Source organism: Lichenicola sp. (assembly GCF_965198575.1).
Classification (GTDB): Bacteria; Pseudomonadota; Alphaproteobacteria; order Acetobacterales; family Acetobacteraceae; genus Lichenicola.
The window spans coordinates 830,678-1,057,628 of record NZ_OZ240671.1 but is presented as its reverse complement, the minus strand read 5'-3'; the positions used below and the strand labels follow the sequence as shown (position 1 = coordinate 1,057,628).

The window sequence follows — 226,951 nt, the reverse complement described above, 5'->3', positions numbered from 1 at the left end:
GCACGGTCACGAGATGGCGGGCGAACACCTCCGGCGCCAGCGGATTGGCGAGCCAGCCGCGCAGCCGGGCGTGGTGCCGCTCGAGCGCGCGTTTCGCCGTTTCCGGGTAGCGCACGCCGTAGATGTCGAGGGGCAGGCCGGCGGCGCTCATCGGGGCCAGCAGGAACTCCTCGAGCTCGGCGCTGCGTTCGTCGTCGCCCCAGTTGCCGATCCAGACGCCACCTTCGCGATCGGTGGGCATGGCGGGAGGGTGGAACTGCCGCAGGTCGGCGGCCTCGTGCCAGACGAACACGCGGCCGGCCCAGCCCCAGCTTGCATAGACGTGGGCGAGGGTTGCGCCGAAGGCCAGCACGCCGTCATAGCCGGAGAGGTCGAAATGGCGGATCGCGTCCGGGTCGCTCACCGCGCGGTGGTGGGTGTCGTGGAACAGCAGCTGGAAGCGGCCGCCCTGGGCACGCCTGGCGCCGATCGCGGCGACCAGTTCGGGCGGGTTCCATTCATGCACCAGCACGAGGTCGGCGCTGTCGAGCATGGCGTCGAGGTCGGGGCTTTCCGGTGGGTAGGACTGCGAGGAGAGCTCGGGGTAGTGCGTGCTGAACGCGTCGAGTCCGGCCTCGCCGCCGTCGCGGACCAGGTTCTCGCGGCTCCATGAGTTCGCGGGCTCCCAGGTGCGGACGCCGTGGCCGAGCGCCTGCAGCTCGCGCAGCACGCCCCGCAGGAAATGGGCGTTGCCGTGGTTCCAGCAGGAGGTCAGGGAGTGGGTGAACACGACGACCTGCACGATTCAGGTGATCCTTTCGGGACGGTGCCGGGGATGATGCAGGGCGAGCGTCGCTTCGGCCATGGCGGTGGCGGTGTAGCGTCGTGCGCGCTCGTGGGCGGCGCCGCCGCGGGCGTCCGGGTCGTCGTCCAGGGCGCGGTTGATGGCGGCAGCGAACCCGGCGGCGTTGCCGGGGGTGACGAACAGGGCAGCGCCATCCCACAACTCGCGGAAGCTCGGAATGTCGGACAGCACCAGCGGCAGTCCAGCCTGCGCCGCCTCCAGCACCGCAAGCCCGAACGGCTCGTAGCGCGTCGTCGATATGAACGCGCGCGCGTGCGCGTAGGCGTTCGCGAGTGCGGGCTCATCGAGGCTGCCGAGCCGGACCAGGCCGGGTGCCGACGTCTCGCGGCCGGCGGGATCGCGGAAGCTGCCGGCTGCCAGGACCGGCGCGTCGATCAGGCGGGCGGCCGCGTCCAGGGTGACGACGTCCTTGCCCTCGTCCCAGAAACGACCGGCGGCAAGCACCTGGCGGGGGCGCGCGGAAGGTGGGTCGGCGGGCGCGGGGTGCGGATGGCGGCCGTTATGCACGACAGCGATCGGGGCCAGGTCGCCATAGGCTGCCAGCACGGCGTCGCGGAAGGCGTGCGTCGGGGCGACGACATGGGCGGCGCGACGGATGCCGTCACCGGTGGCGTCGATGCGCCAACGGAAATCTTCAGGCGGCGGTCCGTGCCGGAGCGTCTGCCACCAGGTGGCCAGGCAGGAGTGCAGCATGGCCACCACCGGCGCCGGCCAGTCGACGGTCGCCCCGACAAGCGCCGGCGCGTGCAGATGCACCGAGCTGGAACCGCAGCCTCCTGCGAGTGCGGCCAGACCGTTGGCACTCCGCTGCAGCGCCGCGTGATCCGGTGCGGTCCAGTCGAGGTCGAGGCCGGTGTCGTGGAGGGAAAGGCCGCGGATTGCTTCAGCCTCGTTCCGCTGGGCCCGATCGGGCGGGGGGCCGAGCACCGCCAGATCGACCGGCACGCCGAGTGCCGCCCATTCGTGGGCGAGGGTCAGGCTGTAGCGCCAGACGCCGCCGATCGCGTCGGTGGTGAGCAGGATGCGCAAACGACGGCGTCAGGTCAGCGACAGACGGCTTCGAGCTCGGCAAGCGGCAGCGGCGCGTCGTCCTGGATGTCGGACATGCGCTCGAACAGCCCGAGATAATGCGCGTGCGCCCGCTCCCAGGCGTGGGCGTCGGGCAGGCCGAACAGCTTCCGGTAGTCGGGCGAGCTCGGATACGGATACAGCGGTACCGGGTCGTTGGCCCAGACGCCGGCCGCGTGCAGCCGCTCGCGCCAGGCCGCCACCAACGCCGGATCGTCACCGCTGACCTGGATCAGGTTGGCCTGCACGAAGGCGACATGCCGCTTGGCCAGGATCAGCCGGTCGGCCAGCTCGTCGGTGGACAGCTTGCAGTTCTTGTCGAGCTCGGCGCGGCCCTCGACGGTCAGGCTCTCGACGCCGGCCTCGATCGACACGCAGCCGGCAGCACCCAGCAGCGCCAGCATCTCCGGCTTCCAGAGATCGATGCGAGTCTGGATGCCGAACTTGAGGCCGCGTCCGACCAGCGCCTCGAGCAGCACGCGGTTCGGCAGGAAGATCTCGTCGATGAAATACAGGTAGCCGACACCCTGCGCCCGCAGCGCGTCGATCTCGTCGAGCAGCGGCACGATGTCGCGGCGTCGGTAGCCGTCGCGGAAATCGATCTTGGCGCAGAACGAGCACGAATACGGGCAGCCGCGGGAGGCCTCCACCTCGGCACCGGGAAGGCCGTGGCCGGAGCCCTCGTGCGGTTGGTCGAAGCGGTGATGGTGGTGGTGGTGACGGGCAACCCAATGGTCCGGCCAGTGCAGTGCCGGCAGGTCGGTGAAGCGGCTAGCTTGCGGGCCGCCATTCGCGATCATCGCGCCGTCGGGGCCGAGTGCGGCGGTGCCGGGAACGAGGCCGGGCGTGCCACCCTCGGCCAGCGCCAGCACCACCTCCTCGCATTCGCCGCGCACCACCACGTCGGCGCCGAGCTTGCGCAGCGCAGCCTCCGGGGTCGCCGATCCGTGCGGTCCGACGGCAACCAGCGTGGCGTCCGGGCAGGCAACACGCAGCGCATCGAGCAGCAGGCGGGGCAGGCGCAACTCGGGCTGGGCGCAGCGCCAGAACAGGTAGGTCGGCGCGGTGGTGACGACGATCATCTGCGGCCCGAACGCGGCGCAGGCCGCGGCCAGCCCGGCGATGTCGAGCTCGTCGAGCAGCCCGTCACGCATCAGCGTCGGGTGGCCGGCGCGTTCCAGCAGAGCTTGTGAGGCACCGAGCTCGATCGGCAGATGCGGCGCACGGCAGCCGAAATAGATGCTGTGCTCGAAGCTCCAGGGCGGGTTCAGCAAGGCGACCTTCATGCGGCCCCTCCCATCATCGGCTCGGATTGGCGGACCAGATGCGGCCGTTCGGTCTCGATCCAGCGCTTCAACCGGCCGACGCCCTCGCGCCAGCCGAGCGGCCGCGACAGGCCCAGCACTTCCTGAGCCCGCCTGGTGTCGGCCACGAAGTAGCGCTGGTCGCCGGTGCGCCAGGGATGGAACGCGCGGGCGACGCGGCGGCCGGTCAGGCGCTCGATCTCCTCGATCAGCATCAGCAGGGTGATGGCGTTGTCAGCGCCACCGCCCAGGTTGAAGGCCTCGCCGGCGACCGAGGGCGCATGGTCGCGCGCCGCAAGGTAGGCCGACACCGCGTCCTCGACCTCGAGCACGTCGCGCACCTGGCGGCCGTCGCCGTACAGGCTGAGCGGACGGTCCTGCAGTGCCGAGAGCAGGAAATGTGCGAGCCAGCCCTGGTCCTCGGTGCCGAGTTGGCGCGGGCCGTAGATGCAGCTCATGCGCAGCACCACCATCGGCAGGCCGAACGAGCGCGCGTAATCCAGCACGTACTGGTCGGCCGCACCCTTGGAGCAGCCATAGGGGGTGTGGAACGAGAGCGGCCGGGTCTCGCCGATGCCGTTGGCGCGCAGGTCGGGGTCGATCGGCAGGTAGGCGTCCTCGTTGTGCGACAGGCGGATGTCGGCGAGGTCGCCATAGACCTTGTTGGTGCTGGCGAACACCAGCGGCACCGGATCGCTCGGCGCTCGACCGTGATGGCGGTCCTGCCGGCGCCGCAACGCCTCCAGCAGATTCAGCGTGCCGCGCAGGTTGATGTCGAAATCGCCCAACGGATCGACCAGGCTGGTGGTGACCGCGACCTGGCCGGCCAGGTGGAACACGCTGGACGCGTCGCGCACGCTGTCGGCAATGGCCTGGGTGTCGCGCAGGTCGGCGATCGACACCGAAAGCCGGCCGCGGTGCCGACGCCGCAGCCAGTCGAGGTTCTCCTCGACGCCGGGGCGCGCCAGGCTGTCCAGGATCAGCACGTGTTCGCCGTTGCGGGCGAGGCGGTCGGCGAGGTTGCTGCCGATGAAACCGGCGCCCCCGGTGACGAGCGCGGGGCGGATGGTGGTCAGTGCCGGCTTGCCGAGGCCTGGCTCCGGAGCCCCGGCTGCGGCGATGTCGCGGACCAGCTCGACGCCGCCGCTGGCCAGCAGCCGGCCGAGCAGCTTCGGAGCCCCGGCCTCGGTGTGCAGACCGAAATGATAGTGCCGCTCGTCGAAATGCAGCCCCTCCTGCACGGATACATCGGCAGCGACGTCCTGCAGGCCATACCAATAGATGCGCTGCACCGGCAGATCGACCACGTCGAGAAAACGGCCGAGCTGGGCGAACGGGTCGTTGCGCCAGGTCGAGTAGCCGGTCTCGGTGATCCACAGCTCTAGCGCAGGATTATAGGCGTGCACGGTCTTGGCGACGCTCTCGATCAGCGCGTGCCAGCCGGGCCAGGACCGCGCCTCGGTATCCCAGGTGCCGGGGAAGCCGTGCAGCCCGACCGCGTCGAGCACGCCGAGCAGGCCGCGCTCGCCCATCAGCCGCAGCCAGGCAAGATCCGACGGGCAGGGACCGCCGAGCACCGCCTTCAGCCCACGTGCCTGCACCCAGTATGCAGCAGCGCCGGCCATCTCGCAGAACAGCAGCCAGTCCTGGTCATGCTGCCAGTCCCAGTCGAGCAGGTTGTTGGGCTCGTTCCACAGCTCGACGGCATCGAACATGCCTGGGAAGCGGGTGATCAGGTGGTCGATGAAGTCGGCATAGCCGGTGAGGTCGATGGGCGGACCGTTGGCGCGTCCTGTGCGTGACAGGCTGGGCGGCGTGAAATGCACGCACGGCAGCAGCTCGATCTCACCGGCCAGGCGCGGCACCAGCCAGCCGTACCAGTCCTCGCCGCCCTCGTTGACGTATTCGGCCCAGGAGATGTGCGTGCGCAGCCGGGTGATGCCGAGCTCGCGCATCCGCACCAGGCTCGCCTCGACCCGCGCGTGCTCGCCCGGATGGAACCACTCGACCAGCCCAAGTGCGGCGCTTGGCATTGGCACCGGTGGGCTCAAGCGACCAGTCCGCGCGCTTCCAGTTCGGCCCTGGCTTCCTGCACGCGGTCGGTGGCCTGCTGCCGGCGCACCCATTCCATCTGCTCCGGAAGCGCATTCTCGAAGGTGCGCGTGGGTGAGAAGCCGAGCACCTCCCGGGCCAGCGTGATGTCGGAGAAGCAGTGCCGGATGTCGCCGGAGCGGGCCTTGCCGACGAACTCGGGCTCGAGCTCGGGCAGGTGCATCGCTGCCGCCGCCGCGCGCGCCACCTCGGCGATCGACACGTCACGGCCGCTGCCGATGTTGAACACCCGGTTGGCGGCGGCCGGATGGTCGAGCGCCAGCAGGAAGGCCTGCACCACGTCATCGACATGCACGAAGTCGCGGCGTTGCTCGCCATCCTCGAACACCAGCGGGCGCTCGCGGTTGAGCAGCCGTGACGCGAAGATCGCCAGCACGCCGGTATAGGGGTTGGAGAGCGCCTGGCCGGGGCCATAGACGTTGAACAGCCGCAGCGCCACGCCCTCGATGCCGTAGGCCGGCGGCGCGCACAGGATCATCCGCTCCTGCATGTATTTGGTGATCGCATAGACCGAGGCGAGCCGGGTCTGCTTCCACTCGGGTGTGGCGGCGGGCTTCAGCGGCAGGCCGTCCGGGCCGATCGGGTCCCAGCTGGCCGTCTCGTGGCGGCCCATCTGGTCACGGGTCGGACGCAAGACATCCTGCATCACGGTGCCGTCGGTCGCGGTGTAGAGGCCCTCGCCATAGACCGACATCGAGGAGGCCACCACGACGCGGGCCACCGGGTGGTCGATGAGCGCCTGGCACAGGCAGGCGGTGCCGAGGTCGTTCACCGATACGTAACGCTCGATGAGATACATGCTCTGGCCGACACCGACGTCGGCTGCGAGATGGACGACCTTGTCGATGCCGTTCAGCGCCCGGCCGAGCTGTTCGCTGTCGCGGATGTCGGCCTGGATCAGCTCGACGTCGTCGGGCACGGATTCCGGGGTCGCGCCGTGCGGGTGCACCTGGTCGATCAGGCTGTCATAGATCCGGACCGTGTCACCGCGGGCCAGGAGGGCGCGCACCACGTGCCGTCCGATGAAACCCGCTCCGCCCGTGACCAGAACCCGATCCGCCATGCACCGCGCACTCCCGACTGAGCCTGCATCATCATGAAGAAGAAGCCGTCGAGCAACAGGCGGCGGTGGGAACGCTCGATCAGAAGCCGTGCAGCGTGATGCTGATTGCGGCGTTCTGGGCGGTGATTCGCAGGGCGCAGCGATCGAACGACGGCGGCCCCATGGTCAGGGCCGGGTTGCGCGAAAATCCAGTCGGATCCTTCGGAATTCCGAACAGGCCGCGACGCAGATGACCGGCGTCGGTGCTGTCCTGGTAGGCGGCGACGGCATAAACGCCAGGCTCGATGCCGTGGATGGTCGCGGTGACCGACCCTGCACGTGCCGACACGATCGTGTGATAACGGCACTGCTCGCTGAGGAACTCGGCACGGGCGCACACTCCGACACGGACATGGCCCCGTGCGTCCGGAAGGCCGGTTATCGTCACGGCCAGGTCGGCGGCCTGCACCGGCACCGTGGCTGCCAGAAGTGCCGCGAGCATGACCGTGCAGGACAGCGGCGCGGGTATTTCGAGAGCGTTCACGGCGTCACGACATCCTGCAGCGGCGGATAGCTGCGGCCACGCCAGGTCGCGGGCTTGCCGGCGCCGGCGCGCAGCAGTGCCGACCATTGCAGGCCGAGCAGTGCCAGCACGCCGATCGGATGCACCGCCGCACTGCGCAGGCTCTGCCGGAAGCGCCGCGCCAGCAACAGCCGGAGCGTCGTGCCACAGGCGACCGCGGCGGCGGCGGGCAGGCTGGGTGCGAGCAGCATCAGCAGCGTCGGCAGCACGTGGCCGCCACCCAGAAGCAGGGTCCAGACCGGCAGCGCGCGCGGGGTCGCCATGCCCTCGGTAGCGTTCTTGGCCAGGCCCTCGCGGAGATCGGTGGCGTTGCCGTACATGCGGCAGGAGGCGAGGTCGGTCGCGTCGAACAGGCCGGTGCGCAGGCCGTGCTTGCGAAAGGCGCGCGGCAGGGTCAGGCCGTCATGCAGCGAGGCGCGGATCGCCGCGTGTCCGCCCATCGCGCGGTAGGCGTCGGCGCGGGCGATGAACAACTGCCCGCACCCGGCGGCGAAGCGGGCGTCGCTGCGGTCGCGATCGAGCGCGTCCGGACGATACCCAAGCAGCAGCAGGTGGATCAGCGGCAGCAGCAGCCGCTCGGACCAGCTTCCGGTGATCTGGCGGGGGATGCCGCTGGCCAGCGCCACCTCGGGGTGCGCCTGCATATACCCGGCCAGACGCGACAGGGCGTCCGGAGCCAAGCGCACATCGGCATCGACGAACACCATCAGCGCGTGGCGGGCCTGATCGCCCAGCCGCGCGCAGGCGTACTGCTTGCCGGACCAGCCCGCCGGCAACGCGCCGCCGCCGCCAGGGAGCACGGTCAGGCGTGGATCGTCGATCGCCGCCAGGATCGCGGGGGTGGCGTCGGTGGAGCCGTCATCGAGCACCAGCAGCTCGACAGCGACATCCCGGTTGGCCAGCACACACCCCACCGCGTCGGCGATATTTGCGGCTTCGTTGCGGGCGGGGATCAGCACCGATACCGGCACTCCGCCTGCACTGGCCGGCGCCGGCGTGCGCAGCCGGTGGAGATTGACCAGGGCCATCGCCAGCGGCAGCGTGGCCAGGCCGAGCGAGACCCAGCCGGCCGCCGATGCGACCGAGCTCGACCTTCGACGCATCAGGCGTCTTCTCCATGCGGGGCCACGAGCGGGCGCCCGGACCGCCGGCGGGTCAACCGGCGCCACGCTGCGCGCGGGCCATGAAATCCCAGCACGCCGAGCGGCAGCCGCTCGAACTTCTCCGGGTCGCGGGCCTGCGCATCCACCGACAGCCGGTCCATGGTCTCGCCCAGCGCTGCTTCCAGCCGGACGGTCCAGTCGGCGGGGCGCAGGCCGGTGGCCGGGGCGAGCGGCGTCCCGAAGCGGACCAGCAGCTCCGGCCGGCGCTCATTCCAGAATACGTACTCGATCGCGAGAGGTACAAGCATCGCCTCCGGAAGCAGGGCGGCCAGATGCGCGATGCCCGGACGCAGACGCACCGGCCGGACCCGCGGATCGGTGAAGTTGCCCTCGGCGGTGACCCAGATCATCAGCCTGCCGGCAGGACCGCCCGGATGCCCCAGGACGTGACGCGCGACCGACAGGAAGCGACGCGCGCCGCCGGATCCGGTCTTGTCGATGCCGAAGATCCCGAGCCGGCGGAAGAAGTTGTAGCGGCCGAGTGCTGCCTCCTCCATCGGACCGAAACCGGGCCGGCCGCGAAAGCGCCTGTCCGCGAGCAGGAGGTAGAGCACCGGGTCCCACCATGAGGGATGGTTGCCGTAGATGATCAGCGGGCGATCGCGCGGCAGGCTGGCGGTGTCGATGCCGGAAAGCCGGATTGCGGTGAAGCGCCGCGATGCGAGGAGCCGCAGGTAGAACGTGAACAGACGGAACAGCGGCTCCGACCGTGCGGCGATCGGATCCTGCCTGGCGGCGGTGAATCCGGGGCTACGCGGTGCGGGCGGCATGGTACGACTGGGCTGCGGACCGTCCTGCCCAGCCAGGCGAAGGGCCGCTACGGCCGCTTCGCTCCGGTTCTCGAACGTCACGCCTGACGGGCTGGGAACTCTCGGCAGTTGCACCCGGCAAGCCCCTCTGCCGAACGGTTCGTCAGGCGTCCATCTCCGCCAGCGATCGCACGCCTGCACGCACCGGATCGGAGGTGTTGCGCCGGACATCCTGATCCAGGCTGTCGGCAGCGATCCAGCCGGACATCATCACCATGGGCATACCGGGTCCGGGATGCGCCGAGCCGCCTGCCAGATACAGCCCGTCGAGATCGCGCGAGCGGTTGCCCGGCTTGAATGCGCCGACGAAGCGGCCGTGGCTGGCCAGGCCGTAGATCGCCCCGTCCAGCACCCGGTAGCGCTCGTGGATGTCGGCGGGGGTGAGCACGCGCTCGACCCGGATGCGGCTCTCGATATCCTTCATGCCGCCGGTGCGGGCAAGCTTGTCCAGGATGACCTTGCGGTATCCGGGGAGCATCGCGTTCCAGTCATGATGCGGCCGCAGATACGGCGTGTGCACCAGCACGTAGAGCGCCTCGCCACCCTCGGGCGCAACACCCGGTTCGGTGCGTGCCGGTGCGGCGACGTAGCAGGTCGGGTCCGGTGCCGGTTCGCCACGCTTGTAGATGGCATCGAACTCCTCCTCCGGGTCGCGGGAGAAGATGAAGTCGTGGTGCAGCAGGTGGTCGTACGCCCGGTCGAGCCCGAGATACAGCACCACCCCGGAGCAGGCCGGCTCGTGCTTGCGGCGCTTCGAGAACGTACGCTGCGCCTTGCCGCCGACCAGCTCGCGATAGGTGCGCACGCTGTCCATGTTCGACACGACGGCAGACAGCACCACGGTCTCGCCGGCCTCGGTCACCACGCCGGTGACGCGGCCATCCGCCTGGGTGATGCTGGCGATGCCGGTGCGGGTGCGGACATCGACGCCGAGCCGCTCGGCAAGATCGGCCAGTGCCTCGGGCACGGCGCGGGTGCCGCCCATCGGGTACCACAGGCCCTCGCTGGTCTGCATGTGGGCGATGCTGCACAGCACCGCCGGCGCCAGATACGGCGAGGAACCGACATACTGGGTGAAATGGTCGAGCATCTGCGAAACGCGCTCGTCGCCGATGCGCTTGCGGATCTCCCGCGCCACGCTGGACCCCATGCGCAGGCTCATGACGTCGCGAAGGGTCGCGAGGTCCATGTTCTTGCGCATGTCGAGGGTGTCGCCGATATCCTCGACCGACTTCCAGAAAAAGAACTTCGCGCTGACTTCGTGCAGCTTCTCGCTCATTGCCAGGAAGTCGCGATAACCCTGCTCGGTATTGGCCTCGCCGGCACCGGAGAATCCGCGCAGACGCAGCGCCATCGTGGCCACGTCCTCGTCGAGGTCGAGCACCGCGCCATCCTCGAAGAAGCAGCGCCACTGCGGATCGATCCGGCGCAGATCGAGCCTGTCCTCCATCCGATCGCTCGCTTCGGCGAAGATGCGGCCCAGCACCGACGGCACGGTCAGGATGGTTGGGCCCATGTCGAAACGGTAGCCGGCCTCCTCATGAAGAGCTGCCTTGCCGCCGAGCCAGTCGTTCTTTTCGAACAGGATGACCTTGTGCCCGCGCGCTGCCAGTGTGCAGGCCGCAGCCAGCCCACCGAGGCCGGACCCGATGACGCCGACGGGTGCCGTCATGACACTTCTCCCTCGAGAACCGGCTGCATCGGTGCACCCGGCGTTCCGGTCCATTCCATCTGCGTGTCGATCGGGGTCAGACCGAGATCCTCCGCAAGCAGTTTCGAGCTGATCCGCGCACCTTCGAAAATCACCGGCAGGCCGCTGCCGGGATGCGTGCCACCGCCGACCAGATAGACGCCGTCGAGATCCTCGTAGCGATTATGTGGCCGGAACTGCAGCATCTGCGGCAGCGAATGCGCCAGGTTGAACACCGCCCCACGATGCACACTGAGATCGTCACGCCAATCATCCGGCGTCATGACCTTCTCGAACACGATGCGCTTTTCGATATCCGGCACGCCCGCACGTTCAAGCCGATCCAGGATCAGCCGGCGGAATTTCGGTGCCTCGATGGACCAGTCGATGCCGCCCTCGCGTTCATGCCCGACCGGGACGAGAACATACAGCGTCGAATGGTTCGGGGGGGCCAGCGCCGGGTCGGTCACGCAGGCGTTCTGGATATAGAAGCAGGGCTCGCCCGGCGGCACACGACCTTCCTCGACGTCCTGCAGGGTGCGTCGATAATCATCCGACAGATAGATCGTGTGGTGCGCGACATTCTCCAGGCGGCCTTCAATTCCAAGATAAAGCATGAAGGTGGAACAGGAGAGTTTCGCTTTTTCGATGCGGCGATTGTTCCAGCGCTTGCGCAGGCTATTCGGAACCAGGGTCGACATCGCGTTCAGGAAATCGGCATTCACCACCACCGCATCGGCGCGCGTCACACCGGCGTCGGTACGCACGCCCACCGCGCGCCTGCCCTCGAACATGATCTCCCGAACCGGCTCGCCGAGCTTGATCCGCGCACCCATTTGACGGGCTGCATCCGCCATCGCCCGCATCACCGCGCCGTGGCCGCCGCGTGGATGGAAGATGCCGAACTCGTATTCCATGAACGCGAGAATGGTGAACAGGCTCGGGCACCGATACGGCGACATGCCGAGATATTTGCTCTGGAACGAGAAGCCGAGCCGGACGCGCGGGTCCTTGAACCAGCGCTTCAGGTCCTGGTCCACCGAAGTGAACGGTCGCAGCTTGGCCAGCGACTTCAGAACATCCGGCCGCAGCAGGTCGGCGGCACTGTTGAACGGGCTTTCCAGCACCGGCCGGAATGCCGCCAACTTCGCCCGGTTGTCGGCCATGAAGGCCGGGATCTGTGCGGCGTCCTCGGGGCTGATCTGGGCCACCGAGCGCTGCAGACGCGGGATGTCGCTGCTGGCGCTGATCCGCTGGCCGCCCTCGAAGATCACGTCGTAATGGGTTTCGAGCCGGATCAGCTCGACGGCATCCTCCAACCGGCGGCCGCAGCTGGCGAAGATGTCGGCCAGCACCCGCGGGTAGAGAAAGAATGTCGGGCCCATGTCGAAATGGAACCGGCCTTGCGGGGTCGGCGCCTCGATCGTTCCGGACCGGCCACCGACCTGGGGATGTCGCTCGAACAGCGTCACCTCGGCACCGGCTTGGGATAGCAGCATCGCCGCTGCAAGGCCGCCGGGGCCGGCACCTATGATTGAGACTGGGCGCATCATTCGAGGAACAGATTTACATGCTTTGTTCCAGGGCACCAGTCACCGCCGTGTGTACATCGCAGGTCTTGCACCGGTCCCTTGAGCCGGCGCCGCTTGCACTTGCCGGCACTTCATCCCATCAACGTGGAAGCGCCCGGGATCCAGGGGTGTACACAGCCTGCAGGCGTCCGGTCGCGGCCGAAGCCTGAATACCGGGAGCGGCCGATGCCGGATTTCCGCTCGATCTATCGCCATGGTTTCTGCCGGGTCGCCGCCTGCACCCTTCCCGTGGCACTCGGTGACCCGCTGGATAATGCCGAGCGAATCGCAGCTCTCGCAGCCGACGCGGGCAGCCAGGGTGCCATCCTGGCGGTGTTTCCCGAGCTCAGCGTGTCCGGCTACGCGATCGACGACCTCCGGCAGCAGGACGCGCTGCTCGATGCGGTCGAGAACGCGCTGGCAGCACTTGCCGAACGCAGCACGGTGCTGCTGCCGATCCTGCTGGTGGGCGCGCCGCTGCGTCACCAGGGGGCGCTGTTCAACTGCGCGGTGGCGATCCATCGCGGCCGCATCCTGGGCGTGGTGCCGAAATCCTACCTGCCGAACTACCGCGAGTTCTACGAGATGCGGCAGTTCGCGCCTGGCGTCGGCCGGGTGGGCGAGACCATCCGCCTGACCAGCGGGCCCGCCCCGTTCGGCACCGACCTGCTGTTCGAGGCCGAGGACGTGCCGGGCTTCGTGCTGGCGGCCGAGATCTGCGAGGATCTGTGGGTGCCGCTGCCGCCGAGCACGCAGGCCGGGCTGGCCGGAGCGACGGTGATCGCCAACCTGTCGGCCAGCAACATCACCATCGGCAAGGCGGAAACCCGGCGGCTGCTGTGCCAGGCGCAATCGGCGCGGGCCCTCTGCGCCTATCTCTATGCGGCGGCGGGCGAGGGCGAGAGCACCAACGACGTCGCCTGGGACGGCCAGGTGTCGATCTTCGAGGCGGGTGCGGCGGTGGCGGAGAGCGAGCGTTTCCCGTCCGGGCCATGCCTTGCGGTGGCGGATATCGATCTCGACCTGCTGCGCCAGGAGCGGGCGCGGATGAACACCTTCGACGCCAACCGGCAGGCGCATCGCGGCCACGCGCCGGTCTATCGCCGGATCCCCGTGCGACTCGATCCGCCGCCGGGTGATCTCGGGCTGAAGCGGCCGCTGGAGCGCTTCCCGTTCGTGCCGTCGGACCCGGCCAGGCTCGAGCAGGACTGCTTCGAGGCGTACAACATCCAGGTTTCGGCGCTGATGCAGCGGATGCGGGCGATCGGGTCGCAGCGGCTGGTGATCGGCGTCTCGGGTGGGCTCGACTCGACGCAGGCGCTGATCGTCGCCGCGCGCGCGACCGACCGGCTCGGCCTCGCCCGCACCGCGATCCTCGCCTACACGATGCCGGGCTTCGGCACCGGCGACGAGACGCGCGGCAACGCGATCGCGCTGATGACGGCACTCGGCGTCACCTGGTCCGAGCTCGACATCCGCCCGTCGGCGACGCTGATGCTGCAGCAGATGGACCACCCCGCCGGACGCGGCGAGCCGGTGTACGACGTGACCTTCGAGAACGTGCAGGCCGGCCTGCGCACGGATTACCTGTTCCGGCTGGCCAACCAGAACGAGGCGATCGTGGTCGGCACGGGTGATCTGTCGGAGCTCGGGCTGGGTTGGTGCACCTACGGCGTTGGCGACCATATGTCGCACTATAATGTTAATGCCGGGTTACCGAAGACGCTGATCCAGCATCTTATCCGCTGGGTGATTGCCTCGGCGTGGTTCGAGCCGCCGGTGCTGCAGACGCTGGGCGCGATCCTGGACACCGAGATCTCGCCCGAGCTGGTGCCCGCCGGCGAGGATCGCGCATTGCAGAGCACCGAGGCGAGGATCGGCCCGTACGCGCTGCAGGATTTCACGTTGTTCTATGTGCTGCGCTACGGATTCCGCCCGTCGAAGGTGGCGTTCCTGGCGCTGATGGCGTGGGAGGATGCGCGCCGCGGTGCCTGGCCGCCGGGTTTCCCGGAGGAGAAGCGAGTTGAGTTCAGCCTGCCCGAGATCCGCCACTGGATGGAGGTTTTCCTACGACGGTTCTTCGGGTTCAGCCAGTTCAAGCGCTCTGCTATTCCGAACGGCCCGAAGGTGTCGAGCGGCGGCGCGCTGTCCCCGCGCGGCGATTGGCGTGCGCCCTCGGATGGGAATGCGCGAGCCTGGCTCGAGGAACTCGCGGCGAATGTTCCGGGGGAGGGGGTAGGATACCCGGGGCGCTTTCGACGGGACTGAAGTGTTGCCCCTATCTGGATGAAACGACCGGTGCTGCATCGTTCGCTCGATGACGAGAACGAACCGCAACGCGCCGTTGCGGCGATGCAGGGCACGCGGAACAGAAAGTGGCGACGATGCTCGGCCGGCAACCCGAGCCGTGAAGTTTCGGCTTTAGATCACAAGCTTCTCTATTGTGCTCGCTTTGTCGGGTGTGGCCATCGCTGCCGTCCCATGCGTGATAGTTGCCTGGGCTGCAGGCTCGGCGATCACGCCGGCTGGTGAAATGGCGCCGACATGGTTCCCAGGTCTTGTCTCCGCCGCGCCGTTCATTATTCCGGGCTTCTTTTGGTGGCTGTTTATGTAGTCTTGTAAAAGACCGGACATGGTCACCCAGACGCCCATGATGCACCGCTCATGGGTTCGGCAACGACCCGTGCCGCTATGACCGCAGGCCGCGGCCCGGTTATCGCCACGGCCGGCGGGCCAGCCGCCTGCTGCCATACCCCTGCGGATGTTCTGCGATCCGCGTCGGTCCTGGTTCTACCTGATGCGAGACACGCATGGTGTGGATCCCGGGTAGCGGGCATCGGCAAGCGTCGACAACGGATGGTTCCGGTGTCTCAAGACCCTGGCGGGATCATTACCGACTTGATGCCGCGGCGTGCCCATGCGTTGTCCAACGCGGCACCCCAGTCCTTCAATTCGAAATCGTCGGTAACGATCTCTCCGACTTTCACCTGGCCGCTTTCCAGATACGCCAGCGAGCGGCCGAAATCGTGGATCTGCGCGAAGGAACCCTTGATGGTGATCTCGTTACGGAACACGTCGAACGGGTTCACCGGGAATGTCGCCGGTTCCGGATACACGCCGTAGATCAGCACCGTGCCGCCGCGACGCACCTGGTGCACCGCTTCCGCACACATCGCCGCCGCCCCGGTGGCTTCCACCACATAATCGAAGCCGTTCGGGCTGATGTCGCGCAGCGCCTTGCGGTGCAGCTCCGGGTCGTTCCGGTCCACCGCAACGACACGATCCGCCGACAGCCGCGCCGCGAGGTCGAGTTTCGGGCCGGCCGGGGCGGCTACCGTCAGCCGGGTCGCGCCGTTATGCTTGAGCAGCTGTGCCAGCACCTGTCCCGTCGGACCGGCGCCGAACATCAGCACGTCCGAGCCCGGGCGCACGGCCAGGATATCCATGCCGTGAACAGCACACGCGGTCGGCTCCACCATGATCGCCTCGCGCCACGACAGCCCGGACACCGGGAAGACGTCGGCCGCTTTCACCTTGAGGTATTCCGCGAAGCCGCCATCCATCTGGATGCCGTACGCCTTAAGGGTTTCGCAATGCAGCGCTTCCCCGCGACGGCAGAAGAAGCAGTGCCCGCAGGCACGGTTGCAGTTCGCCACCACGCGGTCACCGGTGCGCCAAGTCCCGGCGCGGGCACCGACCGCGGCGATCTCGCCGGCGAACTCGTGTCCCGGGACAAGCGGAAAGCGCGGACCGAACTCGCCCTCGTGGATATGCAGGTCGGTGCCGCACACGCCGCAGGCCCGGACACGGATCAGCACCTCGTCGTCATCGATCGTGGGCTCCGGCATGTCGCGATAGCTGAACGAGCGCGGCGCGTCATAGAGGATGGCTTTCATGGATCGTCCCTCGTGCTCTTTTGCGGCAAGTCTGAGCGCGCATCCTCCCCGGTCGTCAACGCCGGACCAGTCGCCCCCTGGCGCGGCGACCTCACTCATGTGATGTCTTGGCGGCCGGCTGCTCCGGCGCCGCCGCAACGTGGAACCGCACATGGCTCTCTCCGGTCTTGGCATGCTTTCGGACGATCCCGCGGGTGCCGCCGCCCACATCGTCCAGACCGCGCTCACGCCGATCTTCCTGCTCAACGGCATCGGCACGCTGCTCGCCCTGTTCAACACCAGGCTCGCCAGGGTGCGGGATCATGCGGGGCGACTGGCCGAGCTGCTCGAGGGCCAGGTGCAGCCGGACGAGGCGGCGAGACTGCACTGGCACATGAAACGCCTAGCCAACCGCGTGTTCGCGCTCGACCTGTCGATCGTGCTCGGGGCATGCGGCGGGGCGGCGACCTGCGGCTCGGTGTTCATACTTTTCCTCGGCGACGTGAAGGGCTCGAACGTCGCGCAGTGGCTGATCGGCCTGTTCGGGCTGGCGCTCGGCTGCACGATCGGCTCGCTGCTGGCGTTCCTGGCCGACAGTATCCTGGCCTGGCACGCCTTCCGGCAGAACGGGCCGGTGCCGGTATCGACCAAGGCCAGCAGAGCCGGTGAGTGACAGGGCCGCATGAAAAGCATGGCGCGGCGACAAGACCCTCTTTAGGCTTCGATTTCATAAAAACCAGAAACGATCGGGAACGTCATGAGCATCATCAATCGAGCCGGCCTTTCGGGGCTGTTCTGCGCAGGCCTGCTGGCGACAGCAGCGACTGCAAACGCGGCAGACAATTATTCCTGGCCCGATAATATCCCGCCGGCGGCAAAGGCGCTGATGCAGCCGCCGCCGCTCTCGCCGTTCGGCCAGAAAGTGCCGGGATATCCGCAGGGCGCGCCGGCTTCCTCGCCGGACTCGCTGACCTTCACCCCTGATCAGATCGCCAAGCTCAAGGCCGGCCATTACACCGCGGGCATCGTCATGCAGACGATGGATGCCGGTTGGCCGATGCTGCAGGTGAAGGGCATCACCCAGACGTTGGCCGGTTTCGGGATCAATGTCGTCGCCACGACGAACGCGAAATTCCTGCCTGGCAAGCAGATCAGCGACCTCGAGGAGGTCATCGCGCGCAAGCCGGACGTGATCTTCTCCGTGCCGCTCGACCCGCTCGGCGAATCTGCCGCATACAAGAAGGCCGCCGCCGCCGGCATCAAGCTGGTGTTCATGGATAACGTCGCGGTCGATATGACGCCGGGCAAGGACTACGTCTCGGTCACGGCGTCCGACAACCAGAGCAACGCGATGTTCGCCACCCGGGAGCTCGCGAGCCGCATCGGCAACAAGGGCGAGATCGGCTTCATCACGCTGGTGTACGACTATTATTATTCCGTGGCCGCGCGCAAGGTCGGCATGCTGAAGGCGCTGGAGCAGCTGCCCGACGTGAAGCTCGTCGAGACATCCACGTTCGCCACTCCGGAAAAGGCCTATGGCGTCGCGACCGCGATGATGACGGCGCACCCCAACCTCAAGGGTATTTTCGTGGCCTGGGATACGCCGGCGGAACAGGTCGTCGCGGCGGCAAAAACTCTCGGGCGCAACATCGTCGTCACCACCAACGACCTCGCCACCGACAGCGCCTATTACGTGGCGCGCGGCGAGATCTCCGCAATCGGCTCGCAGCGGCCGTACGACCAGGGCGTGGCCGAGGCGAAGTCTGCCGCGTATGCCTTGCTCGGATTGAAGGTGGCTCCCTATATCGAGGTGCCGACGCTGCAGGTCACCAAGCTGAACCTGCTCAGCGCGCTCAAGGACGTCACCAAGGAGGAGCCGCCGGCGTCGCTGGTCAAGGTCTGCAAGGGCCAGTGCTTCTAGGCGCGCCGGTGGGCCGGACCGAGGGCTAGGCTGCATGGCGGACAGTTCGATGGGCGCCGTACCCGGAACGGCGGCGTCCGGGGCAGGGGCGCCATTGGTCAGCCTTGCCCGGATCAGCAAGAGCTTCGGTGCCAACAGGGTTCTCTACGACGTCGATTTCGAGCTGCACGCCGGTGAGGTGCATGCGCTGCTCGGCGAAAACGGCGCCGGCAAGTCGACGCTGATGAAGATCCTGATGGGGATCCACCAGGCCGATGCGGGCGAGGTGGTGCTGCAGGGCGAGCCGATCGGCGGCCAATCGGTGAGCGATCACCTGTCGCGCGGGATCGCGATGATCTTCCAGGAGCTCAGCCTGATCCCGAACGGCACCGTGGCCGAGAACGTGTTCCTCGGCCACGAGCCGCAGGTCGCGCGGCTGTGGGTCGACCAGCGGGCGATGCGCCGCGACACCGAGCGGCTGATCGCGTCGCTCGGCTTCGAGCTGTCGGCGGGTGCGGAGGTGCGGTCGCTCGGCTTCGCGCAGCGCCAGATGGTCGAGATCCTGAAGGCGCTGTCGCGTGGCGCCCGCGTGCTGATCATGGACGAGCCGACCTCGTCGCTGACGATGCACGAGGAGACGGCGCTGTTCGCGCTGATCGCCAGCCTGAAGCAGCGCGGCATCGGCATCATCTATATCAGCCACCGGATGGCCGAGATCTTCGCGATCGCCGACCGGCTCAGCATCATCAAGGACGGCCGGATGATCGGGCCGCTGCAGCCTGGTGCGACGTCGGTGGCCGAGATTGCCTCGATGATGTCGCGCGCTGCCCCGGTGGCGGCCATGCCGGAGGTGCCGATCGCCGTCGCCGCACGGCCCGTGAGCGGAACGCCGGTGCTCGAGGTGCAGGCGCTGGCGACCCGGGGGAAGCTGCGGGACGTGTCGCTGTCGGTGGCTGCGGGCGAGATCGTCGGCATCGCCGGGCTCGTCGGCAGCGGACGTTCGACCCTGCTGAAGGCGCTGTTCGGGCTGCTGCCGGATTGCCGGGGGACCGTGCGCATCGACGGCGCGGTGATGGCGACCGGCCGGACGCGCGCGGCACTCGACGCCGGCATCGCGCTGGTGCCGGAGGATCGCCGGCTCGAGGGGCTGGTGGTCAAGCACAGCCTGGCCGACAACATCGCGCTGCCGAGCCTCGACCGGTTGAGGCTCGGGCGGTTGGTGCCGATCGCCCCCACCGCTCGGCTCGACCGCCTGTTCGAGCGCTTCCGGCTGGCTCTCAACATCGCCGCCACCGGCCCGCGGCAGCCGGCGCAGCAGCTCAGCGGCGGCAACCAGCAGAAGATTGTGTTCGGCAAATGGCTGGCCCGCTCGCCGCGCCTGCTGCTGCTCGACGAGCCGACCTCCGGCGTCGACGTCAACGCCAAGGCGGAGATGCGGGCGCTGATCCGCAGCACCGCCGCGGCCGGGATCGGCGTGGTGCTGGTCTCCTCGGAGCTCGACGAGCTCGTCACCACCGCCGACCGCATCCTGGTCATGGTCGATGGCCGCATCGTCGGCACCGCTCCGGACCAGGTCGACGAGCCGACCCTGCGCGCCCTGCTGCAGACCGAGGTCAGCGCCGCCAAGACAAGGACTTTCGCATGACCACCACCGCCCTGCAGCGCACCCCATCCGCCGGCCAGGCCATCCGCAGGCTGCTCGCCGACCACGTCACCTACGTGATTTTCGGCTTCGTCACGCTGTTCTTCCTGATCGTGGCGCCGAACTTCGCCTCCATGGCGACGGCGGGGGCGATCCTGCGCATCACCGCCATCGTCTCGGTGATCGCGGTTGGCATGACCTTCGTCATCGTGTCGGGCGAGATCGACCTGTCGGTGGGCTCGGTCGCCAGCTTCTCGGGCATGATCGTGGCGATGCTGGCGCAGGCGAACGTCCCGGCCTGGGCAGCGGCGCTGCTGACGCTGCTGATGGGAGCGGTGATCGGCGCGGTCAACGGGCTGCTGGTGACGCGGCTGCGGATCCCCTCCTTCCTGGTCACGCTCGGCATGCTGAGCGTGTTTTCAGGCGGGGCGATGACGCTGACCGACACCATGCCGGTGCCGATCGTCGATGACCTGCTCAGCACGACATTCTGGAACGGCCAGATCGCCGGCGTGCCGATGCCGATCTGGTGGACCGTCGTCACCGTGCTGATCGGCGTCTTCCTGCTGCATTTCTCGCTGTTCGGGCGGCGGGTGTTCGCCTGTGGCGGCAATGCGATCGCGGCCAGCTTCACCGGCATCGGGGTCGGGCGGATCAAGGTGTGGAGCTTCGTGCTGTGCAGCATGTCCGCGTCGCTGGCCGGCATGATGCTGGCGGCCCGTAGCGGCGCCGGCAACCCGAACATGGGCGTCGGGCTGGAGCTCGACGTGATCGCCGCGGTGATCATCGGCGGCACCAGCCTGTTCGGCGGCTACGGCACCATTCTGGGTTCGGTGGTCGGCGCCATATTCATCGGCGTGATCGGCTTCGGGCTGCTGGTGATGGGCTTCTCCACGACCATCCAGGAGATCATCAAGGGCGCCATCATCATCCTCGCCGTGTCGGTGAACCGCCGGTAGCGCCAATCGCTACGCCGCGTCCCGCTCGGCCATGAGGCGCCGCAGCAGGAACGGCGCCACGGTGTTCTGTGCCATCGGGAAGCCGAGCAGGAAGCCCTGGAATGCGTCGCAGCCTTGCGCCGCCAGCAGATCGAACTGCGCCTGTGTCTCCACGCCCTCGGCGGTCACGGCGATCCCGAGCTCGCGGCTCATGGAGATGATGGCGTTGACGATGGCACGCGTGTCCACGCTTGATTCCAGTCGCTGGACGAACGAGCGGTCGATCTTGAGGGTGTCGAACGAGAAGCGCTGCAGATAGGACAGGCTGGAAAAGCCGGTCCCGAAATCATCGAGTGCCAGCCTCACGCCGAGTGCACGCAGATCCGACAACGCGTGCATCGCACTCTCGTTGTTGTCCATCAGCACACCCTCGGTGATCTCGAGTTCCAGGCGATGCGGGGCAAGCCCGGTCTCGGCGAGCATGGCGGTGACGGTCGCCTGCAGGTCGCCCAGGACGAACTGCGCCGGCGACAGGTTCACGGCGATCCGGCAGGGCTGCTTCCAGGACATCGCCTCGCTGCACGCGGTCCGCATGACCCATTCGCCGAGCGGAATGATCAGCCCGGAGGCTTCCGCGACCGGGATGAACCGGGCAGGCGAGATCGGCCCCTGCGTCGGATGCGTCCAGCGCAGCAGCGCCTCGAACGCGATCACCGCCAGGTCGCTGCCGAAGACCGGTTGGAAACTGAGCGTGAACTCGTTGTTCTGCAACGCGGTCCGGAGATCCTGCTCCATCTGCCGACGTTCGTGCAGCGCCTGGTCGATGCCGATCCTGAACTGGCAGAACCAGCCGCGGGCGTGCTCCTTGGCATGATACAGGGCGATGTCGGCATTCTTCATCAGCGACGCGGCGTCGGCGCCGTCATCGGGAAATACCGCAATGCCGATGCTGACACCGACATTGACGTCCGTCCCATCGATCCGGAACCCCGGCACGAAGCCATCGACGATGCGTCGCGCGAGATGGGCCGCCGGCTCGTCCGGATGGCCGCCGGTGGTCTGCACCACGATGAACTCGTCGCCGCCCAGGCGCGCCACGAAATCGGTCGAGCGGAGCGTCTGTCGCAACCGGCCCGCCACCTGGACGAGAAGCTGGTCGCCGGCAGCATGGCCGAGCGTATCGTTCACCATCTTGAAGCCGTCGAGATCGAGGCACAGCACCGCGAGCGGCACGCCCGAGCGGGCAGCCAGCGGCAGCGCATGCTCCAGCCGGGCGCTCAGCATCGCGCGGTTCGGCAATTCGGTCAGCACGTCGTGATGGGCGAGAAACCGGATCCGCTCCTCCGAGATGCGCCGCTCGCGCACGTCGCGGAGTGCGGTCACCACCGCCGAGCCACCCTGGTAGCTGATGATGCGCGACAGGATCTCGACTGGGCAGATGCTGCCATCGGCAGCCACGATGTCGGTCTCGACGGCGGCGCCACCCTCCGACGTCCAGAGCCGTAGGTCGGAGTCAGGCAGCAGGAAGCGCGACATCGGGCTCGCGCGCAACGCGCCAAGGGGAACGCCGAGCAGGGCGGCGAGGCTCCTGTTGCCGTCGAGGATGCGATCGTCGCGATGGATCAGGATGCCCTCGAACGCGCTGTCGGCAAGCTGGCGGAAGCGATCGGACTCCATGCGGCCGCGGGCGGCGACGCGGTTGTCGAGCAGCGAGCCGGACAGGCCCAGCGCCAGCACGCCCACCGCCTCGGCGGCAATGATGATGGCGATCGGCGACGAAGCCAGGTCGTCGGTCTGCAGGACCGTCGCAAGCCAGGCATCGAACGGCAGGATGGCGGCAAGCGAGCCCAGCGCCAGGATGTTGATCGCGATCGCGATCAGTCCGCTCGCGACCAGGCGGCGATGGCGGCGCTCGGTGTTGCCCATCTCACGCAGCGCCAACCCGCACAGGGCGGCCCCGAGCGTCATGACGATCAGCACCGCGGTCAGGTCGTAGGCGATCTGGAACGGGCGTACCAACCCGGCCATGCCGATGAACAGCATGCAGGAGAAGCCGCATGCCAGCAGCGAGCCGGCGAGCATCGCGTTGCGGGCCGACCGGGCGCCGCGCTGCTGGATGATGCCGGCCGAGATGCTGGCAAGCAGCGAGATCGCCACCGCCGGGAGTGCCGAGTCGAGCGGTACCGCCAGGCTGAGCTTCGGGTAGGTGCCGGCAAGTGCGGTGACGAACGACAGCCACGAGGTTGCCGCCACAGCGCAGCCGAACAGCACGGCGCGCCTGACGGCCCATCTGCCGGCAGGCGACTGCAGGCCCAGCAGGGCGACGCCGGCCGCACTGCCGAGCAGCGCCTCGAGCACCACCAGCGCCGACAATACCGGATCATGGGCACGCAACAGCCCGGCCAGCAGGTGGATCACGGGCGCGGTCCGATCGGCGGCGCCGGGCGCGGCTGCGGGGAATGCCTGCCCGGCATCAGAACCGCACCTGTAAGCTGCCGATGACCTGCCGCGCGACCGGCAGGCCGGCGGTCTCCACGATGCTCCGGCGATTCAATTGCTGCGCCAGCACTGCGACGTCGATCCGGTCGGTCACCCGGTAGCCGATCCGGGTATCGAGCGTGACGTAGTTCGGAACCGTGACTTCCTTGAAGGCGAGATCGGCGATGACGAGCCTGAAATCGTCGTAATGCGACTGCCAGCGCAGATGCGCGTCGAAGTCGAAGCGGCGCCAGCTATAGCCGCCACCGATGATGACGGAGCTGGTCGGCGTCTGCCGCTGGTAGCTGACCGAAGGTGCTGCGAGGAGTTCGGCGCGCGTGCTGTCGTCATGCACCGCGGCGAGGGAGTAGCTCAGCTCCCAGCGCAACCCGGTGACGCTGCGGCCCTTGATGCCGAGCTCGCCGCCGGCCTCGCTGCTGCTGCCGAAGTTGCGCGCGGCGAACACCACCGTGCCGTTCGGCAGCTGCACGAGCCCGGACCCGAACGGCGAACCGATGCTGCTCGCGGTGTGCTGCGCGAAAACTGCCAGCCGGACCGTGGCGCCGAGCGACGGCAGGGCGTGATCGTAATCGAGCTCGTAGTTCATCGCCGGCGACGGTTTCAGGCCGGAGTTGCCGGCGACGACCGTGCTGCCCAGATTCAGCACGTAGCCGAGATCGACCAGGCTCGGCAGTTGTACCGCCCGGGCGCTGCTCAGTCGCACGACATCGTAGTCGCTGAGCTTCATGACGACGCCGCTGTTGAAGCTCGGCTCGAGGATGTGGGTGTCGTGATAGAGGTTGCCCGCGCCCGGGACCACGAACTGCCTGCCCTGGTGACTGAGCGAAAGATCGTCCAGGCGGCTGGCATTGGTCAGCGTCAGCCATGGCAGGACCCGCCACTCCCACATCATCGACCCGGCGAAATCGGTGTAGCCGATGCGACCGCCAAACGATTGCTGTCCGGACGCCACGTTGTCGCGGAACTCGCCGGCGACGCGCAGCGTGTGTCGGCCGAGCTTCAGCAGGTCGTCGGCGCGGATGATCGAGACATCCTGTTTCCAGGCGGTGCCGATACCCAACCCGTTCTGCGAGGTGCGGTCCTCGTTGCGATAGGCGTCGAGCTCCAGCAGCCCGATCGCGGTGTCGTCGGAGAGCCGGCTGCGCAGGCTGTTGGCCTTGAACCCGCTCGGAATGAACAGGCCGGTATCGACGTAGTAGCCGCCATCGATGCTGGAAATCGACGCGGAGAGGTCCCACTCCACATTCGGGTCGACCTGCAGGCGAACGTCCGCGGCGACCATTCCGCTATGTGGCTGCTCGCTGACCGTCGTTTGCTGAGGATCAGGGAATTCGGTGGATCGATAACCCTTGGCGGACAGCCGGATGCCGATCCGATTGTCGATCTGCGCGGTCCCGGCCACTTCACCCGAGGCGCGGTTCTGGGTGCCGCCATCGACGCGCGCCGCGTTCACCTTGTCGCGCAGCGGGTCGTAGGTGATGATGTTGATGACGCCGCTGACCGCGTTGAAGCCATACAGCGCGGCGTTCGGTCCCTTGATGATCTCGATCTGGCGGATCTCGTTCATCGTCACCGGGATCAGCGACCAGACGGTCATGCCGTAGCCGTCCTGGTACACCTGCCTGCCATCGAGCAGTACCAGCACGCGCGGGTTGAGCGCCGTGTTGTAGCCGCGGATGCCGACCGCGGCGTCCTGCATCCCATAGCTGCGGACATCCACCCCGGGCACGAAGCGCAGCATGTCCGGGATGTTGTCGACGCCGGCATGGGCAATGTCGGCAGCCGTGATGATGGTCATCTCGGACGGCACCTCGCTCGCCCGCTGCGGCTCGCCGGTCGCAGAGGTGGTGACCGGCTCGCCGAACATCGTTTCCAGGGCGGTCTGGTCGATCGCCTGGGGCGCTGCCCGGGGGATGTCGAGAAGGATGGCCGCCAGGAACACCAGCACGCTCACGCGGAGCCGCAGGAACAGACAGGTCATGGTTCTTCCACCATCATGCGGAACGCGGTTGCGAAGCGCACACCCGAGGCTGCGGCGTTTGCGGTGTTGAGGACGATGCCGACACTCGGCGCCGAGCGGATCGCGACGATGCAGCTGCCGCTCTGGACCTGCTCCAGTTGCCTGGTGAGGCAGGGGATGTGGCGCACCCGGAGGGCAGCGCCGAGCAGGCCGGCATCGACCCCCGTGGCCGAGAAGATGGCGTCGTAGGCAGCGGGACCGATGAGCTCGCGCTGCTCCACGAGGACCGGCTGCAGGATCAGGTTGTCGACGCCGAGGCCGGTTCCGAGCAGCGCCTGGACCGCCGCCGCCTCGTCACGCGATTGCGGATCGGCGGCGTTGTAGGCGATCGCCACCACCATCGCCCCGGAAGGCTGGGCCGCCTGGAAATGCAGCACGCGCCCGGCCAGCTGCATGTCCTGCAGGCTCGGGGGCTGGGCGCTTGCGGCGGGCGAGCTGCCAAGCAGGGGCAACGCCGCCAGCACGCGGCTACACCTCCACCAGCAACTCGATTTTCCGGATGTGCGCACGCTCGTCCCGTCGCCGTCATGTCGAACGGCTTCGGGTCTAGGCGCTAAAGGTTAACGCATCGGTGCATGCGGCCGACGGGAGCTGCGGCCGGTGGATCAGCCCGGCAGTGAATCCAGGAGGCCGGGCCGGGGCCCGAGCGGCACGATACCGGTCGGATTGATGGTCTTATGGCTCTGATAATAATGCCGTTTGATGTGATCGAGGTCGATCGTGGCCGCAACACCCGGCCAGGCGGCGATCGTGCGAGCAAGTCTGGAGAGGTGCGGGTAGTCCGCGATCCGGCGCAGGTTGCACTTGAAATGTCCGTGATAGACCGGATCGAAGCGGATCAGCGTCGTGAACAGGCGGATGTCGGCCTCGGTCGCGACGTCGCCGGCAAGCCAGGGCTGGCCACCGAGCCGCTCCTCGAGCCAGTCCAGGCTTTCGAACAGCGCCAGCACGGCCTCCTCGTATGCCTCCTGGGTGGTGGCGAAGCCGGCCCGATAGACCCCGTTATTGACCGTCGCATAGACGCGCGCGTTGACCGCATCGATCTCGCCGAGCAGGGCTGCCGGCGCGTAGTCGCCAGGTGCCGCCCCCACGCCATCGAAGGCGCTGTTGAGCATCCGCACGATGTCGGCGCTCTCGTTGGAGACGATGGTGCGCCGCTCCAGGTCCCACAGCACCGGCACGGTGACGCGCCCGGTATAGTGCGGGTCGGCCTCGGTGTAGAGCTCGTGCAGGAAGCGTGCACCCAGCACCGGGTCCGCCACCACGCCCGGCCCGGGCTCGAAGGTCCAGCCGTTCTCGGCCATCAGCCAGTGCGTCACCGACACGCCGATCGCCGGCTCCAGGCCCTTCAGGCGGCGCATGATCAGCGTGCGGTGCGCCCACGGGCAGGCCAGCGACACATACAGGTGATAGCGCCCGGGCTCGGCCTTGAAGCCGCCCTCGCCGGTGGGGCCGGGGCTGCCATCGGCGGTGACCCAGCTCCGGAACCGGCTGTCCTGGCGCTCGAAGCGGCCGTCCCGGGTCTCATACCACTGGTCCTGCCAGTGGCCGTCGACGAGCAATCCCATGGTCCTACGCCACCGCGATCATGACGTCGGACGACTTGATCACCGCACTCGCCTCCTGGCCCACCGCCAGGCCGAGCTCGTCGACCGCCTCGTTGGTGATCGAGGCGGTGACGATCGACCCGCCCGGAAGCTCGAGCCGGACATGCGCGGTGGTGGCGCCCTTGGTCAGGGCGACGATCCGGCCGGCCAGGATATTGCGTGCGCTGAGTTTCATGGCATGTCCTCACGGAGGGGCCGGACCAAGGCTCGGGGGGACCAGGCGATGCACCGGACGATCCACTTTATAGCCGGTCTGCCACGTTCCGGCTCCACACTTCTTGCCGCCCTGTTGCGCCAGAACCCGCTTCTGCACGCCTCGATGAGCAGCCCGCTTGCGGTGCTGTGCGAGCGCATCCTTCCGGTGATGGGGTCGGGCGAGTACGCGACCCTGTTCGACGACGAGCGCCGGCGCGGCATCCTGTCCGGCCTGATCGACAGCTATCACGACGCGGGCGACGCCGCGTTGGTCCGGCAGCCGCAGGTCGTGTTCGACACCAACCGCGCCTGGTGCGCGCATATGCGGGTGCTGGCGGATGTGCGGCCGGACGCCTTCGTAATTGCGTGTGTACGTGACCCGGTCTGGATCATCGACAGTTTCGAGCGGCTGTTCCGGACCAACACCTACCTGGTCTCGAAGCTGCACGGCATCCCGAATTCGGGCACGGTGTTCGACCGCGTCGAGCAGTTGATGGCGGTAACCGGCGCGTTCGGCGCCGCGTGGCAGGCGCTGCAGGACGCCTATTACGGCGAGTTCGCGCACCGGCTGATCCTGGTCGATTACGACGAGCTGGTCGCCGAGCCGCTGCGTGTGCTGGCGGTGCTGTACGACCTGCTGGAGCTGGCGCCGTTCACCCACGACCCTGAGGCGCTCGACGACATGGCCGACGCGGGCTTCGACGCGGCCCTGAATACGCCCGGCCTGCATCGGGTGCGTCGTCGCGTGCAGCAGATCCACCGTCGTACCGTGCTGCCGCCGCAGATCGTCAAGCGCCTCGCCGACACGATGTTCTGGCGAGGGACAGGCGCGGGCGCGGCGCAGAACCCGGGGGGTGCCTTCATCATCGCGCCGGACGAAGTCGAATAGAGGCTGGGAACGAGCCGGACCTGCGGTTGCGTCCTGACGGGACGTTTCCTGCAAGGATCCGGTGGGAACGCGGATATCGAGGGCTCGGTCGATACGGCTGCTATGCGCTCATTCCTGACATTAGGATCAGGTGAATACATACCTCATAGCGGACATCGATGGATGCAGATCATTTAATGAGAACATCGAGTGTTTGATTAATGCTACGTTGCTTGATTGTTTTATTCGGGATTATGGCGCAAACCTACGACGTCTGATCGATCTGCACTAGGTCATTGACCTCTGCGCTTCAGCTCAGTCTCTCGTTGGAGCCCCGCAATGTCCTCCGGGGTCGGCGGGACGATATGGGCGACCACGAAGCCGACGCTCTCGTCGACGATACGACGCCACTGCGGAAGGTCCCGAAACGGGAACTCGACTTCGAACTGCATGGCGTCGCGAAAAGCGGTCACGCGACACGAGTGACCCGTCGCGAGTTCCGCGCAGGCCACCATCGCGGGCGGGTCTCCCGCGTTCTCCGGAGCGTGATAATACCATTGGTACTGTGAAGTCGAAGCGACCTGCACCAGTCCGTTGCCGAACGGGATCTTCGTGTATCTGGCGAAACGTTGCGGCAGGTCGGTCACGGTCTGAGTACGGTCGGCCTCTTCCTCGACGACGATCACCGTGGCGAAGTCGCAGGTGCCGTAGTTCCGGCAACGCATGTCGTCGACGTCCTTGGCCCGCAGACCTGGATAGGTGAGCGAGACGATGAAGCCGGGATCGTACGTCGAGTAGTTCAACATGAACAGGAACTCGATCGGCATCGTGAACGCGTGGCCAGCCGAGAAGAAGTCGATGGGTCCCGTTCGGCCGCCCGCGTCGAACATCACTCCCCTGCGATACGGAGCGTCGTCCGGCAGTCGCCGGAGGGAAAGTACTTCGCGGAATGCCCAGAGCGACATGGCCATGATCAAGGCGAGAAGCGCGACGACCACGGCGATCGAGAACAGGATCCGTCGAATCGTCGACATGCCGCTGATGAACGCCCGGGTCACGGCTATCCTCCGTCGAACAGTCATTCCGATAACACGCCCTGATGTCCGCTTTCCGACCCTCTTACCTGAGACCGGAATAGCCGCTTTCGGCCAGTAAACCCCCCGGAACAGCACGGCGATCATCCGCTCCCGGTTGCAGGCGCGGTCGCTCCCGGACGTCGACACGCTGCCGATGCGACCGTCGCTCCATTCGTGCAGCCTCGTGGTTCCGGCCCGAACAATCCCCGAAGCTAGAGCCGCCCCTCCCGATCCCGCACCCAAACCGCCAGCACCGCGCACCACGCTGCGGCAACCCACAGACCCTGCAGCCCCAGACGCGGGAACACCGCAGCTCCGCCGACTGCGCCGGCCACCAGTGCTGCCCACAGCATCAGATACGGCACCCACTCCAGCTTCGGGCCGCCAAGCAACGCCCGGGCGATCGCCTGGCCCATCCGCACGAGGGTCCCGGTCATGTAGGTGACGGCGATGCTGATCTCGCCCGCCTTCTGGATCACCGCGTTCACCGCGCCCAGCGCCAGCACCGTCAGCACGATCGCCGCACCCGGCCGTCCGAGCGACGACGCCACACCCCCGGCGCCGAGCAGTCCCGCCACCAGCACCAGCAACGGCCGGCGACGCGGCTTCAGCAGCTCGGCCAGGAGCGTCCCGCCGATCACCCCCAGCACGAACAGCCCGATCAGCCCGGCCGCGGTCAACGCCGGCAAGCGCTCATCCTGCGCCAGCCCGACAGAAAGGCGCGTGGAGTTGCCGCTCATGAACGACACGAAGAAGCCCTTCAGTTGCAGGAAGCCGAGTGCGTCGACGTAGCCGGCAAGGGCGGCGAGGCAGAGGGCGAGGATGACGGCTCGGCACTGGCTCCGTGTCATGCGATGGATGGGAAAATGATCGGCTCGGGAGGGCGACTTGGCATCCGGTACTTCTCCATCCAGTGACCCGCACGCGCGCGCCGCGATCCATGTGGTGATAGCCTGCTATCTCGGCTGGATGCTGGATTCGTTCGATTTCTTCATCACGGTGTTCGTGCTGGGGCAGGTGGCGCAGAGCTTCGGCGTCGGCATCGGCTCCACCGCCTGGGCACTCACCGCCACCCTGGCCTGCCGCGTGATCGGTGCCGTGCTGTTCGGCCGCCTTGCAGACCGCTACGGCCGACGCCCGACCATGATGATCAACGTGCTGTGCTACGCGACCATCGAGCTGCTCTCGGGGTTCGCGCCCAGCTTCACGGTGTTCCTGGTCCTGCGCGCGCTGTACGGCGTGGCGATGGGCGGCGAGTGGGGCGTCGGCGCGTCGCTGGCGATGGAGAGCATCCCCGGGCGCTGGCGCGGCATGGTGTCCGGCATCCTGCAGACCGGCTACCCGACCGGCTACCTGCTGGCGTCGCTGCTGTTCATCGCCGAGCCCTGGATCGGCTGGCGCGGCATGTTCATCGTCGGCGCGGCTCCGGCGCTGCTGGTGCTGTATATCCGACGCGCGGTGCCGGAGAGCCCGGAATGGGTGCAGATCGCCGGGGGTGCGGCGCGCACGCCGTTGCTGTCGGTGCTGCGGCAGAACCTCACGCTTAGCATCTACGCCATCGTGCTGATGACCATGATGCTGTTCTTCTCGCACGGCTCGCAGGACCTGTATCCGAGCGTGTTCCTCGGCCGCTTCCACCATTTCGGCCACCCGACCATCGTCACCATGATGGTGATCTACAATGTCGGCGCGATCGCCGGCGGGCTGATCGTCGGCACCCTGAGCCAGATGATCGGCCGGCGCTGGGCGCTCGGGCTCGCAGCCGCGGTGGCCGTGCCGGTGATCCCGCTCTGGGCGTTCTCGCACAGCGTGGTGCTGCTCGCGTTCGGCGGCTTCCTGATCCAGTTCGCGGTGCAGGGCGCCTGGGGGGTGATCCCGGCCTACCTGAACGAGATCTCGCCGTCCGCGATCCGTGCGACCTTCCCGGGGGCGGTGTACCAGCTCGGCAACCTGTTCGCCTCGCCGAACGCCAACATCCAGGTGTGGCTGGCAAGCCTGGCCGGCAGCGACATCCGGTGGGCGCTGGCCAGTGTGATCGGCATCGTGGCGATCGGCGTCGCCGTCATGGCGTCACTCGGTCCGGAAACCCGCAGCGTGCGGATGGGGCTGGAACGCGAGACCGTCTGACGCGGCAGGGTTCAGGAGCTCGCCCAGATGATCCGGTGCAGCCACTCGAGCTGCCCGGTGTCGATGCTCAAGCGGCCGTGCGCCGCATCGAGCGTCTCGAAGTCGAAGCGGGTGCCGGCCCGCTCGCGCGCCACGAACACCCCGGCAGGTCCGGTTGCGCCCGCCTTGGCAGATATCCGCAGCAGCACCCGGTCGCCGGGCCGGATCGGCACGGCCGGAGAGACGATCAGCGTGCCGCCCTCCCGGAACACCGGCTCCAGGCGGCCACCGTCGACGCGCACCGCGTAGGAGTGTGGATCGCCGGGCTGCGGCACCTCGGTCTCCTCCCAGCCGCGGCCGCTCGGATGGCCGTGCTCGTCGAACAGCCCGTCCGCCTCCAGCTGCGACAGCGCCAGCAGCGGCAGGTGGTGCGCCCGGTGGCTTCGGCCGGCAGTCAGTGCGCGCGCGCCCCCGACCAGGGCGGTGAAGCTTTCCAGGCTGGCACCGGTCGCCGCCAGGACGCGTGACAGGCTTTCGGTGCTGGGCCAGCGCAGCCCGGTCCGGCCGACACGCTTGGAGCGGTTGAAGGTGGTCGGATCGAGCCCGGCCGCGCGCGCCAGCCCCGACGGTGACAAGCCCTTCTCGGCCGCCAGCGTGTCGAGCGCCCGCCAGATGTCCTCGTGCTTCATGCGCCGAGCTTCATGATCTCCCGATTGTGCCGCGCGACACCCGCCTCGGTCAGCCGGAACCGCGCGCCGGCGTGGCTGGCGAGCCCGAGCTGCTCGAGCCGCTCCAGGCAGCGCGCGTCCTTGAGTTCGGCGACGGAGCCGTCCGGCCGGCCGGTCTCGTCGCACAGGCTGAGCCGGTGCAGCGCCGACCGGCAGCACGTCTCGAGATAGGGCTCGTTCCACATCGGCGGAGGATTGCCGCGCCCGCCGCGGGCTGGCAAGCACGCAGGCAGCATGACCCTGCGATCCAGCACCCTGACCCTCCCCCTGAAGCTGTCCCGCCGCCTCGGTCCGGAGCGCGCGCACCGGCTGGCGATCGGCGCGCTGTCGGTGCCGCTGGTGGCTCGCGTGGCCGGCTGGGCCGCATCCGCGGACGATGACGGCCTGGCGGTCGAGGCGCTCGGACGGCGGTTCGCCAACCCGATCGGTTTAGCCGCCGGGTTCGACAAGGATGCCCGCGTGGTCCGCCAGCTCGGACGGCTGGGCTTCGGCTTCGTCGAGGCCGGCACCGTCACGCCGCGTCCGCAATCCGGCAATCCGCGGCCGCGGCTGTTCCGGCTGCCCGAGGACGGTGCGGTGATCAACCGGATGGGCTTCAACAACCAGGGGCTGGACCAATTCCTGGAGCGCGCCAGGCGGTTGCGGGCCGGGTCCGGGCCGGGCTTTCCGTTCGGGGCCAATGTCGGCATCAACAAGGAGGGTGCGGATCCGCTGCGCGATTACGCCCACCTGGTGCGCACGCTGGCGCCGCATGCCGACTACCTGGTGATCAACCTGTCCTCGCCGAACACCCCCGGCCTGCGCGACCTGCAGCAGGCCGACCGGCTCCGCGAGCTGCTCGACGCGATCGTGAGTGCCGCACCCGCGCGGCCGCCGGTGCTGGTCAAGCTGGCGCCCGATCTTGCCGACGAGAGCCTGCCCGGGATCGTCGAGATCGTGGTGCAGGCGGGGCTCGACGGGCTGATCGTCTCCAACACGCTGCTCGCACGCCCGCCCGGGCTGCACGGACCGCACATCCGGGAAGCCGGCGGGCTGTCCGGCCGGCCGCTCAAGCCGCGCAGCACGGCGATGCTGGCGGAGGTGGCACGATTGTCCGCCGGGAGGCTCACCCTGATCGGCTGCGGCGGCATCGAGACCGGAAGCGACATCCTGGAAAAGCTGCAGGCGGGCGCAGACCTGGTGCAGCTCTACACCGCGTTCGCCTATGAAGGTCCGGCGCTGCTGGGACGGCTCAAGCGGGAGCTGCGCCAGGCGTTGCAGGCGGGCGGCTGGAGCTCGATCGGCGACGCACGGGCGGCGGGCCGGAGCGTGGTACATATCGCAGGGGAACGCTGATGCAGCATCTGGACGGCTTCGGTCCGCTGGCCGACAGGTTCGACGGCTTCATCGTCGATCTCTGGGGCGTCGTGCATGACGGCGTGGCACCCTATCCCGGCGCGATCGACTGCCTCGCTCGGCTGCGCCAGGCCGGCAAGCGTGTGGTGCTGCTCTCGAATGCGCCGCGCCGGTCCTATTCCGCGCAGGTCACGCTGCGTCGCATCGGCATCCCCGACGACGCCTATGACGGCATCCTGACCAGCGGCGAGGCCACCCGCACCGCCCTGATCGAGCGCACCGATCCGTGGTTCGCGAGCCTCGGCCGTCGCGTGTGGCACCTGGGGCCCGCCAAGGACCACAGCATCTTCGAGGATGTGGATCTGGAGCGGGTCGGCAGCCCGGCGGACGCGGATTTCGTCATCAATACCGGGCCGGACGACGACCAGGGCGAGACGGCGATCGAGCCGTATCTGCCGGCGCTCCGGGAATGCGCCGATCTCGGCCTGCGGATGGTGTGCGCCAATCCCGATCTCGAGGTCGTTCGCGGCGGCCAGCGTTTGATCTGTGCCGGGATGCTGGCGCGCTTCTATGTGCAGTACGGCGGCGAGGTGCGCCAGATCGGCAAGCCGTATGCCGAGATCTACAACCCCGTGCGCCGAATGCTAGGCCTGCCGGACGATCGCATCCTGGCAGTTGGCGACAGCCTCGCAACCGACATCGCCGGCGCCCGCGCTGCCGGCATCGCGTCGTGTTGGGTGCTCGGCGGCATCCACGGCGAGCTGATCGGAAACAACACACAGCTTGCGGAACAGGAGGCCGGTGCCGCCGGCGAGGCGCCGCTGGTCAGCGTGCCGGGCTTCTTCTGGTAGCCTGACCGCGAGGATGCAGAAGGCCCGGCCGCACCGGCGACCGGGCCGGGTCGCCCTACTTCGGGGCGGATGTACCTGTGCCGGGCGCCGCCGACATGGCGCCGCCCGCGCCCGCGGCGCTGCCGACGCCGGTTGCGCCGGAGTTGCTCATGCCGGCCCCGTTCATGCCGGTGGCGCCCGGAGCGTTCATCCCGGACCCGCTCATGCCGCCGGCATTCGGACCGCTCATGCCACCGGCCGGCGACCCCATCGCGCCACCCGACGGCCCGCTCATCGCGTTCGACCCGGGCGAGCCGGCCCCGGCCCCACCTGCGCCCATCCCCGCAGCACCGCCCATTGCGCCGCCGCCCATTGCGCCGCCGCCGGCAGCACCACCAGCCGCGCCGCCACCGGCACCGCCGGCAGCCGCACCGCCGGCAGCCTGGGCCATCGCAACCCCACCGAGGGCAATCGTCATCGCGCCCGCGAGGCACAGCGTCGAGAAGGTTTTCGTGTTCATGCTGGTTCTCCTGACGCCGCCTTTCCAGGCAGCGTCTGCCCGATCAACGGGCAACCAGGCAGCCGGTTCAGCCCCCAGGGCGGCCCCGGAGCGTCACCTCAAGCGCTTGTGTCAGGCGTGCCCGACGCCATCCACCAAGCGCAGCGGGTCCACACCCAGCACCGCCATCGCCCGGCGCCACTTGCGGTCATGGTCGGTGCCGAACACGATCGCGTCGCTGGACGCCGACGGCAGCCAGGCATTCTCCCGGATCTCGCTCTCCAGCTGGCCCGGCCCCCAACTCGCATGGCCGAGCGCCAGCAACGCCTTCGAAGGACCCTGGCCGTCGGCGATCTCGCGGAGCACGTCGAGGCTTGCGGTCAGCACGATGCCGTCATCGACCGTCAGGCTGCCGTCGCCGCTCCAGTCGCTGCTGTGCAGCACGAAGCCGCGCGAGCTTTCCATCGGGCCGCCGGAACATAGCGCAATCCGGCGTCGCGGCGGTGCGGGCTCGATCTCGAGCTGGGCCAGCAGGTCGTCGAAGCCTGGCTCTGCCAGCCGCCGATTCACCACCAGCCCCATGGCGCCATCCTGCGGCGAGTGCGCGCAGAGAAAGATGACGGTCTGCGCGAAATTGCGGTCGGTCAGCGACGGCATGGCGATCAGCAGGTGCCCGGTCAGGCTGGCATCGGGGTCAGGCAGGAGGGAGAACATCATGCTGAGATGTGGCCAAACCCGTCTCCGGTGCAAGACGCCGGGTGGTTGCGCAAACCCCCGTCAGAGATGAAGCTGCTCCCATTCCCCCGCCTTCCGCGTAGGCCAAGGCAGAGCCAGGTGCCCGATGCCGTTCACCCTCGCCTATCTCGATAGCCCGGTGCCGGGGATCCCGCTTCCACCGGGCCAGGAGTGGGCCATCAGGGGCCGGCCGGTCGACCGCCAGGAGCATTTCGGCACCGAGCAGGCGGCACTCAAGCGGGCGGCCGAACTGCTGCCGGCGCCGGCCTGGCGCGACCTCCGGCTGTTCGGCCCGGACGGTCGCCGTCTCGCCAGCCAGGCGGAGCTGACGGCGCGCTTTTGCGTTGCCGAACCGGAAGTCACCGACCCGCCAGCAGATCTGGAGATACCATGAGCCTTACCGTCTTCATCACCGGCGCCACCGCCGGGTTCGGCCGCTCCACCGCGGAACGCCTGGTCGGTGACGGGCACCGGGTGATCGCCACCGGCCGCCGTCGTGAACGGCTCGACAGCCTTGCCGCACAGCTCGGCCCCAACCTGCTGCCCGTGCAGCTCGACGTCACCGATCACCGTGCGGTGGCCGACCTGCCGGGAAGCCTGCCGCCGGAGTGGCGCGACATCGACGTGCTGGTGGCCAATGCCGGCCTCGCATTGGGGCTGGGCCCCGCCTGGCAGAATGCGCTCGAGGACTGGGACCGCATGGTCGCCACCAACGTCGGCGGCATGCTCGGACCGGTGCGGGCACTGCTGCCCGGGATGGTCGCGCGCAACAGCGGCCACGTGGTGACCATCGGCAGCGTCGCCGGCACCTATCCGTATCCCGGCGGCAACGTGTATGGCGCCACCAAGGCGTTCGTCGCCCAGTTCGTGCTCAACCTGAAAGCCGACCTGATCGGCACCGGCGTGCGCGTCACCAACATCGAGCCCGGCCTGGTCGGCGGCAGCGAGTTCAGCAACGTCCGCTTCGGCGACGACGAGAAGGCCGCGGCGATCTACAAGGGCGCCGACCCGCTGCTGCCCGAAGACATCGCCGAGACCATCGCCTGGGTGATCGGCCTGCCGCGGCGGGTGAACATCAACCGGATCGAGATGATGCCGCTGAGCCAGGCGCCGGCAGCTCTTGCGGTGAAGCGGGAGGGCTGACGTCCGTGCATGCCGAGCAACGCAAGGCGCTGCTGAAACGCTACCGCATCACCTCGCCCAAGGGCTTCAGCCTCGCCGACCACCCCCCGTCCGACACCGGCGGAATCGCGATCGACGAGGACGAGGGCAAGCTGCTGCTGCAGGAGGGCGTCGAGCGGCTGTCGAAGCTGCAGGAGGCGCTGTTCGCGAACGGGCGCTGGGCGTTGCTGGCGGTGTTCCAGGCCAAGGATGCCGGCGGCAAGGACGGGACCATCAAGCACGTCATGTCGGGCATCAACCCGCAGGGCGTGTCGGTGACGTCGTTCAAGCAGCCGGGGCCGGTGGAGCTCTCGCACGACTTCCTGTGGCGCGTGCACCAGGCGGTGCCGATGCGGGGCCATATCGGCATCTTCAACCGCAGCCACTACGAGGAGGTGCTGGTCACCCGCGTGCATTCCGAGGCGCTCGACCACGAGAACCTGCCGGACGAGGTGCGGGCGCATAAATTCTGGAAGCACCGCTACCGCGACATCCGCAACTTCGAGGCCTATCTCGGCCGCCAGGGCACGATCGTGCTGAAGTTCTTCCTCCACATCTCGAAGGAGGAGCAGCGCAAGCGCTTCCTGGCCCGGTTGGACGACCCCGACAAGCACTGGAAGTTCAGTGCCAGCGACCTCGCCGAGCGCGGCTACTGGGACCAGTACCAGACCGCCTACGAGGATGCGATCGCCGCCACTGCCACGCCGGACGCGCCCTGGATGGTCGTGCCGGGCGACAACAAGTGGTACGCCCGGCTGATCGTGGTGGAGGCGATGATCCAGGCGCTGGAGAAGCTTCCACTCCCGGTGCCGACCCTCGACGCCGAGGACAAGGCGAAGCTGCAGAAGGCAAGGAAGCAGCTCGAGGCCGAGACCTGATCAGGCCGGCTGTTGTAATTTCACACGGGCGTCATGCGGCGGGGGTTCTGAACGGGCGTTGACCGGTGCTCTGGAGAGGACGCCGCATGCTCGCCCATTTCGACCCCGCCTCCGGCATCGTCATCGCGATGCTGGTGTTCTGCTTCGTGCTGGTGCTGGCCTTCGAGGCGACCAACGGCTTCCACGATACGTCCAACGCCGTCGCCACGGTCATCTATACCAACACGCTGAAGCCGATCCCGGCGGTGATCCTGTCGGGCATCATGAACTTCGTCGGCGTGCTGGTCGGCGGCATCGCGGTCGCCTATGCGCTCGTCGAGATCCTGCCGCCCGATGTGCTGACGCCGCCGAACGGTGCGCCTGCGGTGCCGATGCTGGTGTCGCTGTTCGCCTCGGCGCTGCTCTGGAACGTGCTGACCTGGTTCTTCGGCATCCCCAACAGCAGCTCGCATTGCATCATCGGCGCGCTGATCGGCGTGGCGGCGAGCGACGCGCTGATGCAGTCGCGCGCCCTCGGCCAGGGCGTGGATTGGACACAGATCATCAAGGTGCTGGAGGCGTTGGCGATCTCGCCGGTGCTCGGGCTGATCGGTGCCGGCGGGCTGTATGCGCTGCTGCGGCTGGTGGTCCGCAAGGGCAGCCTGTTCGAGCCGCCGAAGGAGGGCGAGCCCCCGGTCTGGTGGCTGCGGGGCCTGCTGGTGCTGACCTGCACCGGCGTGAGCTTCTCGCACGGCACCAACGACGGCCAGAAGAGCATCGGCCTGATCATGCTGACGATCATCGGCTTGATGCCGGCGACCTTCGCGCTGAACCCGAACGCGCCGACGCAACTGGCCGAACTCAGCCAGAACGCGGCCGCCGCGATCCCGCTGATCCGGCAGTACGGTGACGATCGCAAGGACCAGGGCGTTGCCGCGGCGACCGAGCTGCAGAATTTCGGGCCGTCGGCGCCGAAGATCGCCGCGTCCGCGCCGTCGCAGGGCGGAACCCAGGCGACGAAATCCCGCCTGCGCGGCGACATCTACCAGGTGCTGAGCGAGCTGAAGCACGTTGGCGAGACGCCCAGGCTGTCCGCTGCCGACAAGGCGCGTGCCAAGGATCTCGGCAAGAAGCTGGGGCCGCCGGTGCATTTCGCGCCGGTCTGGGTGCGGGTGCTGAGCGCGCTGTGCCTCGGGATCGGGACGATGGTCGGCTACAAGCGCGTCGTGCAGACGCTGGGCGAGCGGCTCGGCAAGCAGCATATGACACCGGGGCAGGGCGCCAGTGCCGAGCTGGTCGGGGCCGTGCTGATCGGCACCGCAGGCTTTACCGGGCTGCCGGTCAGCACCACCCACATCATCACCTCGGGCATCGCCGGGACGATGATCGCCGGCGGCCAGGGGGTGCAGCGCTCCATGCTGGTGCGGATCGGGCTCGCCTGGCTGTTCACGCTGCCGGTGACGATGCTGCTGGCGGGCGGGCTGTTCTACGTCCTGGACAACCCGAACTTGTAAACGGCCACGCGACGGCTGCTGGAGCAGGCGTTCCGGAACGGGGCAGTCACCGGGATTACCGCCAGGCTTCGAAATGCAGAAAAGGCGGGGACCCGTGAAGGTCCCCGCCTCTCGATCGTGATCCGGTGCTACTGCGCGGCTTCGGATTCGCGCTCCGAACCGCTGCCGTCTCCGTCGCCATCCTCCTCGTCGTCGGGCTTCGGCGCGGGGGCCGAATTCCCGATATAGTCGAAGGCCAGTTTGCCGTCCTTCAGGCTGACATTGACCGCACCGCCATGCACCAGCTTGCCGAACAGCAGCTCCTCGGCGAGCGGCTTCTTGATGTGCTCCTGGATGACGCGAGCGAGGGGGCGCGCACCATACAGACGGTCGTAGCCACGCTCCGCCAGCCACTCCTTGGCCGAGGACGACACCTCGATGGTGACGTTGCGGTCGGCGAGCTGCGCCTCGAGCTGGAGCACGAACTTCTCCACCACGCGCCCGACGATCTCCGGCGTGAGGCCGGCGAACGGTATGATCGCGTCGAGGCGGTTGCGGAACTCGGGCGTGAAGATGCGCTTGATCGCCTCCTCGTCCTCGCCGGCACGGTTGTCACGGCCGAAGCCGATCGCCTCGCGCGTCAGGTCGGCCGCACCCGCGTTGGTCGTCATGATCAGGATGACGTTGCGGAAATCGACCGTCTTGCCGTTGTGGTCGGTGAGCTTCCCGTGATCCATGACCTGCAGCAGGATGTTGTAGAGGTCCTGGTGCGCCTTCTCGATCTCGTCGAGCAGCAGCACCGCGTGCGGATGCTGGTCGATGCTGTCGGTCAGCAGGCCGCCCTGGTCGAAGCCGACATAACCCGGCGGGGCGCCGATCAGCCGCGAGATCGAGTGCCGCTCCATGTACTCGCTCATGTCGAAGCGGATCAGCTCGATGCCCAGCGTGCTGGCGAGCTGCTTGGCCACCTCGGTCTTGCCGACGCCGGTCGGGCCCGAGAACAGGTAGTTGCCGATCGGCTTCTCGCTGTCGCGCAGGCCGGCACGGGACAGCTTGATCGCCGCCGACAACGCCTCGATCGCGCGGTCCTGGCCGAACACCATCGACTTCAGGTCACGCTCGAGCGACCGCAGCGTCTCCTTGTCGTCCGCGGACACGCTCTTGGGCGGGATGCGGGCGATCTTGGCGACCATCTCCTCGACGTCGCGGAGCGTCACGACCTTGCGGCGCTTCTCCTCCGGCTGGAGCATACGCGACGCGCCGACCTCGTCGATGACGTCGATCGCCTTGTCCGGAAGCTTGCGGTCGTGGATGTACTTCACCGCCAGCTCGACGGCGCCGCGGATCGCCTCGTCGGTGTAGCGGACCTTGTGGTGCTTCTCGTAGTTCACCTTCAGGCCGCGCAGGATCTTGACCGCATCCTCGACCGACGGCTCGTTCACGTCGATCTTCTGGAAGCGACGGACCAGCGCCCGGTCCTTCTCGAAGTGCTGGCGGAACTCCTTGTAGGTGGTCGAGCCGATGCAGCGCAGCGTGCCCTGGGCCAGCGCCGGCTTCAGCAGGTTCGACGCATCCATCGCCCCGCCCGAGGTCGCGCCGGCACCGATCACCGTGTGGATCTCGTCGATGAACAGGATGCCGCCCGGGTTGGCCTCGAGTTCGGTCACGACCGCCTTCAGCCGCTCCTCGAAATCGCCCCGGTAGCGGGTGCCGGCGAGCAGCGCGCCCATGTCGAGCGCGTAGATGGTCGACTTGGCCAGCACCTCGGGTACGTCGCCCTCGACGATGCGCTTGGCGAGGCCCTCGGCGATCGCGGTCTTGCCGACGCCCGGATCACCGACATAGAGCGGGTTGTTCTTGGTGCGGCGACACAGGATCTGGATGGTGCGCTCGATCTCCTGGTCGCGCCCGATCAGCGGATCGATCTTGCCGGCCTGCGCCTTCTTGTTGAGGTTGACGCAATAGGCCGACAGCCCGTCCTGCTGCTTCGAGCCGCCACGGCCACGCTCCTCGCGCTCGCCTTCCGGGGTGTCGCCGCTGCCGGCGGATCCCTGGGTCGGCCGGGACGAGGTGCGGCCCGGCGCCTTGGCGATGCCGTGGCTGATGAAGTTGACCGCGTCGAGCCGGGTCATGTCCTGCAGCTGCAGGAAGTACACGGCGTGGCTCTCGCGCTCGGAGAACAGGGCGACCAGCACGTTGGCGCCGGTCACCTCGTCGCGTCCGGAGGATTGCACGTGGATTGCCGCGCGCTGCACGACGCGCTGGAAGGCGGCGGTCGGCTTCGGCTCGCTGGAGCGGTCGGAGGCAAGGCCGGCCAGGTCCTTGTCGAGGAACTCGGTCAGGTCGGCACGAAGCTTGTCGAGGTCGACGCCGCAGGCCCGCAGCACCGTCGCCGCGTCCCCGTCATCGACCAGGCCCAGCAGCAGATGCTCGAGGGTGGCGTACTCGTGCCGGCGCTCACCCGCGAGGGAAAGGGCACGGTGCAGCGTTTGTTCCAGGTTGCGTGATAGCATGGTTGACGCTCCTTCGCCGATCGGACCAGACGGACTGCAGCCAACCAAGCTGAGTCACCGTCGCGCATCGCCTCGCGACCATTCGTCATCTTGGAGGTAAATCTACAGAAGGCCAGTAAAAAACCGGTTTAGAATTTGGAGGGTGCTGGCCGCTCGAGGGCCGGCTCGCCGGCCACTGGAGATGGGAGCGTGCGCCGGCGTTTACATCCCCGCCAGCGGGCGGTCCGAACCTGGCGCGATGGCCGCCTCAGTCCTTTTCGATCGTGCACTGCAGCGGGTGCTGGTTCTGGCGCGCCAGATCCATCACCTGGGTGACCTTGGTCTCGGCAACCTCATAGGTATAGACGCCGCACACACCGACGCCGCGCTTGTGGACGTGCAGCATGATGCGCGTCGCCTCGTCCCGCGACTTCTGGAAGAAGCGCTCCAGCACGTGCACGACGAACTCCATCGGCGTGTAATCGTCGTTCAGCATCAACACCTTGTACATGGCAGGCTTGCGCGTCTTGGGACGCGACTTCACCACCACGCCGACATTTGGCAGGTCGGGATTGTTGGTCTTGTCGTTGTCGCTGAGGTGGGGGTCGCTCATACGTGCTGGGACCTGGCGAAGCTTGCGAAAACCGGCGCTGGGGCCGGTAGAAATAACGTCGGAGCGCATGCTGGCACCATATTGGAACTCCGACGCGCGGTGAAAGACCCAGCTGCCGGAAAAGCACGGACCGTTGCCTGATGAGGTTGCGGTCAGGAGTTGCCTCCAACCCCCAAGGATCAGTGCCAAGCCGTTGGCATTCGTGGAATTAACCTGGACGTAAGATTTACGTGCCAATAGTATCGACAGAGATAGCGAGGGGGTGCAGATGGCGCCACGTTTCGAGGATCATGGCGCTTCAGGTCCGGCAACCCTTGCTGGTGCCCAAATGCCGACGCGTGGCTGGTCGAAGCGACTGACGAAGGCTGCGAGCCTGGGCGCGCTGTTCGGCATGGCCGTGGTGGGCGTCGTCGCGGCTCCGGTCTCGGCGCGGGCCCAGTATGTCGGCCAGCTCAGCACCTTCGTGATGGACGCCAACACCGGCGCGGTGCTGCAGCAGGGCAATCCCGACCTCCAGCGCTATCCCGCCAGCCTGACCAAGCTGATGACGCTGTATCTTGCGTTCGATGCGATCCGAGCCAACCGGATCTCGCTAGACCAGGCGGTGCCGGTCTCCAGCCATGCCGCCTCGATGGAGCCGTCCAAGCTCGACCTGGTGCCTGGCAGCTACCTGACGGTGGAGCAGGCGATCCTTGGGCTCGTCACCAAATCGGCGAACGATGCCGCGTGCGCCCTTGGCGAGCTGCTGGCGCAGGGCGACGAGCAGGCCTTCGCGCAGATGATGACCCAGAAGGCGCGCTCGCTCGGCATGAGCAACACGACCTTCCGCAACGCGTCAGGGCTGCCCGATCCGGAGCAGGTCTCGACGGCGCGGGATTTCGCCACCCTGACCCGTCACCTGATCCAGGATTTCCCGGACCAGTACCACTACTTCTCCGTGCCGGCGTTCATGTTCCACGGCCGCGAGGTCATGAACCATGACCCGATGCTGCAGATCTACCCGGGCGCCGACGGCCTCAAGACCGGCTACACCGTCGATGCCGGCCGCAACCTGGTGACCTCGGCGGTGCGCGGCAACGTGCGTCTGATCGGCATCGTGCTGGGCGCGCGCACCAACCCGCAGCGCAGCGCGGTGATGGCAGAGCTGCTCGACCAGGGCTTCCAGCAGGAGGGCGTGCCGGTCGAGGCGCGGCCGATGATGCGGGCCCGTCGCATGCCGCTGGTGCTTGCCTCCGACACGCTCGGCGACAGCCAGGCTGCTCCGGTGCTTCGCCAGGGCCGTTTCGGACGCCACGTCGCCCGCTTCCGAGGCAGCCGGCTGATGCTGCGGCTGGCGGCGGCGCATGGTTCGGCCATGGTTCGGTCCGGTGGAGGTCATGGCCCGCGGGTCCGACTGACCGGTGCGCGGGTGCATTTCGCCGCCGCCGTCGGCAGGGTGACCGGGCACGGTCACGCGCATGGCCGGGGCCGTTACCAGAAGGGCTGAGCTGCCGGATCCTGCCTGGTCGGTCGACTGCTCGCCGCCGGGCGTGGTTGCGTATTGCCGCGCACCATATGACAGTCCTGTGCGTTGACGGTCGCAGCCTCGGTTGCGCGGCCGCGGCATGACCGGTGCATAGGCAGCAGGTCCCAGGAAAGGTGCCAGACATGGACGGCGAGACGGACGGGCGTCGGATCATCATCCACTCGCCGGCAGATTTCGAAGGCATGCGGGCGGCCGGGCGACTGGCTGCCGAAACCCTCGACATGATCACCCCGCATGTTCAGGTCGGCGTCAGCACCGACACGCTCGACCGGATCATCCACGAGTTCACCCTCGAGCGCGGCGCCATTCCGGCGACCCTCAACTATCGCGGCTATCCGAAATCCTGCTGCATCTCGATCAACCACGTCGTCTGCCATGGCATTCCCGGCGACCGGCGGCTGCTCGACGGCGACGTCCTCAACATCGACGTCACGTCGATCGTCGATGGCTGGTACGGCGACAGCAGCCGGATGTACACGGTCGGCACGGTGTCGCGCCGGGCTGCGATGCTGATCGACGTCACCTACGACTGCCTGATGCGCGGCCTGGCGGTGGTGAAACCGGGTGCGACACTGGGCGATGTCGGCCACGTCATCCAGAGCTACGTCGAGGCCAACCGCTTCTCCGTGGTGCGCGACTTCTGCGGCCATGGTATCGGCCGCCGCTTCCACGAGCCGCCGAACATCCTGCATTTCGGCCGGCCGGGCGAGGGCACGGTGCTGCGGCCGGGCATGTTCTTCACCGTCGAGCCGATGGTCAATGCGGGCCGCCCGGACGTGAAGGTGCTCGACGATGGCTGGACAGCGGTCACCCGCGACCGCAGCCTGTCGGCACAGTTCGAGCACATGATCGGCGTCACCGAGGAGGGTTGCGAGATCTTCACCCTGTCGCCGGCCGGCCTGACCCGTCCTCCGTACGCAACCGCCGCATGAGGCGACCCGTGCGTTCGCTGGCGGTTGCACTTGCCACCTCGCTCACCGTCTCGTCGCTGGCCTCTGCCGCGCCACCCCCTGCAGCCACGCCCGCTCCGGCCGCCGCTCCCGGGGGGTGGGAGGGTGGCGACCCGCTCGCCTTCGGTCCGGCGGCTGCGGTTCCGGCACATCCGGTGTCGGTGTATGGCCGCCACGGCATGGTGGTGACCGCCCAGAAGCTGGCCTCGGAGGTCGGGGCCGGGATCCTGCGCCAGGGCGGCAATGCGGTCGATGCGGCGGTGGCCGTCGCCTACGCGCTCGCAGTGGTCTATCCGGCAGCCGGCAACATTGGCGGCGGCGGCTTCATGACGCTGCGCCAGCCCGACGGGACCGCGCTGTTCCTCGATTTTCGCGAGCATGCCCCGCTCGCCGGCACCGCCACGATGTTTCAGGATGCACAGGGCAACGTGGTGCCTGGCCTGTCCGAGGATGGCTGGAAAGCCGTGGGCGTCCCCGGCACGGTTGCCGGCATGGATGAGGCGCTGACCCGTTGGGGCCACCTGAAGCGCGCCGTCGTGATGGCGCCGGCGATCCGCCTGGCCCGCGACGGCTACGTCCTCGGGCCTGGCGACGTGATGCTGCTGCACACCGCCACCGACGGCTTCGCGCATGATCCCGATGCCGCGCGCATCTTCCTGCATTCCGACGGCACGCCGTACGAGGCCGGCGAACGCTTCGTGCAGGCCGAACTCGCGGACACGCTGGAGCGGATCAGCCGGGGGGGCGCGTCGGCGTTCTACCGCGGTCCGATTGCTGCGGCCATCGTCGCCGCAAGCCGGAAGGATGGTGGCATCCTGGCCACGGCCGACTTCACCGCCTACCACACCCGCATCCTGCCACCGGTTCGTTGCAGCTATCACGGCTTCACCATCGACACCGCACCTCCGCCGAGTGGTGGCGGCGTGGCCTTGTGCGAGATCCTCAACATCCTCGATGGCGACGACCTGCACGCGCTCGGGCTGCGTTCCACAGCCGGGGTGCAGCGCCAGGTCGAGGCGATGCGGCATGCCTTCAGCGACCGGCAGAACCTGGGCGACCCGGCCTTCGTGCACAACCCGGTGACCAGGCTGGTCGATCCGGCCTACGCCGCCGCGATCCGCCACGACACGCCGACCGATCATGCGGTGCCATCCAGCAGCCTGACGCCGCTCGATCCAAAGCCGCAGCGCGTGGCGCAAGCGGGTGCCAGGCCCGCCGCGGGAGAGAAGCCCGAAACCACGCACTTCTCGATCATCGACCAGGAGGGCAGGGCGGTCTCCGTGACCTACACCCTGAATGGCTGGTTCGGCGCCAAGGTGGTGGCGGGCCACACCGGTATCGTCATGAACGACGAGATGGACGACTTCGCCTCCAAGCCGGGCTCGCCGAACATGTATGGCCTGGTCGGTTCAACGGCGAATGCCGTGGCGCCCGGCAAGACCCCGCTTTCGTCGATGTCGCCCACCATCCTGTCGCGCAACGGCCATGTGGTGATGGTGATCGGCAGCCCCGGTGGATCGCGGATCCCGACCATCACGCTGGAGGCCATCCTGGCGGTGGTGGATGGCGGCCAGACGATCGCCGAGGCGGTCAACATGCCGCGCATCCACGAGCAATGGATGCCGGCGCCGATCGAGGCGGAAGCCGGCGCGCTCTCGCCGGACGTCGTGGCGGGGCTGCAGGCGATGGGCTACCAGGTCAAGCCGCACGAGAACTGGGGCTCGGCCGAAGGCATCCTGGCCGGCGGCGCATCGCTGGCGGCGTCTGCGGGCGGTGCCAGGGGCGGCTATTATGGCGGTCTCGATCTGCGTCACCCTGGCGGCGCTGCGGTCGGCGAGTAGCGGCGTTCAACCGAAGCGCGGCAAGGCCGGCAGCCATGCCGGCCAGTGTCCGTGCCGCATGACGTCGTGGCTGCCCTTCACCATCAGCTCGATCGACACCGCCAGCACGATCAGCAGCCCGACCCAGGCGATCCAGCGGTAGCGCTCGAGCAGCCCGGCGACGAACGAGGCCGCTGCTCCCATCAGCCCGACCGACACCACCAGCCCGGTGATCAGCACCCAGAGATGCTGTTGCGCGGCCCCGGCTACCGCGAGCACGTTGTCCAGGCTCATCGACAGGTCGGCGAGGATGATCCGCAGCATCGCGCTCCGCATGGCGCCCGGCGCGGCGGGACCGTCCTCGGCGACCACCACCCCACTTGCCCGCGTCTGGTGCTGGACCCGCAGCTCGCGGAACATCCGCCAGCACACCCAGAGCAGCAGCAGCCCGCCCGCCAGCATCAGCCCGACGATCGCCAGCAGCTGCAGCGCGACCGTCGCCAGCGCGATCCGGATGACGGTGGCGGCGATGATGCCGAACAGGATCGCGATCCGTCGCTCGCGTTTCGGCAGTCCCAGCACCGCCATGCCAACCACCACCGCATTATCGCCGGCCAGCGTCAGGTCGATCACCAGGACCTGGGCGAGGTCGAGCAGTTGCGGCAGCAGATGATGCGGGATCGGCATGGGCACTCCGTCGGATCACGCCTGCACTGAAGCGCGGTCCGTGCTTAAAGCCATTCTGCAATCGGCATAAGCAGTCCCGGTCAGGGTCGGCGCCCCTCCACCTCGTTTAAGGATGTCTTCATGGTTCCACGCTATTCACGTCCGGCGATGGCCGCGATCTGGGCGCCGGAAAACCGCTACCGCATCTGGTTCGAGATCGAGGCGCTCGCCGTCGAGGGGATGGCCGCCCTCGGGCTGGTGCCCGAGCAGGCGGCGGCCGACATCCGCAGCCGTGGCGATGCCGCGATGGCTGCGTTCTCTGCGGACGACCTCGCGCGCATCGACGCGATCGAGGCCGAGACCCGGCACGACGTGATCGCCTTCCTGACCTGGCTTGCGGAAAAGATCGGGCCGGAGAGCCGCTTCGTGCATCTCGGCATGACCTCGTCGGACGTGCTCGACACCTGCTTCGCGGTGCAGCTCGCCCAGGCGTCCGACCTGCTGCTGGCCGATATCGACTCGGTGCTGGCAGCCCTCAAGCGCCGGGCGTTCGAGCACAAGCACACCCTGACCATCGGCCGCAGTCACGCGATCCACGCCGAGCCGACCAGCTTCGGGCTGAAGCTCGCCGGCCACTACGCCGAGTTCGCCCGCAACCGGCAGCGGCTGCTGACCGCGCGCGCCGAGATCGCCACCTGCGCCATCTCCGGCGCGGTCGGCACCTTCGCGCATGTCGATCCGCGGGTGGAGGAGTTCGTGGCGGCGCGTCTGGGGCTGACCCCGGAGCCGGTCTCCACCCAGGTGATCCCGCGCGACCGCCATGCGGCGTTCTTCTGCACGCTGGCGGTGGTGGCGAGCGGCATCGAGCGGCTGGCCGTGGAGGTGCGGCACCTGCAGCGCTCCGAGGTGCGCGAGGCGGAGGAGTTCTTCCATCCCGGGCAGAAGGGCAGCTCGGCGATGCCGCACAAGCGCAACCCGGTGCTGTCGGAGAACCTGACCGGCCTGGCGCGGCTGGTCCGCAGCCACGCGATCCCGGCGCTGGAGAACGTCGCCCTCTGGCACGAGCGCGACATCAGCCACTCGTCGGTGGAGCGCAATATCGGCCCCGACGCCACCATCGGCCTGGATTTCGCGCTCTCGCGCCTGGCCGGCATGATGGAGAAGCTGGTGATCTACCCCGAGCAGATGCTGGCCAACCTGGAGAGCCTGGGCGGCGTCGTGCACTCCGGCGAGGTGCTGCTCGAGCTCGCACGCGCCGGCATCCTGCGCGAGGACGCGTACCGGATCGTACAGCGCAACGCGATGTTGACCTGGACCGCACTCGGCAGCGGCACCGCCCGCAGCTTCCGCGAGAACCTCGACTCGGACCCCGAGGTCGCCGGCCGGGTGTCGCCGGAACTGCTCGACCGGGCGACCGATTCGATGCGCCATCTGGCGGCGCTGGATGCGAGCTACACGCGCGTCTTCGGCGAGGCGGGCCCGGCGCAGGCGGAGTGAGCAGTAGGATTAACAGAGTGTTGTAACGACAGGACGGGTCTGCAGATGCCGCCATTGACAGTCCACGTCGTCCATGTCGCATTGCGGCATAATCGTGTGGTCCCGCCGTATGGCGGTTGCAGGCTTCGGGTTCAATAGATCGTGTGCACCGTCATCGTCTCGACCACTCCCGGCGATCAGTGGCCGCTCCTCATCGCCGCCAACCGCGATGAGCGGCTGGAGCGTCCGTGGGAAGGGCCTGGTCGCCACTGGCCGGATCATCCCCATGTCATGGGACCTCGCGACGTGCCGGGCGGCGGCACCTGGCTTGCGGTCAGCGATGGCGGGGTGATTGCAGCGGTGCTGAACCGGGTCGGCAGCCTGGGTCCGGCGCCGGGCAAGCGCTCACGGGGCGAGTTGCCGTTGATCGCGGTGGCCGAGGCGACGGCGCAGCAGGCGGCGCAGGCGGTGGCGGCGACCGATGCCGGACGCTACCGCTCCTACAACATGATCATCGCCGATCGGCATGGCGCCTTCTATCTGTGCGGGCTCGGTTACGGCCACGCCGAGATCACGCCGCTCGAGCCTGGCCTGCACATGGTTGCGACCGCAGCACCCGATGACATGACAATCCCGCGGATCGGCCGCCACCTGCCGCGGTTCCAGGCCGCTGCACGCCCTGCTCCGCCGGACTGGGGAAGCTGGACGGCTCTGCTGTCGGACCGGTCGCTCCCGGCCGGCAGTGAGCTCAACATTCCGCCCCGATCGGGCTTCGGCACCAGCAATTCCTCCATGGTCGGGCTGCCGGGCAGCGCCGACCAGCCTCCGAGCTGGATGTTCGCCGCCGGACCGCCGGACCGGGTGCCGTTCGAGGCGATATCGTTCGTCGCCGATCGCGTCGCTGTCGCGTCCTGAGCAGCCGCCGATCGGACAGCCGTCACCTGGCGGGAGTGTCCGGCACGGCGGTGTCCAGGCGCTGCTGTATCATCGGGGATCGGACGCTGCTATACCGCGCCCGCACCGCCGGAACCGGCTTGCACAGCCTGTAAAAGGACCGTCATGGCCCGCCGTCGACAGCTCTATGAAGGAAAGGCCAAGATCCTCTTCGAGGGTCCCGAGCCGGGCACGCTGGTCCAGTATTTCAAGGACGATGCCACTGCCGGCAACGGCGCCAAGAAGGGCATCATCACCGGCAAGGGCGTGCTGAACAACCGCATCAGCGAGCATCTGATGCTGCGGCTGCACGATATCGGCGTGCCCACGCATTTCGTGCGCCGGCTCAACATGCGCGAGCAGCTGATCCGCGAGGTCGAGATCATCCCGCTCGAGGTCGTGGTGCGCAACGTCGCCGCCGGCAGCTTGAGCAAGCGGCTTGGGATCCCGGAGGGCACCCGCCTGCCGCGGTCGATCCTCGAGTACTACTACAAGAACGACAGCCTGAACGACCCGATGGTGGCCGAAGAGCACATCACCGCATTCGGCTGGGCCTCGACCGCCGACATGGACGACATCGTGGCGCTGGCGCTGCGCATCAACGACTTCCTGACCGGGCTGTTCCTGGGCGTCGGCATCACGCTGGTCGACTTCAAGCTGGAGTTCGGCCGGCTGTGGGAGAACGAGGACATGCGCCTCGTGCTGGCCGACGAGATCAGCCCGGACAATTGCCGCCTGTGGGACACCAAGACCAGCGAGAAGCTCGACAAGGACCGCTTCCGCCGCGACATGGGCCGCGTCGAGGAGGCCTACCAGGAGGTCGCGAAGCGTCTCGGCATCCTTCCGGAGGCCGGGAACAACGACATGAAAGGTCCCGAGGTGATGCAGTGAGGGTCCGCGTGACTGTCATGCTCAAGGACGGAGTGCTGGATCCGCCGGGCAAGGCGATCGGGCATGCGCTGCACACGTTGGGCTTCCCGAACGTCGGCACCGTTCGCGCAGGACGGGTGATCGAGCTCGAGCTGGACGAGACCGACCCTGGCCGTGCCAAGGCGCAGGCGGACGAGATGGGCCGCAAGCTGCTGGCCAACCTGGTGATCGAAACCTTCACGACCGAGGTAGTGCGATGAGCAAGCTGAACACGGCGCTGCTGCTGGCGTCGATCGCGGTGGCGGGGTCCGCCACCGGTGCGCAGGCGCAGCGTTTGAGCGCGTTGCCCGCCGCGCGGTTCTTCCAGAACTGCCAGGCACGCGCCGGCGGAACAGTGTGCGACGCCTATATCAGCGGGCTGTCGGACGGTGTGACGTTGAGCGAAAGCAGCGTCGGCAAGGGACCCGACGGCAAGCCACGCGTGGTGCCGACGATCTGCGTGCCGCCGATGTCCGGCACCGCCTTGCGCATGTCCGTCATGACGTGGCTCTCCTCGCACAGCGACAAGCTGCAGGGCGATGTCGGCCCGGCCGTGCATGCGGCGCTGCTCGCCCAATTCCCCTGTGTCCCGGGTGCGGGCAAGTAGCCATGAAGGCCCGTTTCTGATGAAGGCTGGCATCGTCGTCTTCCCGGGGACCAACCGGGAGCGTGACATGGCGATCGCGCTTGAAGGTGCCAGCGGCCACGCGCCGGTGATGCTCTGGCACCGCGACACCGAGCTGCCGGCGCTCGATCTGGTGGTGCTGCCGGGCGGCTTCAGCCACGGCGACTATCTCCGCTCCGGCGCCATGGCGGCACACTCGCCGATCATGACCGCGGTGCGCGCGTTTGCCGAGGCCGGCGGTCACGTGCTCGGCGTGTGCAACGGCTTCCAGATCCTGACCGAGGCGCAGATGCTTCCGGGCGCGCTGCTGCGGAATGCCGGCATGCGCTTCCTGTCCCACGACTGCCACCTGCGGGTGGAGCGCGACGACACCGCATTCACCCAGGGCTGGCGCACCGGCGACCTGTTCCGGGCGCCGCTCGCGCATGGCGACGGCAACTACGTGGCCGACGAGGACACGCTGGACCGGCTCGAAGGCGAGGGACGTGTGGCGTTCCGGTATGCGACCCCAGACGGCGCGCTGGTCAGCCCGAACGGCAGTGCCCGATCGATCGCCGGCGTGTTCAGCGAGAACATGCGAGTATGCGGGCTCATGCCGCATCCCGAGGACCTGGTCGATCCGCTGATGGGTGGCGTCGACGGCAAGGCGCTGTTTGCGGGCCTGGTGCGGGCGCTGGTCCATTGAGCGCCGCCGTGCGTATCGTCGATGCCGGCCTCGCCCGCGAATTCGGGCTGACCGCGGACGAGTATGGCCGGGTGCTGGCGATCATGGGCCGCACCCCCAGCCTGACTGAGCTCGGCATCTTCTCGGTGATGTGGTCCGAGCACTGCTCCTACAAATCGTCGCGGGTGTGGCTGAAAACGCTGCCGACCACGGCACCCTGGGTGATCCACGGGCCTGGCGAGAATGCCGGCGTGGTCGATATCGGCCAGGGGCTCGCCGCCATCTTCAAGATGGAGAGCCACAACCATCCGAGCTTCATCGAGCCGTTCCAGGGTGCGGCCACCGGCGTCGGCGGCATCCTGCGCGACGTGTTCACCATGGGTGCGCGGCCCGTCGCCAACCTGAACGCGCTGCGGTTCGGCAGCCCGGAGAACCCCAACACGCGACGTATCGTCGATGGCGTGGTGCGCGGCATCGGCGGCTACGGCAACTGCGTCGGCGTGCCCACGGTCGGTGGCGAGATCAACTTCCACCCGTCCTACGACGGCAACCCGCTGGTCAATGCGATGACCGTCGGCGTGGCGCGCCAGGACCGGATCTTCCTGTCGGCGGCGGCGGGCATCGGCAATCCGGTGATCTATGTCGGCAGCCGCACCGGCCGCGACGGCATCCACGGCGCCACCATGGCCTCGGCCGAGTTCGCCGAGGATGCGGAGTCCAAGCGCCCGACGGTGCAGGTCGGCGACCCGTTCGTCGAGAAGCTGCTGATCGAGGCGTGCCTGGAGCTGATGGCGACCGACGCGATCGTCGCGATCCAGGATATGGGGGCAGCCGGGCTGACCTCCTCGTCGGTCGAGATGGCCGGCAAGGGCGGCGTCGGTATCGATCTCGACCTGGACGACGTGCCACAGCGCGAGACCGGCATGTCCGCCTACGAGATGATGCTGTCCGAGAGCCAGGAGCGCATGCTGATCGTGATCCGGCCGGACCGGACCGAGGTGGCGCGCGCAATCTTCGACAAGTGGGAGCTGGATTTCGCGGTCATCGGCCACCTGACCGATACCGGCCGCATCGTCGTGCGCCACCAGGGCCGGATCGAGGCCGATATCGAGCTGGCGCCGCTGGCCGACGAGGCGCCGCTGTATCACCGCCCGACCGCGCCGAGCCCGGCTCCCGAGGCGCTCGGCCCGATCAGCGATCCGGTCGGCATCGAGGACGCGCTGATCCGGCTGATCGGCTGCCCGGATATCGCGTCGCGTGCCTGGGTCTGGGACCAGTACGACAGCACCGTCGGTGGCCAGACCGTGCGCCGTCCGGGTGGCGCCGATGCGGCCGTGGTGCAGGTCCCCGGCACCACGATCGGGCTGGCGCTGACCACGGACTGCACGCCGCGCTATGTCGCAGCCGATGCCAGGCTGGGCGGCGCGCAGGCGGTGGCGGAGGCCTGGCGCAACCTGACGGCGGTGGGGGCGCGGCCGCTCGCCGTCACCGACAACCTGAATTTCGGCAATCCCGAGAAGCCCGAGGTGATGGGCCAGTTCGCCGACGCCATCGCCGGGATGGGCGAGGCCTGCCGGGCGCTCGACTTCCCGGTCGTGAGCGGCAACGTGTCGCTCTACAACGAGACCCGCGCGCCGGACGGATCCACCATCGCGATCCTGCCGACGCCGGCGATCGGCGGCCTCGGCGTGCTCGAGAATGCCGCCCAGTCGATCGGGCTCGCGCTGCAGCCTGACCTCGACCTGGTGCTGCTGGGCCGCACCGACGGCGCGCTCGGGCAGTCGCTGTGGCTGCGCGAGATCCATGGCCGCGAGGCGGGTGCGCCGCCGCCGCTCGATCTCTCCGCCGAACGCCGCACCGGCGACTTCGTGCGGGTTCGGATCCTGTCGGGCGCCGTGGTCGCCTGCCACGACCTGTCGGACGGCGGGCTACTGGTGGGCGTGGCCGAGATGGCGATGGCCGGCGGTGTCGGCGTGGTGCTGGACGTGCCGGCCTCCGGGATGCCGCCCTGCGCCTACTGGTTCGGCGAGGACCAGGGTCGCTACCTGCTGGCGGTGACGCACGGCGCCGACCTGGTCGAGGCGGCCAGACGGGCCGGTATCGAAGCGCGCGTCCTGGGACGCACCGGCGGCGATGGTTTGACATTGCCGAGCGGGGCCACAATATCGCTGGCACGGCTTCGCGCGACCCACCAGGCCTTCTTCCCGGCGCTGATGGACCGCTAGAGACGCGTCGCCGCGGAGACACCAACCATGCCGATGGCCGCATCCGAGATCGAGACACTGATCCGCGCCTCGCTGCCGGACGCGCAGGTGACCATCGAGGACCTGGCCGGCGACGGTGACCATTATGCCTGCACAGTCGTGAGCGAGGCGTTCCGCGGCCGCTCGCGCGTGCAGCAGCACCAGCTGGTCTATGCCGCCCTCTCCGGCCACATGGGCGGCGCGCTGCACGCCCTGGCGATCCAGACCAACGCCCCCTGATCCGACCCGACCCACATTTGCAGGAGCCAAAGCCATGGCCGAGACCGTTTCCCAGCGCATCCAGAGCGAGATCGATGCCAACCCGGTGATGCTCTACATGAAGGGCAACGCGATGTTCCCGCAATGCGGGTTCTCGGCGCGGGTGGTGCAGATCCTGTCGCACCTGCAGGTGCCGTTCCAGACCGCCAACGTGCTCGAGGATCCCGAGCTGCGCGAAGGGGTGAAGGCGTTCTCCAACTGGCCAACGATCCCCCAGCTCTACGTGAAGGGCGAACTCGTCGGCGGCTGCGACATCGTCACCGAGATGTTCCAGTCCGGAGAGCTCGAGACGCTGCTCGTCGAGAAGGGCGTCCCGGTCAACGCGGCGTAACCTGCGGGACACGCTTTCCCTTCTGCATGCGGAACGGCACGGATGGTGCTTTACCCGGGAGTCCGGGATAGCGTATCGGTTACATCCAGGAACAGAGAATTGATCCTGGGGGTTGTCCGTGGCCATTCGTGCAGTTGTCGCCAGAAGCCTGTTCGCCTGTTTCCTGACGATCTCCGCCGGATCGGCTCTGGCTCCCGCCGCGATGGCGCAGCATGTCGTGACCGACAACGAGGCCGGCAAGCTGACCCTCGACGCCCTGACAGCAACGCCGGCGCCGGTCTATCGCCGGGTGGTTGCCTACCGCAGCGTTCGGAACGCATGGGCGCATCCGGCCTGGACCCGCGCCGCCTGGGCAGAGCCCGTGCGTGGGCGGTCGGTCCGGGCGATCCGGCTGGCCTCCTATTCGCGGGCCGTGCGCATGCCGGTCAGCGTTCCGACACACTACGCAACTGCGCATCACCGCCACCGGGCCTGAGCGATCGATCCACGCCGGCTCGGCCTCGGTCGGTGTCGGCGTTTGAAGGTGCGCGGCTAGGCGCATCGTGAGCCTCCGCGACGCGCCGCCGCTTCTCGAGTCGCCGCATCCGCGGGTCGATGGGCGGGTGAAGGTTACCGGGGCAGCCACCTTTCCCGGTGATACCCGGGTCGACGGCCTGGTCCATGCAGCGCTGCGGACCAGCCCGATCGCACGGGGCCGGATCACCCGCTTCGATACGTCCGCGGCAATGGCCGTGCCGGGCGTACTCGACGTGCTCAGCCATCGGAACGTCGCCGACGCGGTCGCCCCGATCGGTCACCTGATGCAGTCCGGCTGGACCAACAGCACCTTCCGCCCGCTGGCATCCGCTGACATCGCCTATGCCGGACAGATCGTGGCACTGGTTGTGGCCGAGAGCCGCGAGGCCGCCCGGCAAGGCGCGCTGGCACTCCGAATCGAGTACGAGGCCAGCCCGCATGTGGTGATGCTCGACGCGCGGGAGACCCAGGGTCAGCCGCTCTCGGCGCTCCGGGACGGCTTCGAGGATCGACACGCCTGCAGTGTCGAGACCGGGCTTGGTCAGGCCGCCTGTGTCATCGAGCAGAGCTACACGACGCCGATCCAGTTCCACAATGCGGTCGAGCTGGTGAGCTGCACCTGCATCTGGGACGGCAACCGGCTCACCGTGCATGAGCCGACCCGCTACGTCGGCGCCGTCCGCAACGGGCTCGCGGTCCAGCTCGGAATGGATCCATCCGACATCCGGGTGGTGTCGCGCTTCATCGGTGGCCATTTCGGCTCGAAGTTCGGGTTGTCGCAGCACACGGCCTTGGCGGCGATCGCGGCGCGTCGGGTCGGGCGGCCGCTGCGGCTGCTCACCACCAGGCCGGACAACTTCACCATCGCCACGCACCGGCCCGACAGCCGGCACCGCATCCGGCTCGGCGCCGATGCCGACGGCCGGCTGACGGCGCTGTCGCACACCGCAACGGCCTCCAGTTCACGCTTCGACGTGTTCGCGATGGAGGGCACCGACGTCACCACCGCACTCTACGCGTGCCCGAACATCGCCTCCGAGGAGCGGGTGGTGCGGGTGGATCGCAACACGCCGGGGCCGATGCGCGCACCGCCGGAGGTGCCGTACCTGTTCGCGCTGGAGAGTGCCGTCGACGAGCTGGCCCACGCGCTGCGCATCGATCCGGTCGAGCTGCGCCGCCGCAACGACACCCTGCGCGACCCGGTGACCGGCGATCCGTTCACCACCCGGCCGTTGATGCGCTGCTTCGATGCGGGGGCGGCGGCGTTCGGCTGGGTGGCTGGCCCGCGCATACCGGCCACCCGGCGGGATGGCGACTGGCTGGTCGGGCAGGGCTGTGCGTCGGCCGCGCGCCCGGCCAAGATCGGGCCGACGATGCTGCGCCTGGTGCTCACGGCCGACGACCATGTGCGGGTCGAGGCGGCACACCACGAGATCGGCAACGGCATCATGACCCTGCTCGCCATGCAGGCGGCCGATCGCCTGGACGTGCCGATCGACCAGGTGGAGGTGCTGCTCGGCGACACCGGCCTGCCGCCATCCGGGCTGTCGGGCGGCTCGTCCACCACCAGCACGATGGTCAACGCGCTCGACCAGGCGTGCGACCAGATGCAGGCGCGGCGGTCGGCACCTCGCGCTCCGGGCGCGGCGATCGACATCGAGGTCGGTTACATCCCGCCGGGGATGGACGAGACGGCGATCGACAGGCTGCAGCAGGGTCACTTCCAGCTGGCCACCCCACCCAAGGGCAAGCTCGCCTGGTCGTTCGGCGCGCATTTCGTCGAGCTGCGGGTGCATGCCGTCACCGGCGAGGTCCGGGTGTCGCGGCATGTCGGCGCGTTCGCCGCGGGCCGTGTGCTCAACCCGCTCACCGCCCGCAGCCAGCTGCTCGGAGGCATGATCTGGGGGCTCGGCTCGGCGCTGCTGGAGGCCGGCGAGGTCGACCCACAGACCGGCAGCCTGCTCAACGCCAACCTCGCCGACTACCTGGTGGCGGTGAACGCCGATTGCGGCGACATGACCGCGATCATGCTTGAGGACACGGATCCCGAGGCGAACCCGGCCGGGATCAAGGGGCTGGGCGAGCTCGGCGTCATCGGGGTGAATGCGGCGATCGCCAACGCGTTGTTCGACGCCACCGGGCACCGCTTCCGCGACCTGCCGATCCGGGTCGAACACGTGATGGCCGTCCTCCCCGCCCTGGCGTAGTCCCCTCAGGCGCGGAGCAGGCCGCCGACCGGCGAGATGTCGTGGCTGCCCGGAAAGATCCGCTCCAGCGCCGGGCCCGGGATGCCGAGATGTGCCGACAGCACGCCCTTGGCGAGGCCGCGCAGGTCGGTGGTGGGTGCCAGGTCGCGATTGTCCAGCAGCCGCGATTGGCCGAGCCCGGGCCAGGTGCCGCCGACGCGACCGCCCGCGACCGCACCGCCGGCCAGGAACGCGACCGTGCCGGTGCCGTGATCGGTACCGCCGGTGCCGTTGATCCGGACGGTGCGGCCGAACTCGGTCATCACCAGCACGACGGTGTCACGCCAGGCCGGGCCCAGACCGTCGCGCAACGCCATCAGCCCCGCATCGAGCTGCGCCAGCGGTTGTTGCAGCCGCTGCTTCTGACCGGCGTGGGTGTCCCAGCCGCCGATCTCGAGGGCGGCGATCCGCGGGCCATGCTCGGCGGCCAGCAGATGCCCGGCGGTATCGGCCAGCACCGGGAATGCGCCGGCGCTCTTGTCGGGAGCCGAAGTGCCGAGCGTGCTGGCGGTGAAGCCACGGTCGGATAGCGCCTGCGCGATCGCCGGACCGGTCAGGTGGTCGGGTGCGTTCAGTGCGGCAATCCGCGCATAGAGGTCGGGTGAGGGGGCCTGCCCGACCTCGGGCGAGTAGGCGCCGATCCGCGTGGGGCCACGCAGGAGCAACGGCATCGAGAGCCCGACTGCCAGGCCCTCGCCTTCGGGTGCCGCCGGATCCGACGGCAGCGCTCCGACCGCGCGGTTCAGCCAGCCGCTGGTCAGGCGCTGGTCGGCGCCGCTCTCCAGATAGTCCTGCGCCTCGAAATGGCTGCGGCTGCGATAGCCGCCGGCGACCGCATGCACCGGCAGCAGTTCGCCCGCCGCGTAGAGCCGGTGCATCCCGCCGAGCGACGGGTGCAGGCCGTAGAACCCGCCGAGATCCAGCAGGCCGTTTGGCTGGCCGGGCGGCGGTGGCAGCAAGGGTGCGCGCCAGCCGGCCAGATCGCGGTCGCCGTAGGGCACGACTGCGGACATGCCGTCGAGTGCCCCGCGCAGGATCACCACGACGAAGCGGCGATCGCGGAGCGGACTGGCGGCCACGGGAGCCGCGGCCAGGGCGAGGGAGGCGGGGCCCAGGCTCCAGGCGGCGGTGAGCCCGAGCAGGGCGGCCCGCCTGGTCAGCGTCCGGGTAAGGAGGGCGGCGGGGATCGACATCGTCAGCGCCTCTGGAACTCGGGGGAGGAGAGCAGCAGCGTCAGGGCGTCGCGTCGGTCGCCGGCGCCACCGATCTGCGCCACGGTCTGCGGCCGCAGCATCGGGCCGAGGCTGGCGTGCGCGATCTGCATCGGCTCGACGCCGTTGGCGCGTCCGCTGATCCGGTAGCTCCAGTCGATACGCGCCAGCATGGCTTCCGGAGCCGCCCAGTCGGCAGCGCGGTCGGGCCAGCCGTTCGGCAGCGGCGCCTCCCAGACCGGCTGGCCCAGCGCCCGCAGCATCCCGGCGATCTTCTCGCCAGGTACCTCGGGCTCGGCCGCGGGCGGCAGATCGAGCGCCCGCAACCCCGCCACCACGTAGTCGAGCGGGGTGCGGAACTTTGTCGCCGGGTCCCAGGCAGCCGGCAGCCTGGTCAGCGCCAGCGACGTGGCGGCGAGATCCCCGCGAGTATCCTGCAGCACCGCGGTGAGGGCCCCGACATCGCTCGGGGTCGGCTGGTCGGCGATGAAATGCACGGCGAGCTTCTGCGCCAGATGGCGGTAGGTGGCCGGATGGCTCGCCAGCATGTCCAGCGCCAGCACGCCACCGGCCTCGCCTTCCGGGAAGCTGCGCCCCATCAACAGCTTGTCGCCGGGCTGGTGGGCGCGTTGGCGGAACACGAAGCCGGGTTGGGCGGCGTCCTGATCGATCGACCAGCCGGTCAGGATCGCGGCGAAGGCGGTGACGTCGGCCTGGCTGTACCCCGCCGCCGGGCTGATGGTGTGCAGCTCCAGGCATTCGCGGGCCAGGTTCTCGTTGAGGCCGCGCCTTGCGTGCTTGTCGTTCGGCTGGCCGGCGGGGCTGTCCGGGCCGACCGATCCGGCATTGTCGAGATAGAGCAGCATCGCCGGATGCCGCATCACGGCCAGCAGCATGTCGCCGAAATGGCCGGTGACGTGCGGGCGGATCGCCTCGCGCACGAACGCGCCGGCGATCGGCCGGACACCGCCCTGGCGGATGCTGACGGTGAAATGGTTGGCCCAGAACCAGACCAGCCGCTCGCGGAACGGCGCCTGCGCGTTCAGCAGCACCGCGAGCTGGGCTGCGGCATCGGCGCGATAGAGCGGCTCGACCAGTGATCCGCCCGGTGGCGGTTTGAGGCGACGCTGCTCGCGCAGCATGATCAGTCCGTCCGCCGTGGTCGGCAGGCTGTCCGGGAACTGCACCGGGTCAGGCCCGGCAAGCTGGGCTGCAAGCCAGCGATGCGGATCCGTGGGCAGCGCCTCGCCCGGCCGGGGGCCGAGGCCGAAGCGGATCAGGGCCTGGGCTGAGGCGATGTCCATGCCCCGCTTATGCGCCGGCTGCGTGCTCATCGTGCATTCCGTCGCGTGAAGAAGCGTCTCGCCGGGGCTGGTGCGTCAGTCCTGCTGTTCCTGGCGGAAGGCATCGGCAATCCGACGGACGGCGCCGGCTTCATTCACCAGCAGCACGTCGAAGCGGATGCCGTCATGCACCCAGTCCGGATGCTGGCCCTGCAGGATCGCCGCCGCGGTGAGCAGCCTGGCTTGCTGCCGCAGTGACAAGGCGGCAGCCGCCTCGGCCAGCCTGGGCCGCGCCTTCACCTCGATGAAGGCAAGCAGGGACGGTGCGTGCGGTGGGCGATGCTCGGCGACGATGTCGATCTCCCCGGCGGCAGTCCGGGCGCGCCTGAGCAGGATGGTCCAGCCGTCGCGAGCCAGCGCCGCGCACGCCGCAGCCTCGGCACGCATGCCGGCGTTCCAGGCCAGGCTGCCGCGACGCCTGCGCCGGACACGTCCCACCGCCTCCGCATCGGGGCGAGGGCTGGTCAAAGCCGATGCGGGCCCGCATCGTGTCGCGGTCGTAAGGTCGCCCCTCGGTGCTCCTGTCATCGCGACGCCGTTCTCCTTGAGCTCGCCGGGGACCAGACCTTGCGCTGTCTTCCTTACCAATTGCCTAACGCAGCATGACCCACGACACCTGGGTGATCGTCGAGCAGCTGCTGGTGCCGTTCCGGCTGGTGCTGTCCGTGCTGGTGACGCTGCATGTGCTGCGGACCAAGCGCGACATCGGCTCGGCGATCGGCTGGATCGGCCTGTCCTGGCTGGTGCCGCTGACCGGCACGGCGCTCTACGTCATGTTCGGCGTCAACCGGGTCAGGCGGCTGGCGCGACGGCTCAGCCGGCGTCGGCAATGGGCGAGCCGGCACGGTGTGTCGACCGGCAAGCGGCTGCCGGAGGGCGAGTATGCGCTACTGGCCGAGGCGGTCGGGCGGCTGACCGGGCGGCCGCTGCTCGGCGGCAACACGCTGCGCCGGTTCCAGGACGGCGACAGCGCCTACCCGGTGATGCTCGAGGCGATCGAGCAGGCGCAGAGCACCATCCTGCTGTGCTCGTACCTGTTCCACGACGACAAGGTCGGCAGCCGCTTCGTCGACGCACTGGTCGCGGCGCAGAAGCGCGGCGTTCAGGCGCGGGTGATCGTCGACGGCGTCGGCAGCGGGTATCTGCGGTGCCGCGCCGCCGAGCGCCTGCGCCGCGGGGGAGTGCCGACGGCGCGGTTCATGCACTCGCTGCTGCCCTGGCGCATGCCGTTCATCAACCTGCGCACCCACAAGAAGATCCTGGTGGTGGATGGCCGGCTCGGCTTCACCGGCGGCATGAACATCGCGGTCGAGAACATGATGCGGTTCCGGCCCAAGCACCCGGTCTCGGACACCCATTTCGAGCTGCGCGGCCCGATCGTGCACCAGCTGAGCGAGGCCTTCGCCCGGGACTGGTCGTTCAGCACCCACCAGGAGATCGACCAGCCGGAGTTCTTTCCCGAGCAGCAGGAGGTGGCGGACGCGCCCGGAGGTGGCTCGCTGATGCGGGTGGTGACGTCGGGGCCGGACCTGGATGTCGAGAAGATCGAGTTCGCGATGATGCAGGCGGTCGCCATGGCCCGCCGCTCGGTGCGCATCATGACGCCGTACTTCCTGCCCGACGAGCGGCTGCTGACAGTGCTGGCGATGGCGGCGATGCGCGGCATCGAGATCGACATCGTCATGCCGCAGGAGAGCAACCAGAAGCCGGTCGACTGGGCGCGCAACGCCAATAACGGGCCGCTGCTCGATGCCGGTGTCAGGCTGTGGCTGGCCCGGCCGCCGTTCAATCACTCCAAGCTGATGACCATGGACGAGAGCTGGTCGCTGATCGGCAGCTCCAACCTCGACGTGCGCAGCCTGCGGCTGAACTTCGAGCTCAACGTCGAGGTCTATGACGCCGCTGCCACCGCCGCGATCGACGCCTTCATCTGCGAGCACCGGCACATCCGGCTGACCCACCACGACCTCGACAAGCGCGGCTTCCTCATCCGGCTGCGTGATTCCGGTGCGCGCCTGATGCTGCCCTATCTCTGAACGCCGAACAGGCCCGGCCATCGCGGCGGCATCGCCGGGAGCTTGCGCAGCACGACGCGGATCGGGTGGTGGTCGGACGGCCGACGCGGCAGCACCCGGGTCTCGACACATTCCAGCCCACGCGCCAGGCAGCGGTCCAGCCGGATCGGCACGAGGTCGCCCATGCGGTGGGTCGGAGCGCGTGGGCCGATATCGCGGAAGCCGGGCAGCAGCGCCGGCCCGACTAGGTTGAAGTCGCCGAGCACGGCACCGCGCGCCGGGAGGAAGGTGGCGATCCGCCGGAGCTGTCGCCGGTTCAGCACCTGGCCGTGCGACAGATGCACGTTGGCCACCGAGAACGTGCCCATGTCGATGATCTGGCAGACCCGTCGGATCAGCGTGCCCGGCTGCAGCGGATGCACCTGCGGCACCGACAGGAACGGCGTCGGGCTCCAGCAGGCAACCCCGTGGATCCGGCCCGGCAGAGGCGAGCGCGCATAGTAGCCGCCGATGCGATCGGCCAGGCGATCAATGTCGGAGGTCGCCTCCTGCATCAGCATCAGGTCGGGGCGCTCGTCGTGGATCAGCCGGATCACGTCGTCCAGGGTCGCGCCGACCAGCCGCAGCAGGTTCCAGCTGATGATGACGGTCCGGTCCGCTATGCGCTGGTGCTCGACAGGAAGGTGACGGGGTCGCGGCTGCCGGTCCATCCGTATCTCTTCTGCGGTGGCGGCGTCGCTCATCCGATCACCCAAGCGCGCGCGCGGCCGGATCGTTCCACGGCCACGGCCACGGCCACGGCCACCGTCGCTGAGCCCGCCCACGCGAGCATCATTCGATCGGCCGTGCCTGTCGTCGCTCGGACAAGGATGCTCGCCAATCAGACAGCCTCTAGGCGTGCGGCTCGATGCCGGCGATCGGGTAGGTGGGCGGCGTGGTCAGCGTGTCACCGCTGGCGGCGAACTCGACGGCGAGGGTGTAGCCGAGCCCGAGCAGCACCGGCCCCAGGAAGATGCCGAGGCCGCCGAAACCGAGCACGCCGCCGAGCACCCCCAGCACGGTCAGCAGATACGGCAGCTGCGCACCCCGGGCGATGAACACCGGACGGATGACGTGGTCGGCACCGGAGATCGCCAGCACGCCGTAGAGGGCGAGAAAGATGCCCCAGCCGAGATGGTGCGACAGCGCGAGCCAGAGTGCGGCCGGCACCCAGACCAGCGGTGCCCCGATCGGCAGCACGGCCACGAAGGCGGCGATGCCTCCGAACAGCACCGGGCTCGGCACGCCCGCGATGTAGAAGCCGATGCCGGTCAGGATCCCCTGCACGATCGCGGTGCCGAGGATCCCGTACACCGTCCCGCGGACGGTGTTGCCGGCGACGCTCAACAGCCGGTTGGCGTACGAGCCGGCGATGCGGCGGATGATCGCGGTCAGGGTGCCGCCGAGCGCATCCCCGTTCACCCAGAAGAAGAAGCCGATGAACAGTGCCAGCACCAGCTGCAACAGACCGCCGGCGAGCTGCACAAGCACAGCCAGCACGCGGCCGACGATGGTGCCGATATAGGGCTGCACGGTGGCGCCGACCTGGTTGAGGTCGTCCGACCAGCGCTGCAGCGTCTCGGTCAGCTGGTGCCCGACGAACGGCACCCGTGCCACCCAGTGCGGCGGTTCGGGCAGGCCGAGCGCCACCAGGCCGGTCGCTGCGTGCAGCAGTCCCGGTGCGTCGGCCACGCCCGCGGATGCGACCAGTCCGATCGGCAGCACCACGAGCAAGGCGGTGACGATCATCATCAGGATGGCAGCCGGGAACCGGCCGATCTGCGAACGCAGCCGCGAATAGACCGGCCAGGTGGTGAACACCAGGATCGCCGCCCACAGGATCGCCGAGAAGAACGGGTACAGTACGACCACGCAGCCGGTCGCGACCCCGCCCAGCAGCAGCCCCATCATGATCCGCTCGGCCATCATCGGCTGCCCGGTCCTACCCCGGCCCGTCTGATTTCGTGTTCATGGCGAGCAGCCTGTCACGAAGCTCGTATTGCGCAAAGCCGCCGCACCGGGTGAGGCGGAGGCTCGATTGTGCTGCTGACGTCACACTCACCCCCGAGACTCGATCACCGTATCGGTAGGTGATCATTCCGTTATAGCTCTGCGAGCGGGTTGCTGTTAGCGTCACTTTACCGTTAATCCGACGGGGTCGAACGCCGTTGCTCAACGAGTGAAGACCAGGGTGCATCATGCGCGTTAATGAAATCGGTCAACAGCTGCGTGCCTACCGTCTCGAATCCGGAATGCGTGCGGAGGAAATCGCGGCCCGCCTCGGCGTGTCGCGCGCGGCTCTTTATCGATACGAGAAGGGCGAGGTCATCAAGCTCGACACGGTCCAGCGCCTGGCCGAGCTGCTCAAGATCTCGCCGCTCTCGTTGCTGGGCATCGGCGTCGAGTACTACAGCCGCACCGTCGGCTTCTTCGAGCGGCTGCGGCAGATCGAGGAAGGCGCCGACCAGATCCTGCAGGTGGGCGATCCGCTCTGCTACCTGGTCACCTCCGATGCCTACGATTCGGTGCTGACGCAGTGCCTGTTCGAGCTCGCCGACGAGGCTGGCGAGGAAGCGGTGAGCATGCGCAGCCTGGCCGAGCAGGTGCTGGGCATCCTGTCGCTGCGCAAGCGGGCCTACCAGGCGCGGCGGCCCGGCATCATCGCGATCCTGCCCGAGCATGCGCTGCAACGTCTGCTGCAGGACGGCATCGCCTCCGGGCTGCCGCTGAACGAGGAGCTGCGGACGCGCTGCCGGCAGGTTGCCGCGGCCGAGGTCGAGGCGATCGCGACGCTGCTCGAGACCGAGCCGATGGGGTTGCAGTTCAGCCTGCTGTCCGGCGCCGACACCACCACCAGTTGCGTGCTGCTGCGCCAGCGTGATCGCGCGACCCTGGCGATCAACCCGTTCCGCAGCGATGCTTCGGCGAGCGTGTCGACCGGCGTGGCGCTGGTCACCGGCGCGCCCGAGGCGGTCTCCACCCATCAGCGCGCCTGCGAGGCGATCTGGCGCGACTCGATCAAGGGGGCGACCGCTGCAAGACGCGTGCGCGCGCTGCTTGCGGAGTACCGCATCCAGTGATCTAGACGTCGCCGGCCGCAAGGCTGGCGACGCCTCCTCCGGAGCGCCCGGACGCCAGGCAGGCGGCCGCGGACCGGAGAGAATCCACGACCATGAGTCCATTGCTGTCGCCGACCGAACTCACCCACCTGCTCGACCGGCAGCGTCCGATCCTGCTGGACGCGACGACCAAGCTTCCCGGCGAGCAGTTCGATCCGGCGGCGCGCTTCATCGAGGCCCATCTGCCAGGTGCCCGGCGCTTCGACATCGAGGCGTTCTCCGATCCCGACAGCAGCCTGCCGCACATGGTGCCGAGCCAGGGCCGGTTTGCGCGGCTGATCTCGGAGCTCGGGGTAAGCAACGACAGCGACGTGGTGTTCTACGACCAGACCGGGATTGTTTCGGCGGCCCGCGGCTGGTGGCTGCTCGGCCTGTTCGGGCATGATCGCGTGCGTGTGCTGGACGGCGGGCTGCCGGCCTGGACGGCGCTCGGCTATCCGCTCGAGCAGGGCATGCCGGCGCCGGTGGAGCCCGGCAGGTTCATCCCCGCGCTGCGCACCGATCGGCTGGTCGGGCTCGGCGAGATGATGGCGTTGTCGCAATCGGCCGTGTCCGGACCGGCCGGTCCGCGCCTGCTCGACGCTCGGAGCCGAGGTCGTTTCGAGGCGACCGTCCCGGAGCCCCGCGCCGGTCTGCCCGGCGGTCATATTCCGGGCGCGGTCAGCCTGCCGTTCACCGAGCTGCTGCTGGACGGGACGCGGTTCCGCACGCCGGACGAGCTCGCGGCGATCTTCGGCCGGGTCGGCGTGGGGCCGGCCGACCGCGTCGTCACGAGCTGCGGCTCGGGGCTGACCGCTGCGGTGCTGTCGCTCGGTCTCGCCGTGTCCGGGCTGCCGGCGGGCGCGTTGTATGACGGGTCCTGGACCGAATGGGCGCAGGCACCCGGGCTGGAACGCTGGTCCGGCCCGGCGACGACACGACACGGAGCGGCGTCATGAGCCAGGACGATTTCTCCCACGATGCCGGCCGCGGCTGGGCCGGGCTGACCGATCGGCTGGTCCGGCTGGCGCGGCCCAACGGCACCGAGCCCGGCTTCGTCAACCCGCCGGTCTCGCGGGGATCGACGGTGCTCTACGAGAGCATGGACGCGATGCGCGCGCGGTCCGGCCGCCGCTACGACCATGAGCTGATCTACGGCGCAATGGGCGGCCCGACCCAGGCACTGCTCGAGGAGGCGATCGCCGCGATCGAAGGCGGGCGCCACACGCAGGTGGTATCGTCCGGGCTCGCCGCCTGCACGACGCCGTTGCTGGCGTTCCTCGGTGCCGGTGGCCACTGCCTGATGCCCGACAGCGTCTATGGCCCGACGCGCCGCTTCTGCGACAGCATGCTGCGGCGGCTCGGCGTCGAAACCACCTACTACGACCCGATGATCGACGAGGCCGGCCTGCACGCGCTGATGCGGCCGACGACCCAGGTGGTGTTCGCCGAAAGCCCGGGCAGCCACAGCTTCGAGGTGCAGGACGTGGCGATGCTGGGGCGGGTCGCGCACGAGCACGGCGCCAAGCTGATGCTCGACAACACCTGGGGCATCCACATCTTCCAGCCGTTCGAGCACGGCGTCGACGTCTCGATCCAGGCGCTGACCAAGTATCCTTCGGGCCATGCCGATGCGGTGCTGGGCGCGATCACCGTGGTCGATCAGGCCGACTGGGTCGTGCTGCGCGATTCCGTGGTACAGCTCGGCCAGTATGCCGGACCGGACGAATGCTGGCTGACCCTGCGGGGCCTCCGCACGATGGGTGTGCGGCTGGAACGGCAATCACGCTCGGCGATGGCGGTCGCGCTGTGGCTGCAGGACCGGCCGGAGGTGGCGCGGGTGCTGCATCCGGCACTGCCGGGCAGCCCCGGTCACGAATTCTGGAAGCGCGACTTCAGCGGCGCCAGCAGCCTGTTCGGGGTGGTGTTCCAGCGCGAGTTCACCGCGGCTGCGGTCGAGGACATGGTCGCCGCACTCGGGGTGTTCGGGCTCGGCGCCTCCTGGGGCGGCTATGAAAGCCTGGCGCTGCCGACCACGGGGATCGTGAGCCGGACGGCGGTGGTATCGCCACATCCCGAGCCGGCTGGTCCGGCGCTGCGGCTGCATGTCGGTCTCGAATCCCCCGAGGAGCTGATCGCCGATCTCGCCGGCGGGCTCGAGGTGTTGCGCGCCGCCTCGATCTGAGACGACGCGCATCGCCCTGGCGGTCAGTGCGGACGGTCGTCCTTGTGCGGCTGCGGACCGGGGTGTGGCGCGGGTGCCGGGGCGGGGTGCGGGGCAGCGGCCGGGCGTGGAGCGGGATGCGGTTCCGCCGGCCGGGGTGCCGGCCGCGCTGGCTCCGGACGCGGCGCCTCATGCACCGGCTGCGCGCGGGGGGCCGGGGGGGCGGCTCGCGGAGCCTCCTGACGCGGCGCCTGCTGATGTGGCGTGCCAGCGTGCGGAGCAACCTCGTGCTGCGCCTCAGGGCGCGACGGGGCTGGGTGCGGTGCTTCCTGATGCGGACTGTCGCGACCGGAACCCGGCTGGGCATGCGCCTGCTCTGGCGGTCGCGCTCCGGTATTCCCCGGCGCCGGATGGCCAGGCTCCGGGTGACCAGGCTCCGGGTGACCAGGCTCCGGGTGGCCAGGAGCGCCCTGCGGTTCCGGTGGCCGCGCACCTGGAGGCGTGCTCGCTGCTGCGGCAGGACCCGGACGGCCGGCTTCCGGATGCGGCTCGCCGGCCGGCGCACCGGCGGGACGGGTTTCTCCCGGATGGCTGCCGGGAACGCCGGCCGGGACGGCGCCTGGCGCACGCAAGGCGGGAAGTCCCGGCCGGGCTCCGGGTGCCTCGGCCGCCTGCGCCGGATGCCCGGCATCGCGCGCCGCCACCGGAGCAGCCCCTGCTGGTGCACCGGGTGGAGCACCAGCAGGATGGGCCTCGGCAGGAGCTGCACCGCCGCGGAACGGCGCGCGGTTGGCCGGCAAAGCGTGCGGCTGGAAGAGCGCCTGGTTGATCGCCGGGCCGGGCGCCGCAGTGCGCGGTGTGGCCCCCGCCGGCAGTCCGAGCCGCTGCGCCACCGCCGGTGTCACGCCGCGCGTCTCGGCTGCCGGTCGGACCGGGAAGGCGCCCCGCACCGGCTGGAACTCCGGTGCCGCGTGTCCTGCCTGCGCCGAACCCGGGCGTCCGCCACCGGCCTGGCCGAGCGCCTCGGGACCGGTGCGGGCGACGCGGCCGACCGGCTCCGAACGCGCCATCGCGGCCGCCGGGATGACCGTCAGCGCCGAGCGGTTGGCGTAGTTGTTGATGACGGTGGTGTTGTTGACCCTTCGGTTGTCGATCCGGGTGTTGTCGATGCGGCCGTTATTCACCTGCCGCAGGTAGGCCTGGTTGGCGTTGAAGGTCGGCCGGTAAGCCTCGCCCGGACCGAGCGGGATCCAGCCGATATCGCCGCCACCGCCACGATCGCCGCGATCGCCGCGATCGTGGCCGAAGCCACCGGCCAGCAGCCCGCCTACAGCTGCACCGACTGCCCCGGCGACCACGAAATCGACCAGCGCCGGAGCGTAGGTCGGCTGCTCATAGACGCCCCTCTGGTCCTGCTGCTCTCCCGGCACCCAGCCCCAGCGCCCGTTGAATTGTGACCAGCGACCGTAATGGAACGGCGCGAATCCCCAAGGCTCGTTATCGACCCAGGTCCATCCCCAGGGCTCGACATAGGACCAGCTGCCTTCGCGGTAGGGCGCCCAACCGCTCTGCACCTGCGGATACCAGACCTGGCCGTATTGCGGGTTGGGTTGCCAATTCCCGTACTGCGCGAGCGATTCGCCGCCGGTCATGTAGCGCACGGCTGCGGGTCCGACCTGGCGCGGCGCCGGCTGACGCATCCTGGACGCCAGGAAGTCATCGCGCACCAGCGGGCCGACGGATCCCTGCAAGGTGTCGCTGCCGGTGATCAAAGCGGTCTGGTTGGGGCCGACCGCAAGGGAGAAGCTGCCGCTGACGATGCGCGCCGAGCCGCTGATCACGCTGATGCTGGTCGGAGAAGCGCTGTCGCCGGCGATGATGCCGTACTGGCCGGCACCGCCCAGCTGCACCCCGCCGCGTGGCGTGGTGATGGTGTAGCTGTCGCCGGAGGGCACGTCGCGCAGGTCGAGGAACAGCTCGCCTTGCGGCTCGGTGGCAATGAACTGGTGGTTGTCGAGGGTTGCCAGGTCGAGCTCCGTCGAGGCGCTCAACGCGATCTGGTTATCGGCGATCTGGATCGCGGCGCTGGCCTGCGGCTGGGTCCAGACTGCGTCGCCGCTGGTCAACGGCACGTTCAGAACAGCGTCAGCCCAGTCGGTCGCACCTGCGCCATGGGTCGAGACGCTGCCGGTGATCTGCGCCAGTCGCCCGACACGCCAGGGTGGGTCGACCGCATCCTGGGCAGTGGCGGGAAATGTGAGCCCGCTGCTAGAGGCGGCCAGGCTGGTTGCGGCAAGCAACCTGGCCAGGGTGCCGGAAAACGAGAGCGATCGGCGGGCGATGGACATTGGCATGATGCGCCCGGCAGGCGCCTCCAGAGTGGGACCTTATCCGGGCGCAGTGTCGGGTCGAGAATCGGTCGATTGGTTGGCCGGATTGTGGCGTTACAAACTATGACAATGCGGCGAGGTCAATGGTTGCGGCCGCGGCCTGTCGCTGCCTGCAAGGCGTCGATCCGTTTCGAAGCCTCGGCCTTGTTGAGGGTCTCGTCGAACGGCTCCCCGGCCTCCTCCGACAAGGTCTTCAGGTAGGATGCCTGGGCTCCGGTCATGGTTTCCTCGCCGGTGGCCCAGGTATCGGGGTCTTTGACGGTGTTCGACGGCAGATCCTGCTCGGTCACCGGGTCGGGCTTTTTCGGGTTCGTTGTCATGACACGCCAACACGCGTGTGCCCGTTTTGTTCCGTCACTCACCGTAACGTCATTGGGTGCTCATCCCCGCACTACGGCGCGATGGCGATACCCGAGCGCTTCCGCGACGTGTTGGCGTTGCACGGTGTCGACGTCGTCCAGGTCGGCAATGGTGCGTGAGACTCGGAGCAGGCGGGTATATCCGCGGGCCGAGAGTTGCATTCGATCAGCGGCCTGTTCGCTCAGGGCGCGCGCCTCCTCGCTGACCGGGAATTGGTCGGGAGTGGCTTCCGCGTTGCAGAGCCCGTCCTGGCGGCGATGCTGCCTGGCGCGGCTGCAGGCGATCCGGGTGGCTACGGTGCAGGAAGATTCGCCGGCAGGTGCCCTGGCGATTTCCGACGCAGCGACGGAACGCACCTCCACCGCGAGATCGATGCGGTCCAGCATCGGCCCGCTGATCTTGCCCATGTATTCCTCGCCGCATCGGGGCGCACGCCTGCACTGGCGGATCGGGTCGCCGAGATAACCGCAGCGGCACGGGTTCATCGCCGCGATCAGCTGGAACCGCGCCGGATAGGTGAAATGTCCGGCGGCGCGCGCCACGGTGGTGCGGCCGGTCTCGATCGGCGCGCGCAACGCCTCCAGGGACTGGCGCGGCAGCTCCGGCATCTCGTCCAGGAACAGCACGCCGCGATGCGCCAGGCTGACCTCGCCGGGCCTTGCACGCGGGCCGCCGCCGACGATGGCAGCCTGGCTCGCGGAATGATGCGGCTCGCGGAACGGTGGCCGCTTCACCAGGCGGCCGCCCGGCAGCAGGCCCGCGATGCTGTGGATGGTGCTGACTTCCAGGGCCTCGCTCGCCGAAAGATCCGGAAGCAGCCCCGGCAGCCGCGCGGCAAGCATCGATTTCCCGGCGCCCGGCGGGCCGATCAACAGCATGCTGTGGGCGCCGGCAGCGGCGATCTCGAGCGCGCGCTTGGCGGTCTCCATGCCCTTGACGTCGATCAGGTCAGGCACCCGGCCAGCCTCTGCGACACCTGCCGGGGCTGGGGGACTGAGCACCTGGATGCCCTTGAAGTGATTGACCAGCGACAACAGGTCGGGGGTCGCCAGGACCTCGATGCGGCCGGCCCAGGCGGCTTCCCCACCCTGGCTCTGCGCGCAGATCAGGCCGAGATCGCGCGCCGAGGCTCCCATCGCGGCGGGCAGCACGCCGGCCACCGGATTGACGCTGCCATCGAGCGACAACTCGCCAAGTGCCGCGTAGCCTGCCACCTCGTCGCGGGGCAGCACGTCCATCGCCGCCAGCACAGCGAGCGCGATCGCCAGGTCGAAATGGCTGCCTTCCTTCTGCAGGTCAGCCGGCGCCAGGTTGATCAGGACCCGCTTCGGCGGCAGTGCCAGCCCCATCGCGGTGAGGGCGGCACGCACCCGCTCGCGCGCCTCGCCCACTGCCTTGTCGGCCAGCCCGACGATCAGGAAGGCCGGCAGGCCGTTGGAGATCTGAACCTGCACCTCGACAGGGACCGCCTCGATGCCGGCGAACGCAAAACTCTGGACACGGGCGATCGGCATGCGGCGGCTCCGGCAATGGAACCGCACTCTGCGTGCGCCGTGGTTAAGGCCTGATTGACGGCAGCCGTGAGCCGGGGGTCAGCCGCGGCCGATGAACGGCATCGCGTTGGCCATCACGGTCAGGAACGGGATGTTGGTGTCGAGCGGCAGCGACGCCATGAACACCACGCTGCGGCCGACATCGGCGACATCCATCATCGGCTCGGGGACCATGCGTCCGTCAGCCTGCTTGGCGCCGGACTGCAGGCGCGCCGCCATCGCCGTCACCGCGTTGCCGATATCGATCTGGCCGACCGCGATGTCGTATGCGCGGCCGTCGAGCGACAGCGCCTTGGTCAGGCCGGTGACCGCATGCTTGGTGGCTGTGTAGGGCGCCGAGTCCGGACGCGGCGCGCTGGCCGAGATCGAGCCGTTATTGATGATCCGGCCGCCGCGCGGGGTCTGCGCCTGCATCATCCGGAACGCCGCCTGCGCGCACAGGAACACGCCGGTCAGGTTGACCGACACCACGCGATTCCAGTCCTCCAGGGTCAGCGCCTCGAACGGCACCCCGGGTGCGTTGCTGCCGGCGTTGTTGAACAACAGGTCGAGCCGGCCGAAGCGCTCCCGGATGGCATCGAACAACGCGCCGACCGAGTCCGGATCGGTAACGTCGGTCGGGTGCACCAGGGTATGCGCGTCGTCGGCGCCGGCGAGCTGGCGGGTCTCGCGCAGCGTCGCATCCTGGCGGCCGGCGAGGACCACGGACCAGCCATCGGCCAGCAAGGCCAGCGTCACCGCACGTCCGATGCCGCTGCCGGCGCCGGTCACCAGGGCGATCCGCCTGGTCTCGGTGTCCTTACCACGGCTGGCCGGGGCGATATGCGGGCGGTCGCTCATGCCTGTCTCCTCCGGCCGATCGGCTGGTCGCGCAGGGCGACCTCGGCCACGCGCCGGCCGCGGGCAGGTAGCAGCAGCGTTGCCAGCAGGGCGCACGCACCGGCGATGGCGAGCGTGTGCAGGCCGGCGGTCTGGCTGTGGAAGATCCGGTCGGCGGCGGCGCGCAGGTTCGGCGCCACGAAGCCGCCCAGGTTACCGATCGAGTTGATCACCGCGATGCCCCCGGCCGCGGCAAGGCCGGCGAAGCGGTCGGTCGGGAAGGTCCAGAAGATCGCCTGGCAGGCGATGATGCCGGATGCCGCGAAACACAGTGCCACGATGGCGACGAACGGGGCCGAGTGTGCCGAGACCAGGATGCCGCCCACGATGAGGACCAGGCATACCTGGAAGAACAGGCGGGGCAGGTTCAGGCGCTGGCTGATCACCGGCCAGATCGCCGTGAAGATGATGGCGCAGACCCAGGGAATGGCGCTGACCAGCCCGACCAGGAAGCCGATCTTGACGCCGAGCAGCCGGCTGACCTGGTCCGGCAGGTAGAACACCACGCCGTAGCTGCAGATCTGCATCAGGAAATAGATCAGCACGTATTGCAGCAGCCGCACGTCGCGCAGCGCGCTGGCGAAGGTGCCGGAGCCGTCATCGGCCTTCTCGCCAAGCTCACGGGTCAGCACGACCGAGAGGGCGGCCTTCTCCTCGGGCTCCAGCCAGGCGACCTCGGCGGGGCGGTCGGGCAGCACGAACAGCGTCAGCACCCCGACCAGCGCGGCCAGGATGCCCTCGATCAGGAACATCCACTGCCAGCCGGCCAGGCCGAGCCAGCCTTCCAGCCCGAGCAGCGCGCCCGACACCGGACCGCCGATCACCAGTGCCAGCGGATAGCCGAAATAGAACATGCCGAGCATCTGGCCGCGGTTCTCGGGTGGGAACCAGTAGGTCAGGTACAGGATCACGCCGGGGAAGAAGCCGGCTTCGGCGAGGCCGAGCAGCAGCCGCACGATGACGAACGACGTGGCGCCGGTCACGAACATCGTGCAGGCGGCCACGATCCCCCAGCTGATCATGATGCGGGCGAGCCAGACGCGGGCGCCGACCCGGTGCAGGATCAGGTTGCTCGGCACCTCGAACATCGCATAGCCGACGAAGAAGATGCCGGCGCCGAGGGCGAACATCCCTTCCGAGATGCCGACCTGGCCGTGCAGCGCCTGCTTGGCGATCCCGACATTGGAGCGGTCCAGGAACGCCATCATGTACATCAGGATCAGGAACGGCATCAGCCGGAGCCTGGCTTTCGACACCGCCCGCCCCAGCGCCAGGCTGCCATTTACCGGCACCCCGGCCATTCCGATCACATCGGCCATGTCGTACGTCTCCCCTGGTTTCCGGTCGTTGCCGGAGCGGGCCTGGTCAGCCGATATGGCCGCCGAGCTCGTCGTCGATATGCGCCTGGATGATGTCGTCGAAGCGGGTCTCGGCGGTGAAGCCGAGTGCCCGGGCCTGGCCGGCCTCGAACGCCTGCGCCCAGCCGCCGACGATGCGTTCGATCACCGGATCGGGCTCGCGTCGGATCAGCGCCACGGTGCGATCGCCGGCAATCCGTCGCAGCGCCTCGATCTGCTCGGCCACGGTGACCGACAGGCCCGGCATGGTCAGGTTCGGCCGCTCGCCCACGCGTGCAAGATCCAGCGTGGCGGCATGCAGCAGGAAGCCGATCGCCGAGCGCGGGCTGGTCATCCAGTGGCGCACGGTGTCGGCCACCGGCAGGATCGCCTCCTGGCCGGCGAGCGGCTCGCGGATGATGCCGGAGAAGAAGCTGGAGGCGGCACGGTTGGGCTTGCCCGGGCGCACGCAAATGGTCGGCAGCCGCAGCCCGATGCCGTCGAAGATGTGGCGGCGGGAATAGTCCGCCAGCAGCAGCTCGCCGATCAGCTTCTGGGTGCCGTAGCTGGTCTGCGGCGTGACCACGTAGTCGTCGCCGATCACGCCGGGCAGCGGGCCGCCGAACACCGCGTTCGAGGACGAGAACACGACGCGCGGACGCCAGCCGCTTTCGGCGCCCTGAAGCCTGATCGCGTCGAAGAGGGAGCGGGTGCCGTCGAGATTGACCCGGTAGCCGGTCTCGAGATCGGCCTCCGCCTCGCCCGAGACGATCGCGGCCAGGTGGAAGATCACGTCCGGGCGGCCGGCGACGAGGTCGGCTGCGACATGGTCCGACGAGAGATCGACCGCGCGGCTGTCGACGGTCCCGGCAAAACCTGCCGGGGACGGGGCGGCGATCACGTCGGCCAGGGTCAGCTGGGTCACGGCCTGGTCGCCGAGCCGGCCATCACTCACCAGCCGATCGACAAGCTTGCGGCCGATCATCCCGGCGGCGCCGAGGATCAGGATGTGCATCGATGTAGCCCCTGGCTGTCTGTCGGTTGCACCATCGGCCGGGTTCCAGGCGTCGGCCAGGGCATCGCCCCGGCGCGCACGATCACGAACCCGTGAGACTTAGCGCTGATACAGCAGCCGCGCGCGGATGGTGCCGTCGAGCTCACGCAGCCTGGCCAGGATCGCCATGTCCTCGTTGCGCTGGGTTTCAGCCTCCACCACGACGTAGCCGAGCTCGCCGTCGGTCTGCAGGAACTGCGCGGCGATATTGGCACCGGCCTCGGAGAAGATCTCGTTGATCCGCCGCAGGATGCCGGGCGCGTTGCGATGCACGTGCATGAAGCGGGTGCCGCGGGGGCGTGGCGGCAACTGCACCTGCGGGAAGTTCACTGCACCCAGGGTGGCGCCGACATCGCTGTACTCGATCAGCTTGCGCGCCACCTCGACGCCGATGCGGGCCTGCGCCTCTGCCGTCGAGCCGCCGATATGGGGGGTCAGGATGACGTTGTCGCGGCCCTGCAGCGGCGTCACGAAAGGCTCGTTGTTGCTGCTCGGCTCCACCGGGAACACGTCGATCGCGGCCCCCAGCAGGTGGCGGTCGTCGAGTGCCCGGGCCAGCGCCTCCAAATCGACGACGTTGCCGCGCGCGTTGTTCAGCAGGAAGCTGCCGGGCTTCATGGCGCGGATCTCGGCCTCGCCGATCAGCAGGTCGGTCTCGTGCGTCTGCGGCACGTGCAGGCTGACCACGTCGCTCTGGCCCAGCAGGCTCTCCAGCGTGGGCGCGGCGGAGGCGTTGCCGTGGCCCAGCTTGTCGTTCACGTCGAAATAGATCACCCGCATGCCAAAGGCTTCCGCCAGCACCGAAAGCTGGCTGCCGATGCTGCCGTAACCGACGATGCCGAGCGTCTTGCCGCGCACCTCCCAGCTATCGGCGGCGGACTTGTCCCAGCCGCCCTGGTGCGCCGAGACCGATTTCGGGAAGATCCGCCGCATCAGCATGACGATCTCGCCCATGACGAGCTCGGCCACGCTGCGGGTATTGCTGTAGGGCGCGTTGAACACCGGGATCCCGCGGCTCGCGGCGGCGCCGAGCGCCACCTGGTTGGTGCCGATGCAGAAGCAACCGACGGCGATCAGCTTGTCGGCGCCCTCGATGATCTCGGCGGTCAGCTGGGTGCGGCTGCGGATGCCGATGACATGCACGCCCTCGAGGGCGGCGGCGAGGTCGGCACCGGAGAGGGCGCCGGCATGGCGGGTGACCGACGCATAGCCGCTGTGTGCGAACAGCTCGACGGCGGTGTCGTGCACGCCTTCCAGCAGCAGGATCCGGATGCGGTCCTTGGGCAGGGAGAACTGGCTGGCCATCGATGATCCGCGGTTGTTTCGGCAGGGAACGGAGGTGCGTGTTCCAGGTGCCTAACGGAAACCGGCGCGGACGGGTAGCGCCGCCGCGAATGGCAGCTATCGCGCGGCGAGCAGCCGGGTCACCTGGTCCGCCAGCCGGGCGTCGCCGAGGGCCAGCACGCTGCCGTCACCATCGGCGCGCAGAGGCTGGCCGTTCCAGTCGGTCACGCGGCCGCCGGCACCCTCGATCACCGGCACCAGGGCGGCCCAGTCCCAGATCTTCATGTCGCGCTCGGCGATGATGTCGATCTGGCCGAGTGCCAGCAGCCCGTATGCGTAGCAGTCGCCGCCCCAGGAGACGCGCTGGACGCCCTGTTCCAGTGCCTGGAAGCGGGGGCAGGTGCTGTCGTCGAGCATCGCGGGCGTGGTGCAGGAGAGTTCTGCCAGCGCCAACTCGGGGCAGCGCCGGGTGCCGGCAGTTCCGCCGAACGGGCCAGTGAATCGGGTGGGCTCGCCGGCGATGCCGATCCAGCGCTCCCCGGTGATCGGCTGGTCGATGACGCCCAGCACCGGAAGGCCGTCGGCGAGCAGCCCGATCAGGATGCCGAAGGTCGGGCGGCCGGTGATGAAGGCGCGGGTGCCGTCGATCGGATCGAGCACCCAGCGCAGGCGGGCCTCTGGTCGCTCGAGGCCGAACTCCTCGCCGAGGATGCCGCATTCGGGGGTGCGCTCGGCCAGCAGCGCGCGGATGGCGAGCTCGGCGTTGCGGTCGGCCAGCGTGACCGGGCTGCGGTCGCCCTTGATCTCGGCATCCAGCGGGGTGCGGAAGAACGGCCGCACGATCGCGCCGGCTGCGTCGATGGCGGCGAGGGCGGTGTCGAGCAGACGGTCCCGGTCCGGGCCGAGGTCGGAATGCGCGGCGCTCAATGGCTGTCGGAGAGGGAATGCAGATAGGCCACGACGGCGCTGCGGGTGGTGTCGTCGGAGATCCCGGCGAAGGCCATCTTGGTGCCGGGAGCGAACTGGCGCGGCTTGCGGAGCCAGGCGTCGAGGTTGGCGGCGGTCCAGGTGTCGTGCCGGCTGGAGAGGGCGGCCGAGTAGCTGTAGTCGCTACCCCGGGCGATCGCGCGGCCGAAGACGCCATACAGGTTGGGCCCGATCATCGCCGAACCGCCCTTGTCGAACGAATGGCAGGCGCTGCACTCGGCATCGGCTTCGGCAGCACCCGCCTTGATGACCGCCGGATCGCTGCTGGTGACGGCAAGCTTGGCGGCGACAGGGCTGGCGGCGGCGGGCGCGGCCGTCGCAGCTTCGGCCGAGGGTGCCGCAATCGACAACAGGTAGGCGATGACGTTGGCGCGCTCCGGAGCGGCGGGGATGCCGGCGAAACCCATCCTGGTGCCGGGTGCGAAGGCCCGCGGCCTGGTCAGCCAGGCGGACAGCCGCTCCGGAGTCCAGCGTCCGCCGACCCGCCTGAGCGCGTCGGAGTAGTCGTAGTCGGCGACCGCCGCCACCTTGTCGCCGGCAACACCATGCAGGTTCGGACCGACCAGGGTGGGGCCGCCGGCATCGAAGCTGTGGCAGGCGCCGCATTGCTCGCCGGCGAGGGCCTCACCCTTGGCCACCGACGCGTGCGCGAGCAGGCCTGCGATCAGGGCGCCGGTTGCAGCATCCGACGTCGCGGCGCCGGGTGTGGAGGAGGCCGCGATGCCGGCGATCCGGAACGCGGGTGCCGCCGGACGGGTCGCACTCACCAGGCTGCCGCCGGCAATATCGGCGGCGACGAGGGCCACCACGGCGCACAGGCCGGACACGGCGATCTTGTTGAGTTCCTTGAAGTCCATCGGCAGCAGACCCGACCCCGCGTTCCCGAACCGCGGGACCGTCCCCGGGCACTTCCTTGGCGATGCGGGCAAGCCTATGGGATGCGACCGATGCGAACAACCCGCGCCGGCCCACGCCCGGGCCGCGGATCATGAGATCATGTCCCGATGACCAACGCGCCTCCCGCCGCATCCGCCGGCTCATCTTTTCCCGGCTCATCGTTCCCCGGCTTATCGTCCCTCGGCTCATCCGGGCCGATCGCGTTCCAGGGGCGGTCCGGGGCGTACTCCGACCTGGCCTGCCGCACGGCGTATCCCGGGCGTCCGACGCTGCCCTGCGCCACCTTCGAGGCGGCGATCGAGGCGGTCCATGAAGGGGTGGCCGAGCTCGCGATGCTGGCCTGCGAGAACAGCCTCGCCGGGCGCGTGCCGGACATCCACGCGCTGCTGCCGGATAGCGGGCTGCATATCGTGGGCGAGCACTTCCAGCGCGTCGAGCACTGCCTGCTGGGCGTCCCCGGGGCGGTGATCGGCGACGTGAAGCGGCTGCACACGCATCCGGTGGCGATGGGTCAGGTGCGCCGGCTGATCCAGGAGCTGGGGCTGGAGACGGTGGTCGAGTTCGATACAGCCGGTGCTGCCGAGCTCGTCGCCGGATGGGGCCGTCCGGAGGATGCGGCGGTGGCGTCCTCGCTTGCCGCCGAGCTGCACGGGCTCGTGATCCTGCGCCGCAACGTCGAGGACGCCGCCCACAACACGACCCGGTTCTATGTCGCGGCGCGCATCCCGATCTCGCCGCCGCCCGGCTTGCCGGACACCATGACGACGCTGCTGTTCCGCGTCAGGAACGTCCCCGCCGCGCTGTTCAAGGCGCTCGGCGGGTTCGCGACCAACGGCGTCAACATGACCCGCATCGAGAGCTACATGCTGGACGGCTTCTTCTCCTCGACGCAGTTCCTGCTCGAGATCGATGGTCATCCGGAGGATGCACCGGTCGCGCGGGCGATCGAGGAGCTGGGTTTCTTTTCCGAGGAGACGAAGCGGTTGGGGGTCTATCCGCGCTCGCCGATCCGCGGCTGATCAGCTCCGCGACGCGCCGAGGGCATGCAGTTCGCCGATATGGCGCACCACGATGCGATGCGTCTCGGCGGCGAACGCCCGCAATCCGGGGTTGGTGCCGGAGCTGGCCTCGGCCGCAAACGCGGCGCCGTCTTTGGCATGGATGACGTCCATGGCGTGCAGGTAGGCGGCATCGAAGGCGGTCCCGGACATCGCCTCGAGGCTGTCGAGCTGCTTCTGGAATTGCGGGTTCAGGCCGTCGGGGACGTCGATGCCGGCATCGGAGGCGACCGATTTGAGCTTGTCCCCGACCAGGGTGTGGTCGTGCGCCTCGGTGGCGCCCTGGTCCTTGATGTCCTGGGTGCTGCCCTGGTCGCCGGCGACCTGGCCGAGCTTGACCTCGAACATGCCACCCTGGCTGACTTTCGCCACGAAGGCGCGGTCTGCCGCGGAAACGGCCTCGGCAGCGTGCGCCGCGGTCGACGCGGCGACGGTCAACAGACCCGCTACGAGGCAGGGCGAGAGCGATCGGCAGAAACTGCGCACGGGATTTCCTGTATCTGCAACAGCAACCGCAACGATCCGGCGGTTGGCCGGTTCACCGCTTCCGCGATGACGGTCCCAGGCGGCCGGCCTGTTCTACTGGAAGATGTCGCGCGGTTGTACCGGCCGCATGTCGACGGCGGGATGGCACGGAACGGCGCCAGGCTTCATACGTCGAACAGCAAAACCGATGGACGCATCATGACCCACAAGACCTTCGAATTGGTGATGATCACGGCCCTGGCCCTGGGTCCGTTGACCGCGGCCCAGGCGGAGCCCGGAGGCTGCCTCAAATACGGTGCCGTGGGGGCAGTGGGTGGGCATGTCGTGCATCATGGTGTTCTGGGTGCGCTGAGCGGCTGCGCCACCGGCATGTATGTCCGGCACGAATACCGCAAGGAGGCGCGCGAGAAGGCGGCTCTCTATGATCAGGAGCATCCAGGCCTGCGAGGCAGCTACGAACAGAAGGCCACCGCCTACGATGTCGAGCACTCGACCGCGCCCGGAAAGATGGCTCCCGGCGCGCCACCCCCGGGGCCGAACGACCAGGGGGGCAATTCCTTCTAGACCGGCTTTCCTCCCGCCAGGCCGCCGTCGAAGCGGCTCTGGCGACGGCACCCGTAACCGTGCCCCCACCCGCTGCCGATGCGGTCCCGAGCCGGGTGGTGGCGAGCCTGCCGATATGATCCGTGCCGTCGTTCACCGTTCCCTGCCGGTGAGATCGACAACCTTCACGCCGACGTCCTCATCCAGCTTTCGCCGGGTCGCAGCCGTCTGGATGGTCTCCATCAGGGCACTCAGCGGCTCGGGACGGTGAACCAGGTAACCCTGGGCGAAGTCGACGCCCATCTGCCGCAGCCGGCGCAATATGTCGGGGTCGTCGACGAATTCGGCGACCGTCTTCAGACCCACCACTCCTGCGACGTCGATGAAGCACCGTACTGCGGCAGCGTGCAGCGGATTGACCAGCAGATCACGCACGAACTGCCCGTCGATCTTGAGAACGTCGACAGGCATGACGTTCAGATAACCGAACGACGAGGCGCCGGCACCGAAATCGTCGAGTGCCACGCTCACCTTCAACTTGCGGAGCTGCTCGATAAATATCGATGCATCGGCGAGGTTGGTCACTGCAACCGTTTCGGTTATCTCCAGGCAGAGCTTCGAGCAGATCTCGGGTCCGGCCTCGTCCAGCACGTCCACTGCCCAGCGATGGAAGGCGCGGTCGCCGACGGATTGCCCGGAAAGGTTGATACTCAGCTTCTCGAACGCGTCCCTGAAGACCTTGCTCTGCATGCAATGGATCGTTTCGCGCAGCACCCAGCGATCGATGCGCGAGGCAAGATTGAATCGCTCGGCAGCCGGCATGAACGCACCGGGAAGCACATACCCGCCACCGTCATCGCGGAGCCGCAACAGAACCTCTGCATAGAGGCCCTGATCGTCGCCGCTCAAGGGCTGGATGTGTTGAAAGAAGAGGGTGAACCTGTCGCCATCGAGCGCCGCCTCCAGCCGGGTCGCCCACTGGACTTCCCCTCGCCGCGCATGGATCGCCGTGTCCGATTCGGACCACGTCTGCACCCTGTTGCGCCCGGCTTCCTTTGCCGCATAGCACGAGCTGTCGGCCGCCTGCTGAACCGCGGCTGTCGTCGCGAGGCGACCATCCACCGGAACCAGGCCGATGCTCGCACCGACCCGGAATCGTTTGTCTTCATGCACGAAGCGGTAGGAGTCCAGGCGGTCGCAAATCCGCTGCGCCAAACGCTGCGCGTGCACGAGCGGGCAATCTTCCAGCAGCACGGCGAACTCGTCGCCGCCAATCCTGGCGACGGTGTCGCTGGTTCGCACGACGTCGGACAGGAGCTTGGCGACCTGCACGAGCAGCTGGTCCCCTATGGCGTGTCCACAACTGTCGTTGACGATCTTGAACTGGTCGAGATCGATGTAGAGCAGGGCATGCGCATGGTCGTCCGTATGAACCCGCTCGAGCGCCCGGTGCAAGCGTATCTCGAACTCCGGCCGGTTGATCAAGCCGGTCAGGAAATCGTGCGATGTTCGATGGCTCATCTCGCCGGCGAGACGCCGTTGTTCGGTGACGTCGTGGAACACCAGCACCATGCCGAGCACCTCGCCCTTCTCGTTGCGCATCGGCGAGGCGGTGTCCTCGACGCCGCGTTCGGTGCCGTCCCGGGCGATCAGCAGGATATTGTTCTGCAGCGCGACGATCCTGTCCCGGTCCATGCAATCCCGCATCGGATTTTCCGCCGGCGTCCGCGTCTCTTCATGGATGATCTGGAACACCTGGGTCAGCGGCCGGCCGCGCGCCTCCGTGTCGGTCCAGCCGGTCATCTTCTCGGCCATCGGGTTCAGCCAGGTGACACTGCCCCACGGGTCGGTCGTGATGACGCCATCGCCTATCGAGTCGAGGGTGACCGAGAGCAGTTCATGCTGGGCCGCCAACTGGACAGTGAGATCCCTGGCTTCCGTGACGTCCCAGTTCGTACCGATCATGCGCGTGGCGCGACCGCTCGAATTTCGGGTCACATGGCCCGCTGCACCGATGTGGTGGACACTGCCATCGCTCCAGACGATGCGAAACTCGTAACGATAGGGCTTCACACCCTCGATATCGTCCTGCACCGCTTGTTCGGCGCCGGCACGATCGTCTGGATGGAGGTGGCTCGTCCACAACTCATACGTGCTACGGCCATCGCCGGCCTCCATGCCATAGAGCCGGTACATCCACGCATCCCAGAACAGCACATCATGCACGAGGTCCCAGTCCCAGATGCCGATCCTGCCACAATCCGTTGCGAGCTCGACCCGCTCGTTGATGTCCTGCAGTGCCCGTCGTGCGGCAACGCGGGAGGTCACGTCCTGGAATGCGCCGGTCAGGCGAACCGGCTGACCATCGACCAACGTCGCGGACCCCATCGCGCGCACCCATATCTGCTCGCCATCGGCCCGATTGAAAGGCAGTTCAAGATCCCACGGCAGACCGTCGGCGATACACTTCTCGACCGCCGCGCGGATGATCGGTCGCGCTTCCGGTGCATAGAACGTGATCCCCGTCTCGAGGGTCGGCTGGAAATCGAGAGGAAGCCCGTGGATGCGATACGTCTCCGACGACCAGGACAGGCGAAGCGTTGCCAGATCCAGTTCCCAGCCGCCCACCCCCGCTGCCGTCCCGATGCGATCGAGGAAATCCTTTCCCTGTCGCAGGTTTTCAGCGACCTCCTCGAACTGGGCGAGAGAGGGACGAGCCAGAGCCTCCGGCAGCACGCGATACAGAACGATCGCCGTCAAAACGGAGACCGTTGCGGCAATGGTTTTCGCCGCACCCTGGATGGCATAGATCGGCACCCACAGGGTGATGACGTCAAGCCAGTGGGTGATCCCGCACAACAGAATGAAGGCGATGAACAGCCACAATATCGGCTGGAACACCAGGTCCTTGCGTCGACGCAAGATGACCGCCAGGGCAATCGGGATCGCGAAGTAAGCGGCGCCCGTTGCGAAATCAGCGAGAGCGAACGTCCAGATCAAGCCTGGCTGCCAGAGCAGGCAGAAGCCATGCGGAGTGAGGCCCGAGGGATCCAGTAGCCAGGAGATAAATCGGCCCGTCATCGTGAAGTCACGTCCTCTCCCAACTGTGCCCGCTCATATCCGCCCGGCGTCGTTGCAGCGGCGTCGGCACGGCTTGAGCACCTTGAGGTTTATGAGAGCAGGTCCGATCAGCGTCGTGCCCGTGTCCACAAGGCGACCTGCCAAATGGATCGACGCCGACCCTCACGATACCGACCGTCGACCGAACGGCATGGCGGATCGGTGGCGTGCACGCAGTGTCGGCAAACCGACACGCCTCAGTGAAGTCTAAAAGGTCGTCCGGGCGAAGCATCTCCTTGTTGCATCAGTTGTTCTCGGGCTGCGTCCTGTAACGTCAAGTCCTATACATTGCGAAACCGCAACGTCAGCCTGCCATTGCTCAATGGTATCGACTTTATCAATCATGGAAGCCAGAGATACCGGCTGCCGCAGCCGAAACTTCCAGCACGATCGTGTGTTCAGCATCGTTTTGGCCTTGAATCTTGTTGCCGGATCCAAAAAAGCGGGACCACCTGCATTCTCCGTCGTGCGAACGCGCGACTGCCTCAGGGGGAGAGAGGATCGCCGGCTGGTTCTGGTCGAACGGACGCGCAACATGACGACCGTGACCGTGACCGAGGCAAGCGAATCAGCGCCGACCTGGCCGGCATTATCGGGCCAGGATGGCTCCGATGCCGGGCCGGATTGAACAGTCGGCCTGCTGACGGCAGGGTCGTCCGATGGAACCGTATGCAAGCCGCATGGATATCGCTGCGTCCGACGAGTCGTCGGAACCGTACGTGCTGCTGGAAGACAGGCTCGCAACGGCTCCCGGCGGAATGCTCTACAGCCGTCCGCACGCGATCATCCGCTGCGACGACATCGCCGGCATCGACCAGGCGTTCGAGGCCATCGAGCGCGGACTTGCATCAGGCCTGCACGCCGCAGGGCTGTTCTCCTATGAGCTCGGCTACGCGCTGGAGCCCAGGCTCGCGCCACTGATGCCGCCGCTGCAGACGATCGGTGCGCAGGCGGCCCGGCACGCTGTGACGCCGCTGATCTGGATCGGGCTGTTCGATCCGCCGACATGGATCGAGGGCGAGGCGCTGGACCGGATGTTCGCCGAGCTCGGGCCGCCGCCGCCCGTGCAGCTCGCCCCGTTCGCGGAGCGCGCGCGGCACGTCGCGGGCGTGGCCGAGGCGCTGGAGCTGATCGCGGCGGGCGACATCTACCAGGTCAACCTGACCTTCCCGATCGATTTCCACCTGCCGGGCGATCCGCGGGCGCTCTACGCGGCCATGCGGGTGCTGCAGCCGGTGGCGCATGGCGGCATCGCGGCCCTCGGGGACCTCACCGTGCTGTCGGTTTCGCCGGAGCTCTGGATCTCGGTGAGCGACGGTGCGGCGATGACGCGGCCGATGAAGGGCACCGCGCCCCGGGGCAGGAGCGCCGCCGAGGACGCAGCCGCACGCATCGCCCTCGCTGCCGACCCGAAGCAGCAGGCCGAGAACCTGATGATCGTCGACCTGCTCAGGAACGACCTCTCGCGGATCTCGGTGCCGGGCACGGTGCGGGTGCCGGCGCTGTTCACGGTGGAGACCTATCCGAGCCTGCATACGATGACATCGACGGTGACCGGCCGTCTCCGTCCCGGCACCAGCCTGCGGGACAAGGTCGCGGCCCTGTTTCCGTGCGGCTCGGTCGTCGGCGCGCCGAAGATCCGGGCCGGCGAGATCATCCGGGCGCTCGAAGCCTCACCGCGCGGCTTCTATACGGGAGCACTCGGATCGATCGCCCCGGACGGCGACATGCGGTTCAACGTGGCGATCCGGACCGCCGTGCTCGCGGCGGATGGAAGCGGCCGCTACGGGGTCGGCGGCGGGATCGTCGCGGACTCGGATCCGGACGCGGAATATGACGAGGCGATCCTGAAGGCCCGCGTGCTGACCGATCTCGCCACGCAGTATGGGCTGATCGAGACCTTCCGGTGGTCGGCAGCCGGCGGATACGTGCGGCTCGATCTGCATCTGGCGCGGATGGCGGCATCGGCGACGTCGCTCCGCTTCGCGTTCGACAGGTCGGCCTTGACGCAGCGCCTGCAGGCCCTGGTGGCGGAATGGCACGGGACAGCCGGCGACCGGCGGGTCAGGGTGGAGCTGGCACGGGACGGATCCCTATCGATCGGTGACCAGGCGGTCGCGACGCCAGGGGGTGTGCTGAGGGCAGGACTGGCGGCAGACCGGCTGGATCCGGGCGATCCATTCCTCCGCCACAAGACGACGCGACGCGAGATCTACGAGCGGGCCTTCGCCGAGGCGGCGGCGGCTGGGCTCGACGAGGCGATCCTGCTCAACCGGCGCGGAGAGGTTGCGGAGGCATCGCGACATACCGTGTTCGTGGAGGACGGCGCACGGCTCCGGACGCCGCCGCGCAGCGCCGGGTTGCTCCCGGGCGTGCTGCGGCAGTCGCTGCTGGCGAGCCAGGCGGCGGTGGAGGCGCCGGTGAGCCTGGACATGCTGAAGCACGGCCCGCTGTGGCTCGGGAACAGCCTGCACGGTTTGCGGCGGGCGGCGTTCGTGAGCTGAGGCGCGCGGGACCGGATGCCCGGGTGACGGCGCCTCGGTTCAAGATGCGGTCAGGACCTGAGTGGCCGGGAACTCGACAGGTCGTCGATCTTTCACTCCGTGCAAAAACGGAGACAGCTCATGCCCGCACCCGAAAGCCTCAAGGACGTCTATGCCGACGAGCTGAAGGATCTGTGGTCCGCCAACGACCAGATGACCCAGGCGCTCAAGACCATCACCGAGAAGGTCCATGATCCGAAGCTGAAGCAGACCTTCGAGAGCTCGATCAAGGGCATCGGCAAGCATGCCGATACGCTGAAGGAGCTTCTCGCCGACGCCGACGAGGAAGTCGAGAAGGAGCACTGCAAGGGAATGGAGGGCTTGGTGAAGGAGGCCCTCAAGCACGTTCTCAAGGAAGCGCCCGAAGATGGCGAGTTGCTCGATCTGGTGGTGATCTCGCAGTATCAGCGCATGAGCCATTACGGCCTGGCCGGTTTCGGCACCGCTGCCGCCTACGCCAAGGCGCTCGGGCTCGGCGAGCACGTGACCAAGCTGCAGGCGATCGTCGCCGACATCTACAAGGCGGACGAATACGCTTCCAAGCTGGCCGAGAAGGCCGCCAAGAAGGCTCCCAAAAAGGACTGAACCGGCTCGCGCTGGCAACAGCGACGGCAGCTCCGAGGCCACCCGGCCGGTCCGGGTGGCCTTTTCGTTGTGTGGCCGCGTGCCCCCGTGATGGCGCCGGCAGTCGCGCCAGTGGCTAGAAGCTGCACACCAGGGTGATCCCGCCGACCATCAGCAGGCCTCCGATGATCCGCCAGATGTTCGCGTGGTGGACCGAGAAGCCGAGCAGCCCGAAATGATCCAGCACGATCGAGGTGATGATCGTCACCGTCACCACCAGGCCGTTGAATGCGGCTCCGCCCAGCCGGCCGGCATAGAGCAGCGTGGTGATGATCGGGACCGCGCCACAGGCGGTGCCGACCCAGGCCCACCAGGGCGTTGCCGCCAGGCTCGACAGCGACGGCACGCTTTCCCGCGACACCCCGACGCCCAACAGGATGAACGCGCCTGAGACCACGACGACGATGATCGCCGCCCACCAGGGCTTGCCGAGCGAAGTGGTCAGCTGTGCGTTGGTGCCGGAATGGACCGCGTTCAGGGCGCCCGCGATGGCGACGACGACATAGGGAAGCACGTTCATGGTCTGACAGATGCCTTCGGATCGTGGGTCCGCGGGTGCGTGGCTCGAGGCGGTCTATAGCTTGTCCTGATCATGTCACCAGCCTCAGCTCCGATGGCTCGCCGGAGTTCATGCCGAATCGGGTCCGGCCTGGTCCTGGTCCTGGGGACCGGCCTGGTCGACGTCGTGCAGCAGGTCCGGGCCGTCGTTGCGGACGGAGTTGACCCGGGCGCTGACCTTCCACCGGGTCAGCACATCGTCCGCCGCCGGCCGCAACAGGTCGGGCGGCCCGTCATGCAGCCAGCTCCCCCAATCCTCGACCTCGAGCACCACCGGCATGCGGTCATGCACGGGCGCAAGCGTCGCGTTCGCCGCGGTGGTGATGATGACGAACGTCCGGATGAGCTCGCCGGCCGGGTCGGTCCAGCTCTCCCACAGCCCGGCGAGCGCCAGCGGCTGACCGTCCGCACGGGCGAACGCGTAGGGCTGCTTCGGTTTTTCGCCGAGCGCCCACTCGTAGAACGCCACCATCGGAACGATGCAGCGCCTGGCGGCCAGGGCCTGCTTGAACAGGCCTGAGGTGGCGACGGTTTCGGCGCGTGCGTTGATCGGGGGTGGGCGCCGGTTCGTTTGCGAGGCCGGATCCTTGCTCCAGTGCGGGATCAGGCCCCAGCGCAGCAGGTCGAGCCGGCGCTCACCGCTCGCTGGGTGGTGCCTGATGACCGGCACGCTGTTCGTCGGCGCGATGTTCCAGCTGGGCGCGGCATTCGGGGCCGGGCCGGTGGTGCCGAACAGGGTGCGGATCAGGTCGATCGGAAGGTCGGAGGCGAAGCGGCCGCACATCGTCGGGATGGTGCAGGGGGAGGGCGCGGGAGTCGAGCACCGGCAGCCGCATGTCCTGCCGGGATGGGACACGAAAAGGGCGGCATCCGGTGTCCCGGAATGCCGCCCTCTTGCAGGCTCGTTCGCGGCCCCGAGGGCCGGTGTGATCAGGCCAGGTCGAAGCGGTCCAGGTTCATCACCTTGGTCCACACGGCCACGAAGTCGGCCACGAAGGCCTCCTCGGAGTCGGTGCACCCGAACACCTCGGACACGGCCCGGAGCAGCGAGTTGGACCCGAAGATCAGGTCGGCGCGGCTGCCGGTCCATTTCACCTCGCCGGTGCGCCGGTCACGACCCTCGAAGCGGTCATCGGCTTCGGAGGTCGCCTTCCACGTCGTCGTCATGTCGAGCAGGTTGACGAAGAAGTCGTTGGTCAGGACTCCTGGCCGCTTGGTGAACACGCCGAGCTCGCTGCCGCCGAACGTGGCGCCGAGGACGCGCATGCCGCCGAGCAGGACGGTCATCTCGGGTCCGGTCAGGGTCAGCAGATGCGCCCGGTCGACCAGATGCACCTCTTCCTGGCGCCCGCGACCGTCGCTCAGGTAGTTGCGGAACCCGTCGGCCTTCGGCTCCAGCACGGCGAACGAGTGAACGTCCGTCTGCTCCTGGGACGCGTCGGTGCGGCCCGGGGTGAACGGAACTTCGACGGCGTGCCCGGCATCCTTCGCGGCCTTCTCGACGGCAGCAACGCCGCCCAGCACGATCAGGTCGGCGAGCGAGATCTTCTTGCCGCCGGATGCCGCGCCGTTGAACTCGGCCTGGATCCCTTCCAGGGTCTGCAGCACCGTCGCCAGCTCGGCCGGCTCGTTCGAGGCCCAGTCCTTCTGCGGCGCAAGGCGGATGCGGGCGCCATTGGCCCCACCACGCTTGTCGGTGCCGCGGAAGGTCGACGCCGACTTCCAGGCCGTCGAGACCAGCTGCGCTACCGACAGACCGGACTCGAGCAGACGACCCTTGAGCGATGCGATGTCCTGCGCGTCGACCAGCGGATGGTCCACGGCCGGGACCGGGTCCTGCCAGATCAACACCTCGGACGGAACTTCCGGCCCGAGATAACGCGCAACCGGACCCATGTCGCGATGGGTCAGCTTGAACCAGGCGCGGGCGAAGGCATCCGCGAATTCGTCGAGGTTCGCGTGGAACCGCTTGGAGATCTCGAGATAGGCCGGGTCCCGGATCATCGCGATGTCGGAGGTGAACATCATCGGCGGGTGGCGCTTGTCCGGGTCGTGCGCGTCCGGCGTCTGGTCGGATGCCGCGCCGTCCTTCGGCTGCCACTGCCAGCCGCCGCCCGGACCCTTGCCGAGCTCCCACTCGAAGGCGAACAGGTTGTCGAAGTAGCCGTTGTCCCACTTGGTCGGCTCGGGCGTCCAGGCGCCTTCGAGGCCGCTCGAGATGGTGTCCGGGCCCTTGCCGGTGCGGTAGCTGTTCGACCAGCCGAGGCCCATCTGCTCGATGCCCGCCGCTTCCGGCTCCGGACCGACATACTCGCCGGCGCTGGCGGCACCATGGCTCTTGCCGAAGGTGTGGCCGCCGGCGATCAGGGCGACCGTCTCCTCGTCGTTCATCGCCATGCGCGCGAACGTCTCGCGAATGTCACGCGCGGAACCGAGCGGATCGGGCTTGCCGTTCGGGCCTTCCGGGTTGACGTAGATCAGACCCATCTGCACGGCGCCGAGATAATCGGCGAGCTCGCGATCACCGCTATAGCGCTTGTCGTCGAGCCAGGTGTCCTCGGGACCCCAGTTGATGTCCTCTTCCGGCTCCCAGACATCGACGCGGCCACCGGCGAAGCCGAAGGTCTTGAGACCCATGGACTCCAGCGCGCAGTTGCCGGTCAGCACCATCAGGTCGGCCCAGGAGATCTTGCGGCCGTACTTCTGCTTGATCGGCCACAGCAGCAGCCGCGCCTTGTCCAGGTTGGCGTTGTCCGGCCAGGAGTTGAGGGGCGCGAAACGCTGGGTGCCGGAGCCTGCACCGCCGCGGCCATCCCCGATCCGGTAGGTGCCGGCGCTGTGCCATGCCATGCGGATGAAGAGCGGCCCGTAATGCCCGAAATCGGCCGGCCACCAGTCCTGCGACGTGGTCATCAGCGCGAAGATGTCCTGCTTCAGCGCCGCCAGGTCGAGCGACTTGAACTCCTCGGCATAGTCGAAATCGACCTTCAGCGGGTTCGCCGTGACCGAGTGCTGGTGGAGGATCTTGAGGTTCAGCTGGTTCGGCCACCATTGCTGGTTGGACCTGGGCCAGGCAGTCGAATTGTTGGCGGCTACGCCCTTCATGGGGCACTGGCCGACGCTGTCTCCGTCCATCTTCTTCTCCGATCTCGGCGCATCGATCGACGCGGTCTTTCCGATGACAGTGCCCAAGGTGGGGCCGGACCGCCAACTTGAAAAGGCCGCCGCCCGCTATCGGAGCAACGACGCCGTTCAGGCGGCGCTCAACCCCGACCCGCAGGATATCGGCCGTGACGGCCCCGTCTTCAGGTCACGGAGCTTACGACACCGCCGGCCTTTCACCTAGGCCGTCTGCCCCGGACCGCGATGCCGGGACGCGGCGGCGCAAGGCCGCGATTTCCGGAGCGGGGTTAACGGGGTGGCAACCTCTCGCGCCTAAGACTCGCGGATTGACTGCATCAAGGCAGGCAATCCCTTCAGGAAGGCCAGGCAATGCAGCTCATCTCGAACCTGACGATCCGTCTGAAAATAGTCTCGGTCTTCGCGATGATCCTGGGATGTATCGCGGGCTTCGGAGTGTTCTCGATTTCGCGGATCGAGATGATGCACGGGTCGGTCGATCTGGTCAGTTCGAACATCGTCTCCGTGCAGCAGCTCTCCCGGGTTTCCGAAGGCCTGGCGAAGCTTCCCGGAACCGTCGCGAGCCGCATTTTTGCCCGGACGCCCGCGGAACACGACGCGATGGTCGCGCAGAACAAGGCCACGATGGATGGCGTGCTGTCTGCCTGGAGCGAGTATGAGCCCACCGTCGATCCGGGCGAGGAAAAGCAGGACGCGGTCGCGGTCGATGAAGCCATTTCCGAATTCCAGTCCGTCCGGCACAAGCTGATCGACCTGGAGCAGGCCGGAGACCAGGTCGCGATCCGGGCCTTCTTTCTCGGAGACTACGCGGCGTCGGCCAACCATCTCCGTGACTTGGTGGCGAAGAACAGTTCCTATCAGGACCGGCAGAGCAGGCAGAGTGTCGTCGATGCCGATGGTGCCGCGGCTACCGCACGCTTCATGACCCTGATCGTGATCGGCGTCCTCGTCGCCTTCTGCGCGCTGGTCGGCTGGACGTTGATCCGCAGCATCTCCACGCCGATCGCCGAGGCGACGGTGGCGATGCGCCGGCTTGCCGGAAACGACATGACGACGATGGTTCCGGGCGTGGGTCGCGGCGACGAGATCGGCAGCATGGCCACCGCGGTCCAGGTGTTCAAGGACAACATGATCACCGCAGCCCGGCTGGCGAGCGAGCAGCAGGCGGAACACACAGGCAAGGCTGCGCGCGCCGTCCGCCTCGACGCACTGGTGAACGGCTTCGAAAGCAAGACCCGCGACATGGTGGGCATGCTCGCCGCTGCAGCCACCGAGATGGAAGCGACTGCCCGGGCGATGTCCACGAATGCCGTCCAGACCAACAAGCAGGCCTCCGTGGTCGCTTCCGCAGCCGAGGTGGCCAGCGTGGGGGTGCAGACGGTCGCCGTCGCCGCCGACCAGCTTTCATCGTCGATCACCGAGATCTCCCGGCAGGTGACGCAGTCGGCCCGGGTCAGCGAGAAGGCGGTTGCCGACGTGCGTCGCACCGATGCGGTGGTCCGTGCGCTGGCCGAAGGTGCCCGCAAGATCGGCGACATCGTCAGTCTGATCACCAACATCGCCAGCCAGACCAATCTGCTTGCACTCAACGCCACCATCGAGGCCGCCCGTGCAGGCGATGCGGGCAAGGGCTTTGCGGTGGTCGCGTCCGAGGTCAAGAGCCTGGCGCAGCAGACCGCGAAGGCCACCGACGAGATCGGCGCGCAGATCAGCCAGGTGCAGGCGGCGACGGCAGAAGCCGTGGAAGCGATCCGCGGCATCTCCGTGGTGATCGAGGAGATTGGCGCGATCGCGACCATGATCGCGGCAGCGGTTGAGGAGCAGGGGGCGGCCACTGCCGAGATCGCCCGCAACGTCCAGCAGACCGCGACCAGCACCCAGACCGTCACCAGCAACATCGCCGGTGTCAGCCAGGCTGCCGGCGAGACCGGAACCGCTGCAAGCCAGGTGCTCGACGCGGCCGGCGGCCTGTCGCGGCAGGCCGAGGATCTCTCGAACGAGGTGAACCGCTTCGTCGGCGACGTGCGGGCGGCGTAGGACACGAAGGCGGGGTCGCGCAGCTTCTGACGGGAAGACCGCTTCGGGGGTAGTCTGCCGGTCAGGGTCCGATGGCGTGGCGGGGGACGCGTGCACGCTGCCCGGCCCGGATGTTGTCATGGTCGGCCCGACACATCGCCTGCGCTGCACCTCGCGTGACCTGGGAGACTGGAGCATGAGCCAACGACTCCGCGTCGGTATTGTCGGCCTGAAACCGGACGACGGCTGGGCGGCACGCGCGCACGTCCCTGCACTCCGCGCACTGGACAAGGATTTCGAGCTCGTCGGCGCAGCGAACTCGAGTCCCGAAAGCTCGGTGCAGGCCGCCGCAGCCTTCGATCTTCCACAGCGCTTTTCCAGCGTCGAGGAGTTGGTGACGTCGGACATGGTCGACGTGGTGACCGTCACGGTACGGGTCCCGTACCATTTCGATATCGTCACGCGCGCAATCCAGGCCGGAAAAAGCGTGTATTGCGAGTGGCCGCTGGGAAACGGCCTTTCGGAGGCGGAGGAGCTCGCAGCACTCGCCGCCAGGCACTCCGCGGTCTGCGTGGTCGGAACCCAGGCCCGCCTGGCCCCCGAAATCCAGTATCTCAGGGCCCTTATCTCGAACGGCATCGTGGGACAGGTGCTTTCCACCACACTGGTTGCCACCGGCGGCGGCTGGGGCGGGTCGATCGGCAGCGAAAAAGCGAGCGGCTATCTCCTCGACAATGCCGATGGCGCCACCATGCTCACGATACCCGTGGGTCACGCGCTGGCGGCGTTGCGCGATGTCGTCGGGGAGCTGCGGGAGATCTCGGCGGTGGTGGTCAATCGACGCCCCTTGGTCCGGGTCATCGACACTGGTGCGACCCTGCCGATGACGGCCGCCGACCAGGTCCTCGTCGCCGCGATTTCGGACGCGGGCATCCCGGTCTCGGTCCATTACCGCGGTGGATCGTCACCGGATCGCGGGCTTGTCTGGGAGGTGAACGGCACGGCAGGCGATCTTCGTCTGGTCGCGAAGTCCGGCCATGTGCAACTCGAGCCGCTGACCCTCTCCGGGGCGCGGGCGGGCGCCACCGGCTTCGAGGTGATCGAGGTGCCGGCGCAGTATCTGGAGAATGCCCCGGGTGCCGCCGTGTCCGGAAACGTCGCCCGGGTCTATTCCCGGATGGCCGCCGATATCCGCAACGGGACCAGGACGGCGCCCGATTTCCAGGATGCGGTCGAACTGCACAAGGTGCTGGAGGCGGTGCAGGACGCTGCCCTGTCTGGAGGTCGGGTGATGACGCAAACCTCGAACCGGCTGCTACCCGCGCTCACCTGAGCGGGTTCGCGACCGCACGGAGGTCCTGTGCGTGGCCGTCGCGCGCGAGTTGTTTCACTTGGGCAGCACGGAGGGCACGTCCCAGCTGATCAGGTCCGCTCGAACGCAGCGTCACGTCGAGACGGCGTGTTGCGGCAGTGAAACCGTCGCCGTCACGCCAGTGCACAGGGAGCGAATTCGGGAATGCCGGTCGCTTCCGTAACCCCGGGCAGCGGTGACCGTGCCGCTCCATCGCGCCGGCGCCAAGCGTTGCCGCAGGTCGTGATCGAGACCGGCGGCAGGAGCGATGCGTAATTCCGGGTCGGCGAACCTGTGTGTCTCCCTGAACGGATGACGCACCATCCAGGGTGACACACAGGATCAGGAGCCCACGGTCTCCCGCGCCGGAACGACGACCTTCCGGCGCAGGAACGTCCGGACCGCGGTGTAGAACGCCGGCGTGAACAGCAGCCCGAAGCAGGTCACGCCGAGCATGCCGAAGAACACTGCGGTGCCGAGCGATTGCCGCATCTCGGAGCCGGCGCCGGTGGCCACCGCCAGCGGCGCCACACCCATGATGAAGGCGAGCGACGTCATCAGGATCGGGCGCAGGCGGGTGCGTGCGGCGTGGATCGCGGCACGGTCGGGCGGCGAGCCGGCTTCTTCCTCCTGCTTGGCGAATTCGACGATCAGGATCGCGTTCTTTGCGGCCAGTCCGACGAGCACCACGAAACCGATCTGCGCCAGGATGTCGATCGGCATGCCGCGCAACGAGAGCCCGGTGACCGAGGCCAGCAGGCACATCGGCACGATCAGGATGACCGCGAGCGGCAGCCGCCAACTCTCGTAGAGCGCCGCCAGCACGAGGAACACGAACAACGCGGCGGCTGCGAACACCAGCAGCGTCGGCGTGCCCTTCTGCTGCTGCTGGTAGGCGAGGTCGGTCCATTCGAAGCCGACGCCGCGCGGCAGCACCTGGTGGGCGAGCTGCTCCATCCGCGCGAGTGCGGTTCCGGTGGCGATCCCCGGAGCTGCCTCGCCCATGATCTCCGCGGCCGGGAACAGGTCGTAGCGCGGCACCCGGTAGGCATCGGTGCGACGGCTGATGCGCGCCACCGACCCGAGCGGCACCATCTCGCCCGACGAGTTGCGCGCCTTCAGCCGGGTGATGTCGCTGACGTCGCGGCGGAACGCGCCGTCGGCTTGCGCGATGACCTCGTAGGTGCGCCCGAGATAGTTGAAGTCGTTGACGTATTGCGAGCCGAGATAGACCTGCATCGCATCGAATATGTCGTTCGGCGTCAGCCCCAGCTTCTCGGCCTTCTCGCGGTCGATATCGGCAAACACCGACGGCGTGCGGGTGCTGAACAGGGTGAACACGCCGGCGAAATCCGGATCGCGATTGGCCGCTGCGACGAGAGTGTTGGCGGCGGCGGCCAGCGCGTCGGAGCCGAGGCCGGCGCGGTCCTGCAGCATCATCTTGAAGCCGCCGGCACTGCCGAGGCCCTGAACCGGCGGCGGCGGAATGGTCAGCACGAAGGCGCCCTGGATCACCGACAGCCTGCGACGCAGATCCGCCAGCACCGTCATCGACGTCACGCCGTCGATGTGGTGGCTGTACAGCGACGGCAGCCCGGAGAAGATCGTGCCGGCGTTCGAGGCGACGGTGAAGGTGGTGGCATCCAGCCCGGCAAACGGGGCGACGTGCTCGACACCCTTGGTCGTCATGATGATGTCGATGGCCTGCTTGACGACCGCCTCGGTCCTGTCGAGCGTGGCACCGGGTGGCAGCTGCAGGACCGTGATCAGGTAGCCCTGGTCCTGCTCGGGAATGAACCCGGTCGGTGTGCGCGAGAACTGGATGCCCGCGACCACGATCAGCAGCACATACACGGCAATCACCACGCCGAGCAGGTGGACGAGCCGGCGCGTCACCCGCCCGTACAGGTTCGACATCCGCTCGAAGCCGGCGTTGAACAGCCCGAAGAACCCGCCGATGGCGCGTGCCGGCAGCGAGCGGCGGCCGTGATGCATCTCCTCGTGCGGCTTGAACAGCAGCGCGCAAAGGGCCGGGCTCAGTGTCAGCGAGACCAGGCAGGAGATCACCGTCGAGGCCGAGATCGTCACCGCGAACTGGCGGAAGAACTCGCCGCTGATCCCGGACAGGAACGCCGTCGGCACGAACACCGCGCAAAGTGTGAGTGCGATCGCGATCAGTGCGCCGCCGACCTCGTCCATGGTTCGGTGTGCCGCCTCCCTGGGCGCCATGCCGAGGCGGATGTTGCGCTCGACATTCTCCACCACGACGATCGCGTCATCGACGACGATGCCGACCGCCAGCACCAGCCCGAACAGCGACAGGTTGTTGAGCGAGATGCCGACCGCGGCCAGGATCGTGAAGGTGCCGATCAGCGAGACCGGGATCGCGATCACCGGGATCAGCGAGGCGCGCCAGGTCTGCAGGAACAGGATGACCACGCCGACCACGAGCAGGATCGCGACGATGATCGTCACGATGACCTCGTGCACCGACTTGGCGACGAAGATCGTCGGGTCGTAGATGATCCGGTAATCGAGCCCGGGCGGGAAGTCCTTCGAGAGGTCCTTCATCGTCGACAGGACCTCGTGCTCGACCGCCAGCGAGTTGGCGCCCGGCTGCGAGAAGATCAGCAGCGGCAGGCCGGGTCCGCGATCCTCGTACGCGGTGGCGCCGTAATCCGCCGCACCGATCACCGCACGGCCGACATCGCGCAGCCTGGTCACCCGTCCGGCGCCGTCGTTCTTGATGACCACGTCATCGAACTGCTCGGGCGTCGAGAGCCGGCCGAGCGTCTGCACGTTGAGCTGGTAGGCCTCGTGCGACGGCACCGGCGGCTGGTTCAGGATGCCGGCCGAGACCTGCACGTTCTGCGCCCGCAACGCCGCCAGCACCTCGTCGGCATTCAGGTGGTAGGCGGCGATACGGTCGGGATCGAGCCAGATCCGCATCGCGTAGTCGCGTGATCCGAACAGCTGCACGTCACCGACGCCGGGCAGGCGGGCCAGCATGTCCTTCACGTGCAGCGTCGCGTAGTTCGACAGGTACAGGTCGTCGCGCGAGCCGTCGGGCGACATCAGATGCACCGCGAGCAGGATGTTCGGCGTCGATTTCCGAACCTGCACGCCGAGCCGCTGCACGTCGTCGGGCAGCCGCGGCTGCGCATCCTCGACCCGGTTCTGGGTCAGCATCTGGGCGACGTTGAGGTCGGTGCCGATCTTGAACGTCACCGTGATGGTGAGCTTGCCGTCACCCGTCGACTGGCTGCTCATGTAGAGCATGTTCTCGACGCCGTTGATTTCCTGCTCGAGCGGCGTCGCCACCGTCTTGCTGACGGTCTCGGCGGAGGCGCCCGGATAGGAGGTGGTGACCTGCACCGTCGGCGGAACGATCTCTGGATACTGTGCCACCGGCAGGGTGAACAGCGCGCCGAGCCCGATCAGCGTGACGAACGCGCTGAACACGGTGGCCAGAATCGGCCGGTCGATGAAGAGGTGGGTGAGGCGCATGGTCGTGCCCTTCGGTTCCGCTTTGGATCAAGGCGGGTCTGGATCGAGGCGGGTCGGGATCAAGGCGAGTCTGGATCGAGGCGGCCCCGGATCAAGCGGGATCGGGATCAGTCGCGATTGTTGTCGGCAGCCAGGTGGATGGCACTCGCGGTCGGCGTGACCTTGGTGCCGGGCATCGCATGCATCAGCCCGTCGATGATCACCCGGTCGGTGGGGGCGAGGCCGCTCTGCACGACGCGCAAGCCCTTGAACAGCGCTCCGACCTCGACCGGCTTCGGGATCACGGTGCCGTTCGGTGCCACGGTGAGCACGATCGATTGCGACTGGTCGAGCATCACCGACTGGTCCGGCACCAGCAGCGACGACGTCGGGTGGCCGATATCGATCACCAGCCGCGCGAACTCGCCAGGGACCAGGAACAGGTCATGGTTCGGCACGATCGCGCGGGCATGGATGGTGCCGCTGCTGCGATCGAGCGTGTTGTCGATGAAGTCGACGGTGCCGGTATGGGTCGTGCGGGTCTCGTCGCCGAGCCGGAAGCGCACGGTCTCGCCGAGCTCGCCCGGAGCATGGGCGCGCTGGAAGGCCAGGAAATCGTTCTCGCTCATGTCGAAATCGAGATGGATCGGATCGAGCGACACGACCGTCGCGAGCAGCGTGGTGGTGTTGGCGCCGGCGCGGCTGCCGCTGACCAGGCTGCCGACCGAGATCTGGTGGTCGTCGATGCGGCCGTCGAACGGCGCGGTGACGCGGGAGTAGTCGAGATCAAGCTGGGCATCGCGCACCGCCTGCTCGCCGGTCGCCAGTGCAGCGGTCGCCGCCCGGACGTCGTTGGAGCGCTGGTCGACGTTCTCGGCGGTGCCGAAATCGGTGTGCTTGAGCTGCTGGGCGCGCCAGAACTCGGAGTTGGCCAGGTCGAGACGCGCCTGCGCGGTCTGCACCGAGGCGACGGCGCTGGCGAGCTTGATCTGGTATGGCCGCGGATCGATGACGAACAGCAGGTCGCCCTTGTGGACGATCTGCCCGTCCTTGAAGTGGATCTCGGACAGCGTGCCACCGACCTGGGCGCGCAGCTCCACCCGATCGACAGCCGAGAACTGCCCGAGCAGGTTGACCTCCTGCGACACGTCCTGCCGCATCGGCTCGCTGACCATCACGCTGGGCGGCGGAGGCGCCGCCGGCACCGCATGGCTCGGGTGTCTCACACTATCGAGTGCGAGAAACCCGATGCCCGCGAACAGCATTGCCAGACCACTGGTGCCGAACAGCACGCGCCTGCCACGGCTCGGGCGGCCCGCTTCGGAACCGCTCTCACCGTGGTTGGCATTTCCGACCGTTTCGATTTCGTTCATTCCATTCCGACCTCGGCATCACCCGGCATCCATACCAGAAAGTGATACTGTATCGCTCGGTATCAAAACTGGACGGGCGGAGTCAAGTGTCGTATCCCTGTCACACCGGTGCAGCCCGGCTGACCGCCGGCAGATACCGCCGGGCCACGAAAGGAAACCGCCGGTGGGACGGCACAAGCAGTTCGATCCTGACGCAGCGCTCGCGGCCGCTCTCGACGTGTTCCGGCGGCAGGGTTTCGAGGGCGCGTCGCTCACCGACCTGACCAACGCGATGGGCATCCAGCGGCCCAGCCTGTATGCGGCGTTCGGCAGCAAGGAGGAGCTCTTCCAGAAGGCGCTCGAGCGCTACCGGGAGCAGTGCCCGGTGTTCGGCGCCTCGATCTGTGCCCAGACCAGCGCACGCAGCGTGGCGGAACGGCTGCTGTATGGTGCGGCGGACCAGCAGACCGATGACGCCAACCCGCCAGGCTGCCTGATCACCCTGGGTGCGGTGCTCTGCTCGGACGAACATTCCTCCGTTCGGCAGCTGTTGGCGGACGCCCGCCAGGAGACCCAGGAGGCGCTGCAATCCCGGTTCGAGCGGGCGCGGGCCGAGGGAGAATTGACCATCGACGCAGATCCCGCATCGCTTGCACGCTACCTGATGGCCGTCGTCCACGGGATGGCCGTCATGGCGGCGTCAGGCGCCAGCAGGGCGGCATTGCGCGACGTCGCCACCTTTGCGCTGCGCGCGTGGCCGACGAATGCGCCGTCCCATGTCGGCATGGAGGCCGAAACCTCCCCCGCTTGAGGTGACCCGCGCGTCATCGAGTGACCCGTGCTTCATCAAGTGATCCGGGCTTCACCCCTCGTCCAGCCAGCTCTGCACCAGCTGGCTGGCGATTGCGGTAGGACCGGGCACGTCGAAGCCCTGTGCCGCATGGTCGCGCACCTCGGCGCGGGTGACCCAGCGCGCCTCGACGATCTCGTGCGGATCGATGGTAAGCGCGCGATCCAAAGCTTCGGCGTGGAAGCCCAGCATCAGCGAGCCCGGGAACGGCCAGGGTTGGCTCGAATGATAGCGCACGTCGCGCACCCGCACGCCGACCTCCTCGAACACCTCGCGCGCCACCGCCTCCTCGGCACTCTCGCCGGGTTCCAGGAACCCGGCCAGCGCCGACAGCACCCGCGAGTTCGGCGGGAAGCGGACGCCACGGGCCAGCAGTGCATGCTCGCCGTGCGTCACCAGCATGATCACCACCGGGTCGGTGCGCGGGAAATGCTGGTGGCCCTCGGCGCAGACCAGCCGGTGCCCGCCCTGTTCGGGCAGGTTCGGCCGGCCGCAGACGCCGCAGAAGCGGTGCGTCGCGCGCCAATGCAGCATGCCGCGGGCCTGCGCCAGCAACGCGGCCTCGCCCTCCGGCAGGAGCGGTGCCAGCGGTCGCAGCTCCTCGAAGCTCCAGGCGTCGCCGGTGGCGGCCGGGATCGGCGGATCGTCGAGTGCCCCGAGATCGACGGCCAGCAGCGGGCCGGCCTCGTCGAGTCCGAGGAAGGTCCAGGGCAACCGGTCCATCCAGTCCGGATCGAGACCGAGTGCGTCCGGCGTGGTCATGACGACGCTCATCCGGTCCGGGCCCAGCCGCGCCATCAGGTGCCGGCCGCGCCAGACTGCCACCAGGCGCCGGTTCGGGTGGTCGAGGTGGGCCTGCATTGCCGCATCGTCCGCACGCGAGTTCGCCGCCCGGTCGATCCGGCTGCCGGCGAAGAAATTCACGATGGGCGAGAGCCTGTCACCTGCCATGCTGCCTCCGGGCGAGCCCGCGCATGAGGCACGGCCATGGCCTCTTGTCGCGCATGGGGGAGGCCGTGTTAAGGTCACACCGGGAGGTCGGCAGCGGACGGGCGTCTTGCCAACCCGGTCAGGTCCGGAAGGAAGCAGCCGCAGTGAGTTTCCGCTCGGGTCGTTCGTTCGGCCTCCCACCTCTCTGATGCACGATCCCGAAGACGACATCATCGACGACGATCAGCCGCCGCTGCCCGAGGGGCCGGGTCTGTTCGGCGATGCACCGGCGGCTCGCCCTGCCGCAGCACCCGCTGCCGCTGCCACGCCGTATCGTGTCCTCGCCCGCAAATACCGTCCGACCACCTTCGATGATCTGATCGGCCAGGAGGCGATGGTCCGCATCCTGCGCCGGGCCTTCGTGGTCGGTCGGGTGGCGCACGCCTTCATGCTCACCGGCGTGCGCGGCGTCGGCAAGACCACCACCGCCCGCATCATCGCCCGCGCGCTGAACTGCATCGGGCCGGACGGGCAGGGCGGCCCCACCGCGGAGCCCTGCGGCGTATGCGCGAACTGCACCGCCATCCTCGCCGACCGCCACCCCGACGTGCTGGAGATGGATGCCGCGTCCCGCACCGGCATCGACGACGTGCGCGAGATCATCGAGGCGACCCGGTTCCGGCCGATGCAGGCGCGGATGAAGGTGTTCATCGTCGACGAGGTGCACATGCTCTCGCGCAACGCCTTCAACGCGTTGCTGAAGACGCTGGAGGAGCCGCCCGCGCAGGTCACCTTCATCTTCGCCACCACCGAGCTGCGCAAGGTGCCGGTGACGGTGCTGTCGCGCTGCCAGCGCTTCGATCTGCGGCGGGTGTCGCAATCCGAGCTGGCCGCGCATTTCGGCCGCATCGCCGGGCGCGAGGGTGCCGCGATTACCGAGGACGCGCTCGCCCTGATCGCCCGCGCCGCCGACGGCTCGGTGCGTGACGGGCTGTCGCTGCTGGACCAGGCGATCGCCCAGGGTGGGGATTCCGAGGCCGGCGATGCGACGATCCGCGCCGACCGGGTTGCCGACATGCTCGGGCTCGCGGATCGCGGGCTGGTGTTCGACCTGCTCGACGCGGTCATGGCCGGAGAGCCCGCGGCGGCGCTGGCAATCACCGACCAGGCGCACATGCGCGGCGCCGATCTCGGGCTGATGCTGGCCGACCTGCTCGAACTGATCCACACCGTCTCGCGCCTCAAGGCGATCCCGGCCCTGCGCGACAGCGGTGAGCTGCCGGAGAGCGAGCGGGTGCGCGGTGCCGCCCTGGCGGACGCGCTGGGCGTGCCGGTGCTGGGCCGGGCCTGGCAGATGCTGCTGAAGGGTGTCGCCGAGATCGAGACCGCGCCGGACCGCCGCGAGGCCGCCGAGATGGTGCTGATCCGGTTGTGCTATGTCGCCGACCTGCCGCCGCCGGGTGATCTCGTGCGCCAGCTGCAGGCCGATCCGGGTCGGTCGCAGCCTGTGGCACAGGCGGCCCCCGCATCATCCGCATCTGCCGCAGGGGGGCCGACGATGGAACTGCGGGCGGTATCCGGCGGCGGACGCGCCACGTCCGCGGAGCGCCGGCCGATGCCGGATGCCGAGCCGGACCCTGTGGCGGCAGCTCCCGCGATCGAGGCGCCGCCCCGGGTCGAGCCGCCGCCGCCGCCATCGCTGCGGAGCTGGCGCGAGGTGGTGGCGTTCATCGCCGGCCAGCGGGAGCCGATCCTGCACGGTCAGTTGCGGCACTGCGCGCACCTGGTCCGCTTCGCGCCGCCGGTGATCGAGCTCCGGCTGCAGCCGCAGACGCCGAAGGATCTGTCGCAACGCCTGGCCGCGTTGCTGAGTGCTGCCACCGGCACTCGCTGGACCATCGTGCTCGCCCGAGAGGGTGGCGAGCCGACGCTGGCCGAGCAGGCGGACGCGCTCGACGTCGATCGTAGCCGCACCGCTGCCGAGCATCCGCTGGTGCAGGCGATCATGGCCGCCTTCCCGGGCGCGCGGCTGGGTGCGGTGAATGACGCGAGCCTCGACGCGTATGGCTTGCCGCCGGAGCCGATCGTCACAGATCAGATGCTGAACGAACCCGCCGCACCCGACATGGAGTTCGCCCCGCTCGACTCCGAGCCGGTCGGCCTCGACGATCTCGACAACGAGGTCGGGCTGCCCGATCCATGATCCACCGCACCTCGCCCCCTGGAACGACAAAGGACCGATCGCCATGAAGAACCTCGCCGGCCTGATGAAGCAGGCCTCGCAGATGCAGTCCAAGATGGAGGAGATGCAGGCGGGCCTGGCCAATCTCGAGATCGAGGGCAGCGCCGGCGCCGGCATGGTCACCGTGATGCTGAGCGGCAAGGGCGACCTGAAGCGCATCCGCATCGACCCCAAGCTCGCCGACCCGTCCGAGATGGAGATGCTCGAGGACCTGATCGTCGCCGCCCACGCCGAAGCCCGCCGTCACCTTGAGGCGCGCACCTCGGAGGAGATGCAGAAGGTGACCGGCGGCCTCAACCTGCCCGCCGGCATGAAGCTGCCGTTCTGACCTGATCGATGGGTGGTCCAGAGATCGAGCGGCTGATCGACCTGCTGGCGCGGCTGCCCGGCCTCGGCCCGCGGAGTGCCCGGCGTGCGGCGTTGACCCTGCTGCGCCAGCCGCGCACCCGCCTGCTGCCGCTCGCCAACGCCATGGAGCAGGCGGCGAACGCTGTGCGCACCTGCAGCCTGTGCGGCAACCTCGACAGCCGCGACCCGTGCGCGATCTGCGACGACAGCCATCGCGACCGCTCGATCGTGTGCGTCGTCGAGGGCGTCGGCGATCTGTGGGCGCTGGAACGGGCCGCCGTGCATCGCGGGGTCTATCATGTGCTCGGCGGCACATTGTCGGCGCTCGGCGGCACCGGGCCGGAGGATCTCAGCACGGCACCGCTGCTGGCCCGGATCGAGGCCGGTGGCGTGCGCGAGGTGATCCTGGCACTCGGTGCGACGGTCGAGGGTGCGACCACCACTCACTGGCTCGCCGAGCGGCTGGTGCCGTTCGGGGTCGCCGTCACCCGGGTGGCGCAGGGCGTGCCGATGGGTGGCGCGCTGGACGTGCTGGATGACGGCACCCTGGCGGCGGCCCTGATGGCGCGCCGGGCGTAGGCGGGCAGGATGGAGCGGTTGCCATGAGCGTCATCTGGCCGATCCCCCGTGCGATCCCGCGTGCGGCGCTGGTGACCGGCGGCGGTGCGCGCCTTGGCCGGGCGATCGCGCTCGCCCTGGGGGAAGCCGGTTTCGCGGTGGCGATCCACGCCCGCCAGGCCAACGACGACACCCGCGCGACACTGGACACGCTGCAGGCGTTGGGCATCGCCGCGGTGCTGGTGGATGCCGACCTGGCGCGCGAGGACCAGGTGGCGGCGCTGGTCGGGCGCGCCGAGGCGGCGATCGGGCCGCTCGGCGTCCTGGTCAACAACGCCAGCAGCTTCGAGCGCGACGAGTGGGACGACGCCGACCGCGCCTCCTGGGACCGCCACATGGAGCCCAACCTGCGCGCCCCGTTCCGCCTGATGCAGGAGTTCGCCCGCCGCCTGCCCGACGACGCCGAGGGCATGGTGCTGAACATGCTCGACCAGCGGGTCTGGTCGCTGACGCCGCATTTCGTGTCGTACAGCCTGTCCAAGGCGGGGCTGTGGGCGCTGACCCAGTCGATGGCGCTGGCCCTGGCGCCGCGCCGGATCCGCGTCAACGCGATCGGCCCGGGCCCGGCGCTGCCCAGTGCGCGGCAGAGCCAGGCGCAGTTCCAGGCCCAGTGCGAGAGCGTGCCGCTCGGTCGCGGCACCAGTCCGGGCGAGGTCGCGCGGGCGGCGTTGTCACTGCTCTGCCTGCCGTCGGTCACCGGCCAGATGCTGGCGCTCGATGGCGGCCAGCACATGCAGTGGCACCCGGCGCATGGCCGCACCGACCCGGGCGGGGAGTAGCTTTCGCATGTTCCCATCCCCGGTGTTGCCGCCCTGGAGTCACGAGCCGCCGCTGCGCTGCCTGTTCCTGCGCGACCTGGTGATCGACGCGCAGATCGGCGTGCACCCGCATGAGGAGGGTGTCCGCCAGCGGGTGCGGGTCAACATCGCCTTCGGGGTGGAGGACGAGCCCGGTCACGAGGTCGGGCGGGATGATCTCAGCCGCACGGTGTCCTACGAGCGCGTGGTGCAGCTGGTGCGGCGGATCATCGAGGCCGGCCATGTGCGGCTGGTCGAGACGCTGGCCGAGCGGATCGCCGCCGGTGTGCTGGCAGACGGTCGCGTGCGGGTGGTGCGGGTGATGGTGGAGAAACTGGACGTGTTCGCCGAGCTGCAATCGGTCGGCGTGGAGATCGAGCGCCGGCAAGCCTGAGCTGGGTGGAGGTTGCAGTCCGGCTCATCGGGGTGGGCCGGACCGGATCGCCACTCGCCCCTCCCGGCCCGATCGGTGGCGGAACGGTCTGCTCACGCGGTTGTCCTTTGCCTGCGCAGGCCCAACCTCGGAGCCGGTACAGCTTGGAGAACGGCCGATGGATCCTTTGTCGCGCAGACGCATCCTCACCGCGGGCGCGGGTGCTGCCGGAGGCCTCGCCGCACTGTCGGTCGGCACGGCTGCCAACGCCCTGGCCGCCACCGCGGGGCAGCCCGTCCGCGTCAGCCCGATCGGCAACGATCCCGGGCCGCATGATCCGGTCCGTGACGGCGAGGATCCGGATCTCCTCGATCCACCACGCACCGATCACGGAACCCTGCCGAACCTGAAATTCTCGTTCGCCGATTCGCACGTTCGCGAGACCGATGGCGGCTGGACCAGGCAGGTCACCGAGCGCGAACTCGGCGTGTCGAAGGGCATGGCCGGCGTCGACATGCGGCTGATCCCGGGCGGCGTCCGCGAGCTGCATTGGCACAAGCAGGCGGAGTGGTCGATCATGCTGGCCGGCACGGCGCGCATCACCGCCGTCGACCAGAATGGCCGCAACTTCATCGACGACGTGGGCGAGGGCGATCTCTGGTACTTCCCGCCGGGCATCCCGCACTCGATCCAGGCGCTGGGGCAGGGGTGCGAGTTCCTGCTGGTGTTCGATGACGGCAGCTTCAACGAGGACAGCACGTTCCTGATCAGCGACTGGTTCAAGCATATCCCGCCGGATGTGCTGGCCAAGAACTTCGGCGTGCCGGCCAGCAATTTCGGCCACACGCCCGATCCGGAGCAGCGCTACATGTTCCCGCTGCCGATCCCCGGACCGCTTGCCCAGGACCGCGTCGCCGGCAATGGCACAGTGCCCGAGAGCTTCAGCTTCCGGCCCTCGACGGTGACGCCGATGACCTTCAAGTCCGGCAATGTCAGGGTAATCGATTCCAGCAACTTCAAGGCGGCCAGGACCATTGCCGCGGCCATCGTCGAGGTCGAGCCGGGCGGCCTGCGCGAGTTGCACTGGCACCCGAACACCGACGAGTGGCAGTACTACATCGCCGGCCAGGGTCGCATGGGCGTGTTCGGCGCGTCCGGCGATGCGCGCACGTTCGACTACCGCGCCGGCGATGTCGGCTACGTGCCGTTCGCGATGGGCCACTACATCGAGAATACCGGCAGCACGCCGCTGCGCTTCCTGGAAATGTTCAAGGCGCCGCAGTTCGAGGACGTGTCGCTGAACCAGTGGATGGCGCTCACCCCGCCCGAGTTGGTGCAGGGCCACCTGGACCTCAGTGACCAGGTCATTCAGGCGCTTTCGAAGACCAAGCACGCGGTGGTGCCGGCCTGAGGTCCGACCATGCCGGGACGTCCCGGCTCGAAACGTGATCGCCCACGATGCGAACTATTCTCAGATGACGCCGTTCGGCCTTCACAACCGGAGTTCACGCGATGTTCCTACGTATCGACAAGCTACAGGCAGAGATCCCGGCTCCGAAGCGCAAGGATCCGAACGCAGCGGCGGCGCTTCAGGAACTGCTCGGCGGCAAGTACGGCGAGATGTCGACGCTCGGCAACTACATGTTCCAGAGCTTCAACTTCCGCAGCAAGGAGAAGCTGCGGCCGTTCTACAACCTGGTCGCCAGCATCACCGCCGAGGAGCTTGGCCATGTCGAGCTGGTCGCCAACGGCGTGGCGATGCTGAATAACGGCCCGGACAACGACGGCGACGAGACCGATGGCGGCGATATTTCCGGCGCCCCGTTCGAGGACATGAAGGACATCCGCCTCGCGGCAGCCTTCCTGTCGGGCGGCGGCGGCGCGGCCCCGATCAACAGCAACGGCGCCTCCTGGAACAACGACTTCGTCACCAGCACCGGCAACGTCGTCGTCGACCTGTTGCACAACTTCCACCTCGAGTGTGGCGCCCGCCTGCATAAGCTGCGGGTGTACGAGACGCAGACCGACCCGACCGGACGCGCCGTTTGCGGCTACCTGCTGGTGCGCGGATCGGTGCATGCGCATGCCTATGCGCTGGCGCTGAAGCAGATCACCGGCGTCGCGATCGAGAAGTTCCTGCCGACGCCGAACATCAACCTCGACCGGATCCCCGAGTGCCAGCCGTACCTGGCCGAGGGCTCGCACCGTCGCCTCTATACGTTCAGCCCGAACGACTACAAGGAGATGTCGGGCATCTGGGGCAACGGCGAGAAGGCACTGCCGGGCGACCCGCCGGGCGACCTGATCGTGGTCGACGGCGCTCCGGAAGGCGGCAAGATCCACCAGCTGACCGGCGTTCCGTCCGCGTTCACGCCCGATTATGCGCCTGAGGAAATGTTCGAGATCGCCTCGAAGCTCTACAAGGCCTCGCGCTAATTGCCTGCGCCGCCGGTCCCGGGAAACCCGGCCGGCGGCTCTTCTTAAACCACCGCATCATTCACTCACGAAAGGACCCTGCACCATGGATGGCGACGCGCACGGCGACCCGGTACACGAGCTTTATCATGTCGGGTTGCGCAACCAGCACGCCCTGGAGATGACCGCGATCGAGCTGTGCCGGCGGCAGGTCGAGCGGCTCGAGCACTACCCGGAAATGAAGGCGCGGCTGCAGCAGCATGGCGTCGAGAGCGAGCAACAGGCGGCACGCCTGCAGGCGATTCTCGATCGGCATGACTCCAGCGCGTCGTCGCTGAAGAACACGGTCACCGGTGCCATGGGCAACATCGCCGCTGCCCTGCACGTGCCGGCCGACGACGAGATCCTGAAGAACACGTTCGCGAACTATGCATTCGAACACTTCGAGATTGCTGCCTATACGAGCCTGATCGCGATGGCAGAGGCCGTCGGCGATACCGCCTCGATCGCCCCGCTGCAGCAGTCGCTGGCAGAGGAAAAGGCGATGGGCGAGTTCATCCAGGCGCAGACGATCCCGACGACCGCTCGCTTCATCGAACTGACGCGCGCCGGGACCAAAGCCGGCGTCTGACGGACGAACCGACCGGGGAGGGCGTCAAGGCCTTCCCCGTGTTCGCCATGCGAAGTCTGTAACCTGTGTCCCGCCCGCTGCTAGACCTGCGGCTAGACCGATCGAGCCCCCCGACTGCACCGGATCTGGATGCAAGGAGACTTGAGACGGACGTGCGGATCAGGTCGTTGCAGTTGGAAGCAGCGGATTGTCCATCTCGTCACTTGCGTCCGCCTGCTCCATCGCGCGACCGCAAGTGCCGACCCCGTCGGGCTGGGCCACCTACTTCAACACCTCCCACGACCCTGGCGTGTCTCATCCGCCGGCGCTTTTGCGCGCGTAGGGTAAGTCCCAGGCGGGTGACGGCCAGAGGTTCGTCGCCTCCGACTGCGCCACGGTGGCGTTGTTCTGACGGTCCGGAAAGCCTGGCCAGGATGTTGGGGGACGGGGAGGTGCGTACTCCCGCCGGATTGGGAGGCTTGGTGAGCCGCAAGGCGCAGCAATCCGGCTAAGCGGTTCGCTCCGGCGTAACCGGGACTACGATGTCTCATCCGAAGACCATCCGCCGCGGCGATGATCTGCGGCTACTGGATGTCGAATATCAGGCGGCCCGGAAGTTGCGATACGAGTCCATCTCCGATCACTTGTCGCCTGCTGTAGTCCGCAAGGCCGCACAAGCGTTGAACGGTCCTGTTCCAGACTTACCCGACACACCCACCGCTCCCCTCCAGGCGCGCGGCATTATCGACTCAGGCTGGGTAGATCGTGTCGTAGTGGCGGAGAACGTATTCCGCAGCGTTAACGACACCGAAACGATCGAGGCCGATGCTGCCGGTGCGCATCCCCGTCTCCTTCGCTCCATCGTCGCGGCATGGGTTCGGCGAGCCTGGGCGCGCCTGGAAGCTTATTGCCGGGTCAGTTCTGCGACCCGCTTCACGCCTCAGGCGGGCGGAGGTGCCGCGAACTCGAGCAGCCCGCGCTGGTAGGTCTCGATCACCAGGCTGAACGGTTCGCCATCGGCGCGTCGCAGCAGCGCGCGGTTCTCGATCAGCGCGTCGGGGATCGCGAGTGGCGTCGCCTGAGAAGGCGCGGGACCTGCAACGGTGACCCAGTCTGCAGGCAGCGGCGACCACAGCAGATGGCTCGACAGGGTCGTTCGCGTGAAGCCGAGGGCCATCACCACGCGGCCGAACGGGATTTCGGTCGCATCGAGCTGGTGGTTCATCTCTGGCGTGAGTCGCCCGGGCACGTACCAGTTGTCTGCTTCCGACAGCAGGTGACCACCACAGGTCAGGCGGACGTGCCGGTAGCCGACGGGTTCGTCCTGCCCGATCGCCAGCAGCACCCGGTCCGATGCAGCGAGCGGACGATGGATCGACCGGTCGCGCTCGGCGACGACATGCGCTTCCGGCCCTGCAATCCGATGCGCGGCGCACCAGTGCTCGAGGGTGAGGGTGGCGCTGTTCTCGGTCAGCAGCGCGCCTCGCAGCTCCTCCAGCAGCGCCAGCGCAGCCAGCCGGTGGAAGCGGTCGTCGGTCCAGCCCGAAGCGGTGCCGGTGTCAGCGGCAGCCGCCACACCTGCACCGGCCGGGATCACCAGCACCAGCAGCCCGGCCGCCGCCGTGCCGACACAGGGTCCGGCCCGGTGGCGGCGTCGCCTCAGCGCTCGTTCTCGTCGTTGTCCGGCTCGACCTCGATGTCGGTGCCGATGACGTCCGCGTCGTCGTCGAGATCGTCGGTATCCTCCGCCACCTCGTCGGCCTCCGCCTCGTCCTCGGCGGGCTCGGCCTCGGTATCGGCATCCTCGGCGTCGGGTGCGACCTTCTTCGGACGGCGATCGTCAGGCGGCAGGTTGCCACCACCGCGGCGCGGCTTCGGCTGGTCGAGTGGCTGCTGGGTGCCGCATTTCGGGCAGACGGCGGGCACCTTGGTCAGATCGTAGAAGCGTGTGCCGCACGAGACGCAGACGCGCTTGGTGCCGAGTTCTGGCTTGGCCATAGTGACCCTGTGTTTTGAGGACGATGCGTCGCAGGGCGGGGCCCATGCCACCTCACGGCAATGCTGTCAAACACGTGTCGTCCCGGTTGACTCGGGGCTGGTCGCATAGCCAAGGGGTGGAACCATGCCCGATACGCCCCCGACGCCGCTCCATCCCGCCTCGCTTGCGCGCCCGCTCGTCGTCCGCCGGGCGACTGCGGCGCTGCGGGGCTCGATCCGGGTTCCGGGCGACAAGTCGATCAGCCACCGGGCGCTGATGTTCGCCGGCCTCGCTGTGGGCGACACCCGTATCACCGGCCTGCTCGAGGGCGAGGACGTGCTGCGCACCGCGGCGGCGATGCGTGCGCTGGGGGCCGAAATCGTCCGGCAGGCGGATGACAGCTGGCATGTCACCGGGCGCGGCATCGGCCGCCTGCTCGAGCCGGACGACGTGCTCGACATGGGCAACTCCGGCACTGCCGCGCGGCTGCTGACCGGGCTGCTGGCTAGCCACCCGATCGTGTCGGTGATGACCGGCGATGCCAGCCTGCGTCGGCGGCCGATGCGCCGCGTGATCGATCCGCTCGGGCTCACGGGTGCGGTGTTCACCAGTCGCGCCGGGGGGCGGTTGCCGCTCTGCATCGCCGGATGCGCCGAACCGCGGGCGATCTCGTATCGCCTGCCGGTGGCGTCGGCGCAGGTGAAGTCGGCGATCCTGCTGGCGGGCCTGAACGCTGCCGGCGAGACTGTGGTCGAGGAGCCGGTGCCGACCCGCGACCACAGCGAGAACATGCTGCGCCATTTCGGCGCCGAGGTCAGCGTCGAGGCCGATGGCAGCGGCCGGGTGATCCGGCTGCGAGGCCGTCCGACGCTGCAGGGCCGCGACGTGTTGGTGCCGTCGGATCCGTCCTCGGCGGCGTTCCCGATGGTGGCGGCACTGCTGGTGTCGGGCTCGTCGATCGTGATCGAGGCGGTCGGGCTCAACCCGCTGCGCACCGGGCTGATCGCCACCCTGATCGAGATGGGCGCCGACATCGTGGTGCGGAACCGCCGCGTCGAGGGTGGCGAGCCGGTCGGCGACCTGGTGGTGAATGCGGGTCCGCTGCGCGGCGTCGACGTCCCGGCCGATCGGGCGCCCAGCATGATCGACGAGTATCCGGTGCTTGCGGTGGCCGCCGCCTTCGCCACCGGCACCACCCGGCTGCGCGGCCTGGATGAGCTGCGCGTCAAGGAGAGCGACCGGCTCGCATCCACGGTGGCGCTGCTCGCCGGCAACGGTGTGCAGGTGACGGTCGAGGGCGACGACATGATCGTCATCGGCGGCGGTCCGGACGCGCGCATCGGTGGCGGGCGGGTCGAGACCCGCATGGACCACAGGCTGGCGATGAGCGCCGTCGTGCTCGGATTGGCCGCGAGCGAGCCGGTTCTCGTGGACGACACAGGCTTCATCGAGACGAGCTTCCCCGGGTTCGTGGCGCTGATGAACCGCATCGGTGCCGGCATCGCGGAGCAGGTTGCGTGACCACGAAGCTGATCGTCGCCGTCGATGGTCCGGCAGCCGCCGGCAAGGGCACGCTGGCGCGTGCGCTGGCCGACGCGCTCGGGCTGCCCTATCTCGATACCGGCCTGCTCTACCGGGCGGTCGGGCGGCGGATGCTGGATGCCGGCCTCGATCCCGCCGGCGATGCGGGTCCGATTGCACAGGCGCTGCAGCCGGCAGACCTCCGGCGTGATGACCTGCGCGTGCCGGACGTGGACCGCGCGGCCAGCCTGGTGGCCGCCCAGCCTGCGGTCAGGGCGGCGCTGCTGGCGTTCCAGCGCGGCTTCGGCGCGGAACAGGGCGCGGTGCTGGACGGGCGTGACATCGGCACGGTGATCTTTCCGGACGCCCCGGTGAAGCTGTTCGTCACCGCCTCGACCCGTGCGCGGGCGGAACGACGCTGGCGCCAGCTCGACGGTGCTGCGGCCACCCCGGCTGAGCAGGAGGCGGCGATCGCTGCCGTGCAGGCCGAACTGGAGGCGCGAGACGCTGCCGACGCGGCCCGCCAGGCGGCACCGCTCCGGGCGGCACCTGACGCGATCCATATCGACAGCGACCGGCTCGATGCGCAGGCCGTTCTACAGGAGGCGTTGCGGATCGTCCGGCAGCGATTCCCCGCACCCGGCACCGGCGCGGGCTGACACAACACACTGCAGCCAGGCACCGCATTTTCTTGACTTTGCCCCATCTCCGGGTGTTTCTGCACGCCGCAGGCAATGCCCTTTGGGTCGGGCCCGCTCTGTCATAGCCGGTCCGTCACGGCGCAGACGCATCCCGCCTCTCGCGCTCCGGACACGACGTGCTGCCACCGATTTCAGGGGCAGGGCGCAAGACCGTCAACGGGGCCCACTCGGCGCCGCTCTCGACGCAGGAAATTTCTGCCACATGGCATCAGCCACCACACTCGCCCGTCCGTCCGCCGATCATTTCGGCGGCGAAGATTTCGCATCCCTCCTCGACGAGACCCTCGGCCGCGACGTCGGCTTCGACGGCTCGGTGGTCACCGGCACGGTGATCCGCCTGACCGAGGAATTCGCGATCGTCGATGTCGGCCTCAAGAGCGAAGGCCGCGTCTCGCTGAAGGAGTTCGGCATCCCCGGGCAGGACCACGAGGTCAAGCCGGGCGACGTCATCGAGCTCTATGTCGAGCGCTACGAGGACCGTGACGGCGCGATCGTGCTGTCGCGCGAGAAGGCCCGCCGCGAGGAAGCCTGGACCAACCTGGAAAAGGCGTTCGAGGGCCAGCAGCGCGTCAACGGCACCATCTATGGCCGGGTCAAGGGCGGCTTCACGGTCGATCTCGGCGGCGCCATGGCGTTCCTGCCGGGCTCCCAGGTCGATATCCGCCCGGTGCGCGACGTCGGACCGCTGATGGGCAGCCCGCAGCCGTTCCAGATCCTCAAGATGGACCGCGCCCGCGGCAACATCGTGGTGTCGCGTCGCGCGGTGCTCGAGGAGACCCGTGCGGAGCAGCGCAGCGAGCTGATCCAGGGCCTCAAGGAGGGCATGATCCTCGACGGCGTGGTCAAGAACATCACCGATTACGGTGCGTTCGTGGATCTCGGCGGCGTCGACGGCCTGCTGCACGTCACCGACATCGCCTGGAAGCGCATCAACCACCCGTCCGAGGCGCTGCAGATCGGCCAGGCCGTCCGCGTGCAGGTGATCCGCTTCAACTCCGACACCCAGCGCATCAGCCTCGGCATGAAGCAGCTCGAGGCCGATCCTTGGGAGGGTGTGGCCGTCAAGTATCCGCCGGGTGCCCGCTATAGCGGCCGCGTGACCAACATCACCGACTACGGCGCCTTCGTGGAGCTGGAAGCCGGCGTCGAGGGTCTCGTGCACGTGTCCGAGATGAGCTGGACGAAAAAGAACGTCCATCCGGGCAAGATCGTCGCCACGTCGCAGGAAGTCGACGTCATGGTGCTCGACGTGGACAGCTCCAAGCGCCGCATCTCGCTCGGCCTCAAGCAGGTCCAGCGCAATCCGTGGGAAGTGTTCGCCGAGGAGCACAAGGTCGGCACCACGGTCGAGGGCGAGATCCGCAACATCACCGAGTTCGGCCTGTTCATCGGCCTGTCCGCGGACATCGACGGCATGGTCCACATGTCCGACCTGTCCTGGGACGAAGCCGGCGAGGCGGCGATGGCCAACTTCGAGAAGGGCCAGGTCATCCAGGCCAAGGTGCTGGACGTCGACGTCGAGAAGGAGCGCATCTCGCTCGGCATCAAGCAGCTGCATGACGATCCGGCCGCCGACACGCTCAGCCGCGTGAACAAGGGCATGGTCGTCACCTGCGTGGTGACCGCGGTGCAGGCGAACGGCATCGAGGTGAAGGTCGACGAGGTCCTCACCGGCTTCATCCGCCGCGCCGAGCTGGCCCGCGACAAGGGCGACCAGCGTCCGGAGCGCTTTGCCGTCGGCGAGAAGGTCGATGCCAAGGTGGTGTCGGTCGATCGCGCGTCGCGCAAGCTGTCGCTGACCATCAAGGGCCGCGAGGTCGAAGAGGACAAGCAGGCGATCAACGAGTACGGCTCGTCCGATAGCGGCGCGTCGCTTGGCGACATCCTGAGTGCCGCGATCCGTCGTCGCAGCGCCCAGCTGCCGGAGTAAGCACCGAGCCTTCGTCGGTGAGGAGCGGGGCGGCACCAGCGATGGTGCCGCCCTTCTCGTATCTTCATCGCATCAGGTTTAGTTCAACGTGCGGCTCTGGTGGCCGAGCTGCCGATGCTGCACCGCGACCTGTTCGACCGCCTGCCGGTGGAACAGGCGATCGACGAAACGGTGCGCCCGGTCACCGCCGACCCGCTGCTGCAGCCCTATCCCGAGCTGGTCACGCTGGTCGCCTGAACCAGACGGCTTGACCCCGCCCTGCAACTGCCGGAAGTACCCTTCCATGAGCTTGGCCGACAAGGTGAACCAGTTTGATGGCTGGCTGCTGGACCGCGTGTTCCAGCCGGTCGTCGATCGCCTGCCGGAGCGGCCGTCCGGCTTCGATATCGGCATGAGCATGCAGCTCGGCGCGGTGGTGCTGGATGCCGCCTCGCTGGTGGCGATGCTGGCGACCGGACAGATGGGCTTCGGCAACGCCAGCTGGAACGTGCTGACCTGGCTCTTCGCGGCGTTCTTCTATGTCTCGATCCAGCGCATGCGGCCGCTGGTGAAGCCCGGCCACGCCAACCCGCTGCGCTTCATGCTGCAGGGCCTGCGGCCGCTCTCGATCCCGTTCGCGATCTACAGCCTGTGGATCATGATGCGGGCTCCGCCCATGCTCGAGATGGCGTTCCGCTTCAACGCGCTCGCCAACATCGTCTATGTGGTCGGGCTGTATTTCATCTCCTGCCAGCCGAAGCCGCCGGCATTCCGGCGCACCGTCGTCGATTGGACGCCGCGCGAGGCCCGCGGCAAGGCCTGACCGCGCGGGCGGTCAGAAATCGATGCAGCGACCCTTGACCGTCCAGTCGCCATAGCGGGTCGGCTCGGCCTCCTTGGGTCCGCCGATTTCGGTCGGGGCAGGCTTCGGTGGCGCCGCATTATCGGCCGCCCGGTCTTCGGGCCGGGCGTCGGAAGCGGCGGGATCCGGTGCGTGATCGGGGAGCGTGTCCATGGCATCCAGATAGGGGTGCCGGGCGGGACGTGCCAGGGCCGGGCTACTGATGTTCCGACTGTGCGAGGCGCTGTTCGGCCAGCTGTCGCCAGGGAACGTCGGCTGGCGCAGTATCGAGCGCGCGCCGGAACAGGGCGGCGGATGCGGGGCTGACCCTGCCGTCGGCACGGGCCTGAGCTTCGGCGGTCTGCACCGCGATCGTGGAGTCGAAGCCATGCGCGAGCGCCACCCGCCATGCTGCCGCAGCCGCACCCCAGTTGCCGCGCGAGGCCTCCGCCTGACCCAGCAGGATGAACCCCTGGCGGGCCTCGGGTGACGCCGGATCGAGCTTGGCCAGACCCTGCCGCAGCGTGTCGATCAGCGCCGCGTCCTCCTGCGACCGGGCATCGGCCTGCGCCAACCGGACGGCCAGCGGTTGCGCCGGCAATCCGGGCTGCCCGCCGAGCAGATACAGGCCGAGTGCCACCACGGGGATGGCTGCCAGCGCGAACACCCCGCCTCTGCCTGGCCGCGCCCGCGGCGTCGAGGTGGCCGGCTCGTCCGGCAGTGCTGCCGCACGCAACAGCCGCCGCTCCAGCTCGAGCCGGGCGCCGGCATGTTCGGAGGGTGCGATCAGGCCGCCGGCGCGATCGCGCTCCAGCTCCAGCAGCTGCGCCCGATGCAGCGCCAGCGCCGGCTCGCGCTGCGTGCGGGTACGCCGGCGCGCCGACGCTTCAACGGAATGCGGCCAGGCGGCATACCCGGCCGGCACCAGCACCACCAGGCAGAGCAGCAGGATCTCGATCCAGAGCACGATCTGGCCGCTCATCGTGACAGGCGGATCATGGTCGGAGGCCGATCATCGGATCAACTCGTCGATGCGGGCGCGTTCGGTCGGATCGAGCGGCGCCGGTGGTTGCGGGCGACGGCGCAGGCCGGCCCAAGCGGCCGTCAGACCCACGGCGAGTGCCAGCAGCGGTGTTGCCCACAGCATGAGAGTGGCCGCGGTCAGACGTGGCTGCAGCCGGATGAAGTCGCCATAGCGCTGCACCATCCAGTCGATGACCTGCTGGTTGCTGCGGCCAGCCGCGACCTGCTCGCGCACGACATGGCGAAGGTCGCGGGCGAGATCGGCGCCACTCGCCTCGATGCTCTCGTTCTGGCAGACCAGGCACCGCAGCTGCGCACCGATCGCCTCGGCGCGCGCTTCCAGGCGCGGGTCGTGCAGCATCTCCGACGGATCGTCCACCGCGAGCGCCAGACCAGGCCCGGCCAGGCCGACGACGAGCAGCAGGCCCGCCAGGCGCGACCTTTTCCCAGGTTGGAGTCCAGGCTTGTTCATCGCAGGCTGGCCAGGGCCGGCAGCAACTGGCCTTCGATGATCTCGGGTGTCAGCGGGCCGGCGACGTGCCAGGCGATGCGGCCACCCGGGCGGATCAGGAAGCTTTCCGGCACACCGGACACCCCCCAGTCGATCGCGGTGAGGCCGCTTCGATCCGCTGCCAGCCTTGCATAGGGGGCCCCGGTGCGGTTGACGAAGCCGGCGGCATTGTCCGGCTGGTCCTTATAGGCGATGCCCCAGATTGGCAGCCGGGTGCGCAAGCCGGACAGGATCGGGGCCTCGATGACGCAGGGGATGCACCATGAGGCGAAGAAGTTGACCAGCAGCGGCTGGGTGGCGGCGCGCAACTCGGCAGACGAGAAGCCGTGGCCGGGCGACTGGTCGGGTAGCGTGAAGTCCGGCACGGTTCGGCCGACGGCCGGCGCGTCGATGTCGTGCGGGTCGAACGAGCCGCCGCGCATGCCGGCCAGCATCGCCCAGAACCCGGCGCCGACCGCGATGCTGCCCACCAGCGGTACCAGCGTGAGCATGCGCCGACGCGGGAACGATCGGGTGTTGGGGGTCGAGACCTTCACTCCGCGGGCACCGTTGCGCGTGTTCTGGCGCGGTGTGGGGCGCCGATGCGGATGCGTCGGTCGCTGAGGGAGAGGGCGCCGCCGAGAGCCATGACCAGGGCGCCGAGCCACATCCAGGGGGCGAGCGGGTTGTAGTGCAGCCGCAGCACGGCGGTGTGGTCGGCGCCGGTGCCGTGTTCCTCGCCCAGCACGGCATACAGGTCGGACACCAGGTTGGTGTGGATCGCGACCTCGGTGGTGGTCTGGCCCTGGCTTGCGAAATCGCGCCGCGCCGGATGCAGCACCGTCACCAGTGCGCCGTCGGGGCGATCGCGGTGCACCAGCAGGGTGGCGATGCGGGCGTGGTAGTTCGGGCCGGCCTGGTCGTCGATGCGGGCCAGCGTCCAGCGGTAGCCGGCGAGCGGCACGCTGTCGCCGGTATGCACCGAGACGATGGCGTGGCTGGCAGCCGACATCCCCGCCAGCCCGATCACCGTGATGCCGGCCCCCGCATGCGCCAGCGCCGCGCCGAACACCGCCCGCGGCAGCATCCGCGCCCGGTGCAGGCTGTCGGCCAGCGACACGCGCCCGCTGGTTCCCGCCGGCCGCACGCGCTGGATCACACCGGCGAGGCTGCCGGCGATCACCCAGACCCCCAGCGCGAACGCCAGCACCGGCAGCGTGCCCCGGAGACCGAAGGCGGCGACCAGTCCGACCGCGCCCGCCAGCAGGGCGGCCCACCACAGGCGTGCGATCACCGGGGCGAGCTGGGCGCGCTTCCAGGGCAGCATCGGGCCGATCGCCATCACCGCCAGCAGCGGCAGCGCCATCGGGGCGGCGGTGGCGTCGAAGAACGGCTTGCCGACGCTGATCGCCTGCCCGAACAGCAGGCTCGCGAACGGCGGATACATCGTGCCGACGAGCACCACCGCGCAGATCGCGCACAGCAGGATGTTGTTCATGACCAGCGCGCCCTCGCGCGACAGCGGCGCGAAGCTGCCGCCGGCGGAGAGGGTGGGCGCGCGGATCGCGAACAGCAGCAGCGCGCCGCCGATCACCAGCCCGAGCAGGCCCAGGATGAACACGCCGCGGGCCGGGTCGTTGGCGAACGCGTGCACCGAGTTGAGGATGCCAGAGCGCACCAGGAAGGTGCCGGACAGCGACAGCGAGAAGGTGCCGATCGCCAGCAGCACGGTCCAGACTTTCAACGCCTCGCGCTTCTCGACGACGATCGCGGAGTGCACCAGGGCGGTGCCGGTCAGCCAGGGCAGCAGCGAGGCGTTCTCGACCGGGTCCCAGAACCAGTAGCCGCCCCAGCCGAGCACGTAGTACGACCACCACGAGCCGAGCGCGATGCCGCAGGTCAGGAAGCACCAGGCGGCCACCGCCCAGGGCCGGACCCAGCGCCCCCAGGCGGCATCGACCCGGCCCTCGAGCAGGGCGGCGACGGCGAAGGCGAACGGCACCGCGAAGCCGACATAGCCGGTGTAGAGAATGGGTGGATGGAAGGCGAGGCCGGGGTCCTGCAGCAGCGGGTTCATGCCGTGGCCGTCGACCGGTGCCGGCCAGACGCGGTCGAACGGGTTCGAGGTGAGCAGGCAGAACAGCTCGAAGCCGGCCGCGGTGCCGCCGAGCACGCCGAGCACGCGCGCCTGCAGGGTGGAGGGCAGGAAGCGGCCGAACCAGGCGACGGCGCCACCGCACAAGCCCAGGATCAGCGACCACAGCAGGATCGAGCCCTCGTGGTTCCCCCAGATGCCGGTGATCTTGTAGAGCAGCGGCTTGGCGATGGCGCTGTTCTCGGCGATGTTCTGCACCGAGAAATCGTTGCCGATGGCGGCCACCGCCAGGCACGTGAAGGACAGCGCCAGGCAGGCCAGCTGCCCGAAGGCGAGACCGGGGCCGGTCGCCATCAGCCGCGGGTGGCGAGCCCAGGCGCCGGCAAGCGGCAGGGCGCATTGGGCGAGGGCCAGGGTGCAGGCCAGGGCCAGCGCGAAGCGGCCGAGTTCGGGGCTCAGCAGCATGCCGAGGACCGGGCTCATCAGGTGCCGTGGGTGATGCTGGCGGTGGTCATGCTGTTCCAGCTGGCGGCGGCGGGGGGTGGTCCGAAGCGCGGGTCCCAGCGGCCGGAGCGGCGCAGGGCGGCGGCGACATCCTTGGGCATGTAGGTCTCGTCGTGCTTGGCCAGCACCTCGGCCGCCTGGAAGCTGCCATCGCCGCTCATCTCGCCGAGTGCCACCACGCTCTGCCCCTCGCGGAACAGGTCGGGCAGGATGCCGACATAGCGCACGCGGACCGCCTGCTGGCCGTCGGTGACCTGGAACTGCACGCTGGGTTCGCGTCCGGCGGCATGGTTCTGGATCAGCGAGCCGGCCACCACCATGCCGCCGAGCCGGATGGTGCGGCCGGCCGCCGGCGGGTGCTCCAGGATCTGCGACGGCGCCATGAAGAACACGATGTTGGCGCTGAACGCCTGCAGGGTGAGGCCGGTCGCGGCGCCGAAGCCCAGCAGGCAGCCCCCGACCAGCCACAGGCGGCGCGACTTGCGGGTCATGGCGTGGAGCCCGGGCGCCGGCGGACATCCACCGCGGCCAGGCGGCGACGGGCGCGACGCAGCCGGAGGGCGGCCGAGACGGACAGCACCGCTGCCACCGCCAGGGTCAGGCCGTAGGCGCCGGCGACGTAGGGCAGGTGGGTCATGCGGCGCGCGCTGCCCGGGAGGGCGCCAGCAGCAGGGTGCGGGTGCGGCTCTCCATCACCGCCGCCCGCAGCCGCGCCAGCACGATGGCGGCGAAGCCCAGGCTGAAGCCGAGGGTGCAGACCAGCAGCGGCCACAGCATGCTCATCGACATGGTGGGCGCGCCGGTCAGGGTGATGCTGTCGGGCTGGTGCAGGGTGTTCCACCATTGCACGCTGAACTTGATGATCGGCAGGTCGACGGCCCCGGCCAGCGCCAGGATTGCGGCGGCCCGGGCACCGCGCCTGGGGTCGTCGAAGGCGCGGACCAGGGCGATGTGGCCGAGATAGAGAAAGAACAGCACCAGCACCGAGGTCAGGCGCGCGTCCCACACCCACCAGGCCCCCCACATCGGCCGGCCCCAGAGCGAGCCCGACGCCAGGCACACGCCGGTGATGCAGGCACCGACGGGCCCGATCTCGGCGGCGGCGAGGTCGGCCAGCGGGTGCTTCCAGACCAGCGACAGCAGCCCGCACACCGCCAGCGCCGCATAGCCGAGCGAGGCCAGCCAGGCGGCCGGCACGTGCACATACATGATGCGCACCGCATCACCCTGCTGCCAGTCGGCCGGCGACAGGAACAACCCCCACGCCAGGCCCGCGGCGGTCAGCAGCAGCGCCGGCCAGGTCAGCACAGGCTGCAGCCACACCCCCACGCGCAGGAACCGCCCCGGATTGGCAAACCGGTGCAACAGCCCGCCAACCGAGGCCGATCCGGATGCAAAAGAGGCGAACATGCTGTTCACGCGTCTGCGTTCCTCAAGCGTGTGCGGGATCGATGACCTTGCATCCCGCACGGCACCCCGTTTCCAAGATCCTGGACATGCTTATCATGTCACGACCACATCATCGACAGTCCGCGTGACGCGCCCCAGGAGCATGACATGCTGTTCGCGATCATCTGCACCGACCGGCCCGACAGCCTGGATACCAGGCTGGCCGCTCGCGAGGCCCACCTGCGCTACCTGACGACCTACGAGGATCGGATCGTGCAGGCGGGACCTTTGCTCGACCTCGACGGCAGGCCGTGCGGCAGCCTGCTGGTGGTCGATGTCGAGGACCGCGCCGCAGCCGAAGGCTTCGCAGCGAGCGATCCATACGCCGGCGTCAACCTGTTCGAGAGCGTGGTGATCCGCGGCCATCGCACGGTCTTCCGTGACGGGGCGGCGGTGGAGTAGCCGGGCGGTGGCCTACTGGCTGATGAAATCGGAGCCGGATGCATTCTCGTGGGACCAGCAGGTCGAGCATGGCATCGAGCCCTGGACCGGCGTGCGCAGCCACCAGGCGCAGGCCAACATGAAGGCGATGCGCAAGGGCGACCGGGTGTTCTTCTATCACTCCAACATCGGCAAGGAGATCGTCGGCGTGATCGAGGTGGTGCGGGAAGCCTACCCCGATCCGACGGCGGACGACGGCAAGTGGATCTGCGTCGACGTGAAGGCGGTCGGACCGATGCCGCGACCGGTCACGCTCGCGGAGATCAAGGCTGATCCGGACTTCGCCACGCTGGCCCTGGTCAGGCAGTCACGCCTGTCCGTGGTGCCGGTGTCCGACGACCACTGGAAGGCGCTATGCCGGCTGGGCGACTGGACCGGATAGCGGCCTCAGGGGGAGCCGTCGGTGCCCTGCGACAGGATCGCGTTCTGGCCGTTGCCGGGCTGGCCAGCGTAGGTGTGGTAGGTGGCGTCCGCGTTGTAGCCCGGCGTCACGGGTGCGTTGATCTGCCCGGACAGGCCGAGGATCTTGAACACTTCGTGATTGTCGGTGCTCCGCGTGGTCTGCTGCGCGTCCACCGGCGGCAGTCCCGGCCCCTTCTGCTCCACGATGGTGCTGTTGCTGGCAGTCGAGTTTGCGGCACTCGGGCGTCCACCCTGGGTCGCTTGCGCGAGGCTGGGCGCGGCGCCTGCCGTTAATCCGAGGGCAAGGATCGCCGCGGAAAGTCCGGCTTTGGCAGTTCTGGACGTCTGCATGGCGTGCTCCTTGTTGCATGTTTGCCATCCGGAACAACGCATGGCGCCACAACCTTACTGAAGTGACATGCTATCACTTGGGTGTGAAGGTCGTCATTGTAGCATCCAGAAGCCGCTAATTCACCCTCTGCGTGTCGATTCGGGCGGTGCGGAGAGGCCTTGTTAACCAGCTGCCGATACCTTCGTTTCCGGGAGGGTCCCGATGGACCATGACGATCAGGCATTGAGCCTCGGGGCGAGGATCCGGACGCTGCGTCGGGCCCGGGGCCTGACACAGGACCGGCTCGCCCGCTCGACCGGCGTGTCGCGGAGTGCCGTGGCGCAGTGGGAGAGCAACCGTGCGGGCCATAGCGCCGGCATGTTGCGGCGCCTGGCTGATGTGCTCGGGGTGTCGGTCAGCACGCTGCATGATGGCTGGGACGGCAGCAGCGGAACCGTGCTCACCGCGCATGAGCTGGCGCTGATCCGGCTCTACCGGAGCTGCACCGAGGAGGACCGGACGGTGCTGATGCATGTCGCCGGCAAGATCGCTTCCTCCACCGGCCCGAAATGACCAGGCGCGACCGCATCTGCTGAGACTGCCCGCCTGAGCAGGCCGCGGCTCGAGAGGGCCACGGTTCGCCGGCGCCTTTCCGGCTTTCTGCGTCTTCCTGCCATCTCCGTTGCGTCCGATGTGCAGCCTCCGGCCGTTCCGATGCGTTGCGGGCGGAGTAAGCGCAAGGAGAGGCCGATGAGTGGCACCACACGGAGCGAGTTGTCACCGATCAGCGGGGTCGCCTCGATCGGGCTGAGCCCATCGGCGCGCGGCGAGCTGCAACGTGTCCTCGAGCAGCTCGAGTCCGGACGCGGCGTGCTGGTCCGACTGGCCGACCTGATGGGCGGCGCGGTCGGGCAGGCCACACGCCTGGGGGTTCGCGGGCTTGGGCTGGCGCCGGGCCTGCAGGCCAAGCTGCGCGGCGTGGCGGAAAGCGCCATCTCGCGCGCATTCGACCTGGCGGTGGTCGGGCTGAAGCAGCCGGCGACCGCCTCCGCCCTGGCCACGACCGGCCAGCAGCGACGCTGGCGGGGCCATGTCACGCAGGGTGCGGTGGCGGTGTCGGGGGCGCTTGGCGGGTTCGGCGGCGTGGCCGGGCTGCTGCCGGATATCAGCTTCACCACCCTGACGATCATGCGCGAGATTGCCCGGATCGCTCGCGAGGAGGGCGAGGACCTGTCGAGTGCCGACAGCCGGCGCGCCTGCCTCGAGGTGTTCGCGCTGCGGCCGATCGAGGCGTCCGACGAACAGAGCGAGCTCGGCTATTTTTCGGCGCGCGCGGTCCTGCGTGGCCGGCCGGTGGTGATGCTGCTGTCCGAAGTGGCCTCGCATTACGGGCTGGCACTGTCGCGCAAGGTGGCGCTGCAGATGATGCCGGTGGCCGGGGCGCTGTGCGGTGCGTCGCTGAACGCGGCCTTCCTGGCGCATTACCGCTCGCTCGCCCGAGCTCACTTCACCATCCGGCGGCTCGAGCGGACCCATGGCGACGGCGTTCGCGAAGCGGTCGAGGCAATCCGCCACAACCTGGCGGATCGCGTCGCCACCACCTGAGCGGCTCGCCACGTCCGACGACGGCGAGCCGGCGCCGGCCCGGGGGCCACGTCACCCCGGGCGGCGCACCAGCTTCAGGATCGCTGTCAGCGCCGCCAGCGACAGATAGACCAGCATCATCAGCAGGCCGAGGCGGTGCACCAGGTGGGGCAGCAGCAGCCCCAGGGCGCCCGAGATCAGCGCGAACACCGTGAACACCGTGATCATGTACATCAGCGTGTGACCGCATCGAGGGCCGGGCCGCCGGCGCATACGCTGGCGATGTTGTCGAGGGCTCGCATTCCCATGGCGGTGCGGGTCTCGATCGTGGCGCTGCCCACGTGCGGGGTCATGAACAGGCGCGGGTGCTCGAGAAATCGCGGATCGATGTCCGGCTCGTTCCGGAACACGTCGAGCCCCGCCGCCGACAGCCGCCCGGTATCCAGCGCCGCGAACAGCGCCTCTTCGTCGAGCAGGCCGCCGCGCGCCGCATTCACCAGCACCGCCTGGTCGGGCAGCAGCGCCAGTTCGCGGGCGCCGATCAGGTTCTCGGTCTCCGCACCACCCGGCGCATGCAGGCTCAGCACCTGGGTCAGCGGCAGCATCTCGGCGAGGTCCGCGACGTAGCGTGCACCCTGCTCAAGCTCCGGCGCCAGGCGGGTGCGGTTGCAATACAGCACCTGCATGCCGAAGCCGCGGGCCCGCTGCGCCACCGCCCGGCCGATGCGTCCCATGCCGACGATGCCGAGCGTCTTGCCGGCCACCCGGATGCCGAGCAGCTCGGTCATGCCGAGCGGACGGCCCCAGCCGGCCCGGATCACCGCGCCATACTCGCTCGCACGGCGGCAGGCGCCGAGGATCAGCATGAAGGTGAGGTCAGCGTTGCACTCCGTCAGCACGTCCGGCGTGTTGGTGAGCAGGATCCCGCGGCGGGCGAGCGCTTGGCGATCGATATGGTCGTAGCCGACGCCGACATTGGCGATCATCCGCACGCTGTCGGGCAGCGCCTGCACCAGATCGGCCGCCAGCTTCATGCCGACGGTGATCATCAGGGCGTCCGGCCGGAACGCCTGGGTGGCGGCAAGCAGATCGTCGGGCGTCATCGTGATCGCGGGGCGCGGTGGCGCCTGGAACTCGGCCTGCAGGCGTGCTTCCACCAGGGGCGGCATCTCCTGGTTGACGACCACACGCGGGGCGGCCTGGTCGGGATGGGTTGCGGAGGCGGGATGGGGTGCTGAGAAGTGGCTCATGGCGCAGTCCTAGAACCCCGGCGGCGATTCATGAAGGCCTTCTCCCGCCCGCCGGCATACCGCATCATGGGTTCATGCCGAGGACCGCGCCCCCGCTGACGGCCGAGCTGATGCTGCAGGCCTATCGCGTCGGCCTGTTCCCGATGGCGGAGAACCGCGGCTCGACCCGCCTCTACTGGCTCGATCCGGAGATGCGCGGGGTGTTGCCGCTCGACCGCTTCCACCTGTCGCGGCGGCTGCGCCGGACGGTGCTGTCCGACACCTACACGGTGACCGCCGACCGGCAGTTCCAGGCGGTGATCGCCGCCTGCGCCGCACCCGACGAGGGTCGCGAGGAAAGCTGGATCAATCCGGAAATCGAGTGGCTGTTCACCGAACTGCATCGCCGCGGTGCGGCCCACAGCGTCGAGTGCCTGCAGGATGGCGAGCTGGTCGGTGGGTTGTACGGGGTGGCGATCGGGGCTGCGTTCTTCGGCGAGAGCATGTTCAGCCGGGCGCGCGATGCGTCCAAGGTGGCGCTGGTGCATCTGGTGGCGCGGCTGCGGCTCGGCGGCTTCTCGCTGCTCGACACCCAGTTCACCACCTCCCATTTGACCCAGTTCGGCGCCCACGAGATCGCCCGCGCGGAGTATCGACGCCGGCTCGGCGAGGCGGTGTCCGCCGATGCATGCTGGACCGCCGCTCCGGCGCCGGACGCGCTGGCCGGTGCGATCGCCGGGTTGCGAGCCCAGCCGGGAGTGGCCGACGCCTGCGGAACCAATCGGGCGAAGCCGTGTCATTGAATTCGCCGGCCGGGATACCCTCTTCGGCCGGGAGCGAGTGGAGAGTGAGAATGCGTGCAGCCGGGTTCGGATCGCTGTTGCTGCTGACGGGAGCGGCACTTGTCGGGCCTGGCCGGGGTGCCCACGCCCAAGGCATGGCCGGACCGCCCCTGATGCCGAGCCGGGATGTCAGCGTGATCTACAGCGTGCAGCCCGAGGGGGCGCCGCAGCCACAGTCGGTGCATGTCTATTTCCGTGGCGGCGGCGGGCTCATGCGGGTCGACGGGCCGCCCGGTCCGGATGGCGCCAGCCAGGGCGAGATGATCATGGACCGCAGTTCCCGGGTCATGACGGTGGTGCTGAACGGGCCCCGCGTTTTCATGCAGATCCCCGAGCAGGAGGAGGTTCGCTCGCCGTTCGTGCTGGATGCCTCGATGCACTTCACCCAGACCGGAACCGGCACCGTGGCGGGCATCCCCTGCACGCAGTGGTCGATCGTCACGGGCAAGGGCAACGCGGTCGCCTGCGTGTCGGCGGACGGTGTCGTGCTCAGCGAGTCCGGAGTCGACGGCCAGGGCGCGCGCGGCCAGCTGGTGGCGCAGGAGGTCAAATATGGCCCGCTGCCGGAGTCGCTGTTCGTGCCGCCGCCCGGCTTCCAGCGTACGGCGCACCCGGAGAACATGGGCGGCGGCATGAATGGCGGTCCCGGCCAGGGTGGTCCGGCACTGGGCGGCCCGGTCGGAGCGGCGCCCGGGATGATGCCGCAGGGTGGCCCCGGGGCGATGCCGGGCGGCCAGATGGGAGGCGTACCCGGACAGTGACGACGCGGCTGAAGCGTCGGGGGCGCCGACTGGTTCGGGCGGTGGTGCTGCTGGTGTGCGGCGTCGCGGGGCCGGCATTCGCGGACGCGCTGCCGGGTCAGGCTCCCGCGTCCGACGATCCGGCCGATCATCCCTTCGTGGTGCCGCAACATGATGTGGACGTGCTGTACGCGGTTCCGGTGCCGGCAAGCGTCATGCCTCCCAGCGGGTCGGGGCCGGAGCAGATCGCCGGGTTCGTCAGGCAGCGGATGCGGTTCTCCGTGGCCCTGCAACGCCAGCGGGTCGATCCGCCGGGGCCGGGCACCTACATGATCACCGACTACGCATCACGGCACCTGATCATGGTGCAGCCGCAGCAGCGCCTGGCCACGACGGTGCCGGCGCCGGGTGGTCCGATCGCGGCACCCGGTGCGCGCGCCACGGGCCAATATCGGCGGCTGGGCGCGCAGACGGTGGCGGGGCTGGCTTGCACGGACTGGAGCACACGCGACGATTCCGGCAACGAGAGCGTGGTATGCCTGACCCCGGACGGCGTGCTGCTGCGTGCGAACCAGGGCGGACATCTGCTCGTGCAGGCGGTGAGTGCCGCGTTCCTGCCGCAGGACCAGGCAGTTTTCGAGGTGCCGGACGGGTATCGCCTGCAACAGCCACCGAATGCCGCGCGTTGATCCGGCAGCGGTCTGACACCGGACAGACACAACGCTGCCCACGAATAGCCACGCTCGGCGGCGACAGTGGTCCATAGCGGCGAGGACGTCTCGACCGGCGACGGCATCGTCCGCCCGGTCGACGGGCATCGTTACCGCAAGACCCATGCGGGTCGGTGTATCGTCCGTCGCCGCCGTTGAGTTGGGCCGCCGTTCAGTTGGAAGGTATCGCATCATGAGCAACACCCTGCGTCTCTTGCTTGCCGTGCCGGTCCTGGCCGCCGGCCTTGCCACCGTGGCGACCCCGGCGGACGCGCAATGGCATCGCGGCGGCTATCATCGCGGTTACGGCGACTATCGCCACCACGGCGGCCATGGCGGTGCGCTGCTCGGCGGTCTCGCGGCCGGTGCGATCATCGGCGCGATCGGAGCCGGTATCTACGCCAACTCGGCGCCGCCGCCGCCGCCGGTGGTGTATGCCCCACCGCCGCAGGCCTATGCCGCGCCGCCGCCCGGTGCCTACGGGCAGCCCGGCTATCCGCCGCCGGGCTACGCGCAGCCGGGATATTACGGCCAGCCCGGCTACTAGTCGGCGGCTTGCCTCATGCAGGCGACGGCGAGAGTGAAGCTGCCGCCTGCATGACCTCAACCGCATGCCCGGGCACCTTCACCTTGCGCCAGACCCGGGCAATCCGGCCGTCGCCGTCGATCAGGAAGGTGGACCGGTCGATCCCCATATAGGCCCGGCCGTACATCGATTTCTCGACCCAGGCGCCGTAGGCCTCCACCACCGTCCCATCCAGGTCCGAGGCCAGCGGGAAGCCCAGCTTGTGCTTGGCGGCGAAGGCGTCGATCGCCTTCATCGGATCGCGCGAGAGTCCGACGACCGGGATACCGGCCTTCCCCGCGGCGCCACCCAGCGTCGAGAGCGCCTGCTCGAAATCGCAAGCCTCTCGCGTGCAACCGGTCGTGTCCGCCTTGGGATAGAGATAGAGAACGAACGGGCGTCCCTTGAACTGGTCGCGGCTGACGCGTCGGCCGAGGCTGGCGGGGAGATCGAAATCAGGCGCCGGGTCGCCGAGGCCAAGCGCCGGGTTGGAGTTTGCCGGGCCCCGGTCGGCATTTTCAGGCATGATGGTCTCCGGTTTCAGGGGCGGCGGGTCGGGCCTGGTCAGCCTGCTCCGACGGGCCCGACCAGACGCAGGAACAGGGTACGCACGGTGGTGGCAATCCGGTCGCGGTGCAACTCGAGCAGGTCCAGCCCTGCCAGGGGATCACCGCGTTCACGCCCCAGCCCCTGCAGCAGCGCATCCGTGCCGGCCGTGGTGAGCGACGCATGCAGGTCGCGCGGAACCTGCAGCCCGACCAGGATCCGCAACATCCCCTGCAGGCTGCGCCAGAACCGGTCGGCGGCGATCAGGGTGCGCGCGTCGGCGCGGGAGAGCTCTCCCGCCCGGGCCAGTCGCGCCAGGGCGATCCGGGTGGTCGGATGGCGCACCTGCGGATCCGGACTGGCGAGCTGCAGCACCTGGGCGATGAACTCGAGCTCCATCAGGCCGCCCTCGCGCAGCTTCACGTCCCAGGGCCCGTGCGGCGGCAGGTCGCGGGCCAGCCTGCCGCGCATTGCCGCCGCGTCCCGCCGCAGCGTCGTCGCCATGTCGGGGCCGTCGGCAGGGATCTGCGGCGCCGCCGAGAGTGCCGTGGCGATGGCAGCTCCGACCAGCCGGCGCAGGCCGGGCGGTCCGGCAACCACCCGTGCCCGCGACAGCGCCATGCGTTCCCAGCTCCAGGCGTGCTCGGCGTGGTAGCGACGGAACGCGCCGAGCGAGACCGCCACCGGACCCTTGTTGCCGGACGGCCGCAGCCGCATGTCGAGCGCGTAGAGCGGTCCGGCGGTACCGGGAGCGCCGAGGGCAGCGATCAGGGCGTGGACAAGTCTCGTATAGTACTGGCTGGCGGCGATGGACCGGATCGGTGCCGCACCCGGCTGGACGCTGTCGCTGCTGCTGTCGGGATGGTCGTACACCAGCATGAGGTCGAGGTCGGAGCCGTTCATCATCTCGCGCGAGCCGGCCTTGCCGAGTGCGACCACGGCCAGGCCGCCGCCGGGCACCACCCCGTAGCGCAGGCGATGCTCCGCCAGCACGTGCTCGAGCATCCGCACGATGACGTGTTCCGCCAGGCGGGTACGGGCCTGGCCGGCGGCGTCGACATCGAGGCGCGCCTGCATCTGGGCGACCGAGAAGCGGAACTCCTCCCCTCGCACCAGGCGGGTGGCGACCCGGATCGCCTCCTCGACGCTGCCGGCCGCGCGCATCTGCCGGTCCAGGATGTGCCGCAGCGTGCGGTCGGCCTCGCGACCCTCCACCGGCAGCAGCAGGCCCTCAAGCGCTGCCGGAACCTCCGCCAGATGGTCGGCGAGCGCTGCCGACGCCCCCAGGATGGTCACGATGCGGGCGAGCAGAGCGGGATTGCGCCCGAGCAGGGACAGAAGATGCACGCCGGCGGACTGCCGCGACAGCAGCGTGTCGAACCGCAGCAGCGCCACCACCGGATCGCGCTGCCTGGCAAGTGCGTGCAGCAGCGTCGGCATCAGCCCGCGCAGCAGGTCGCGTGCGCGCGGCTGGCGCAGGGCCCGCAGCCGGTCAGCGCGCCAGCCCCGCAGGATGTCGAGCACCTGCGGACCGGCCGGGAAGCCGTGCGCCTGCAGCTGCCCGGCAAGGTCGGGGTCGTCCAGGTCGAATGCGGGGGCGTCATCGGCGATCGCGCTCGGCCGGTCGTCGGTTTCCCCGTCCGGCCCGGTCCTCAGCGCCCCAATCTCGGGCGCCCCAGGCTCAGGTGCCCCAGTCTCAGGCGCCCCAGGCTCCGGCGACATCGACCCACCGGCGCCGAAAATCTGCTGGAAGCTGGCGCGGGTCTGTTGCAGCACCGGCAACAGGGTGGCGGCCAGGGCGGTGCCGTCGGCGTGTCCCATGAACACCGCGAACGCCTCGAACGTCTCGCGCGCGCCCGGCAGGCTGTGGGTCTGGCGGTCGGCCTGCATCTGCAGCCGGTGCTCGACGCGGCGCAGCAGCCGGTAGGCATGGCAGAGCTCCTCGGCCGTCCTGGGCTTCAGGTAGCCGGCATCGGCCAGTCGTCGCAGACCACCGAGTGTGGTGGGATCGCGCAGGACCGGCTCGCGGCCGCCCCAAACCAGCTGCAGGGTCTGGGCGATGAATTCGATCTCGCGGATGCCGCCATGCCCCAGCTTCACGTCGTGACCGAGCAGGGCCGCGACCGGGTCGGCCGCGTCGGCGCCGAACGCGCGCGCGGGCGACGGCTTGTGCCGGTCGATCCGGCGCTTCATGGCGTGGATGTCCTCGATCGCCGCGAAATCGAGGTGCCGGCGCCAGACGAACGGCCTGATCGTGTCGAGGAACGCCTGGCCCGCCGCGACGTCGCCGGCGACCGGACGGGCCTTGGTCATCGCCGCCCGCTCCCAGGTCTGGCCGTAGCTCTCGTAGTAGGTGATCGCCGCCGGCAGCGAGACGGCGGGGGGCGTGGCGCCCGGATCCGGCCGCAAGCGGAGATCGACGCGGAACACGTAGCCATCGGCATCGCGCGCCTCGAGCAGGGCCACGAGGTCGGCTGCCAGCCGGATGAAGCTGCGCCGGCGATCGTCCGACGGGGAGGCGTCGTCCGCGTCCGGCGGGCCAGGGTCGTAGAGCAGCGTCAGGTCGATGTCGCTGGAGTAGTTGAGTTCACGCGCACCGAGCTTGCCCATCGCCAGCACGATGAAGCCGGACCCGCGCGGCGGCCCTGCGCCGATCGCCTGCAGCAGATGCGCCACGGCGACCTGGAGCGACGCTTCCGCCAGCAGGCTGAGGGTGCCGGTGACCTGCTCGAGCGTCCACAGGCTGCCGAGGTCCGCGACGGCGGTGGCCAACGCCACCTGCCGCTTGGCGCGGCGCAGACCGGCGGCGATCTCCGGCCGGGGCGTGGCCGGGCGCAGGCGTCGCAACTGTCGCAAGGCGTCCGCCGCAACCCGGGTCGGGCCGTCACGCAGCAGGCGCTCGAATACGGCGTGATCGCGGCGCGCCAGGTCCGAAAGGTAGGGGCTGTTGCCGCCGAGGCAGGCAATCAGCGCCGCTGCTTCCGGGGGGCGGGCGGCCGCATCGCCCGACGCGGTATCGAGGGACGCGAGGTCGAGGGGCGCCAGGTCGTCCGCAAGGCGGGCGGCGGGTGCCGGATCGGCGGCCGACGGCCAGAGCGCTGGCAGGTGGAAACCGGACATCGCCTCCCCCGGGAAGTGACCGCACGGTGACGCCCGCGGACAAGCCGGGTCAAGCGGGTGCGGTGGCTTTGGCTGCGGCGCGAGTGCCCGCGCGCGCTCCGGCCCGTGCCCTGCGGCGGCGCGCCGGCGGCACCGGATCGCTGCTGCGGATCGTGCTGCGTGTGCTGGTGCGACCGCTGCTGGCGGTGCTGGTGCTCGGCGTGCTGGCGATCTTCGGCTTCGCGCTGCGGCTGTCCGCGGGTCCGGTCGACGTGACCTGGCTGGTGCATATCGTCACGCCGCTCTCCCTCGGGGGCGGCAGCGACGGTCGTGGCGGACACACTGCGCCGCTCGGCTACCTCGAGGTCGGCCGCGCGCAGCTTGCCTGGAACGGGCTGCATGACGGCACCTCGCTGCCGATCCTGATCCGGCTCGAGGACGTCTCGATCCGGCGCAACGGGGGCGTCATCGTCGATCACCTCGACCAGGCGCGGATCAGCCTGCTTGCGGCCCGGCTGCTGCGCGGGCAGCTGGCGATCAGCGACATCGGGGTTGCCGGGGCCAGGCTGCATCTGGCGCGCGACAGCGAGAACGGGCTGAACCTGGGGTTGGGTCCGCCGCATGCCCGGGAGGCCACGGGGAATTCCGGGCCCGCGCTGGACTGGAGCGCGCTGAGCCGGGTGCAGGTCTCCGACATGCAGCTCAGGGTGCACGACCTGGTCGTCGGCCAGGACTGGAGCGTCCGTGACGTCGAGATCGACCTGCGCCCCTCGGGGCTCGGGTCCCGGAGCGACGAGCGCGGCATCGTCGGGCAGTTCCAGGCGGCGCTGCTGATGGGCGGCCACCGGGCCTTGCTGCGCGGACACGGCAGCACAGCGCCGGCGGGTGCCGATCCGGGCGACGTGGCGTGGCATGTCCGGCTGGATTCCGTGGTGCCGTCGGAGCTTGCGGCCGCATTGCCCGTGCTGGCGCCGCTGCGGTCGTTGGCGCTGCCGATCGCGCCGGTGCTGGACGTGACCTTCGCCAACGGGCCGGGGCGCTTCATGGAGCCGGTGCGGGCCAACGCCTGGCTGCTGCTCGGACATGGCGAGATCCGCGCTGGCACGGACGCGATCAGGATCGGCTCCGGCGTCGTGCGGCTGGACGCGAACCTGCCGGACTCGCTCGACGGCGGCCTGCAGCTGCGGCTGCAAGAGGCGGAACTGCAGCTTCGCGATGGGCATGACCAGGACCTGGCGGCCACCGGCCCCGAGATCGATGCACATGGCAGCCTGACGCTCGACCGGCTGGATGACGCACGGCACATCGGCGCGGTGCTGGATGTGAGCGCGCCGCGGATCGGTTTCGACAGCCTGGCGCAGTACTGGCCGAGTTCGGCGGCGGTCGGGGCGCGTCGCTGGATCACCACCAACATCACCGGCGGCGAGGCGGTGGGCCTGCATGTCGAGAGCCGGCTGGCGAGCGAGCATGGCTGGGGCGGGCTGGCGGAGACCGATCGCACCGGCGGCTTCGATGCCGACGGGCTGACACTGTGGTGGCTACGGCCGATCGCGCCGCTGCAGGACATGCAGGCGCGGCTGACCTTCCAGGGGCCGGACGCGCTGCTCGTCACGTCGCCGCACGCGGTGATGCCGGTGGTGATGCCGGCCCGCAAGAGCGGCGGCCCGGTGATCACCCACCGGATCGCGGTGTCGGCCGGTTCGATGCGGATCACCGGGCTGGAGGGGCACGACCAGGTCGCCACCATCGGCGCGCATCTGTCGGGCGACCTGGGCGACCTGCTGACCGAGCTCGCAAACCCACGGCTGCGGCTGCTGTCGCAGCATCCGCTCAGCTTCAGCGACCCGTCCGGCCATAGCGACACCGACTTCACCCTGGTGCTGCCGCTGGACGACAAGGTGAAGGTCGAGCAGCTGAAGGTGACCGCGCGCTCGCAGATGACCGCCGTGCATCTCGGCAATGTCGCAGCCGGGCGCGCGCTCGATGATGGGCGGCTGTCGCTGTCGGCCACCACCGACGGGATGTCGCTCGCGGGCACCGGACGGATCGGGGGCATTGCCGCCAAGCTGCAGTACGGCATGGATTTCCGCACCGGACCCCCCTCCCAGGTCACCGAGGAGGCGAAAGCGGATGGCGTCGTCACGACCGCCGCGTTGAGCCGCGAGGGGCTCGATCCGTCCGGCAACGTCGAGGGCAGCGGCCACCTCGCGGTCGGCTACAAGGCGCAGCGGGACGGGCACTCCACGATCTCGCTCGGGTTGGACCTGACCGATCTCGAAGTGTCCACTCAGGTCTGGGCGAAGCCGCGTGGGCGGCCGGCGCAGGCGTCGGCGGTGATCGGGCTGGAGCATGGCCGGCTGGCCTCGATCGAGCGGATCCACGCCACCGGACCCGGGCTCGAGGTGGACGCGCGGGCGGCGATCACCGGAGGTCGCGCCCGCCAGGTCGTGGTGGGGCATTTCGTGCTCGGCCGCAGCAGTGGCGTCGGACGGGTGGATCTGCCTGCGCCGGCATCCCAATCGGGGCCGGTGGCGCCGATCCGGGTCAGCGCGCGCGGGCCGGTGCTGGATCTCTCGGCACTCGTGGGGGGCACCCGGCGGACACTGCCAAATGCCGCTACGCCTTCCCCACCGGCGCCGAAACGTGGACACGAGGCAGCCGCGCGGCAATCGTCGAAGCGTCCCGCACCCGCCCCGCCGCAGCCGTGGGTCGCGGATCTCGCCTTCGGCCGGGTCTATGTCGATCACGACACCGCGCTGTCAGGGGTGTCGGCGTATCTGCAGGATGATGGGCGGCGGATCGAGCAGGCGCGTATCGACGCCACCGGGCCGACGGCGATGTCGGTCAGTCTGGCGCCGGCGAAGGGTGGCCGGCACCTGCATGGAACCGCGGCCGACACCGGAGCGGCGCTGCGCGCACTCGGCGTGACCGATGCGCTGTCAGGCGGTCCGTTGCGGCTGGAGGCGGAGGTCGGTGATGCGATGGAGCTGGCCGGGAGCGTCGAGATCGGCCGCTTCGTGGTGCTCGACGCGCCGCTGGCCGCCCGCATCGTGCGCAACCTGTCGATCTATGGCTGGCTCACGGCGCTGCCGACGCCGCAGCTGGCCGTCGACCGGCTGGTGGCACCGTTCACCCTGAATGACCAGGTGGTGACGCTGACCGACGCGCAGGCGCATAGTGCGGCCCTCGGCGTCACGCTGCACGGGCCGATCGATCTCAAGCGGCGGAGCCTCGACCTGAAGGGGACCGTAGTGCCGGCCTGGGCGGTGAACCAGCTGCCCGGGCGACTGCCGGTGGTCGGACACCTGTTCAGTCCGGAGAAGGGCGGCGGACTGCTCGCGGCGACGCTCAGCATCAAGGGAAAGCTGTCGGCACCCGACGTGCATGTCAACGCACTCGCGGCGCTGGCGCCCGGCATCCTGCGGCGGCTGCTGTTCGAGTAGGCGCAACCGGATCCGACGTTGCGGCTTTTGACCCCGGAGGCGTGTGCGTCGGCGCCGCTCCGGCAGGGAGACCTCGATGAGCAGACGCATTCTTCGAACCCCGCGGATCTCCGAGGGGCTGCCGTTCCCGCTCGGGGCGACATGGGACGGGCTCGGCGTCAATTTCGCATTGTTCTCGGCGAATGCGACGAAGGTCGAGTTGTGCCTGTTCGATCCGGCCGGCAAGCAGGAAATCGCCCGCATCGAGTTGCCGGAATATACCGACGAGGTCTGGCACGGATATCTGCCGGATGCGCGCCCGGGGACGGTGTATGGCTACCGCGTGCACGGGCCGTATGCGCCGGATGCCGGCCATCGCTTCAATCCGAACAAGCTGCTGCTGGATCCGTATGCGCTCGCTCATGTCGGCGAGTTGCGGCACGCGCCGGAGATCTTCGGATACGAGCTCGGTCACGCGGATGGCGACCTGTCGTTCAGCACCTCCGACAGCGCCGCGTTCGTGCCGAAATGCCGGGTGATCGATCCGGCCTTCACCTGGGGCCGCGACCGTCGGCCGAAGGTGCCATGGGAGCGCACGATCTTCTACGAGACGCATGTGCGCGGCTACACCATCCGGCACCCGGCCCTGCGGTTCGGCCAGGGCGGCACCTTCGTGGGGCTGGCCGCAGAGGAGGTGGTGGCGCACCTGAAGGATCTCGGCGTCACCTCGATCGAGCTGCTGCCGATCCACATGTTCGCCGACGAAGGCCACCTGGCGGCGAACGGTCTCAGCAACTACTGGGGCTACAACACGCTTGGATTTTTCGCACCCGACCCGCGTTATGCGTCGGGTGTCGGCAGCCACGTCTCGGAATTCAAGGCGATGGTGGCGCGGCTGCACGAGGCCGGGCTCGAGGTCATTCTCGACGTGGTCTATAACCATACCGCGGAAGGCAACGAGCAGGGTCCGACGCTGTCGTTCAAGGGTATCGACAACGCGTCGTATTATCGGCTGCTGCCCGGGCAGGAACGCTACTACATCAACGACACCGGCACCGGGAATACGCTGAACCTCAGCCACTCGCGGGTGCTCCAGATGGTTACCGACAGCCTGCGCTACTGGGTGCAGGAAATGCATGTCGACGGGTTCCGCTTCGATCTCGCGACAATCCTCGGGCGCGAGAGCTACGGTTTCGACGAAGGCGGCGGGTTCCTCGATAGTTGCAGGCAGGATCCCGTGCTGTCTGACGTGAAGCTGATCGCCGAGCCGTGGGATTGCGGCCCCGGCGGCTACCAGGTCGGCGGATTTCCTCCAGGCTGGGCGGAATGGAACGACCGCTACCGCGATACGGTGCGCGCGTTCTGGCGCAGCGAGGCGTCGGTGGCGGAACTGGCGCAGCGACTCTGCGCGTCGGCGGACAAGTTCAACCGGCGGGGCAGGCGGCCCTGGTCGACGGTGAATTTCATCACGGCGCATGACGGCTTCACGCTGCACGACGTGGTGTCCTACAACGACAAGCACAACGAGGCGAACGGCGAGAACAACCAGGACGGCACCTCGAACAATTCGAGCTGGAATTGCGGTGCCGAGGGCGAGACCGACGACCCGGTGGTGAACTCCTTGCGCGACCGGCAGATGCGCAATCTGATGGCGACGCTGCTGCTCAGCCAGGGCACGCCGATGATCCTGGCGGGCGATGAATTCGGCCGCACCCAGGCCGGCAACAACAACGCCTACTGCCAGGACAACGATATTTCGTGGGTCGATTGGAGCAGGCTGGACAAGTTCTCCAATTTCTACCAGTTCGTCCGGCGGCTGATCCGCCTCAAGAACGACTATCCGATCCTGCGCCGGCAGCGCTTCATGACCGGGGATTTCGATGAGGATCTGGGTGTGCGCGACGTCACCTGGATCAACTGCACGGGCGAGGTGATGCGCCCGCAGGACTGGGAAAATCCGCTGGTGCGCTCGCTGGGGATGATGATGGACGGTCGCGCAAAGACCAGCGGAATTCGCAGGCCGGGCACGGATGCGACGTTGCTGATGGTGCTGAACGGCAACCATGACAGCATCGAGTTCATCATGCCGCCGGCGAGTGGCGGCATGCATTGGCACCTGATCCTGGACACCAACCGACCCAGCCTGACCTCGGGACGCGCCTACGCGATCGGCACCAGCAGCGAGATCGTCGGGCGCTCGCTGATGCTGTTCAAGCTGGAGAGTTGACCAGATCCCGCTCGTTGGTGATGGCAGCGGCGGGGAGGCGGCGATCGGATATTGGGGTCGGCCTGGCGGCGTCGGCTTCAACAAAAAGGCTTCGGCCCTGCCTGGAAGCACGCGGATCTGCTGCGAGTGGACTGCCCTGCCGGATCGGCTCCGACTCTCTGGGCATCCTCATGAGAAAGCTGGCGAGCTTCGTTTTCGGCAGCCTTCTTGCTGCTGGAAGCGCGCCGGCTTCAGGTCGCGGGCTGACGGTTCTGTCGCTCGATCCTCACGCATCGCGATCGGTCGTCGCAGGCTATGCGATCTATCTGGGCGGGCCGGACGACGCAAAGGCGCCGCGTGCCTGGCAGGGGCCGATCCGAATCACCAGCCCGGGAAAGCCGGCATGCACGGTCAGTGACGACGTCTCGATCATCGAGAAGCCTTTGAGCCTGGTCGCCGGTCACCTGCTCTACGTGACGACCTATTCCGGCAACGAAAACAGGGTCTATGTCGTCAAGGCGGACGATTGCAGCCTGGCGTGGACGAGTGCCCGGTTCGTCGGGCGCCCACGTATCATCGGTGCGATATTGAAGCTTCCCGGACGTCATCAACTAACGATCGATGCCGCGGGGATCCCGGAGAACCAGAAAGCCGGCAAGGACGTCGGAGACACCGCCCGCAACGGATAACTCCGCTGCGGGCGGCCGGGACCTACTTGCCCAGGTGCTTGTCGAAGAAGGTCGCGATCTCGGTGAAGGCTTCCTTGCTCTCCGGCACGCGGTCGTCGAACTGATACTGCGCGTGCGACTGGCCCTCATACACTTCCAGGTCCGCTTCGACGCCGGCGCGGTGCAACGCACGGTGCACGCGGACGGTGTTGCTCAGCAGCAGGTCGCGCGTGCCGGTGGTCAGGATCGTCGGCGGGAAACCGTGCATGTCGCCATACACCGGCGAAATCAACGGATCCTTCAGGTCATGGCCCTTGGCATAGACGACCGTCGCCGCCTGGCAGAAGCCCGTGGGAGACACGAGAACGTTGTCGACCAGCTTGTTGGTGTAGAAGCTGTCCCCGACCATCGTCGCGTCCGACATCGGCGTGCCGGATGCGAGGGCGCCCGGCATCGGAAGGCCGAGCTGCCTGGCGCGCAATGCCACCTCAAGGGTCAGTGCGCCGCCAGCCGAGGTGCCGAAGACTCCGATATTCTTCGGGCTCATGGTCTTCAGGAGCGACTTGTAAACGGTGATGGAGTCATCGATCGGTGCCGGATAATAGGCCTCCGGCGGCATCCGGTAGTCGGGCATCACCACCTTGATGTGGCCGAAACCGGCCATCATGATCGCCTCGGTCGCACCGGTTTCGCCCGGGAACAGCACGTAGCAGCCGCCATGCTCGTGGATCAGCACGCGGTTGGCATTCTCCGGCGCGATCACGTCGGGGGTGAGGGTGTAAACCCGCACGCCGTCGATGACCGAGTGCTCCATCTTGACGTTCAGGCGCTGCAGCTCAGCCGGAATGCCGGCATTGATCTTGATCGCCTGGTGATCGGCGAATTTCCGCCACTCTGCGCCGGTGTGGAACTGGTCGTTCCAGGCCGGGTTGAGCGGGGCCGCAATGAATTTCTGCATTCCCGGGCTGACGTCTGCCGTCGGCACCTGCAGCGTCTTGGCAGGTACCTGACGCGGGGTGAGTGTCGCGTCGTCGGCATGGGCGGGCAGGGAGGCGACGATCAACGCGCCGGCAAGCGCCAACGGCGCCGCGAGTTTAGTCTGCATGCGTTTCATGGACATCCATCCGTTATTTTCTTGGACGCGGCCCAGCCTAGAGACCCGCCAATGGTTGCGCTACCACGTGACGTCGCTTTTCACCGCAAATTGTCGTGGTCGTTGCCGATTATCTGTATTTCCGGTCGTGCCGGGTCGTAGATCGCCGCCAGCGCCTCGGCCGACGTCAGCATCGCCGCCTGGTCGTGGCCGATGCCGGGCACCTCGTGCAGCTGCTGGCGCAGGTCTGACGGGTGCCGCAACTGCAGGTACCGGAAATAGGCCCGGCCGCGGTCGACATGGTCGGGACCCTGCGCCTCGGCCGCACAGCTCTTGTCGAGGGCCCCGAGATCCGGGTCGGTGTCGCGGGTGCCCAGCAGATAGGTCACCTCACGGCCGACATAGCGAGCTTCGAGACCACCTGCCGAGGCCGCCCCGGGATCGATCGGCAGGTCCTGCAGGCCGTATTTCCAGCGGTCGAAGCCGGGGCACGCGCCGGCCGGGTAGGGCGAGAATCCGCCATCCGCAGCAGGCCGGTCCGGGCTGAAATAGGCGTAGGACGAGGCGTTGGCGATCACGAACCGCAATCGGGTCCCGGCTGGTGCCGCATGTGCCAGCACGGCATAGCGCTGGACGAACTGGCCGCCGCCGGAGTGGCCCACCAACACGATCGTGACGAGGCGCGGAAACCGGTTCCGGTCCGACAGCCGGGCGATGATGGCGTCCATGAGCGTGAACGAGCCGATGGGTGCGGGGGCATCCGCATCCTGGCCGTCCATCCAGTCGTTGCGATGCCAGCGCAGGTCGTCGGCGCCCACCGGGTCGGTATCGCGCGGAAAGTCCGGGGTGATCAGCAGCGTGTCGGCAGCGGGCGGCGATCCGGGCCTGGCGGATGCCGCGGCCAGCCCGGCCTCGGCGACGCGGTCGGTGGCCAGCACGTCGCGGTTCTGGCCGTGGATGGTGATGACCGCCCGGGTGACATCCGGCAGCGGTCTCGACCAGTCCTGCGACACGATGAGCCGCAGCGTGCCACCGCCCCTCGGCCCCGACACCCCGATCGAACCCTCCAGGGCTGCGGCGGGAGCGGCGACGACCGACAGGATCAGGAGCGCCGGCATGATGCGGGAGAGGGCGTGGATCATGCCGCCTCGTAGCACGCGGATCGCGGCCGCCGATTCCGACCCCCGGGGCGGTCCGACTCGGGGGACGCTGCTAGGCCTGCCGTCATGTCGTTCGATCTTCTCGGCCTGTTGGCCGCTGCCGGCGCGATCGCGTCGCTCGTCGTCTCCCTGCTGGTGCTGCGCCTGGTGCTGCTGGCCGCCGCCCGCGAGGACCATTCCATCGACCAGCTGGTGCATCTGGAACGCGAGATGGGCGACCGGCTCGGCCGCATCCGGCTGGAGATGGAGGAGCGGCTCGGTGGCCTGACCACCATCATCGCGCGCGAGCAGGGCGAGGCCAGGCTGGCGCTGTCGGCGGCGTTGCGAGAGATGTCGGAGCAGAGTGCGGCGCGGCTGTCGGCGATCCAGGCCTCGGTCAACGAGCAGCTGCACGCCGCGGTCGAGAAGCAGATGCAGACCAGCTTCCAGCGCGTGCTCGAGCAGTTCGCCTCGGTGCAGAAGGCGATGGGCGAGGTCGGCGCGATGACCGCGCAGATCGGCGACCTGAAGCGGCTGTTCTCCAACGTGAAGACCCGCGGCGGCTGGGGCGAGGCGCAGCTGCGGGCGATCCTCGACGACGTGCTGCCGGCCGGCGCCTACGAGACCAACCGCAAGCTCAGCGACACCAGCTCGGAGGTGGTGGAGTTCGCGGTGCGGATGCCGATGCGCTCGACCGGAGGGGGTTCTCGCGGGGCAGGGGCCAGGGGTGACGGGCCGCCGGTGCTGGCGATCGATTCCAAGTTCCCCACCGAGGCGTACGAGCGGCTGCTGGCCGCCGTGGATGCCGTAGATCCCGAGGCCGAGCGGGGTGCGCGCCGCAACCTGGAGGCGTCGATCCGGCTGGAGGCGCGCAAGATCGCCGCCAAGTACATCCTGCCGCCGGTGACCGTCGAGTTCGCCGTGCTCTATCTGCCGACCGACGGGCTGTATGCGGAAGTGGCGCGGATCCCCGGGCTGGTCGACGAGATCGGCCGCACCTCGCACGTGCTGATCATGGGGCCGAGCCTGATCCCGGCGCTGCTGCGCACCATCCATCTCGGCTACGTCACGCTGTCGCTGGAGGAGAAGGCCGAGACCATCAGCCACCTGCTCGGCGCCACCCGCCAGGAGATGATCCGCATGGACCAGGTGCTGGAACGGCTCGGCCGCAACGCCGCCTCGATGGCCAACGTGATCGAGGAGGCGCGCCGGCGCACCCGGGTGGTCGGGCGGCGGCTGCGCGAGGTCGAGGTGGTGGACCCGGAGGCGGCGGCGTTGCTGCTCGAGCTGGACCCCGATCCGGAAGAGCTTTCGCCGAATTGAGACGGCGGCCGTCGTCGAATTGATTGGCCAGCCGCCACCGTCCCACCCATCTGCAGGACATGCCTGCTTCTCTGGACAAGCCCGCATCGCCGCACCCGGACGAGGACGCCGTCGGCCGCAGCCATGCCGGCCAGCGGCGTGTGCTCCTGGTCGAGGACGATGCGCGCATCGCCCAGGACGTGCTCGAGGACCTCTCGATACGCGGTTTCACGGTGACCCACGCCGGCACCGGGCCGGCCGCGCTGGAGCTCGGGCTGGCGGGCGGCTTCGACGTGCTGGTGCTGGACCGGCTGCTGCCCGGGCTGGATGGCCTGGCGGTGCTGGAGCAGCTGCGGGCCGCGGGGGTCGGCATGCCGGTGCTGGTGCTGAGTGCGCTATCGGCGGTGGATGACCGGGTGAGCGGGCTCAAGGCGGGCGGCGACGACTACCTGACCAAGCCGTTCGCCATGGAGGAACTGGCCGCCCGGCTGGACGCGCTGCTGCGGCGGCCACGGGAGCCGGCGGAGGCGCGTGAGACCGTGCTGCGGGCGGGTCCGATCGAGATGGACCTGATCGAGCGCCGGGTTCGCCGGGCGATGCGGGCGGTGGATCTGCTGCCGCGCGAGTTCCGGCTGCTGGAATACATGATCCGCCGGCCGAACCAGGTGCTGACCCGCGACATGCTGCTGGAGGATGTCTGGCACTACCGGTTCATTCCGCAGACCAACCTGGTCGACGTGCATATCGGCAAGCTGCGCCGCAAGATCGATCCCCCGGACGAGACGCCGCTGATCCACAGCATCCGCGGCGCCGGCTTCATGCTGCGGGTCAACGACGACACCGCCTGACGGCGCTCGCGGTCACTCCATGACGGGTGCGAGTTGCTGCACCGCCTCGACCTCGTCGCCGAGCCACTCGGCCGACTTGGCGGTGCCGTCGAAGGTGGCGCTGGTCTTGAACAGCTCGTACTTGCCCTCGAGCGCATAGGGCCGGCTGCGCGACAGCAGCTCGGCAACGCCGGCCTTGTCCATCGGCTGGAAGCTGCGCACCGCCTCGAAGGCCTGGTCGAGATCGCGCCTGTTCTGGATGCCGGTGATGACCACCGAGGTCGGCAGGTTCAGCGAGTAGTGCAGATACTCGATCGGCCTGATCGGGGCGTCGCTCTTCAGCAGCACGCCGTCGCCGAAGCTCTTCATCCCCAGCACCGCGATCCCGTGCCCGACCAGATACGGCAACACCCCGTGCGCGAAGCTGCGGAAATGCGCGTCCATGATGTTGAGCGGCATCTGCACGGCATCGAAGTGGAACCCGTGCTCCTCTGCGACCGCCAGCATCTGGAGATGGATGCGCGGATCCTTGTGCCCGGTAAATCCGATATGGCGCAGCTTGCCGGCCTGTTTCGCCTCGACCAGCGCCTCCATCGCACCGCCCTCGGCGAACACCCGGTCGGGATCGTCGAAGCGGATGATCTCGTGGTGCTGCACCAGGTCGATGCGGTCGGTGCGCATCCGCATCAGCGACGTGTCGATCTGGCGCGCGGCTTCCTGTTTCGTGCGGCCGTCGATCTTGGTCATCAGATAGACCTTGTCGCGGTATTCGGCCTGGGAGAGCGCGGTCCCGACCCGCAGCTCGGAGCGGCCCTCGTTGTAGTCCCAGCAGTTATCAATGAAGTTGATGCCGCGATCGACGCCCTCGTGCACGAGCCTGACCGCCTCGTCGTCGGTCAGCACGCTCTTGCCGAGATGGAAGCCGCCCATGCCGATCGCCGAGATCATCTCGTCGGTTGTACCGAAGCGCCGGTACAGCATGTCGCCACGCCGCTCGCCCGGATCGGTCACGAACAGCAGGTCGGCCGGGTCGGCGACGCGGCTCACGGGCAGCACGGGGGTATTGGGCATCGGGGCGATCTCCTGACGGGCGGGCAAGGGTATCTCGCCAACGGCTGCCGGTTGTGCGGGTTCGCCATCCTGGGCTCGAGCCGGCGCCAGGGAGACAGCGCCCGCGATCCGCGATACCAGCCGGGGATGCGGCGCCTCCTGCCAGACATGTTCTCGACCGCGGCATTCCGGCTGACGCTGGGTGCCTGCGTGGTGCTGGCCGGCGTAACCGTGCTGCAGTTCGCGCTGATCTACTGGCGCACCACGGCCTACGAGGTGGAACGCGCCGACCGGCTGCTAGACCGGGAGGCGGCACTGATGGCCGCCGAACCCGCCCCCGACCTGCAGGAGCAGATGCGGCTCTGGGCCAGTACCGACCTGCGCCTGCTGGTCACCGCGGCCGGGCTGTTCGATGCCGACCGGCAGCCGATCGCCGGTAATCTGACGGTGTGGCCGGAGACGCTGCCGGTGGATGGCGCGATCCGCGAGATCACCGTGCATCCGATCGACCAGGGCGTGCGCACGATCCGTGCCGAGGCGCTGCCGGTGGCGGGCGGCCGGGTGCTGGTGATCGGCCGCGGCCTGCGCGACCTGCAGCAGATCCGCAGCATCGTGCTGCAGGCGCTGGAGACCTGCCTGATCCCGGCGCTGGCCTTCTCGCTGCTGGCGGGGATCTGGCTCAGTCGGCGGGCGCTGGTGCGGGTCGACCGGATCCACCTGGCGATCGACCGCATCATGCAGGGCGGCCTGCACGAACGCCTGCCGGTCGGGCGCCATGGCGGCATGCCGATGGCGGCCGGGGCGGCGCTGATGCCGGCGCGCGCGCATGACGAGATGGAGCGGCTGGCGGTCAGCGTGAACCGGATGCTGGACCGGCTCGAGCAGCTGCTCGACGAGATCAAGGGCGTCGGCGACGACATCGCGCACGACCTGCGCACGCCACTGGCCCGGGTGCGTGCCGGCCTCGACCGCACCAGGCTGCGTCCGGCCGAAAGTGCCGGGCAGGCCGTGGTGGCCCAGCAGGCGGCGATCGACCGGGCGATCCTGGATCTCGACCAGTGTTTCGCGATCATTACCGCCCTGCTGCGGATCGGCGAGATCGAGAGCGGGCGCCGGCGGGGCGGCTTTGCGTCGGTCGATCTGCGGCAGATCGCGGCCGACATCGTCGAGCTCTACGAGCCGGTGGCCGAGGCTGCGGGCAATGAGCTCGTGCTGGTTCCGGGTGCGGCGGTGATGCTCGCCGGCGACCGCGACCTGCTGATCGAGCTGGCCGCGAACCTGGTCGACAACGCGATCAAGTTCACGCCCTCGGGTGGGGTGGTCAGCGTTGTGGCCGGGCACCTGGATGGCCGGGCCGTGCTGCGCGTGGTCGATACCGGCATCGGGATTGCGGTGTCCGAGCAGCAGGCGGTGCTGGGGCGCTTCTATCGGTCCGACAAGAGCCGGCATATCGGCGGCAGCGGCCTGGGATTGAGCCTGGTCGCCGCCATTGCCCGGCTGCATTCGGCGCAGATCGTCATGTCGACCGGCGCCGGTGTCGGCGACCGGCCGGGCATGGTGTTCGAGGTGATTTTTCCGGCTTGAGCGGTTTCTGCCGATCGACGAGCCCGTTGCCACCCAGGGCTGAAACGAAGCCGATCATGCTCTGGATATTGCAGCCTATCTCAACTCGAAGCTGCAGTGGATTTGACCAAGCGGCAGCCATCATTGGACGGGTAAGGGCTCCAGCGCTTACCCCAGATGGACGCGGATGGACGACAATAGTATCGGCTTGTTCCACCAGAAGACACGACAGTCTTCATGAAAGCCAGGCCTTCGACATTTGCCCGCTGCTGCAGGTCGGAATCGTTGGAAAGGTCGGGGACTTTTACATGACACGCATGTGCGTCTTCTGCCAACGTATTGTTGGTGCCGACAGGAAGTTCCGCTATCTGTTGCCGCATACACGCGACGTCGGATGTCCCTCGATTGCCGCTCCTGGTAGACGAACACTGTGTGAGCAGCAACGTGAGGAAAACCAGAGAGGCGTTTTTCGCGACCGATTCAAAAAATGTTCTGTCCGGCATAGAATCTCCCGAAGCTGCGAATAGACGTTCACACGATTTCAAATATAGGCAGGTCGGAATGCCGGCAGCCTCGACAGGGTCATGACTGAGCCCTCCTCTGTCGAAGCCGGCCGCCTCACTCAGTCCAGCCTAGTCTTTACTCGAGACGCAACGCAATCTGATCTTGCCCCCGACGTGCCCTCATCCATGAACAGGATCCTAATCCAGTGAGCCGCTGCTCGCGGTCGGTTGCAGAGGCCGCTGGATAAGGCCGTTCGGGCTCCTGTGCGGGATGCTGTGGTTGCTTGGGACGGTTGATCATGAAGGTTGTCGACTTCGGTTACCGGGCACTACTTCATCAAATACTGTGGGGCCAACCGGTTTCTCCAGCCCTGCCAGGGGCGACGCGCGGCAGACGTGACGGTCGGGAATAAATGCGACACCGATCAGGCCGTGGACCGCCTGTCCCCATTTTTGTGCCGCGGTCACGGCGCACGTGGGCCACCGATTGGAAAATTCGACCGGATGTAGCTTTTCGCCCAGCGAGTAACGCGACTGATACAATAGGCACCGCACGTCCTGATTATTCCTGAGACGAGCGTCATCCAGATGAAAGAACCGGCAATCGTCTGTGCCATTCTTGCCGCACCTGCTGGTGGACGCGCGAATATCCGCACGAGACATGTTGTGACATGAAACCGGCGCTGCTACCGGAATGATCTGCATGAAGCGGATCGATAGCGTGAACAGCAGAAGCCTTCTCCTTGCCTCCCTCAGTGTCGTGTTCGGGCCGGTCATGGCCCATGCCCAGCCGATCACCGGTCCCTATGTCCATCTCGGGGGCGGCGTCGATTTCCTGCAGAACGAGAACGTCAAGGATTCCGGGTTCGGGCCGGCGCCGCGTCACTACGCGTTCGATCCCGGTGGGGCGGCGTCCGGCGCGGTCGGGTACGGCCTCGGCAACGGGCTGCGTTTCGAAGTAGAGGGCTCGTATTCCTATAACCAGGCACACGGCGTCGAACTGGCGCCGCAATATTTGCCTCTTCGTACTACGGGTCATGAGCAGCAGTACGGTGGCTTCGGCAACGTGCTCTACGACTTCAACCTTGGCCTGCCGGTCACGCCCTATCTCGGTCTCGGCGCCGGCTATCGCGAGGTCGAACTCGATCATGTCAATTCGATTTCATACAGCGAGAGGCCCGGGCATCTTCCCGCCGAGGCCAGAGGCAATTTCGCCTATCAGGGTATCGCCGGCGCTGCGATTGCTACACCGGTACGTGGCCTCGCCCTGACACTCGAATATCGCCTGATCGGCGTCGACTCGCCGGGCGCCTATTATCGCGGGCTGGCAAGAAACCCCGATACCGGGACAGAGCAAGCCGAGCACTCGACGTTCAACAACATCTTCAACCACGAGATCCTGGTCGGGCTGCGCTACAGCTTCGACAACCCGCCACCACCGCCGGCCCGCATGGCGCCGGAGCCGGTCGCGGTGCCTGCACCGGCACCCGCACGCAGCTACCTGGTGTTCTTCGACTGGGACAGTGCGGCCCTCACGTCGCGCGCCGCCGGCGTCGTCGAGGAGGCCGCCCGCAATGCCGAGCACGTGCAGACGACCACCCTCGAGGTCGATGGCTATGCCGACACCTCGCACGAACTGCCGGGCGACCGCGGCCGGGACTACAACCGGCGCCTGTCGCTCCGCCGCGCCGACAGCGTCCGCGCGGCGTTGATCCGGGACGGCGTGCCGGCATCGGCGATCGGCGTCCACGGATACGGCGAGACCAATCCGCTGGTGCCGACCGGCCCGAACGCGCGCGAGCCGCAGAACCGTAGGGTGGAGATCGTGTTTCGGTGAAGGCTGGCACTGGCGGCTGTCACACTCCGATGCAAGCCCGGCACGCGCCTTGAGTGATCCGGACGCCGTGTCGTTGCGTTAAGGTTCGGCCAAGTCATGTCGCAGGCCGAAAGAAACATCATGCCCCATCCACCACGCACCAGGTCGCTGCGCCTCGTCGCAGCCGCTGCAGCACTCCTGACCTTGTCCGGATGCGAGTACTACCCGGCCGGCTATGGCGGTTATGGCTATGCCGGCTACCCCTACGGCGATGGCGGCTACTGGTCGGGGTGGGGCTACGGGCCGGCCTGGGGCGGCTACGGCTATGGTGGCTACGGATATGGCTACGGTTACGGATACGGCTTGTATGGCCTGGGCTATGGCGGCTTCGGCTACGGATGCTGCGGCTACGGGTTCTATGGCCGCGGCTTCTATGGCGGGTATCGCGGATACGGACGTGGTGGATACGGTGGCTACGGGCGCGGCGGGTACGGCGGTTATGGCCGCGGCGGCTTCGGTCATGGCGGGTATGGCGGCGGCGGCGGCTTCCACGGCGGTGGCGGCGGTGGTGGTGGCCACGGCGGTGGTGGTGGTGGCGGCGGCCACGGCGGTCGCTGATCCCGGACTGCCGGTCCAGCTTTTCGCGAGGCTGCCCGCACTGTCCTAAATTCTTATTTCATTGGTCGCCCCGGGCTCATGCCATAGCAGCATCGCCGGACATGAGCGCAGGGGCGGTGGCGAATGGGCGACGTTGGACAGGGTGAGAGGCGGCGCGCGTCGATCGCCGCACGGACGGTCCAACCCCGCGCATGAACGCGATCGTCCTCGTCGCCCTGCGGCGGCCGCTCACCTTCGTCGTGCTGGCGATCGTGATCCTGCTGTTCGGCGGCATGGCCGTCCGGAAGACCCCCACCGACATCTTCCCCGGCATCCGGGTGCCGGTGGTGGCGGTGGTCTGGACCTATGGCGGCCTGATGCCGCAGGACATGTCGGGTCGCGTCATCTATTATTACGAGCGCGCGCTGACCGCGACGGTCAACAACATCGAGCATATCGAGAGCCAGTCCCTGTATGGGCGTGGCATCGTCAAGATCTTCTTCCAGCCGGGCACCGACGTCGCCGCGGCGCAGGCGCAGATCACCTCGATCTCGCAGACCGTGCTGAAGCAGATGCCCACCGGCATCACCCCGCCGCAGGTGCTGGCGTTCGATGCCTCCTCGGTGCCGGTGCTCGACCTGCAGGTCTCCTCGGACACGCTGACCGGGTCCGAGCTCTACGACATGGCCTCGAACCTGATCCGCCCGGCGCTGGTGTCGGTTCCGGGCACGGCGATCCCGTCGCCCTACGGCGGCACCGCCAGCAACGTCGAGGTCGACCTCAACCAGACCGCATTGCTGGCCCATGGGCTGTCGGCAACCGATGTCGGACGGGCGCTCGCCAACCAGAACATCGTGCTGCCGGCCGGCGACCAGAAGATCGGCGCCATCGACTACATGGTCGAGACCAACGCGACGCCGGCCGAGATCGCCAGCTTCAACAACCTGCCGATCAAGCAGGTCGGCAACGCGGTGGTGTATCTGCGCGACGTCGCCTGGGTGCATCGCGGCGGCCCGCCGCAGCAGAACATGGTGCTGGTGCACGGCCACCAGTCGGTGCTGATCCAGATCCTTAAAACCGGCGACGCCTCGACCCTCGACGTGGTGAGCGGCGTCAAGGCGGCGCTGCCACACATCGAGGCGACGCTGCCGCCGGGCGTCACCATCCTGCCGATGAACGACGCCTCCGGGTTCGTGCGCGACTCCGTGACCGACGTGCTGAAGGAGATGCTGACGGCGGCCTGCCTGACCGGCCTGGTGGTGCTGCTGTTCCTCGGCAGCTGGCGCTCGACGCTGATCATCGCCACCTCGATCCCGCTCTCGATCCTGAGCTCGATCCTGGTGCTGTCCTGGCTCGGCCAGACCATCAACGTGATGACCCTGGGCGGGCTGGCGCTGGCCGTCGGCATCCTGGTCGACGACGCCACGGTGATGATCGAGAACATCGACACCCATCTCGAGATGCACGGCGACGACGGCGAGCTGAAGGGGCTGGAACAGGCGATCATCGACGCCGCCAACCAGATCGTGGTGCCGACCTTCGTGTCCACGTTGTGCATCTGCATCGTCTGGCTGCCGCTGTTCCAGCTGGGCGGCGTCGCCGGCTACCTGTTCCTGCCGCTGGCAGAGGCGATCGTGTTCGCGATGATCGCGTCCTTCATCCTGTCGCGCACGCTCGTGCCGACGATGGCAGCCTGGCTGCTGCGGGCGCAGGTCGCGGAGCACCGGTCGCCCGGCCACGGCAAGCGGGCCGGACCGTTCGCACGCTTCCAGCGCGGCTTCGAAGCACGCTTCACGCGGTTCCGCACCCGCTACCGGGTGATCCTGGAAGGGCTGGTCCGGCGACGCAGGCTGTTCATCACCGGGTTCACGGCGGCAGCTTTGTTGTCGATGGGGCTGCTGGCGTTTGCCGGGCAGGACTTCTTTCCCGGCATCAAGTCGGACGAGATCGACATGCACATGCGCGTGCCGATCGGCACCCGGCTGGAGGAGGCCGGCAAGGCGTCGGTGCTGGTCGACCAGCAGATCCACCAGCTGCTGTCCCCGCACGTGGTCAGCGTCCTGGCCAATTGCGGCCAGCCGACCAGCGGCATCAACCAGGCGTATAATTCCACCGGGACCGTCGGCAACCAGGATTGCGACATCACCATCCTGCTCGACGACCCGGTGTCGCCGATCCCCCGCGACCGCCAGATCCTGCGCGCCGGCCTGACCGAGCGCTTCCCCGGCACCGAGTTCACCTTCCTGCCCGGCGACATCACCGCCAAGATCCTGAATTTCGGGCTGCCGTCGCCGATCGACGTGCAGATCTCCGGGCGCAACATCGATGCCAATTACGCCTATGCGACCCGCATGGTGGCGCGCCTGGAGCATGTTCCGGGGATCGCCGACGTGCGCATCCAGCAGGTCATGGGCCAGCCGACCTTGCTGATCAGCTCGCGACGCAGCTTCGCGCTGGGCACCGGCCTGACCGAGAGCGACGTCGCCAACACGGCGCTGGCGACACTCTCCGGCAGTGGCCAGGTGGCGCCGACCTACTGGCTCGATACCACCACCGGGGTGTCGCACCTGGTCAACATCCAGACGCCGCAGACCCAGCTCACCGGCATGAACGAGCTCGAGACGATCCCGGTCGACAAGGGCGACGGCAACCCGTCCGGAGCGGCGCCGCAACTGGTCGGCGGGCTGTCGCGGATCAGCCAGACCGGGACGCCGGGGCTGGTGTCGCACTACTCGATCCTGCCGGTGATCGACATCTTCGCCAATGCGGAAGGACGCGATCTCGGCGGGGTGAGTGACGGGGTGGCGCGGATCGTGGCCCAGATGCAGCCGAGCCTGCCGCATGGCGCCAGCATCGCGGTGCGCGGCCAGGCGACGACGATGCACGACGCCTATGCCCAGCTGCTGGCCGGGCTCGCGCTGTCGATCGTGCTGATCTACCTGGTGATCGTGGTGAACTTTCAGTCGTGGCTGGACCCGTTCATCATCATCACGGCACTCCCGGGGGCACTCGCCGGCATCTCCTGGAGCCTGTTCCTGACCCACACCACGATCTCGGTGCCGGCGCTGACCGGCGCCATCATGTGCATGGGAACGGCGACCGCGAACTCGATCCTGGTGGTGTCCTTCGCCCGCGAGCGGCTCGACGCGCACGGCAATGCGGTGCTGGCGGCGATCGAGGCCGGCTACGGGCGCATCCGGCCGGTACTGATGACCGCACTTGCGATGATCATCGGGATGCTGCCGATGTCGTTCAGCAACACCCAGAACGCCGCACTCGGACGGGCGGTGGTGGGCGGCCTGCTGGTCGCGACCTTCGCCACGCTGCTGTTCGTGCCCTGCGTGTTCGCGTTGCTGCACCGGAACCAGAACGTGGCGGCCAAGCCTGCCGGAGTCCGGGCTCCGCACGATGCCGCCGTCCTAGGAGAGCCCGCATGAGCGGCACGCATTCGACCGGGCCGGCAGCCCGGGAGGGACATCGCCGATCGGGGGGCGGCCGGATCGTGATGGGGCTCGGCATCGTCGCGGTGGGTCTGGCGGCGTTCGGCATCTGGAGCCGGGAGAACACGCTGGCAGCCCTTACCGCGCGTGCCGAGGATGCCGCCATTCCGCGGGTGCAGCTCATCAAGCCGCAGCCGGGGCCGCCACGCCGGTCGCTGAACCTGCCGGGCAACATCAATGCCTGGTACGAGGCGCCGATCTACGCCCAGGTCGCCGGCTATGTCCGCATGTGGTACAAGGATTACGGTGCCACGACGAAAGCCGGCGAGTTGCTCGCGGTCATCGACAGCCCGACCATCGACGCGCAGCTGGCGCAGGCCAAGGCCGCCCTCGCGGTGGCGCAGGCCCGCAGCAGGCTGGCGCAGGTGACCGCCAAACGCTGGCAGGCGCTGTCCGGCACCCAGGCGGTGTCGCAGCAGGAAGTCGACGTGCAGACCGCCAACGCCCAGGCGGAGACCGCCCAGGTCGCCGCGGCCGAGCAGGAGGTCGTGCGCTACCAGGCGCAGGCGGGCTTCGAGCATGTGGTGGCGCCGTTCGACGGCGTGGTCACGGCGCGGCTCACCGATGTCGGCGACTACGTGAATGGCGGCGGCGGCGATGTCGGTGCACGGGGGGGCGCCCAGGAGCTGTTCAGCGTGTCCGACATCCACGAGATGCGGGTGTTCGCCTCGATCCCGCAGGAATATTCCGACATCCTGAAGCCCGGCCTGGTGGCGACGCTGACGCTGCCGCAATCGCCGGGGCGGGTGTACCAGGCGCACTTCCTCACCACCGCGAAGGCGGTCAATCCGCAGACCCGCACGGTGGTGACCGAGCTGACCGTCGACAACCCGAAGCACGAGCTGCTGCCGGGCAGCTACGCGACGGTGCATTTCACCGCACCCGCCAACCAGGACATCCTGATCCTGCCCGAGCAGGCGCTGCTGTTCCGCGCGCAGGGAATGCAGGTGGCGCTGGTCGATGCGCAGGACCGCGTGCACCTGCAGAACATCACGCTGGGACTCAATCTCGGCACCTCGGTGCAGGTGCTGGCCGGGCTGAAGGCTACCGACCGGCTGATCGACAATCCCTCGATCGGGATGCTGGAAGGCCAGAAGGTGAAGCCGGTGCAGCCGGTCGCCGGATATGGCGAACCGGAGACAGCAGAACCGCCCGGCCAGGCGGCAGGCTCGGCGCCAGCCCGGGAGCCGCAACGCGGCGTGTCCGCGATGGTCGAGCCGGCCGCGGCGCCGGATGCGGGGGACGAGACCGCTCGATGAGGCGTCTGTTCCCCGGCCGGGACGGCGCATGGTTGCGCCGGGTCACGCCCGCCTTGGCGGCACTCGCCCTCGTATCGGGTTGCGATCTCGCGCCGCGCTACGATCCGCCGCACGAGCTGCTGCCGGCCGATTATGCCGGGTCCGGGCCGTTCGGCGTGGCACACCCCGCGGATACGCTGCCGCGCGGTCCCTGGTGGACGATGTTCGGCGATCCGCTGCTCGATCGCCTCGAGGACCAGGCGGTGGCCGGCAATCCGGACCTCGCGACCTACGCCGAGCAGTATGTTCAGGCGCGTGACCTTGCCGCCGAGGCGCGGGCCAACCTGTTCCCGCAGATCGGCGCCAACCTGTCGAGCACCGACAACCGGCAGAGCATCCACAAGCTGTTCCGCACCGGTGATAGCGGTCCGAACGAGGCCTCCTCGAACGAGATCGAGGGCACCGCGTCGTGGGAGCCGGATTTCTGGGACCGCATCCGCAACCAGACCCGGCTGCAGAAGCGCCTGGCGCAGGCCAGTGCCGCCAATCTCGCCAACGCACGGCTGAGCCTGCAGGCGGAGCTCGCCGACGACTACGTGGCCTTGCGCGGCCTCGACAGCCAGTCGGCGGTGTACGTGCAGTCGATCGGCTTCTACCGGAAGGCGGTCGAGATCACGTCGCTGCGGCTGGCCGGCAAGATCGCCTCCGGGCTCGACGTGGCCCGGGCGCAAAACCAGCTTGCGGCAACCCAGGCGCTGGAGACCGGCGTGGTGGCGCAGCGGGCGGTGCTGCAGCATGCCATCGCAGTGCTGGTCGGGGTGACGCCGAGCAGCTTCGCCATCGCACCGGTCGATGATGCGCGCCTGACGGTCCCGAGGGTGCCGTCCGGGGTGCCGTCGCAGCTGTTGCAGCGGCGTCCCGACATCGCCTCGGCGGAGCGGCAGATGGCGGCGGCGAATGCCGGCATCGGGGTGTCGCGGGCGGCGTTCTATCCGGACATCAACATCAGCCTGACCGGCGGCTTCGAGGATACCGGCTTCAACCTGGCCAGCCTGCCAAACAGCCTATGGACGATCGGCGCCGGCGCCATGCTGCCGCTGTTCGAGGGCGGGCTGCGACGGGCGGAGCTGCAGCGGAGCTGGTCGCAATACGCGCAGACGCGGGACGCCTATCGCTCGATCGTGCTGTCGGCATTCCAGGAGGTCGAGGACGGGCTGACGCTGACCACGCAGCTGCAGGCCGAGGCGCAGCAGCAGGCGCAGGCGGTCACGTCGGCGGAGCAGGCCCAGACGATCACGCTGCAGCTCTATACGGGCGGCCTGACCAACTACCTCGATGCAGTGGTGGCGCAGGTGACGGCTTTGACCGCGCGGATCGCCGAGGTACAGGTGGAGACGCAGCGGGTGCAGGCGACGGTCGACCTGGTCAGGGCGCTCGGTGGCGGCTGGAGCATGGACGATCTGCCGTCCGAGAACGGGGTGCTGCCCTTCCAGCCACTGGCGGTCATCGGGAGCGACCGGCGGCCGCGGCCGGATGGCACCGGCGCAGGCAACGCCGAAGCGTCTTATCCGGGGACCTGAGCCGCACCCGCAGGTGCAGCCCAGGTGCAAACCAGAACATGATCCGACCGATCTTGCTTATCGGTCGGCCAAGGATGCTCGTGAACACGATGAGCTGGAGCCTTCCTCCCGATCCATTCCGATCGAGGGAAAGCCCTTAGCGTGCTCAGGCGTCGGCATGCTCTTCCGCAGCGGCGGTCAGCGCTTCGCCGAGCGACTTGATCTTCTCGGCGTTCTTGCTGTCGGCCTTGCCGGCGATGGTCACCGTCTCGTGGCCGAGCTTCACGACGAGCTTGCGGATCGCGGCGCCGTCGATCGGGTCGGCATGCAGGTGCTTCTTGAGGCTCTCCAGGTCACGGATGATGCCCTTGACGCCCGGCGCCTCGACCTTCTCCAGGGTGGCTTCCCAGCCTTCGATGTTCTTCACGGCGGCGGCGACGGTGAAGCCCTTGAGCCCCGCCTGGATGTGCTTGATGGTGGCGTCGAACTGCGGCATCTGGATTTTCCTCTGCTTTTGCCGACTTCGTGTGCCGGCCGCATGGGGAGCGCGGTTTCGGCAAACCGGTTGCGTGGCTCAGGCAGATTTTAATATCACCGGCTCTTTTCAGTCTGCGTCGGGAACTTCGCCGACCTGGCCGAGATATTCCGGGTCGGCGAATTCCTCGGCATCGTCGTCGTGGCTGACCCTGACGATCCGCGCACCCAGGATACTGCCGGCGGCAAGGGCGCGCTCGGCCCGGACCAGGCCCGCGTCGGCGGTGGCGCAGGCGATCGCCGGCCCGGCCTTCAGGGCCCCTTTCGGGCCACGAATGTAGGGCTGGTAGATGATCTGCGTGGTGATCGTCACGAGCATGCTCCTTGGGCTGGATGTGCGGAATTCGCTTGCGCGGCGGCGGCGCGCGCGGTAAACGCCCGCCCTCTACGGAACGCGGGAGACGTGCCAGCTGGCTTCGGGCCGGGTGGCGTCGCATGCACCGCGGTCCTGGCATCAGATTGAGGAGCCCAGGATATGGCCAAGAAGATCGTTGGCTACATCAAGTTGCAGATCCCCGCCGGCAAGGCCAACCCGTCGCCGCCGGTCGGCCCGGCGCTCGGTCAGCGCGGCCTGAACATCATGCAGTTCGTGAAGGAATTCAACGCGGCGACGCAGGGCATGGAGCCCGGCACCCCGACCCCGGTGGTGATCACCGCGTTCGGCGACCGCACCTTCACCTTCATCACCAAGACGCCGCCGAACACCCACTTCCTGCTGCGCGCCGCCAAGGCCTCCAAGGGCTCGGCCACCGTGGGCAAGGGTGCGGCCGTCGGTCGCGTGACCACCACGCAGCTGCGCGAGATTGCCGAGATCAAGATGAAGGACATGAACGCCAACGACATCGATGGCGCCGTCCGCATGCTGGCCGGGTCTGCGAAGTCGATGGGTCTGACCGTGGTGGAGGGCTGATCGATGGCCAAGAACAAGCGTCTCGAGGCGGCTTCCGCCAAGGTCGAGCATAACAAGTCGTACAGCCTCGCCGACGCCATCGCGCTGGTGAAGGGCAATGCGACCGCTAAGTTCGACGAGACCGTCGAGCTGTCGCTGGGCCTGGGCATCGATCCGCGCCACGCCGACCAGATGGTCCGCGGCCTGCTGAGCCTGCCGAACGGCACCGGCAAGACGCTGCGCGTCGGCGTGTTCGCACGTGGCCCGAAGGCCGAGGAGGCGCTCGCCGCCGGGGCCGACGTGATCGGTGCCGAGGACCTCGCCGAGAAGGTGCAGGCCGGCGAGATCGGCTTCGATCGCTGCATCGCGACACCGGACATGATGGCCCTGGTTGGCCGCCTGGGTAAGATCCTGGGCCCGCGCGGCCTGATGCCGAACCCGAAGCTCGGCACCGTGACGATGGACGTGAAGGGCGCGGTGCTCGCCGCCAAGTCCGGCCAGGTCGAGTTCCGCGCCGAGAAGGCCGGGATCATCCATGCCGGCATCGGCAAGGCCTCGTTCGACGGCGACAAGCTCGCGGAGAACATCCGCGCCCTGGTCGACGCCATCCAGAAGGCCAAGCCGACCGGCGCCAAGGGCACCTACCTGCAGAAGGCGGCTTTGTCCTCGACGATGGGCCCCGGCGTGAAGCTCGACGTCTCGACCCTCGCCGGCGTCTGAGAGCCGGCGTCTAAAAGAATGCACGGCGTCGGTTCCCTCGGGAGCCGGCGTCGCTGAACAGGGGGCAGGGTCCGTTCAGGGCCCTGTCTTCCGAACCTGTCCAAGACCGCACGCGGCTGAGCCTTTCGGGGCGGCCTTAATCGACCCCAGGGTCGGCGCGCGGGAGACGGGAGACACCGGATTTTCTGGTGGTTCCGACTTCTTGCGGACAGGCGAACCGGATCGCTCGCACCCCTGGTGCGGACGGTCTTAGGGCAACCCGGCTCTGCAGGCGCTTGCCTGGAGGGCCACCACGGAGACGGGATTTGGACCGTACGGAGAAGCACGAGTTCGTATCGTCGCTCGCCGCCGTTTTCGCAGAGACCTCGATGGTCGTCGTCACCCGCAATGACGGGATGACGGTCGCCCAGGTGACGGTACTGCGGAGCCGGATGCGCGCGGCCGGTGCGACCTTCAAGGTTGCGAAGAACCGGCTGGCCACGCTCGCCCTGGATGGGACCCGATTCGACGGCATCGCCCCCCTGCTGAAGGGCCCGACCGCGCTTGCGTGGGCACGGGACCCGGTGGCAGTGGCCAAGGTGGCCGTCGAGTTCGCCAAGACCAACGACAAGCTCGTCATCCTCGGCGGTGCGCTCGGAACCCAGACGCTCAATGCGGACGGGATCAAGGCGCTTGCCGAGCTGCCGTCGCTGGACGTTCTGCGTGCACAGCTGGTGGGGCTCATCTCGACCCCCGCCACGCGTATCGCGGGCATCCTGCAGGCGCCGGCTGGACAGCTTGCACGGGTCTTCGGGGCCTACGCCAAGACGGGCGACGCGGTCGCCGACACTGGCACCGACGCCGAGGCCGCGTAAGCGCCCTCAAGTCAAAAGTGATCGCAGGCTCGGGAACCGGGCTTGCACGGAACCACACAGCGTTTATATCAGGAAGTTCACACCATGGCCGATCTGTCCAAGCTTGTTGACGAGCTGTCCACCCTGACGGTTCTCGAGGCTGCCGAGCTGTCGAAGCTCCTCGAGGAGAAGTGGGGCGTTTCTGCCGCTGCCCCGGTCGCCGCCGCTGCGGCCCCGGCTGGTGGCGCACCGGCAGCTCCGGTCGAGGAGCAGACCGAGTTCACCGTCATTCTCACCAAGGCCGGTGAGAAGAAGATCAACGTGATCAAGGAGATCCGCACCATCACCGGCTTGGGCCTCAAGGAAGCCAAGGACCTGGTCGAGGGCGCGCCGAAGACGGTGAAGGAAGCCGTCAACAAGGACGAAGCCGCGAAGTACAAGAAGATGCTGGAAGAGCAGGGCGCCTCTGTCGAGATCAAATAGCATCACGAACTGCGGGATGCAGGGAGCCTCCGGTCCGATGGGCCTGGAAGCGAACCGGCACCCGATCAACGCCTAGCGGACAGGGTGGGAATCAGGAATGGTTCCCGCCCTCTCTGCCGTGCGCCTCTACGCAATGCGCCTTGATCCCCGGGACGGTCCCGGTGCGGTCGGGCGCTTGTGGCAGTGCAAGGCCCGCTCTCGGAGTGGGAAGTAACCTGGCTCTACGCCCGGTTGCGAACGGAATTTTCGGCCGAAGGTTCGGTCGGGACGATCGCGGCGCCGGGGACGGCTCCACCGCGATTGTCCTGGCGGTTCGCGGAAGCTGGCTGGTGACGGGGCAGGACATACGATGAACGCGATGACCAAATCGTTCACGGGACGCAAGCGCATCCGCAAGAGCTTCGGGCGCATCCCCGAAGTGGCTCCGATGCCCAACCTGATCGACGTGCAGCGCTCGAGCTACGAGACATTCCTGCAGATGAACGTGGCGCCGGACAGCCGGACGCCGTCGGGCCTGCAGGAAGTGTTCCGTTCGGTGTTCCCGATCAACGACTTCGCCGGCCGCGGCCGCCTGGAGTTCGTCCATTACGAGCTCGAGGAGCCGAAATACGACGTCGAGGAGTGCATCCAGCGTGGCATGACCTTTGCCGCCCCGCTGAAGGTCATCCTGCGTCTGATCGTGTGGGACGTGGACGAGGATACCGGCTCGCGGTCGATCCGCGACATCAAGGAGCAGCCCGTTTACATGGGCGACATGCCCCTGATGACGGATAACGGCACCTTCATCATCAACGGCACCGAGCGCGTCATCGTCAGCCAGATGCATCGCAGCCCGGGCGTGTTCTTCGACCACGACAAGGGCAAGACGCACTCGTCGGGCAAGTTCCTGTTCGCCGCCCGGGTCATCCCGTATCGCGGCTCGTGGCTCGATTTCGAGTTCGACAGCAAGGACATGGTCTATGTCCGCATCGACCGGAAGCGGAAGCTGCCCGTCACCACGCTGCTGTACGCGCTCGAGAGCAATGCCTCCGAGGCCGCCCGCGCCAAGAAGATCGCCGATGGCGGCGACGTCGATGCGATGGACATCCGCGGCATGGACGCGGACGAGATCCTCGGCAATTTCTACGGCCAGACGGTCTTCACCAAGACCGCCAAGGGCTGGGCACGGCCGTTCGATCCCGACGCCTTCCGCGGCATGAAGCTGCTGGAGCCGCTGGTCGATGCCGACACCGGCGAGATCGTCGCCAAGGCCGACGACAAGCTGACCGCGCGCGCCACCCGCAAGATCGCCGAGAACACCAAGGAGGTGCTGGTCGGACGCGCCGACCTGCTCGGCCGCTACGTGGCGTTCGACCTGGTCAACGAGGAGACCGGCGAGATCTATGGCGAGGCCGGCGAGGAGCTGACCGAGCCGCGCCTGCTGGCACTCGAGGAGATGGGCATCGACACGCTGCCGACGCTGGCGGTCGATAACAGCACCGGGCCGTGGATCCGCAACACGCTGGCGGTCGACAAGAACAGCTCGCGCGAGGATGCGCTGGTCGACATCTACCGGGTGATGCGCCCGGGCGAGCCGCCGACCCCGGACACCGCCGAGGCGTTGTTCCGAGGCCTGTTCTTCGATGGCGACCGCTACGACCTGTCCGCCGTCGGCCGTGTGAAGATGAACATGCGCCTCTCGGTGGATGCCGAGGACACCGTGCGCGTGCTCCGCAAGGAGGACATCATCCGCACGGTGAAGATCCTGTGCGAGCTGAAGGACGGCCGCGGCACGATCGACGACATCGACAATCTCGGCAATCGTCGCGTGCGCTCGGTCGGCGAGCTGATGGAGAACCAGTATCGCGTCGGCCTGCTGCGCATGGAGCGCGCGATCCGCGAGCGCATGGGCTCGGTCGATATCGACACCGTCATGCCGCACGACCTCATCAACGCGAAGCCGGCGGCCGCCGCGGTGCGCGAGTTCTTCGGTTCGTCGCAGCTCAGCCAGTTCATGGACCAGACCAACCCGCTGTCGGAAGTGACGCATAAGCGTCGCCTGTCCGCACTTGGGCCAGGCGGTCTGACCCGCGAGCGCGCCGGCTTCGAGGTGCGCGACGTGCATCCGACGCATTACGGCCGCATCTGCCCGATCGAGACCCCGGAAGGCCCGAATATCGGCCTGATCAACTCGCTCGCCACCTACGCCAAGGTGAACAAGTACGGCTTCATCGAGACGCCGTACCGCCTGGTGAAGGACGGCGCGTTGCAGACCGGCTGGAAGTACCTCTCCGCGATGGAAGAGGAGAAGCTGGTCGTCGCACAGGCGGACGCGGCGCAGGACAAGGACGGCAACCTGACCGACGAGCTGGTCTCGGTGCGGCGTGGCGGCGACTTCCGGCTGGTGAAGCCCGAGGACGTGACCGCCTGCGACGTGTCGCCGCGCCAGCTGGTGTCGGTCGCGGCCGCGCTGATCCCGTTCCTCGAGAACGACGACGCCAACCGCGCGCTGATGGGCTCGAACATGCAGCGCCAGGCGGTGCCGCTGATCCAGTCCGATGCGCCGCTGGTCGGCACCGGCATGGAAGCCGCGGTTGCCCGTGACTCCGGCGCCACCATCATCGCCCGCCGCGCCGGCGTGGTCGACCAGATCGACGGTGCCCGTATCGTCGTGCGGGCCACCGACGAGGCCGGCTCGACCCAGGGCGTCGATATCTACCGGCTGCGCAAGTATATGCGCTCCAACCAGTCGACCTGCATCAACCAGCGTCCGCTGGTCCGCGTGGGCGACCGGGTGGTGGTCGGCGACATCATCGCAGACGGCCCGTCGACGGAGCTCGGCGAGCTGGCGCTGGGTCGCAACGTGCTCGTCGCGTTCATGCCCTGGAACGGTTACAACTTCGAGGACAGCATCCTCATCTCCGAGCGGATCGCCCGCGACGACGTCTTCACCTCGATCCATATCGAGGAGTTCGAGGTCATGGCGCGTGACACCAAGCTCGGCCAGGAGGAGATCACCCGCGACATCCCGAATGTCGGCGAGGAAGCGCTGCGCAACCTCGACGAGGCCGGCATCGTGTATGTCGGCGCGGAAGTGAACCCGGGCGACATCCTGGTCGGCAAGGTGACGCCGAAGGGCGAGAGCCCGATGACCCCGGAAGAGAAGCTGCTCCGTGCGATCTTCGGCGAGAAGGCCTCCGACGTCCGCGACACCTCGCTGAAGCTGCCGCCCGGCACCACCGGGACGATCGTCGATGTGCGGGTGTTCTCCCGCCGCGGCGTCGACAAGGACGAGCGCGCGATGGCGATCGAGCGCGCCGAGATCGAGCGCCTGGCCAAGGACCGCGACGACGAGCGCGCGATCCAGGAGCGGTCGTTCTACAACCGGCTGCGCGAGCGTCTGCTCGGCCAGAAGGCGGGTGCGGGCTTCAAGGGCATCAAGTCCGGCAGCGAGATCACCGAGGAGGTGCTCGGCGAGCATCCGCGCGGGGCGTGGCGCAACATCGTGTTGTCGTCGGATCAGGCGGTCGGCGAGATCGAGACGCTGAAGCGCGAGTTCGACGCGGCGGTCGGGCGCATCCAGGCGCGCTTCGACAGCAAGGTCGAGAAGCTGCAGCGCGGCGACGAACTGCCGCCCGGCGTGATGAAGATGGTCAAGGTGTTCGTGGCGGTGAAGCGCAAGCTGCAGCCGGGCGACAAGATGGCCGGTCGTCACGGCAACAAGGGTGTCGTGTCGCGGGTGACGCCGGTCGAGGACATGCCGTTCCTCGAGGACGGCACCCCGGTCGACCTGGTGCTGAACCCGCTGGGCGTGCCGTCGCGCATGAACGTGGGGCAGATCCTGGAGACCCATCTCGGCTGGGCCTGCGCCAATATCGGCAAGGGCATCGGCGAGCTGGTCGACGAGTACATGCGCACGGGCAACGCCAAGCAGGCGCTGCTGGACGAGCTGAAGAGCGTGTACGGCGACGAGGTGTATCGCGAGGATATCGCGACGTTGCCGAACGAGCAGCTGATCGAGCTGGCGCGCAATCTGCGCAAGGGCGTGCCGATCGCGACGCCGGTGTTCGATGGGGCGCGGATTTCCGATATCGAGGAGATGCTGACCCGGGCTGGGCTCGATACGTCGGGGCAGTCGCAGCTGACGGACGGGCGCACCGGCGAGCCGTTCGAGCGCAAGGTGACGGTGGGCTACGTCTACATGCTCAAGCTGCACCATCTCGTGGACGACAAGATCCATGCGCGTTCGATCGGGCCATACTCGCTGGTCACCCAGCAGCCGCTCGGCGGCAAGGCCCAGTTCGGCGGACAGCGCTTCGGCGAGATGGAGGTGTGGGCGCTCGAAGCGTACGGCGCCGCCTACACGCTGCAGGAAATGCTGACGGTGAAGTCGGACGACGTGTCCGGCCGCACCAAGGTCTACGAGGCGATCGTGCGCGAGCAGGACGATTTCGAGGCCGGCATTCCGGAGAGCTTCAACGTGCTTGTGAAAGAGCTGAAGTCGCTGGGGCTGAATGTGGATCTCGAGCAGAGCGGTAATTGATGAGGCAAGGCCAGGGCTCTGCCCTGGACCCGCTCAAGGCTGGGCCTTGAGATTCCATTTTTTAAGCGGTTTCCAAAGGCTCAGCCTTTGGCGGGCTCCAAGGGCAGAGCCCATGGCCTTTTCGTGAGGGGTTTCGGCGCATGAACGAACTGATGAAGATCCTTGGCCAGACCGGCCAGGCGATGACGTTCGACCAGATCAAGATCCAGCTCGCCTCGTCCGAGCAGATCCGGTCCTGGTCCTATGGCGAGATCAAGAAGCCGGAGACCATCAACTACCGCACCTTCAAGCCGGAGCGGGACGGCCTGTTCTGCGCGCGCATCTTCGGTCCGATCAAGGACTACGAGTGCCTGTGCGGCAAGTACAAGCGGATGAAGTTCCGCGGCATCATCTGTGAGAAGTGCGGCGTCGAGGTGACGCTGGCGAAGGTGCGCCGCGAGCGCATGGGCCATATCGAGCTGGCCTCGCCGGTCGCCCACATCTGGTTCCTGAAGTCGCTGCCGTCGCGCATCGGCCTGATGGTCGACCTGACGCTGAAGGAGCTCGAGAAGATCCTGTATTTCGAGAGCTACGTGGTCCTCGAGCCGGGTCTGACCGACCTCAAGCTGCACCAGCTGCTCAACGAGGATCAGCTGCTCGCCAAGCAGGACGAGTTCGGCGAGGACGGTTTCCGTGCCGGCATCGGCGCCGAGGCGATCAAGACCGTGCTGGTCAGCGTCGATTGCGACGCCGAGAAGGTGAAGCTGCGCGCCGACCTCAAGGACACGACGTCCGAGGCCAAGCGCAAGAAGCTGGTCAAGCGCCTGAAGCTGGTCGAGGCGTTCGCCGAAAGCGGCTCCAAGCCCGACTGGATGATCCTTGACGTCGTGCCGGTGATCCCGCCGGAGCTGCGTCCGCTGGTGCCGCTCGATGGCGGCCGTTTCGCGACGTCGGACCTGAACGACCTGTATCGCCGCGTCATCAACCGCAACAACCGCCTGAAGCGGCTGATCGAGCTGCGCGCCCCGGACATCATCGTGCGCAACGAGAAGCGCATGCTGCAGGAGTCCGTGGACGCCCTGTTCGATAACGGCCGTCGCGGCCGCGCCATCACCGGTGCGAACAAGCGTCCGCTGAAGTCGCTGTCCGACATGCTGAAAGGCAAGCAGGGCCGCTTCCGCCAGAACCTGCTCGGCAAGCGCGTCGATTATTCCGGCCGGTCCGTGATCGTCGTCGGACCCGAGCTGAAGCTGCACCAGTGCGGCCTGCCGAAGAAGATGGCGCTCGAGCTGTTCAAGCCGTTCATCTACAGCAAGCTCGAGAAGTACGGTCACGCCACCACCATCAAGGCCGCAAAGCGCATGGTGGAGAAGGAGCGTCCCGAGGTCTGGGACATCCTCGAGGAGGTGATCCGCGAGCATCCGGTGATGCTGAACCGTGCGCCGACGCTGCATCGCCTCGGCATCCAGGCGTTCGAGCCGGTGCTGATCGAGGGCAAGGCGATCCAGCTGCATCCGCTGGTCTGCACCGCCTTCAACGCCGATTTCGACGGCGACCAGATGGCTGTGCACGTGCCGCTGTCGCTCGAGGCGCAGCTCGAGGCGCGCGTGCTGATGATGTCGACCAACAACATCCTCAGCCCGGCGAACGGCAAGCCGATCATCGTGCCGAGCCAGGACATCGTGCTGGGTCTGTACTATCTCTCTCTGGAGACGGCCGAGTTCCGCGTGACGCCGGACCAGAACGAGTACGACGAGAAGACCGGCCAGCTGGTCAAGACCGGAGCGCCGGCGTTCGGCACCATCGGCGAGATCGAGTTCGCGCTTACCGCGAAGGCGATCAAGCTGCACGACAAGATCCGTGCCCGCTACGAGACCGTCGATGCCGAGGGCAAGAAGGTCCGCAGCACCGTCGTCACAACACCGGGGCGCATGCTGATCGCGCAGATCCTGCCGAAGCATCCGGCGGTGCCGTTCTCGCTGCTCAACAAGCAGCTGACCAAGAAGAACGTCTCGGACGTGATCGACGCGGTGTATCGCCACTGCGGCCAGAAGGAATGCGTGATCTTCGCCGACCGGCTGATGGGGCTGGGCTTCGGCCAGGCCGCCAAGGCGGGCATCTCGTTCGGCAAGGATGACATGATCATCCCGACCGAGAAGAAGGGCCTGGTCGACAAGACCACCACCGAGGTCAAGGAGTTCGAGCAGCAGTATCAGGACGGCCTGATCACCGCCGGCGAGCGCTACAACAAGGTGGTCGATGCCTGGTCGCGCTGCACCGACGAGGTGCAGGCCGCGATGATGAAGGAGATCTCCAAGCAGGAGATCGGCGTGCAGACCAACTCGGTCTGGATGATGAGCCACTCCGGTGCGCGTGGGTCGCCGGCACAGATGAAGCAGCTTGCCGGCATGCGCGGCCTGATGGCCAAGCCGTCGGGCGAGATCATCGAGCAGCCGATCATCGCCAACTTCAAGGAAGGCCTGTCGGTCCTCGACTACTTCACCTCCACCCACGGCGCCCGCAAGGGTCTCGCGGACACGGCGCTGAAGACCGCGAACTCGGGCTACCTGACGCGTCGCCTGGTCGACGTGGCGCAGGACTGCATCATCGTCGAGGAGGATTGCGGCGCCGAGCGCGGCCTGACGGTGCGGGCGGTGATGGATGGCGGCGAGGTGGTGTCCTCGCTGTCCGAGCGCATCCTCGGCCGGACCACGGCGAACGACGTGCTGTCGCCGGTCGATGGCCATGTGGTGCTGCCGCGGAGCACGCTGATCGGCGAGGCGGAAGCCGAGATCGTCGAGAAGTCGGGCGTGGAGAGCATGCTCATCCGCTCGGTGCTGACCTGCGATAGCCGCGTCGGCGTGTGCGGGCTCTGCTACGGCCGCGACCTGGCGCGTGGCACGCCGGTGAATATCGGCGAGGCGGTGGGCGTCATTGCCGCGCAGTCGATCGGCGAGCCCGGCACCCAGCTGACCATGCGCACCTTCCACATCGGCGGCGCCGCACAGCGTGGTGCGGAACAGTCGATGGTCGAGGCGTCGCATGACGGCGTGGTCAACGTGAAGAACCGCAACGTCGTGCAGAACAGCATGGGCGTGCCGGTGGTGATGTCGCGTAACTGCGAGATCGTGCTGACCGACGACAAGGGCAGCGAGCGGGCGCGCTTCCGGGTGCCGTACGGCGCCAGGTTGCTGGTGGATGAGGGTGCGACGGTGGCACGGCAGCAGAAGCTCGCCGAGTGGGACCCGTACACCCTGCCGATCATCACCGAGCGTGCCGGCAAGGTCGAATATCTCGACCTGATCGACAGCATCACGCTGGTCGAGCGCATGGACGAGGTGACCGGCCTGACCTCGAAGGTGGTGGTCGATTACAAGCAGGCCTCAAAGGGTATCGATCTGCGGCCGCGGCTGCAGCTCAAGGACGAGAAGGGCGAGGTCATCAAGCTGGTGACCGGTGGCGAGGCCCGCTATTTCCTGTCGCCGGACTCGATCCTGTCGGTCGAGAACGGTGCGGTGGTGCATGCCGGCGACGTGCTGGCGCGTATCCCGCGCGAAGGCTCCAAGACGCGCGACATCACCGGTGGTCTGCCGCGCGTGGCCGAGCTGTTCGAGGCACGGCGCCCGAAGGACCATGCGATCATCGCCGAGACCGATGGCCGCATCGAGTTCGGCAAGGACTACAAGGCCAAGCGCCGGGTGATCGTGAAGAACGACGAGACCCAGGAAGAGACGGACTACCTGATCCCGAAGGGCAAGCACGTCTCGGTGCAGGAAGGCGACTTCGTGCGCCGTGGCGATCCGCTGGTCGACGGCCCGCGGGTGCCGCACGACATCCTCAAGGTGCTAGGCGTCGAGGCGCTGTCGGACTACCTGGTCAACGAGATCCAGGACGTCTACCGGCTGCAGGGCGTGAAGATCAACGACAAGCACATCGAGGTCATCGTTCGGCAGATGCTGCAGAAGGTCGAGGTGCTCGAGCCGGGCGACACCACCTACCTGGTGGGCGAGACGGTCGATCGGTTCGAGTTCGAGGGCGAGAACAACAAGCGGCTGCAGGCCAACGAGCGGCCGGCGCACGCGATGCCGGTGCTCCAGGGCATCACCAAGGCGTCGCTGCAGACGCATTCGTTCATCTCCGCGGCCTCGTTCCAGGAGACCACGCGCGTGCTCACCGAGGCGGCCACGGCCGGCAAGGTGGATACTCTGAACGGGCTCAAGGAGAACGTCATCGTCGGGCGGCTGATCCCGGCGGGCACCGGCAGTGTCATGAACAAGCTGCGCGCCGTAGCTGCCGGCCGCGACAAGCAGCGCGTGCTCGGCCGCGACATGCCGACCAACACGACGATCAAGGCTGCGGAGTAAGCTGCCTCCCACCCTCCGGCAGCGACGCCGGAGGGTGCTTTCAGGCCGGCCGGGGACATCCCCCGGCCGGCCTTTTCTTTGTCCGGCGTTGTGTTCTGCGCTCCGGGAAACCCAGCCCGGCAGATAGTTTCCCCGAATCGGCGTCACGACTCTGCCGCGACGCTTGACTCGTCCCCACCCTGGCCGTAGGTATCCGCCCCTCGGCTAGCCCCGTCTCAAGACGGTCGGAAGCCGCCTGATGCAGCACCTCGTGTGCGGCGCCGCCCCCGTTACTACAGGGGGCCAAGGCCGCATGTGATCAGAACACCGCGCCGGCGAGCCATGCTCGCCTCAGCGGCTTTTCGTTGTGGATGGCGGGAGACGATCCAAATCCTTGAGCTGGTGGTTCGCCGGCCGAACGTCGAGGATTGGGAAGGGCGTATGCCGACCATCAACCAGTTGATCGCCAAGGGACGCGAGCCCGCGGCCAAGCGCAACAAGGTGCCGGCCCTGCAGGGCTGCCCGCAAAAGCGCGGCGTCTGCACCCGCGTCTACACGACCACTCCCAAGAAGCCGAACTCGGCGCTGCGTAAGGTCGCCAAGGTGCGCCTCACGAACGGCTTCGAGGTCGTCAGCTACATTCCTGGCGAAGGCCACAACCTGCAGGAGCACAGCGTCGTGCTGATCCGCGGCGGGCGCGTGAAGGATCTTCCGGGCGTGCGCTATCACATCCTGCGTGGCGTGCTCGACACGCAGGGCATCGCCAAGCGTCGTAAGCGCCGGTCGCTCTACGGCGCCAAGCGGCCGAAGTAAGAGGATATCGAGGCATGAGCCGCCGCCGTCGCGCTGTTAAGCGTGAAATCCTTCCCGATCCGAAATTCGGTGACGTCGTCATCACGCGCTTCATGAATGCGCTGATGTACGACGGCAAGAAGTCGACCGCCGAGAGCATCGTCTATGGCGCGCTCGAGAGCATGCGTCGCCGTGGTGGCTCTGCTGCCGATCCGGTTCGGATGTTCCACGAGGCGCTGGACAACGTGAAGCCCGCCGTCGAGGTGCGTTCGCGCCGCGTCGGTGGTGCCACCTACCAGGTGCCCGTCGAGGTCCGGACCGAGCGTCGCCAGGCTCTGGCGATCCGCTGGCTGATCGACAGCTCGCGCAAGCGGGGCGAGCATACGATGCAGGACCGGCTGTCGAACGAGCTGCTCGACGCCGTCAATAATCGCGGTTCCGCCGTGAAGAAGCGCGAAGATACGCACCGGATGGCAGAGGCCAACAAGGCCTTCAGCCACTACCGCTGGTAACGAGCGCAGCCGTCTAGTTAGAACCCTTCCAACCCGACCGACCGGCGCCATTCGGCGGGTCAACGGAGAGAGACAATGGCAAAGGCTAAATTCGAGCGGAACAAGCCGCACTGCAACATCGGCACCATCGGTCACGTCGACCATGGCAAGACGTCGCTGACGGCCGCGATCACCAAGACGCTCGCGAAGAGCGGTGGCGCCGTTTACACCGCCTACGACCAGATCGATAAGGCTCCCGAGGAGCGCGCTCGCGGCATCACGATCTCGACCGCCCACGTCGAGTACGAGACCAAGAACCGCCATTACGCCCACGTCGATTGCCCGGGTCACGCCGACTACGTGAAGAACATGATCACCGGCGCCGCCCAGATGGATGGCGCGATCCTGGTCGTGTCCGCCGCCGATGGCCCGATGCCGCAGACCCGCGAGCACATCCTGCTCGCCCGCCAGGTTGGCGTGCCGGCGCTGGTCGTGTTCCTGAACAAGGTCGACATGGTCGACGATCCCGAGCTGCTCGAGCTGGTCGAGATGGAGGTGCGCGAGCTGCTCTCTTCCTACCAGTTCCCCGGCGACGACATTCCGATCGTCAAGGGCTCGGCCCTGGTGACGCTCGAGAACGGCGACCCGGCACTCGGCGAGAACGCGGTGCTCGAGCTGATGGCAGCTGTCGACAGCTACATCCCGCAGCCCGAGCGTGCGATCGACCGTCCGTTCCTGATGCCGATCGAGGACGTGTTCTCGATCTCCGGCCGCGGCACCGTCGTAACCGGTCGTGTCGAGCGCGGCGTCGTTAACGTCGGCGAGGAAGTCGAGATCGTCGGTATCAAGAACACGGTGAAGACCGTCGTGACCGGCGTCGAGATGTTCCGCAAGCTGCTCGATCGTGGGCAAGCCGGCGACAACATCGGCGCGCTGCTGCGTGGCACGAAGCGCGAGGACGTCGAGCGCGGTCAGGTGCTGGCAAAGCCCGGCTCGATCACCCCGCACACCAAGTTCAAGGCCGAGGCCTACATCCTCACGAAGGAAGAGGGTGGCCGTCACACGCCGTTCTTCACCAACTATCGTCCGCAGTTCTACTTCCGGACGACCGACGTGACCGGTGTGGTGCAGCTGCCTGAGGGCACCGAGATGGTGATGCCGGGTGACAACATCTCGATGGATGTCGAGCTGATCGCGCCGATCGCGATGGATGAGGGTCTGCGTTTCGCGATCCGCGAAGGTGGCCGCACCGTCGGCGCCGGCGTGGTTGCGTCGATCCAGCTCTGATCATCGCTGGCTGAGACTGGACGACCCCGAACCTGTGAAGTTGGACTGACTGTAAGATGGACAACCAGAACATCCGCATTCGCCTCAAGGCGTACGATCACCGCGTGCTGGATAACAGCACGAAGGAGATCGTGAACACGGCGAAGCGTACGGGTGCGCGGGTTCGGGGTCCAATCCCGCTGCCGACGCATATCGAGAAGTTCACCGTGAACCGCTCGCCCCACGTGGATAAGAAAAGCCGCGAGCAGTTCGAGATTCGGACTCATCGCCGGCTGCTCGACATCGTCGAGCCGACACCGCAAACCGTGGACGCCCTCATGAAGCTCGACCTCGCCGCCGGCGTGGACGTCGAGATCAAGCTGTAAGGTCCAGACGATGCGCACCGGATTGATTGCGAAGAAGCTGGGTATGACCCGGATCTTCAAGGATGACGGCACTCACGTGCCGGTCACCGTCCTGCACCTCGACAACGTGCAGGTGGTGGATGTCCGCACCCAGGATCGCGACGGTTACACCGCCGTGCAGCTCGGGTTCGGCAACGCCAAGGTGAAGCATGTGACGAAGCCGAACCGCGGACACTTCGCCGGCCTCAAGGTCGAGCCGAAGACCAAGCTGGCCGAGTTCCGTGTGGACGAGGATGCCGTGCTGGAGACGGGTGCCAGCCTGTCGGCCGCGCATTTCGTGGTCGGCCAGAAGGTCGACGTGACCGGCACCAGCAAGGGCAAGGGCTTTGCCGGCGGCATGAAGCGCTGGAACTTCCGCGGCCTCGAGGCATCGCACGGCGTGTCCGTCAGCCATCGGTCGCTGGGTTCCACCGGTAACCGCCAGGATCCGGGCCGCACCTTCAAGAACAAGAAGATGCCGGGCCATCTCGGGTCCGAGCGGGTGACCACCCTGAACCTCGAGATTGCGTTGGTGGATGCCGACCGCAGCCTGGTGATGGTCAAGGGCGCGATCCCCGGCGGCAAGAACGGCTTCGTGCTGATCCGCGATGCGGTGAAGAAGGCGCGACATGCCGATGCGCCGTATCCGGCCGGCCTGGTTCAGGCGGCTGCTCCGGCGACCAGTGCGGCTGTCGCCGACACGCCGGCTGAAGGCTGAGGAAGAGGGCAATGGACGTCGACATCAAGACCCTCGACAACGGCAGCGCTGGTTCGACCAGTCTGCCGGACGAGATTTTCGGGACCACCCCGCGCACCGACATCATGGCGCGTGTTGTGCAGTGGCAGCTGTCCAAGCGCCGTGCTGGCACCCACAAGGTGAAGGGCATGGGCGAAGTCTCCGGCACGACCCGCAAGCCCTACAAGCAGAAGGGCACCGGCAACGCCCGCCAGGGCTCGCTGCGGGCGCCGCAGTTCCGCACCGGTGGCGTCGTGCATGGCCCGGTCGTGCGCGACCACGGCTTCAGCCTGCCCAAGAAGGTGCGCCGCCTCGGGTTGATCTCGGCGCTGTCGCAGAAGCAGGCGGACGGCAAGCTGGTGGTCCTCGACGTGGCGACCGGCAACGGCAAGACCGCCGAGCTGGCCGCGAAGCTGAAGGTGCTCGGCTGGAACTCGGCGCTGATCGTGGACGGCGTGGTGGACGAGACGTTCCTGCGCTCGGCCCGCAATCTGCCGCGCATTGACGTGCTGCCGTCGGTCGGCGCCAACGTCTATGACATCCTCAACCATGAGGTCCTGGTGATCACCCGCGCCGGGCTCGACGGCCTGAAGGAGCGCCTGGCATGACCAACATCCTGGCGATCCGCCGCGCTGCCGAGCGGCTGTCGCGCGAGGCGATGTACGACATCGTCCGCGCGCCGGTGATCACCGAGAAGGCGACGGCGCTTTCCGAGAAGAACCAGGTGGTCTTCCGGGTGTCGATCGACGCGACGAAGCCGCAGATCAAGGCAGCCGTTGAGGGCCTGTTCGGCGTGAAGGTGCTTGGCGTGAACACCCTGGTCCAGAAGGGCAAGACGAAGCGCTTCCGTGGTCGTCCGGGCGTTCGTTCCGACGTGAAGAAGGCGTACGTGCAGCTTGCGGAGGGTCAGTCGATCGATCTCTCCGCCCGGCTCGCGTGACGCAGGGTAGGGTCCGATGGCACTTAAGCATTTCAAGCCCGTAACGCCGTCGCTTCGCGGCACGGTTCTGATCGACCGCAGCGAGCTGTGGAAGGGCAAGCCCGTCAAGGTTCTGACCGAGGGCAAGCACAACACCGGCGGCCGTAACAATCACGGCCGGACGACGTCGTTCTTCCGCGGTGGTGGTCACAAGCGGACCTATCGCCATGTCGATTTCAAGCGTCGCAAGTTCGACGTCGTCGGCACGGTCGAGCGGCTGGAGTACGACCCGAACCGCACCGCCTTCATCGCGCTGGTGAAGTATGCGGATGGCGAGCTTGCGTACATCCTGGCGCCGCAGCGCATCAAGGCCGGCGACCAGGTCGTGGCCGGTGCGCGTGTCGACATCAAGCCGGGCAACGCGATGCCGCTCTCGGCGATCCCGGTCGGCACCATCGTGCACAACATCGAGCTCAAGCAGGGCGCCGGCGGCAAGATGTCGCGCTCGGCCGGCACCTACGCGCAGCTGGTCGGCAAGGATGCCGGCTACGCGCAGATCAAGCTGCAGTCCGGCGAGCTTCGTGTCGTTCGCGGCGAGTGCATGGCAACGGTCGGTGCGGTGTCGAACCCCGACAACATGAACCAGAGCATCGGCAAGGCCGGTCGCGCTCGGTGGATGGGTCGTCGTCCGCATAACCGCGGCGTCGTGATGAACCCGGTCGACCATCCGCACGGCGGCGGCGAGGGCCGCACCTCGGGTGGCCGTCATCCGGTCACGCCTTGGGGCAAGCCGACCAAGGGCTACAAGACGCGCGTCAACAAGCGCACCGACAGCCTGATCATCCGTCGCCGCAAGACCGGCAAGTAAGGGGGGCAAACAGAGATGGCACGTTCCGTCTGGAAAGGCCCGTTCGTCGACGGGTATCTGCTGAACAAGGCCGAGGCGTCGCGCGCATCGGGTCGCAACGAGGTGATCAAGATCTGGTCACGCCGTTCCACGATCCTGCCGCAGTTCGTCGGGCTGACCTTCGGCGTCTATAACGGCCACAAGTTCCTGCCGGTGCAGGTCAACGAGAACATGGTCGGACACAAGTTCGGCGAGTTCTCGCCGACGCGCACCTTCACGGGGCATTCGTCCGACAAGAAGGCGAGGCGCGGCTGACATGAGCAAGCCGAAAACTCCACGCGCCCTCAGCGAAACCGAGGCGCAGGCGATCACCCGCAACATCCGGATCAGCCCGCGCAAGCTGAACCTGGTGGCCGGGCTGATCCGCAACAAGCCGGCGGCGCAGGCCGTCGCCACGCTGACCTTCAGCAAGCGGCGGATCGCGCTCGCGGTGAAGAAGACGCTCGAGAGCGCCATCGCCAACGCCGAGAACAACCACCAGCTCGACGTCGACCAGCTGTTCGTCAAGCACGCCGAGGTGGGCAAGGCGATCGTCATGCGCCGCTTCCATGCACGCGGTCGTGGCCGTTCGGCACAGATCGAGAAGTTCTTCAGCCATCTGAAGATCGTGGTGGCGGAAAAGGCGGCGGCGCCCTCGGCTCCTGTGAGCAGAAGCCCGGCGCCCGACAACACCGAGCAGAAGGCGGCCTGATCCATGGGTCACAAGGTCAATCCGATCGGGCTGCGGCTCGGCATCAACCGCACCTGGGACAGCCGCTGGTACGCCGGCGCCGACTATTCCAAGCTGCTCCATGACGACCTGAAGCTGCGCAGCTACCTGCGCAAGAAGCTGTCCGGCGCCGGCGTGTCGCGCGTGGTCATCGAGCGTCCGGCGAAGAAGCCGCGCGTGACGATCTATGCAGCGCGCCCCGGCGTGGTGATCGGCAAGAAAGGCCAGGACATCGATTTCCTGCGCAAGGACCTCGCTCGCATGGCGAAGACCGACGTGGCGCTGAACATCGTCGAGATCCGCAAGCCCGAGATCGACGCGCAGCTGGTGGCCGAGAACATCGCCCAGCAGCTCGAGCGTCGCGTCGCCTTCCGTCGTGCGATGAAGCGTGCGGTGCAGTCGGCGATGCGTCTCGGCGCCCAGGGCATCCGGATCAATTGCGGTGGCCGCCTCGGTGGCGCCGAGATCGCCCGGGTCGAGTGGTATCGCGAGGGTCGGGTGCCGCTGCACACGCTTCGCGCCGACATCGATTACGGCGTGGCCACGGCGAAGACGACGTACGGCACCTGCGGCGTGAAGGTCTGGATCTTCAAGGGCGAGATCCTGACGCACGATCCGCTGAGCCAGGACCGTCGTGCCGCCGAGCAAGCACCGCAGCGCTGATCCGATCAGCGCAATAGGATAGAAGACAATGCTTTCCCCGAAGCGGACGAAATTCCGCAAGGCCCACAAGGGCCGCATCCACGGACTGGCGAAGGGCGGCACGACGCTCAACTTCGGCGCGTTCGGCCTGAAGGCGCTCGAGCCGGAGCGGGTTACCGCGCGGCAGATCGAGGCATCGCGTCGTGCCATCACGCGTGCGATGAAGCGTGCCGGCCGCGTGTGGATCCGCATTTTCCCGGACGTCCCGGTGTCGACCAAGCCGGCCGAGGTCCGCATGGGCTCCGGCAAGGGTTCGCCCGAGTTCTGGGTGGCGCGGGTCAAGCCGGGCCGGATCGTGTTCGAGATCGACGGCGTGCCGGTCGAGATCGCCAAGCAGGCCCTCGCCCTCGGCGCTGCCAAGCTGCCGATCAAGACCAAGTTCGTGACCCGCATCGGGGAGGCCTGAGATGGCGAAGGCGATCAAGCCGTCGGATCTGCGCGCGAAGTCCGAGGACGAGCTGGGCACATTGCTGCTCGACCTCAAGAAGGAGCAGTTCAACCTGCGCTTCCAGCGTGCCGTCGGCCAGACCGAGGGTGCGAGCCGGGTGCGTGAGGTCCGTCGCGACATCGCGCGGCTCAAGACCGTGCAGCATTCCAACAAAAAGTCCGTGGCAGCCGCCGCGGCGAAGTCCTGAAGGGAGACGGACGATGCCAAGGCGCGTCCTCACCGGGCGGGTGACCAGCGACAAGATGGACAAGACCATTACGGTCCTGGTCGATCGTCGCGTGATCCATCCGCTCTACAAGAAGTTCATCCGTCGCTCCAAGAAGTACGCGGCGCATGACGAAGCCAATGAGTGCAAGATCGGTGACACCGTGCGCATTCTCGAATGCCCGCCGATCAGCAAGCGCAAGACCTGGACGGTCGTGACACGCAACGGGACGCCGATGGGCGAGACCGCTGGTGTCGTGGCCGAGCCGGCTGCGCACTCGTCCGTGTCGGCCTGAAGGGGCTAGAGACCAATGATCCATCCCGAGACCAACCTGGACGTCGCCGATAATTCGGGCGCGCGTCGGGTGCAGTGCATCAAGGTGCTGGGCGGCTCCAAGCGGAAGACCGCCTCGGTCGGCGACGTGATCGTCGTCTCCATCAAGGAGGCGATTCCGCGCGGCAAGGTGAAGAAGGGCGACGTGCACCAGGCGGTGATCGTGCGGACCTCCTTCCCGGTGCGACGGGCCGATGGCAGCGCCATCCGCTTCGACCGCAACGCGGCCGTGCTGATCAACAAGCAGTCCGAGCCGATCGGCACCCGCATCTTCGGACCGGTGGTGCGCGAGCTGCGTGCGCGCAAGTTCATGAAGATCATCTCGCTGGCGCCGGAGGTGCTGTGATGGCTGCGCGCATCAAGAAGGGCGACCAGGTCCTCGTCACGACCGGCAAGTCGAAGAACACCCGCGGCGAAGTGCTGTCGGTGTCGCCGACGACGCAGAAGGCCGTCGTGCGCGGCGTGGCGATCGCCAAGCGGCACACCAAGCCGACGCGCATGGGTGAGGCGGGCGGGATCATCGAGCGCGAGGCGCCGATCCACCTGTCGAACCTGAAGCTGATCGATCCCAAGAGCGGCAAGCCGACCAAGGTCGGGTTCCGGGTGATCGAAGGCGGGGCCAAGGTCCGTGTCGCCAAGGCGACCGGCGAGATCATCGAAGGCTGAGGGAGGCACCGATGTCAGACACCACGGAAGTTCGCGCGCTGCCTCGCATGCAGCAGCGCTACAATGACGAGATGCGGGCGGCGCTGCGGGAGCAGTTCGGCTACAAGAACGTCATGCAGGTGCCGCGCCTGGAAAAGATCGTCATCAACATGGGCGTCGGCGAAGCTGCCGGCGACCAGAAGAAGCTCGACGCCGCGGTGGCCGAGCTGACCCTGATCGCCGGGCAGAAGCCGGTAAAGACGGTCGCGAAGAAGGCGATCGCCGGCTTCAAGATCCGCGAGGGTCTGCCGATCGGCACCAAGGTGACGCTGCGTCGCACCCGGATGTACGAGTTCCTCGACCGCCTGGTGACGATCGCGATGCCGCGCGTGCGCGACTTCCGCGGCCTGCCGGCGAACAAGGGCTTCGATGGTCGTGGCAACTTCGCCATGGGCATGAAGGAACAGATCGTGTTCCCGGAGATCAACTACGATAAGGTGGACCAGGTCCGCGGCATGGACATCATCTTCGTGACGACCGCGAAGACCGATGCCGAGGCGAAGGCACTCCTGAAGGCGTTCGATCTGCCGTTCGTCGCGAGCTAGGCGGCAAACAGCGGAATATCCGTCTTCGACGACTAGAACTCTGTTTTTGGAAAACCGCTGGGCAAGCCCGGCAGGTTCCGGAGGGTAGAACAAGGCATGGCCAAGACTTCCGCCGTCAACCGCAACTTGAAGCGCACCGCGATGGCCGCGCGCGACAAGGGCAAGCGGCTGACACTCAAGAATATCGTGATGGACCGCACCCTTCCTGTCGAGGACCGGTTCGAGGCGTCGATGAAGCTCGCCGAGCTGCCGCGTAACGGCGCCCTCGTCCGGGTGAAGCTGCGCTGCAAGGTGACCGGGCGCTCGCGCGCCAACTACCGCAAGTTCGGCCTCTGCCGCATTGCGCTGCGCGACCTGGCCAGCTCGGGGCAGATCCCCGGCATGGTCAAGTCGAGCTGGTAGGGAGCACGACCCATGTCCATGTCCGATCCACTGGGTGACATGCTCACCCGGATCCGCAATGCCCAGCGCGCCCGTCATGCCGCCTGCGTTGCGCCGGCGTCCAAGCTGCGTGCGAACGTGCTCGAGGCGCTGAAGCGCGAAGGCTACATCCGTGGCTTCCAGCTCGAAGAGATCCGCGCGGGCATTGCCCAGCTGCGCATCGAGCTGAAGTACACGGAAGGCGAGCCGGTCATCAAGGAGATCCACCGGGTCTCCAAGCCGGGCCGTCGTGTCTATTCGAAGATCAAGGAGCTGCCCCGGGTCTATGCCGGTCTCGGCGTCTCGATCCTGTCGACGCCTCGCGGCGTCCTGTCCGATGCGGAAGCCCGCGCTGCCAATGTTGGCGGCGAGGTTCTGTGCCGGGTCTTCTGAGGAGGGATGCATGTCACGCGTAGGCAAATATCCCGTTGAGATTCCTCAGGGCGTCGATGTCGTCATCGCCTCCGGGATCCTGACGGCCAAAGGCAAGCTCGGTCAGCTCACGCTGCCGCTGTCACCGCACGTTGAAACCACCATCGCCGAGAACCGCGTCACCGTCGTGCCCAAGGGTACGGCGGCGCAGGCCCGGATGATGTGGGGCACCACCCGCGCGCTGGTCGCTGCGATGGTGCAGGGCGTGTCGGCCGGTTATTCGAAGACGCTCGAGATCACCGGCACCGGTTATCGTGCGTCGGTCCAGGGCAAGAACCTGGTGATGAATCTCGGTTATTCGCACGACATCGTCTATCCGATCCCCGAGGGCATCACGATCACCACGCCGCGTCCGACGTCGGTCACGGTGACCGGTGTCGACAAGCAGCGGGTCGGCCAGGTGGCTCTCGATATCCGGAACTTCCGTGCCCCCGAGCCCTACAAGGGCAAGGGCGTGCGCTACGACAACGAAGTGATCCGGCGCAAGGAAGGCAAGAAGAAGTAATGAGCACGCAACAGGAATTGCGGGAGCGCCGGCGTGTTCGCCTGCGTTTCCAGCTCCGCCGCAAGGCCGGCGGACGTCCGCGCCTGTCGGTGTTCCGCTCGGGCAAGAACATCTACGCCCAGGTAATCGACGACGTTGCCGGCCGGACGCTGGCCTCCGCCTCGTCGCTGGACAAGACCCTGCGCGAGCAGAGCAAGTCGGGCGCCGACAAGGATGCGGCCGCGGCTGTCGGCAAGCTGGTTGCCGAGCGTGCGCTTGCGGCGGGCGTGAGCCAGGTCGTGTTCGATCGCGGCTCCTATCTGTATCATGGGCGCGTCAAGGCGCTGGCGGAGGCTGCCCGCGAGGGCGGCCTCGCCTTCTGAGGGAAGGTCACGACATGGCACGTGAACCGAGAGAAGGCGGCCGCGGAGGCCGCGAGCGCGAGCGGGATCGCGACGGCGACGATCTGATCGACAAGCTGGTCACCATCAACCGTGTGGCCAAGGTGGTGAAGGGTGGACGTCGGTTCGCCTTCGCCGCACTGGTCGTGGTGGGTGACCAGAAGGGTCGTGTCGGGTACGGCGCCGGCAAGGCGCGTGAGGTGCCCGAGGCGATCCGCAAGGCGACCGAGCGGGCGAAGCGCGCGATGATCCGCGTGCCGATGAAGGAGGGTCGTACCCTCCATCATGATGTCACCGGGCATTTCGGCGCCGGCAAGGTCGTGCTGCGGTCGGCGGAAGCCGGCACCGGCATCATCGCCGGCGGCCCGATGCGCGCGGTGTTCGAGAGCCTGGGCATCGGCGACGTGGTGGCCAAGTCGCTCGGCAGCCGCAACTCGCACAACATGGTCAAGGCGACCTTCGACGCGCTCGAGCGCTGCGCCAGCCCGCGTTCGGTGGCGAACCGCCGCGGCAAGAAGGTCAGCGACATCCTCGGCAAGCGTGAGGGTGCGTTGGAGGCGGCAGATGTCTGAGACCTCCGAGACCACGAAGGGCACGGTCCGCTTCAAGCAGATCGCGTCGGGTAACGGCCGCAAGCCGGGTCAGCAGGCAACGCTGATCGGGCTCGGCCTGAACAAGGTGGGCAAGGTCCGCGAGCTGGAGGATACCCCCTCCGTGCGCGGCATGCTCCGCAAGGTGCACCACCTGGTGAAGGTGGAGGATTGACATGGTCGAACTGAACCAGCTCCGCGACAATGACGGCGCGCACTACCGCAAGAAGCGGCTGGGGCGCGGCATCGGCTCCGGCAAGGGCAAGACCTCCGGCCGTGGCGTGAAGGGTCAGAAGGCGCGCGAAGGCGTGTCTCTGAACGGCTTCGAAGGCGGCCAGCTGCCGATCTATCGGCGTCTGCCGAAGCGCGGCTTCAAGAACCTGTTCCGCAAGGTCTATGCGCCGATCAATCTCGGTACGCTCGAGCAGGCTTTCGTCGATGGCAAGCTGCCGGCCGGCGAGACGGTCACCGAGGAGAGCCTGCACAAGGCAGGGCTCATCGGCAGCGGCAAGTGGGCGGGCATCCGGCTGCTGGCCAATGGCGAGCTGACGCGAGCGGTGACCGTCGAGGTCTCCGGCGCTTCGGTGGCGGCGATCGCGGCAGTCGAGAAGGCGGGTGGGTCGGTCAAGACCACCGTCGTGAAGAAGGCAGTTCCGGAAGCATGAAGGCCAGGGGCGTCTGCCCCTGGACCCCGCCAAGGGCTGAGCTCTTGGGACCCGTTACGAAGGGTTGCGTCGTGGAACACTCAGGCTAGATAGACAGCGCCGTTGCGGACACCCCGTGCGGCGCTGTTCTTGTGAAAGGGACGGGCGCATGGCCTCCGCGGCCGAGCAGCTGGCAGCCAATATGAACCTCAGCACCTTCTCGAAGGCGACTGAGCTCAAGAAACGCATCTGGTTCACCCTGGGCGCGCTGATCGTCTATCGCCTGGGCACCTACATCCCGGTGCCGGGCGTGGATGCGCACGTGATGGGCCAGCTGCTCGCCCAGAACCAGGGCGGCATCCTGGGCATGTTCGACATGTTCTCGGGCGGCGCGCTCGGCCGCATGACCGTGTTCGCGCTCAACATCATGCCGTACATCAGCGCCTCGATCATCGTGCAGCTGATGTCGTCGGCGATCCCCACCCTCGAGGCGATCAAGAAGGAGGGCGAGTCCGGGCGCAAGAAGCTCAACCAGTACACCCGCTACCTGACGGTGCTGATCGCGCTGTTCCAGGCCTACGGGATCTCGGTCGGGCTCGAGAACATGCACGGCGCCGGCGGCGTGTCCGCGGTGATCGACCCGGGCTTGTTCTTCCGGTTCTCCTGCGTGGTCACCCTGGTCGGCGGCACCATGTTCCTGATGTGGCTCGGCGAGCAGATCACCTCGCGCGGCGTCGGCAACGGCATCTCGCTGATCATCTTCGCCGGCATCGTCGCCAACCTGCCGCACGCCCTCGCGACCTTGTTCCAGCTCGGCTACACCGGCGGCCTGTCGCCGATCTTCGTGGTGCTGTTCCTGGTGCTGGCGGCGGCCGTGATCGCCTTCATCGTGTTCATGGAGAGCGCCCAGCGACGGGTGGTGATCCAGTATCCCAAGCGCCAGGTCGGCAGCCGGATGTTCGGCGGCGACTCGACGCACATGCCGCTCAAGGTCAACACCGCCGGCGTGATCCCGCCGATCTTCGCGAGCTCGGTGCTGCTGATCCCGGTGACGATCTCCGGGTTCGCGTCAGGCAACGCCAACATGCCGCACTGGCTGAGCTTCCTCGCCCAGCAGCTCGGACAGGGTCGGCCGCTCTACATGATCTTCTACGCGGCGATGATCCTGTTCTTCTCGTACTTCTACGCTGCGGTGGCCTTCAACCCAGTGGAGACCGCCGACAACCTGCGCAAGCAGGGCGGCTTCATCCCGGGCATCCGGCCGGGCGCCAACACGTCGGACTACCTCGACCGTATCCTGGTCCGGCTGACGACGATCGGTGCCCTCTACCTCGTCGTGGTGTGCCTCCTGCCGCAGATCCTGATCAGCCGCTACAACGTGCCGTTCTATTTCGGTGGCACCAGCCTGATCATCATCGTGTCGGTCACCATGGACACGGTGACGCAGATCCAGTCGCACCTCCTGGCCCACCAGTACGAGGGCCTGATCCGCAAGTCGCGCGGCCGGACGAGAACGCGGTGAACCTGATCTTCCTCGGCCCCCCCGGGGCCGGCAAGGGCACCCAGGCCAAGCGGCTCGAGGCGCTGCACGGGATCACCCAGATCTCCACCGGCGACATGCTGCGGGCCGAGGTGCAGGCAGGATCTGCGATCGGGCTGCAAGCCAAGGCGGTGATGGATGCCGGCCACCTGGTGTCCGACGAGATCCTGGTTGCGATGCTGGGGTCTCGCATTCGCCAGCCCGACTGCGCCAGGGGTTTCATTCTCGACGGCTTCCCGCGCACGCTGGTCCAGGCAGAGGAGCTCGATCACCTGCTGCACGGACTCGGGATGCAGCTCGACGCGGTGCTGTCACTGGAAGTCGATGAGGCCGAGCTGACCGAGCGGATTGCCGGGCGGTTCAGCTGCGCCAAATGTGGCGCCGGCTACCATGACAGCTTCAAGCCGCCCAAGGTCGCAGGCGTGTGCGACGTCTGCGGCAGCCACGAATTCATTCGGCGTGCCGACGACAAGCGCGAGACGGTAGCGGCGCGCCTCGAGGCCTATCGCCGGCAGACCGAGCCGTTGTTGCCCTACTACGAGGCGCAGCATCTGGTTCGGCGCATCGATGGGATGTTGGACATTGCGACCGTCAGTGCCGCGATCGATGCGGCACTGGGAACTCCGGTCGACCGTAAGATCACGCAAAGTTGATCCAGTTTCGTTGACTCGGGGCGTGTCGCCGCTATAGTGCGCGCCCTCAGCCAAGGCTCCTTCATGCAACGGTCACGCTGCATTGGGAGCCGGCGAAATCCGATCATCCGGGAGCGGCGCCGAACCAGGTGCCGCTCGTGTGAAGAGACCATCGCTCGGGTAACCGGGCCGAATTCATGCCCGGTCGCGACCGGGTCCTAGGCCTGGCGGCAGCCGGGATATCAGGCCCGGCACTCGATCGGGCGCGTGAGGAGTATTGGCGTGGCGCGTATTGCCGGCGTGAACATCCCGACCAACAAGCGGGTCGTTATCGGTCTGACTTATGTGTTCGGCATCGGACCGACCAAGGCGCAGGAGATCTGCACCCAGCTGTCGATCCCGCCGGAGCGCCGCGTCAACGAGCTGTCCGACGACGAGATCCTGCGCATTCGCGAGACCATCGATCGTGACTACCGGGTCGAGGGCGACCTGCGTCGCGAGCTCTCCATGAACATCAAGCGGCTGATGGATCTGGGTTGCTATCGCGGCCTGCGTCATCGTCGCGGCCTGCCGGTGCGCGGCCAGCGCACCCATACCAATGCCCGCACCCGAAAGGGCAAGGCAGTGGCGATCGCCGGCAAGAAGAAGGCCACGAAGTAGTCTTTTCGCCGCACGCATCAGCCGAACTCGCGCGTGTCCTCCGGGGCGCGCGCCCATGAACAAGTCAGGACGAAACCCACCATGGCGAAAGCCGCCGCACCGCGCGTCCGTAAGAAAGAGCGCAAGAACATCATCTCCGGCGTGGCGCATGTGCTGTCCACGTTCAACAACACGATGATCACCATCGCCGACGCGCAGGGCAACGCCATCGCCTGGTCGTCCGCCGGCAGCCAGGGCTTCAAGGGTTCGCGCAAGTCGACCCCGTATGCCGCCCAGGTCGCCGCCGAGGACGCCGGCAAGAAGGCTCGCGAGCACGGCATGGAGACGCTGGAGATCGAGGTGTCCGGCCCGGGTTCGGGTCGCGAGAGCGCGCTGCGTGCGTTGCAGGCTGTCGGGTTCTCGATCACCGCCATCCGCGACATGACGCCGATCCCGCATAACGGCTGTCGTCCGCGCAAGCGCCGTCGCGTCTGATCGCACGCGCCTGACCTGATCGCCGCTGGGTTCGCCCGGCGGTTTCCGGCTGCCGCTTTCGTTCCCGTTGGGTGCCTGGCGGCGGTTCCTCGTTTTGAAAGGCCACTCTCTTGGTCCTCCAGAAGAACTGGCAGTCCCTGATCAAGCCGGAAAAGCTGGAAGTCGAGCCCGGCAACGAGCCCCTGCGCACCGCGACCGTCGTTGCGGAGCCCCTGGAGCGCGGCTTCGGCATGACGCTCGGCAACGCGATCCGTCGCATCCTGCTCTCCTCGCTGCAGGGCGCTGCCGTCACCGCGATCCAGATCGACGGCGTGCTGCACGAATTCTCGTCGATCCCGGGTGTCCGCGAGGACGTCACCGACATCGTGCTGAACATCAAGCAGCTCGCCCTTCGCATGCATGGCGAAGGCCCGAAGCGCATGGTGCTGACCGCGACCGGTCCGGGCGAGGTCCGTGCCGGCCAGATCCAGGTCGGCCACGATATCGAGGTGATGAACCCGGACCTCGTGATCTGCACCCTCGATGACGGCGTGAAGCTCGGCATGGAGTTCACGGTCAATCTCGGCAAGGGCTACGTCCCGGCCGTTGCCAACCGGCCCGAGGATGCGCCGATCGGGCTGATCCCGATCGATGCGATCTACTCGCCGGTGCGCCGCTGCTCGTACAAGGTCGAGCCGACCCGCGTCGGCCAGGTCACCGACTACGACAAGCTGCTGCTGACGGTCGAGACCAACGGCGCGGTGACGCCCGAGGACGCGGTGGCGCTCGCCGCCCGCATCCTGCAGGACCAGCTGCAGCTGTTCATCAACTTCGACGAGCCGCGCCCGGTGCGTCCGGAAGAGCCGCAGGACGACCTGCCGTTCAACCGCAACCTGCTGCGCAAGGTCGACGAGCTCGAGCTGTCGGTGCGTTCGGCGAACTGCCTGAAGAACGACAACATCGTCTATATCGGCGACCTCGTTCAGAAGACCGAGCAGGAAATGCTGCGGACGCCGAACTTCGGCCGCAAGTCGCTGAACGAGATCAAGGAAGTGCTGACCGCCATGGGCCTGGCACTGGGCATGAACGTCCCGTCCTGGCCGCCTGAGAACATCGAAGACCTGGCCAAGCGGCTCGACGAGCCGTTCTGATCCAACACTCACCCGTCAGGCTTTTTGGCCGGATAACAGGATAATCTCACCATGCGTCACGGTGTAGCCGGCCGGAAGCTCGGCGTTACCTCCACCCACCGCCTCGCCATGTTCCGCAACATGGCCGTCGCGTTGATCAAGCACGAGCAGATCACCACCACCCTGCCGAAGGCGAAGGAGCTGCGGCCGGTTGCCGAGAAGCTCATCACCCTGGGCAAGCGCGGTGGCCTGCATGCCCGTCGTCAGGCGTACGCGCAGCTGCGGGACGACGTCATCGTCTCCAAGCTCTTCGGCGTCATCGCCGAGCGCTACAAGGGTCGCCAGGGCGGCTATTGCCGCGTGCTGAAGGCGGGCATCCGCCACGGCGACGCGGCCGACATGGCGGTGATCGAGCTGGTCGAGCGTGATGTCGCGGCAAAGGGCCTGGATAGCGGCCCGAAGCCAGAGATCGTCGAGAGCGAGAACGACTTCTCGTAGGCGACGCCAAATCACGATCGAAAGGGCGGCCGGGCGAAAGTCCGGCCGCCTTTTTGTTGGCGTCATGGCTGCCGCGTGAGACGCTGGGCAACGCGCGCATTACAGCCGGAGACGCCCGCCCGATGACGCTCCACGTCGCCCTGACCCACCGCACCGCCTATCGATACGACCGGCCGATCGTGCTCGGACCGCAGACCATCCGGCTGCGTCCGGCGCCGCATTCGCGTACCCCGGTGCTGTCCTACGCGCTGACCATCGAGCCGCCGGATCACTTCATCAATTGGCAGCAGGACCCGCAGGGCAATTTCCTGGCCCGCGTGGTGTTTCCGGAGCGGGTGACGCAGTTCTCGGTGATCGTCGATCTCGTCGCCGACATGGCCACGATCAACCCGTTCGACTTCTTCCTCGAGCCGGAAGCCGAGGAGTGGCCGTTCGCCTACGATCCGGTGCTCGACACCGAGCTCGCCCCGTTCCGCCAGGCGGAAGCGCCGGGACCGCTGCTGAATGCGCTGCTGGCCGGCATCCCGCGCGACACCACGCGCACGGTGCCGATGCTGGTTGGGCTGAACGCGATGCTGCGCGATCGGGTCGACTACATCGTGCGGCTGGAGGCGGGCGTCTGGACGCCGGAGCAGACGCTGGCGGAGGGGCGCGGTTCGTGTCGCGATTCCGCCTGGCTGTTCGTGCAGGTGGCGCGCCATCTCGGCCTCGCCGCCCGATTCGTGTCCGGCTACCTGATCCAGTTGAAGCCCGATCCCGATACCCAGGGTGACGGTGCGCAAGGCGCGTCCGCGGACTTCACCGACCTGCATGCCTGGGCGGAGGTGTATCTGCCCGGTGCCGGCTGGATCGGCTTCGACGTGACCTCCGGGCTGCTGACCGGCGAGGGCCACATTCCGCTCGCCGCCAGCCCGGAGCCGGGGTCAGCCGCGCCGATCAGTGGCTTGGTCGAACGCAACGAGGGCAGCTTCGATTTCGCGATGTCGGTCACCCGCATCGCCGAGACCCCGCGCACGACAGCCCCGTATCCGGAGCCGGCCTGGCAGGCGATCCTGGCAATGGGGGTGACCGTCGACCAGGCACTCGCCACCGGCGACGTCCGGCTGACCATGGGCGGCGAGCCGACCTTCATCGCAGCGACCGACATGGACGCCGACGAGTGGAACGCCGACGCCCTGGGCCCGACCAAGCGGCCGCTGGCCGGCAAGCTGATCCGCAAGTTGCTGCCGCATTGGGCGCCGGGCGCGGTGCTGCAATACGCCACCGGCAAGCATTATCCGGGCGAGCAGCTGCCGCGCTGGGCGATCCACGCGACCTGGCGGCGCGACGGCGAACCGATCTGGCGCGATTCCGCGTTGCTGGCCTCCGACGGTGACGACGATGCGGCGACCACAGCGGATGCGGCCGCTTTCGCACGTGCGCTGGCCCTGGAGCTCGGGCTCGATCCCGACCGCGTGCTGCCGGCGTACGAGGACATCCACTACCATCTGTGGCGCGAGCACCGGCTGCCGGCCAACGTTCTTGTCGAAGATGCCAAGCTCGCCGATCCGCTGGAGCGGGCGCGGCTGGCGCGTGTGTATGGAAGCGGCCTGACCGCGGAAGTCGGGAGCGTGCTGCCGCTGCAACGGATCGACGCCGGTGGCGGCAGGGCGTGGCAGACCGGGCGCTGGCTGCTGCGCTCGGACCTGCTGTTCCTGGTGCCCGGCGACAGCGCGATCGGCGTCCGGCTGCCGTTGCAGAGCCTGGAATGGGCCGAGCGCGATGCCATCGAGACCGAGCTCGAGCGCGACCCATTCGCGCCGGTGGAGGCGCTGCCGCCAGCCGCCGAGCCGGTGGAGCAGCGTCGCGGCAGCCGTGCCAGCTATGGCGCCAGCAACGACGATGGCGAAGGCGCGATCCTGGTGGGCCGCGATGGCCAGCCGCTGGACGCTGCAACCAGCCTGGAAGAACTTGGCCACGCGACCCTGCCGCCGCGGGCGCCGGCGCCGTTGCGTACGGCCACCCCCGCCGGACCGACGCTGACCATGATGCGGCCACAGGCGCCGGTCGCCGATCTCCGCGGCGAGGACGAAGAGCGCGACGCCACGCGCCTGGTGCGCACCGCCCTCACCGTCGAGGCGCGGCACGGCCTGATCCATGTGTTCCTGCCGCCGCTGACGCTCGCCGAGGACTGGCTCGACCTGGTCGCGGCAATCGAGAGCGTGGCCGCCCAGGAGCGTCGTCCGGTGATCCTGGAAGGCTACCCGGCACCGCATGACGTCCGGCTGCAGAGCTTCTCGGTGACGCCCGATCCGGGCGTGATCGAGGTCAACGTGCATCCGGCGACCAGCTGGACCGAGCAGGTCGAGCGCACCGAGCTGCTGTACCGGATGGCGCGCGAGGTCGGGCTCGGCACGGAGAAGTTCCTGCTCGATGGCCGCCATGTCGGCACCGGTGGCGGCAACCACGTGGTGATGGGCGGAGCCAAGCCGGAGGACAGCCCGTTCCTGCGCCGGCCCGACCTGCTGAAGTCGCTGATCGGCTTCTGGCACAACCATCCGAGCCTGTCGTACCTGTTTTCCGGGCTGTTCATCGGCCCGACCAGCCAGCACCCGCGGGTCGACGAGGCGCGCCAGGACAGCCTCGCCGAGCTGGAGATCGCGTTCTCGCAGATCACCCCGGGCGCCCGCGTGCCGCACTGGCTGGTCGACCGGCTGCTGCGCAACCTGCTGGTCGACATGACCGGCAACACCCACCGCACCGAGTTCTGCATCGACAAGCTGTATGCGCCGGAGAGCAGTTCCGGCCGGCTCGGGCTGGTCGAGTTGCGCGCGATGGAGATGCCGCCGCATCCGCAGATGGCGGTTGCCCAGGCGCTGCTGCTGCGGGCGTGCATCGCGGCGTTCTGGAGCCGGCCGTACGAGCGCCGGCTGGTCCGCTGGGGCACGCGGCTGCACGATGCGTTCATGTTGCCGCACTATGTGGACGAGGATCTGCGCGACGCGCTGGAGGATCTGGCCGCACACGGCTTCCGGCTGGATCCCGAGTGGTTCGCGCCGCATCTGGCGTTCCGCTTCCCGCTGGCCGGCAGCGTGACGGTCAGCGGCATCACCATCGAGCTGCGCCAGGCGCTGGAGCCGTGGCCGGTGCTCGGCGAGACCCCCGGGATCGGCGGCACCGTGCGCCATGTCGACAACTCGGTGGAGCGTCTCGAGGTGCGTGTCGATGGCTGGACCCCGGAGCGCTACGTGCTCGCCTGCAACGGAGTCGCGGTGCCGCTGACCGCGACCCAGCGGGCCGGCGAGGCGGTGGCCGGCGTCAGGTTCAAGGCGTGGGAGCCGGCGTTCGGGATGCATCCGGTGCTGCCGGCGCAGACGCCCTTGGTGTTCGACATCTACGATCGCTGGAGCGGCCGTTCGATCGGCGGCCTGACGCACCACGTGGCGCATCCGGGCGGTCGCAACTACGAGACCCGGCCGGTGAATGCGTCGGAAGCCGAGGCGCGTCGGCGGGTCAGGTTCCAGCCGTTCGGCCATACGCCGGGGCCGATGCAGGAGCCGCGATCGGTGCCGTCGCCGGAGCTGCCCTGCACGCTGGATATGCGTCGGGCGGCGCTCCAACCGCTGGCGGGTCGTTGAGGCTCAGCCGCCCAGCGCACCCAGGCCGGCGCAGAGAACGACCACCAGCAGCGGCGGTATGCGCCATGCCACGAGCAGCGTGAAGGCGAGCAGGGCCACAACCAAGTCGGCCGGGTGCCGCACGGTCGAGGTCCACAGCGGGTTGTACAGGGCTGCGCCGAGCAACCCCACGACCGCTGCGTTGGCGCCACGCATCGCGGCACGGGCGCCGGCGATTGCCTGCAGTCGGTGCCAGAACGGCAGCACGCCGGCGAGCAGCAGCAGGCCCGGCAGGAAGATGGCGACGAGCGCAATGCCGGCACCCGCAGCCCCGCCGAGCCGGCCCGGCATGCTCCCGCCGAGATAGGCCGCGAAGGTGAAGAGCGGACCCGGCATCGCCTGCGTCAGGCCATAGCCCGACAGGAACACCGGCTCGCTCACCCAGCCGGGCGTCACGACGGCGTCATGCAGCAGCGGCAGCACGACGTGGCCGCCGCCGAACACCAGAGCGCCGGATCGATAGAAGGCATCGAACAGGGCGATCGCGGCGCCCGGCGTGGGGATCAGCAGCGGCATCGACAACAGGGCCGCGAACAGTGCCAGGCAGGCGATGCCGGTGCGCGGTCGCACGACAGAGGGCAGTGGTGGCGGCTGACCGTCCGACGCCTCGAGCCTCTCCCGGCAGAACCACCAGCCGGCCAGGGCACCGAGGCAGATCGCGGCAACCTGCCCGATGGCGGTCGGCGCGAACAGCACCAGGATCGCCGCCAGGGTGGCAAGCGAGGCGCGCGTCCGGTCCGGGCACAAGCTGCGCGCCATGCCCCAGACTGCCTGCGCCACGACCGCCACCGCGACCAGCCCAAGGCCGTGCAGCAATCCGGCACCCACCGGCGCGGCCGAATGCCCGCCCGCGCCGGTCGCGAGTGCGAGCAGCAGCAGCGCCGAGGGGAGGGTGAAGCCGGCCCATGCGGCAAGGCCACCGGACAGTCCGGCGCGCATCAGGCCGATCGCGAAGCCCGCCTGGCTCGAGGCCGGACCCGGCAGGAACTGGCACAGCCCGACCAGGTCGGCATAGGCGCGCTCGTCGAGCCAGCGCCGGCGCAGGACGAACTCGGCGCGGAAATAGCCGAGATGCGCCACCGGTCCGCCGAAGCTGGTCAGGCCCAGCCGCAGGAAGGCTGCGAACACCTCGACGGCGGTACCGGGCGAAACGGGCGAGACGGGCGTGTCGACGCGTGTCGGCGGATCCTGTCGGAACTCGTGCATGTCCCGTCGCGTGCCTTCCGATGCCGAGTCTGGCCGATGGATCCCCATATAACGACAGTCCGGGCGCGGGAATGCCCGTCCGGATCGCAGCGTTTCGAGGCTGCAAGCTGGCAACGTCCAGCAACTGGAGACTGCCGATGAATGCGCCGCCTGTCGTCTATCTGTTCTCCTTCCTGCTGATCGCCGGTGCCGCCGGACTGGTCTCGATGCGTCACGACGCCACCAATGTGCTGGCGGGGATCCTGGTGGTGGCAGCACTGGTGTTGCCGGCCTGGCTCAAGATGGTCGCGCAATGGCAACGCGCCGTCGTGCTGCGGCTGGGCAAGTTCCAGGGCGTGCGCGGGCCCGGCCTGTTCTTCCTGATCCCGTTCATCGAGACCATCCAGCAGCTGGTCGACATGCGCATCCGAACCACCGAGATCCGCGCCGAGGAGGCGTTGACCCGCGACACCGTGTCGATCGGCATGGATGCGATCGTGTTCTGGCGGGTTCTGGATGCGGCCAAGGCAGCGCTCGACATCGACAACTTCCAGCTGGCGGTGGAGCGGGTGGCGCAGACCTCGTTGCGCGAGATGATCGGCACCAGCGACCTGTCGCGGCTGCTCTCGGACCGCCAGGTGGCCGACCAGGAGCTGCAGCGGGCGATCGGCGCCAAGACGGCGCATTGGGGGGTGACCATCACCTCGGTCGAGATCAAGGATATCGGCATCCCGGCCTCGCTGCAGGATGCGATGAGCCGCCAGGCGCAGGCCGAGCGCGAGAAGCAGGCACGCGAGACGCTGGCTTCGGCGGAGGTGGGCGTGGCGCGGCAGGTGAAGCTGGCGGCGGCGATCTATGCCTCGGATCCGACCGCGTTCAAGCTGCGGCAGATGAACCTGGTGTACGAGATGAACAAGGATCGCGGCACCACCATCATCATCCCGAGCGACCTCGCCTCGGCGCTGGGGCAGATCACCGGCCGCGACATGGCGGCTCCTGCGCCACAGCCGTCGGTCGTGGTGCCGGACTAGCCGGCATGGATGGTGAGATGCGGGCCAGGGTCCTGCGGGTCATCGACCTCGAGACCACCGGCAACAGCTTCACCGATGGCGGGGTGGTCGAGATCGGCTGGCAGGACCTGGTGCCGTCGGCTGACGCAGAGCCACGCTGGCAGCTCGCCGGGCAGCCACAGGCGATTTTGATCGATCCCGGCCATCCGATCAGCCCGGCCACCGCGGCGATCCACCACATCATCGACGAGGACGTCGCCGGCGCCCCGCGGTGGCAGCACGCGGCGCCCGACATCCTGCGCGGCGCCCCGGGTCCGGTGCCGCTGGCGCTGGTGGCGCATCGGGCCGCCTTTGAGCAGCGCTGGTGTGGCGTGGCCCTGACCGGCGGATTGCCGTGGATCTGCACCTACAAATGCGCGCTGCGGATCTGGCCGGACGCGCCGAGCCACTCGAACCAGGGATTGCGCTACTGGCGGCGTCCCGAGGGGCTGGACCGCGCGGTCGGGCTGCCGGCGCATCGGGCCGGACCGGATGCCTACGTCACCGCCTTCCACCTGCGCGACATGCTTGTGGTGGCGAGCGTGGAACAGCTCTTGGCCTGGTCGGCCGAACCCGCGCTGCTGGTGAAGGTGCCGTACGGGCGGCTGCGCGGCCGGCGTTTCCGCGACCTCCCGGCCGAGGATCTGGAGCAGCTGTCCGGAGGTGTGCGCGGCGACGAGCGCAGCGGTGAGCGGCCGGGCAGGCAGGCCGATGCGGAGATCGGCTTCTCCGCCCGCCACGAGCTCGCGCGACGCGCCGAGACCAGCGCGCCGGCGTCGGAGCCGGAGCCGCAGCCTGCCGGACAGCGCGATCTGCTACTCTGACGCGGGCTCCGGCTCGGTCCGGGCCGCCAGGCGGCGCGACACCAGATCGAGAAACCGCGTCACCACGGCGTCGGGCTCCTCATCCTCCGAGGCAGACAGCAGCTCGGTCGGGCTCTCCATGCAATCGGCGGACTGGTAGATGCGCAGGGTGCCGGGATCGTGCCCGGACGCGCCGCCGTCCAGTACTACGCCCGGACTGTTGCAGATCCAGCGATAGACCCCGAGTGCATCGCCGAGTGGTGCCAGGACGGCGTCCGCCCGGCTGCACCACAGCACGCTGCTGAGCGCCGAGCGGTTGACGTGGTCGACCACCTGAACCGAAGCGGCGATGCCCGCCTCGACCAGCCGGTCCACCGTGGCGAACGTCTCGTCGAGCGGTTGGCCGGGGCCTGCCGCCACCGCCCGGCCACGATTGGCGACGTCGTTGCTGCCGTCCAGCACGAGGATGCAGCCGGGCCAGCTCTCGCCGAGCCGCCGGATCAGCATCGATGCGATGTCGGCGAACCGCTCCGCGGCCGGGTCGGCGAACCGCTCCGCTGCCGGGTCGGCGAATCGCTCCGCAGCCGGGTCGGAGAACCGCTCCGCGGCCGGGTCGGCGCCGTCGAGGCCGAGCAGCACCACCGGCATTCCTTCCGCGCGTGCCGCATCGGCCGCCTTGCGGGTGGCTTCCAGGCCGGGCGTGGTTTCGGCGGCATGGATCACGGCGTGGCCGAGCTCGACCGGTATCGTTGCGGACAGGTAGCGGATGACGCGCTGGTTGCGCCGGTAGAACATCCCCGTCACGGCCTCGAAATCCTGCTCGTGACGGGTGACTCGCCCGGTGAACATCGGAAAGATCCGCTCCAGCGGGCCGAGCGGGGGCGAGGTCAGCCCGGCGCCGAAGAGATGCAGGTTCGGCAGCCGGCGATGACCGGCCACGGCACGCAGCAGGCTGGACGTGCCGGCGAGATCGTTCCGGATGTGGCCTGCGACATCCTCCGCCGGCGTGGCCCATGCCAACTGCATCGTCGGATCGACCCGACGCCTGGCACCGTCCAGCAGGGCCGCGCCGAACCGCAACAGGTGGTGCAGGATGGCGCCGCGGGCCTGCGCGAACGCGACGCACCCGGCCGCGCGCTGCCTGGTCGCGGCGACGAGCAGGTCGATGGTCGGGAACCAGATCGCGCTGGCACCCGGATGGTCGCCGCAGCTGATCACGTGGAACACCAGCCCGGCGGCCGTGTCGCGGAACCGGTAGGCGAAGTTCCGCGGCCCGAGCAGCAGCGCGAACCCGTCGCTCTCGATCATCCGGCCATCGACCGGCGAGGGCCAGAGCATCCGCCCGGTCTCCAGCAACCGGTCAAGCTCGTCAGTCAGCGGGTGCGACAGGCTGCCGGCCAGACGGTCCGGATCGATTGGCCGGGTTCCGGTCCCGTCCGCAATCCGTGCCTCCCGCCCCAGGGTCGCCGGCTCGTCCAGCATGGCGATGCGGGTGTCCGGGCGCTCGCCCAGTCGTCGCAGATGCGCCGGTGCGAGCTCGGCCAGTTCGGCCAGGCCCAGCTCGCCGATGCGGATGTCGGGCGGCGTGGTGCTTGGGCCCTCGCCGAGAACCAGGCTGGTCCACAAATCCTCGAACACCGGCGCCACGGCTGCGGCGACGTGCTCCTGCAGCTCCGGGGGAAGGCCGCCGACGCCGATCCCGAGCAGCCTGCCATCGAGGTCGGTGAACCAGGTGGTCCGCGCACCGCCCACATGATGCAGGATGATCGTGAGCAGCGGCGCGAACACCGCGTGCACCGTGGCCACCCGCCAGCCCGGCGGCAGGATGATCGGCCGGCCGCCACTGCTGACCGGAACCAGCCGTCCGGGGTTGCCGAGATGCAGCGCGAACGTGCCGGAGTCCGTCCGCGGCTGCTCGAACACCAGCGGCGGCGCGTCGGCGGACAGCGACGCGCCGGGATTGCGGGCGTGCCGGCCGATCGCCTCGTGCAGCAGGCTGATCTGGCCCGGCTCCAGCAGCGGATCGATCTCGCGCTGCACCAGCGTCGGGAGGGCGGCATACAGCAGCACCGCAGGCGTCGCCGGGACCCGGATGCGGGCGCCGGCGGCCATCCGCATCCACAGCGCCACCGACTGCAGCCGGCCGCGAAACAGCTTCTGCTCCGGGCCGGTGTAATCCTGCGGCATGTTGGTGATGCCGCCGCTGCTGTCGACGTACCAGCAGGCGGTGTTGCCATCCTCGTGCTGCAGCAGCAGCAGCCAGACCGGGTCGAACAGGGTGAACAGGCTCTCGGCGTGCCAGCCCGGATTGAAGCGGTGGATCGGCTCAAGCCCGCGGAGCATCGGGATCGGCGGCCGGCCGGGGACGATCAGTTGCATTCCGGCGGCCATCGACCGCACCGGATTCAGGATCAGCAGCGGTGCAGGTTCCATCGCGTCGTCGCATCCCCAGGCCAGGCGTGGAGTGGCCAGGATGGGCCGCCAGACCGGAGCCATGTCGATACACCATGTCGGTCGGGCGGCGTAAGCCGGTGGTGCTTACGGCATCATCGTCAGCAGCGTGTTGCCGATCAGCGAGCCGAGGATGCCGGCGGCCAGGTTGGTCGGGTGCACGCCGTCCGCGTAGTAGGTGGTCGAGAACGGTCCGTTCGGAAGGTTGAAGGCCGGCACCAGCTTTTCATCGACCACCGCATCGCAGGTGCCACCCAGCCTGGACGCGATCGCCACGCCGAACGGGGCGACCATCTGAGCGTTGGCCTGCGCCGCCGTCAGCGCCGGGCCACCGCCGGTCGAGATGTAGGAGCGGTTGGCGTAGGGCGGCTCGATGCAGAGCGTGGTGGCACCGGCAGCGTGGGCGGCGTTCGCGATGGCGTCGTAGAGCCCGCCCATCTGCGTCGTGGTCAGGCTGGTGTTGGCGGCGAAGTCGTTGTCGCCGCACAGGATCGATACCACCTTGGCGCCGCTCACATGCGCCAGCGCCGGCACCCCGCGGTTGGTGAATTCGGCCAGCTGCTGCACGCAGGTGGCGCCGGCGTGCGACACGTTGACGACATGGATGTCGGGCCGGTTCAGCTGCTGCGCCATCTGCCGCGGCCAACCCTGCTGGTAGGTGGTCCCGGTGCCATCGTTGAGCGAATGACCGACCACCACCAGCATGTTCTGGCCCTGGCCCTGGACGCCGAAGGTGGTGCTGAGCGACGCCGCCAATGCCTGCTGCTGGGCGGCCGTCAGGCCGAACGGAGCCGCGATGAAGGCGACGCCGTCGCCATAGCCGCCGCTGATGATGAAGCCGCCGCTGGTGGTGGTGCCGGTATCGGTGGTGCTGGAGCTGCTGGACAGGCCGTTCGTCAACAGCGTGCTGGCGCCGTTCAGAGTGGTGCCGACCAGCACGTTGGGGTCGTCGCGCAGGCTGTCCTGGCTGTCGGCGATGCCGATATTGGCGCTGCCGAGAATGCCGGTGGTGAAGGCGAGCGTGTTGCGGCTGTCACCCTGTGAGAGCCAGACCTTGGCCGGGCCGAAGCCGAAATCCATCACGCCCGGGTTGTAGTCGACCGAGCGGACGCCGGTGACCGCCGCGACCGTGTTGTTGCGCACGTCCATGCCGTAGCCGGGCGGCACGACGAAGGTCGCCTGGTCGAAGACGACGGAGCGCGCGTTGCCGAGCCGGCGCGCGGGATAGAACACCGCCACACCGGCTTGCGGCGTCGCGTTCAAGCCGCCGCCGCCCTGGTCGTCGAGCAGGGTGACGTTGGTCACCGTGTTCTGGGCGAAGGTGTCGATGCTGGCCTCGTCGAGGGCGCCGTTCGCAAGCGCGCCGATCGCCTGGGTCTCGCCGGTGTCGCGCCTCGAGACGCTGACCAGGCTGCCGGGATAGCACCGGCTCAGGCGGCGGGTGCCGTAGCCGATCGGCCGGAGGAAACCCAGCGTGAAGCTGACGCCGGTGCCGCCGCTGGCCGGCGGTGCGACCTGGCCGACGGTCGTGGTGGGCGCGCAGCCGAACCAGGCGGGGTTGGTGATCGTCCAGCTGGTGCCGTTGTAGCTGGCCGTCGCCTTGCCGCTGCCGGCCAGGATGACGGTGTCGCCGGCCGCATAGTTGGTGCCGGGGGTGGCGACGGCCAGGCTCGACACCCGCATTCCGATCGCGTCGAGCGGCAGCACCGCCGCCGTCACCGGCTGCCAGGCGGCGACATGACCGACCATGTCCTGCAGCTGGTACAGCCTGCCGGGATCGGTGCTGGTCGTGGGCGTGAGCCAGTTGGCCGGTGCGGCGTAGCCGAGCAGGTCGTTGTCGGTCTGCGCCGGCGCCCGCCCGGTGGGAGCGATCACCGCCGAGACGTGGCCGGTCAGCGCAACGGTGCCGCCGACGCTGAAGCTGCGCGGCGTCTGGGCGTGGCCGGTCAGGGGGGTCGTCGTGAAGAGAAGCAGGCCGGCAAGAAGGAGAGGTCGCTGCATGGTGTCTCCGAGAATGAGCGCGGGCAGGACAGGAAACGCCGGAACCGTGTGACATTCCGTTCCGGTATCGCAACAATATTGCCGTGCGTGTCGGCGGCTGGATCGACGTGTGCGAGACGATGTTGCGGAGAAGCCAGGCCCGGCTGAGGTCCTGGCCGGACCTGCTGATAGTGCGGCAAGAGTGGTGAGTTCTATTTCCGATGGCAAGCGCTACCGGCGGCCACATTCAGCGATGTGGAAGCGCGCTCGCGATCGGCCGGAACCCGGACCCGGGGCCGGATCGACGCATGCAGCCCTGACGCCGTGGCGGGACGGACCCCCGCCCATCACGGCGTCAGGGATCGCACGTTCAGTTGCCCTTGGCGCGTGTCGGGGAATATCCGGCCCAGACCCACTCGAGCGCTTCCGGCAGCGTCTGTGCCACGACGCCCTTGTCGACGTGCCCCGCGTTGCGTGCGAACACGAACTGGTAGGTGTAGCCCTTCGCCGCCAGGACGCGCGCCATGTTCTCGTTCGCCAGCGTCCAGTCGTGCATGCCGTCGGCCAGTGCCGCGACGGGGTAGAAGAGATCCCGGTCGCCGGTCTCGAACCAGTAGCGGATCGGCTTGCGCGGCGCGTTCGGGATCAGCGGCGCGCCGGTGGATTGCGTCGTGGCCTCAAACGTCACGCCATGCACCAGCAGGTCAGGCGCGGACGGTCCCGGCCAGGCGCTGTGGTATTCCCACGCACCGCCCGGCAACGCGGTGTCGTGCGGCCATTGCTGGTTCACCATCGTCGGCGAATAGGCCAGCACGCGGCCATACAATTCCGGATGGAACCAGGCCATCGTGAAGGCTGCCACGCCGCTCGAGCTGATGCCCATGGTCGCCCGGCCATTCGGATCCCGTGTCAGGCGCACGTCGGCATTGCGCTCGACCAGCGGCAGCACCTCGTGCTCGACCCACTCCGCGTACGTGCCGGACACCGTGTCGTACTCGCGGCCACGTTCCGCACCCTGCGCGTCCTGTCCGCCGGATCCGATCCCGATCGCCACCATGGCGGGGAGGCGTCCTGCCCGGATCAGGTTGTCGAGCGTCGCGAACAGCTGCGTCTCGTTGGTGAAGCCGTTGGCGCCACCATCGCCGAACACCAGGAACGGCATGGTTTTCCCGGGATGATATCCGGCCGGGACGTACACATCGATGTTGCGAACCCAGTTGCCCGCATGGCTCGTCGTCACGATCAGGTTGGAGCGATCGCCGGGCGCCGTCGTCGCGTGCTCGAGCGCGCTGTTGCGGCAATCCGGCGCGTCGTCGCGGACCGTGCCCGGGCGGTAGCGCACGCTGTCGGCCGACGACATCGTGAAGGTGTGCACGGTGCCGTGCGGCACACCCTGGTGGGCGACCGTGTCGGGTGCGACGGGATGCGTCGGACCGATGACGAAGTTGCCGTTGCCGGTCGTCGACGGAACCGTACCGTCGGGCAGGGCGGTGGCGGTGGGATAAGCCGGGTTGCCCGGATCGCGGGTCGGCGGCGCGGATTTCAGATCGAGCCCGCTGGTATCGATGAAGAAAGGCTGCGTCTTGTCCGTGGTGTTGGACTGCGGGGGGACGCCGACGCTGTCGTGCGGGCACGCGCCGACGTCCGCTGCGAGAACCGAAGATGTCGCGCTGGCGCAGAATATCGTGCCCAGCAGAAAAGCCCGGAACGGCTTCATGGCAGTTTTTCTCCCTCGCGTGGCATCGTCCCGATCGCACGAGTCGCGATTCCGGCGCCCACGTTATTACGTCATGAATACTGGATCGCCCGAGCCATTGGCAACATCGGCTGATCGTGCGGCATTCAGCCGGCAGGTTGGTCGTGCAGCATCACGTGGATGAAGCCGAGCTTCTCGCGCACTGCGGGCGAGATCACGAAGGGATACAGATCCGACAGCCCCATGCTGCGGTTCAGGCTGTTCACCGCGAACACCAGCGGCACCCACTGGTCGATGATCTCGTCCATGTTCGCCGTGGTATACGGATCGATCGCGCTGGCGACCTCCAGGCCTTCCGCCTGGGGCACCCGCGGGCGCACGTCGAGCCCGAACGCGTTCGCCGTCTCGAGCGTGTCCATGATGTGCAGGTAGTGCGCCCAGGTCTCGGCGAAATCCTCCCACGGATGGCTGGTGGCGTAGGCGCTGATGGTGCGTTCCTGCCAGTCCGGGGCAGCGCCTTGCGCATAGTGTCGGGCGAGCGCCTGGCCGTAATCGACGCGCTCGTCGCCGAACAGCGCGCGGAACGCCTCCAGCCGGCCCTGGTCGCGTATCAGCCGGTCCCAGATCCAGTGCCCGACCTCGTGCCGGAAATGCCCGAGCAGGGTGCGATAGGTCTCGTGCATCTGGTGACGCATGGCCTCGCGGTGGGCGTCGTCGGCCTCCTGCACGTTGATCGTGATGACGCCGTTCTCGTGCCCGGTGATCACTCGCGGGCCACCCGGCAGCGGGTCCAGGAAGTCGAACACCAGCCCGGTGGCGGGGTCGTCGGCGCGGTTGGGCAGCGGGATCGCGAGCCGGAGCAGCGAATAGAACAGCCGGTGCTTGGCGACCTCGAGCCGCTGCCAGAGTTCCAGCGTGTGCGGGTTGTCGAGGCCCGGCACGGTCCGGTTATGCCGGCATGCGGCGCAGTACGTCTCGGCGCTGTCGGCCTCCAGCAACCAGTTGCAGGCGCCGCGACCGGCATTGCTGCACAGCCTGACCCGCCGCCATGTCTCGCCGGCCGCATCGTCGCCGGTCCCCATCGCGGTGAAGCCGTCGCCATCCGGGACCAGCGCCGAGATCGTGGCCTCGGACACCAGGTAGCCGAGCGCCATGCCGCAGCGGTCGCAGCGCGTGTTCTCGAAGAACAGCAGGTGGCCGCAATTCTGGCAGTTGAACAGGCGCATCGATGTGGGGGGTCCCCGGCAGTCGGAGCGTGGCACTCGGGTGAGCGACGCGGTGGCGGGATCGCGGTTCCACGGGCGAGCATACGCGAGGCGCGCATCCTTCGCGAGATTGATGCGTTGTCGCGACATCAGGCCGGTCAATCACGACCGGCGCGACAACGGAGGATCCCCCACATGGTCGACATCAATTCAGTCGAAGGCGCTGCCAAGGACACGGTCGGCAAAGTGCAGGACGGCATGGGCGGTCTGCTCGGCGACACCGCACAGCAGGCGGCCGGCAAGGCGAAGCAGTTCGCGGGCCAGGCGCAGGGCTATTACGGCGATACCCTCGACAGCGTGCGCGACGTGACGTCGGACCAGCCGCTGGTGGCGATCGCGGTCGCAACCGGCGTCGGCTTCATTCTCGGAGCGCTGCTCGCCCGTCGCTGAGCCGATCTGCGCCCGCGCCACCGGTGCAACCCGGGCGCGGGCGTTGGCGTTGCGCAACGACGTGTCGATCCGACCCGCTTCCGCTGGTCCTGCTTTTGAAGGTGCCTCATGCTCAAGCTCGCGTTGCTGTTCCTGGTGATCTCGATCATCGCCGGTATTTTCGGCTTCACCGGCATTTCCGCCGGGACTGCCGCGATCGCCAAAACGCTGTTCTTCATCGCGATCGTGATCTTTGTCGTGCTGCTCATCATCGGCTTGATGGCCGGCAAGGCGATATTCTGATCGCATACACGACAGGATACGACGATCGGCCCGGTGTCGCAGGACACCGGGCTTTTTCGTGTCCGGCGTCTCGGCTGTCACGCAAGCTCAACCTGAATGTAACAGAGAGTTGCTGAAAAGCTCTTATGTATCTCCAGTCCAAAATCTGGAGACGCCCGATGACAGAGACGATCCACGCACCCCGCCCGCGGCTGATGCTGCTGGCCGCCACGACCATGCTGGCAAGCGGCCTGGGGGTTCAGCACGCCTTCGCCTGGGGCCATACCGGCCATGTGGAGATCAGCTACCTGGCGGCCAGTGCGCTGCCGAGCGACGTGCCGGCATTCCTGCGCACGCCCGACACGGCCCAGGCGATCGGGCAGCTCGGCCCGGAGCCCGATATTTCCAAGACGTCCGGCACGACGCACGATTCCGAGCGTGACGCCGGCCATTATGTCGATCTCAACGACGACGGCACGGTGCCCGGCGGCAGCCTGCTGAAAGCCGACGGCACGCCGGTGACGCTGACCCGCGAAGGGTTCGACACGATGCTCCGCGCCGGTGGCAGCGACCAGTACCAGGAAGGCTACCTGCCGTACAACATCGTCGATGGCTGGCAGCAGGTGCGCAAGGACCTGGCCTATATCCGCGCCGACCAGATCGGCCTGGCGACCGCCACCAACGACACCGACAGGCAGTATTTCGCCTACCAGCTGGGTCTGCGGCAGCAGCTGACGATCCGCGACATCGGTGTCTGGAGCCACTATGTCGGCGACGGCAGCCAGCCGCTGCACGTCTCGATCCACTATAACGGCTGGGGCAACTATCCGAACCCGAACGGCTACACGACGAAGCCGATCCACGCGCAGTTCGAGGGCGCGTTCGTCAAGAACTTCGTGCCGCTCTCGACGATCTCGGCCCTGGTTCCGGCGTACCATAATTGCGGCTGCGCGATCGAGACCCGGGTGTCGCGCTACATGATGCAGACGCTGAGCCAGGTGCAGCCGCTGTACCAGGTTGCCAAGATCGACCTGTTCACCACCCCGAACCCGACCGAGGTGCAGTTCGCGGCACAGCAGCTTGCAAACGGTGCCGCGGAACTGCGGGACGAGATCTACGACGCCTGGAAGTCGAGCGAGACCATCAGCGTCGGTTACCCGCTGATCGCCGTGACCGACATCGAGTCCGGCAAGGTGCACCTGACCAGCACCTCGTTCGCCGCCGACTAGAAGCCGAAGACGCCCTAGTTCCTGTCCTTCTGGATGAAGGAGGGCAGGAACGGGTCGTCGGTCTGGTAGCTCGCCTTGCTCGGGATGTCCGACGCGTTCCAGCCACCGCCGAGGTCGTTGATCAGCGACACGCTCGCCAGCACCCGGTTCTCCTGGATGCTGAGCTCGGTCTCGTCATTGCTCAGCGCCGTGGTCTGGCTGGTGATGACGGTGGTGTAGATCGTGGTGCCGGCAGTGTATTCGTTGAACGCCACCCGCACGGCCTCGTCGGACAACTCGTCGGCCCGCACCTGTGCGTCGGATTCGCGCGCCAGGATGCGCAGGTTCGACAGATCGTCCTCAAGGCTCTGGAACGCCGCCAGCACGGTCTGCCGGTAATTGGCGACGCTCTCGTCATAGACCGCGCGCGCCGCACGCACCGCCGCACTGCGCTCGCCGCCGTTGAACAAGGTCTGCACCGCGGTGGCGCCGAGCGACCAGAACCGGTTCGCCACCTTGATCAGCGAGCCGAGCGGATCGCCGGCATACCCCGCCGCCGCCGACAGGCTGATCACCGGATAGTACGCGGCGATGGCGACGCCGATCAGCGCGTTCTCCTCTTCCATGGTGCGCTCGCCCTCGGCGATGTCCGGACGGCGCTGCAGCACCTGCGACGGCACCGTCACCGGGATCGCCGGAATGGTGGTGGTGAGCGCTCCCGGCGTCAGCGACAGGTCGCTCGGCGGATGCCCGGTCAGCACGGCGATCGCATGTTCGTACTGCGCCCGCGCGATACCGACCGCGACGGACTGCGCGCGCGTGGTTTCCAGCTGCACTTCCGCCTGCAGCAGGTCCGACGGCGCCGACACGCCGGCATTGGTGCTGTTGCGGGTGATCACCTCGGCCTGGGTGTAGTAGGTGACGAACTTGTCGAGCAGCGTCTGCAGGCTGTCCTCGTAGCGCAGCTCGAAATAGTCCGTCGCCAGCGTGGTCTGGATCGACAGCCGGGCAGCGGCCAGCGTTGCCGCACTGACCTGGGCCGCCGCAGCCGAGCTCTCGACCTGCCGCCGGATCTGGCCCCACACGTCGATCTGCCAGTCCACCGAGCCCTGCAGCTCATAGCTGGTGCGATCGAACTCGCTGCTGCCGCCACCGACGCCGGCGCCGGTCAGGGTGCTGCTGCCGGCGCCGATGCTGCCGCCGCTCGAGCTGGTGCCGGTGCCGGAGCGGGTGAAGCTCGGCGTCGCGGTGATGGTCGGGAACAGCCCCGCGCGGGCCTCGTCGACCAGTGCGCGGGCCTGCCGGTACGCCGCCTCGTCCGCCTTGATGGTCTGGTTGGAGACGTCGATCTGGCTCTCGAGGCCGGTCAGCACCGGATCGTTGTAAAGCGTCCACCAGGCGCCCTTGGGTAGCTCGGCATAGTGCGGATCGGCGAACGCCCAGCCCGGTGGCGGCGTCATCTCCTTGAGCATGGCAGGGCTGATCGCCGCCGGCCGGTGATAGTCCGGACCGACCATGCAGCCAGCCAGCATGGTCGCCGCGAGCAGGCCCGGGACGAGACGGCTGTTGCGCAGGCGTGGCCCGAGGCAGCGAAACGGTGTGGCGTACTTCATCCGGCAATGACGTCCTGTGGTGTGGGCTTGCGCGGCGCGGGGCCGGGTCTGCGGCCACCGAACCAGCGCCGGTTCGACCAGCGCCTGGCGGACCAGTGCCGCATGCGATCCAGATAGAGATAGACGACCGGCGTCGTGTAGAGCGTGAGCGCCTGGCTGACGATCAGCCCGCCCACCACCGACAGGCCGAGCGGACGACGCAGCTCGTTGCCGTAGCCGTTGCTCAGAACCAGCGGCATGGCGCCGAGGGCGGCCGCGAAACTGGTCATCATGATCGGCCGGAAGCGCAGCAGGCAGGCCTGGTAGATCGCGTCGTGCGGGGTCGCGCCGTGCTCGCGCTCCTGGTTGAGCGCGAAGTCGATCAGCAGGATGGCGTTCTTCTTCACGATGCCGATCAGCAGGATCACCCCGATCATCGCGATCAGCGAGAACGACTCGCCGAACAGCTGCAGCGCCAGGATCGCGCCGACGCCGGCCGACGGCAGCGTCGAGAGGATGGTCAGCGGGTGGATGTAGCTCTCGTACAGGATGCCGAGCGTCGCATACACCGCGAGCAGGGCGGCCAGCACCACCAGCGGATACGAGCTCGTGGTCTGCTGCAGCTGCTGGGCGTTGCCGGCGAATGCGCCGTGCACGTTCGGGGGCACGTGCAGCTGCACCATGACCTCCTGGATCGCCTGCTCCGCACTGCTGAGCGAGCCGCCGGTGGGGGTGTTGAACGAGATCGTCGCCGCCACGAAGCCGCCGTCATGGGCGACCTGCAGCGGCGTGGTGGACGGGATGATCTTCGTCACCGCCGAGAGCGGCACCATCGTCTCGACCGACGAGGACACCGCCGACCCGCTGGAGGCCGACTTGCCGCCGGCCAGGCTGTTGCTGTTGGCGTTGGCCTGGCTCTGCTGCGCGGTCGACACCACGCTGGCGGTGGTGGAACTACCCGTGCCGGCGCCCGATGCGGCGCTGGTGCCGGTGCCGGTCAGCGCGATGGTGGCGGTATTGCCGACCGACGCACTGCCGCTGCTGCCGCCATTGGTGCTGGTCGAGGCGTTGCTGGTCCGGTTGGCGATGCGGATCAGGTTGCTGCTGGCGCTGCCGGTGGCGGTGCCGCTGGCGGTGCTGACCCAGATCTGCTTCAGGATCGACGGGTCCTGCCAGAACCGCGGCGCCACCTCCAGCACCACGCGGTACTGGTTCAGCGTGTTGTAGATGGTCGAGGCGGCGCGCTGGCCGAAGGCGTCGAACAGCGTGTTGGTGATGAGCTGCGGCGTCAGCTTCAGGCGCGCGGCACTGTCGCGGTCGATCTCCACCGAGACCGCCTGGCCGCCCTGCGACACGTCGGAATCGACGTCGGTCAGTTCCTTGCGGAGCTTCAGCGCGGCCTCGATCTTCGGCGCCCAGTTGTACAGCGTCGCGGTGTCGTCGCTCTCCAGCGTGTACTGATATTGCGAGTTGCTCGACCTGGCGCCGGCGCGTACGTCGCCGGCGGAGAACGCGAAGAAGCGTGCGCCCACCATGTTCTTGAGCTTGTCGCGCAGCCGGCCGATCGTCGCATCGACGCTGTCGTGGCGGACGTTCTTGTCCTTGAGCTGGATGAACACCTGCGCCTGGTTGGTGCCGCGGCCGCCGGTGAAGCCTGCGATCGTCAACACGTCCGGGTCGGTCAGCACCGCCTTCTGCACCTCGATCAGCTTCTGTTCCATGTTCTGGAACGAGATGCTCTGCTCGCCCTCGACCTGGCCGATCAGCAGCCCGTTATCCTCGGTCGGAAAGAACTCCTTCGGCATGTCGCGGACCAGCAGCACGGTCAGCACGATGGTGGCCGGGATCGTCATCACCACCAGCAGGCGGTAGCGCAGCGCCCAGACCAGGCTGCGTTCGTAGCCGAGCAGCATGTCGTCGAGGATGATCTCGATGCGGGCGGCGATGCGGGCGAACATCCGACGCACGAGGCCCGGCCGGCGTTCGGCCGAATGCGCATCGGCCAGCGCCTGCTCCGGGCTCACCCGCGGCTGCACCTTCAGGAACAGCGCGCACATCATCGGCGTGACGGTGAGTGCCAGCACCAGCGACACGCTGATGGTGACGATCAGCGTCATCGCGAACTCGTAGAAGAACTTCCCCGCGATCCCGGGCAGCAGCAGGATCGGCATGAACACGGCGATCAGCGAGACGGTGATCGACAGCACCGTGAAGGCCACCTCGCCGGCGCCGAGCAGGGCCGCCTGCAGCCGCGGCATGCCGTCCTCCATATGACGGGCGATGTTCTCCAGCACCACGATCGCATCGTCGACGACGAAGCCGGTGGCGATGGTGAGTGCCATCAGCGACAGGTTGTCGAGCGCGAAGCCGAGCAGGTACATCGCGCTGAACGTCGAGATGATCGAGACCGGCACCGCAACCGCCGGGATCATCGTCGAGCGCCAGGTGCGCAGGAACACCAGCACCACCAGCACCACCAGCACGATCGCGATCAGCAGCGTCATCTGGGTGTCGGCGACCGACGCGCGGATCGTGGTGGAGCGGTCCATGCCGATATGCAGCCGGACGTCCGCGGGGAGGGCGGCCTGCAGCGTCGGCAGCATCGCCTTGATCGCGTCGATCGTCTTGATGACGTTGGCGTCGGCCTGCGGAAACACGATGCAGACCACCGACGGCTCGCCATTGTAATATCCGGCGTTGCGAAGATCCTCGACGCTGTCGGTGACCTCGGCGACATCGGTCAGATGGATCGGCGTGCCGTTGCGATACCCGACGACGAGATCCTTGTAGTCGACCGCGTGCCGCGCCTGGTCGTTGGTGTCGAGCTGGTAGCGCCGGTCGCCGACATCGATGAAGCCTTTCGGCGTGTTGGCGTTGGCAGAGGCGAGGGCCGCACGCACATCCTCGAAGCCGATGCCCTCCTGGAACATCGGCAGCGGGTTCATCTCGACCCTGACCGCCGGCAGCGCGCTGCCGCCCGGCTGGAAGTTGCCGACGCCCTGCACCTTCGAGAGCTGCTGCTGCAGCACGTTGGTGGCGAGATCGAACAGCTGCGGCGCGGTTTTCGTCTTGGACGTGAGCGCCAGGATCATGATCGGCGAGCCGGACGGATTGAATTTCCGGTATGTCGGATCGCTGCGCAGGCTGGCCGGCAGGTCGGCACGCGCCGCCTGGATCTGCGCCTCGACCTCGTGCGCGGCATCGTCGACATTCATCGACAGGTCGAATTCCAGGATGATCCGGACCTGGTTCTGCGTGCTCGTCGACGTCATCTCGGTGACGCCGGCAATGGTGCCGAGATGGCGCTCCAGCGGCGTCGCCACCGCACTGGCGATCTCGTCCGGCGAGCCGCCGGCCTGCGTCGCCTGCACCTGGATCACCGGGAACGCCACGTTCGGCAGCGGCGCCACCGGCAGTTTCGTGTAGGCGAAGGCGCCGCTGAGGGCCAGCGCCACGGTCAGCAGCGTCGTCGCCACCGGCCGCAGGATGAAGGGCCGCGAGATGTTCATCGCAGCGGTTCGTACCGGGCGGCGGCGGCGCGTTCGTCGCGGCGGGTCAGCAGGCGGCGGGTGCGTCGCCCGAGCCGGTCCATGAACAGGTAGATCACCGGTGTGGTGAACAGGGTCAGCAGCTGGCTCACCATCAGCCCGCCGACGATGGCGATGCCGAGCGGCCGCCTGAGCTCCGATCCGGTGCCGGTGCCCAGCATCAAGGGCAGCGCTGCGAAGGCGGCGGCCAGCGTGGTCATCAGGATCGGCCGGAAGCGCAGCAATGCCGCCCGGTGGATCGCGTCGCGTGGCGCCATGCCCTCGTCGCGCTCCGCCTGCAGCGCGAAATCGATCATCATGATGGCGTTCTTCTTCACGATGCCGATCAGCAGCACGATGCCGATGATCCCCATCACGTCGAGATCGGCCCCCGCGATCATCAGGGCGGCGAGCGCCCCGATGCCGGCCGAGGGCAGCGTCGACAGGATGGTGACCGGGTGGATGAAGCTCTCATAGAGCACGCCCAGCACGATATAGACCGCGGCGAGGGCGGCCAGCACCAGGAACAGCTCGTTGCCGAGGCTGGTCTGGAACGCCGCCGCGGTGCCCTCGAACGAGGTCTGGAAGCTCGCCGGCAGCCCGACCTGCTTCTCGGCCGCCTCGATGGCGTCGACCGCCGGCCCGAGCGAGGCCCCGGGCGCCAGGTTGAAGGAGATCGTCGTCGCCGGGAACTGGCCGAGATGCGAGATCACCAGCGGCGCGGTTCCGAGATGCACCGAGGCCACGGCACTCAGCGGCACCAGCCCACCGGTCGGCTGGCGGGCAGCGCCGGTCACCGCGTTGCTGTTGGTGGAGCTGGTGCCCGGCAGATAGAGCTGGTCCAGCTTCGACAGGTCGTTGGCGAGCGAGCTGTCGGTCTCCAGGATCACCCGGTACTGGTTCGACTGGGTGAACACGGTGCTGACCTGGCGCTGGCCGTAGCTGTCGTACAACGCATTGTCGATGGTCTGCGGCGTGATGCTGAAGCGAGCCCCGGTGGGCCGATCCAGCGTGACGTTGGCAACCAGCCCCTGCGCCTGCAGGTCCGACGTGACGTCCTCGAGCTGCGGCAGGACCTGGAGTTTCTCCACCACCTTGGGGACCCAGGTGGTGAAGTCGTCATAGTTCGGGGTCTCCAGCACGAACTGGTACTGGGTCGCCGACACCGCGGTATCGAGCGACAGGTCCTGCACCGGCTGCATGTACAGCCGCACGCCCTGGACGCCCGCGACCTCGGTCTGCAGCCGCCGGATGACGCCCGATGCGGTCAGCGTGCGGGCGTCGTGCGGCGTCAGGTTGATCAGGAACCGTCCCGAGTTCAGCGTCATATTGCTGCCATCGACGCCGATGAACGAGGACAGGCTGACCACATCGGGATCATCCAGGATCACGTCGCCGAGTTGCTGCTGGTGGCGTGCCATCGCCGCCAGCGAGGTGTCCTGCGACGCCACGCTGATGCCCTGGATGACGCCGGTATCCTGCACCGGGAAGAAGCCCTTGGGGATGATCACCGCCAGCACGACCGTTGCGACGAGGGTCAGCAGCGCCACGATCAGGGTCAGCGGCTGGTGGCGCAGCACCACGTCGAGGGCGCGACCGTAGCCGGCGATCGTGTTGTCGATCATCCGCTCGGACCATCGAGACAACCGGCTGCCGGACTGCAGCTTTGCAGCTTCCGGATGGTGTGGTTGCTCGCGCAGCATCCGCGCGCACAGCATCGGCACCAGGGTCAGCGACACCACCGCCGACAGCACGATGGTCACCGCCAGCGTGATCGCGAACTCGTGGAACAGCCGGCCCACCACGTCGCCCATGAACAGCAGCGGGATCAGCACGGCGATCAGCGAGACCGTCAGCGAGACGATGGTGAAGCCGATCTGCCCGGCACCCTTCAGCGCCGCCTGCATCCGGGTCTCGCCCATCTCGATGTAGCGGGCGATGTTCTCGATCATGACGATGGCGTCGTCGACGACGAAGCCGGTCGCGATGGTCAGCGACATCAGCGACAGGTTATCGAGCGAGTATCCCAGCAGGTACATGATCGCCAGCGTGCCGATCAGCGACAGCGGCACCGACAGGCTCGGGATGATCGTCGCGGGGATATTGCGCAGGAACACGAAGATCACCAGCACGACGAGCCCGATCGAGAGCAGCAGCTCGAACTCGACGTCCGACACCGAGGCGCGGATCGTGGTGGTGCGGTCGGTGAGTGGGATGATGCTGATGCCGGCCGGGATCGATGCCTGCAGCTGCGGCAGCACCCGGTGGATCGCGTCGACCACGGCGATGACGTTGGCGCCGGGCTGGCGCTGCACGTTCAGGATGATCGCCGGCGTCTTGTTGGCCCAGGCGGCGAGCTGGGTGTTTTCCGGTGCGTTGGTGACGGTGGCGACGTCGCGCACCCGGATCGGCGCGCCGTTCTGGTAGGCGATGACCTGGTTGGCGAGGATCTCCGGCGCGGTGATCTGGCCGTCGATCTGCAGCGTCGAGGAATGCAGCGGCCCGTCGAAGGTGCCGGTCGGCGAGTTGACGTTGACCGTGGTGATGATGGTGCGCAGGTCGTCGATGCTCATCCCGTAGGAGCTCAGCGCCCGGGTGTTCACCTTCACCCGCACCGCCTTGCGGTTGCCGCCGGACAGCGACACCAGGCCCACGCCGTTGATCTGGCTGATTTTTTGCGCCAGCCGGGTGTCGACGTAATCCTCGACGTCGACCAGCTTCATGGTTTTCGAGGTGATGCCGAGCGTCAGGATCGGCGTGTCGGCGGGATTGACCTTGTTGTAGATCGGCGGCGCCGGCAGGTCGGTCGGCAGCAGCGAGTTGGCGGCATTGATCGCGGCCTGCACCTCCTGCTCGGCGATGTTGATGTCGATCGCCAGCCCGAAGCGGAGCGTGATCACCGACGCACCCGCCGAGGACTGGCTCTCCATCTGGTCGAGCCCCGGCATCTGGCCGAGCTGGTACTCGAGCGGCGCGGTTACGGCGGTGGTCATGACCTGCGGCCCGGCGCCCGGATAGAAGGTCTGCACCTGGATGGTCGGGTACTCGACCTGGGGGAGGGCCGCGATCGGCAGATAGTGGTAGCCGAGCAGCCCCACCATCAGGATCGCCAGCATCAGCAGCGTCGTCGCCACCGGCCGCAGGATGAACAGGCGTGAGGGGTTCACGGCAGCAGGCGCGTCCGGGTGGGGTGATCCGGGTTCATCAGCCCCCGCCTCCCTGACCATCCGCCGGCTTGTGACGATGGTGGTGCGGCTTGTCCGTGGCCGTCGGCGCTGCGGCAGGCGTGGTTCCCGGCACGGTGATCTTCGAGCCGGTTTTGAGCTTGTCGGTGCCGTCGGTCACCACGGTCTCGCCAGCCGCCAGGCCGGAGGTCACCACCACGTTCGAGGTGTCCGCGGTGCCGGTCTTGACCTGGCGGACCTCCACCGTGTCGTCGGGCTTGACCAGGTACACGAAGTTGCCCTGTGGCCCGGTCTGGATGGCGCTGTTCGGCACCAGCACCGCATTGTGCAGCACCTTCAGCAGCAGCCGCGCATTGACGAACTGGTTCGGGAACAGGCTCTCGTCGGCGTTTGCGAAGGTGGCGCGCAGCCGGACCGTGCCGGTGGTGGCGTCGATCGTGTTGTCGATCGTCTCGACCGTGCCCGACGCCAGCTTGATGGTGTTGGTGCGGTCGTAGGCATCCACGCTCAGTGCCTGCCCGGCGCGCATCGCCGCGGCGACGTCCGGGATGTCGTCCTCGGGGATCGAGAAGATCACCGAGATCGGGTGGATCTCGGTCACCACCACCAGGCCGTTGGCCTCGCCCGAGGTGATGTAGTTGCCGGCATCGACCTGGCGCAGGCCGACCCGGCCGTCGATCGGCGACAGGATGTGGCAATAGGCGATGTTCTGCTTGGCGCTGGCGATCTGGCCTTCGTCGGTGCGGACGTCGCCCTGGTACTGCTCGACCACGAAGATCTGGTTCTCCGCGGTCTGCGAGGCGATGCTCTTCTGGCGCAGCAGCAGCTGGTAGCGCGCGTAATCGGCCTGAGACTGCTTCAGCAAAGCCGTGTCCCGCACCAGCGCGCCCTCGTACTGGGTGAGCGTCGCCAGATAGAGGCGCGGATCGACCAGGGCGAGCTGGTCGCCCTTGTGCACCTCCTGGCCCTCCTTGAAGTTCACCTCGAGCAGGTAGCCGGAGATCTGGCTCTGCACGGTGATGGTGGCGAGCGAGGTGACGGTGCCGAGCTGGGTCAGCACCACCGGCATGTCGCCGGCGACGGCCTTGGCGACGCTTACCGGCTGCGCTGCCGCGGCCCCGCCGGCAGCGGCACCACCGCCACCATGCCGATGGCCGCCAGTCGGGGCAGGCTTGTGGACCGGGCGCAGCAGGGCGGCGGCGATCACCGCGATCACCAGCAGCAGGATGAGCCAGGGCAGCCAGCGCCGGCGGCGGCGTGGCGGTGCGCCGCCCGGTGTGGCGGGGGGCAGGGCCGGCCCGGCGGGCGTGGTCGCCGGGATGATGGCCGGGTCCCGCTCGCCACGGTCCCGGATGATGGTCGGCTCGTCCATTCTGGTCCCTGCTCCGTAGCGGAGCGCAAGCAGTTGAAGTCGCGCATGCGCGGAGGTCGTTGACGTCGTGCATCTGCGCCGGGCCGTCGTGCGCCGTCCTAGCCTTCTCCTAGCAGAAATTGAAGCATCTGAAGGCGGCGGAGGCGGGGCAGGGCGTTTCGAAACGTCTCGGAGGCGTGGCCTGCGGCAGGGTTGCATCGGCCGTCAGCACGGAACCGTGATTTTAAGTAAGGCGAGATTGTGGCGGGTGCGCGGCCGTGTTAAGACAGTCTTCATGGAACTGTGCATCGGCGGTCAGCTGATCCGCCGGATCGATCGGTTCCACACGCGCGTTCAGACGCATGACCGAGTGTAGGAGACCGAGAATGTTTCGTAGGCTCTTCGCGATCGAGACAGCAGCGCTCCAGGCCAGCCGGGAGGAGAATGCTCCACGGCAGGAAGCCTCCGACTACACCCCCGGCGAAATGCTGCGGGATGTCTCCCGTTTCGTCGGAACGCCGTCACGCTACGGCATGTGGGCGTCCCGCTCCACTCTCTGACGGCTTCCGCCGAGGCCGCCGGGGTTGATCCCCAGTGGTCTAGCGCTTCCGGTGGCCGCTGATCTCGGCGCCGGCGTCCGGTGAGAGCCGCAGCGCCGCCGGGATCGCCACCGTGGAAACAACCCCGATCACCACGAACGCGACGCTGAAGTTCAACAGCGCGTCGTCCTGATGCGTGATGAGCGCCCGCGTTGCCGAGAGCACGCCGGCCGCCACCGAGATCCCGATCGTCAGCGTCAGCTGCTGCAACGTCGTGTAGAGGCTCGTCGCGGCACTCATCCGCTGGTCGGGCACGTCCGCATAGGCGATCGTGTTCAATGCCATGAATTGCAGCGTCTGCGAGAACCCGCCCAGCAGCAGCGCCAGCGACAGCAGCCAGAACGGCCAGCCCGGATGGAACAGCGCGCAGGCGAAGGTCAGCGCGCAGGTGCTGGCGCCATTCACCGCCATCGTCAGCCGGTAGCCGAAGCGTCGCAGCACGCGCTTCACGATCAGCCGCATGGCGATCGAGCCGAGCGCCCCGGTCAGGGTGACGAGCCCGCTTTGGGCAGCACTCAGCCCGAAGCCCAGCTGCAGCATCGACGGGATCAGGAACGGCGTCGCCCCGATGGCGATCCGCGTTGCCGAGCCGCTGGCGACCGACATCCGGAAGGTCGGGATCCGCAGCAACGTGAAGTCCAGGATCGGCGCCCGCACCCGGCGCGCGTGCCGCACATAGAGCAGCCCCGCGGTAAGCGAGACGCCCAGCGTGGCGATCGTGGCGGACAGGCTGCCGACGCCGCGGGCGGCCAGCTCCAGCCCGAACACCAGGCAGGCCAGCGAGGTCCCGGACAGCAGCACCCCGACCCCGTCGAGCGGCTGGCGCACCGTCTCGCGCAGCTGCGGGATGAATCGCGCGGCCAGCACCAGGCCGAGCACCCCGATCGGGATGTTGATGGTGAAGATCCAGCGCCACGACAGGTAGGTGGTGAGGAAGCCGCCGAGCGGTCCGCCGAGCAGCGGGCCGATGCTGACCGGCATCAGCAGCCAGAACATCGCCGACACCAGGTGGCGCTTCTCCACGCTTCGTAGCAGGACCAGGCGGCCGACCGGCACCATCATCGCCCCGCCCGCCCCCTGCAGCAGCCGACCCATGACCAGGATCCCGAGGCTGCGTGCCTCGGCGCACAGCAGCGAGGCCAGCGTGAACAGGGCGATCGCCGCCATGAACACGGTGCGGCTGCCGAGCCGGTCGGAGATCCGCCCGCTGGCCGGGATCAGCACCGCCAGGCTGACCAGGTAGGAGGTCAGCGCCACGCTCATGTGCAGCGGGTCGGTGTGGAAGGAGCGCGCCATCGTCGGCAGGGCGGTGGTCAGCACCGTGGAGTCGAGCTGCTCCATCAGCATGGCGCTGGCGACGATGAGGGCGATGGTGCGGGCGCGCTTCGGCAGCCTGTCGCGTGGCAGCTCGTCGTACGGCGCCGGAGGCGCGGCGGGTCGGCGGATGCGGCGGTGCAGGCGGGGCATCATCGGGGCCATCAACTCGGGGTTTTTGCGCCCGCACGCAAGCCGGCAACGGAACCGCAAGCCCTGCGCGTTCGTTCGCCGCAGACCGACATTTTTGAAAAGGAATTGGGTCGATGGTCGACGAGAACGAGGTCGAGGGCACGATCACCGAGGGCGTGGGCAAGCTCAAGGACGCTGCCGGCGGCCTGACCGGCGACACCACCCTGCAGGCGAAGGGCAAGATCGACCAGCTCCAGGGCAAGGTGCAGAGCGAGTATGGCGATCTGCTCGAGTCTGCCCAGGATCAGCTCGAGGACGTGACCGAGCTGGTACGCGAGCAGCCGTTCGCTGCCCTCGGCATTGCCGCGGGTGTCGGCTTCCTGCTCGGCTACCTGCTGATGCCGTCGCGCAACTAACGCCCGCTGCCGTTGCCGATTCGCTTGCCAGGGGCCTTCCAAAGATGGTCTGCCTCTAGTCGGTAGCCGAATCGGGCGGCGACTCGCGACCGGGCGAGCGTCCCGCGGCCGCCGAGGCCGAGGGATCCGGATTGCCGCATTACAGGCGCGAAACAGGCCATGGCGGGCGGGTTGCCGGTGTCGACGAGGTCGGCCGGGGCCCGCTGGCCGGGCCTGTCGTCGCGGCAGCCGTCATGTTCGCCGCCCGGCCACCCCGACGGCTGGCCGCCATCCTCGATGATTCCAAGAAGCTGACTGCCGAGGCCCGCGAGTTGGCCTATCGGGGACTGCATGCGTGCCCGGGCGTCGCGATCGCGGTCGCCGCGGCGTCGGTGGCCGAGATCAAGCGGCTCAACATCCTGCACGCCAGCATGCTGGCGATGTCGCGCGCGGTCTCCCGGCTGCCGGTCCTGCCTGACCTGGTCCTCGTTGACGGCAACCGTTGCCCGCCACTCACCTGCGCCGCCGAGGCGGTGATCGGTGGCGACGGCGTCTGCCTGTCGATCGCCGCCGCCTCGATCATCGCCAAGGTCACCCGCGACCGGTTGATGGCGCGGCTGGCGTTGCGCTGGCCGGGCTATGGCTGGGAGCGCAACGCCGGCTACGGCACCGCCACTCACCGCGCGGCACTCAACAGCCTCGGCGTCACCCGGCACCACCGCGAGGAGTTCGGCGCGGTCCGCCAGCTCAGCCTGCTGCTCGAGGTGGCATGATCCACCAGCCCGGGCCGGAGCTTCCGCTCGACCAGATCCTGCTCGGCGACTGCATCGAGTTGATGCGGATGCTGCCGGCAGCCTCGGTCGACTGCGTGTTCGCAGACCCGCCCTACAACCTGCAGCTGCGTGGCGAGCTTCGGCGGCCGGATGACAGCCTGGTCGACGGCGTCGATGACGACTGGGACAAGTTCGGCGATTTCGCAGCCTACGACCGCTTCACCCGCGACTGGCTGACCGAGGCGCGCCGGTTGATGCGCAAGGACGCGACGATCTGGGTGATCGGCTCGTACCACAACATCTTCCGCATCGGCAGCATCCTGCAGGATCTCGGTTTCTGGATCCTCAACGACGTGGTCTGGCGCAAATCCAACCCGATGCCGAACTTCCGCGGCCGCCGCTTCACCAACGCGCACGAGACCATGATCTGGGCGTCGCGCGAGCAGGCTAGCCGCTACCGCTTCAACTACGCCGCGATGAAGGCGCTCAACGACGACGTGCAGATGCGCTCCGACTGGCTGCTGCCGCTCTGCACCGGCCCGGAACGGCTGCGCAACCTGCACGGGCTGAAGCTGCACCCGACGCAGAAGCCGGAAAGCCTGCTGCACCGGGTGCTGCTGGCCAGCACCGGGGTGGACGATATCGTGCTCGATCCATTCACCGGCACCGGCACCACGGCCGCCATGGCGAAGCGGCTGCGGCGTCGCTTCATCGGCATCGAGCGCCATCCGGACTATGTCGAGGCGGCGATCGGCCGGTTCCGTCGCGAGCGGCCGCTGCCGATGGACAGCGTGCTGGCCACCCCGGCCAAGCGTGACGCGCCGCGGGTGCCGTTCGGCAGCCTGGTCGAGCGCGGGCTGGTGCCGGCCGGCACCCAGCTGTTCGACAAGCAGCGCCGGCTGAGTGCGATGGTGTCGCCGGACGGCACCCTGGTCAGCGGCACGCTTCGCGGCTCGATCCACCAGCTTGGCGCCAGCCTGACCAACGCACCGTCCTGCAATGGCTGGACCTTCTGGCACCTGGACCGCAACGGCGCGCTGGTGCCGCTCGACGTGGTGCGCACGGAGAGCGTCCAGGTGCCGCAGCACGAGGCCGGCTGACACTCGCCTCGCGGCTGCTGCCGTGGTTGACTGGGGCCGCAACCTGGACGTGAACGATGAGCGGAACCGCAGGACCGGCAGGCGACGCAGCCGCCGAGCTCAAGACCGAGATCATGGCCCGGTGCCCCGGCCTGAAGGTGGATTCGCAGGGCAGGCGGCTGGCGATCGAACACATCGCCACGGCGCGTCGCACCGGGACCGGGGCGATCAGGGCCACCCTGGCACCGAGCATCGCCCGGGGCAGGAGCGAGATGTTCTACCGCGCGATGTCCACGGCGGAATACGAGGCGCTGCTGAAGAGCGGCTACCTGCTCTTCAAGGACAAGGGTTACGGCGGCATCACCAACAGCCGCACCTACTGCGAGGAGAAGTACATGGGCACCGGGCCATTGGGGTCCGAGGAGCCGAGCCGTGGCACCCACCTGGTGGAGTTCATGGTGCCGACGACCCTCAGGGACGCGCTGAGACGGGCCGGCGCGAACGAGAAGGCGGAAGACGGCGCGCTGTCGTACGGGCTTGGCCCAGGACAGAACAAGGGAGCCGGTGCCCAGGAATATCGCAACAAGTCCCACATCATCAGCTGGAAGCTCGTAGCCCTGACCGTCCGGTCACCGGAGCAGCTGCAGCAGTTCAAGACCGCCAACACGCTGGGGCTGGTCGACGTGACGAAGCCCGCCAAATACGACGACGACTAAGGGCGCGGCCTGCTCAGTCCGGCGGCGGTGCAGGCGGTGGCAGCGCGTCGCCGGCGGCGGCACTGCCGAGCGAGGCGACCACGATGCCCCCGATCGCCAGCCAACGCATCGGGGACAGGTGTTCGCCCAGCAGCAGCAGCCCGGCGACGGCGGCGATCGCCGGCTCCAGGCTCATCATGATGCTGAAGCCGCGCGTGCTCATGCGTCGCATCGCCATCATCTCGATCGAGTACGGCACCGCGCTCGACAGCATCGCCATGCCGAACGCGCTCGCCAGTAGGGCAGGGTGGATGGCCAGGTTCGGCACCACGCTCCAGCCGAACGGCAGCACGGCCAGGGCTGCGATCGCCATGCCCAGCGCGGTCGCGGTGTTGCCCTCGACCTGGCCGCCGAGCCGCCGTCCGACAAGGATGTAGAGCGCCCAGGTGACGCCGGCGGTGAGCGCCAGCAGGATCCCGACCGGATCGAGCGGATGCCCGGCATGGCCGCCGACGAACTGCCAGGGCTGCAGCAGGATCAGCAGGCCACCGACCGCCAGCGCCACCCACAGCAGGTCGAGTGCCCGCCTCGATCCGGCCAGCGCCAGTGCCAGCGGACCCATGAACTCGATCGCCACGGTGATCCCGAGCGGCAGCCTGGAGAGTGCCGCGTAGAACACCGTGTTCATCACCGCGAGCGACAGCCCGTAGGCCACGATGGTGATCGCGGCGGTACGTCCCGGGAACAGGCGGACACCGCGCCGCCAGGGCCGGGCCAGCAGCAACAGCACGATGGCGGCGAGCACCACACGCGCACAGGCGGTCTCGATCGCGCCCAGCACCGGGAACAGCAGCTTGGCCAGCGAGGCGCCGATCTGCACCGAACCCATGCCGACAAGCACCGCCGGTAGCGCCAGCAATCGCCGCGCACGCGCCTCGGCCGGCGTCAGGCCGCTCTCGATGACCGTGCTGCTCATGAGGTGATCGTCGACCTGCCGGCGGGAACCGACGACCTCCCGGCCGTCGGTGCCGCCGCCGGACTAGCTGCCGCCGAAGCCCAGGAATCCGATATCCGGCTTGGGCGAACCGCCATCCGAGGCATAGCGCGTCGGGCCGGGCACGGATCCGGTGTGCGACGCCGAGGCATACCGGCTGCTGCGGCTCTTTGCCGTAGGGTGGCCGGCCTTGGCGTGGCTGGAGGCACTGTCGCCGAGATCGTCGCTGGCGGTCTGCACCGAGGCCACCGGCGCGCCCTGCTCGCTGTTGCGCATCGACAGCAGCACGAAGGTGATGTCGTTGCGATTGAGGTCGATCGCCATGTCGAGCGGGCTCTGGCCGAGAACGTTCTTGCCGTTCAGGTCGGCGCCGCGCCCGAGCGCTTCCTTGGCGGCGGTGATGTCGCCGCGGTTGATGGCGTCGAACAGCGCGGCGGTGGGCTCCATGTCGACGCTGGCATGGCCCGAAGTCGCGGTCGCCTCGTCGGTGACGGCACCCGGGATCGCCGGTGGCGGGGCGGCCAGGCGCGCATCCTGCTTGGCCTGCTCGGCCTGCGCCGCATCGGCTGCGTCACGCTCCTTCTCGGCGTCCGAACCGCCGCCACCGCCACCGCCGGCACCTGGGCCACCGGATGCGCTGAACTGGGCGTGCGCGCCGTGCAGCGGGATCAGGGCCGGGGCAGCGCCGAGCAGCAGCACGGTGAAGGTCAGGCGCAGCGTGCGTCGCAAATCCATGTCGGTCCCTGAATTACGCCGGGTTGAGCCAGACCACGCCGGCGTTGAGCCAGGTCGCGTAGCACACCCATGCGAGATACGGCGCCATCAATAGCCCGGCGGTGCGATCGATGCGACGGAAATCACGCAACGCCAGCAGCACCAGCAGCCCCAGGCACACGATCACGCCGAGTGCCGCAACCGGCTTGTGCAGCCCGAAGAACACCGGATTCCACGCGGCATTGAACGCGAGCTGCCAGCCCCACAGCTGCAGCCCGCGGCGTCTGAGGCCGGGCGGTCGCGATGGGGCCGGGCTCGCGCCGACGAGACGCAGCACCGGTATCGGCCGGCGCCAGACCCGCCACACCGCGACCGCCATCGCCACGTAGAGCGGGATCCAGACGCACGGGAACACCCAGCCCGGCGGCGTTCCCGGCGGGTGATGCAGGGCCGGATACCAGCCCTGGAAGCCCGGTTCGATCAGGGCTGCATCGATGCCGGCCACCAGCAGGCACAGCCCGATGAACCCGAGCAGCACCATGACCGAACGTGGATCGATACGGCGGGGGACGCGTGGGGCTGGCTGGAAAGCACCATCTCCTGCGGCTGTGGCTGAAGTCGGCCCGCGAAAACACCATTCGCCGTCGTGTTCCGCAAGGACTTTCAGCCGCGTCCCTCGCGCCTCCAGGCCAGCAGCAGCAACAGCAGCGCCAGCGGCAGCACGGCCCACCCGGCAAGCAGCCGATCCGCCTGTTCGCCGGTCACCACGTGCGCACCGTGCTGTCGCAGGCCGATCCAGTCGCGGCCGCCGACCGCCTGCAATCCGGCGCCGTAAGCCCGCTGGTGTGGCCCGACCAGCTGCAGCTCCGGCACGTCCGGCCGGCCCGGATCGCCGCCCAGCCAGTGCGTGCTGCCGCCGGTCGCGGCCGCGAAGGGTCCGAGAGCGGTGGCTGTCGCGCGCAGGTCGGCGATCTCCAGCGGATCGGCCGGACGCGCCGCCGCGAAGGCCCGGTTGTGGCCGTCCGTCACCTCCCAGATCCCGGGTGCGGTGGCATCGATGCCGGCGGACGCGACACCTGCGGCGACCGGCTCCCCTGGGCCCGGCCGGGCAGCTGCGAGATCGAGCGGGTGGCGGCTACCATCGGGCGCGATCACCGTGACCTGCATCGCGGCCGCGGCGGAAACCGACCGCCGGGTAGCCGTCAGCCGTCCGTCCGAGATGCCGGCGGTGAGCTGCTCCTCCTCGAGCTCGGGCTCCTTCATCAGCCAGTGGGCGAGCCGTCGCAGCAATTCCGCCTGCGGGCCGCCGCCACCTTCGCCGCGCGACCACAGCCAGATCTGGTCGGACAGCAGCAGCGCCACGCGGCCCTGGTCGACGCGGTTCAGCACCAGCAGCGGCGATTGCTGCGGGCCGGTCATCAGCACCTGGGCGCCGGCCGAAAGCTGCGACGGGTCGGCCACCAGCGCCCGGTACCAGGGCCCCCATCCGGCGTTCCCGGCCGCGGTCCCGGCAGGCGGGGGCGTTTGCGGCAGCCCCTCGGTCACCGGATGCCGGCTGCCGAGGGCGGTCGGCATCGGCTGGTAGCGCTGCTCGACCAGGCCGCCCTCCTCGGGCACGCGGGCCGGCAGGATGTCACCGAGCGGGGTGTCCTGCAGCGTCCCCGGGCCGATGAACTCAGGTCCTGCGGTGAGCAGCAGCCCGCCACCGGCGCGCACGAAATCGGCGATGTTGCGCAGGTAGCTCATCGGCAGGATGCCGCGATTCTCGAAGCCGTCCAGGATGATCAGGTCGAACTGGCCGATCTTCTCCTGGAACAGCTCGCGCACCGGAAAGGCGATCAGTGCCAGCTCGTTGAGCGGCGTGGTGTCGTCCTTGTCGGGCGGCCGAAGGATGGTGAAATGCACCAGGTCGACCGACGGATCGGCCTTCAGCAGCCGCCGCCATACCCGCTCACCCTGGTTCGGCGCGCCCGACACCAGCAGCACGCGCAGCCGGTCGCGCACGCCGTTGATCTGCACGATCGCCTGGTTGTTGAGGGTCGACACCTCGCCCGGCAGCGTCGAGGCCTGCAGCGCCAGCAGCATCGGACCGGGCCGGGTGACCGGCACGGTGATGTCCTGCGGCTGGCCGACCGGCACGTCGCGCTGGATCGGCGTATCGCCGTCGCGTTTCAGGGTGAGGGTCGCGGTGGTATCGCCGGCGGGGTGCGGCCCGAGATCCTCGACCTCGACGCGCAGCGTGACGTTCTGGCCGACGATGCCGAACGGCGGCGCCTGCAGCACGCGCAGCCGGCGGTCGGTCTGTTCGCCGGCAGCCGTGATCAGCACATGCAGCGGCACGTCGGGGTTGCCCGGCGGGAACACCGGCTTCCGGCCGGGTGCGGGCAGGGCGGGCACGTCATGCACCTGGCCGTCGGTGACGGCGATGATGCCGGCGATCCGGCTGCCACCGTCGCCGGGGGGGATGTCGGCCGCCGCCCGCTCGATCGCACCCATGAGACGCGTGCCACCGGCGCCGGCCTGCTCGCCACCGGCCGGGGTCGTCGTGCCGGACAGCACCGGGACCACCCGCACCGCCAGGCCGGGCATGCGCGCGGCCTCCGCCTCGACCTGCGCCACGGCATGGCGGGCCATCGCGGCACGGGTGCCGACCGCCATCGATCCGGACCGGTCGACCACCAGCAGCAGCGTCTCGGGCAGGTCCGCCCAGGTCGCGTGCGCCAGCATCGGACCAGCCAGCCAGAGCAGCAGCAGCGCGAAGCACAGGCCCCGCCAACCGGCACCGCCCGACCTCCGCCACAACGCCAGCAGCGTGACGACCAGGCATAGTCCGGCCAGGACATACAGCAGCCAGGGCGGCAGCAGCGGCTGGAACCGGACCGAGGTCAGCCGGGTGAGGTGGTCGCTCATGCCGGGCTCACTGGCCCAGCCGCTCGAGCAGGGCCGGGACGTGCACCTGGTCGGTCTTGTAGTTGCCGGTCAGGGCATACATCACCGCGTTCACCCCGAACCGGTAGGCCGTGACGCGCTGGCTCTCGCCGCCCGGGATGACGGCATAGGGCGTGAGTCCGCCCGCATCGACCGCCCAGGCGCCGGCCCAGTCGTTGGCGCCGATGATCACCGGGCTGACCCCGTCATTGCCGCTATCGTCGTCGCGGGCCACCCAGACCGGCGCACCCACCGTGCGGCCCGGGAAGCCGTGCAGCAGGTAGAAGGTGTGGGACAGCACGTGCTGGCTGTCGACCTGCCGCAGTGCCGGGACATCGAGCCCGGCGGTCGCCTGCTGCAGCGCGCGCGTCGTGCCCGGCGCGAAGAAGGTGAACCCGCCCGCCTGGTCGCCGCCTGCCGGGCGATCGGTGCCCTGGGTGTCGATCATCAGGATGCCGCCATGGCTCATGTAGAAGTTGAGCGCGCTGGTCCAGGCGGCGGTGGGCGGTGCCGACGCGATCGTTGCCGGCGTCACCGGCCAATACAGCAGCGGATAGAACGCCAGGTCGTCGCGGCCCGGGACGACGCCGTCGGGTGGACCGAGCCGGGCCGAGGTGCGGGCGTTGGCATAGGCGGACAGGCCTTCCAGCCCCTGCCGCGAGATCTCGTCGACGGTCGGGTCGCCGGTCACGACATAGGCCAGCCGGGTTTCCAGCGCAGCCTTCGGCACGGTGGTGGTGGTTTCCACCGCCTGGGCCGGCGCCGTCGCGACCACGCTGCTGCCGAGCGCCAGCAGCAGGACGGCGCCGGCGACCCGCGCCGAGGTGCCTCGCCTGCCGGGCCGGCCGCGCAGCAGCCCGCGCAACGTCATCGTCGCCAGCAGGTCGAGCATCAGCAGCGCCAGCGCCAGCCCCAGCAGGATCTGCCCGAGCGGACGGTCCGGGACCCGGTCGGCGAGGTTCCGCAGGCTCCCGGCGACCGGCTCGACCGCGAGCGGCGGCAGGGCGTCGGCCAGGTTGAGCGAGCGCCGGGTCGCCAGCGGACCGTATAGGCCGGGCGGATGCTGCGGCGACGCCGGGGTGGTGGCGAACGCATCGGCGGCCAGGCCCAGGGCGGCTGGTGGCGGCGGGCCGAGCACGCCGTCGCCGCCGAGTGTCGCCACCGGCGCCAGCACCGTACGGTCGCCCGGGGTGGACAGGCCGGCCGCGCGCTGCACCAGCCGCTGCAGCATCCCGGGGAACAGCCCGGACAGCGCCAGGTTCGACCAGTCGGCGTTGCTGGTGACGTGGAACAGCACCAGCTGGCCGTCGCCGAGTGCTGCGTGGGTGACCAGCGGCGTGCCGTCGGTCAGCCGGGCCCAGCTCTTCACGTCCAGGTCCGCGGTGGGTTGTGCCAGCACTTGGCGCGACACCGTCACCTCGGCCGGCACGGCCAGGCCGGCGAACGGGCTGTCTGCCGCGAACGGCGCCGGATGCTCTGGCTTGCCCCACGACATCGTGCCGCCGAGCTGCCGTGCGCCGCCCAGCAACTGCACCGGCAGCAGCGGGTCAGGCGTGCTGCCGGCCGGGGCGGCATCGGCGGGCGGCTGCTCGACATCCGCGTCGGTGGTTCGCTTGTCGGTTGCTTGCGCGTCGGTGCCGGGCGGGTCGTCCTGCCGCGCCGCCAGACGTGGCCCGGCGAAGCGGATCAGCGTGCCGCCCTGCTTCACCCAGGCGCTGACCCGGGCACGGTCGGCTGCGTCCTCGAGCGACCCGTCCGGCGCGATCAGCACCGAAAGCTGGTGCGACAACAGCTGCGCCAGGCTGCCCTCGCGAAGGTCCGCGGTCGGCGCCAGGGCGCGCCGCAGATAGAACAGCGTGCCGAGCAGCGGCGTGTCGCCACCGCCCGACGCCAGCAGCCCGACCGGTCGGCGCCGGTCGCCCTCGTCGAGCAGCCGGATGCCAGCCGGACCGGGCACCTCGTCCAGCACCAGCCGCGACAGCTGGTTGCGCAGCTCGGCCGGCAGCGTGATGGGGGTCTCGGCGGTCGCTGCCCCGGCCGGGATCTCGACTGGGAGCCGCACCAGCGTACCGCCCTGCTCGGTCTCGCCGCGCAGCACCAGGTGGCGGATGATCGGCTGCGGCAGCGTCACGATGCGCGCCAGCAGCCGGCCGGGCGCTGACACCGGAGCCGCCAGCAGGCTGATCGCCTCCGGACCGGAGCGGAGTTCGGTGACGGGGCCCAGGCTCTGCAGCGCCGCGGCGAAATCGCGATCGGCAGGGGTGCCGGGATGATCGGCCAGCCCGTCCGACAGATAGACCACGCTGCCGATCCTGCCGCCGGTGTCCTGGGCGCCGAACGCCCTCAGCGCACGCGCCGCGGCAGCGCGGTCCACCGGCCACGGCATCGGCCGGGTCTGGTCGAGCCGGTCGCGCAGCAGCCCGGGTTGCAGGTCGGGGCCGGGATGCGGGGGTGCGCCGTCGGCATCGGGTGCGGTCAGCACCAGCCGCACCGGGCGATTATTGCGCGCGGCGCGGTCCAGGGTGTCGTGCGCCGCCTGCAACCGGGCCGGCCATCCGGGTGCCGCGGCCCATCCGTTATCGACCACCAGTAGCAGCGTGCCGGTGCCTGCGGACGCCTGCGGGTCGTGCACCAGCACCGGCTGCGCCAGTCCCAGCACCAGCAGCAGGACGGCGGCGATCCGCAACGCCAGCAGCCATGGCGGCGCGCGGCGGCTTTCGCGCAAGCTTGCCTGCAGGCCCTCGAGCAGCCGGATGGCCGGGAACGACTGCACCCGCGGCGCCGGCGGCAGCGCGCGGAGCAGCCACCAGAGCACAGGCAGCACGAGCAGACCCAGCAGCATGAGCGGTGCTGCAAGGATCAACGCGGCACCCCTCCCAGGCCGGGCGCCGGATCAGCTGCCGGAAGCCCGGGCGGAGCGGCAAGGCCCGGTGCGGTCCGATGCGGCCGGCCCAGCGCTTCATGCAGCGCCAGCAATGCCGATGCCGGCGGCTGGTCGGTGGTGGTCAGCAGCCGACCGAATCCGACACCGGAACACAGCGCGGCCAACCCGGCCTGATGCTGCTCCAGCACGTCCGCGTAGGCTGCGGCGATATCCTGCACCCGCGGCACCAGGTGCGGCGCCTCGCCCTCGGTGCCCTCGAAGCGGACGCGGCCGGCGTAGGGCAGGGCGAGCTCGGCCGGATCGAGCAGCTGCACCAGCTGCACCGCGACCGGCACCGCTGCGAACCGTGCCAGCGCCACCTCGATCTCGGGCAGCGGCGCCAGGAAATCGCCGATCAGCACCAGCCTGGCGTGTCGCGGCAACTCGGCGCCGGTGGGCCAGCCCCCTGCCGGGCCGCCATCGGCGTCGCCGCGGCGTGGATGCAGCAGATGCCGGGCCAGCCGCTCCGCCGCCTGGCGACCGGAGAAGCGCGCGCCGCCGGCCTCGTCGATCAGCCGCACATGCTCGCCGCCGCGCAGCAGCAGGATCGCCAACGCCAGGGCCAGCAGCTCCGCGCGCTCGCCCTTGCGCGTCAGCCGGTCGTCCGAGCGCCAATCCATGCTGGCAGAGCGATCGACCCAGAGGCATACCGTCTGTGCCGCTTCCCACTCGGTCTCGCGCACATAGGCGCGGCTGCTGCGGGCGGACTGGCGCCAGTCCATGCGGGTGATGGATTCGCCCGGCATCAGCTGGCGGTACTGCCAGAAACTGTCGCCACTGCCGGCCCGTCGACGTCCGTGCACGCCCTGGGCGACGGTGCTTGCGACCCGGTCGCTCTCCGCCAGCAGTGCCGGCAGCCGGGCGGCAAGAGCTTCCGCATCGAGCCGCATCCGCTCGGGTCCGACGACACGCGCTCCCCGGCCGGTCGACGCGGAGGTTGTGCGACCAGCCACCTCGGCCGCCGGGTTGAAGCCCAGACGCCGCGCAAGCCCGCTGATCGGAGAGGGGAGCCGCATCGCGCCCGGCCTCAGAGCAGGCGTGCCGTCAGCCCGTCGATGATCGTGGCCAGCGCCACACCCTCGGCGCGGGCAGCGAAACTCAGCGCCATGCGATGACGCAGCACCGGATGCGCCAGCGCTGCGACATCCTCCAGGCTGGGGGCGAGCCGGCCATCGAGCAGCGCCCGGGCCCGTACCGCCAGCATCAGCGCCTGCGCCGCGCGCGGTCCCGGACCCCAGGCGAGCGACCGTCGCACGCGTTCGTCGGATGCGGTCTCCGGACGCGCACCGCGCACCAGCGCCAGGATCGCCTCCAGCACCTGCTCGCCGACCGGCAGCCGTCGCACCAGCGCCTGCGCCGACAGCAACTCGCCCGGACCGAACACCGCCTCGGCGGGAGCGCGCGGAATGCCGGTGGTGGCGAGCAGCATTGCCCGCTCGGCGTTGGCGTCCGGATAGTCGAGGTCGATCTGCAGCAGGAACCGGTCGAGCTGCGCCTCGGGCAGCGGATAGGTCCCTTCCTGCTCGATCGGGTTCTGCGTCGCCAGCACGTGGAACGGCGACGGCAAGGGCTGGTCGAAGCCCGCCACCGCGACCCGGTGTTCCTGCATCGCCTGCAGCAGCGCCGACTGGGTGCGCGGGCTGGCGCGGTTGATCTCGTCGGCCATCAGCAGCTGGCAGAACACCGGGCCCTTCACGAAGCGGAACGCCCGCCGGCCGCTGCCATCCTCCTCGAGGATCTCGCTGCCGGTGATGTCGGCCGGCATCAGGTCGGGGGTGAATTGCACCCGGCGCGCATCGAGCCCGAGCACGATGCCCAGCGTCTCCACCAGCAGCGTCTTGCCGAGCCCGGGCGCGCCCACCAGCAGCGCATGACCGCCGGACAGCAGCGCCACCAGCACCTCGGCGACCACCTGCTGCTGGCCGAAAATCACCCGGCCGATGCTCTCGCGCACGGTTCCGAGCCGGGCGGCCAGCCGGTCGGCTTCGGCCACCGGATCATCGGCGGGAGCACCTGCCGCACCGATGGACATGTGCGGGTCAGCCGCGAAGTCCGGTGCTCCGTCCGGCAGATGGTCTGGACCTGTCATCGTACCTCGCGCCCGACTGGGCTCATGTGCCGGTGCCCGACGGGGCTCTGTCGCCGGTGCCCGACCGGGCTTTTCCGACGGTCCCCGACCAGGCTCTTTCAACGGTCCCCGACCGGGCTTCTCGCCGGCCCCGTATCCGATCGATCGCGCCCCGGACTTGAGACCGATCGATTACGCCGATCGAGCCGCCGGGCCAATCTCGCATGTCCGGGGGTTTCATCAAGCCGGGTATGCTTCCTATATCGTAGGAACGCGAATGCCAGCGCAATCCGACCAGCCAGGCAGAGGATCCCGACGTGAAGCAGGACCGCCGCCCCAGCCTGGCACTGCAGGATGCGCCGAGAGTGACCATGGCGACTCCGATGTCGCCGCTGCAGGACGCCGGCCTGCACGGGGCTGGACATGCCTGCCGGTCCGGCGCCGGCCGCCCGGCGCAGCGCGATTGCGGCGTGTTGCCGTTCCTGATCCAGCGCGACGGGACCTGGCTCTACCAGGGCACGCCGATCCGCCGGAAGCCAATGGTCTGCCTCTTCGCCAGCGTCTTGCGGCGTGACGCCGAAGGTCGCTACCGGCTCGAGACTCCTGTGGAGCGCGGCGAGATCGAGGTGGAGGATGTCCCCTTCGTGGCGGTCGAGCTCGACTGGAGCGGCCACGGGCGTGACCAGGTGCTGTCGTTCCGCACCAACATCGACGAGATCGTCTGCGCCGGCGCCGAGCACCCACTATCCGTCGAATGGCCGTGTCCATGCAGCGGCGACGAGGGGGCGGCGATCCCCTATCTGACGGTCCGCCCGGGCGACGGCGCCAAGCCGATCCAGGCACGCATCGCTCGCGCGGTCTATTACGAGCTCGTGGCCCTTGCCGTGGAGGGGAGGCGTCTCGGCGCGCCCTGCCTCGGGGTCTGGAGCCAGAACCGCTTCTTCCCGATCGGTCCGCTGCCCGATCCCTGCGCGGACGAGATCGGCGACGAGTCCGACTGACCCGGACGCAGCGGCGATGATCATCGAGCTGAAGCCCGCGCTCGCCGGCCTGCCGGAGCACGGCGCGCTGCAGCTGCTATGGTCGATCCTGCCTGATGCGCGCCTCGTCGGTGGCGCGGTGCGCGATCTGCTGGCCGACCGTCCGACCGCCGATCTCGACATGGCGACCGCACTCCCTCCGGACGAGACGCAGGCCCGGCTGCACGAGCGTGGCATCAAGGTGGTGCCGACCGGTCTTGCGCACGGGACCGTCACCGCGGTGATCGACCGGCGCCCGTACGAGATCACCACCCTGCGCCGCGATCTCGAGACCGATGGCAGGCATGCGATCGTCGCCTGGACCGATGACTGGCAGGAGGATGCCGCCCGGCGGGACTTCACCATCAATGCGATGTCGCTCGGCCGCGACGGCGTGCTGCACGATTATTTCGGTGGTGCGGCGGATCTGGCCGCCGGCCGCGTGCGGTTCGTGGGCGAGGCCGATCGACGCATCGCCGAGGACGCGCTGCGCGTGCTGCGCTTCTTCCGGTTCCAGGCGCGCTACGGACGCGGGGCGCCCGACGACCAGGCGGTGCAGGCGATCGCGGCTGCGGTTCTGCAGCTGTCGCGGCTGTCGGCGGAGCGCGTGTGGTCCGAGCTGCGGCGCCTGCTCGAGCTGCCGGACCCGCTGGAGGTGCTTGGGCTCATGCAGCGTCTGGGAGTGCTGCCGGCGCTGCTTCCCGAGTCGAGGGATCAGGGCCTGGCTCGAATCACGGCACTGGTGGCGCTGGGCGGTCCGGTCGATCCAGTGCTGCGGCTGGCGGCGCTCGGCGGCCCTGCGGACCGGGTGGCGGCGCGGCTTCGGTTGTCCAACCAGGAGGCGGGGCGACTGGCCACGCTCGCATCCGGCGTGCGTCCCGACCCGATGCTGGACGCGGACGCGCTGCGGCGATTGCTGGCCGACGAGCCTGCCCAGGCGCTGGCCGACCGGACCTGGCTGGTGCAGGCGGACCGCGGCGACACCGGCGAGGGTGACGCGGCAGCCTGGACGATGCTGCGCGAGCGTCTGCACGCGATGCCGCGGCCGGTATTCCCGCTCTCCGGGCGCGACGCGGTGGCGGCCGGACTGCCACCCGGGCCTGCGGTCGGGCTGATGCTGCGCGAGGTCGAGGCGTGGTGGCGGGAGGGCGGCTGTCTTGCCGGCCGTGCCGATTGCCTGGAACGGCTGGCGCGACTGCGGCGCTGAAGCCGGACCCCTGCCGGTTTGTCGATCCGCACGCCTGCTGGTAAGCCCGGCCGATGACGTCCGCGCCCGCCCTTCCGGCCATGCAGGCGACCGCTCCGTTCCCGACAGCGCCGGTAAGCCACCATCCCGCAGCAGTCCAGCCCGGGCCGCCGGAGCCGTCCCGCTCCCCGGAAGCGGCTGCCGCGCCCGAGACGCCACCTGGCAGCACGGCGCTGCTGCGTCGACTGTGGCGCGAGGACGTGGCGCGGCATCATGCCCGCCTGGCCACGGTACTGGTGCTCACCGTCGCCATGGCCGGGCTGACCGCGCTGTATCCGCTGGTGATCCAGCGCGCGCTGGACATGTTCGCGACGCACGATCCGCGCATCCTGTACCAGGTCCCGGCCCTGGTCGTGGTGATCACCGCGGCCAAGGCTGCGGCGCAGTACGGCCAGACCATCGCCGTGCAGAATCTGGTGCTGATCGTCATTCGCGGCCTGCAGGGGCGGATGTTCGCGCATCTGATCGAGGCCGACATCGCCCGCATCGAGCGCGAGGCGCCGGCCCAGCTGGCGGCGCGCTTCACCACCGACGCGGTGACCATCCGCGAGGCGATGATCCGGGCGGTGAACTCGCTCGGCGACTCCGTGACGGTGTTCGGGCTGGTCGCCTCGATGTTCTACATGGACTGGGAGCTGAGCCTGATCGCGGGCCTGCTGTATCCGATCGCCGCCCTGCCGATCCAGCGCATCGGCAAGCGCATCCGGCGCGCCTCGGGGGGCATGCAGGAGCAGATCGGGCAGACCGCGACGCTGCTGAACGAGAGCTTCGCCCAGGCGCGCAGCGTGCGGGTGTACAGGCTCGAGCAGGCGGAAGCCGAGCGTGCCAACCGCTCGTTCGACCTGCTGCATAACAGCCTGCTGCGCATCACCCGCGGCCGTGCGCGCGTCGATCCGGTGCTGGAGGTGCTGGGCGGGTCGGCGGTGGCGGCGGTGCTGGGCTTTGCCGGCTGGCGTGCGGCGATGGGCGGCAGCACGCTCGGCGACTTCTCCGGCTTCGTGGCGGCGCTGCTGCTGGCCGCCCGGCCGCTGCGCGCCCTCGGGTCGCTGAACGCCGCGGTGCAGGAGGGCCTGGCCGGGCTGGTGCGGATTTTCGGCGTGATCGACGAGCCGGCCGGGGTGCGCGAGACACCGGACGCCTGTCCGCTGCCCGCCGGGCGTGGACGGCTGGTGTTCGAGAACGTGTCGTTCCGCTATCCCGATGGCCGCACCGGGCTGCATGACCTGAGCTTCACCGCCGAGCCTGGCCTGACGGTGGCGCTGGTCGGTCCCTCGGGTGCCGGCAAGTCGACCGCGCTGTCGCTGATCCCGCGCCTGCACGACGTGGCCGGCGGCCGCATCCTGCTGGATGGGGTCGACCTCCGCGAGCTGCAGCTGTCGGCGCTGCGCGACGCCATCGCCTATGTCAGCCAGGACACGCTGCTGTTCGACACCAGCATCGCCAGCAACATCCGCATGGGCCGCCCCGATGCCGACGACCAGGCAATATGGGCGGCCGCTCGGGCGGCGGCGGCCGAGGATTTCATCCTTGCCCTGCCGGAGGGGTTCGAGACCCGCGTCGGTCCCGGAGGGCAGCGGCTGTCCGGCGGGCAGCGGCAGCGTGTGGCGCTGGCACGGGCGCTGCTGCGCGATCCGCGGCTGCTGCTGCTCGACGAGGCGACCAGCGCGCTCGATACCGAAAGCGAGGCCGTGGTGCAGGACGCGCTGGCGACCCTCAGGCGCGGCCGCACCACCATCGTCGTCGCCCACCGCCTCTCGACGGTGCGCTCGGCCGACCTCGTGGTGGCGATGGCGGACGGGCGCGCGATCGAGTGCGGCACCCACGCCGAACTGATGGCCGAGGACGGACTCTACGCCCGCCTGGTCCGCACCCAGGGCCTGGCCCTGGGCTGATCCCGCGGCGGACCGCATTCGCTGGGGCGATCCGGCGCACTGGCCCGCCGGAACGCCGGCGCTATCGGCCGGGTCGAGCAGGCGACCGTTGATCGCCATGCGGTCGTATGCCGCGCCGGGTCATGTCCGGTGCGTGAGCCAGCCCGTCCGCAGCTCCGACAGCGATGGAACTCGACGTTCCGTCTGCACCGGCCAGCGGCCTCGGTGGCATCTCGCTGGCGCTGCAGACGCGCCTGGTCCGGCCGGTCGTCGCCCGCCGAGCTTGCCGCATCGCCTGCAGGTCGAGCGGCGCGTGGGGCGGTCAGCACGGCCGCCCCGTCAGTCCGGGTTCAGCCTGCGGAACCCGTCCGGCCGAGCGTGCCGGCGGGTGCCGCGAGCTGGGACTGGAAGCGGCGCTCGGCGTGCCGGTACAGAACCATGTCGAGACGGGTAAGGCGGTCCAGCTCGGCCGTGATGTCCGGCGTGAGTGGCTCGCGGACGATGGGCCGCACCGGCAGCAGCACGTTGCGCTCGACGTTCGCCATCACGTTGATCTCGGGCGTGCGCGGCGGCGGGGTGAAGCCGAGCAGGTGGCCGAGCACCGACAGGCTCTCGCCGAGGCGCCCGGACAACCCCACGAAATCCATGCCGTCCAGAGCCTCGAGGGCCGCGGCCAGGGCTGCGTCCGGCGCGTCCGCCACCGGATCGCCGGATCGTGTGGCGGACAGGCCGGTCAGCCGGCGGACATACATGTTGTCGATATCGTTGCGGATGCCCGGATCGTCCGCCTGCAGGAATGCCAGCAGCCCGTTGCTGCGCGCGAAACTCAGGCCTGTCGACTGCTCGTCCTGGTTGGCCCG

Annotated in this window: 207 protein-coding genes and 1 other RNA gene (2 of these 208 cut by a window edge); 123 read left to right on the top strand and 85 right to left on the bottom strand. The window is 68.4% G+C overall.

Annotation, left to right across the window (positions count from 1 at the left end; translation table 11 throughout):
• The 10 genes from ACOEQ2_RS05000 to crtI form a co-directional block, all read right to left on the bottom strand.
• Positions 1-781: the 5' portion of a CgeB family protein gene (locus ACOEQ2_RS05000; RefSeq protein ID WP_419730281.1), read on the bottom strand. 317 nt of this gene lie to the left of the window's left edge; the window shows 781 of its 1,098 coding nt (coding positions 1-781); the start codon lies at positions 779-781; its stop codon lies off the left edge, out of view.
• A 3-nt stretch (positions 782-784) separates the two neighbouring features.
• Entirely contained in the window at positions 785-1,873 is a 1,089-nt protein-coding gene (locus ACOEQ2_RS04995; protein ID WP_419730280.1) for a glycosyltransferase, read from the bottom strand.
• A gap of 14 nt (positions 1,874-1,887) precedes the next feature.
• The gene (locus ACOEQ2_RS04990; RefSeq protein ID WP_419730279.1) at positions 1,888-3,198 is read right to left on the bottom strand and encodes a TIGR04295 family B12-binding domain-containing radical SAM protein; all 1,311 of its coding nucleotides are present in this window, start codon (positions 3,196-3,198) and stop codon (positions 1,888-1,890) included.
• Complete coding sequence (locus tag ACOEQ2_RS04985) at positions 3,195-5,249, bottom strand: NAD-dependent epimerase/dehydratase family protein (protein ID WP_419731139.1); 2,055 nt, start codon at positions 5,247-5,249, stop codon at positions 3,195-3,197. The genes ACOEQ2_RS04990 and ACOEQ2_RS04985 overlap by 4 nt, the downstream gene beginning before the upstream one ends.
• A gap of 14 nt (positions 5,250-5,263) precedes the next feature.
• A complete protein-coding gene (locus ACOEQ2_RS04980) occupies positions 5,264-6,391 on the bottom strand; it encodes an NAD-dependent epimerase/dehydratase family protein (protein ID WP_419730278.1) in 1,128 nt (375 codons plus the stop codon).
• 79 nt (positions 6,392-6,470) lie between these two features.
• Complete coding sequence (locus ACOEQ2_RS04975) at positions 6,471-6,914, bottom strand: DUF2141 domain-containing protein (protein WP_419730277.1); 444 nt, start codon at positions 6,912-6,914, stop codon at positions 6,471-6,473.
• Positions 6,911-8,056 carry a glycosyltransferase family 2 protein gene (locus tag ACOEQ2_RS04970; RefSeq protein ID WP_419730276.1) on the bottom strand — a complete coding sequence of 382 codons (1,146 nt, stop codon included), beginning with the start codon at positions 8,054-8,056 and terminating at the stop codon, positions 6,911-6,913. The genes ACOEQ2_RS04975 and ACOEQ2_RS04970 overlap by 4 nt, the downstream gene beginning before the upstream one ends.
• Positions 8,056-8,886 carry a lysophospholipid acyltransferase family protein gene (locus tag ACOEQ2_RS04965; protein WP_419730275.1) on the bottom strand — a complete coding sequence of 277 codons (831 nt, stop codon included), beginning with the start codon at positions 8,884-8,886 and terminating at the stop codon, positions 8,056-8,058. The genes ACOEQ2_RS04970 and ACOEQ2_RS04965 overlap by 1 nt, the downstream gene beginning before the upstream one ends.
• A 142-nt stretch (positions 8,887-9,028) precedes the next feature.
• Complete coding sequence (locus ACOEQ2_RS04960) at positions 9,029-10,597, bottom strand: phytoene desaturase family protein (RefSeq protein ID WP_419730274.1); 1,569 nt, start codon at positions 10,595-10,597, stop codon at positions 9,029-9,031.
• Positions 10,594-12,204 carry a phytoene desaturase family protein gene (crtI, locus tag ACOEQ2_RS04955; RefSeq protein ID WP_419730273.1) on the bottom strand — a complete coding sequence of 537 codons (1,611 nt, stop codon included), beginning with the start codon at positions 12,202-12,204 and terminating at the stop codon, positions 10,594-10,596. The genes ACOEQ2_RS04960 and crtI overlap by 4 nt, the downstream gene beginning before the upstream one ends.
• A gap of 168 nt (positions 12,205-12,372) precedes the next feature.
• Here crtI and ACOEQ2_RS04950 point away from each other — a divergent pair, with 168 nt between their 5' ends.
• A complete protein-coding gene (locus ACOEQ2_RS04950) occupies positions 12,373-14,454 on the top strand; it encodes an NAD(+) synthase (protein WP_419730272.1) in 2,082 nt (693 codons plus the stop codon).
• A gap of 602 nt (positions 14,455-15,056) precedes the next feature.
• On the opposite strand, the gene ACOEQ2_RS04945 is transcribed toward ACOEQ2_RS04950, so the two are convergent.
• Positions 15,057-16,082: a zinc-dependent alcohol dehydrogenase family protein gene (locus tag ACOEQ2_RS04945; protein WP_419730271.1), complete on the bottom strand. Its 1,026-nt coding sequence runs from the start codon at positions 16,080-16,082 to the stop codon at positions 15,057-15,059.
• A 151-nt stretch (positions 16,083-16,233) separates the two neighbouring features.
• Here ACOEQ2_RS04945 and ACOEQ2_RS04940 point away from each other — a divergent pair, with 151 nt between their 5' ends.
• From ACOEQ2_RS04940 to ACOEQ2_RS04925, 4 genes are all read left to right on the top strand, one after another.
• Complete coding sequence (locus tag ACOEQ2_RS04940) at positions 16,234-16,734, top strand: DUF2721 domain-containing protein (RefSeq protein WP_419730270.1); 501 nt, start codon at positions 16,234-16,236, stop codon at positions 16,732-16,734.
• Positions 16,735-16,818: 84 nt separating this feature from the next.
• Positions 16,819-17,982, top strand: a complete 1,164-nt coding sequence (locus ACOEQ2_RS04935; protein ID WP_419730269.1) for a substrate-binding domain-containing protein — start codon at positions 16,819-16,821, stop codon at positions 17,980-17,982.
• Between the two features lie 34 nt (positions 17,983-18,016).
• Positions 18,017-19,606, top strand: coding sequence for a sugar ABC transporter ATP-binding protein (locus ACOEQ2_RS04930; protein WP_419730268.1), 1,590 nt, complete (start codon positions 18,017-18,019; stop codon positions 19,604-19,606).
• Positions 19,603-20,562, top strand: coding sequence for an ABC transporter permease (locus ACOEQ2_RS04925; RefSeq protein ID WP_419730267.1), 960 nt, complete (start codon positions 19,603-19,605; stop codon positions 20,560-20,562). Before ACOEQ2_RS04930 ends, ACOEQ2_RS04925 begins: the two co-directional genes overlap by 4 nt.
• 9 nt (positions 20,563-20,571) lie before the next feature.
• Here the strand turns inward: ACOEQ2_RS04925 and ACOEQ2_RS04920 are convergent, their stop codons facing one another.
• From ACOEQ2_RS04920 to ACOEQ2_RS04900, 5 genes are all read right to left on the bottom strand, one after another.
• Entirely contained in the window at positions 20,572-22,959 is a 2,388-nt protein-coding gene (locus tag ACOEQ2_RS04920; protein WP_419730266.1) for a putative bifunctional diguanylate cyclase/phosphodiesterase, read from the bottom strand.
• A gap of 55 nt (positions 22,960-23,014) precedes the next feature.
• Positions 23,015-25,021 carry a TonB-dependent receptor plug domain-containing protein gene (locus ACOEQ2_RS04915; protein WP_419730265.1) on the bottom strand — a complete coding sequence of 669 codons (2,007 nt, stop codon included), beginning with the start codon at positions 25,019-25,021 and terminating at the stop codon, positions 23,015-23,017.
• Positions 25,018-25,524 carry a hypothetical protein gene (locus ACOEQ2_RS04910; protein WP_419730264.1) on the bottom strand — a complete coding sequence of 169 codons (507 nt, stop codon included), beginning with the start codon at positions 25,522-25,524 and terminating at the stop codon, positions 25,018-25,020. The genes ACOEQ2_RS04915 and ACOEQ2_RS04910 overlap by 4 nt, the downstream gene beginning before the upstream one ends.
• Before the next feature lie 141 nt (positions 25,525-25,665).
• Complete coding sequence (locus tag ACOEQ2_RS04905; RefSeq protein ID WP_419730263.1) at positions 25,666-26,628, bottom strand: glutathione S-transferase family protein; 963 nt, start codon at positions 26,626-26,628, stop codon at positions 25,666-25,668.
• Positions 26,629-26,632: 4 nt separating this feature from the next.
• Positions 26,633-26,842, bottom strand: a complete 210-nt coding sequence (locus tag ACOEQ2_RS04900) for a TOBE domain-containing protein (protein WP_419730262.1) — start codon at positions 26,840-26,842, stop codon at positions 26,633-26,635.
• A gap of 48 nt (positions 26,843-26,890) precedes the next feature.
• On the opposite strand from ACOEQ2_RS04900, the gene ACOEQ2_RS04895 reads away from it, so the two are divergent.
• Positions 26,891-27,751, top strand: coding sequence for a sulfotransferase family protein (locus ACOEQ2_RS04895; RefSeq protein WP_419730261.1), 861 nt, complete (start codon positions 26,891-26,893; stop codon positions 27,749-27,751).
• Between the two features lie 272 nt (positions 27,752-28,023).
• Here ACOEQ2_RS04895 and ACOEQ2_RS04890 read toward each other — a convergent pair whose 3' ends face one another.
• Together ACOEQ2_RS04890 and ACOEQ2_RS04885 are read right to left on the bottom strand one after the other, a co-directional pair.
• On the bottom strand, positions 28,024-28,788 hold the full coding sequence (locus tag ACOEQ2_RS04890; RefSeq protein ID WP_419730260.1) for a hypothetical protein: 765 nt from the start codon (positions 28,786-28,788) through the stop codon (positions 28,024-28,026).
• Positions 28,789-29,018: 230 nt separating this feature from the next.
• Complete coding sequence (locus ACOEQ2_RS04885; RefSeq protein WP_419730259.1) at positions 29,019-29,657, bottom strand: YoaK family protein; 639 nt, start codon at positions 29,655-29,657, stop codon at positions 29,019-29,021.
• A gap of 37 nt (positions 29,658-29,694) precedes the next feature.
• Between ACOEQ2_RS04885 and ACOEQ2_RS04880 the strand changes: the two genes are divergently transcribed.
• A complete protein-coding gene (locus ACOEQ2_RS04880) occupies positions 29,695-30,933 on the top strand; it encodes an MFS transporter (protein WP_419730258.1) in 1,239 nt (412 codons plus the stop codon).
• An 11-nt stretch (positions 30,934-30,944) separates the two neighbouring features.
• On the opposite strand, the gene ACOEQ2_RS04875 is transcribed toward ACOEQ2_RS04880, so the two are convergent.
• Positions 30,945-31,601, bottom strand: coding sequence for a S24 family peptidase (locus tag ACOEQ2_RS04875; RefSeq protein ID WP_419730257.1), 657 nt, complete (start codon positions 31,599-31,601; stop codon positions 30,945-30,947).
• On the bottom strand, positions 31,598-31,825 hold the full coding sequence (locus ACOEQ2_RS04870; RefSeq protein WP_419731138.1) for a hypothetical protein: 228 nt from the start codon (positions 31,823-31,825) through the stop codon (positions 31,598-31,600). Before ACOEQ2_RS04870 ends, ACOEQ2_RS04875 begins: the two co-directional genes overlap by 4 nt.
• 49 nt (positions 31,826-31,874) lie before the next feature.
• On the opposite strand from ACOEQ2_RS04870, the gene ACOEQ2_RS04865 reads away from it, so the two are divergent.
• Positions 31,875-32,975, top strand: coding sequence for a quinone-dependent dihydroorotate dehydrogenase (locus tag ACOEQ2_RS04865; RefSeq protein WP_419730256.1), 1,101 nt, complete (start codon positions 31,875-31,877; stop codon positions 32,973-32,975).
• Positions 32,975-33,826 (top strand): TIGR01459 family HAD-type hydrolase, encoded by an 852-nt coding sequence (locus ACOEQ2_RS04860; RefSeq protein ID WP_419730255.1) that lies wholly within the window; start codon positions 32,975-32,977, stop codon positions 33,824-33,826. The genes ACOEQ2_RS04865 and ACOEQ2_RS04860 overlap by 1 nt, the downstream gene beginning before the upstream one ends.
• A gap of 55 nt (positions 33,827-33,881) precedes the next feature.
• On the opposite strand, the gene ACOEQ2_RS04855 is transcribed toward ACOEQ2_RS04860, so the two are convergent.
• Both ACOEQ2_RS04855 and ACOEQ2_RS04850 read right to left on the bottom strand, forming a co-directional pair.
• Positions 33,882-34,325, bottom strand: a complete 444-nt coding sequence (locus ACOEQ2_RS04855; protein ID WP_419730254.1) for a hypothetical protein — start codon at positions 34,323-34,325, stop codon at positions 33,882-33,884.
• Between the two features lie 111 nt (positions 34,326-34,436).
• Complete coding sequence (locus tag ACOEQ2_RS04850; protein ID WP_419731137.1) at positions 34,437-35,018, bottom strand: YqgE/AlgH family protein; 582 nt, start codon at positions 35,016-35,018, stop codon at positions 34,437-34,439.
• 127 nt (positions 35,019-35,145) lie between these two features.
• On the opposite strand from ACOEQ2_RS04850, the gene ACOEQ2_RS04845 reads away from it, so the two are divergent.
• The 4 genes from ACOEQ2_RS04845 to ACOEQ2_RS04830 all read left to right on the top strand — a co-directional run bounded on the left by ACOEQ2_RS04845 (position 35,146) and on the right by ACOEQ2_RS04830 (position 38,571).
• Positions 35,146-35,433 (top strand): hypothetical protein, encoded by a 288-nt coding sequence (locus tag ACOEQ2_RS04845; protein WP_419730253.1) that lies wholly within the window; start codon positions 35,146-35,148, stop codon positions 35,431-35,433.
• On the top strand, positions 35,430-36,182 hold the full coding sequence (locus ACOEQ2_RS04840) for an SDR family NAD(P)-dependent oxidoreductase (protein ID WP_419730252.1): 753 nt from the start codon (positions 35,430-35,432) through the stop codon (positions 36,180-36,182). Before ACOEQ2_RS04845 ends, ACOEQ2_RS04840 begins: the two co-directional genes overlap by 4 nt.
• The gene (locus ACOEQ2_RS04835; protein ID WP_419731136.1) at positions 36,179-37,078 is read left to right on the top strand and encodes a polyphosphate kinase 2 family protein; all 900 of its coding nucleotides are present in this window, start codon (positions 36,179-36,181) and stop codon (positions 37,076-37,078) included. The genes ACOEQ2_RS04840 and ACOEQ2_RS04835 overlap by 4 nt, the downstream gene beginning before the upstream one ends.
• 86 nt (positions 37,079-37,164) lie before the next feature.
• A complete protein-coding gene (locus ACOEQ2_RS04830) occupies positions 37,165-38,571 on the top strand; it encodes an inorganic phosphate transporter (protein ID WP_419730251.1) in 1,407 nt (468 codons plus the stop codon).
• A 128-nt stretch (positions 38,572-38,699) separates the two neighbouring features.
• Here ACOEQ2_RS04830 and clpA read toward each other — a convergent pair whose 3' ends face one another.
• Together clpA and clpS are read right to left on the bottom strand one after the other, a co-directional pair.
• Positions 38,700-41,063, bottom strand: coding sequence for an ATP-dependent Clp protease ATP-binding subunit ClpA (clpA, locus tag ACOEQ2_RS04825; protein ID WP_419730250.1), 2,364 nt, complete (start codon positions 41,061-41,063; stop codon positions 38,700-38,702).
• Between the two features lie 247 nt (positions 41,064-41,310).
• A complete protein-coding gene (clpS, locus tag ACOEQ2_RS04820; protein WP_419730249.1) occupies positions 41,311-41,655 on the bottom strand; it encodes an ATP-dependent Clp protease adapter ClpS in 345 nt (114 codons plus the stop codon).
• Positions 41,656-41,983: 328 nt separating this feature from the next.
• On the opposite strand from clpS, the gene ACOEQ2_RS04815 reads away from it, so the two are divergent.
• The 3 genes from ACOEQ2_RS04815 (at position 41,984) to ggt (ending at position 45,971) form a co-directional block, all read left to right on the top strand.
• Positions 41,984-43,141: a D-alanyl-D-alanine carboxypeptidase family protein gene (locus tag ACOEQ2_RS04815; protein WP_419730248.1), complete on the top strand. Its 1,158-nt coding sequence runs from the start codon at positions 41,984-41,986 to the stop codon at positions 43,139-43,141.
• Between the two features lie 161 nt (positions 43,142-43,302).
• Positions 43,303-44,112 (top strand): type I methionyl aminopeptidase, encoded by an 810-nt coding sequence (gene map, locus ACOEQ2_RS04810; RefSeq protein WP_419730247.1) that lies wholly within the window; start codon positions 43,303-43,305, stop codon positions 44,110-44,112.
• On the top strand, positions 44,109-45,971 hold the full coding sequence (gene ggt / locus ACOEQ2_RS04805) for a gamma-glutamyltransferase (RefSeq protein ID WP_419730246.1): 1,863 nt from the start codon (positions 44,109-44,111) through the stop codon (positions 45,969-45,971). The genes map and ggt overlap by 4 nt, the downstream gene beginning before the upstream one ends.
• Before the next feature lie 6 nt (positions 45,972-45,977).
• On the opposite strand, the gene ACOEQ2_RS04800 is transcribed toward ggt, so the two are convergent.
• Positions 45,978-46,637 carry a YjbE family putative metal transport protein gene (locus ACOEQ2_RS04800; protein ID WP_419730245.1) on the bottom strand — a complete coding sequence of 220 codons (660 nt, stop codon included), beginning with the start codon at positions 46,635-46,637 and terminating at the stop codon, positions 45,978-45,980.
• 120 nt (positions 46,638-46,757) lie between these two features.
• On the opposite strand from ACOEQ2_RS04800, the gene purB reads away from it, so the two are divergent.
• The 11 genes from purB (at position 46,758) to ACOEQ2_RS04745 (ending at position 56,799) form a co-directional block, all read left to right on the top strand.
• Positions 46,758-48,113, top strand: coding sequence for an adenylosuccinate lyase (purB, locus tag ACOEQ2_RS04795; RefSeq protein ID WP_419730244.1), 1,356 nt, complete (start codon positions 46,758-46,760; stop codon positions 48,111-48,113).
• Between the two features lie 141 nt (positions 48,114-48,254).
• The gene (locus ACOEQ2_RS04790) at positions 48,255-49,007 is read left to right on the top strand and encodes an NRDE family protein (RefSeq protein WP_419730243.1); all 753 of its coding nucleotides are present in this window, start codon (positions 48,255-48,257) and stop codon (positions 49,005-49,007) included.
• Between the two features lie 144 nt (positions 49,008-49,151).
• Entirely contained in the window at positions 49,152-49,916 is a 765-nt protein-coding gene (gene purC / locus ACOEQ2_RS04785; RefSeq protein WP_171834422.1) for a phosphoribosylaminoimidazolesuccinocarboxamide synthase, read from the top strand.
• Positions 49,913-50,155, top strand: a complete 243-nt coding sequence (gene purS / locus ACOEQ2_RS04780) for a phosphoribosylformylglycinamidine synthase subunit PurS (protein ID WP_419730242.1) — start codon at positions 49,913-49,915, stop codon at positions 50,153-50,155. The genes purC and purS overlap by 4 nt, the downstream gene beginning before the upstream one ends.
• A complete protein-coding gene (locus ACOEQ2_RS04775; RefSeq protein ID WP_419730241.1) occupies positions 50,152-50,541 on the top strand; it encodes a Rap1a/Tai family immunity protein in 390 nt (129 codons plus the stop codon). The genes purS and ACOEQ2_RS04775 overlap by 4 nt, the downstream gene beginning before the upstream one ends.
• 19 nt (positions 50,542-50,560) lie before the next feature.
• Positions 50,561-51,244: a phosphoribosylformylglycinamidine synthase subunit PurQ gene (purQ, locus tag ACOEQ2_RS04770; protein WP_419730240.1), complete on the top strand. Its 684-nt coding sequence runs from the start codon at positions 50,561-50,563 to the stop codon at positions 51,242-51,244.
• Positions 51,241-53,448 (top strand): phosphoribosylformylglycinamidine synthase subunit PurL, encoded by a 2,208-nt coding sequence (purL, locus tag ACOEQ2_RS04765; RefSeq protein ID WP_419730239.1) that lies wholly within the window; start codon positions 51,241-51,243, stop codon positions 53,446-53,448. Before purQ ends, purL begins: the two co-directional genes overlap by 4 nt.
• A gap of 27 nt (positions 53,449-53,475) precedes the next feature.
• On the top strand, positions 53,476-53,706 hold the full coding sequence (locus tag ACOEQ2_RS04760; protein ID WP_419730238.1) for a BolA family protein: 231 nt from the start codon (positions 53,476-53,478) through the stop codon (positions 53,704-53,706).
• A gap of 34 nt (positions 53,707-53,740) precedes the next feature.
• Positions 53,741-54,076 (top strand): Grx4 family monothiol glutaredoxin, encoded by a 336-nt coding sequence (gene grxD / locus ACOEQ2_RS04755; protein WP_419730237.1) that lies wholly within the window; start codon positions 53,741-53,743, stop codon positions 54,074-54,076.
• 118 nt (positions 54,077-54,194) lie between these two features.
• Positions 54,195-54,551, top strand: a complete 357-nt coding sequence (locus tag ACOEQ2_RS04750) for a hypothetical protein (protein WP_419730236.1) — start codon at positions 54,195-54,197, stop codon at positions 54,549-54,551.
• A gap of 67 nt (positions 54,552-54,618) precedes the next feature.
• Entirely contained in the window at positions 54,619-56,799 is a 2,181-nt protein-coding gene (locus ACOEQ2_RS04745; protein ID WP_419730235.1) for a xanthine dehydrogenase family protein molybdopterin-binding subunit, read from the top strand.
• 5 nt (positions 56,800-56,804) lie between these two features.
• Here ACOEQ2_RS04745 and ACOEQ2_RS04740 read toward each other — a convergent pair whose 3' ends face one another.
• From ACOEQ2_RS04740 to ACOEQ2_RS04730, 3 genes are read right to left on the bottom strand one after another with little or no spacing between them, the layout of a single operon-like run.
• Positions 56,805-58,031 (bottom strand): DUF1501 domain-containing protein, encoded by a 1,227-nt coding sequence (locus ACOEQ2_RS04740; RefSeq protein WP_419730234.1) that lies wholly within the window; start codon positions 58,029-58,031, stop codon positions 56,805-56,807.
• A 2-nt stretch (positions 58,032-58,033) separates the two neighbouring features.
• Positions 58,034-59,383 (bottom strand): DUF1800 domain-containing protein, encoded by a 1,350-nt coding sequence (locus ACOEQ2_RS04735; protein WP_419730233.1) that lies wholly within the window; start codon positions 59,381-59,383, stop codon positions 58,034-58,036.
• A 45-nt stretch (positions 59,384-59,428) separates the two neighbouring features.
• On the bottom strand, positions 59,429-59,860 hold the full coding sequence (locus tag ACOEQ2_RS04730) for a YraN family protein (RefSeq protein WP_419730232.1): 432 nt from the start codon (positions 59,858-59,860) through the stop codon (positions 59,429-59,431).
• A 134-nt stretch (positions 59,861-59,994) separates the two neighbouring features.
• On the opposite strand from ACOEQ2_RS04730, the gene ACOEQ2_RS04725 reads away from it, so the two are divergent.
• A complete protein-coding gene (locus tag ACOEQ2_RS04725; protein WP_419730231.1) occupies positions 59,995-61,428 on the top strand; it encodes a phospholipase D-like domain-containing protein in 1,434 nt (477 codons plus the stop codon).
• On the opposite strand, the gene ACOEQ2_RS04720 is transcribed toward ACOEQ2_RS04725, so the two are convergent.
• Both ACOEQ2_RS04720 and ACOEQ2_RS04715 read right to left on the bottom strand, forming a co-directional pair.
• Positions 61,419-62,150: an endonuclease/exonuclease/phosphatase family protein gene (locus ACOEQ2_RS04720; protein ID WP_419730230.1), complete on the bottom strand. Its 732-nt coding sequence runs from the start codon at positions 62,148-62,150 to the stop codon at positions 61,419-61,421. The two genes, ACOEQ2_RS04725 and ACOEQ2_RS04720, sit on opposite strands and share 10 nt — an antisense overlap.
• 148 nt (positions 62,151-62,298) lie before the next feature.
• Positions 62,299-63,372 (bottom strand): AI-2E family transporter, encoded by a 1,074-nt coding sequence (locus ACOEQ2_RS04715; protein WP_419731135.1) that lies wholly within the window; start codon positions 63,370-63,372, stop codon positions 62,299-62,301.
• Between the two features lie 272 nt (positions 63,373-63,644).
• Here ACOEQ2_RS04715 and ACOEQ2_RS04710 point away from each other — a divergent pair, with 272 nt between their 5' ends.
• From ACOEQ2_RS04710 to metC, 3 genes are all read left to right on the top strand, one after another.
• On the top strand, positions 63,645-64,526 hold the full coding sequence (locus ACOEQ2_RS04710; RefSeq protein ID WP_419730229.1) for a helix-turn-helix domain-containing protein: 882 nt from the start codon (positions 63,645-63,647) through the stop codon (positions 64,524-64,526).
• Positions 64,527-64,618: 92 nt separating this feature from the next.
• Positions 64,619-65,503 carry a sulfurtransferase gene (locus tag ACOEQ2_RS04705; protein WP_419730228.1) on the top strand — a complete coding sequence of 295 codons (885 nt, stop codon included), beginning with the start codon at positions 64,619-64,621 and terminating at the stop codon, positions 65,501-65,503.
• Positions 65,500-66,729 (top strand): cystathionine beta-lyase, encoded by a 1,230-nt coding sequence (metC, locus tag ACOEQ2_RS04700; RefSeq protein WP_419730227.1) that lies wholly within the window; start codon positions 65,500-65,502, stop codon positions 66,727-66,729. Before ACOEQ2_RS04705 ends, metC begins: the two co-directional genes overlap by 4 nt.
• A gap of 23 nt (positions 66,730-66,752) precedes the next feature.
• Here the strand turns inward: metC and ACOEQ2_RS04695 are convergent, their stop codons facing one another.
• The 9 genes from ACOEQ2_RS04695 to ACOEQ2_RS04655 form a co-directional block, all read right to left on the bottom strand.
• On the bottom strand, positions 66,753-69,056 hold the full coding sequence (locus tag ACOEQ2_RS04695; protein ID WP_419730226.1) for a DUF6600 domain-containing protein: 2,304 nt from the start codon (positions 69,054-69,056) through the stop codon (positions 66,753-66,755).
• Between the two features lie 122 nt (positions 69,057-69,178).
• Entirely contained in the window at positions 69,179-69,418 is a 240-nt protein-coding gene (locus ACOEQ2_RS04690) for a DUF3072 domain-containing protein (RefSeq protein ID WP_419730225.1), read from the bottom strand.
• Between the two features lie 60 nt (positions 69,419-69,478).
• Positions 69,479-70,972 carry a YifB family Mg chelatase-like AAA ATPase gene (locus ACOEQ2_RS04685; RefSeq protein ID WP_419730224.1) on the bottom strand — a complete coding sequence of 498 codons (1,494 nt, stop codon included), beginning with the start codon at positions 70,970-70,972 and terminating at the stop codon, positions 69,479-69,481.
• A 78-nt stretch (positions 70,973-71,050) separates the two neighbouring features.
• Positions 71,051-71,851, bottom strand: a complete 801-nt coding sequence (locus tag ACOEQ2_RS04680) for an SDR family oxidoreductase (RefSeq protein WP_419730223.1) — start codon at positions 71,849-71,851, stop codon at positions 71,051-71,053.
• Positions 71,848-73,209 (bottom strand): MFS transporter, encoded by a 1,362-nt coding sequence (locus tag ACOEQ2_RS04675; RefSeq protein WP_419730222.1) that lies wholly within the window; start codon positions 73,207-73,209, stop codon positions 71,848-71,850. Before ACOEQ2_RS04675 ends, ACOEQ2_RS04680 begins: the two co-directional genes overlap by 4 nt.
• Before the next feature lie 46 nt (positions 73,210-73,255).
• Positions 73,256-74,242, bottom strand: coding sequence for a D-erythronate dehydrogenase (gene denD / locus ACOEQ2_RS04670; protein WP_419730221.1), 987 nt, complete (start codon positions 74,240-74,242; stop codon positions 73,256-73,258).
• A gap of 99 nt (positions 74,243-74,341) precedes the next feature.
• Positions 74,342-75,586, bottom strand: coding sequence for a phosphoglycerate dehydrogenase (gene serA, locus ACOEQ2_RS04665; protein WP_419730220.1), 1,245 nt, complete (start codon positions 75,584-75,586; stop codon positions 74,342-74,344).
• A gap of 96 nt (positions 75,587-75,682) precedes the next feature.
• On the bottom strand, positions 75,683-76,492 hold the full coding sequence (locus ACOEQ2_RS04660; protein WP_419730219.1) for an inositol monophosphatase family protein: 810 nt from the start codon (positions 76,490-76,492) through the stop codon (positions 75,683-75,685).
• Entirely contained in the window at positions 76,489-77,409 is a 921-nt protein-coding gene (locus ACOEQ2_RS04655) for a c-type cytochrome (protein ID WP_419730218.1), read from the bottom strand. The genes ACOEQ2_RS04660 and ACOEQ2_RS04655 overlap by 4 nt, the downstream gene beginning before the upstream one ends.
• Positions 77,410-77,556: 147 nt before the next feature.
• Between ACOEQ2_RS04655 and ACOEQ2_RS04650 the strand changes: the two genes are divergently transcribed.
• Positions 77,557-78,468, top strand: a complete 912-nt coding sequence (locus ACOEQ2_RS04650; protein ID WP_419730217.1) for a prephenate dehydratase — start codon at positions 77,557-77,559, stop codon at positions 78,466-78,468.
• Here the strand turns inward: ACOEQ2_RS04650 and ACOEQ2_RS04645 are convergent, their stop codons facing one another.
• Complete coding sequence (locus ACOEQ2_RS04645) at positions 78,469-78,993, bottom strand: DUF4142 domain-containing protein (RefSeq protein WP_419730216.1); 525 nt, start codon at positions 78,991-78,993, stop codon at positions 78,469-78,471.
• A gap of 198 nt (positions 78,994-79,191) precedes the next feature.
• Between ACOEQ2_RS04645 and ACOEQ2_RS04640 the strand changes: the two genes are divergently transcribed.
• Positions 79,192-79,557 (top strand): hypothetical protein, encoded by a 366-nt coding sequence (locus ACOEQ2_RS04640; protein WP_419730215.1) that lies wholly within the window; start codon positions 79,192-79,194, stop codon positions 79,555-79,557.
• Positions 79,558-79,689: 132 nt separating this feature from the next.
• On the opposite strand, the gene ACOEQ2_RS04635 is transcribed toward ACOEQ2_RS04640, so the two are convergent.
• Positions 79,690-82,617, bottom strand: a complete 2,928-nt coding sequence (locus ACOEQ2_RS04635) for an EAL domain-containing protein (protein WP_419730214.1) — start codon at positions 82,615-82,617, stop codon at positions 79,690-79,692.
• Between the two features lie 382 nt (positions 82,618-82,999).
• Between ACOEQ2_RS04635 and ACOEQ2_RS04630 the strand changes: the two genes are divergently transcribed.
• The 3 genes from ACOEQ2_RS04630 to ACOEQ2_RS04620 all read left to right on the top strand — a co-directional run bounded on the left by ACOEQ2_RS04630 (position 83,000) and on the right by ACOEQ2_RS04620 (position 85,784).
• On the top strand, positions 83,000-83,284 hold the full coding sequence (locus ACOEQ2_RS04630) for a hypothetical protein (protein WP_419730213.1): 285 nt from the start codon (positions 83,000-83,002) through the stop codon (positions 83,282-83,284).
• A 52-nt stretch (positions 83,285-83,336) separates the two neighbouring features.
• Complete coding sequence (locus ACOEQ2_RS04625) at positions 83,337-85,160, top strand: chorismate-binding protein (RefSeq protein ID WP_419730212.1); 1,824 nt, start codon at positions 83,337-83,339, stop codon at positions 85,158-85,160.
• Between the two features lie 120 nt (positions 85,161-85,280).
• A complete protein-coding gene (locus tag ACOEQ2_RS04620; RefSeq protein WP_419730211.1) occupies positions 85,281-85,784 on the top strand; it encodes a ferritin-like domain-containing protein in 504 nt (167 codons plus the stop codon).
• A gap of 115 nt (positions 85,785-85,899) precedes the next feature.
• Here ACOEQ2_RS04620 and ACOEQ2_RS04615 read toward each other — a convergent pair whose 3' ends face one another.
• From ACOEQ2_RS04615 to katG, 3 genes are all read right to left on the bottom strand, one after another.
• Complete coding sequence (locus ACOEQ2_RS04615; protein ID WP_419730210.1) at positions 85,900-86,343, bottom strand: DMT family transporter; 444 nt, start codon at positions 86,341-86,343, stop codon at positions 85,900-85,902.
• A 108-nt stretch (positions 86,344-86,451) separates the two neighbouring features.
• On the bottom strand, positions 86,452-87,165 hold the full coding sequence (locus ACOEQ2_RS04610; RefSeq protein ID WP_419730209.1) for an SOS response-associated peptidase: 714 nt from the start codon (positions 87,163-87,165) through the stop codon (positions 86,452-86,454).
• A gap of 146 nt (positions 87,166-87,311) precedes the next feature.
• Entirely contained in the window at positions 87,312-89,516 is a 2,205-nt protein-coding gene (gene katG / locus ACOEQ2_RS04605) for a catalase/peroxidase HPI (protein ID WP_419730208.1), read from the bottom strand.
• Here katG and ACOEQ2_RS04600 point away from each other — a divergent pair.
• The 3 genes from ACOEQ2_RS04600 (at position 89,485) to ACOEQ2_RS04590 (ending at position 92,871) form a co-directional block, all read left to right on the top strand.
• A complete protein-coding gene (locus ACOEQ2_RS04600; protein ID WP_419731289.1) occupies positions 89,485-89,727 on the top strand; it encodes a hypothetical protein in 243 nt (80 codons plus the stop codon). The genes katG and ACOEQ2_RS04600 overlap by 32 nt on opposite strands.
• A 146-nt stretch (positions 89,728-89,873) precedes the next feature.
• The gene (locus ACOEQ2_RS04595; RefSeq protein ID WP_419730207.1) at positions 89,874-91,559 is read left to right on the top strand and encodes a methyl-accepting chemotaxis protein; all 1,686 of its coding nucleotides are present in this window, start codon (positions 89,874-89,876) and stop codon (positions 91,557-91,559) included.
• A gap of 175 nt (positions 91,560-91,734) precedes the next feature.
• Positions 91,735-92,871 (top strand): Gfo/Idh/MocA family protein, encoded by a 1,137-nt coding sequence (locus ACOEQ2_RS04590; RefSeq protein ID WP_419730206.1) that lies wholly within the window; start codon positions 91,735-91,737, stop codon positions 92,869-92,871.
• A gap of 360 nt (positions 92,872-93,231) precedes the next feature.
• Here ACOEQ2_RS04590 and ACOEQ2_RS04585 read toward each other — a convergent pair whose 3' ends face one another.
• Together ACOEQ2_RS04585 and ACOEQ2_RS04580 are read right to left on the bottom strand one after the other, a co-directional pair.
• Positions 93,232-96,396 (bottom strand): efflux RND transporter permease subunit, encoded by a 3,165-nt coding sequence (locus tag ACOEQ2_RS04585; protein ID WP_419730205.1) that lies wholly within the window; start codon positions 96,394-96,396, stop codon positions 93,232-93,234.
• Positions 96,397-96,503: 107 nt separating this feature from the next.
• On the bottom strand, positions 96,504-97,748 hold the full coding sequence (locus tag ACOEQ2_RS04580) for an efflux RND transporter periplasmic adaptor subunit (RefSeq protein WP_419730204.1): 1,245 nt from the start codon (positions 97,746-97,748) through the stop codon (positions 96,504-96,506).
• Positions 97,749-97,911: 163 nt separating this feature from the next.
• Between ACOEQ2_RS04580 and ACOEQ2_RS04575 the strand changes: the two genes are divergently transcribed.
• Positions 97,912-98,538 carry a TetR/AcrR family transcriptional regulator gene (locus ACOEQ2_RS04575; protein WP_419730203.1) on the top strand — a complete coding sequence of 209 codons (627 nt, stop codon included), beginning with the start codon at positions 97,912-97,914 and terminating at the stop codon, positions 98,536-98,538.
• Positions 98,539-98,589: 51 nt separating this feature from the next.
• Here ACOEQ2_RS04575 and nudC read toward each other — a convergent pair whose 3' ends face one another.
• Positions 98,590-99,528 (bottom strand): NAD(+) diphosphatase, encoded by a 939-nt coding sequence (gene nudC, locus ACOEQ2_RS04570; RefSeq protein WP_419730202.1) that lies wholly within the window; start codon positions 99,526-99,528, stop codon positions 98,590-98,592.
• A gap of 82 nt (positions 99,529-99,610) precedes the next feature.
• Between nudC and ffs the strand changes: the two genes are divergently transcribed.
• The 9 genes from ffs (at position 99,611) to ACOEQ2_RS04525 (ending at position 106,931) form a co-directional block, all read left to right on the top strand.
• Positions 99,611-99,708, top strand: an RNA gene (ffs, locus tag ACOEQ2_RS04565) — signal recognition particle sRNA small type.
• Positions 99,709-99,715: 7 nt separating this feature from the next.
• Positions 99,716-101,710 (top strand): DNA polymerase III subunit gamma/tau, encoded by a 1,995-nt coding sequence (locus ACOEQ2_RS04560; protein WP_419730201.1) that lies wholly within the window; start codon positions 99,716-99,718, stop codon positions 101,708-101,710.
• A 43-nt stretch (positions 101,711-101,753) separates the two neighbouring features.
• The gene (locus ACOEQ2_RS04555; RefSeq protein ID WP_419730200.1) at positions 101,754-102,077 is read left to right on the top strand and encodes a YbaB/EbfC family nucleoid-associated protein; all 324 of its coding nucleotides are present in this window, start codon (positions 101,754-101,756) and stop codon (positions 102,075-102,077) included.
• Positions 102,078-102,085: 8 nt separating this feature from the next.
• A complete protein-coding gene (recR, locus tag ACOEQ2_RS04550) occupies positions 102,086-102,676 on the top strand; it encodes a recombination mediator RecR (RefSeq protein ID WP_419730199.1) in 591 nt (196 codons plus the stop codon).
• Between the two features lie 23 nt (positions 102,677-102,699).
• Positions 102,700-103,494, top strand: a complete 795-nt coding sequence (locus tag ACOEQ2_RS04545; RefSeq protein ID WP_419730198.1) for an SDR family oxidoreductase — start codon at positions 102,700-102,702, stop codon at positions 103,492-103,494.
• Between the two features lie 7 nt (positions 103,495-103,501).
• The gene (gene folB, locus ACOEQ2_RS04540) at positions 103,502-103,906 is read left to right on the top strand and encodes a dihydroneopterin aldolase (RefSeq protein ID WP_419730197.1); all 405 of its coding nucleotides are present in this window, start codon (positions 103,502-103,504) and stop codon (positions 103,904-103,906) included.
• Positions 103,907-104,063: 157 nt separating this feature from the next.
• The gene (locus tag ACOEQ2_RS04535) at positions 104,064-105,296 is read left to right on the top strand and encodes an oxalate decarboxylase family bicupin (RefSeq protein WP_419730196.1); all 1,233 of its coding nucleotides are present in this window, start codon (positions 104,064-104,066) and stop codon (positions 105,294-105,296) included.
• A gap of 101 nt (positions 105,297-105,397) precedes the next feature.
• On the top strand, positions 105,398-106,321 hold the full coding sequence (locus ACOEQ2_RS04530; RefSeq protein ID WP_419730195.1) for a manganese catalase family protein: 924 nt from the start codon (positions 105,398-105,400) through the stop codon (positions 106,319-106,321).
• An 85-nt stretch (positions 106,322-106,406) separates the two neighbouring features.
• On the top strand, positions 106,407-106,931 hold the full coding sequence (locus ACOEQ2_RS04525; RefSeq protein ID WP_419730194.1) for a ferritin-like domain-containing protein: 525 nt from the start codon (positions 106,407-106,409) through the stop codon (positions 106,929-106,931).
• Positions 106,932-107,850: 919 nt separating this feature from the next.
• Here ACOEQ2_RS04525 and ACOEQ2_RS04520 read toward each other — a convergent pair.
• Both ACOEQ2_RS04520 and ACOEQ2_RS04515 read right to left on the bottom strand, forming a co-directional pair.
• Entirely contained in the window at positions 107,851-108,513 is a 663-nt protein-coding gene (locus tag ACOEQ2_RS04520) for a hypothetical protein (RefSeq protein WP_419730193.1), read from the bottom strand.
• Between the two features lie 56 nt (positions 108,514-108,569).
• Positions 108,570-108,908: a TIGR02300 family protein gene (locus tag ACOEQ2_RS04515; RefSeq protein ID WP_419730192.1), complete on the bottom strand. Its 339-nt coding sequence runs from the start codon at positions 108,906-108,908 to the stop codon at positions 108,570-108,572.
• Between the two features lie 124 nt (positions 108,909-109,032).
• On the opposite strand from ACOEQ2_RS04515, the gene aroA reads away from it, so the two are divergent.
• From aroA to ACOEQ2_RS04490, 5 genes are all read left to right on the top strand, one after another.
• Positions 109,033-110,409, top strand: coding sequence for a 3-phosphoshikimate 1-carboxyvinyltransferase (gene aroA, locus ACOEQ2_RS04510; protein ID WP_419730191.1), 1,377 nt, complete (start codon positions 109,033-109,035; stop codon positions 110,407-110,409).
• Positions 110,406-111,068 (top strand): (d)CMP kinase, encoded by a 663-nt coding sequence (locus tag ACOEQ2_RS04505; RefSeq protein WP_419730190.1) that lies wholly within the window; start codon positions 110,406-110,408, stop codon positions 111,066-111,068. The genes aroA and ACOEQ2_RS04505 overlap by 4 nt, the downstream gene beginning before the upstream one ends.
• Positions 111,069-111,312: 244 nt before the next feature.
• On the top strand, positions 111,313-113,040 hold the full coding sequence (rpsA, locus tag ACOEQ2_RS04500; RefSeq protein WP_419730189.1) for a 30S ribosomal protein S1: 1,728 nt from the start codon (positions 111,313-111,315) through the stop codon (positions 113,038-113,040).
• A gap of 99 nt (positions 113,041-113,139) precedes the next feature.
• Positions 113,140-113,277 (top strand): hypothetical protein, encoded by a 138-nt coding sequence (locus ACOEQ2_RS04495; protein WP_419730188.1) that lies wholly within the window; start codon positions 113,140-113,142, stop codon positions 113,275-113,277.
• Positions 113,278-113,323: 46 nt separating this feature from the next.
• Positions 113,324-113,842, top strand: coding sequence for a hypothetical protein (locus ACOEQ2_RS04490; protein WP_419730187.1), 519 nt, complete (start codon positions 113,324-113,326; stop codon positions 113,840-113,842).
• Positions 113,843-113,854: 12 nt separating this feature from the next.
• Here the strand turns inward: ACOEQ2_RS04490 and ACOEQ2_RS04485 are convergent, their stop codons facing one another.
• From ACOEQ2_RS04485 to ccmC, 8 genes are read right to left on the bottom strand one after another with little or no spacing between them, the layout of a single operon-like run.
• Positions 113,855-114,034 carry a DUF1674 domain-containing protein gene (locus tag ACOEQ2_RS04485; RefSeq protein ID WP_419730186.1) on the bottom strand — a complete coding sequence of 60 codons (180 nt, stop codon included), beginning with the start codon at positions 114,032-114,034 and terminating at the stop codon, positions 113,855-113,857.
• A gap of 43 nt (positions 114,035-114,077) precedes the next feature.
• Positions 114,078-114,842: a c-type cytochrome biogenesis protein CcmI gene (ccmI, locus tag ACOEQ2_RS04480; protein ID WP_419730185.1), complete on the bottom strand. Its 765-nt coding sequence runs from the start codon at positions 114,840-114,842 to the stop codon at positions 114,078-114,080.
• Between the two features lie 30 nt (positions 114,843-114,872).
• The gene (locus ACOEQ2_RS04475; RefSeq protein WP_419730184.1) at positions 114,873-115,355 is read right to left on the bottom strand and encodes a cytochrome c-type biogenesis protein; all 483 of its coding nucleotides are present in this window, start codon (positions 115,353-115,355) and stop codon (positions 114,873-114,875) included.
• The gene (locus ACOEQ2_RS04470) at positions 115,352-115,885 is read right to left on the bottom strand and encodes a redoxin domain-containing protein (protein ID WP_419731134.1); all 534 of its coding nucleotides are present in this window, start codon (positions 115,883-115,885) and stop codon (positions 115,352-115,354) included. Before ACOEQ2_RS04470 ends, ACOEQ2_RS04475 begins: the two co-directional genes overlap by 4 nt.
• A gap of 41 nt (positions 115,886-115,926) precedes the next feature.
• Positions 115,927-117,951: a heme lyase CcmF/NrfE family subunit gene (locus ACOEQ2_RS04465; RefSeq protein WP_419730183.1), complete on the bottom strand. Its 2,025-nt coding sequence runs from the start codon at positions 117,949-117,951 to the stop codon at positions 115,927-115,929.
• The gene (ccmE, locus tag ACOEQ2_RS04460) at positions 117,951-118,463 is read right to left on the bottom strand and encodes a cytochrome c maturation protein CcmE (protein ID WP_419730182.1); all 513 of its coding nucleotides are present in this window, start codon (positions 118,461-118,463) and stop codon (positions 117,951-117,953) included. The genes ACOEQ2_RS04465 and ccmE overlap by 1 nt, the downstream gene beginning before the upstream one ends.
• On the bottom strand, positions 118,460-118,609 hold the full coding sequence (gene ccmD / locus ACOEQ2_RS04455) for a heme exporter protein CcmD (protein WP_419730181.1): 150 nt from the start codon (positions 118,607-118,609) through the stop codon (positions 118,460-118,462). The genes ccmE and ccmD overlap by 4 nt, the downstream gene beginning before the upstream one ends.
• The gene (ccmC, locus tag ACOEQ2_RS04450) at positions 118,606-119,382 is read right to left on the bottom strand and encodes a heme ABC transporter permease CcmC (protein ID WP_419731133.1); all 777 of its coding nucleotides are present in this window, start codon (positions 119,380-119,382) and stop codon (positions 118,606-118,608) included. Before ccmC ends, ccmD begins: the two co-directional genes overlap by 4 nt.
• Positions 119,383-119,529: 147 nt before the next feature.
• Here ccmC and ACOEQ2_RS04445 point away from each other — a divergent pair, with 147 nt between their 5' ends.
• Positions 119,530-119,823 (top strand): YciI family protein, encoded by a 294-nt coding sequence (locus ACOEQ2_RS04445; RefSeq protein ID WP_419730180.1) that lies wholly within the window; start codon positions 119,530-119,532, stop codon positions 119,821-119,823.
• 7 nt (positions 119,824-119,830) lie between these two features.
• Positions 119,831-120,244, top strand: a complete 414-nt coding sequence (locus ACOEQ2_RS04440; protein ID WP_419730179.1) for an EVE domain-containing protein — start codon at positions 119,831-119,833, stop codon at positions 120,242-120,244.
• A 5-nt stretch (positions 120,245-120,249) separates the two neighbouring features.
• On the opposite strand, the gene ACOEQ2_RS04435 is transcribed toward ACOEQ2_RS04440, so the two are convergent.
• Positions 120,250-120,615: a hypothetical protein gene (locus ACOEQ2_RS04435; RefSeq protein WP_419730178.1), complete on the bottom strand. Its 366-nt coding sequence runs from the start codon at positions 120,613-120,615 to the stop codon at positions 120,250-120,252.
• A gap of 202 nt (positions 120,616-120,817) precedes the next feature.
• Between ACOEQ2_RS04435 and ACOEQ2_RS04430 the strand changes: the two genes are divergently transcribed.
• A complete protein-coding gene (locus ACOEQ2_RS04430) occupies positions 120,818-121,168 on the top strand; it encodes a helix-turn-helix domain-containing protein (protein ID WP_419730177.1) in 351 nt (116 codons plus the stop codon).
• A gap of 177 nt (positions 121,169-121,345) precedes the next feature.
• Positions 121,346-122,200, top strand: a complete 855-nt coding sequence (locus ACOEQ2_RS04425) for an EcsC family protein (RefSeq protein ID WP_419730176.1) — start codon at positions 121,346-121,348, stop codon at positions 122,198-122,200.
• 51 nt (positions 122,201-122,251) lie between these two features.
• Here the strand turns inward: ACOEQ2_RS04425 and ACOEQ2_RS04420 are convergent, their stop codons facing one another.
• Entirely contained in the window at positions 122,252-122,413 is a 162-nt protein-coding gene (locus ACOEQ2_RS04420) for a hypothetical protein (protein WP_419730175.1), read from the bottom strand.
• Positions 122,413-123,429 carry a 2-hydroxyacid dehydrogenase gene (locus ACOEQ2_RS04415; RefSeq protein ID WP_419730174.1) on the bottom strand — a complete coding sequence of 339 codons (1,017 nt, stop codon included), beginning with the start codon at positions 123,427-123,429 and terminating at the stop codon, positions 122,413-122,415. Before ACOEQ2_RS04415 ends, ACOEQ2_RS04420 begins: the two co-directional genes overlap by 1 nt.
• Positions 123,430-123,503: 74 nt before the next feature.
• Here ACOEQ2_RS04415 and aat point away from each other — a divergent pair, with 74 nt between their 5' ends.
• The 4 genes from aat to ACOEQ2_RS04395 all read left to right on the top strand — a co-directional run bounded on the left by aat (position 123,504) and on the right by ACOEQ2_RS04395 (position 126,247).
• Positions 123,504-124,211 carry a leucyl/phenylalanyl-tRNA--protein transferase gene (gene aat, locus ACOEQ2_RS04410; protein ID WP_419730173.1) on the top strand — a complete coding sequence of 236 codons (708 nt, stop codon included), beginning with the start codon at positions 123,504-123,506 and terminating at the stop codon, positions 124,209-124,211.
• A 50-nt stretch (positions 124,212-124,261) separates the two neighbouring features.
• A complete protein-coding gene (locus ACOEQ2_RS04405) occupies positions 124,262-125,011 on the top strand; it encodes a hypothetical protein (protein ID WP_419730172.1) in 750 nt (249 codons plus the stop codon).
• Positions 125,008-125,679 carry a hypothetical protein gene (locus ACOEQ2_RS04400; RefSeq protein ID WP_419730171.1) on the top strand — a complete coding sequence of 224 codons (672 nt, stop codon included), beginning with the start codon at positions 125,008-125,010 and terminating at the stop codon, positions 125,677-125,679. Before ACOEQ2_RS04405 ends, ACOEQ2_RS04400 begins: the two co-directional genes overlap by 4 nt.
• A 214-nt stretch (positions 125,680-125,893) precedes the next feature.
• Positions 125,894-126,247, top strand: coding sequence for a hypothetical protein (locus ACOEQ2_RS04395; RefSeq protein WP_419730170.1), 354 nt, complete (start codon positions 125,894-125,896; stop codon positions 126,245-126,247).
• Between the two features lie 13 nt (positions 126,248-126,260).
• Here the strand turns inward: ACOEQ2_RS04395 and ACOEQ2_RS04390 are convergent, their stop codons facing one another.
• Both ACOEQ2_RS04390 and glnE read right to left on the bottom strand, forming a co-directional pair.
• Positions 126,261-126,791, bottom strand: a complete 531-nt coding sequence (locus ACOEQ2_RS04390) for a peroxiredoxin (RefSeq protein ID WP_419730169.1) — start codon at positions 126,789-126,791, stop codon at positions 126,261-126,263.
• Positions 126,792-126,829: 38 nt separating this feature from the next.
• Complete coding sequence (glnE, locus tag ACOEQ2_RS04385) at positions 126,830-129,931, bottom strand: bifunctional [glutamate--ammonia ligase]-adenylyl-L-tyrosine phosphorylase/[glutamate--ammonia-ligase] adenylyltransferase (protein WP_419730168.1); 3,102 nt, start codon at positions 129,929-129,931, stop codon at positions 126,830-126,832.
• Positions 129,932-129,957: 26 nt separating this feature from the next.
• Between glnE and ACOEQ2_RS04380 the strand changes: the two genes are divergently transcribed.
• From ACOEQ2_RS04380 to ACOEQ2_RS04370, 3 genes are all read left to right on the top strand, one after another.
• On the top strand, positions 129,958-133,353 hold the full coding sequence (locus tag ACOEQ2_RS04380; protein WP_419730167.1) for an AsmA-like C-terminal region-containing protein: 3,396 nt from the start codon (positions 129,958-129,960) through the stop codon (positions 133,351-133,353).
• 76 nt (positions 133,354-133,429) lie between these two features.
• Positions 133,430-135,559 (top strand): glycogen debranching protein GlgX, encoded by a 2,130-nt coding sequence (gene glgX, locus ACOEQ2_RS04375; RefSeq protein WP_419730166.1) that lies wholly within the window; start codon positions 133,430-133,432, stop codon positions 135,557-135,559.
• 170 nt (positions 135,560-135,729) lie between these two features.
• A complete protein-coding gene (locus ACOEQ2_RS04370) occupies positions 135,730-136,227 on the top strand; it encodes a hypothetical protein (protein ID WP_419730165.1) in 498 nt (165 codons plus the stop codon).
• 22 nt (positions 136,228-136,249) lie between these two features.
• On the opposite strand, the gene ACOEQ2_RS04365 is transcribed toward ACOEQ2_RS04370, so the two are convergent.
• Complete coding sequence (locus ACOEQ2_RS04365; RefSeq protein WP_419730164.1) at positions 136,250-137,311, bottom strand: alpha/beta hydrolase fold domain-containing protein; 1,062 nt, start codon at positions 137,309-137,311, stop codon at positions 136,250-136,252.
• An 89-nt stretch (positions 137,312-137,400) separates the two neighbouring features.
• Complete coding sequence (locus tag ACOEQ2_RS04360) at positions 137,401-138,441, bottom strand: hypothetical protein (protein WP_419730163.1); 1,041 nt, start codon at positions 138,439-138,441, stop codon at positions 137,401-137,403.
• 84 nt (positions 138,442-138,525) lie between these two features.
• On the opposite strand from ACOEQ2_RS04360, the gene ACOEQ2_RS04355 reads away from it, so the two are divergent.
• Positions 138,526-139,761 (top strand): DNA recombination protein RmuC, encoded by a 1,236-nt coding sequence (locus ACOEQ2_RS04355; protein WP_419730162.1) that lies wholly within the window; start codon positions 138,526-138,528, stop codon positions 139,759-139,761.
• Positions 139,762-139,820: 59 nt separating this feature from the next.
• Entirely contained in the window at positions 139,821-140,588 is a 768-nt protein-coding gene (locus ACOEQ2_RS04350) for a response regulator transcription factor (protein WP_419730161.1), read from the top strand.
• Between the two features lie 12 nt (positions 140,589-140,600).
• Here ACOEQ2_RS04350 and ACOEQ2_RS04345 read toward each other — a convergent pair whose 3' ends face one another.
• Positions 140,601-141,638, bottom strand: a complete 1,038-nt coding sequence (locus ACOEQ2_RS04345; RefSeq protein ID WP_419730160.1) for an aldo/keto reductase — start codon at positions 141,636-141,638, stop codon at positions 140,601-140,603.
• 126 nt (positions 141,639-141,764) lie between these two features.
• Between ACOEQ2_RS04345 and ACOEQ2_RS04340 the strand changes: the two genes are divergently transcribed.
• The 6 genes from ACOEQ2_RS04340 (at position 141,765) to ACOEQ2_RS04315 (ending at position 152,414) form a co-directional block, all read left to right on the top strand.
• Complete coding sequence (locus ACOEQ2_RS04340) at positions 141,765-143,201, top strand: ATP-binding protein (protein ID WP_419730159.1); 1,437 nt, start codon at positions 141,765-141,767, stop codon at positions 143,199-143,201.
• A gap of 1,203 nt (positions 143,202-144,404) precedes the next feature.
• Positions 144,405-145,520: an OmpA family protein gene (locus tag ACOEQ2_RS04335; protein WP_419730158.1), complete on the top strand. Its 1,116-nt coding sequence runs from the start codon at positions 144,405-144,407 to the stop codon at positions 145,518-145,520.
• Positions 145,521-145,640: 120 nt separating this feature from the next.
• Entirely contained in the window at positions 145,641-146,117 is a 477-nt protein-coding gene (locus tag ACOEQ2_RS04330) for a hypothetical protein (protein ID WP_419730157.1), read from the top strand.
• A gap of 191 nt (positions 146,118-146,308) precedes the next feature.
• Positions 146,309-149,533: an efflux RND transporter permease subunit gene (locus ACOEQ2_RS04325; RefSeq protein WP_419730156.1), complete on the top strand. Its 3,225-nt coding sequence runs from the start codon at positions 146,309-146,311 to the stop codon at positions 149,531-149,533.
• On the top strand, positions 149,530-150,855 hold the full coding sequence (locus ACOEQ2_RS04320) for an efflux RND transporter periplasmic adaptor subunit (RefSeq protein ID WP_419730155.1): 1,326 nt from the start codon (positions 149,530-149,532) through the stop codon (positions 150,853-150,855). Before ACOEQ2_RS04325 ends, ACOEQ2_RS04320 begins: the two co-directional genes overlap by 4 nt.
• Positions 150,852-152,414: an efflux transporter outer membrane subunit gene (locus ACOEQ2_RS04315; protein WP_419730154.1), complete on the top strand. Its 1,563-nt coding sequence runs from the start codon at positions 150,852-150,854 to the stop codon at positions 152,412-152,414. The genes ACOEQ2_RS04320 and ACOEQ2_RS04315 overlap by 4 nt, the downstream gene beginning before the upstream one ends.
• Positions 152,415-152,559: 145 nt before the next feature.
• Here ACOEQ2_RS04315 and ACOEQ2_RS04310 read toward each other — a convergent pair whose 3' ends face one another.
• Positions 152,560-152,889, bottom strand: coding sequence for a hypothetical protein (locus ACOEQ2_RS04310; RefSeq protein WP_419730153.1), 330 nt, complete (start codon positions 152,887-152,889; stop codon positions 152,560-152,562).
• A 108-nt stretch (positions 152,890-152,997) separates the two neighbouring features.
• Positions 152,998-153,240, bottom strand: coding sequence for a hypothetical protein (locus ACOEQ2_RS04305; RefSeq protein WP_419730152.1), 243 nt, complete (start codon positions 153,238-153,240; stop codon positions 152,998-153,000).
• A gap of 162 nt (positions 153,241-153,402) precedes the next feature.
• Here ACOEQ2_RS04305 and rplK point away from each other — a divergent pair, with 162 nt between their 5' ends.
• The 37 genes from rplK (at position 153,403) to ACOEQ2_RS04120 (ending at position 185,359) form a co-directional block, all read left to right on the top strand.
• The gene (rplK, locus tag ACOEQ2_RS04300; protein WP_419730151.1) at positions 153,403-153,837 is read left to right on the top strand and encodes a 50S ribosomal protein L11; all 435 of its coding nucleotides are present in this window, start codon (positions 153,403-153,405) and stop codon (positions 153,835-153,837) included.
• A 3-nt stretch (positions 153,838-153,840) separates the two neighbouring features.
• Positions 153,841-154,536, top strand: a complete 696-nt coding sequence (gene rplA / locus ACOEQ2_RS04295; protein WP_419730150.1) for a 50S ribosomal protein L1 — start codon at positions 153,841-153,843, stop codon at positions 154,534-154,536.
• A 305-nt stretch (positions 154,537-154,841) separates the two neighbouring features.
• Entirely contained in the window at positions 154,842-155,390 is a 549-nt protein-coding gene (gene rplJ / locus ACOEQ2_RS04290; RefSeq protein ID WP_419730149.1) for a 50S ribosomal protein L10, read from the top strand.
• Between the two features lie 84 nt (positions 155,391-155,474).
• On the top strand, positions 155,475-155,852 hold the full coding sequence (gene rplL / locus ACOEQ2_RS04285; protein ID WP_419730148.1) for a 50S ribosomal protein L7/L12: 378 nt from the start codon (positions 155,475-155,477) through the stop codon (positions 155,850-155,852).
• 349 nt (positions 155,853-156,201) lie between these two features.
• Entirely contained in the window at positions 156,202-160,374 is a 4,173-nt protein-coding gene (rpoB, locus tag ACOEQ2_RS04280) for a DNA-directed RNA polymerase subunit beta (RefSeq protein ID WP_419730147.1), read from the top strand.
• A 140-nt stretch (positions 160,375-160,514) separates the two neighbouring features.
• Entirely contained in the window at positions 160,515-164,717 is a 4,203-nt protein-coding gene (gene rpoC / locus ACOEQ2_RS04275) for a DNA-directed RNA polymerase subunit beta' (RefSeq protein ID WP_419730146.1), read from the top strand.
• A gap of 420 nt (positions 164,718-165,137) precedes the next feature.
• The gene (rpsL, locus tag ACOEQ2_RS04270) at positions 165,138-165,509 is read left to right on the top strand and encodes a 30S ribosomal protein S12 (protein ID WP_174323431.1); all 372 of its coding nucleotides are present in this window, start codon (positions 165,138-165,140) and stop codon (positions 165,507-165,509) included.
• 14 nt (positions 165,510-165,523) lie between these two features.
• Positions 165,524-166,000: a 30S ribosomal protein S7 gene (gene rpsG / locus ACOEQ2_RS04265; RefSeq protein WP_419730145.1), complete on the top strand. Its 477-nt coding sequence runs from the start codon at positions 165,524-165,526 to the stop codon at positions 165,998-166,000.
• A 75-nt stretch (positions 166,001-166,075) separates the two neighbouring features.
• A complete protein-coding gene (tuf, locus tag ACOEQ2_RS04260) occupies positions 166,076-167,266 on the top strand; it encodes an elongation factor Tu (protein WP_419730144.1) in 1,191 nt (396 codons plus the stop codon).
• A 56-nt stretch (positions 167,267-167,322) separates the two neighbouring features.
• Complete coding sequence (rpsJ, locus tag ACOEQ2_RS04255) at positions 167,323-167,631, top strand: 30S ribosomal protein S10 (protein ID WP_012227960.1); 309 nt, start codon at positions 167,323-167,325, stop codon at positions 167,629-167,631.
• 10 nt (positions 167,632-167,641) lie between these two features.
• Positions 167,642-168,367 (top strand): 50S ribosomal protein L3, encoded by a 726-nt coding sequence (rplC, locus tag ACOEQ2_RS04250; RefSeq protein ID WP_419730143.1) that lies wholly within the window; start codon positions 167,642-167,644, stop codon positions 168,365-168,367.
• A gap of 11 nt (positions 168,368-168,378) precedes the next feature.
• Positions 168,379-168,993 carry a 50S ribosomal protein L4 gene (rplD, locus tag ACOEQ2_RS04245; protein WP_419730142.1) on the top strand — a complete coding sequence of 205 codons (615 nt, stop codon included), beginning with the start codon at positions 168,379-168,381 and terminating at the stop codon, positions 168,991-168,993.
• 35 nt (positions 168,994-169,028) lie between these two features.
• Positions 169,029-169,325, top strand: a complete 297-nt coding sequence (locus tag ACOEQ2_RS04240; protein ID WP_419731132.1) for a 50S ribosomal protein L23 — start codon at positions 169,029-169,031, stop codon at positions 169,323-169,325.
• Between the two features lie 16 nt (positions 169,326-169,341).
• A complete protein-coding gene (rplB, locus tag ACOEQ2_RS04235) occupies positions 169,342-170,172 on the top strand; it encodes a 50S ribosomal protein L2 (RefSeq protein WP_419730141.1) in 831 nt (276 codons plus the stop codon).
• A gap of 15 nt (positions 170,173-170,187) precedes the next feature.
• Positions 170,188-170,466, top strand: coding sequence for a 30S ribosomal protein S19 (gene rpsS, locus ACOEQ2_RS04230; RefSeq protein WP_419730140.1), 279 nt, complete (start codon positions 170,188-170,190; stop codon positions 170,464-170,466).
• Position 170,467: 1 nt separating this feature from the next.
• On the top strand, positions 170,468-170,902 hold the full coding sequence (gene rplV, locus ACOEQ2_RS04225) for a 50S ribosomal protein L22 (RefSeq protein ID WP_419730139.1): 435 nt from the start codon (positions 170,468-170,470) through the stop codon (positions 170,900-170,902).
• 3 nt (positions 170,903-170,905) lie between these two features.
• Positions 170,906-171,583, top strand: a complete 678-nt coding sequence (rpsC, locus tag ACOEQ2_RS04220; protein WP_419730138.1) for a 30S ribosomal protein S3 — start codon at positions 170,906-170,908, stop codon at positions 171,581-171,583.
• A gap of 28 nt (positions 171,584-171,611) precedes the next feature.
• A complete protein-coding gene (gene rplP, locus ACOEQ2_RS04215) occupies positions 171,612-172,028 on the top strand; it encodes a 50S ribosomal protein L16 (protein WP_419730137.1) in 417 nt (138 codons plus the stop codon).
• A 1-nt stretch (position 172,029) separates the two neighbouring features.
• Positions 172,030-172,257, top strand: coding sequence for a 50S ribosomal protein L29 (rpmC, locus tag ACOEQ2_RS04210; RefSeq protein ID WP_419730136.1), 228 nt, complete (start codon positions 172,030-172,032; stop codon positions 172,255-172,257).
• A 13-nt stretch (positions 172,258-172,270) separates the two neighbouring features.
• Positions 172,271-172,570 (top strand): 30S ribosomal protein S17, encoded by a 300-nt coding sequence (rpsQ, locus tag ACOEQ2_RS04205; protein WP_419730135.1) that lies wholly within the window; start codon positions 172,271-172,273, stop codon positions 172,568-172,570.
• Positions 172,571-172,585: 15 nt separating this feature from the next.
• Positions 172,586-172,954 carry a 50S ribosomal protein L14 gene (gene rplN, locus ACOEQ2_RS04200; RefSeq protein WP_419730134.1) on the top strand — a complete coding sequence of 123 codons (369 nt, stop codon included), beginning with the start codon at positions 172,586-172,588 and terminating at the stop codon, positions 172,952-172,954.
• Complete coding sequence (rplX, locus tag ACOEQ2_RS04195; RefSeq protein WP_419730133.1) at positions 172,954-173,274, top strand: 50S ribosomal protein L24; 321 nt, start codon at positions 172,954-172,956, stop codon at positions 173,272-173,274. The genes rplN and rplX overlap by 1 nt, the downstream gene beginning before the upstream one ends.
• Before the next feature lie 11 nt (positions 173,275-173,285).
• A complete protein-coding gene (rplE, locus tag ACOEQ2_RS04190) occupies positions 173,286-173,858 on the top strand; it encodes a 50S ribosomal protein L5 (RefSeq protein ID WP_419730132.1) in 573 nt (190 codons plus the stop codon).
• A gap of 96 nt (positions 173,859-173,954) precedes the next feature.
• Positions 173,955-174,260 carry a 30S ribosomal protein S14 gene (rpsN, locus tag ACOEQ2_RS04185; RefSeq protein WP_419730131.1) on the top strand — a complete coding sequence of 102 codons (306 nt, stop codon included), beginning with the start codon at positions 173,955-173,957 and terminating at the stop codon, positions 174,258-174,260.
• A gap of 12 nt (positions 174,261-174,272) precedes the next feature.
• The gene (gene rpsH, locus ACOEQ2_RS04180; RefSeq protein WP_419730130.1) at positions 174,273-174,671 is read left to right on the top strand and encodes a 30S ribosomal protein S8; all 399 of its coding nucleotides are present in this window, start codon (positions 174,273-174,275) and stop codon (positions 174,669-174,671) included.
• Between the two features lie 10 nt (positions 174,672-174,681).
• Positions 174,682-175,215, top strand: coding sequence for a 50S ribosomal protein L6 (rplF, locus tag ACOEQ2_RS04175; protein ID WP_419731131.1), 534 nt, complete (start codon positions 174,682-174,684; stop codon positions 175,213-175,215).
• On the top strand, positions 175,215-175,577 hold the full coding sequence (gene rplR, locus ACOEQ2_RS04170) for a 50S ribosomal protein L18 (protein ID WP_419730129.1): 363 nt from the start codon (positions 175,215-175,217) through the stop codon (positions 175,575-175,577). Before rplF ends, rplR begins: the two co-directional genes overlap by 1 nt.
• A 14-nt stretch (positions 175,578-175,591) precedes the next feature.
• A complete protein-coding gene (rpsE, locus tag ACOEQ2_RS04165; protein ID WP_419730128.1) occupies positions 175,592-176,167 on the top strand; it encodes a 30S ribosomal protein S5 in 576 nt (191 codons plus the stop codon).
• Positions 176,160-176,360, top strand: coding sequence for a 50S ribosomal protein L30 (rpmD, locus tag ACOEQ2_RS04160; RefSeq protein WP_419730127.1), 201 nt, complete (start codon positions 176,160-176,162; stop codon positions 176,358-176,360). The genes rpsE and rpmD overlap by 8 nt, the downstream gene beginning before the upstream one ends.
• A 1-nt stretch (position 176,361) precedes the next feature.
• Positions 176,362-176,850 carry a 50S ribosomal protein L15 gene (gene rplO / locus ACOEQ2_RS04155; protein WP_419730126.1) on the top strand — a complete coding sequence of 163 codons (489 nt, stop codon included), beginning with the start codon at positions 176,362-176,364 and terminating at the stop codon, positions 176,848-176,850.
• A 148-nt stretch (positions 176,851-176,998) separates the two neighbouring features.
• Positions 176,999-178,351: a preprotein translocase subunit SecY gene (gene secY / locus ACOEQ2_RS04150; RefSeq protein WP_419730125.1), complete on the top strand. Its 1,353-nt coding sequence runs from the start codon at positions 176,999-177,001 to the stop codon at positions 178,349-178,351.
• Entirely contained in the window at positions 178,348-179,022 is a 675-nt protein-coding gene (locus tag ACOEQ2_RS04145) for an adenylate kinase (protein ID WP_419730124.1), read from the top strand. The genes secY and ACOEQ2_RS04145 overlap by 4 nt, the downstream gene beginning before the upstream one ends.
• Before the next feature lie 261 nt (positions 179,023-179,283).
• On the top strand, positions 179,284-179,661 hold the full coding sequence (gene rpsM / locus ACOEQ2_RS04140) for a 30S ribosomal protein S13 (protein ID WP_419730123.1): 378 nt from the start codon (positions 179,284-179,286) through the stop codon (positions 179,659-179,661).
• A gap of 81 nt (positions 179,662-179,742) precedes the next feature.
• Positions 179,743-180,135: a 30S ribosomal protein S11 gene (gene rpsK / locus ACOEQ2_RS04135; RefSeq protein ID WP_419730122.1), complete on the top strand. Its 393-nt coding sequence runs from the start codon at positions 179,743-179,745 to the stop codon at positions 180,133-180,135.
• A gap of 110 nt (positions 180,136-180,245) precedes the next feature.
• A complete protein-coding gene (locus ACOEQ2_RS04130) occupies positions 180,246-181,265 on the top strand; it encodes a DNA-directed RNA polymerase subunit alpha (protein WP_419730121.1) in 1,020 nt (339 codons plus the stop codon).
• Positions 181,266-181,316: 51 nt separating this feature from the next.
• A complete protein-coding gene (gene rplQ, locus ACOEQ2_RS04125) occupies positions 181,317-181,742 on the top strand; it encodes a 50S ribosomal protein L17 (protein ID WP_419730120.1) in 426 nt (141 codons plus the stop codon).
• A 122-nt stretch (positions 181,743-181,864) separates the two neighbouring features.
• Positions 181,865-185,359 carry a DUF2126 domain-containing protein gene (locus ACOEQ2_RS04120; protein ID WP_419730119.1) on the top strand — a complete coding sequence of 1,165 codons (3,495 nt, stop codon included), beginning with the start codon at positions 181,865-181,867 and terminating at the stop codon, positions 185,357-185,359.
• Positions 185,360-185,362: 3 nt separating this feature from the next.
• Here the strand turns inward: ACOEQ2_RS04120 and chrA are convergent, their stop codons facing one another.
• Positions 185,363-186,604, bottom strand: coding sequence for a chromate efflux transporter (gene chrA, locus ACOEQ2_RS04115; RefSeq protein WP_419730118.1), 1,242 nt, complete (start codon positions 186,602-186,604; stop codon positions 185,363-185,365).
• 137 nt (positions 186,605-186,741) lie between these two features.
• On the opposite strand from chrA, the gene ACOEQ2_RS04110 reads away from it, so the two are divergent.
• The gene (locus ACOEQ2_RS04110; RefSeq protein ID WP_419730117.1) at positions 186,742-187,614 is read left to right on the top strand and encodes a slipin family protein; all 873 of its coding nucleotides are present in this window, start codon (positions 186,742-186,744) and stop codon (positions 187,612-187,614) included.
• Positions 187,615-187,631: 17 nt separating this feature from the next.
• A complete protein-coding gene (locus ACOEQ2_RS04105; protein ID WP_419730116.1) occupies positions 187,632-188,456 on the top strand; it encodes a DNA polymerase III subunit epsilon in 825 nt (274 codons plus the stop codon).
• Here the strand turns inward: ACOEQ2_RS04105 and ACOEQ2_RS04100 are convergent.
• The 4 genes from ACOEQ2_RS04100 to ACOEQ2_RS04085 form a co-directional block, all read right to left on the bottom strand.
• The gene (locus tag ACOEQ2_RS04100) at positions 188,448-190,868 is read right to left on the bottom strand and encodes a hypothetical protein (protein ID WP_419730115.1); all 2,421 of its coding nucleotides are present in this window, start codon (positions 190,866-190,868) and stop codon (positions 188,448-188,450) included. The two genes, ACOEQ2_RS04105 and ACOEQ2_RS04100, sit on opposite strands and share 9 nt — an antisense overlap.
• Before the next feature lie 105 nt (positions 190,869-190,973).
• Positions 190,974-192,887 (bottom strand): SGNH/GDSL hydrolase family protein, encoded by a 1,914-nt coding sequence (locus ACOEQ2_RS04095; RefSeq protein ID WP_419730114.1) that lies wholly within the window; start codon positions 192,885-192,887, stop codon positions 190,974-190,976.
• A gap of 349 nt (positions 192,888-193,236) precedes the next feature.
• The gene (locus ACOEQ2_RS04090) at positions 193,237-194,583 is read right to left on the bottom strand and encodes an alpha/beta hydrolase (RefSeq protein WP_419730113.1); all 1,347 of its coding nucleotides are present in this window, start codon (positions 194,581-194,583) and stop codon (positions 193,237-193,239) included.
• A 125-nt stretch (positions 194,584-194,708) separates the two neighbouring features.
• Positions 194,709-195,788: a zinc-binding metallopeptidase family protein gene (locus ACOEQ2_RS04085; RefSeq protein WP_419730112.1), complete on the bottom strand. Its 1,080-nt coding sequence runs from the start codon at positions 195,786-195,788 to the stop codon at positions 194,709-194,711.
• Positions 195,789-195,962: 174 nt separating this feature from the next.
• Here ACOEQ2_RS04085 and ACOEQ2_RS04080 point away from each other — a divergent pair, with 174 nt between their 5' ends.
• The 3 genes from ACOEQ2_RS04080 (at position 195,963) to ACOEQ2_RS04070 (ending at position 197,707) form a co-directional block, all read left to right on the top strand.
• The gene (locus ACOEQ2_RS04080; protein ID WP_419730111.1) at positions 195,963-196,217 is read left to right on the top strand and encodes a CsbD family protein; all 255 of its coding nucleotides are present in this window, start codon (positions 195,963-195,965) and stop codon (positions 196,215-196,217) included.
• Between the two features lie 108 nt (positions 196,218-196,325).
• On the top strand, positions 196,326-196,499 hold the full coding sequence (locus tag ACOEQ2_RS04075) for a DUF1328 domain-containing protein (protein ID WP_171834543.1): 174 nt from the start codon (positions 196,326-196,328) through the stop codon (positions 196,497-196,499).
• Between the two features lie 158 nt (positions 196,500-196,657).
• On the top strand, positions 196,658-197,707 hold the full coding sequence (locus tag ACOEQ2_RS04070) for a hypothetical protein (RefSeq protein ID WP_419730110.1): 1,050 nt from the start codon (positions 196,658-196,660) through the stop codon (positions 197,705-197,707).
• Between the two features lie 14 nt (positions 197,708-197,721).
• On the opposite strand, the gene ACOEQ2_RS04065 is transcribed toward ACOEQ2_RS04070, so the two are convergent.
• Genes ACOEQ2_RS04065 through ACOEQ2_RS04050 form a run of 4 tightly spaced genes read right to left on the bottom strand, consistent with a single transcriptional unit; the run spans position 197,722 to position 207,362 of the window.
• Positions 197,722-199,299: an efflux transporter outer membrane subunit gene (locus ACOEQ2_RS04065; RefSeq protein WP_419730109.1), complete on the bottom strand. Its 1,578-nt coding sequence runs from the start codon at positions 199,297-199,299 to the stop codon at positions 197,722-197,724.
• Positions 199,296-202,787, bottom strand: coding sequence for an efflux RND transporter permease subunit (locus tag ACOEQ2_RS04060; protein WP_419730108.1), 3,492 nt, complete (start codon positions 202,785-202,787; stop codon positions 199,296-199,298). The genes ACOEQ2_RS04065 and ACOEQ2_RS04060 overlap by 4 nt, the downstream gene beginning before the upstream one ends.
• Entirely contained in the window at positions 202,784-205,972 is a 3,189-nt protein-coding gene (locus tag ACOEQ2_RS04055; protein ID WP_419730107.1) for an efflux RND transporter permease subunit, read from the bottom strand. Before ACOEQ2_RS04055 ends, ACOEQ2_RS04060 begins: the two co-directional genes overlap by 4 nt.
• A 37-nt stretch (positions 205,973-206,009) precedes the next feature.
• On the bottom strand, positions 206,010-207,362 hold the full coding sequence (locus tag ACOEQ2_RS04050; RefSeq protein WP_419730106.1) for an MdtA/MuxA family multidrug efflux RND transporter periplasmic adaptor subunit: 1,353 nt from the start codon (positions 207,360-207,362) through the stop codon (positions 206,010-206,012).
• A 365-nt stretch (positions 207,363-207,727) separates the two neighbouring features.
• Here ACOEQ2_RS04050 and ACOEQ2_RS04045 point away from each other — a divergent pair, with 365 nt between their 5' ends.
• Positions 207,728-207,901 (top strand): hypothetical protein, encoded by a 174-nt coding sequence (locus tag ACOEQ2_RS04045; RefSeq protein ID WP_419730105.1) that lies wholly within the window; start codon positions 207,728-207,730, stop codon positions 207,899-207,901.
• Positions 207,902-207,940: 39 nt separating this feature from the next.
• On the opposite strand, the gene ACOEQ2_RS04040 is transcribed toward ACOEQ2_RS04045, so the two are convergent.
• Positions 207,941-209,410 carry an MFS transporter gene (locus ACOEQ2_RS04040; protein ID WP_419730104.1) on the bottom strand — a complete coding sequence of 490 codons (1,470 nt, stop codon included), beginning with the start codon at positions 209,408-209,410 and terminating at the stop codon, positions 207,941-207,943.
• A 110-nt stretch (positions 209,411-209,520) separates the two neighbouring features.
• Between ACOEQ2_RS04040 and ACOEQ2_RS04035 the strand changes: the two genes are divergently transcribed.
• From ACOEQ2_RS04035 to ACOEQ2_RS04020, 4 genes are all read left to right on the top strand, one after another.
• A complete protein-coding gene (locus ACOEQ2_RS04035; RefSeq protein ID WP_419730103.1) occupies positions 209,521-209,802 on the top strand; it encodes a CsbD family protein in 282 nt (93 codons plus the stop codon).
• Between the two features lie 131 nt (positions 209,803-209,933).
• A complete protein-coding gene (locus tag ACOEQ2_RS04030) occupies positions 209,934-210,554 on the top strand; it encodes a ribonuclease HII (RefSeq protein WP_419730102.1) in 621 nt (206 codons plus the stop codon).
• Positions 210,551-211,654: a site-specific DNA-methyltransferase gene (locus tag ACOEQ2_RS04025; protein ID WP_419730101.1), complete on the top strand. Its 1,104-nt coding sequence runs from the start codon at positions 210,551-210,553 to the stop codon at positions 211,652-211,654. The genes ACOEQ2_RS04030 and ACOEQ2_RS04025 overlap by 4 nt, the downstream gene beginning before the upstream one ends.
• A 56-nt stretch (positions 211,655-211,710) precedes the next feature.
• Positions 211,711-212,349, top strand: a complete 639-nt coding sequence (locus ACOEQ2_RS04020; RefSeq protein WP_419730100.1) for a hypothetical protein — start codon at positions 211,711-211,713, stop codon at positions 212,347-212,349.
• A gap of 13 nt (positions 212,350-212,362) precedes the next feature.
• Here ACOEQ2_RS04020 and ACOEQ2_RS04015 read toward each other — a convergent pair whose 3' ends face one another.
• The 7 genes from ACOEQ2_RS04015 to ACOEQ2_RS03985 all read right to left on the bottom strand — a co-directional run bounded on the left by ACOEQ2_RS04015 (position 212,363) and on the right by ACOEQ2_RS03985 (position 221,919).
• Positions 212,363-213,304, bottom strand: coding sequence for an EamA family transporter (locus tag ACOEQ2_RS04015; RefSeq protein WP_419730099.1), 942 nt, complete (start codon positions 213,302-213,304; stop codon positions 212,363-212,365).
• A 63-nt stretch (positions 213,305-213,367) separates the two neighbouring features.
• On the bottom strand, positions 213,368-214,057 hold the full coding sequence (locus ACOEQ2_RS04010; protein WP_419730098.1) for an ankyrin repeat domain-containing protein: 690 nt from the start codon (positions 214,055-214,057) through the stop codon (positions 213,368-213,370).
• A gap of 13 nt (positions 214,058-214,070) precedes the next feature.
• Positions 214,071-214,577 (bottom strand): TspO/MBR family protein, encoded by a 507-nt coding sequence (locus ACOEQ2_RS04005; RefSeq protein WP_419730097.1) that lies wholly within the window; start codon positions 214,575-214,577, stop codon positions 214,071-214,073.
• A 122-nt stretch (positions 214,578-214,699) separates the two neighbouring features.
• Positions 214,700-216,946 carry a VWA domain-containing protein gene (locus ACOEQ2_RS04000; protein WP_419730096.1) on the bottom strand — a complete coding sequence of 749 codons (2,247 nt, stop codon included), beginning with the start codon at positions 216,944-216,946 and terminating at the stop codon, positions 214,700-214,702.
• Between the two features lie 7 nt (positions 216,947-216,953).
• Complete coding sequence (locus ACOEQ2_RS03995; RefSeq protein ID WP_419730095.1) at positions 216,954-219,827, bottom strand: DUF4159 domain-containing protein; 2,874 nt, start codon at positions 219,825-219,827, stop codon at positions 216,954-216,956.
• Positions 219,824-220,903, bottom strand: a complete 1,080-nt coding sequence (locus tag ACOEQ2_RS03990; protein ID WP_419730094.1) for a DUF58 domain-containing protein — start codon at positions 220,901-220,903, stop codon at positions 219,824-219,826. Before ACOEQ2_RS03990 ends, ACOEQ2_RS03995 begins: the two co-directional genes overlap by 4 nt.
• Before the next feature lie 11 nt (positions 220,904-220,914).
• On the bottom strand, positions 220,915-221,919 hold the full coding sequence (locus ACOEQ2_RS03985) for an AAA family ATPase (protein ID WP_419730093.1): 1,005 nt from the start codon (positions 221,917-221,919) through the stop codon (positions 220,915-220,917).
• Between the two features lie 353 nt (positions 221,920-222,272).
• Here ACOEQ2_RS03985 and ACOEQ2_RS03980 point away from each other — a divergent pair, with 353 nt between their 5' ends.
• The 3 genes from ACOEQ2_RS03980 to ACOEQ2_RS03970 are packed head-to-tail and all read left to right on the top strand — an operon-like array spanning position 222,273 to position 226,112.
• Positions 222,273-222,956, top strand: a complete 684-nt coding sequence (locus tag ACOEQ2_RS03980; RefSeq protein WP_419730092.1) for a DUF1285 domain-containing protein — start codon at positions 222,273-222,275, stop codon at positions 222,954-222,956.
• Between the two features lie 16 nt (positions 222,957-222,972).
• Positions 222,973-224,181 carry a CCA tRNA nucleotidyltransferase gene (locus ACOEQ2_RS03975; protein ID WP_419730091.1) on the top strand — a complete coding sequence of 403 codons (1,209 nt, stop codon included), beginning with the start codon at positions 222,973-222,975 and terminating at the stop codon, positions 224,179-224,181.
• A 53-nt stretch (positions 224,182-224,234) separates the two neighbouring features.
• Positions 224,235-226,112, top strand: a complete 1,878-nt coding sequence (locus ACOEQ2_RS03970) for an ATP-binding cassette domain-containing protein (RefSeq protein ID WP_419730090.1) — start codon at positions 224,235-224,237, stop codon at positions 226,110-226,112.
• A 329-nt stretch (positions 226,113-226,441) separates the two neighbouring features.
• Here ACOEQ2_RS03970 and ACOEQ2_RS03965 read toward each other — a convergent pair whose 3' ends face one another.
• Positions 226,442-226,951 carry the 3' portion of a YkvA family protein gene (locus ACOEQ2_RS03965; RefSeq protein WP_419730089.1) on the bottom strand. It continues 951 nt past the right edge of the window, so only the last 510 of its 1,461 coding nucleotides appear in the window; the start codon falls outside the window, past its right edge; the stop codon is at positions 226,442-226,444.

Bases quoted from the DNA above. Each gene is read 5' to 3' on its own strand.
- ACOEQ2_RS04515 (WP_419730192.1), bottom strand. From the start codon at position 108,908: ATGGCCAAGCCAGAACTCGGCACCAAGCGCGTCTGCGTCTCGTGCGGC.
- ACOEQ2_RS04040 (WP_419730104.1), bottom strand. From the start codon at position 209,410: ATGATGCCCCGCCTGCACCGCCGCATCCGCCGACCCGCCGCGCCTCCG.
- chrA (WP_419730118.1), bottom strand. From the start codon at position 186,604: ATGCACGAGTTCCGACAGGATCCGCCGACACGCGTCGACACGCCCGTC.
- ACOEQ2_RS04435 (WP_419730178.1), bottom strand. From the start codon at position 120,615: ATGCAGACGTCCAGAACTGCCAAAGCCGGACTTTCCGCGGCGATCCTT.
- rplF (WP_419731131.1), top strand. From the start codon at position 174,682: ATGTCACGCGTAGGCAAATATCCCGTTGAGATTCCTCAGGGCGTCGAT.
- ACOEQ2_RS04090 (WP_419730113.1), bottom strand. From the start codon at position 194,583: ATGAAGCCGTTCCGGGCTTTTCTGCTGGGCACGATATTCTGCGCCAGC.
- ACOEQ2_RS04965 (WP_419730275.1), bottom strand. From the start codon at position 8,886: ATGCCGCCCGCACCGCGTAGCCCCGGATTCACCGCCGCCAGGCAGGAT.
- rpoC (WP_419730146.1), top strand. From the start codon at position 160,515: ATGAACGAACTGATGAAGATCCTTGGCCAGACCGGCCAGGCGATGACG.
- rplA (WP_419730150.1), top strand. From the start codon at position 153,841: ATGGCCAAGAACAAGCGTCTCGAGGCGGCTTCCGCCAAGGTCGAGCAT.
- ACOEQ2_RS04330 (WP_419730157.1), top strand. From the start codon at position 145,641: ATGCCCCATCCACCACGCACCAGGTCGCTGCGCCTCGTCGCAGCCGCT.
- folB (WP_419730197.1), top strand. From the start codon at position 103,502: ATGTTCCCATCCCCGGTGTTGCCGCCCTGGAGTCACGAGCCGCCGCTG.
- ACOEQ2_RS04725 (WP_419730231.1), top strand. From the start codon at position 59,995: ATGACCCACGACACCTGGGTGATCGTCGAGCAGCTGCTGGTGCCGTTC.
- rpsL (WP_174323431.1), top strand. From the start codon at position 165,138: ATGCCGACCATCAACCAGTTGATCGCCAAGGGACGCGAGCCCGCGGCC.
- ACOEQ2_RS04695 (WP_419730226.1), bottom strand. From the start codon at position 69,056: ATGTCCATCGCCCGCCGATCGCTCTCGTTTTCCGGCACCCTGGCCAGG.
- ACOEQ2_RS03970 (WP_419730090.1), top strand. From the start codon at position 224,235: ATGACGTCCGCGCCCGCCCTTCCGGCCATGCAGGCGACCGCTCCGTTC.
- ACOEQ2_RS04535 (WP_419730196.1), top strand. From the start codon at position 104,064: ATGGATCCTTTGTCGCGCAGACGCATCCTCACCGCGGGCGCGGGTGCT.
- ACOEQ2_RS04915 (WP_419730265.1), bottom strand. From the start codon at position 25,021: ATGACCTGTCTGTTCCTGCGGCTCCGCGTGAGCGTGCTGGTGTTCCTG.
- ACOEQ2_RS04365 (WP_419730164.1), bottom strand. From the start codon at position 137,311: ATGCAGACTAAACTCGCGGCGCCGTTGGCGCTTGCCGGCGCGTTGATC.
- ACOEQ2_RS04715 (WP_419731135.1), bottom strand. From the start codon at position 63,372: ATGGCCGAGCGGATCATGATGGGGCTGCTGCTGGGCGGGGTCGCGACC.
- ACOEQ2_RS04630 (WP_419730213.1), top strand. From the start codon at position 83,000: ATGGAAGCCAGAGATACCGGCTGCCGCAGCCGAAACTTCCAGCACGAT.
- ACOEQ2_RS04360 (WP_419730163.1), bottom strand. From the start codon at position 138,441: ATGATCCACGCCCTCTCCCGCATCATGCCGGCGCTCCTGATCCTGTCG.
- ACOEQ2_RS04690 (WP_419730225.1), bottom strand. From the start codon at position 69,418: ATGACAACGAACCCGAAAAAGCCCGACCCGGTGACCGAGCAGGATCTG.
- ACOEQ2_RS04960 (WP_419730274.1), bottom strand. From the start codon at position 10,597: ATGACGGCACCCGTCGGCGTCATCGGGTCCGGCCTCGGTGGGCTGGCT.
- ACOEQ2_RS04560 (WP_419730201.1), top strand. From the start codon at position 99,716: ATGCACGATCCCGAAGACGACATCATCGACGACGATCAGCCGCCGCTG.
- rplC (WP_419730143.1), top strand. From the start codon at position 167,642: ATGCGCACCGGATTGATTGCGAAGAAGCTGGGTATGACCCGGATCTTC.
- ACOEQ2_RS04905 (WP_419730263.1), bottom strand. From the start codon at position 26,628: ATGGGATTGCTCGTCGACGGCCACTGGCAGGACCAGTGGTATGAGACC.
- ACOEQ2_RS04050 (WP_419730106.1), bottom strand. From the start codon at position 207,362: ATGGACGAGCCGACCATCATCCGGGACCGTGGCGAGCGGGACCCGGCC.
- ACOEQ2_RS04590 (WP_419730206.1), top strand. From the start codon at position 91,735: ATGAGCCAACGACTCCGCGTCGGTATTGTCGGCCTGAAACCGGACGAC.
- katG (WP_419730208.1), bottom strand. From the start codon at position 89,516: ATGGACGGAGACAGCGTCGGCCAGTGCCCCATGAAGGGCGTAGCCGCC.
- ACOEQ2_RS04340 (WP_419730159.1), top strand. From the start codon at position 141,765: ATGCGGCGCCTCCTGCCAGACATGTTCTCGACCGCGGCATTCCGGCTG.
- purQ (WP_419730240.1), top strand. From the start codon at position 50,561: ATGAAGGCTGGCATCGTCGTCTTCCCGGGGACCAACCGGGAGCGTGAC.
- ACOEQ2_RS04635 (WP_419730214.1), bottom strand. From the start codon at position 82,617: ATGACGGGCCGATTTATCTCCTGGCTACTGGATCCCTCGGGCCTCACT.
- ACOEQ2_RS04310 (WP_419730153.1), bottom strand. From the start codon at position 152,889: ATGCCGCAGTTCGACGCCACCATCAAGCACATCCAGGCGGGGCTCAAG.
- rplQ (WP_419730120.1), top strand. From the start codon at position 181,317: ATGCGTCACGGTGTAGCCGGCCGGAAGCTCGGCGTTACCTCCACCCAC.
- rplO (WP_419730126.1), top strand. From the start codon at position 176,362: ATGGTCGAACTGAACCAGCTCCGCGACAATGACGGCGCGCACTACCGC.
- ACOEQ2_RS04020 (WP_419730100.1), top strand. From the start codon at position 211,711: ATGAGCGGAACCGCAGGACCGGCAGGCGACGCAGCCGCCGAGCTCAAG.
- ACOEQ2_RS04655 (WP_419730218.1), bottom strand. From the start codon at position 77,409: ATGGACTTCAAGGAACTCAACAAGATCGCCGTGTCCGGCCTGTGCGCC.
- rpsC (WP_419730138.1), top strand. From the start codon at position 170,906: ATGGGTCACAAGGTCAATCCGATCGGGCTGCGGCTCGGCATCAACCGC.
- denD (WP_419730221.1), bottom strand. From the start codon at position 74,242: ATGCACATCCTGATCCTCGGCGCCGCCGGGATGATCGGCCGCAAGCTT.
- ACOEQ2_RS04640 (WP_419730215.1), top strand. From the start codon at position 79,192: ATGACCCACAAGACCTTCGAATTGGTGATGATCACGGCCCTGGCCCTG.
- ACOEQ2_RS04100 (WP_419730115.1), bottom strand. From the start codon at position 190,868: ATGGAACCTGCACCGCTGCTGATCCTGAATCCGGTGCGGTCGATGGCC.
- ACOEQ2_RS04850 (WP_419731137.1), bottom strand. From the start codon at position 35,018: ATGTTCTCCCTCCTGCCTGACCCCGATGCCAGCCTGACCGGGCACCTG.
- secY (WP_419730125.1), top strand. From the start codon at position 176,999: ATGGCCTCCGCGGCCGAGCAGCTGGCAGCCAATATGAACCTCAGCACC.
- ACOEQ2_RS04075 (WP_171834543.1), top strand. From the start codon at position 196,326: ATGCTCAAGCTCGCGTTGCTGTTCCTGGTGATCTCGATCATCGCCGGT.
- ACOEQ2_RS04065 (WP_419730109.1), bottom strand. From the start codon at position 199,299: ATGAAGTACGCCACACCGTTTCGCTGCCTCGGGCCACGCCTGCGCAAC.
- ACOEQ2_RS04005 (WP_419730097.1), bottom strand. From the start codon at position 214,577: ATGGTGCTGCTCGGGTTCATCGGGCTGTGCCTGCTGGTGGCCGGCATC.
- ACOEQ2_RS04000 (WP_419730096.1), bottom strand. From the start codon at position 216,946: ATGAGCGACCACCTCACCCGGCTGACCTCGGTCCGGTTCCAGCCGCTG.
- ACOEQ2_RS04465 (WP_419730183.1), bottom strand. From the start codon at position 117,951: ATGAGCCCGGTCCTCGGCATGCTGCTGAGCCCCGAACTCGGCCGCTTC.
- map (WP_419730247.1), top strand. From the start codon at position 43,303: ATGGACGGCGAGACGGACGGGCGTCGGATCATCATCCACTCGCCGGCA.
- ACOEQ2_RS04010 (WP_419730098.1), bottom strand. From the start codon at position 214,057: ATGGATTTGCGACGCACGCTGCGCCTGACCTTCACCGTGCTGCTGCTC.
- ACOEQ2_RS04985 (WP_419731139.1), bottom strand. From the start codon at position 5,249: ATGCCAAGCGCCGCACTTGGGCTGGTCGAGTGGTTCCATCCGGGCGAG.
- ACOEQ2_RS04855 (WP_419730254.1), bottom strand. From the start codon at position 34,325: ATGAACACGAAAACCTTCTCGACGCTGTGCCTCGCGGGCGCGATGACG.
- rplE (WP_419730132.1), top strand. From the start codon at position 173,286: ATGTCAGACACCACGGAAGTTCGCGCGCTGCCTCGCATGCAGCAGCGC.
- ACOEQ2_RS04885 (WP_419730259.1), bottom strand. From the start codon at position 29,657: ATGACACGGAGCCAGTGCCGAGCCGTCATCCTCGCCCTCTGCCTCGCC.
- rpmC (WP_419730136.1), top strand. From the start codon at position 172,030: ATGGCGAAGGCGATCAAGCCGTCGGATCTGCGCGCGAAGTCCGAGGAC.
- rplX (WP_419730133.1), top strand. From the start codon at position 172,954: ATGGCTGCGCGCATCAAGAAGGGCGACCAGGTCCTCGTCACGACCGGC.
- metC (WP_419730227.1), top strand. From the start codon at position 65,500: ATGAGCCAGGACGATTTCTCCCACGATGCCGGCCGCGGCTGGGCCGGG.
- ACOEQ2_RS04420 (WP_419730175.1), bottom strand. From the start codon at position 122,413: ATGTACATGATCACGGTGTTCACGGTGTTCGCGCTGATCTCGGGCGCC.
- ACOEQ2_RS04720 (WP_419730230.1), bottom strand. From the start codon at position 62,150: ATGAGCGACGCCGCCACCGCAGAAGAGATACGGATGGACCGGCAGCCG.
- ACOEQ2_RS04035 (WP_419730103.1), top strand. From the start codon at position 209,521: ATGGTCGACGAGAACGAGGTCGAGGGCACGATCACCGAGGGCGTGGGC.
- ACOEQ2_RS04950 (WP_419730272.1), top strand. From the start codon at position 12,373: ATGCCGGATTTCCGCTCGATCTATCGCCATGGTTTCTGCCGGGTCGCC.
- ACOEQ2_RS04475 (WP_419730184.1), bottom strand. From the start codon at position 115,355: ATGAACAAGCCTGGACTCCAACCTGGGAAAAGGTCGCGCCTGGCGGGC.
- rplV (WP_419730139.1), top strand. From the start codon at position 170,468: ATGAGCAAGCCGAAAACTCCACGCGCCCTCAGCGAAACCGAGGCGCAG.
- ACOEQ2_RS03985 (WP_419730093.1), bottom strand. From the start codon at position 221,919: ATGTCCATCGGTGCGGCAGGTGCTCCCGCCGATGATCCGGTGGCCGAA.
- ccmD (WP_419730181.1), bottom strand. From the start codon at position 118,609: ATGACCCACCTGCCCTACGTCGCCGGCGCCTACGGCCTGACCCTGGCG.
- ACOEQ2_RS04390 (WP_419730169.1), bottom strand. From the start codon at position 126,791: ATGCCTGAAAATGCCGACCGGGGCCCGGCAAACTCCAACCCGGCGCTT.
- grxD (WP_419730237.1), top strand. From the start codon at position 53,741: ATGGCCGAGACCGTTTCCCAGCGCATCCAGAGCGAGATCGATGCCAAC.
- rpsQ (WP_419730135.1), top strand. From the start codon at position 172,271: ATGCCAAGGCGCGTCCTCACCGGGCGGGTGACCAGCGACAAGATGGAC.
- clpA (WP_419730250.1), bottom strand. From the start codon at position 41,063: ATGCTATCACGCAACCTGGAACAAACGCTGCACCGTGCCCTTTCCCTC.
- rpsK (WP_419730122.1), top strand. From the start codon at position 179,743: ATGGCGAAAGCCGCCGCACCGCGCGTCCGTAAGAAAGAGCGCAAGAAC.
- purC (WP_171834422.1), top strand. From the start codon at position 49,152: ATGGCCCGCCGTCGACAGCTCTATGAAGGAAAGGCCAAGATCCTCTTC.
- ACOEQ2_RS04840 (WP_419730252.1), top strand. From the start codon at position 35,430: ATGAGCCTTACCGTCTTCATCACCGGCGCCACCGCCGGGTTCGGCCGC.
- ACOEQ2_RS04060 (WP_419730108.1), bottom strand. From the start codon at position 202,787: ATGAACATCTCGCGGCCCTTCATCCTGCGGCCGGTGGCGACGACGCTG.
- aat (WP_419730173.1), top strand. From the start codon at position 123,504: ATGCCGAGGACCGCGCCCCCGCTGACGGCCGAGCTGATGCTGCAGGCC.
- rpsG (WP_419730145.1), top strand. From the start codon at position 165,524: ATGAGCCGCCGCCGTCGCGCTGTTAAGCGTGAAATCCTTCCCGATCCG.
- rpsN (WP_419730131.1), top strand. From the start codon at position 173,955: ATGGCCAAGACTTCCGCCGTCAACCGCAACTTGAAGCGCACCGCGATG.
- ACOEQ2_RS04865 (WP_419730256.1), top strand. From the start codon at position 31,875: ATGACCCTGCGATCCAGCACCCTGACCCTCCCCCTGAAGCTGTCCCGC.
- ACOEQ2_RS04085 (WP_419730112.1), bottom strand. From the start codon at position 195,788: ATGCGCCTGTTCAACTGCCAGAATTGCGGCCACCTGCTGTTCTTCGAG.
- ACOEQ2_RS04895 (WP_419730261.1), top strand. From the start codon at position 26,891: ATGCACCGGACGATCCACTTTATAGCCGGTCTGCCACGTTCCGGCTCC.
- ACOEQ2_RS04625 (WP_419730212.1), top strand. From the start codon at position 83,337: ATGGATATCGCTGCGTCCGACGAGTCGTCGGAACCGTACGTGCTGCTG.
- ggt (WP_419730246.1), top strand. From the start codon at position 44,109: ATGAGGCGACCCGTGCGTTCGCTGGCGGTTGCACTTGCCACCTCGCTC.
- ACOEQ2_RS04095 (WP_419730114.1), bottom strand. From the start codon at position 192,887: ATGCAGCGACCTCTCCTTCTTGCCGGCCTGCTTCTCTTCACGACGACC.
- ACOEQ2_RS04615 (WP_419730210.1), bottom strand. From the start codon at position 86,343: ATGAACGTGCTTCCCTATGTCGTCGTCGCCATCGCGGGCGCCCTGAAC.
- ACOEQ2_RS04530 (WP_419730195.1), top strand. From the start codon at position 105,398: ATGTTCCTACGTATCGACAAGCTACAGGCAGAGATCCCGGCTCCGAAG.
- ACOEQ2_RS04545 (WP_419730198.1), top strand. From the start codon at position 102,700: ATGAGCGTCATCTGGCCGATCCCCCGTGCGATCCCGCGTGCGGCGCTG.
- ACOEQ2_RS04685 (WP_419730224.1), bottom strand. From the start codon at position 70,972: ATGCCGATCGCCCGTGTCCAGAGTTTTGCGTTCGCCGGCATCGAGGCG.
- tuf (WP_419730144.1), top strand. From the start codon at position 166,076: ATGGCAAAGGCTAAATTCGAGCGGAACAAGCCGCACTGCAACATCGGC.
- ACOEQ2_RS04735 (WP_419730233.1), bottom strand. From the start codon at position 59,383: ATGAGCACGCAGCCGGCGCATAAGCGGGGCATGGACATCGCCTCAGCC.
- serA (WP_419730220.1), bottom strand. From the start codon at position 75,586: ATGGCCAGCCAGTTCTCCCTGCCCAAGGACCGCATCCGGATCCTGCTG.
- ACOEQ2_RS04870 (WP_419731138.1), bottom strand. From the start codon at position 31,825: ATGTGGAACGAGCCCTATCTCGAGACGTGCTGCCGGTCGGCGCTGCAC.
- ACOEQ2_RS04315 (WP_419730154.1), top strand. From the start codon at position 150,852: ATGAGGCGTCTGTTCCCCGGCCGGGACGGCGCATGGTTGCGCCGGGTC.
- rpoB (WP_419730147.1), top strand. From the start codon at position 156,202: ATGAACGCGATGACCAAATCGTTCACGGGACGCAAGCGCATCCGCAAG.
- ACOEQ2_RS04370 (WP_419730165.1), top strand. From the start codon at position 135,730: ATGAGAAAGCTGGCGAGCTTCGTTTTCGGCAGCCTTCTTGCTGCTGGA.
- ACOEQ2_RS04595 (WP_419730207.1), top strand. From the start codon at position 89,874: ATGCAGCTCATCTCGAACCTGACGATCCGTCTGAAAATAGTCTCGGTC.
- ACOEQ2_RS04015 (WP_419730099.1), bottom strand. From the start codon at position 213,304: ATGAGCAGCACGGTCATCGAGAGCGGCCTGACGCCGGCCGAGGCGCGT.
- ACOEQ2_RS04760 (WP_419730238.1), top strand. From the start codon at position 53,476: ATGCCGATGGCCGCATCCGAGATCGAGACACTGATCCGCGCCTCGCTG.
- ACOEQ2_RS04935 (WP_419730269.1), top strand. From the start codon at position 16,819: ATGAGCATCATCAATCGAGCCGGCCTTTCGGGGCTGTTCTGCGCAGGC.
- aroA (WP_419730191.1), top strand. From the start codon at position 109,033: ATGCCCGATACGCCCCCGACGCCGCTCCATCCCGCCTCGCTTGCGCGC.
- ACOEQ2_RS04980 (WP_419730278.1), bottom strand. From the start codon at position 6,391: ATGGCGGATCGGGTTCTGGTCACGGGCGGAGCGGGTTTCATCGGACGG.
- ACOEQ2_RS04120 (WP_419730119.1), top strand. From the start codon at position 181,865: ATGACGCTCCACGTCGCCCTGACCCACCGCACCGCCTATCGATACGAC.
- ACOEQ2_RS03990 (WP_419730094.1), bottom strand. From the start codon at position 220,903: ATGCGGCTCCCCTCTCCGATCAGCGGGCTTGCGCGGCGTCTGGGCTTC.
- ACOEQ2_RS04350 (WP_419730161.1), top strand. From the start codon at position 139,821: ATGCCTGCTTCTCTGGACAAGCCCGCATCGCCGCACCCGGACGAGGAC.
- purB (WP_419730244.1), top strand. From the start codon at position 46,758: ATGGTTCCACGCTATTCACGTCCGGCGATGGCCGCGATCTGGGCGCCG.
- ccmI (WP_419730185.1), bottom strand. From the start codon at position 114,842: ATGAGCGGCCAGATCGTGCTCTGGATCGAGATCCTGCTGCTCTGCCTG.
- ACOEQ2_RS04070 (WP_419730110.1), top strand. From the start codon at position 196,658: ATGACAGAGACGATCCACGCACCCCGCCCGCGGCTGATGCTGCTGGCC.
- ACOEQ2_RS04110 (WP_419730117.1), top strand. From the start codon at position 186,742: ATGAATGCGCCGCCTGTCGTCTATCTGTTCTCCTTCCTGCTGATCGCC.
- ACOEQ2_RS04740 (WP_419730234.1), bottom strand. From the start codon at position 58,031: ATGTCGATCCCCGCCGCCCTCCTTACCCGGACGCTGACCAGGCGGGCC.
- ACOEQ2_RS04800 (WP_419730245.1), bottom strand. From the start codon at position 46,637: ATGCCGATCCCGCATCATCTGCTGCCGCAACTGCTCGACCTCGCCCAG.
- rpsH (WP_419730130.1), top strand. From the start codon at position 174,273: ATGTCCATGTCCGATCCACTGGGTGACATGCTCACCCGGATCCGCAAT.
- ACOEQ2_RS04045 (WP_419730105.1), top strand. From the start codon at position 207,728: ATGTTTCGTAGGCTCTTCGCGATCGAGACAGCAGCGCTCCAGGCCAGC.
- ACOEQ2_RS04080 (WP_419730111.1), top strand. From the start codon at position 195,963: ATGGTCGACATCAATTCAGTCGAAGGCGCTGCCAAGGACACGGTCGGC.
- ACOEQ2_RS04650 (WP_419730217.1), top strand. From the start codon at position 77,557: ATGACCAACGCGCCTCCCGCCGCATCCGCCGGCTCATCTTTTCCCGGC.
- ACOEQ2_RS04875 (WP_419730257.1), bottom strand. From the start codon at position 31,601: ATGAAGCACGAGGACATCTGGCGGGCGCTCGACACGCTGGCGGCCGAG.
- ACOEQ2_RS04710 (WP_419730229.1), top strand. From the start codon at position 63,645: ATGCGCGTTAATGAAATCGGTCAACAGCTGCGTGCCTACCGTCTCGAA.
- ACOEQ2_RS04680 (WP_419730223.1), bottom strand. From the start codon at position 71,851: ATGAGCGACCGCCCGCATATCGCCCCGGCCAGCCGTGGTAAGGACACC.
- rplL (WP_419730148.1), top strand. From the start codon at position 155,475: ATGGCCGATCTGTCCAAGCTTGTTGACGAGCTGTCCACCCTGACGGTT.
- glgX (WP_419730166.1), top strand. From the start codon at position 133,430: ATGAGCAGACGCATTCTTCGAACCCCGCGGATCTCCGAGGGGCTGCCG.
- ACOEQ2_RS04610 (WP_419730209.1), bottom strand. From the start codon at position 87,165: ATGTGCGGCCGCTTCGCCTCCGACCTTCCGATCGACCTGATCCGCACC.
- ACOEQ2_RS04930 (WP_419730268.1), top strand. From the start codon at position 18,017: ATGGCGGACAGTTCGATGGGCGCCGTACCCGGAACGGCGGCGTCCGGG.
- rplR (WP_419730129.1), top strand. From the start codon at position 175,215: ATGAGCACGCAACAGGAATTGCGGGAGCGCCGGCGTGTTCGCCTGCGT.
- recR (WP_419730199.1), top strand. From the start codon at position 102,086: ATGGGTGGTCCAGAGATCGAGCGGCTGATCGACCTGCTGGCGCGGCTG.
- ccmE (WP_419730182.1), bottom strand. From the start codon at position 118,463: ATGACCCGCAAGTCGCGCCGCCTGTGGCTGGTCGGGGGCTGCCTGCTG.
- ACOEQ2_RS04355 (WP_419730162.1), top strand. From the start codon at position 138,526: ATGTCGTTCGATCTTCTCGGCCTGTTGGCCGCTGCCGGCGCGATCGCG.
- ACOEQ2_RS04830 (WP_419730251.1), top strand. From the start codon at position 37,165: ATGCTCGCCCATTTCGACCCCGCCTCCGGCATCGTCATCGCGATGCTG.
- ACOEQ2_RS04925 (WP_419730267.1), top strand. From the start codon at position 19,603: ATGACCACCACCGCCCTGCAGCGCACCCCATCCGCCGGCCAGGCCATC.
- ACOEQ2_RS04970 (WP_419730276.1), bottom strand. From the start codon at position 8,056: ATGCGTCGAAGGTCGAGCTCGGTCGCATCGGCGGCCGGCTGGGTCTCG.
- ACOEQ2_RS04990 (WP_419730279.1), bottom strand. From the start codon at position 3,198: ATGAAGGTCGCCTTGCTGAACCCGCCCTGGAGCTTCGAGCACAGCATC.
- rpmD (WP_419730127.1), top strand. From the start codon at position 176,160: ATGTCTGAGACCTCCGAGACCACGAAGGGCACGGTCCGCTTCAAGCAG.
- ACOEQ2_RS04775 (WP_419730241.1), top strand. From the start codon at position 50,152: ATGAGCAAGCTGAACACGGCGCTGCTGCTGGCGTCGATCGCGGTGGCG.
- ACOEQ2_RS04675 (WP_419730222.1), bottom strand. From the start codon at position 73,209: ATGGCCGATGTGATCGGAATGGCCGGGGTGCCGGTAAATGGCAGCCTG.
- ACOEQ2_RS04860 (WP_419730255.1), top strand. From the start codon at position 32,975: ATGCAGCATCTGGACGGCTTCGGTCCGCTGGCCGACAGGTTCGACGGC.
- ACOEQ2_RS04325 (WP_419730156.1), top strand. From the start codon at position 146,309: ATGAACGCGATCGTCCTCGTCGCCCTGCGGCGGCCGCTCACCTTCGTC.
- ACOEQ2_RS04815 (WP_419730248.1), top strand. From the start codon at position 41,984: ATGCCGACGCGTGGCTGGTCGAAGCGACTGACGAAGGCTGCGAGCCTG.
- ACOEQ2_RS03975 (WP_419730091.1), top strand. From the start codon at position 222,973: ATGATCATCGAGCTGAAGCCCGCGCTCGCCGGCCTGCCGGAGCACGGC.
- ACOEQ2_RS04620 (WP_419730211.1), top strand. From the start codon at position 85,281: ATGCCCGCACCCGAAAGCCTCAAGGACGTCTATGCCGACGAGCTGAAG.
- ACOEQ2_RS04320 (WP_419730155.1), top strand. From the start codon at position 149,530: ATGAGCGGCACGCATTCGACCGGGCCGGCAGCCCGGGAGGGACATCGC.
- rplB (WP_419730141.1), top strand. From the start codon at position 169,342: ATGGCACTTAAGCATTTCAAGCCCGTAACGCCGTCGCTTCGCGGCACG.
- rpsS (WP_419730140.1), top strand. From the start codon at position 170,188: ATGGCACGTTCCGTCTGGAAAGGCCCGTTCGTCGACGGGTATCTGCTG.
- rpsE (WP_419730128.1), top strand. From the start codon at position 175,592: ATGGCACGTGAACCGAGAGAAGGCGGCCGCGGAGGCCGCGAGCGCGAG.
- ACOEQ2_RS04485 (WP_419730186.1), bottom strand. From the start codon at position 114,034: ATGGACACGCTCCCCGATCACGCACCGGATCCCGCCGCTTCCGACGCC.
- ACOEQ2_RS04490 (WP_419730187.1), top strand. From the start codon at position 113,324: ATGAGCTTGGCCGACAAGGTGAACCAGTTTGATGGCTGGCTGCTGGAC.
- ACOEQ2_RS04600 (WP_419731289.1), top strand. From the start codon at position 89,485: ATGGGGCACTGGCCGACGCTGTCTCCGTCCATCTTCTTCTCCGATCTC.
- ACOEQ2_RS04555 (WP_419730200.1), top strand. From the start codon at position 101,754: ATGAAGAACCTCGCCGGCCTGATGAAGCAGGCCTCGCAGATGCAGTCC.
- rplP (WP_419730137.1), top strand. From the start codon at position 171,612: ATGCTTTCCCCGAAGCGGACGAAATTCCGCAAGGCCCACAAGGGCCGC.
- rplK (WP_419730151.1), top strand. From the start codon at position 153,403: ATGGCCAAGAAGATCGTTGGCTACATCAAGTTGCAGATCCCCGCCGGC.
- rpsA (WP_419730189.1), top strand. From the start codon at position 111,313: ATGGCATCAGCCACCACACTCGCCCGTCCGTCCGCCGATCATTTCGGC.
- ACOEQ2_RS04900 (WP_419730262.1), bottom strand. From the start codon at position 26,842: ATGAAACTCAGCGCACGCAATATCCTGGCCGGCCGGATCGTCGCCCTG.
- ACOEQ2_RS04025 (WP_419730101.1), top strand. From the start codon at position 210,551: ATGATCCACCAGCCCGGGCCGGAGCTTCCGCTCGACCAGATCCTGCTC.
- ACOEQ2_RS04105 (WP_419730116.1), top strand. From the start codon at position 187,632: ATGCGGGCCAGGGTCCTGCGGGTCATCGACCTCGAGACCACCGGCAAC.
- nudC (WP_419730202.1), bottom strand. From the start codon at position 99,528: ATGGCAGGTGACAGGCTCTCGCCCATCGTGAATTTCTTCGCCGGCAGC.
- ACOEQ2_RS04345 (WP_419730160.1), bottom strand. From the start codon at position 141,638: ATGCCCAATACCCCCGTGCTGCCCGTGAGCCGCGTCGCCGACCCGGCC.
- ACOEQ2_RS04945 (WP_419730271.1), bottom strand. From the start codon at position 16,082: ATGAAAGCCATCCTCTATGACGCGCCGCGCTCGTTCAGCTATCGCGAC.
- rplN (WP_419730134.1), top strand. From the start codon at position 172,586: ATGATCCATCCCGAGACCAACCTGGACGTCGCCGATAATTCGGGCGCG.
- ACOEQ2_RS04430 (WP_419730177.1), top strand. From the start codon at position 120,818: ATGGACCATGACGATCAGGCATTGAGCCTCGGGGCGAGGATCCGGACG.
- ACOEQ2_RS04425 (WP_419730176.1), top strand. From the start codon at position 121,346: ATGAGTGGCACCACACGGAGCGAGTTGTCACCGATCAGCGGGGTCGCC.
- ACOEQ2_RS04940 (WP_419730270.1), top strand. From the start codon at position 16,234: ATGGCTCTCTCCGGTCTTGGCATGCTTTCGGACGATCCCGCGGGTGCC.
- glnE (WP_419730168.1), bottom strand. From the start codon at position 129,931: ATGTCCGGTTTCCACCTGCCAGCGCTCTGGCCGTCGGCCGCCGATCCG.
- ACOEQ2_RS04445 (WP_419730180.1), top strand. From the start codon at position 119,530: ATGCTGTTCGCGATCATCTGCACCGACCGGCCCGACAGCCTGGATACC.
- ACOEQ2_RS04470 (WP_419731134.1), bottom strand. From the start codon at position 115,885: ATGCTCACGCTGGTACCGCTGGTGGGCAGCATCGCGGTCGGCGCCGGG.
- ACOEQ2_RS04415 (WP_419730174.1), bottom strand. From the start codon at position 123,429: ATGAGCCACTTCTCAGCACCCCATCCCGCCTCCGCAACCCATCCCGAC.
- ACOEQ2_RS04585 (WP_419730205.1), bottom strand. From the start codon at position 96,396: ATGCGCCTCACCCACCTCTTCATCGACCGGCCGATTCTGGCCACCGTG.
- ACOEQ2_RS04525 (WP_419730194.1), top strand. From the start codon at position 106,407: ATGGATGGCGACGCGCACGGCGACCCGGTACACGAGCTTTATCATGTC.
- ACOEQ2_RS04580 (WP_419730204.1), bottom strand. From the start codon at position 97,748: ATGAACGAAATCGAAACGGTCGGAAATGCCAACCACGGTGAGAGCGGT.
- ACOEQ2_RS04705 (WP_419730228.1), top strand. From the start codon at position 64,619: ATGAGTCCATTGCTGTCGCCGACCGAACTCACCCACCTGCTCGACCGG.
- ACOEQ2_RS04395 (WP_419730170.1), top strand. From the start codon at position 125,894: ATGAGCAACACCCTGCGTCTCTTGCTTGCCGTGCCGGTCCTGGCCGCC.
- ACOEQ2_RS04845 (WP_419730253.1), top strand. From the start codon at position 35,146: ATGCCGTTCACCCTCGCCTATCTCGATAGCCCGGTGCCGGGGATCCCG.
- ccmC (WP_419731133.1), bottom strand. From the start codon at position 119,382: ATGTTCGCCTCTTTTGCATCCGGATCGGCCTCGGTTGGCGGGCTGTTG.
- rpsJ (WP_012227960.1), top strand. From the start codon at position 167,323: ATGGACAACCAGAACATCCGCATTCGCCTCAAGGCGTACGATCACCGC.
- ACOEQ2_RS04405 (WP_419730172.1), top strand. From the start codon at position 124,262: ATGCGTGCAGCCGGGTTCGGATCGCTGTTGCTGCTGACGGGAGCGGCA.
- clpS (WP_419730249.1), bottom strand. From the start codon at position 41,655: ATGAGCGACCCCCACCTCAGCGACAACGACAAGACCAACAATCCCGAC.
- rplD (WP_419730142.1), top strand. From the start codon at position 168,379: ATGGACGTCGACATCAAGACCCTCGACAACGGCAGCGCTGGTTCGACC.